The sequence below is a fragment of the Streptomyces sp. NPDC126510 genome, assembly GCF_040302345.1.
GTDB lineage: Bacteria > Actinomycetota > Actinomycetes > Streptomycetales > Streptomycetaceae > Streptomyces.
The window spans coordinates 57,672-282,224 of record NZ_JBEORR010000009.1 but is presented as its reverse complement, the minus strand read 5'-3'; the positions used below and the strand labels follow the sequence as shown (position 1 = coordinate 282,224).

The 224,553-nt window shown below is 70.8% G+C and carries 210 protein-coding genes, 13 tRNA genes, 1 other RNA gene and 5 pseudogenes (2 of these 229 running past the window's edge); 114 read left to right on the top strand and 115 right to left on the bottom strand.

Annotation, left to right across the window (positions count from 1 at the left end; all coding sequences use genetic code 11):
* The 3 genes from ABTX60_RS15490 to ABTX60_RS15480 all read right to left on the bottom strand — a co-directional run.
* Positions 1-456: the 5' portion of a DEAD/DEAH box helicase gene (locus tag ABTX60_RS15490; protein ID WP_352097541.1), read on the bottom strand. The gene continues 1,677 nt to the left of window position 1, outside the view; only the first 456 of its 2,133 coding nucleotides appear in the window; it begins with the start codon at positions 454-456; the stop codon falls past the left edge of the window.
* A 330-nt stretch (positions 457-786) separates the two neighbouring features.
* Positions 787-1,320 carry a hypothetical protein gene (locus tag ABTX60_RS15485; protein WP_352097540.1) on the bottom strand — a complete coding sequence of 178 codons (534 nt, stop codon included), beginning with the start codon at positions 1,318-1,320 and terminating at the stop codon, positions 787-789.
* A gap of 87 nt (positions 1,321-1,407) precedes the next feature.
* Positions 1,408-1,758: a metallopeptidase family protein gene (locus tag ABTX60_RS15480; RefSeq protein WP_031137833.1), complete on the bottom strand. Its 351-nt coding sequence runs from the start codon at positions 1,756-1,758 to the stop codon at positions 1,408-1,410.
* An 83-nt stretch (positions 1,759-1,841) separates the two neighbouring features.
* Between ABTX60_RS15480 and ABTX60_RS15475 the strand changes: the two genes are divergently transcribed.
* The 7 genes from ABTX60_RS15475 (at position 1,842) to ABTX60_RS15445 (ending at position 8,463) form a co-directional block, all read left to right on the top strand.
* A complete protein-coding gene (locus ABTX60_RS15475) occupies positions 1,842-3,416 on the top strand; it encodes a metallophosphoesterase family protein (protein WP_352097539.1) in 1,575 nt (524 codons plus the stop codon).
* A gap of 80 nt (positions 3,417-3,496) precedes the next feature.
* A tRNA-Glu gene (locus tag ABTX60_RS15470) sits at positions 3,497-3,569 on the top strand.
* 35 nt (positions 3,570-3,604) lie between these two features.
* Positions 3,605-3,679, top strand: a tRNA-Asp gene (locus ABTX60_RS15465).
* Positions 3,680-3,703: 24 nt separating this feature from the next.
* Positions 3,704-3,777 (top strand) — tRNA-Phe (locus ABTX60_RS15460).
* Between the two features lie 212 nt (positions 3,778-3,989).
* Positions 3,990-7,934 (top strand): ATP-dependent RNA helicase HrpA, encoded by a 3,945-nt coding sequence (gene hrpA / locus ABTX60_RS15455; protein WP_352097538.1) that lies wholly within the window; start codon positions 3,990-3,992, stop codon positions 7,932-7,934.
* 93 nt (positions 7,935-8,027) lie between these two features.
* A tRNA-Asp gene (locus ABTX60_RS15450) sits at positions 8,028-8,102 on the top strand.
* A gap of 187 nt (positions 8,103-8,289) precedes the next feature.
* Positions 8,290-8,463, top strand: coding sequence for a DUF6274 family protein (locus tag ABTX60_RS15445; RefSeq protein ID WP_352097537.1), 174 nt, complete (start codon positions 8,290-8,292; stop codon positions 8,461-8,463).
* Positions 8,464-8,926: 463 nt separating this feature from the next.
* Here ABTX60_RS15445 and bldC read toward each other — a convergent pair whose 3' ends face one another.
* Positions 8,927-9,133 carry a developmental transcriptional regulator BldC gene (gene bldC, locus ABTX60_RS15440; RefSeq protein ID WP_003949541.1) on the bottom strand — a complete coding sequence of 69 codons (207 nt, stop codon included), beginning with the start codon at positions 9,131-9,133 and terminating at the stop codon, positions 8,927-8,929.
* Positions 9,134-9,732: 599 nt separating this feature from the next.
* Positions 9,733-10,578 carry a DUF8083 family protein gene (locus tag ABTX60_RS15435; protein WP_352097536.1) on the bottom strand — a complete coding sequence of 282 codons (846 nt, stop codon included), beginning with the start codon at positions 10,576-10,578 and terminating at the stop codon, positions 9,733-9,735.
* Positions 10,579-10,800: 222 nt separating this feature from the next.
* Between ABTX60_RS15435 and ABTX60_RS15430 the strand changes: the two genes are divergently transcribed.
* Together ABTX60_RS15430 and ABTX60_RS15425 are read left to right on the top strand one after the other, a co-directional pair.
* The gene (locus ABTX60_RS15430) at positions 10,801-11,901 is read left to right on the top strand and encodes a Leu/Phe/Val dehydrogenase (protein WP_352097535.1); all 1,101 of its coding nucleotides are present in this window, start codon (positions 10,801-10,803) and stop codon (positions 11,899-11,901) included.
* A 311-nt stretch (positions 11,902-12,212) separates the two neighbouring features.
* Positions 12,213-12,464: a DUF3073 domain-containing protein gene (locus tag ABTX60_RS15425; RefSeq protein WP_352097534.1), complete on the top strand. Its 252-nt coding sequence runs from the start codon at positions 12,213-12,215 to the stop codon at positions 12,462-12,464.
* An 83-nt stretch (positions 12,465-12,547) separates the two neighbouring features.
* On the opposite strand, the gene purM is transcribed toward ABTX60_RS15425, so the two are convergent.
* From purM to purS, 7 genes are all read right to left on the bottom strand, one after another.
* Positions 12,548-13,615, bottom strand: coding sequence for a phosphoribosylformylglycinamidine cyclo-ligase (gene purM / locus ABTX60_RS15420; RefSeq protein WP_352097533.1), 1,068 nt, complete (start codon positions 13,613-13,615; stop codon positions 12,548-12,550).
* Positions 13,616-13,660: 45 nt separating this feature from the next.
* Positions 13,661-15,190: an amidophosphoribosyltransferase gene (gene purF, locus ABTX60_RS15415; RefSeq protein WP_352097532.1), complete on the bottom strand. Its 1,530-nt coding sequence runs from the start codon at positions 15,188-15,190 to the stop codon at positions 13,661-13,663.
* A gap of 63 nt (positions 15,191-15,253) precedes the next feature.
* On the bottom strand, positions 15,254-16,027 hold the full coding sequence (locus ABTX60_RS15410) for an META domain-containing protein (RefSeq protein ID WP_352097531.1): 774 nt from the start codon (positions 16,025-16,027) through the stop codon (positions 15,254-15,256).
* Between the two features lie 37 nt (positions 16,028-16,064).
* The gene (locus ABTX60_RS15405; RefSeq protein ID WP_352097530.1) at positions 16,065-16,862 is read right to left on the bottom strand and encodes a maleylpyruvate isomerase family mycothiol-dependent enzyme; all 798 of its coding nucleotides are present in this window, start codon (positions 16,860-16,862) and stop codon (positions 16,065-16,067) included.
* 117 nt (positions 16,863-16,979) lie between these two features.
* On the bottom strand, positions 16,980-19,238 hold the full coding sequence (gene purL, locus ABTX60_RS15400) for a phosphoribosylformylglycinamidine synthase subunit PurL (protein WP_352097529.1): 2,259 nt from the start codon (positions 19,236-19,238) through the stop codon (positions 16,980-16,982).
* Entirely contained in the window at positions 19,235-19,915 is a 681-nt protein-coding gene (gene purQ / locus ABTX60_RS15395) for a phosphoribosylformylglycinamidine synthase subunit PurQ (protein ID WP_352097528.1), read from the bottom strand. The genes purL and purQ overlap by 4 nt, the downstream gene beginning before the upstream one ends.
* Positions 19,912-20,175 (bottom strand): phosphoribosylformylglycinamidine synthase subunit PurS, encoded by a 264-nt coding sequence (gene purS / locus ABTX60_RS15390; RefSeq protein WP_352097588.1) that lies wholly within the window; start codon positions 20,173-20,175, stop codon positions 19,912-19,914. The genes purQ and purS overlap by 4 nt, the downstream gene beginning before the upstream one ends.
* 267 nt (positions 20,176-20,442) lie before the next feature.
* Here purS and ABTX60_RS15385 point away from each other — a divergent pair, with 267 nt between their 5' ends.
* The 8 genes from ABTX60_RS15385 to ABTX60_RS15350 all read left to right on the top strand — a co-directional run bounded on the left by ABTX60_RS15385 (position 20,443) and on the right by ABTX60_RS15350 (position 25,064).
* A complete protein-coding gene (locus ABTX60_RS15385) occupies positions 20,443-20,760 on the top strand; it encodes a histone-like nucleoid-structuring protein Lsr2 (RefSeq protein ID WP_352097587.1) in 318 nt (105 codons plus the stop codon).
* A 134-nt stretch (positions 20,761-20,894) separates the two neighbouring features.
* Positions 20,895-20,966, top strand: a tRNA-Gly gene (locus tag ABTX60_RS15380).
* Between the two features lie 81 nt (positions 20,967-21,047).
* A tRNA-Gly gene (locus tag ABTX60_RS15375) sits at positions 21,048-21,120 on the top strand.
* Between the two features lie 138 nt (positions 21,121-21,258).
* Complete coding sequence (locus ABTX60_RS15370; RefSeq protein WP_352097527.1) at positions 21,259-22,230, top strand: ABC transporter ATP-binding protein; 972 nt, start codon at positions 21,259-21,261, stop codon at positions 22,228-22,230.
* The gene (locus tag ABTX60_RS15365; protein ID WP_352097526.1) at positions 22,227-23,027 is read left to right on the top strand and encodes an ABC transporter permease; all 801 of its coding nucleotides are present in this window, start codon (positions 22,227-22,229) and stop codon (positions 23,025-23,027) included. The genes ABTX60_RS15370 and ABTX60_RS15365 overlap by 4 nt, the downstream gene beginning before the upstream one ends.
* Positions 23,028-23,065: 38 nt before the next feature.
* Positions 23,066-24,349 (top strand): sensor histidine kinase, encoded by a 1,284-nt coding sequence (locus tag ABTX60_RS15360; protein ID WP_352097586.1) that lies wholly within the window; start codon positions 23,066-23,068, stop codon positions 24,347-24,349.
* Complete coding sequence (locus tag ABTX60_RS15355; protein WP_352097525.1) at positions 24,346-24,966, top strand: response regulator; 621 nt, start codon at positions 24,346-24,348, stop codon at positions 24,964-24,966. The genes ABTX60_RS15360 and ABTX60_RS15355 overlap by 4 nt, the downstream gene beginning before the upstream one ends.
* 22 nt (positions 24,967-24,988) lie before the next feature.
* A tRNA-Gly gene (locus ABTX60_RS15350) sits at positions 24,989-25,064 on the top strand.
* Between the two features lie 42 nt (positions 25,065-25,106).
* Here the strand turns inward: ABTX60_RS15350 and ABTX60_RS15345 are convergent.
* The 6 genes from ABTX60_RS15345 to ffs all read right to left on the bottom strand — a co-directional run bounded on the left by ABTX60_RS15345 (position 25,107) and on the right by ffs (position 34,334).
* Complete coding sequence (locus ABTX60_RS15345; RefSeq protein ID WP_352097524.1) at positions 25,107-26,006, bottom strand: phosphoribosylaminoimidazolesuccinocarboxamide synthase; 900 nt, start codon at positions 26,004-26,006, stop codon at positions 25,107-25,109.
* 69 nt (positions 26,007-26,075) lie between these two features.
* Positions 26,076-27,551, bottom strand: coding sequence for a N,N-dimethylformamidase beta subunit family domain-containing protein (locus ABTX60_RS15340; protein ID WP_352097523.1), 1,476 nt, complete (start codon positions 27,549-27,551; stop codon positions 26,076-26,078).
* A gap of 261 nt (positions 27,552-27,812) precedes the next feature.
* Positions 27,813-29,732: a hypothetical protein gene (locus ABTX60_RS15335; protein ID WP_352097585.1), complete on the bottom strand. Its 1,920-nt coding sequence runs from the start codon at positions 29,730-29,732 to the stop codon at positions 27,813-27,815.
* A gap of 396 nt (positions 29,733-30,128) precedes the next feature.
* The gene (gene purD / locus ABTX60_RS15330) at positions 30,129-31,379 is read right to left on the bottom strand and encodes a phosphoribosylamine--glycine ligase (RefSeq protein WP_352097522.1); all 1,251 of its coding nucleotides are present in this window, start codon (positions 31,377-31,379) and stop codon (positions 30,129-30,131) included.
* A gap of 195 nt (positions 31,380-31,574) precedes the next feature.
* Positions 31,575-34,112 (bottom strand): DNA polymerase III subunit gamma and tau, encoded by a 2,538-nt coding sequence (locus tag ABTX60_RS15325; protein ID WP_352097521.1) that lies wholly within the window; start codon positions 34,110-34,112, stop codon positions 31,575-31,577.
* A gap of 127 nt (positions 34,113-34,239) precedes the next feature.
* Positions 34,240-34,334: signal recognition particle sRNA small type (gene ffs, locus ABTX60_RS15320), an RNA gene on the bottom strand.
* Between the two features lie 73 nt (positions 34,335-34,407).
* On the opposite strand from ffs, the gene ABTX60_RS15315 reads away from it, so the two are divergent.
* Positions 34,408-34,495, top strand: a tRNA-Ser gene (locus tag ABTX60_RS15315).
* A 79-nt stretch (positions 34,496-34,574) separates the two neighbouring features.
* Here ABTX60_RS15315 and ABTX60_RS15310 read toward each other — a convergent pair.
* The 10 genes from ABTX60_RS15310 to ABTX60_RS15265 all read right to left on the bottom strand — a co-directional run bounded on the left by ABTX60_RS15310 (position 34,575) and on the right by ABTX60_RS15265 (position 41,578).
* Entirely contained in the window at positions 34,575-35,813 is a 1,239-nt protein-coding gene (locus ABTX60_RS15310) for a tyrosine-type recombinase/integrase (RefSeq protein WP_352097520.1), read from the bottom strand.
* Positions 35,814-35,822: 9 nt separating this feature from the next.
* Positions 35,823-36,056: an excisionase family DNA-binding protein gene (locus ABTX60_RS15305; RefSeq protein WP_345661634.1), complete on the bottom strand. Its 234-nt coding sequence runs from the start codon at positions 36,054-36,056 to the stop codon at positions 35,823-35,825.
* Positions 36,049-37,332 (bottom strand): replication initiator, encoded by a 1,284-nt coding sequence (locus ABTX60_RS15300; protein ID WP_352097584.1) that lies wholly within the window; start codon positions 37,330-37,332, stop codon positions 36,049-36,051. Before ABTX60_RS15300 ends, ABTX60_RS15305 begins: the two co-directional genes overlap by 8 nt.
* Before the next feature lie 159 nt (positions 37,333-37,491).
* Positions 37,492-37,740 carry a SpdD protein gene (locus tag ABTX60_RS15295; RefSeq protein WP_352097519.1) on the bottom strand — a complete coding sequence of 83 codons (249 nt, stop codon included), beginning with the start codon at positions 37,738-37,740 and terminating at the stop codon, positions 37,492-37,494.
* A gap of 24 nt (positions 37,741-37,764) precedes the next feature.
* Entirely contained in the window at positions 37,765-37,959 is a 195-nt protein-coding gene (locus ABTX60_RS15290; protein WP_352097518.1) for a hypothetical protein, read from the bottom strand.
* 14 nt (positions 37,960-37,973) lie between these two features.
* Positions 37,974-38,165, bottom strand: coding sequence for a mobile element transfer protein (locus tag ABTX60_RS15285; RefSeq protein ID WP_328340654.1), 192 nt, complete (start codon positions 38,163-38,165; stop codon positions 37,974-37,976).
* A gap of 14 nt (positions 38,166-38,179) precedes the next feature.
* Positions 38,180-38,806: a DUF2637 domain-containing protein gene (locus ABTX60_RS15280; protein ID WP_352097517.1), complete on the bottom strand. Its 627-nt coding sequence runs from the start codon at positions 38,804-38,806 to the stop codon at positions 38,180-38,182.
* A gap of 82 nt (positions 38,807-38,888) precedes the next feature.
* Positions 38,889-40,265, bottom strand: coding sequence for an FtsK/SpoIIIE domain-containing protein (locus ABTX60_RS15275; RefSeq protein WP_352097516.1), 1,377 nt, complete (start codon positions 40,263-40,265; stop codon positions 38,889-38,891).
* On the bottom strand, positions 40,265-40,621 hold the full coding sequence (locus ABTX60_RS15270) for an SCO3933 family regulatory protein (RefSeq protein WP_352097515.1): 357 nt from the start codon (positions 40,619-40,621) through the stop codon (positions 40,265-40,267). Before ABTX60_RS15270 ends, ABTX60_RS15275 begins: the two co-directional genes overlap by 1 nt.
* Before the next feature lie 165 nt (positions 40,622-40,786).
* Positions 40,787-41,578 carry a GntR family transcriptional regulator gene (locus ABTX60_RS15265; protein WP_352097514.1) on the bottom strand — a complete coding sequence of 264 codons (792 nt, stop codon included), beginning with the start codon at positions 41,576-41,578 and terminating at the stop codon, positions 40,787-40,789.
* A 109-nt stretch (positions 41,579-41,687) separates the two neighbouring features.
* On the opposite strand from ABTX60_RS15265, the gene ABTX60_RS15260 reads away from it, so the two are divergent.
* From ABTX60_RS15260 to ABTX60_RS15250, 3 genes are read left to right on the top strand one after another with little or no spacing between them, the layout of a single operon-like run.
* Positions 41,688-42,095: an NUDIX hydrolase gene (locus ABTX60_RS15260; RefSeq protein ID WP_352097582.1), complete on the top strand. Its 408-nt coding sequence runs from the start codon at positions 41,688-41,690 to the stop codon at positions 42,093-42,095.
* Between the two features lie 46 nt (positions 42,096-42,141).
* Positions 42,142-42,567 (top strand): ATP-binding protein, encoded by a 426-nt coding sequence (locus ABTX60_RS15255; RefSeq protein ID WP_352097513.1) that lies wholly within the window; start codon positions 42,142-42,144, stop codon positions 42,565-42,567.
* Entirely contained in the window at positions 42,567-42,947 is a 381-nt protein-coding gene (locus tag ABTX60_RS15250) for a hypothetical protein (protein ID WP_352097581.1), read from the top strand. Before ABTX60_RS15255 ends, ABTX60_RS15250 begins: the two co-directional genes overlap by 1 nt.
* A 367-nt stretch (positions 42,948-43,314) precedes the next feature.
* Here ABTX60_RS15250 and ABTX60_RS15245 read toward each other — a convergent pair whose 3' ends face one another.
* From ABTX60_RS15245 to ABTX60_RS15235, 3 genes are all read right to left on the bottom strand, one after another.
* Positions 43,315-44,151, bottom strand: coding sequence for a hypothetical protein (locus ABTX60_RS15245; protein WP_352097512.1), 837 nt, complete (start codon positions 44,149-44,151; stop codon positions 43,315-43,317).
* Between the two features lie 754 nt (positions 44,152-44,905).
* Positions 44,906-45,406 (bottom strand): YfbM family protein, encoded by a 501-nt coding sequence (locus ABTX60_RS15240; protein ID WP_352097511.1) that lies wholly within the window; start codon positions 45,404-45,406, stop codon positions 44,906-44,908.
* Between the two features lie 352 nt (positions 45,407-45,758).
* Positions 45,759-45,977: a hypothetical protein gene (locus ABTX60_RS15235; protein ID WP_352097510.1), complete on the bottom strand. Its 219-nt coding sequence runs from the start codon at positions 45,975-45,977 to the stop codon at positions 45,759-45,761.
* A 526-nt stretch (positions 45,978-46,503) separates the two neighbouring features.
* On the opposite strand from ABTX60_RS15235, the gene ABTX60_RS15230 reads away from it, so the two are divergent.
* The 3 genes from ABTX60_RS15230 to ABTX60_RS15220 are packed head-to-tail and all read left to right on the top strand — an operon-like array spanning position 46,504 to position 49,678.
* Complete coding sequence (locus tag ABTX60_RS15230; protein ID WP_352097509.1) at positions 46,504-47,526, top strand: sensor histidine kinase; 1,023 nt, start codon at positions 46,504-46,506, stop codon at positions 47,524-47,526.
* The gene (locus ABTX60_RS15225; protein ID WP_352097508.1) at positions 47,523-48,155 is read left to right on the top strand and encodes a response regulator; all 633 of its coding nucleotides are present in this window, start codon (positions 47,523-47,525) and stop codon (positions 48,153-48,155) included. Before ABTX60_RS15230 ends, ABTX60_RS15225 begins: the two co-directional genes overlap by 4 nt.
* A 17-nt stretch (positions 48,156-48,172) precedes the next feature.
* The gene (locus ABTX60_RS15220; RefSeq protein ID WP_352097507.1) at positions 48,173-49,678 is read left to right on the top strand and encodes a long-chain-fatty-acid--CoA ligase; all 1,506 of its coding nucleotides are present in this window, start codon (positions 48,173-48,175) and stop codon (positions 49,676-49,678) included.
* Here the strand turns inward: ABTX60_RS15220 and hemA are convergent.
* From hemA to ABTX60_RS15205, 3 genes are all read right to left on the bottom strand, one after another.
* On the bottom strand, positions 49,651-50,865 hold the full coding sequence (gene hemA, locus ABTX60_RS15215) for a 5-aminolevulinate synthase (RefSeq protein ID WP_352097506.1): 1,215 nt from the start codon (positions 50,863-50,865) through the stop codon (positions 49,651-49,653). The two genes, ABTX60_RS15220 and hemA, sit on opposite strands and share 28 nt — an antisense overlap.
* Before the next feature lie 16 nt (positions 50,866-50,881).
* Positions 50,882-52,432, bottom strand: a complete 1,551-nt coding sequence (locus ABTX60_RS15210; RefSeq protein WP_352097505.1) for a class I adenylate-forming enzyme family protein — start codon at positions 52,430-52,432, stop codon at positions 50,882-50,884.
* A gap of 123 nt (positions 52,433-52,555) precedes the next feature.
* Complete coding sequence (locus ABTX60_RS15205) at positions 52,556-52,726, bottom strand: thiazolylpeptide-type bacteriocin (RefSeq protein ID WP_352097504.1); 171 nt, start codon at positions 52,724-52,726, stop codon at positions 52,556-52,558.
* A gap of 230 nt (positions 52,727-52,956) precedes the next feature.
* Between ABTX60_RS15205 and ABTX60_RS15200 the strand changes: the two genes are divergently transcribed.
* From ABTX60_RS15200 to ABTX60_RS15155, 10 genes are all read left to right on the top strand, one after another.
* On the top strand, positions 52,957-53,541 hold the full coding sequence (locus tag ABTX60_RS15200) for a hypothetical protein (protein WP_352097503.1): 585 nt from the start codon (positions 52,957-52,959) through the stop codon (positions 53,539-53,541).
* 118 nt (positions 53,542-53,659) lie between these two features.
* Entirely contained in the window at positions 53,660-54,778 is a 1,119-nt protein-coding gene (locus ABTX60_RS15195) for a hypothetical protein (RefSeq protein ID WP_352097502.1), read from the top strand.
* Between the two features lie 28 nt (positions 54,779-54,806).
* Positions 54,807-55,676 (top strand): ABC transporter ATP-binding protein, encoded by an 870-nt coding sequence (locus ABTX60_RS15190; RefSeq protein WP_352097501.1) that lies wholly within the window; start codon positions 54,807-54,809, stop codon positions 55,674-55,676.
* Complete coding sequence (locus ABTX60_RS15185) at positions 55,673-56,500, top strand: ABC transporter permease (RefSeq protein ID WP_352097500.1); 828 nt, start codon at positions 55,673-55,675, stop codon at positions 56,498-56,500. The genes ABTX60_RS15190 and ABTX60_RS15185 overlap by 4 nt, the downstream gene beginning before the upstream one ends.
* On the top strand, positions 56,497-58,962 hold the full coding sequence (locus tag ABTX60_RS15180; protein WP_352097499.1) for a hypothetical protein: 2,466 nt from the start codon (positions 56,497-56,499) through the stop codon (positions 58,960-58,962). The genes ABTX60_RS15185 and ABTX60_RS15180 overlap by 4 nt, the downstream gene beginning before the upstream one ends.
* A complete protein-coding gene (locus ABTX60_RS15175) occupies positions 58,953-60,614 on the top strand; it encodes a hypothetical protein (RefSeq protein WP_352097498.1) in 1,662 nt (553 codons plus the stop codon). The genes ABTX60_RS15180 and ABTX60_RS15175 overlap by 10 nt, the downstream gene beginning before the upstream one ends.
* Positions 60,607-62,505 (top strand): TOMM precursor leader peptide-binding protein, encoded by a 1,899-nt coding sequence (locus ABTX60_RS15170; protein ID WP_352097497.1) that lies wholly within the window; start codon positions 60,607-60,609, stop codon positions 62,503-62,505. Before ABTX60_RS15175 ends, ABTX60_RS15170 begins: the two co-directional genes overlap by 8 nt.
* Positions 62,502-64,022, top strand: coding sequence for a hypothetical protein (locus ABTX60_RS15165; RefSeq protein ID WP_352097496.1), 1,521 nt, complete (start codon positions 62,502-62,504; stop codon positions 64,020-64,022). Before ABTX60_RS15170 ends, ABTX60_RS15165 begins: the two co-directional genes overlap by 4 nt.
* Before the next feature lie 7 nt (positions 64,023-64,029).
* Entirely contained in the window at positions 64,030-64,980 is a 951-nt protein-coding gene (locus ABTX60_RS15160) for a thiopeptide-type bacteriocin biosynthesis protein (RefSeq protein WP_352097495.1), read from the top strand.
* Positions 64,977-66,194: a JmjC domain-containing protein gene (locus ABTX60_RS15155; protein WP_352097494.1), complete on the top strand. Its 1,218-nt coding sequence runs from the start codon at positions 64,977-64,979 to the stop codon at positions 66,192-66,194. The genes ABTX60_RS15160 and ABTX60_RS15155 overlap by 4 nt, the downstream gene beginning before the upstream one ends.
* A 101-nt stretch (positions 66,195-66,295) precedes the next feature.
* Here ABTX60_RS15155 and ABTX60_RS15150 read toward each other — a convergent pair whose 3' ends face one another.
* From ABTX60_RS15150 to ABTX60_RS15140, 3 genes are all read right to left on the bottom strand, one after another.
* A complete protein-coding gene (locus tag ABTX60_RS15150) occupies positions 66,296-66,706 on the bottom strand; it encodes an amphi-Trp domain-containing protein (RefSeq protein WP_352097493.1) in 411 nt (136 codons plus the stop codon).
* Between the two features lie 66 nt (positions 66,707-66,772).
* Entirely contained in the window at positions 66,773-66,997 is a 225-nt protein-coding gene (locus ABTX60_RS15145) for a hypothetical protein (RefSeq protein ID WP_352097492.1), read from the bottom strand.
* A 44-nt stretch (positions 66,998-67,041) separates the two neighbouring features.
* Positions 67,042-67,275: a DUF8825 domain-containing protein gene (locus ABTX60_RS15140; RefSeq protein ID WP_352097491.1), complete on the bottom strand. Its 234-nt coding sequence runs from the start codon at positions 67,273-67,275 to the stop codon at positions 67,042-67,044.
* A gap of 122 nt (positions 67,276-67,397) precedes the next feature.
* Between ABTX60_RS15140 and ABTX60_RS15135 the strand changes: the two genes are divergently transcribed.
* Positions 67,398-67,619: a hypothetical protein gene (locus tag ABTX60_RS15135; RefSeq protein ID WP_352097490.1), complete on the top strand. Its 222-nt coding sequence runs from the start codon at positions 67,398-67,400 to the stop codon at positions 67,617-67,619.
* A gap of 267 nt (positions 67,620-67,886) precedes the next feature.
* Here the strand turns inward: ABTX60_RS15135 and ABTX60_RS15130 are convergent, their stop codons facing one another.
* Genes ABTX60_RS15130 through ABTX60_RS15120 form a run of 3 tightly spaced genes read right to left on the bottom strand, consistent with a single transcriptional unit; the run spans position 67,887 to position 71,345 of the window.
* The gene (locus tag ABTX60_RS15130; RefSeq protein WP_352097489.1) at positions 67,887-68,372 is read right to left on the bottom strand and encodes an MSMEG_6728 family protein; all 486 of its coding nucleotides are present in this window, start codon (positions 68,370-68,372) and stop codon (positions 67,887-67,889) included.
* A 17-nt stretch (positions 68,373-68,389) separates the two neighbouring features.
* Positions 68,390-68,842 (bottom strand): DUF4383 domain-containing protein, encoded by a 453-nt coding sequence (locus tag ABTX60_RS15125; RefSeq protein ID WP_352097488.1) that lies wholly within the window; start codon positions 68,840-68,842, stop codon positions 68,390-68,392.
* Positions 68,843-68,855: 13 nt separating this feature from the next.
* Complete coding sequence (locus tag ABTX60_RS15120) at positions 68,856-71,345, bottom strand: SpoIIE family protein phosphatase (protein ID WP_352097487.1); 2,490 nt, start codon at positions 71,343-71,345, stop codon at positions 68,856-68,858.
* 149 nt (positions 71,346-71,494) lie between these two features.
* Between ABTX60_RS15120 and ABTX60_RS15115 the strand changes: the two genes are divergently transcribed.
* Positions 71,495-72,460: a DUF72 domain-containing protein gene (locus ABTX60_RS15115; RefSeq protein ID WP_352097486.1), complete on the top strand. Its 966-nt coding sequence runs from the start codon at positions 71,495-71,497 to the stop codon at positions 72,458-72,460.
* Here ABTX60_RS15115 and ABTX60_RS15110 read toward each other — a convergent pair.
* The 4 genes from ABTX60_RS15110 to ABTX60_RS15095 form a co-directional block, all read right to left on the bottom strand.
* Positions 72,360-74,165: a copper resistance CopC/CopD family protein gene (locus ABTX60_RS15110; protein ID WP_352097580.1), complete on the bottom strand. Its 1,806-nt coding sequence runs from the start codon at positions 74,163-74,165 to the stop codon at positions 72,360-72,362. The two genes, ABTX60_RS15115 and ABTX60_RS15110, sit on opposite strands and share 101 nt — an antisense overlap.
* A 227-nt stretch (positions 74,166-74,392) precedes the next feature.
* Positions 74,393-74,869, bottom strand: a complete 477-nt coding sequence (locus tag ABTX60_RS15105) for a cupin domain-containing protein (protein ID WP_352097485.1) — start codon at positions 74,867-74,869, stop codon at positions 74,393-74,395.
* Positions 74,866-75,474 carry a GNAT family N-acetyltransferase gene (locus tag ABTX60_RS15100; RefSeq protein ID WP_352097484.1) on the bottom strand — a complete coding sequence of 203 codons (609 nt, stop codon included), beginning with the start codon at positions 75,472-75,474 and terminating at the stop codon, positions 74,866-74,868. Before ABTX60_RS15100 ends, ABTX60_RS15105 begins: the two co-directional genes overlap by 4 nt.
* On the bottom strand, positions 75,467-77,563 hold the full coding sequence (locus tag ABTX60_RS15095; RefSeq protein WP_352097483.1) for a penicillin acylase family protein: 2,097 nt from the start codon (positions 77,561-77,563) through the stop codon (positions 75,467-75,469). Before ABTX60_RS15095 ends, ABTX60_RS15100 begins: the two co-directional genes overlap by 8 nt.
* 80 nt (positions 77,564-77,643) lie before the next feature.
* On the opposite strand from ABTX60_RS15095, the gene ABTX60_RS15090 reads away from it, so the two are divergent.
* The 3 genes from ABTX60_RS15090 to ABTX60_RS15080 all read left to right on the top strand — a co-directional run bounded on the left by ABTX60_RS15090 (position 77,644) and on the right by ABTX60_RS15080 (position 79,690).
* Entirely contained in the window at positions 77,644-78,366 is a 723-nt protein-coding gene (locus ABTX60_RS15090) for a siderophore-interacting protein (RefSeq protein WP_352097482.1), read from the top strand.
* Between the two features lie 36 nt (positions 78,367-78,402).
* Entirely contained in the window at positions 78,403-78,996 is a 594-nt protein-coding gene (locus tag ABTX60_RS15085) for an HhH-GPD-type base excision DNA repair protein (protein ID WP_352097481.1), read from the top strand.
* A gap of 355 nt (positions 78,997-79,351) precedes the next feature.
* Positions 79,352-79,690, top strand: coding sequence for a hypothetical protein (locus ABTX60_RS15080; protein ID WP_352097480.1), 339 nt, complete (start codon positions 79,352-79,354; stop codon positions 79,688-79,690).
* Between the two features lie 300 nt (positions 79,691-79,990).
* Here ABTX60_RS15080 and ABTX60_RS15075 read toward each other — a convergent pair whose 3' ends face one another.
* On the bottom strand, positions 79,991-81,592 hold the full coding sequence (locus ABTX60_RS15075; RefSeq protein WP_352097479.1) for a helicase HerA-like domain-containing protein: 1,602 nt from the start codon (positions 81,590-81,592) through the stop codon (positions 79,991-79,993).
* A 106-nt stretch (positions 81,593-81,698) separates the two neighbouring features.
* On the opposite strand from ABTX60_RS15075, the gene ABTX60_RS15070 reads away from it, so the two are divergent.
* Positions 81,699-81,995 (top strand): type II toxin-antitoxin system VapB family antitoxin, encoded by a 297-nt coding sequence (locus ABTX60_RS15070; protein ID WP_003999914.1) that lies wholly within the window; start codon positions 81,699-81,701, stop codon positions 81,993-81,995.
* Positions 81,996-82,128: 133 nt separating this feature from the next.
* Positions 82,129-82,746 (top strand): LytR C-terminal domain-containing protein, encoded by a 618-nt coding sequence (locus ABTX60_RS15065; protein WP_352097579.1) that lies wholly within the window; start codon positions 82,129-82,131, stop codon positions 82,744-82,746.
* Positions 82,747-82,760: 14 nt separating this feature from the next.
* Here ABTX60_RS15065 and upp read toward each other — a convergent pair whose 3' ends face one another.
* On the bottom strand, positions 82,761-83,396 hold the full coding sequence (gene upp, locus ABTX60_RS15060) for a uracil phosphoribosyltransferase (protein WP_352097478.1): 636 nt from the start codon (positions 83,394-83,396) through the stop codon (positions 82,761-82,763).
* Positions 83,397-83,527: 131 nt separating this feature from the next.
* Between upp and ABTX60_RS15055 the strand changes: the two genes are divergently transcribed.
* The 4 genes from ABTX60_RS15055 (at position 83,528) to ABTX60_RS15040 (ending at position 85,198) form a co-directional block, all read left to right on the top strand.
* Positions 83,528-83,761: a hypothetical protein gene (locus tag ABTX60_RS15055; protein WP_352097477.1), complete on the top strand. Its 234-nt coding sequence runs from the start codon at positions 83,528-83,530 to the stop codon at positions 83,759-83,761.
* 276 nt (positions 83,762-84,037) lie between these two features.
* Complete coding sequence (locus tag ABTX60_RS15050) at positions 84,038-84,580, top strand: tRNA adenosine deaminase-associated protein (protein ID WP_352097578.1); 543 nt, start codon at positions 84,038-84,040, stop codon at positions 84,578-84,580.
* Between the two features lie 56 nt (positions 84,581-84,636).
* Positions 84,637-85,068, top strand: a complete 432-nt coding sequence (gene tadA, locus ABTX60_RS15045; protein ID WP_352097476.1) for a tRNA adenosine(34) deaminase TadA — start codon at positions 84,637-84,639, stop codon at positions 85,066-85,068.
* A 45-nt stretch (positions 85,069-85,113) separates the two neighbouring features.
* A tRNA-Ser gene (locus ABTX60_RS15040) sits at positions 85,114-85,198 on the top strand.
* Between the two features lie 65 nt (positions 85,199-85,263).
* On the opposite strand, the gene ABTX60_RS15035 is transcribed toward ABTX60_RS15040, so the two are convergent.
* The 12 genes from ABTX60_RS15035 to ABTX60_RS14980 all read right to left on the bottom strand — a co-directional run bounded on the left by ABTX60_RS15035 (position 85,264) and on the right by ABTX60_RS14980 (position 94,381).
* Positions 85,264-85,548: a hypothetical protein gene (locus tag ABTX60_RS15035; protein WP_352097475.1), complete on the bottom strand. Its 285-nt coding sequence runs from the start codon at positions 85,546-85,548 to the stop codon at positions 85,264-85,266.
* A 225-nt stretch (positions 85,549-85,773) separates the two neighbouring features.
* Complete coding sequence (locus ABTX60_RS15030; protein ID WP_352097474.1) at positions 85,774-87,027, bottom strand: tyrosine-type recombinase/integrase; 1,254 nt, start codon at positions 87,025-87,027, stop codon at positions 85,774-85,776.
* Positions 87,028-87,107: 80 nt separating this feature from the next.
* Positions 87,108-87,341, bottom strand: coding sequence for an excisionase family DNA-binding protein (locus tag ABTX60_RS15025; protein WP_352097473.1), 234 nt, complete (start codon positions 87,339-87,341; stop codon positions 87,108-87,110).
* Positions 87,342-87,522: 181 nt separating this feature from the next.
* Positions 87,523-88,668 carry a DUF3631 domain-containing protein gene (locus ABTX60_RS15020; RefSeq protein WP_352097472.1) on the bottom strand — a complete coding sequence of 382 codons (1,146 nt, stop codon included), beginning with the start codon at positions 88,666-88,668 and terminating at the stop codon, positions 87,523-87,525.
* Positions 88,665-88,931: a hypothetical protein gene (locus tag ABTX60_RS15015; protein ID WP_352097471.1), complete on the bottom strand. Its 267-nt coding sequence runs from the start codon at positions 88,929-88,931 to the stop codon at positions 88,665-88,667. The genes ABTX60_RS15020 and ABTX60_RS15015 overlap by 4 nt, the downstream gene beginning before the upstream one ends.
* A gap of 86 nt (positions 88,932-89,017) precedes the next feature.
* Positions 89,018-89,971 (bottom strand): bifunctional DNA primase/polymerase, encoded by a 954-nt coding sequence (locus tag ABTX60_RS15010; RefSeq protein WP_352097470.1) that lies wholly within the window; start codon positions 89,969-89,971, stop codon positions 89,018-89,020.
* 90 nt (positions 89,972-90,061) lie between these two features.
* The gene (locus tag ABTX60_RS15005; RefSeq protein ID WP_352097469.1) at positions 90,062-91,846 is read right to left on the bottom strand and encodes a MarR family transcriptional regulator; all 1,785 of its coding nucleotides are present in this window, start codon (positions 91,844-91,846) and stop codon (positions 90,062-90,064) included.
* A gap of 265 nt (positions 91,847-92,111) precedes the next feature.
* Positions 92,112-92,465, bottom strand: a complete 354-nt coding sequence (locus ABTX60_RS15000) for a DUF6251 family protein (protein ID WP_352097468.1) — start codon at positions 92,463-92,465, stop codon at positions 92,112-92,114.
* Positions 92,435-92,824 (bottom strand): RRQRL motif-containing zinc-binding protein, encoded by a 390-nt coding sequence (locus tag ABTX60_RS14995; protein ID WP_352097467.1) that lies wholly within the window; start codon positions 92,822-92,824, stop codon positions 92,435-92,437. The genes ABTX60_RS15000 and ABTX60_RS14995 overlap by 31 nt, the downstream gene beginning before the upstream one ends.
* The gene (locus ABTX60_RS14990; RefSeq protein WP_352097466.1) at positions 92,824-93,834 is read right to left on the bottom strand and encodes a DUF2637 domain-containing protein; all 1,011 of its coding nucleotides are present in this window, start codon (positions 93,832-93,834) and stop codon (positions 92,824-92,826) included. The genes ABTX60_RS14995 and ABTX60_RS14990 overlap by 1 nt, the downstream gene beginning before the upstream one ends.
* Positions 93,831-94,127 carry a DUF6303 family protein gene (locus tag ABTX60_RS14985; RefSeq protein WP_352097465.1) on the bottom strand — a complete coding sequence of 99 codons (297 nt, stop codon included), beginning with the start codon at positions 94,125-94,127 and terminating at the stop codon, positions 93,831-93,833. Before ABTX60_RS14985 ends, ABTX60_RS14990 begins: the two co-directional genes overlap by 4 nt.
* Positions 94,124-94,381 (bottom strand): DUF6284 family protein, encoded by a 258-nt coding sequence (locus tag ABTX60_RS14980; RefSeq protein ID WP_352097464.1) that lies wholly within the window; start codon positions 94,379-94,381, stop codon positions 94,124-94,126. Before ABTX60_RS14980 ends, ABTX60_RS14985 begins: the two co-directional genes overlap by 4 nt.
* A 456-nt stretch (positions 94,382-94,837) precedes the next feature.
* Here ABTX60_RS14980 and ABTX60_RS14975 point away from each other — a divergent pair, with 456 nt between their 5' ends.
* The 6 genes from ABTX60_RS14975 to ABTX60_RS14950 all read left to right on the top strand — a co-directional run bounded on the left by ABTX60_RS14975 (position 94,838) and on the right by ABTX60_RS14950 (position 99,309).
* Entirely contained in the window at positions 94,838-95,596 is a 759-nt protein-coding gene (locus ABTX60_RS14975; protein ID WP_352097463.1) for a GntR family transcriptional regulator, read from the top strand.
* Positions 95,593-96,276: a P-loop nucleotide/nucleoside kinase family protein gene (locus tag ABTX60_RS14970; protein WP_352097462.1), complete on the top strand. Its 684-nt coding sequence runs from the start codon at positions 95,593-95,595 to the stop codon at positions 96,274-96,276. Before ABTX60_RS14975 ends, ABTX60_RS14970 begins: the two co-directional genes overlap by 4 nt.
* 287 nt (positions 96,277-96,563) lie before the next feature.
* Entirely contained in the window at positions 96,564-96,740 is a 177-nt protein-coding gene (locus ABTX60_RS14965; RefSeq protein WP_104778998.1) for a hypothetical protein, read from the top strand.
* A complete protein-coding gene (locus tag ABTX60_RS14960; protein ID WP_053670015.1) occupies positions 96,740-97,033 on the top strand; it encodes a Dabb family protein in 294 nt (97 codons plus the stop codon). Before ABTX60_RS14965 ends, ABTX60_RS14960 begins: the two co-directional genes overlap by 1 nt.
* Positions 97,034-97,235: 202 nt before the next feature.
* Complete coding sequence (locus ABTX60_RS14955; RefSeq protein ID WP_502992325.1) at positions 97,236-98,138, top strand: RNA polymerase sigma factor SigF; 903 nt, start codon at positions 97,236-97,238, stop codon at positions 98,136-98,138.
* A 268-nt stretch (positions 98,139-98,406) separates the two neighbouring features.
* A complete protein-coding gene (locus ABTX60_RS14950; protein ID WP_352097460.1) occupies positions 98,407-99,309 on the top strand; it encodes an RNA polymerase sigma factor SigF in 903 nt (300 codons plus the stop codon).
* A 290-nt stretch (positions 99,310-99,599) separates the two neighbouring features.
* On the opposite strand, the gene ABTX60_RS14945 is transcribed toward ABTX60_RS14950, so the two are convergent.
* Positions 99,600-99,797, bottom strand: a complete 198-nt coding sequence (locus tag ABTX60_RS14945; protein WP_062927793.1) for a hypothetical protein — start codon at positions 99,795-99,797, stop codon at positions 99,600-99,602.
* 215 nt (positions 99,798-100,012) lie between these two features.
* Here ABTX60_RS14945 and ABTX60_RS14940 point away from each other — a divergent pair, with 215 nt between their 5' ends.
* From ABTX60_RS14940 to ABTX60_RS14930, 3 genes are all read left to right on the top strand, one after another.
* Positions 100,013-100,501 carry a MarR family winged helix-turn-helix transcriptional regulator gene (locus ABTX60_RS14940; RefSeq protein ID WP_352097459.1) on the top strand — a complete coding sequence of 163 codons (489 nt, stop codon included), beginning with the start codon at positions 100,013-100,015 and terminating at the stop codon, positions 100,499-100,501.
* 97 nt (positions 100,502-100,598) lie between these two features.
* On the top strand, positions 100,599-103,052 hold the full coding sequence (locus tag ABTX60_RS14935) for an MFS transporter (protein WP_502992324.1): 2,454 nt from the start codon (positions 100,599-100,601) through the stop codon (positions 103,050-103,052).
* A 90-nt stretch (positions 103,053-103,142) separates the two neighbouring features.
* A complete protein-coding gene (locus ABTX60_RS14930) occupies positions 103,143-103,964 on the top strand; it encodes a YceI family protein (RefSeq protein WP_352097457.1) in 822 nt (273 codons plus the stop codon).
* Here ABTX60_RS14930 and ABTX60_RS14925 read toward each other — a convergent pair.
* The gene (locus tag ABTX60_RS14925; RefSeq protein ID WP_352097456.1) at positions 103,947-104,648 is read right to left on the bottom strand and encodes a GAF and ANTAR domain-containing protein; all 702 of its coding nucleotides are present in this window, start codon (positions 104,646-104,648) and stop codon (positions 103,947-103,949) included. The two genes, ABTX60_RS14930 and ABTX60_RS14925, sit on opposite strands and share 18 nt — an antisense overlap.
* 57 nt (positions 104,649-104,705) lie before the next feature.
* Positions 104,706-105,425 (bottom strand): GAF and ANTAR domain-containing protein, encoded by a 720-nt coding sequence (locus tag ABTX60_RS14920; protein ID WP_352097455.1) that lies wholly within the window; start codon positions 105,423-105,425, stop codon positions 104,706-104,708.
* A 274-nt stretch (positions 105,426-105,699) separates the two neighbouring features.
* On the opposite strand from ABTX60_RS14920, the gene ABTX60_RS14915 reads away from it, so the two are divergent.
* Together ABTX60_RS14915 and ABTX60_RS14910 are read left to right on the top strand one after the other, a co-directional pair.
* Complete coding sequence (locus ABTX60_RS14915) at positions 105,700-105,993, top strand: STAS domain-containing protein (RefSeq protein ID WP_352097577.1); 294 nt, start codon at positions 105,700-105,702, stop codon at positions 105,991-105,993.
* Between the two features lie 10 nt (positions 105,994-106,003).
* Positions 106,004-106,474 carry a PPOX class F420-dependent oxidoreductase gene (locus ABTX60_RS14910; protein ID WP_352097454.1) on the top strand — a complete coding sequence of 157 codons (471 nt, stop codon included), beginning with the start codon at positions 106,004-106,006 and terminating at the stop codon, positions 106,472-106,474.
* 1 nt (position 106,475) lies between these two features.
* On the opposite strand, the gene ABTX60_RS14905 is transcribed toward ABTX60_RS14910, so the two are convergent.
* The 8 genes from ABTX60_RS14905 to ABTX60_RS14870 form a co-directional block, all read right to left on the bottom strand.
* Entirely contained in the window at positions 106,476-107,273 is a 798-nt protein-coding gene (locus ABTX60_RS14905) for a TetR/AcrR family transcriptional regulator (RefSeq protein ID WP_352097453.1), read from the bottom strand.
* Between the two features lie 150 nt (positions 107,274-107,423).
* Positions 107,424-108,920, bottom strand: coding sequence for an MFS transporter (locus tag ABTX60_RS14900; protein ID WP_352097452.1), 1,497 nt, complete (start codon positions 108,918-108,920; stop codon positions 107,424-107,426).
* A 107-nt stretch (positions 108,921-109,027) separates the two neighbouring features.
* A complete protein-coding gene (locus ABTX60_RS14895; RefSeq protein WP_352097451.1) occupies positions 109,028-111,199 on the bottom strand; it encodes a glycosyltransferase family 39 protein in 2,172 nt (723 codons plus the stop codon).
* Positions 111,196-112,578, bottom strand: a complete 1,383-nt coding sequence (locus ABTX60_RS14890) for a bifunctional glycosyltransferase family 2/GtrA family protein (protein ID WP_352097450.1) — start codon at positions 112,576-112,578, stop codon at positions 111,196-111,198. Before ABTX60_RS14890 ends, ABTX60_RS14895 begins: the two co-directional genes overlap by 4 nt.
* Before the next feature lie 14 nt (positions 112,579-112,592).
* A complete protein-coding gene (locus ABTX60_RS14885) occupies positions 112,593-114,203 on the bottom strand; it encodes a sensor histidine kinase (RefSeq protein WP_352097449.1) in 1,611 nt (536 codons plus the stop codon).
* Positions 114,200-114,940 carry a response regulator transcription factor gene (locus tag ABTX60_RS14880; RefSeq protein WP_352097448.1) on the bottom strand — a complete coding sequence of 247 codons (741 nt, stop codon included), beginning with the start codon at positions 114,938-114,940 and terminating at the stop codon, positions 114,200-114,202. The genes ABTX60_RS14885 and ABTX60_RS14880 overlap by 4 nt, the downstream gene beginning before the upstream one ends.
* A 126-nt stretch (positions 114,941-115,066) precedes the next feature.
* Positions 115,067-115,939 (bottom strand): DUF2797 domain-containing protein, encoded by an 873-nt coding sequence (locus ABTX60_RS14875; RefSeq protein ID WP_352097447.1) that lies wholly within the window; start codon positions 115,937-115,939, stop codon positions 115,067-115,069.
* A 114-nt stretch (positions 115,940-116,053) separates the two neighbouring features.
* On the bottom strand, positions 116,054-116,446 hold the full coding sequence (locus tag ABTX60_RS14870) for an HGxxPAAW family protein (RefSeq protein ID WP_352097446.1): 393 nt from the start codon (positions 116,444-116,446) through the stop codon (positions 116,054-116,056).
* A 95-nt stretch (positions 116,447-116,541) separates the two neighbouring features.
* Between ABTX60_RS14870 and ABTX60_RS14865 the strand changes: the two genes are divergently transcribed.
* The gene (locus tag ABTX60_RS14865; RefSeq protein ID WP_352097445.1) at positions 116,542-117,018 is read left to right on the top strand and encodes a MarR family winged helix-turn-helix transcriptional regulator; all 477 of its coding nucleotides are present in this window, start codon (positions 116,542-116,544) and stop codon (positions 117,016-117,018) included.
* A 44-nt stretch (positions 117,019-117,062) separates the two neighbouring features.
* Here the strand turns inward: ABTX60_RS14865 and ABTX60_RS14860 are convergent, their stop codons facing one another.
* A complete protein-coding gene (locus ABTX60_RS14860; protein WP_352097444.1) occupies positions 117,063-117,329 on the bottom strand; it encodes a hypothetical protein in 267 nt (88 codons plus the stop codon).
* Positions 117,330-117,465: 136 nt separating this feature from the next.
* A complete protein-coding gene (locus ABTX60_RS14855) occupies positions 117,466-118,710 on the bottom strand; it encodes a hypothetical protein (protein ID WP_352097443.1) in 1,245 nt (414 codons plus the stop codon).
* Positions 118,711-119,233: 523 nt separating this feature from the next.
* On the opposite strand from ABTX60_RS14855, the gene ABTX60_RS14850 reads away from it, so the two are divergent.
* The 3 genes and pseudogenes from ABTX60_RS14850 to ABTX60_RS14840 all read left to right on the top strand — a co-directional run bounded on the left by ABTX60_RS14850 (position 119,234) and on the right by ABTX60_RS14840 (position 120,987).
* A complete protein-coding gene (locus ABTX60_RS14850) occupies positions 119,234-119,770 on the top strand; it encodes a GNAT family N-acetyltransferase (RefSeq protein WP_352097442.1) in 537 nt (178 codons plus the stop codon).
* 111 nt (positions 119,771-119,881) lie between these two features.
* Positions 119,882-120,181, top strand: a pseudogene (locus tag ABTX60_RS14845) (tyrosine-type recombinase/integrase); the annotation flags it as partial.
* Between the two features lie 560 nt (positions 120,182-120,741).
* Positions 120,742-120,987 (top strand): hypothetical protein, encoded by a 246-nt coding sequence (locus ABTX60_RS14840; RefSeq protein WP_352097441.1) that lies wholly within the window; start codon positions 120,742-120,744, stop codon positions 120,985-120,987.
* 62 nt (positions 120,988-121,049) lie between these two features.
* On the opposite strand, the gene ABTX60_RS14835 is transcribed toward ABTX60_RS14840, so the two are convergent.
* A protein-coding gene (locus tag ABTX60_RS14835) for an IS5 family transposase (RefSeq protein WP_352097440.1) occupies positions 121,050-121,930 on the bottom strand; the annotation gives its coding sequence in 2 pieces (ribosomal slippage) (positions 121,050-121,570 and positions 121,570-121,930; 882 coding nt in all).
* A gap of 57 nt (positions 121,931-121,987) precedes the next feature.
* On the opposite strand from ABTX60_RS14835, the gene ABTX60_RS14830 reads away from it, so the two are divergent.
* Complete coding sequence (locus ABTX60_RS14830) at positions 121,988-122,152, top strand: hypothetical protein (RefSeq protein ID WP_352097439.1); 165 nt, start codon at positions 121,988-121,990, stop codon at positions 122,150-122,152.
* Positions 122,153-122,980: 828 nt separating this feature from the next.
* On the opposite strand, the pseudogene ABTX60_RS14825 reads toward ABTX60_RS14830, so the two are convergent.
* Positions 122,981-123,216 (bottom strand): annotated as a pseudogene (locus ABTX60_RS14825) (transposase); the annotation flags it as partial.
* A 208-nt stretch (positions 123,217-123,424) separates the two neighbouring features.
* On the opposite strand from ABTX60_RS14825, the gene ABTX60_RS14820 reads away from it, so the two are divergent.
* Entirely contained in the window at positions 123,425-124,045 is a 621-nt protein-coding gene (locus tag ABTX60_RS14820) for a hypothetical protein (RefSeq protein ID WP_352097438.1), read from the top strand.
* 336 nt (positions 124,046-124,381) lie between these two features.
* Entirely contained in the window at positions 124,382-125,296 is a 915-nt protein-coding gene (locus ABTX60_RS14815) for a S41 family peptidase (protein WP_352097437.1), read from the top strand.
* Between the two features lie 12 nt (positions 125,297-125,308).
* On the opposite strand, the gene ABTX60_RS14810 is transcribed toward ABTX60_RS14815, so the two are convergent.
* Positions 125,309-126,171, bottom strand: a protein-coding gene (locus ABTX60_RS14810; RefSeq protein ID WP_502992320.1) for an IS5 family transposase whose coding sequence is annotated in 2 segments (ribosomal slippage) — positions 125,309-125,790 and positions 125,790-126,171 — 864 coding nt in all. Because the reading frame shifts where the segments join, the coding sequence is not laid out codon by codon here.
* 12 nt (positions 126,172-126,183) lie between these two features.
* Positions 126,184-126,348, bottom strand: a complete 165-nt coding sequence (locus tag ABTX60_RS14805; protein WP_352097435.1) for a hypothetical protein — start codon at positions 126,346-126,348, stop codon at positions 126,184-126,186.
* A gap of 256 nt (positions 126,349-126,604) precedes the next feature.
* Here ABTX60_RS14805 and ABTX60_RS14800 point away from each other — a divergent pair, with 256 nt between their 5' ends.
* Positions 126,605-127,138 carry an NUDIX hydrolase gene (locus tag ABTX60_RS14800; RefSeq protein WP_352097434.1) on the top strand — a complete coding sequence of 178 codons (534 nt, stop codon included), beginning with the start codon at positions 126,605-126,607 and terminating at the stop codon, positions 127,136-127,138.
* On the opposite strand, the gene ABTX60_RS14795 is transcribed toward ABTX60_RS14800, so the two are convergent.
* Positions 127,116-128,456 (bottom strand): NsdA family TPR-like regulatory protein, encoded by a 1,341-nt coding sequence (locus ABTX60_RS14795; RefSeq protein WP_352097433.1) that lies wholly within the window; start codon positions 128,454-128,456, stop codon positions 127,116-127,118. The two genes, ABTX60_RS14800 and ABTX60_RS14795, sit on opposite strands and share 23 nt — an antisense overlap.
* A 113-nt stretch (positions 128,457-128,569) precedes the next feature.
* On the opposite strand from ABTX60_RS14795, the gene ABTX60_RS14790 reads away from it, so the two are divergent.
* The 3 genes from ABTX60_RS14790 to ABTX60_RS14780 all read left to right on the top strand — a co-directional run bounded on the left by ABTX60_RS14790 (position 128,570) and on the right by ABTX60_RS14780 (position 130,373).
* A complete protein-coding gene (locus ABTX60_RS14790) occupies positions 128,570-128,812 on the top strand; it encodes a hypothetical protein (protein WP_352097432.1) in 243 nt (80 codons plus the stop codon).
* A gap of 204 nt (positions 128,813-129,016) precedes the next feature.
* A complete protein-coding gene (locus ABTX60_RS14785; protein ID WP_352097431.1) occupies positions 129,017-129,460 on the top strand; it encodes a glycine-rich domain-containing protein in 444 nt (147 codons plus the stop codon).
* Positions 129,461-129,578: 118 nt separating this feature from the next.
* Positions 129,579-130,373, top strand: coding sequence for a protein kinase domain-containing protein (locus tag ABTX60_RS14780; RefSeq protein WP_502992323.1), 795 nt, complete (start codon positions 129,579-129,581; stop codon positions 130,371-130,373).
* 893 nt (positions 130,374-131,266) lie between these two features.
* Here the strand turns inward: ABTX60_RS14780 and ABTX60_RS14775 are convergent.
* On the bottom strand, positions 131,267-131,752 hold the full coding sequence (locus tag ABTX60_RS14775) for a GntR family transcriptional regulator (RefSeq protein WP_352097429.1): 486 nt from the start codon (positions 131,750-131,752) through the stop codon (positions 131,267-131,269).
* Positions 131,753-131,868: 116 nt separating this feature from the next.
* Between ABTX60_RS14775 and ABTX60_RS14770 the strand changes: the two genes are divergently transcribed.
* From ABTX60_RS14770 to ABTX60_RS14740, 7 genes are all read left to right on the top strand, one after another.
* Positions 131,869-132,273 carry an SCO3933 family regulatory protein gene (locus tag ABTX60_RS14770; RefSeq protein WP_352097428.1) on the top strand — a complete coding sequence of 135 codons (405 nt, stop codon included), beginning with the start codon at positions 131,869-131,871 and terminating at the stop codon, positions 132,271-132,273.
* An 83-nt stretch (positions 132,274-132,356) separates the two neighbouring features.
* Complete coding sequence (locus ABTX60_RS14765; protein WP_352097427.1) at positions 132,357-132,482, top strand: hypothetical protein; 126 nt, start codon at positions 132,357-132,359, stop codon at positions 132,480-132,482.
* On the top strand, positions 132,479-133,900 hold the full coding sequence (locus tag ABTX60_RS14760; protein WP_352097426.1) for a cell division protein FtsK: 1,422 nt from the start codon (positions 132,479-132,481) through the stop codon (positions 133,898-133,900). Before ABTX60_RS14765 ends, ABTX60_RS14760 begins: the two co-directional genes overlap by 4 nt.
* A gap of 47 nt (positions 133,901-133,947) precedes the next feature.
* Entirely contained in the window at positions 133,948-134,676 is a 729-nt protein-coding gene (locus ABTX60_RS14755; protein ID WP_352097425.1) for a DUF2637 domain-containing protein, read from the top strand.
* A 147-nt stretch (positions 134,677-134,823) separates the two neighbouring features.
* Positions 134,824-136,281 carry a replication initiator gene (locus tag ABTX60_RS14750; RefSeq protein WP_352097424.1) on the top strand — a complete coding sequence of 486 codons (1,458 nt, stop codon included), beginning with the start codon at positions 134,824-134,826 and terminating at the stop codon, positions 136,279-136,281.
* Complete coding sequence (locus ABTX60_RS14745; RefSeq protein WP_093781320.1) at positions 136,278-136,460, top strand: helix-turn-helix domain-containing protein; 183 nt, start codon at positions 136,278-136,280, stop codon at positions 136,458-136,460. The genes ABTX60_RS14750 and ABTX60_RS14745 overlap by 4 nt, the downstream gene beginning before the upstream one ends.
* Positions 136,460-137,743 carry a site-specific integrase gene (locus ABTX60_RS14740; RefSeq protein ID WP_352097423.1) on the top strand — a complete coding sequence of 428 codons (1,284 nt, stop codon included), beginning with the start codon at positions 136,460-136,462 and terminating at the stop codon, positions 137,741-137,743. Before ABTX60_RS14745 ends, ABTX60_RS14740 begins: the two co-directional genes overlap by 1 nt.
* 91 nt (positions 137,744-137,834) lie before the next feature.
* Here the strand turns inward: ABTX60_RS14740 and ABTX60_RS14735 are convergent.
* Together ABTX60_RS14735 and ABTX60_RS14730 are read right to left on the bottom strand one after the other, a co-directional pair.
* Positions 137,835-137,907, bottom strand: a tRNA-Arg gene (locus ABTX60_RS14735).
* A 195-nt stretch (positions 137,908-138,102) separates the two neighbouring features.
* Positions 138,103-138,193: transfer RNA gene (locus tag ABTX60_RS14730), tRNA-Ser, on the bottom strand.
* A 184-nt stretch (positions 138,194-138,377) separates the two neighbouring features.
* Here ABTX60_RS14730 and ABTX60_RS14725 point away from each other — a divergent pair.
* On the top strand, positions 138,378-138,896 hold the full coding sequence (locus ABTX60_RS14725) for an SSI family serine proteinase inhibitor (RefSeq protein WP_352097422.1): 519 nt from the start codon (positions 138,378-138,380) through the stop codon (positions 138,894-138,896).
* A gap of 475 nt (positions 138,897-139,371) precedes the next feature.
* The gene (locus ABTX60_RS14720; protein WP_352097421.1) at positions 139,372-144,282 is read left to right on the top strand and encodes a PAS domain-containing protein; all 4,911 of its coding nucleotides are present in this window, start codon (positions 139,372-139,374) and stop codon (positions 144,280-144,282) included.
* Positions 144,283-144,352: 70 nt separating this feature from the next.
* Here the strand turns inward: ABTX60_RS14720 and ABTX60_RS14715 are convergent, their stop codons facing one another.
* Positions 144,353-144,931: a TetR/AcrR family transcriptional regulator gene (locus ABTX60_RS14715; protein ID WP_352097420.1), complete on the bottom strand. Its 579-nt coding sequence runs from the start codon at positions 144,929-144,931 to the stop codon at positions 144,353-144,355.
* A 126-nt stretch (positions 144,932-145,057) separates the two neighbouring features.
* Here ABTX60_RS14715 and ABTX60_RS14710 point away from each other — a divergent pair, with 126 nt between their 5' ends.
* A complete protein-coding gene (locus ABTX60_RS14710; protein ID WP_352097419.1) occupies positions 145,058-146,257 on the top strand; it encodes an MFS transporter in 1,200 nt (399 codons plus the stop codon).
* Positions 146,258-146,287: 30 nt separating this feature from the next.
* Here ABTX60_RS14710 and ABTX60_RS14705 read toward each other — a convergent pair whose 3' ends face one another.
* From ABTX60_RS14705 to ABTX60_RS14680, 6 genes are all read right to left on the bottom strand, one after another.
* Complete coding sequence (locus ABTX60_RS14705) at positions 146,288-147,931, bottom strand: long-chain fatty acid--CoA ligase (RefSeq protein ID WP_352097576.1); 1,644 nt, start codon at positions 147,929-147,931, stop codon at positions 146,288-146,290.
* 160 nt (positions 147,932-148,091) lie between these two features.
* The gene (locus ABTX60_RS14700; protein ID WP_033309804.1) at positions 148,092-148,652 is read right to left on the bottom strand and encodes a SigE family RNA polymerase sigma factor; all 561 of its coding nucleotides are present in this window, start codon (positions 148,650-148,652) and stop codon (positions 148,092-148,094) included.
* Positions 148,653-148,784: 132 nt separating this feature from the next.
* Complete coding sequence (locus ABTX60_RS14695; RefSeq protein WP_352097418.1) at positions 148,785-149,957, bottom strand: lipid-transfer protein; 1,173 nt, start codon at positions 149,955-149,957, stop codon at positions 148,785-148,787.
* A gap of 100 nt (positions 149,958-150,057) precedes the next feature.
* Complete coding sequence (locus ABTX60_RS14690) at positions 150,058-150,486, bottom strand: MaoC family dehydratase (RefSeq protein WP_352097417.1); 429 nt, start codon at positions 150,484-150,486, stop codon at positions 150,058-150,060.
* Positions 150,483-151,397, bottom strand: a complete 915-nt coding sequence (locus ABTX60_RS14685; protein ID WP_352097416.1) for a bifunctional MaoC family dehydratase N-terminal/OB-fold nucleic acid binding domain-containing protein — start codon at positions 151,395-151,397, stop codon at positions 150,483-150,485. Before ABTX60_RS14685 ends, ABTX60_RS14690 begins: the two co-directional genes overlap by 4 nt.
* Positions 151,398-151,579: 182 nt before the next feature.
* Positions 151,580-151,906 (bottom strand): hypothetical protein, encoded by a 327-nt coding sequence (locus tag ABTX60_RS14680; RefSeq protein WP_352097415.1) that lies wholly within the window; start codon positions 151,904-151,906, stop codon positions 151,580-151,582.
* Positions 151,907-152,275: 369 nt separating this feature from the next.
* Between ABTX60_RS14680 and ABTX60_RS14675 the strand changes: the two genes are divergently transcribed.
* The 4 genes from ABTX60_RS14675 to ABTX60_RS14660 all read left to right on the top strand — a co-directional run bounded on the left by ABTX60_RS14675 (position 152,276) and on the right by ABTX60_RS14660 (position 154,823).
* Entirely contained in the window at positions 152,276-153,142 is an 867-nt protein-coding gene (locus ABTX60_RS14675) for a bifunctional DNA primase/polymerase (protein ID WP_352097414.1), read from the top strand.
* A gap of 37 nt (positions 153,143-153,179) precedes the next feature.
* Positions 153,180-153,644, top strand: a complete 465-nt coding sequence (locus tag ABTX60_RS14670) for a hypothetical protein (RefSeq protein ID WP_352097413.1) — start codon at positions 153,180-153,182, stop codon at positions 153,642-153,644.
* A 9-nt stretch (positions 153,645-153,653) separates the two neighbouring features.
* Entirely contained in the window at positions 153,654-154,178 is a 525-nt protein-coding gene (locus tag ABTX60_RS14665) for a DinB family protein (protein WP_352097412.1), read from the top strand.
* Positions 154,179-154,250: 72 nt separating this feature from the next.
* The gene (locus tag ABTX60_RS14660) at positions 154,251-154,823 is read left to right on the top strand and encodes a GNAT family N-acetyltransferase (protein WP_352097411.1); all 573 of its coding nucleotides are present in this window, start codon (positions 154,251-154,253) and stop codon (positions 154,821-154,823) included.
* Positions 154,824-154,989: 166 nt separating this feature from the next.
* On the opposite strand, the gene ABTX60_RS14655 is transcribed toward ABTX60_RS14660, so the two are convergent.
* Positions 154,990-159,264 carry an nSTAND1 domain-containing NTPase gene (locus ABTX60_RS14655; protein ID WP_352097410.1) on the bottom strand — a complete coding sequence of 1,425 codons (4,275 nt, stop codon included), beginning with the start codon at positions 159,262-159,264 and terminating at the stop codon, positions 154,990-154,992.
* A gap of 492 nt (positions 159,265-159,756) precedes the next feature.
* On the opposite strand from ABTX60_RS14655, the gene ABTX60_RS14650 reads away from it, so the two are divergent.
* The 3 genes and pseudogenes from ABTX60_RS14650 (at position 159,757) to ABTX60_RS14640 (ending at position 161,296) form a co-directional block, all read left to right on the top strand.
* Complete coding sequence (locus ABTX60_RS14650) at positions 159,757-160,224, top strand: hypothetical protein (protein WP_352097409.1); 468 nt, start codon at positions 159,757-159,759, stop codon at positions 160,222-160,224.
* Between the two features lie 86 nt (positions 160,225-160,310).
* The gene (locus ABTX60_RS14645) at positions 160,311-160,526 is read left to right on the top strand and encodes a ferredoxin (RefSeq protein ID WP_352097408.1); all 216 of its coding nucleotides are present in this window, start codon (positions 160,311-160,313) and stop codon (positions 160,524-160,526) included.
* A 9-nt stretch (positions 160,527-160,535) separates the two neighbouring features.
* Positions 160,536-161,296, top strand: a pseudogene (locus ABTX60_RS14640) (PIG-L deacetylase family protein).
* Here the strand turns inward: ABTX60_RS14640 and ABTX60_RS14635 are convergent.
* The 5 genes from ABTX60_RS14635 to ABTX60_RS14615 all read right to left on the bottom strand — a co-directional run bounded on the left by ABTX60_RS14635 (position 161,291) and on the right by ABTX60_RS14615 (position 165,301).
* Entirely contained in the window at positions 161,291-162,049 is a 759-nt protein-coding gene (locus ABTX60_RS14635; protein WP_352097575.1) for a glycosyltransferase family 2 protein, read from the bottom strand. The pseudogene ABTX60_RS14640 and the gene ABTX60_RS14635 sit on opposite strands and share 6 nt — an antisense overlap.
* Before the next feature lie 741 nt (positions 162,050-162,790).
* On the bottom strand, positions 162,791-163,102 hold the full coding sequence (locus tag ABTX60_RS14630; RefSeq protein ID WP_352097407.1) for an ArsR/SmtB family transcription factor: 312 nt from the start codon (positions 163,100-163,102) through the stop codon (positions 162,791-162,793).
* 365 nt (positions 163,103-163,467) lie between these two features.
* Positions 163,468-163,638 carry a hypothetical protein gene (locus ABTX60_RS14625; RefSeq protein WP_352097406.1) on the bottom strand — a complete coding sequence of 57 codons (171 nt, stop codon included), beginning with the start codon at positions 163,636-163,638 and terminating at the stop codon, positions 163,468-163,470.
* A gap of 97 nt (positions 163,639-163,735) precedes the next feature.
* Positions 163,736-163,822, bottom strand: a tRNA-Ser gene (locus ABTX60_RS14620).
* A 63-nt stretch (positions 163,823-163,885) separates the two neighbouring features.
* Positions 163,886-165,301, bottom strand: coding sequence for a S1C family serine protease (locus tag ABTX60_RS14615; RefSeq protein WP_352097405.1), 1,416 nt, complete (start codon positions 165,299-165,301; stop codon positions 163,886-163,888).
* 287 nt (positions 165,302-165,588) lie between these two features.
* Here ABTX60_RS14615 and ABTX60_RS14610 point away from each other — a divergent pair, with 287 nt between their 5' ends.
* The 3 genes from ABTX60_RS14610 to ABTX60_RS14600 all read left to right on the top strand — a co-directional run bounded on the left by ABTX60_RS14610 (position 165,589) and on the right by ABTX60_RS14600 (position 168,497).
* Positions 165,589-166,416 (top strand): glycerophosphodiester phosphodiesterase, encoded by an 828-nt coding sequence (locus ABTX60_RS14610; protein ID WP_352097404.1) that lies wholly within the window; start codon positions 165,589-165,591, stop codon positions 166,414-166,416.
* Positions 166,417-166,583: 167 nt separating this feature from the next.
* The gene (locus ABTX60_RS14605; protein WP_104779055.1) at positions 166,584-167,222 is read left to right on the top strand and encodes an ATP-binding protein; all 639 of its coding nucleotides are present in this window, start codon (positions 166,584-166,586) and stop codon (positions 167,220-167,222) included.
* A gap of 285 nt (positions 167,223-167,507) precedes the next feature.
* Positions 167,508-168,497 carry a DUF5926 family protein gene (locus tag ABTX60_RS14600; RefSeq protein ID WP_352097403.1) on the top strand — a complete coding sequence of 330 codons (990 nt, stop codon included), beginning with the start codon at positions 167,508-167,510 and terminating at the stop codon, positions 168,495-168,497.
* A 242-nt stretch (positions 168,498-168,739) separates the two neighbouring features.
* Here the strand turns inward: ABTX60_RS14600 and ABTX60_RS14595 are convergent, their stop codons facing one another.
* Both ABTX60_RS14595 and ABTX60_RS14590 read right to left on the bottom strand, forming a co-directional pair.
* Positions 168,740-169,423, bottom strand: a complete 684-nt coding sequence (locus ABTX60_RS14595) for a hypothetical protein (RefSeq protein ID WP_352097402.1) — start codon at positions 169,421-169,423, stop codon at positions 168,740-168,742.
* A gap of 55 nt (positions 169,424-169,478) precedes the next feature.
* Positions 169,479-170,144 (bottom strand): bifunctional DNA primase/polymerase, encoded by a 666-nt coding sequence (locus tag ABTX60_RS14590; protein ID WP_352097401.1) that lies wholly within the window; start codon positions 170,142-170,144, stop codon positions 169,479-169,481.
* A 621-nt stretch (positions 170,145-170,765) separates the two neighbouring features.
* On the opposite strand from ABTX60_RS14590, the gene ABTX60_RS14585 reads away from it, so the two are divergent.
* On the top strand, positions 170,766-172,163 hold the full coding sequence (locus ABTX60_RS14585) for a PP2C family protein-serine/threonine phosphatase (RefSeq protein WP_352097400.1): 1,398 nt from the start codon (positions 170,766-170,768) through the stop codon (positions 172,161-172,163).
* An 83-nt stretch (positions 172,164-172,246) separates the two neighbouring features.
* A complete protein-coding gene (locus ABTX60_RS14580) occupies positions 172,247-173,704 on the top strand; it encodes an aminopeptidase P family protein (protein WP_352097399.1) in 1,458 nt (485 codons plus the stop codon).
* On the opposite strand, the gene ABTX60_RS14575 is transcribed toward ABTX60_RS14580, so the two are convergent.
* Positions 173,694-174,518 carry a triphosphoribosyl-dephospho-CoA synthase gene (locus ABTX60_RS14575; protein ID WP_352097398.1) on the bottom strand — a complete coding sequence of 275 codons (825 nt, stop codon included), beginning with the start codon at positions 174,516-174,518 and terminating at the stop codon, positions 173,694-173,696. The genes ABTX60_RS14580 and ABTX60_RS14575 overlap by 11 nt on opposite strands.
* A gap of 284 nt (positions 174,519-174,802) precedes the next feature.
* On the opposite strand from ABTX60_RS14575, the gene ABTX60_RS14570 reads away from it, so the two are divergent.
* Entirely contained in the window at positions 174,803-177,796 is a 2,994-nt protein-coding gene (locus ABTX60_RS14570) for a glycine--tRNA ligase (protein WP_352097397.1), read from the top strand.
* A 73-nt stretch (positions 177,797-177,869) separates the two neighbouring features.
* Here ABTX60_RS14570 and ABTX60_RS14565 read toward each other — a convergent pair whose 3' ends face one another.
* Positions 177,870-178,334, bottom strand: a complete 465-nt coding sequence (locus ABTX60_RS14565; protein WP_352097396.1) for an ATP-binding protein — start codon at positions 178,332-178,334, stop codon at positions 177,870-177,872.
* A gap of 245 nt (positions 178,335-178,579) precedes the next feature.
* Between ABTX60_RS14565 and ABTX60_RS14560 the strand changes: the two genes are divergently transcribed.
* The 9 genes from ABTX60_RS14560 (at position 178,580) to ABTX60_RS14520 (ending at position 188,450) form a co-directional block, all read left to right on the top strand.
* The gene (locus ABTX60_RS14560; protein WP_352097395.1) at positions 178,580-179,401 is read left to right on the top strand and encodes a hypothetical protein; all 822 of its coding nucleotides are present in this window, start codon (positions 178,580-178,582) and stop codon (positions 179,399-179,401) included.
* A 119-nt stretch (positions 179,402-179,520) separates the two neighbouring features.
* On the top strand, positions 179,521-180,258 hold the full coding sequence (locus tag ABTX60_RS14555) for a YcnI family copper-binding membrane protein (RefSeq protein WP_352097394.1): 738 nt from the start codon (positions 179,521-179,523) through the stop codon (positions 180,256-180,258).
* Positions 180,259-180,352: 94 nt separating this feature from the next.
* Positions 180,353-181,006, top strand: a complete 654-nt coding sequence (locus tag ABTX60_RS14550) for an SCO family protein (RefSeq protein WP_352097393.1) — start codon at positions 180,353-180,355, stop codon at positions 181,004-181,006.
* On the top strand, positions 181,003-181,476 hold the full coding sequence (locus tag ABTX60_RS14545) for a copper chaperone PCu(A)C (RefSeq protein WP_352097392.1): 474 nt from the start codon (positions 181,003-181,005) through the stop codon (positions 181,474-181,476). Before ABTX60_RS14550 ends, ABTX60_RS14545 begins: the two co-directional genes overlap by 4 nt.
* A 13-nt stretch (positions 181,477-181,489) precedes the next feature.
* Positions 181,490-183,520: a copper resistance CopC/CopD family protein gene (locus ABTX60_RS14540; protein ID WP_352097391.1), complete on the top strand. Its 2,031-nt coding sequence runs from the start codon at positions 181,490-181,492 to the stop codon at positions 183,518-183,520.
* 6 nt (positions 183,521-183,526) lie between these two features.
* Positions 183,527-184,825: an iron uptake transporter deferrochelatase/peroxidase subunit gene (gene efeB, locus ABTX60_RS14535; RefSeq protein WP_352097390.1), complete on the top strand. Its 1,299-nt coding sequence runs from the start codon at positions 183,527-183,529 to the stop codon at positions 184,823-184,825.
* Positions 184,826-184,887: 62 nt separating this feature from the next.
* Complete coding sequence (gene pheA / locus ABTX60_RS14530) at positions 184,888-185,820, top strand: prephenate dehydratase (RefSeq protein ID WP_352097389.1); 933 nt, start codon at positions 184,888-184,890, stop codon at positions 185,818-185,820.
* 537 nt (positions 185,821-186,357) lie between these two features.
* Positions 186,358-187,635, top strand: a complete 1,278-nt coding sequence (gene serS / locus ABTX60_RS14525; protein WP_352097388.1) for a serine--tRNA ligase — start codon at positions 186,358-186,360, stop codon at positions 187,633-187,635.
* A complete protein-coding gene (locus ABTX60_RS14520; protein ID WP_352097387.1) occupies positions 187,632-188,450 on the top strand; it encodes an HAD family hydrolase in 819 nt (272 codons plus the stop codon). The genes serS and ABTX60_RS14520 overlap by 4 nt, the downstream gene beginning before the upstream one ends.
* Positions 188,451-188,528: 78 nt before the next feature.
* Here the strand turns inward: ABTX60_RS14520 and ABTX60_RS14515 are convergent.
* The 6 genes from ABTX60_RS14515 to ABTX60_RS14490 form a co-directional block, all read right to left on the bottom strand.
* Positions 188,529-188,615, bottom strand: a tRNA-Ser gene (locus tag ABTX60_RS14515).
* A 284-nt stretch (positions 188,616-188,899) separates the two neighbouring features.
* Complete coding sequence (locus ABTX60_RS14510; RefSeq protein ID WP_352097386.1) at positions 188,900-189,163, bottom strand: SGM_3592 family protein; 264 nt, start codon at positions 189,161-189,163, stop codon at positions 188,900-188,902.
* A gap of 101 nt (positions 189,164-189,264) precedes the next feature.
* Positions 189,265-189,984 carry an ABC transporter permease gene (locus tag ABTX60_RS14505; protein WP_053670093.1) on the bottom strand — a complete coding sequence of 240 codons (720 nt, stop codon included), beginning with the start codon at positions 189,982-189,984 and terminating at the stop codon, positions 189,265-189,267.
* A 9-nt stretch (positions 189,985-189,993) separates the two neighbouring features.
* A complete protein-coding gene (locus tag ABTX60_RS14500; RefSeq protein WP_097217810.1) occupies positions 189,994-190,905 on the bottom strand; it encodes an ABC transporter ATP-binding protein in 912 nt (303 codons plus the stop codon).
* Positions 190,902-191,819 (bottom strand): ABC transporter permease, encoded by a 918-nt coding sequence (locus tag ABTX60_RS14495; protein ID WP_352097385.1) that lies wholly within the window; start codon positions 191,817-191,819, stop codon positions 190,902-190,904. Before ABTX60_RS14495 ends, ABTX60_RS14500 begins: the two co-directional genes overlap by 4 nt.
* Positions 191,809-192,777 carry an ABC transporter ATP-binding protein gene (locus ABTX60_RS14490; RefSeq protein ID WP_352097574.1) on the bottom strand — a complete coding sequence of 323 codons (969 nt, stop codon included), beginning with the start codon at positions 192,775-192,777 and terminating at the stop codon, positions 191,809-191,811. Before ABTX60_RS14490 ends, ABTX60_RS14495 begins: the two co-directional genes overlap by 11 nt.
* Positions 192,778-192,945: 168 nt before the next feature.
* Here ABTX60_RS14490 and ABTX60_RS14485 point away from each other — a divergent pair.
* The 4 genes and pseudogenes from ABTX60_RS14485 (at position 192,946) to ABTX60_RS14470 (ending at position 197,403) form a co-directional block, all read left to right on the top strand.
* Positions 192,946-194,701, top strand: a pseudogene (locus ABTX60_RS14485) (SDR family oxidoreductase).
* A 145-nt stretch (positions 194,702-194,846) separates the two neighbouring features.
* The gene (locus ABTX60_RS14480) at positions 194,847-195,395 is read left to right on the top strand and encodes an RNA 2'-phosphotransferase (protein WP_352097384.1); all 549 of its coding nucleotides are present in this window, start codon (positions 194,847-194,849) and stop codon (positions 195,393-195,395) included.
* Positions 195,396-195,479: 84 nt separating this feature from the next.
* Positions 195,480-196,382, top strand: coding sequence for an LLM class flavin-dependent oxidoreductase (locus tag ABTX60_RS14475; RefSeq protein ID WP_352097383.1), 903 nt, complete (start codon positions 195,480-195,482; stop codon positions 196,380-196,382).
* Positions 196,383-196,533: 151 nt separating this feature from the next.
* The gene (locus ABTX60_RS14470; protein ID WP_352097382.1) at positions 196,534-197,403 is read left to right on the top strand and encodes a Cof-type HAD-IIB family hydrolase; all 870 of its coding nucleotides are present in this window, start codon (positions 196,534-196,536) and stop codon (positions 197,401-197,403) included.
* A 19-nt stretch (positions 197,404-197,422) separates the two neighbouring features.
* Here the strand turns inward: ABTX60_RS14470 and ABTX60_RS14465 are convergent, their stop codons facing one another.
* The 4 genes from ABTX60_RS14465 to ABTX60_RS14450 form a co-directional block, all read right to left on the bottom strand.
* Positions 197,423-198,490 carry a M23 family metallopeptidase gene (locus tag ABTX60_RS14465; protein WP_352097381.1) on the bottom strand — a complete coding sequence of 356 codons (1,068 nt, stop codon included), beginning with the start codon at positions 198,488-198,490 and terminating at the stop codon, positions 197,423-197,425.
* Between the two features lie 101 nt (positions 198,491-198,591).
* Positions 198,592-202,107 carry a thiol reductant ABC exporter subunit CydD gene (gene cydD / locus ABTX60_RS14460; RefSeq protein WP_352097380.1) on the bottom strand — a complete coding sequence of 1,172 codons (3,516 nt, stop codon included), beginning with the start codon at positions 202,105-202,107 and terminating at the stop codon, positions 198,592-198,594.
* Positions 202,108-202,119: 12 nt separating this feature from the next.
* The gene (cydB, locus tag ABTX60_RS14455; protein WP_352097379.1) at positions 202,120-203,124 is read right to left on the bottom strand and encodes a cytochrome d ubiquinol oxidase subunit II; all 1,005 of its coding nucleotides are present in this window, start codon (positions 203,122-203,124) and stop codon (positions 202,120-202,122) included.
* A gap of 20 nt (positions 203,125-203,144) precedes the next feature.
* Positions 203,145-204,653 (bottom strand): cytochrome ubiquinol oxidase subunit I, encoded by a 1,509-nt coding sequence (locus tag ABTX60_RS14450; RefSeq protein ID WP_352097378.1) that lies wholly within the window; start codon positions 204,651-204,653, stop codon positions 203,145-203,147.
* A 148-nt stretch (positions 204,654-204,801) separates the two neighbouring features.
* Here ABTX60_RS14450 and ABTX60_RS14445 point away from each other — a divergent pair.
* Positions 204,802-205,053, top strand: a pseudogene (locus ABTX60_RS14445) (cyclophilin-like fold protein); the annotation flags it as partial.
* Between the two features lie 60 nt (positions 205,054-205,113).
* Here ABTX60_RS14445 and hisC read toward each other — a convergent pair.
* Complete coding sequence (hisC, locus tag ABTX60_RS14440) at positions 205,114-206,193, bottom strand: histidinol-phosphate transaminase (protein ID WP_352097377.1); 1,080 nt, start codon at positions 206,191-206,193, stop codon at positions 205,114-205,116.
* 431 nt (positions 206,194-206,624) lie between these two features.
* Between hisC and ABTX60_RS14435 the strand changes: the two genes are divergently transcribed.
* The 3 genes from ABTX60_RS14435 (at position 206,625) to ABTX60_RS14425 (ending at position 210,152) form a co-directional block, all read left to right on the top strand.
* Complete coding sequence (locus ABTX60_RS14435) at positions 206,625-207,737, top strand: LacI family DNA-binding transcriptional regulator (protein ID WP_352097376.1); 1,113 nt, start codon at positions 206,625-206,627, stop codon at positions 207,735-207,737.
* Positions 207,738-208,013: 276 nt separating this feature from the next.
* A complete protein-coding gene (locus ABTX60_RS14430) occupies positions 208,014-209,102 on the top strand; it encodes a metallophosphoesterase (protein ID WP_352097375.1) in 1,089 nt (362 codons plus the stop codon).
* A gap of 183 nt (positions 209,103-209,285) precedes the next feature.
* The gene (locus tag ABTX60_RS14425; RefSeq protein ID WP_352097374.1) at positions 209,286-210,152 is read left to right on the top strand and encodes a hypothetical protein; all 867 of its coding nucleotides are present in this window, start codon (positions 209,286-209,288) and stop codon (positions 210,150-210,152) included.
* Positions 210,153-210,352: 200 nt separating this feature from the next.
* On the opposite strand, the gene thiC is transcribed toward ABTX60_RS14425, so the two are convergent.
* The gene (gene thiC / locus ABTX60_RS14420) at positions 210,353-212,137 is read right to left on the bottom strand and encodes a phosphomethylpyrimidine synthase ThiC (RefSeq protein WP_352097373.1); all 1,785 of its coding nucleotides are present in this window, start codon (positions 212,135-212,137) and stop codon (positions 210,353-210,355) included.
* Positions 212,138-212,391: 254 nt separating this feature from the next.
* Between thiC and ABTX60_RS14415 the strand changes: the two genes are divergently transcribed.
* Positions 212,392-214,119 (top strand): YibE/F family protein, encoded by a 1,728-nt coding sequence (locus tag ABTX60_RS14415; protein ID WP_352097372.1) that lies wholly within the window; start codon positions 212,392-212,394, stop codon positions 214,117-214,119.
* 124 nt (positions 214,120-214,243) lie between these two features.
* Here ABTX60_RS14415 and ABTX60_RS14410 read toward each other — a convergent pair whose 3' ends face one another.
* The 4 genes from ABTX60_RS14410 to ABTX60_RS14395 form a co-directional block, all read right to left on the bottom strand.
* Entirely contained in the window at positions 214,244-214,678 is a 435-nt protein-coding gene (locus tag ABTX60_RS14410; protein ID WP_033309865.1) for an SsgA family sporulation/cell division regulator, read from the bottom strand.
* 98 nt (positions 214,679-214,776) lie between these two features.
* Complete coding sequence (locus tag ABTX60_RS14405; protein ID WP_352097573.1) at positions 214,777-215,514, bottom strand: IclR family transcriptional regulator; 738 nt, start codon at positions 215,512-215,514, stop codon at positions 214,777-214,779.
* 318 nt (positions 215,515-215,832) lie between these two features.
* Positions 215,833-216,045 carry a DUF5326 family protein gene (locus tag ABTX60_RS14400; RefSeq protein ID WP_020271174.1) on the bottom strand — a complete coding sequence of 71 codons (213 nt, stop codon included), beginning with the start codon at positions 216,043-216,045 and terminating at the stop codon, positions 215,833-215,835.
* A gap of 163 nt (positions 216,046-216,208) precedes the next feature.
* Positions 216,209-216,526, bottom strand: coding sequence for a cupin domain-containing protein (locus tag ABTX60_RS14395; RefSeq protein WP_053670113.1), 318 nt, complete (start codon positions 216,524-216,526; stop codon positions 216,209-216,211).
* A 60-nt stretch (positions 216,527-216,586) separates the two neighbouring features.
* On the opposite strand from ABTX60_RS14395, the gene ABTX60_RS14390 reads away from it, so the two are divergent.
* The 5 genes from ABTX60_RS14390 (at position 216,587) to ABTX60_RS14370 (ending at position 220,382) form a co-directional block, all read left to right on the top strand.
* On the top strand, positions 216,587-216,964 hold the full coding sequence (locus tag ABTX60_RS14390) for a phage holin family protein (RefSeq protein WP_352097371.1): 378 nt from the start codon (positions 216,587-216,589) through the stop codon (positions 216,962-216,964).
* A gap of 6 nt (positions 216,965-216,970) precedes the next feature.
* Positions 216,971-217,462, top strand: coding sequence for a low molecular weight protein-tyrosine-phosphatase (locus tag ABTX60_RS14385; RefSeq protein WP_352097370.1), 492 nt, complete (start codon positions 216,971-216,973; stop codon positions 217,460-217,462).
* Complete coding sequence (locus tag ABTX60_RS14380) at positions 217,459-218,670, top strand: cystathionine gamma-lyase (protein WP_352097369.1); 1,212 nt, start codon at positions 217,459-217,461, stop codon at positions 218,668-218,670. Before ABTX60_RS14385 ends, ABTX60_RS14380 begins: the two co-directional genes overlap by 4 nt.
* 195 nt (positions 218,671-218,865) lie before the next feature.
* Complete coding sequence (locus ABTX60_RS14375; protein WP_352097368.1) at positions 218,866-219,768, top strand: LysR family transcriptional regulator; 903 nt, start codon at positions 218,866-218,868, stop codon at positions 219,766-219,768.
* A gap of 131 nt (positions 219,769-219,899) precedes the next feature.
* Positions 219,900-220,382: an NUDIX domain-containing protein gene (locus tag ABTX60_RS14370; protein ID WP_104779096.1), complete on the top strand. Its 483-nt coding sequence runs from the start codon at positions 219,900-219,902 to the stop codon at positions 220,380-220,382.
* A 9-nt stretch (positions 220,383-220,391) separates the two neighbouring features.
* On the opposite strand, the gene ABTX60_RS14365 is transcribed toward ABTX60_RS14370, so the two are convergent.
* Positions 220,392-222,095 carry a globin domain-containing protein gene (locus ABTX60_RS14365; protein WP_352097367.1) on the bottom strand — a complete coding sequence of 568 codons (1,704 nt, stop codon included), beginning with the start codon at positions 222,093-222,095 and terminating at the stop codon, positions 220,392-220,394.
* 570 nt (positions 222,096-222,665) lie between these two features.
* On the opposite strand from ABTX60_RS14365, the gene ABTX60_RS14360 reads away from it, so the two are divergent.
* Positions 222,666-223,529, top strand: coding sequence for a GNAT family N-acetyltransferase (locus ABTX60_RS14360; RefSeq protein ID WP_352097366.1), 864 nt, complete (start codon positions 222,666-222,668; stop codon positions 223,527-223,529).
* A gap of 70 nt (positions 223,530-223,599) precedes the next feature.
* Here the strand turns inward: ABTX60_RS14360 and ABTX60_RS14355 are convergent, their stop codons facing one another.
* Together ABTX60_RS14355 and ABTX60_RS14350 are read right to left on the bottom strand one after the other, a co-directional pair.
* Entirely contained in the window at positions 223,600-224,022 is a 423-nt protein-coding gene (locus ABTX60_RS14355) for a GlcG/HbpS family heme-binding protein (RefSeq protein WP_352097365.1), read from the bottom strand.
* Positions 224,023-224,088: 66 nt separating this feature from the next.
* Positions 224,089-224,553, bottom strand: the 3' end of a protein-coding gene (locus tag ABTX60_RS14350; RefSeq protein WP_352097364.1) for an MFS transporter. 744 nt of this gene lie beyond the right edge of the window; only the last 465 of its 1,209 coding nucleotides appear in the window; its start codon lies beyond the right edge, outside the window; its stop codon occupies positions 224,089-224,091.

Sequence of the window (224,553 nt, the reverse complement as noted above, 5' to 3'; positions counted from 1 at the left end):
CGGGGTGGCGACGAGGATGTCGACGCCGCGCTCCAGGGCGTAGATCTGGTTGCCCATCGACGTACCGCCGCAGACGACCTTCATCTTCAGGCCGACGACATCGCCGTACGGCTGGAGGGCGTCCGCGACCTGCATCGCGAGCTCGCGGGTCGGGGTGAGGATGACCGCGCGCGGCTTGTGCTTCTCGGTGCGGCCGCCGGCGAGACGCGCCAGGGTCGGCAGACCGAACGACAGGGTCTTGCCGGAGCCGGTGCGGCCACGGCCCAGGATGTCCTTGCCGGCCAGGGCGTCCGGGATGGTCGCGGCCTGGATCGGGAAGGGGGTGGTCACACCGTTCTGCGCGAGCTTGCGCACAACGCCCTCAGGCAGACCGAGGTCCGCGAAAGTGACCTCGGGGGCGTCTTCGACTGCCTCGTTCTCGGGCACGACGACGTGATCAGTACTGGCGATGGACATGCGAATGCGAAACCTTCCGGAGTCTCAGTCGGCACGCGCCCGTCAACTCCGTGATTCGCGAATCGCAATACGACCGCCTCAATGCGGTCCACCACGGCAAGGGAGAGTACGCGCCACACGGCGCGCTCTGCAGTGGCGCCGGGCAAGATGGGATCAAACGATCTGCCACCATACGCACTCCGGGCCCCATAAGGCAAACCGGACCGCGCAGGAGACAGTGGACCACTGCCCGACGGCCGGACAGCATCCAAGCCTGCACAACCACCCTCCGGCCGGGATTGTTCCCGCCCCGGAGGAAAAACTTCCCACCCCACCCGCACACCCCCGCCCCTACGCCGGCGAGCCCGCCTCCGGCGCCGGCTCCCGCTGCTCGAGCTGCGGCCCCGGCGGCTCGTGCGCCGACGACGACGGCTCCGGCGTCGGCTCGGGAGACGCCGTCGGCTCCTGCGGCGTCGGCGTGGGCTCCGGCTCGGCCGTCCGGGTGGGCGTCGGCGGCGCCGGCGGCTTCGGAGTCGGCCGGGCCGGCTTCCCCGGCTGCTCACCCCCCGGCTCGCGCGGGCTCACCTCGGCGCTCGGCGACACCTCGGGCGCAGCCGACTTCCCCGCCCCGCCGCCCTTGCCCTTCTCGTCCTTCCGGCCCTTGCCGCGCCCCCGCTCACCATCAGGGCCGACCGCACCCGGACCGCCGCCGCCCCCCGACACCGCCCGACCGCCGTCGGACGCCTCGCCGGCCCGCTGCCCCGCGGAGTGCGACGGCTTGACACTCCCGCCCGCGTCGTCGTCGCCGACACTCATACAGCCGGCGGCAGCGGCAACCGCCACGACCGTGACGGCCAGTCGGACGGGTACGTACAAGGGGCGCACGGGGCCACCTCCGGAACGGGTGATGAAGTCAACACCTCCAACTCCCGCCGCCCACAAGAGGACACGCGGCCCGCATTCACAACCCGGTCAGCCGTACCCCAGGGCGTGAAGACGCTCGTCGTCGATGCCGAAGTGGTGCGCGATCTCGTGCACCACGGTGATCTCCGTCTCCGCGACGACGTCCTCCCGCGACTCACACATCCGCAGCGTCGGATTGCGGTACACCGTGATCCGGTCCGGCAGCACACCCGCGTACCACTCACCCCGATCGGTCAGCGGAGTCCCCTCGTACAGCCCGAGCAGCTCGGGATCGTCCGCCGGCGGCTCGTCCTCGACGAACACCGCGACGTTGTCCATCAGTCGCGTCAACTCCGGCGGGATCCGGTCGAGCGCCTCGGCGACCAGCTCCTCGAACTCCTCGCGCGTCATCTCCAGCACAGGCCCATTGTCGGCCACGACCCCGCCCTACGAGAGCCTCCCGGCGCCGCATATCCGGCCGCGGACTTGGGCATACGGGATCAATGGCCCGCGTCCCCGCCGCAGTCCTGAGTGTCCTGAACCCGATCCGCAAGATCCCGCAAGCCCTCACCCGCCGCTACCGCTCCCGCCAGGCGCCCACCACCATCGAACTCGTCGCACAGCCGCACCCGTGGACCCGCGCCGCGGGCCTCGTGGCCGTCGTCCTCTGCGGCGCATGGCTGGGACTGCTGGTCGTGGGCAACGTCCGGGTCCCGGTCGGCCCCATGGACACCACGATGACGCTGCGGCCGTCGTTCACCGGCGGCACAAAGATCAACGTCTCGCCCCTCGGCGCCCTGCAGCTGGACAGCCACATCGCGCCCGTCCGCCTGGACGTGAACGTCGACCAGCTCGACCCCGACCGCTCCCAGGCCCTCGTCGACCACCCCGAACGCCTCTCCGGCCTCCAGGACGAAGTCGCCGCGGACGTCGGCCGCGGCACCCTCGACCTGGCCGTACGCTCCGGCGTCGCCGTCGTCGCAGGAGCCACCACCCTCGGCCTCGCCGTCTACCGCCGACCCCGCCGCGCCCTGGCCGCCGGAGGCCTCGCCCTCACCCTCCTCGCCGCCTCGGGCGGCACGGCCTACGCCACCTGGCGCCCCGACTCCGTCCTGGAACCCAAGTTCTCCGGCCTGCTCACCTCGGCCCCCTCCCTGGTCGGCAACGCGCGCAGCATCGTCACGGAATTCGACGTCTACCAGAAGGAATTGGCCCGCCTCGTCACCAACGTCACCAAGCTCTACGACGCCACCTCGACCTTGCCGGCCTACGCCCCCGATCCCTCCACGATCCGGGTCCTGCACGTCTCCGACATCCACCTCAACCCGGCGAGCTGGAAGATCATCGCCTCGCTCGTGAAGCAGTACAAGGTCGACGTGATCGTCGACTCCGGCGACACGATGGACCACGGCACCGCCGCCGAGAACGGCTTCCTCGACCCCATCGAGGACCTCGGAGCCCCCTACGTCTGGGTCCGCGGCAACCACGACTCGATGATCACCCAGCGCTACATGCGAAACCTGAAGAACGTCCACGTCCTGGACGACGGCAAGGCACAGACGATCAAGGGCCTGCGCTTCGCCGGCATCGGCGACCCGCAGTTCACCCCCGACCGCTCGCAGCAGACCGGCGCCCGGCAGTCCCAGGAACTGGCCGGCGCCCGCCTCGCCACGGCCCTGCGCGACCAGAGCACCGCCGGCACCCCCGTGGACGTCGCCATCGCCCACGAACCCTCCGCCGCCCGCGAGGTCGACGGCGAGGTGCCCCTGGCCCTGGCGGGCCACCTGCACCACGACGAGATGGAGCTGCTGCCCTACGGCACCCGGCTGCGCATCGAGGGCTCCACGGGCGGCAGCGGGCTGCGCGCCATCGAAGGCAAACACCCCGACCCCATCGAGGCGTCGATCCTGTACTTCGACCGGGACACCCGCCATCTCCAGGCCTGGGACGAGATCGAACTGGGCGGCCTCGGCCTCACGACGGCGGAGGTCAGCCGCCACCTCCCGAAGGAGAACCAGCCCGGCGCGACACCCTCCCCCGGCACCCCCTCGGAGACCGCCACGTCGGCCTCCCCCTAAACCGTTTTGGCGATAGCTCCCGCCATCCCATATGCTTCTCACGTCCCCGACGCGCTGAGAAGCGCGCAGGCGGGCCGATAGCCCTCATCGTCTAGCGGCCTAGGACGCCGCCCTTTCAAGGCGGTAGCACGGGTTCGAATCCCGTTGGGGGCACGCACCACCCTGTGCGACACTGTCGTACGAAGCTTGGTCCTGTGGAGCAGTTTGGAGTGCTCGCCACCCTGTCAAGGTGGAGGCCGCGGGTTCAAATCCCGTCAGGACCGCTGAGGTTTCACGTGAAACCTCGTGGCTGGGTAGCTCAGTTGGTACGAGCGATCGCCTGAAAAGCGATAGGTCGCCGGTTCGACCCCGGCCCCAGCCACAGCCAAGGCCCCGATCTTCGGATCGGGGCCTTGTTTTATGCACGAGCTTCCCGTTCAGGGAATCTAGGGTGCGGCCGAGGGGCCGGTCAGGTGATCGATCTCCGGCCACTCGATCGAATGGCTGCTCGATCAGGCGCTCGAAGGCTGTCCGCACGCTCTGCTCGAAATCCGTTCGCCTCTGTTTTGCGGGGGATGAGATCCTGGATCCCGTATGTCTACGCACCCTGCCCCCGCCCTCGGCGCCCTCGCCCCCCGCCTGACCGAGCTGTCGCTGCGCGACGCGCACCGGCTCGGGCGCAGGCTCGAAGGTGCGCGCAAGATCCGTAAGCCCGAGGCGCGGGCCGCTGTGCTCGCCGAGATCGAGGCGGAGGTCGGCAGGGCCGAGGAGCGGATGGCCGGCCGGCGTGCCCTCGTGCCCGAGGTCACGTATCCCGAGCAGTTGCCGGTCAGCCAGCGGAAGGACGCGATCGCCGACGCCATTCGCGATCACCAGGTCGTGATCGTCGCCGGTGAGACCGGTTCCGGCAAGACGACGCAGATCCCCAAGATCTGTCTCGAGCTGGGGCGCGGTGTGCGGGGCATGATCGGGCACACGCAGCCCCGCAGGATCGCGGCCCGGACGGTCGCCGAGCGTGTCGCCGAGGAGCTGGACACCCCGCTCGGCGAGGCCGTGGGATGGAAGGTCCGTTTCACCGATCAGGTCGATCCGGACGCCACCTTCGTCAAGCTCATGACGGACGGCATCCTGCTGGCCGAGATCCAGACCGACCGCGAATTGCGTGCCTACGACACGATCATCATCGACGAGGCACACGAGCGGTCTCTCAACATCGACTTCCTGCTGGGGTACCTCGCCCAGTTGCTGCCGAAGCGCCCCGATCTCAAGGTCGTCATCACTTCGGCCACGATCGACCCCGAGCGCTTCTCCCGGCATTTCGGTGACGCCCCGATCATCGAGGTCAGCGGCCGTACGTACCCGGTGGAGGTCCGTTACCGGCCGCTGCTGGAGGAGGAGGGCGACGACGCCGACCGCGATCAGATCACCGCGATCACGGATGCCGTGGAGGAGCTCCAGAGGGAGGGGAAGGGCGACATTCTCGTCTTCCTCTCCGGTGAGCGGGAGATCCGGGACACGGCGGACGCCCTCACCAGGAAGAACTACCGGTTCACGGAGATCCTGCCGCTGTACGCCCGGCTCTCCCATGCGGAGCAGCACCGCGTCTTCCAGCAGCACACCGGCCGCAGGATCGTTCTGGCCACGAATGTGGCCGAGACGTCGCTGACCGTCCCGGGCATCAAATACGTGATCGACCCCGGCTTCGCGCGGATCTCGCGGTACAGCCATCGCACCAAGGTCCAGCGGCTGCCCATCGAGCCGGTCTCGCAGGCGAGTGCCAACCAGCGCAAGGGCCGCTGCGGGCGTACGTCGGACGGCATCTGCATCCGGCTGTACAGCGAGGACGACTTCAATGCCCGGCCGGAGTTCACGGACGCGGAGATCCTCCGGACGAACCTCGCTTCCGTGATCCTGCAGATGACCGCGGCCGGCCTCGGCGACATCGAGAAGTTCCCCTTCATCGACCCGCCGGATCACCGCAACATCCGCGACGGTGTCCAGTTGCTGCAGGAGCTGAACGCGCTCGATCCGGCGCAGAAGGACCCACGCAAGCGGCTCACGGACACCGGCCGGAAGCTGGCGCAGCTGCCTGTCGACCCGCGGCTGGCCCGGATGGTCCTGGAGGCGGACCGGAACGGCTGTGTGCGCGAGGTCATGGTGATAGCCGCCGCGCTGTCCATCCAGGATCCGCGTGAGCGTCCCGCCGAGAAGCAGGCCCAGGCCGATCAGCAGCACGCCCGCTTCAAGGACGAGACCAGCGACTTCCTGGCCTACCTGAACCTCTGGCGCTATCTCCGCGAGCAGCAGAAGGAGCGCGGGTCGTCGTCCTTCCGCCGGATGTGCAAGCAGGAGTACCTGAACTTCCTTCGCATCCGCGAATGGCAGGACATCTACACGCAGTTGCGCACGGTCGCGAAGCAGATGGGCATCCAACTCAACGAGGATGACGCCCCGGCCGACCGTATCCACCTCTCCCTGCTGGCCGGTCTTCTGTCGCACGTCGGCATGAAGGACGTGAAGGACGGCGCGAAGAACGAGTATCTGGGCGCCCGGAACGCCAAGTTCGCGGTCTTCCCCGGCTCGGCCCTCTTCAAGAAGCCTCCGCGGTTCGTGATGTCCGCCGAGCTCGTCGAGACCTCCCGCCTCTGGGCGCGTGTCAACGCGAAGATCGAGCCCGAGTGGGTGGAGCCCCTCGCCGCGCACCTCGTGAAGCGGACGTACAGCGAGCCGCACTGGGAGAAGGACCAGGCCGCGGTGATGGCGTACGAGAAGGTCACGCTGTACGGCGTGCCGATCGTGGCGCAGCGGAAGGTCAACTACGGGCGGATCGACCCGGAGATCAGCCGTGAGCTGTTCATCCGGAACGCGCTGGTGGAGGGGGACTGGCGCACGCACCACAAGTTCTTCTCGGACAACCGCCGTCTCCTGACGGAGGTCGAGGAGCTGGAGCACCGGGCCCGGCGCCGGGACATTCTGGTCGACGACGAGACCCTGTTCGACTTCTACGACCAGCGGATCCCCGAACACGTGGTCTCCGGGGCCCACTTCGACTCGTGGTGGAAGCGCAAGCGGCACGAGCAGCCCGATTTCCTCGACTTCGAGCGCGAGATGCTCATCAACGAGAAGGCGGGCGAGGTCACCAAGGCCGATTACCCCGACTCGTGGCGTCAGGGGAATCTGAAGTTCCGGGTGACGTACCAGTTCGAGCCGGGCGCGGACGCCGACGGCGTGACCGTGCACATCCCGCTCCAGGTCCTCAACCAGGTCACGGACGAGGGCTTCGACTGGCAGATCCCGGGGTTGCGCGAGGAGCTGGTGACGGAGCTGATCCGGTCCCTGCCCAAGCCGATCCGGCGGAACTACGTCCCCGCGCCGAACTTCGCGAAGGCGTTCCTGGACCGGGCCGTCCCTCTCCAGGAGCCCCTCACCGCGACGATGACCCGTGAGCTGCGGCTCATGGTCGGCGTGCCCTTCGAGGCGGACGACTTCGACCTGTCCAAGGTCCCCGACCATCTGAAGATCACGTTCCGGATCGTCGACGAGCGGCGCCGCAAACTGGCCGAGGACAAGGACCTGGAGGCGCTGAAGCTCCAGCTGCGCCCGAAGGCCCGCAAGGCGCTCTCCCAGGCGGCCGCGGCGACCGCGGAACGCTCCGGTGGTGAGTCCCTGGAGCGCTCGGGTCTGACGGACTGGACGATCGGCACGCTCACCCGGGTCTTCGAGACCCGTCGGGCCGGTCAGCCGGTGAAGGCGTATCCGGCGCTGGTCGACGACGGCGACACGGTCTCCGTGCGCCTCTTCGACACGGAGGCGGAGCAGGCGCAGGCGATGTGGAAGGGCACGCGTCGGCTGATCCTGCGCAACATTCCGGTGAACCCGGCGAAGTTCACGAGCGATCGCTTGACGAACGCGCAGAAGCTGGCCCTGTCCGCCAATCCGCACGGCTCGATCCAGGCTCTGTTCGACGACTGCGCGATGGCCGCTGCCGACAAGCTGATCGGGGACTTCGGCGGGCCGGCGTGGGACGAGGAGTCGTACCGGAAGCTGTACGACAAGGTGCGTGCCGAGATCGTCGACACGACCGTCCGTACGGTGGATCGGGTGCAGCAGGTCCTGGCGGCATGGCAGGCCTGTGAGCGGCGTCTGAAGGCCGTACGCAGCCCGGCGCTGCTGGCGAACCTCCAGGACGTACGGGGGCAGCTGGACGCCCTCGTGAGGCCGGGCTTCGTGACGGAGGCGGGGCTGCGGCGCATGCCGGACCTGATGCGCTATCTGGTGGCGGCAGACCGGCGTCTGCAGCAGATGCCGACGAACGTCCAGCGGGACACCACGCGGATGCAGAAGGTCCACGAGATGCGGGACGAGTACGCCTGGCTGCTGGAGCAGCTGCCGCAGGGCCGGCCGGTCCCGTCGTCGGTGCTGGACATCCGCTGGATGATCGAGGAGCTCCGGGTCAGCTATTTCGCCCACGCGCTGGGCACGGCGTACCCCGTCTCCGACAAGCGGATCGTGAAGGCGATCGACGCGGCGGCGCCGTGACGGGCTCGGCACGCAGGGTGAGTTCGACCCGGGACTCACCCTCCTGTACAGTCTCTTCTCGCAGCGCAACGCACGAATAGCGCCGCGAAACCTGGTCCTGTGGAGCAGTTTGGAGTGCTCGCCACCCTGTCAAGGTGGAGGCCGCGGGTTCAAATCCCGTCAGGACCGCAGTGAAAGAGCCCGGATCTTCGGATCCGGGCTCTTTGTGTTGCGCTCTGGCCCTTGAGATGGGTCTTTCGTGTGCCCTGACCTCCGCGTCTCCCCTCGGGCCCCCACACGCCGTCTTGACGCCCCCTCAATCCGCCGGTACCCCAGAACCAGGGCCGTTCCCCGTACGGCCTCCTGGAGGTGGGGTATGGCGGCAGCGGTCAGGCACGAGACGCGGGCGCTGCTCCGCGCGCACCTGTCGGCCGCGTCGTCGTACCGGCACCTCACACGGCGCTGCCCGATCTGCCACCGGCTGCTGCGGCTCGCGATGGAGTCAGCGCCGCGCACCGGCCGGGAGGACGAGAGCCCGGCTCCGGCTTGATCCACGAACGGCGCCAACACCCGTACGGACGCGGGCCGCTGGAGAGGGAGGCTCCTCTACCGCACGCGAGGCGGAGCTAACAAGCCGCTTGGTATGTGACGGGTGTCACCGCATGAGTTTTGGAAAGTGGGTTACTTACACCCCTCCTACAAAGGGTCAATTTAATATGTGCAATTGCACCCTGTCCGGGGTGCCGCGCGCACAGGGGATCCGACACCCCTCCCCAGGCTTCTACACGGCCGCGCACAGCCGGATCGACAGAACCGTCGTGGGCGCACAAAAAAGATCGCGCTGGACCCGGCGGAGTCCAGCGCGATCGACGACGCACCCTGTTGTATGCCTGAGAAGCTCTGACTGGCGTGGGCGTGGGGCCTGTTGGGGCAGGACCCGCGTCGCTTGGAGCTGCGGTCCGGGCGCCGCGACCAGTGGGGGACCAGCCGGTTTTGCCCGGTTATTCAGTTGTTCAGGCCTCGCTGCGCTGCTGCGGGATGCCCGCGAGCAGCGCGCGGACCTCGGCCTCGCGGTAGCGCCGATGCCCGCCGAGCGTGCGGATCGACGTGAGCTTGCCGGCCTTCGCCCACCGCGTGACCGTCTTCGGGTCCACACGGAACATGGTGGCGACCTCAGCCGGGGTCAGCAGCGGCTCGGCATCAGGGGTGCGAGCGGTCATGAGCGGCCTCCTCGGGAGAACCGAACCTTCTCGGTTCTTTCCTCTAAATTCTGCACCTTGACCCGCGTTGCCCGAAATGGCGGACGCGAGTCGAGTCGGTTATAGGACGAACGGCTTGTCCTCGGCACTACAACTACACCATCTGTCCAGCCGCGTCGGCCAAACCGATGGAATTGCCCCTCCAGGTGTTCATCAGCGACGGAAGCCGATGGACCATGCCATAGCGGACAGTCACACCGCTGTGACGATCAGTCACAGGGCGATCAGGAAGTCACCAGACCCCCCAAAGCGTGCAATGCTGAGATTCCGCCCATAGTGCAGCACCATGGGACGGAAGGAGTCCTCCCCGGACTCCTTGTCCTATTTTGGCATGAGGAGGGGCAAGGGACGCAAGAGCCTCGAACGTGTAGTCCGTCACGCTTGGCCTACATGAGAGGTCTGCCCGGATCGGGCCCTACGTCCCTTGTTGACGAAGCCTCAGGAGACGCACGGCCCGCTTCAGGAACTCGGTGCGAGGACGAAACCCCAAATCGGGCGGTTCGTCAAACGTCAGTTCGTGACCGAATGCGAGCGGTGTGTACGGAGATCAAGGTCAGGGGTCAGTTGGCCGACCGGAGATCCCGCACGGAACGCCAGCGCTCCACGAGCCGGGCGTACGCCTTTCCCGCGGCCTCCCCGTCGCCCCTGCGCAGGGCGGCGATGCCCTCGGCCACGTCCGCGGCCGAGTGATCGTCCTCCAGCGTCCCCGCCGGCAGCGCGTGCACCAGACCGCCGTAGTCCAGCTCCACGAGGGAGCGCGGGTGGAACTCCTCGAGCCAGCGCCCGACGTCCGTCAGCCCGTCGATCAGCGGCCCCTCGTCCATGGCCTCCCTCAGGGCGCGCAGGCCCCGGGCCACACGCCGGCGGGCCTGGACCATGGGGGTGCGGTAGCGCAGCACCGGCGGTCCTCCGGCCGAGGCGCCGCTGTCGTACTCGCGCTCCTCGTCGGAGACCAGGACGAACCAGTTGATCGGGACCTGCCAGGTGGCCGTACGGATCCACGGCCGGGCGTCCGGGTTGATGGCGAGCCAGCGCTCGTAGTCCTGGGCCGCCTGACGCCGCAGGACGGGCGGCAGGACCGCGTCCATGACCGGCCGGGGGAGCTCCTCGGACAGCTCGTCCAGAGCCAGCCAGCCGCGCAGCCGGGTGCGCCAGGGGCAGACGCAGACGACGCCGTCGACGTCGAGCACGAAGGCGTCCTCGCTCTCGTGTACCGGCACCGGGACCGGCGGGACGGGTGCCAAGTCGGCCAGGGCACGGCGGAGTTCGTCCTGGTACGTGGGGCGGTCGGCCCGGCGGGCGTAGCGGGCCCACTGGCTGCGCTCCGGCTCGGGGAAGGCGGCCAGCGGTTCGTACACGCGCAGGTAGGTCGCGTAGGGGACGATCACCGGGGTCACCTTGGGCACGCCTGCTCCCTCCCCCGCGCACCGCCGCGAAAACCTGCGGAACCCACTCACGATCGCGCGGGAAATCTATGCAAATCGTCGCACGGGTGTACTCCGGTCGGAGGTGATCCTGTGCTCTGTGCGGTCGGCGGGCCCGCCAGGCTCTAATCTCATGCTCAACAGTCCCCGCCACCCGCACGAGGGCTGGTCTCCACCCGCCGCACCTACTCAGGAGTCACCACAGTGACCGACGTAACCGGCGCACCTGCTGATGTACTGCACACCCTGTTCCACTCGGACCAGGGCGGACATGAGCAAGTCGTGCTCTGCCAGGACCGGGCGAGCGGCCTCAAGGCCGTCATCGCCCTCCACTCCACCGCCCTGGGCCCCGCGCTCGGCGGTACGCGCTTCTACCCGTACGCGAACGAGGCCGAGGCCGTCGCCGACGCGCTGAACCTCGCCCGCGGGATGTCGTACAAGAACGCCATGGCCGGTCTCGACCACGGCGGCGGCAAGGCCGTGATCATCGGCGACCCGGAGAAGATCAAGAGCGAGGAGCTGCTCCTCGCCTACGGCCGGTTCGTGGCCTCGCTCGGCGGCCGGTACGTCACCGCCTGCGACGTCGGTACGTACGTCGCCGACATGGACGTCGTGGCCCGCGAGTGCCGCTGGACGACCGGCCGCTCCCCCGAGAACGGCGGCGCCGGAGACTCCTCCGTCCTCACCGCCTACGGCGTCTACCAGGGCATGCGCGCCTCCGCTCAGCACCTGTGGGGCGACCCCTCGCTGCGGGCCAAGCGGGTCGGCATCGCCGGCGTCGGCAAGGTCGGCCACCACCTGGTGGAGCACCTGGTGAAGGAGGGCGCCGAAGTCTTCGTCACGGACGTGCGCGAGGACGCCGTGCGGCGGATCACCGAGCGGCACCGCGACGTGATCGCGGTCAGGGACACCGACGAGCTGATCCGCGTGGACGGTCTCGGCATCTACGCCCCCTGCGCGCTGGGGGGTGCCCTGAACGACGACACCGTGCCCGTGCTGACCGCCGAGGTGGTCTGCGGCGCCGCGAACAACCAGCTCGCCCACCCGGGCGTGGAGAAGGACCTCGCCGACCGCGGGATCCTCTACGCGCCGGACTACGTGGTGAACGCCGGCGGTGTCATCCAGGTCGCCGACGAGCTGCACGGCTTCGACTTCGAGCGGTGCAAGGCGAAGGCGTCGAAGATCTTCGACACCACGCTGGCCATATTCGCACGTGCGAAGGAGGACGGCATTCCGCCGGCCGCGGCGGCCGACCGGATCGCCGAGCAGCGGATGCACGACGCGGCCCGGGCCCGCCGGGCCTGATGACCGCGGGCTGATCCCGGGCGCCTCGTACGTTTGGCCGGTACCCGTCGGTGGGCAGTTAGAGAGAACTCTCACTTCTACCGGCGGGTCGACCGCCGATAAGTGGTTAAAATCGCGGTTGACCAGCGAGGACGGGGCGCCTCGAAGGTCCTGGGCGCGGGCACGTCATGCGGGCGACGTACCGTATGGGCCCGGGCTCAGGTACCGTGGAAGCCCTACGGACCGGTCTCTCCGCGGAGAGTCCGTGCCGGACCATGAACGCGTGTCAAGACTCTGGGGCCGTCGAGCCCCGTCGTTGAGGGGGTCGAGCCATGGGGCGCGGCCGGGCCAAGGCCAAGCAGACGAAGGTCGCCCGCCAGCTGAAGTACAACAGCGGTGGGACTGACCTCTCACGCCTGGCCGAGGAGCTGGGTGCATCGCCTTCGAATCCGCAGCCGCCTAACGGCGCGCCGCCGATCGAGGACGATGATCAGGACGACGACCTGTACGCACGGTACGCCGACCTCTATGAGGACGACGACGACGAGGACGGCCAGTCCTCGCAGCATCGTCGCGGCGCTTGACCCTGCACTAGAGCATTAACCCGGTCGGTGATTCCGGTCACCGACCGGGTTCTGTGCTGCCCGCAGGGCCATGACCCCGTGTCTCAGCTCGCGTAGTCACCGATCAGGGCGGCACCAGTCGTGTGCTCGCCCCGGTTCGTGATCTCTCCGGCCACCCAGGCGTCCACGCCGCGGTCGGCGAGGGTCGTCAGGGCCACGTCCACGGACTCCTGCGGCACGATCGCGATCATGCCGACGCCCATGTTCAGGGTCTTCTCGAGCTCCAGACGCTCGACGCTGCCCGTGCGGCCGACGAGGTCGAAGATCGGGTCGGGGGTCCAGGTGGAGCGGTCCACGATCGCGTGCAGGTCGTCGGGGATGACCCGGGCGAGGTTGGCCGCGAGGCCGCCGCCGGTGATGTGGCTGAAAGCGTGCACCTCGGTGGTGCGCATCAGGGCCAGGCAGTCCAGCGAGTAGATCTTCGTGGGCTCCAGCAGCTCCTCACCGAGGGTGCGGCCGAGCTCCTCGATGTGCGCGTCCAGCGCCAGGCCCGCCTGGTTCAGCAGGACGTGGCGGACGAGGGAGTACCCGTTCGAGTGAAGACCGGAGGACGCCATGGCGATCACCGCGTCACCCGTCCGGATGCGGTCGGCGCCGAGCAGCCGATCGGCCTCCACGACGCCCGTACCGGCGCCGGCGACGTCGAAGTCGTCCTCGCCCAGCAGGCCCGGGTGCTCGGCCGTCTCGCCGCCGACCAGGGCGCATCCGGCCAGTACACAGCCCTCGGCGATGCCCTTGACGATGGCGGCGACCCGCTCGGGGTGGACCTTGCCGACGCAGATGTAGTCGGTCATGAACAGCGGCTCGGCACCGCAGACCACGATGTCGTCCATGACCATGGCCACCAGGTCGTGGCCGATGCTGTCGTAGACGCCCAGCCGGCGGGCAATGTCGACCTTGGTGCCGACGCCGTCCGTGGCGGAGGCGAGCAGCGGCCGCTCGTAGTTCTTCAGGGCGGAGGCGTCGAAGAGGCCGGCGAAGCCGCCCAGGCCGCCGAGGACCTCGGGGCGCTGGGCCTTCTTCACCCACTCCTTCATCAGTTCGACGGCGCGGTCGCCCGCTTCGATGTCGACGCCCGCGGCTGCGTAGCTGGCACCAGTTGTGTCAGGCATGACGATGAGAACCTTCGTGTTGTACGGCAGGTGGTACGGGCCGTCTTACGGGCGGCGGATCGCGTCGGCGGCGGCCGTGGCGGCCGGGCCGGCGGCCAGCTCCGTCTCCAGCAGCTGCTTGCCGAGCAGCTCGGGGTCCGGGAGCTCCATCGGGTACTCGCCGTCGAAGCAGGCGCGGCAGAGGTTCGGCTTGGCGATGGTGGTCGCCTCGATCATGCCGTCGATGGAGATGTAGGCCAGGGAGTCGGCGCCCAGGGAGGTGCCGATCTCGTCGATCGTCATACCGTTGGCGATGAGCTCGGCGCGGGTGGCGAAGTCGATGCCGAAGAAGCAGGGCCACTTCACCGGCGGCGAGGAGATCCGGATGTGGACCTCGGCGGCGCCCGCCTCGCGGAGCATGCGGACCAGGGCCCGCTGGGTGTTGCCGCGCACGATCGAGTCGTCGACGACGACCAGGCGCTTGCCCTTGATGACTTCCTTCAGCGGGTTCAGCTTCAGGCGGATTCCCAGCTGGCGGATGGTCTGCGAGGGCTGGATGAACGTCCGGCCGACGTAGGCGTTCTTCACCAGGCCGTTGCCGAAGGGGATGCCGGAGGCCTCCGCGTAGCCGATGGCGGCGGGGGTGCCGGACTCCGGCGTCGCTATCACCAGGTCGGCCTCGGCCGGGGCCTCCTTCGCCAGCTTGCGGCCCATCTCCACGCGGGAGAGGTACACGTTCCGGCCGGCGATGTCGGTGTCCGGGCGGGCCAGATAGACGTACTCGAAGACACAGCCCTTGGGCTTCGCGTCCGCGAATCGGGAGGTCCGCAGGCCGTTCTCGTCGATGGCGACGAACTCGCCCGGCTCGATCTCGCGGACGTAGCTCGCGCCGCAGATGTCGAGGGCGGCGGACTCGGAGGCGACGACCCAGCCGCGCTCCAGCCGGCCGAGGACCAGCGGGCGGATGCCCTGCGGGTCGCGGGCCGCGTACAGGGTGTGCTCGTCCATGAAGACGAGCGAGAACGCGCCCTTGACCTTCGGGAGGACCGTGTGTGCGGCCTCCTCGATGGTCAGCGGCTTGCCGTCCTCGTCGACCTGGGCCGCGAGGAGCGCGGTGAGCAGGTCGGTGTCGTTGGTCGCCGCGACGCGCGGGGTGCGCCCGCCTTCCTGCTTGGGCAGGTCGGCGACCATCTCGGCGAGCTGGGCGGTGTTGACGAGATTGCCGTTGTGGCCGAGCGCGATGGATCCGTGTCCGGTCGCGCGGAAGGTCGGCTGGGCGTTCTCCCAGACGGAGGCACCGGTGGTCGAGTAGCGGGCGTGACCGACCGCGATGTGACCCTGGAGCGAACCGAGGGAGGTCTCGTCGAAGACTTGCGAGACCAGGCCCATGTCCTTGAAGACGAGGATCTGTGAGCCGTTGCTGACCGCGATTCCCGCGGATTCCTGGCCTCGATGCTGGAGGGCGTAGAGCCCGAAGTACGTGAGCTTGGCGACCTCTTCGCCCGGAGCCCAGACACCGAAGACGCCACAAGCGTCCTGGGGGCCCTTCTCACCGGGGAGCAGGTCGTGGTTGAGTCGTCCGTCACCACGTGGCACGCCACCGAGTGTAGGCGAGGTCGACCACTGGTCCGAATTGGGGATACCGGACTTTCCGGTGGATCACCGCTCGGCGACCGCTCGCACACTCGTGCCGTTTTCGCTGGTCAGCGTCAGAGTTTGGTGATCGATTCGGTACTCCAGCTTTCCGTCGAAAAGTCGCAGCAGCTTCTTCTCGGCGTCCATGAGTGAGTCTTCGCACATCATTCGGGTCGTGGCGGGAGGGCCGAGGGTGATATGGCCGTCGCGGACCGTGGCCTCGGCGTTCACCTTGTTGCAGCCGAGGTTGCCGGAGACGGTGCCCTTCTCGTCGTCGAAGGTGAGGTGGGCCCGGCCGTCGGCGCTCGGGGTCGTGAGGGTCCACTCGGTGCCGGCCAGCGGGGCGTCCTTCGCCTTGGTCAGACGGACGGTGTCGCCCTGGCCGGTGGTGAGGGTGAGACGGTCGTCGTCCGTCTTCGCCGTCAGTTCCTGGTCCGAGAAGGCCTTCGCGAGGGTCGTCTCGAACGCGACGGGCGTGCCCTCGCAGGCCATCTCGGTGGCCCTGGCCCTGCCGAGCCGGACGCGGTCGCCGTCGACGGTCGCCTCGGCGCTGAAGTTGTTGCAGCCGAGGCTGCCTTCGGCCCGGCCCTCGTCGATGGTCACGTGGGCGCCCGCCGGGGCCTTCTGCGTCCTGCCGTCCGCGGTGACGCTGTCCACGTTCCACCGCACACCGGTGATCGGCTCGCCGGCACCGGCCGAGCCGCTGCCGCTGCCCGCCTTCTCGCTGCCACAGGCCGCCAGGAGCGGGACGAGCATGGCGGCGGCCGTCAGGGTCATGCGCTGCTTCTGCCTGTCCATGCCACTTCGACGGGCGACCCGGGGGGATCGGTTCCCCTCATGTCATCAGGGGCAGGTGGGCCGACAGGTCCGCCCGTTCTCCGCTCGCGCTGACCTTGGCGTCCTGGACGGCCTGCGCCCACCCGACCCGCCCGGTCGCCAGCCGGATCCAGGTCAGCGGGTCCGTCTCGACGACGTTGGGCGGGGTGCCCCGGGTGTGCCTCGGCCCCGCCACGCACTGCACCACCGCGTACGGCGGCACCCGCAGTTCCGTCGAACCGCCGGGCGCCTTCACGGCGAGCGTGTCGGCCAGGAGCCGGGTGCAGGCGGCCAGGGCCTGGCGGTCGTAGGGGATGTCCAGGCCGGGGACGGCGGCGTTGAGGTCGTCGGTGTGGACGACGAGTTCGACGGTACGGGTGACGAGGTAGTCGGCCAGCGGCAGGGCGCCGGCGCTGGTGGCGAGCAGCCGGGTGCCGGGGTGGGCGGCGAGGTCGGCGGTGAACCGCTCCTCGACGGCCGCGAGGTGGGCGGCCGGATCCGGATGGCTCCCGGCCAGCTCGCGGGCGTGAGCGGCGATATCGGGCGCGTCGGCCGCGATCGCGGAGGGCCAGTCGAGCAGCGTGCCGTCCTGCTTGGCCGGCTCCGGCAGACCGGTCAGCCGGGAGACCGCCCCGAGGCTCATCCCGACGTGTGCCACCAGATCCCCTACGGTCCAGTCGCCGAGCCGGGTGGGCAGGGCGAGCTGTTCTGGAGTGAGGCCGGAGGCAGCGTCCCGCACGTGCCCGAACTGTGCGAGCACCGCCGTGCGGATCTTGACGGGGTCGTAGCTGCGGGGTCGTTTCCTGGCCGGTGGCATGGGGATCAGCCTAAGTGCGGCCTGTGACAAGGAGGAGCCGCCTCGAGCGCGCGCACCGGGCCGGGCACGGTGAAGCCCCCGCCCGGGCGGACCGGGCGGGGGTTCCGGAGCGGTTGCCTACTTCAGCAGCGCCGGGATCGTGTTCTCGTGCGCCTCGCGCAGCTCGGCCAGGGGGAGCGCGAACTCGCCCTGGACGTCCACCGTGTCACCGTCCACGACACCGATGCGGGTGACCGGCAGGCCCCGTGCACCGCACATGTCGTTGAAGCGGACCTCCTCCGAGCGCGGCACGGCCACGACCGCGCGGCCCGCCGACTCGGAGAAGAGGAAGGTGAAGGCGTCCAGACCGTCCGGGACGATCAGGCGGGCGCCCTTCTCCCCGAGCAGCGCCGACTCGACGACCGCCTGGATCAGACCGCCGTCGGACAGGTCGTGCGCCGAGTCGATCATGCCGTCGCGGGAGGCGGAGATCAGGATCTCGGCCAGGAGCCGCTCGCGCTCCAGGTCGACCTTCGGGGGCAGGCCGCCGAGGTGGTCGTGCACGACCTGCGACCAGGCCGAGCCGCCGAACTCCTCACGCGTGTCGCCGAGGAGGTAGAGCAGCTGGCCCTCCTCCTGGAAGGCGACCGGCGTGCGGCGGGCCACGTCGTCGATGACGCCCAGGACCGCGACGACCGGGGTCGGGTGGATGGCCGCCTCGCCCGTCTGGTTGTAGAGGGAGACGTTGCCGCCGGTCACCGGGGTGCCGAGCTGCAGGCAGCCGTCGGCGAGACCGCGCACGGCCTCCGCGAACTGCCACATCACCGCGGGGTCCTCGGGCGAGCCGAAGTTCAGGCAGTCGGAGACGGCGAGCGGCTTGGCGCCGGTGGTGGCGACGTTGCGGTACGCCTCCGCCAGCGCCAGCTGTGCGCCGTGGTACGGGTCGAGCTTGGCGTACCGGCCGTTGCCGTCGGTGGCGATGGCCACGCCGAGGCCGGTCTCCTCGTCGATCCGGATCATGCCGGAGTCCTCGGGCTGGGCGAGGACGGTGTTGCCCTGCACGAAGTGGTCGTACTGGCTGGTGATCCAGGACTTGGAGGCCTGGTTCGGGGAGCCGACCAGCTTCAGGACCTGGTCCTTCAGCTCCTCGGCGGTCACCGGCCGCGCCAGCTTGTTCGCGTCGTCGGCCTGGAGCTCGTCCTGCCAGGAGGGACGGGCGTAGGGGCGCTCGTAGACCGGGCCCTCGTGCGCGACCGTGCGCGGGTCGACGTCGACGATCTTGCCGCCGTGCCAGTAGATCTCCAGGCGGTCGCCGTCGGTCACCTCGCCGATGACGGTGGCGATGACGTCCCACTTGTCGCAGATCTCCAGGAAGCGGTCGACCTTCTCCGGCTCGACGACCGCGCACATGCGCTCCTGCGACTCGCTCATGAGGATCTCCTCGGGCGAGAGCGTGGAGTCGCGCAGCGGGACGTCGTCCAGGGTGACGCGCATGCCGCCGGAGCCGTTGGACGCCAGCTCGCTCGTCGCGCAGGACAGGCCCGCCGCGCCGAGGTCCTGGATGCCGACGACCAGCTTCTCGGAGAAGGCCTCCAGGGTGCACTCGATGAGGAGCTTCTCCTGGAAGGGGTCGCCGACCTGGACGGCCGGGCGCTTCGAGGGCTTGGCGTCGTCGAAGGTCTCGGAGGCCAGGATCGAGGCGCCGCCGATGCCGTCGCCGCCGGTCCGGGCCCCGTACAGGATGACCTTGTTGCCCGCGCCGGACGCCTTGGCGAGGTGGATGTCCTCGTGCCGCATGACACCGATGGCACCGGCGTTGACCAGCGGGTTGCCCTGGTAGCAGGCGTCGAAGACGACCTCGCCGCCGATGTTGGGCAGGCCCAGGCAGTTGCCGTAGCCGCCGATGCCGGCGACGACGCCCGGCAGGACGCGCTTGGTGTCGGGGTGGTCGGCCGCGCCGAAGCGCAGGGGGTCGACCACGGCGACCGGGCGGGCGCCCATCGCGATGATGTCGCGGACGATGCCGCCGACGCCGGTGGCCGCGCCCTGGTAGGGCTCGACGTAGGAGGGGTGGTTGTGCGACTCGACCTTGAAGGTGACCGCGTAGCCCTGGCCGACGTCGACGACACCGGCGTTCTCACCGATGCCGACGAGCATCGCGTCGGACTGCGGGGCCTTCTCGCCGAACTGGCGCAGGTGGACCTTGCTGCTCTTGTACGAGCAGTGCTCCGACCACATCACCGAGTACATGGCGAGCTCGGCCCCCGTGGGCCGGCGGCCGAGGATCTCCACGACCCGCTCGTACTCGTCCTTCTTCAGGCCCAGTTCGGCCCAGGGCAGCTCGACGTCGGGGGTCGCGGCCGCGTGCTCGACCGTGTCCAGAGGCGTCCGGCTCATGCGTTGACCAGCTTCTTGAGGATCGAGGTGAAGAACGGGAGGCCGTCGGTGCGGCCGGTGCCGATCAGCGGCTCGACGGCGTGCTCGGGGTGCGGCATGAGGCCGACCACGTTGCCGGCCTCGTTGCTGACGCCGGCGATGTCCCGCTGCGAGCCGTTCGGGTTGAAGTCCAGGTACCGGAAGGCGACGCGGCCCTCGGCCTCCAGCTGGTCGAGCGTGTACGCGTCGGCGACGTACTGCCCGTCGTTGTTCTTCAGCGGGATGTGGATCTCCTGGCCGGCCGTGTAGTCGGTGGTCCAGGCGGTCGAGGCGTTCTCCACCCGCAGCTTCTGGTCACGGCAGATGAAGTGCAGGTGGTCGTTGCGCAGCATCGTGCCGGGCAGCAGATGGGCCTCGGTGAGGATCTGGAAGCCGTTGCAGATGCCGAGCACCGGCAGACCGGCCTTCGCCTGCTCAAGGAGGGGCTCCATCACCGGCGAGAAACGGGCGATGGCCCCGGCGCGCAGGTAGTCGCCGTAGGAGAAACCACCGCACAGCACCACGGCGTCGACCTGCTTGAGGTCCTTGTCCTTGTGCCAGAGGGCGACCGGCTCGGCGCCGGCGACGCGGATCGCGCGCTGGGTGTCGCGGTCGTCCAGGCTGCCGGGAAAAGTGACGACGCCGATACGAGCGGTCACTTCGCGGCCTCCGCGACTTCCTCGACCCGGATCGCAAAGTCCTCGATCACGGTGTTCGCGAGGAAGGACTCCGCAAGATCATGAATGCGGGCGAGGGCGGCCTCGTCGACCGGCCCGTCAACTTCCAGTTCGAAACGCTTTCCCTGGCGGACGTCCGAGATCCCGTCGAAACCCAGCCGCGGCAGTGCGCGCTGCACCGCCTGGCCCTGGGGGTCGAGGATCTCCGGCTTGAGCATGACGTCGACTACGACGCGTGCCACTGGCACTCCCGGTGTGTGGTGCTGAGCAGGTCCCTTCAGACTACCCGCACAAAATTTCTACGCGCGTTGACTTGTAGGAAACTACGTGACCGTCATCACGATCCGGCATCGACGGACCCACACGCGAAATTTTCGGGAAAGATTCCGGATCGACACCCGAAACCTATTGCCTTCAGACACGCGGAAGGATTTAGTCGGGCTTCACAATGTATTGCCAGGCGCTGTACAAATAAATTGGCACAGTGCCGCATGAAGGGACCGATATTCGTGGCGCAAAAGGTCGTGGTCACTCTCTCTGACGACATCGACGGCTCGGAAGCGGCGGAAACGATCGCCTTCGGACTGGACGGCAAGTCGTACGAGATCGACCTGAGCGAAGGCAACGCCGGAGAACTGCGGAAGGCGCTCGCGCCCTACGTGGAGGCCGGCCGCAAGCGGTCCCGCTCGGGCAAGGCGTACCGGCAGACGGAGGTCGCCCCCGACCCGTCGGCCGTGCGCGCCTGGGCGCAGGCCAACAAGATGGAGGTCCCCGCGCGCGGGCGCATCCCCAAGAAGGTCTACGAGGCGTTCACCGCCGCGCAGTGACGGCCCGTCGGGCCCGGACCGGTGCCCGGTCACCCGCCCCTCGCGGCAGCCGACTTGCGCAGCACCCCGGCTGATCAGCTAGAGTCTGGAGCACGCCGAGGGGCGAGGCCGAAAGGCCCAGCTCACGGAAACATGCGGGTGTAGTTCAGTAGTAGAACATCCCCCTTCCAGGGGGAAGGCGCAGTGTGCGATTCCTGTCACCCGCTCTGCATCGCCTTACCGTCCACGCTTGTGGATCAGGTAGGCTGGTGCCCGCACCGGTCAGTGAAAGCTGATCGGGAGCAAATGCGGACGTAGCTCAGTTGGTAGAGCGCAACCTTGCCAAGGTTGAGGTCGCGAGTTCGAGCCTCGTCGTCCGCTCGGAAATGAAGGCCCCGGTCCTGACGGACCGGGGCCTTCATCGTGTTCCGGCCGCTGCTCCGGCTTTCTGACATTTGTCATGCCGAGTGATGACAGCGCGCACTGCTTCCGTGCCCACACGGCCGGGACGCTTGAATCATGGAAACCAACGGACGCGAACACGTGATTGAGGTCACTGACCTGCGACGTGTGTACGGGGGCGGGTTCGAGGCGGTGCGCGGAATCAGCTTTTCCGTCCGACGCGGTGAGATCTTCGCGCTGCTCGGCACCAACGGCGCGGGCAAGACGTCGACCGTCGAAGTCCTGGAGGGACTCGCGCGGCCGGCCGCCGGGCGGGTACGGGTCCTCGGGCACGACCCCTGCACCGACCGGGCCGCCGTGCGGCCCCGCACCGGCGTGATGCTGCAGGAAGGCGGCTTTCCCTCCGAGCTCACCGTCGCGGAGACCGCTCGGATGTGGGCGGGGTGCGTGAGCGGGGCACGGCCGCCGGCGGAGGTCCTGGCGCTGGTCGGCCTGGAGTCCAAGGCCGGCACCCGGGTCAAGCAGCTGTCCGGCGGCCAGCGGCGCCGCCTCGACCTGGCGCTCGCCCTGCTCGGCGATCCCGAGGTCCTCTTCCTCGACGAGCCCTCCACCGGGCTGGACGCCGAAGGCCGCCGGGCCACCTGGGAGTTGGTGGGCGCGCTGCGCGACGGCGGCACGACGGTGCTGCTGACCACGCACTACCTGGAGGAGGCCGAGAACCTCGCCGACCGGCTCGCGATCATGCACGAGGGCCGTATCGCCACCACCGGCACCCCGGCCGAGGTGACCGCCGCGGAGCCGTCGCGGATCTCCTTCGAACTGCCCGACGGCTACTACGTCGGCGACCTGCCGCCGCTCGGCGAACTCGGCGTGACCGGGCACGAGACCGACGGCCGGACCGTCCGGCTCCGCACCCGTGAACTGCAGCGCACGGCCACGGCACTGCTGGTGTGGGCCGAGCGCGCCCGGGTCGAACTGCACCGGCTGGACGTGCGCTCGGCCTCCCTGGAGGAGGCGTTCCTCCACATCGCCGGGAACGTCTCCGCCGAGCAGGCCACCGGAACGACGACGAGGGAGTACGCGGCATGAGCGCCACCCACACGACGCCCCGCCCGGCTGCGGCGACGACCCCGCTGAGCCGGATGACCGCGCTCGCCCGCGCCGAACTGACCCTGCTCGGGCGCACCCGGGGCGCGCTCGTCGCCGCGCTCTTCGTGCCGCTGGTGATGCCGGTGAGCGTGCGGTCGGCGGCGGCGGAGATGGATCTCGCCGGGGCCGGGCTGAACACGGGCACCCTGGTCCTGCCCGCCGCGATCGGCTTCTCCCTGCTGTTCGCCGTCTACTCGGTGCTCGTCGGCGTGTTCGTCGTCCGCCGTGAGGAACTCGTCCTCAAGCGGCTGCGCACCGGTGAGCTGCGGGACGTCGAGATCCTGGCGGGCTCCGCACTGCCGGCCGCCCTCACCGGGCTGGCGCAGTGCCTGCTGCTCACGGTGGGCTGCGTCGCGCTGCTGGACCTGTCCGCGCCGTCGGCGCCCCATTTGGCCGTCCTCGGCCTGCTGTTGGGGCTCGTGATGTGCGCCGCCCTCGCCGCGGCCACCGCGAGTTTCACCCGGACCGGCGAGAGCGCCCAGGCCACGCCCATGCCGCTGATGCTGGTCTCGATGATCGGCTCCGGCATGTTCTGGCCGCTGGAGCTGATGCCGGACCGGGTGGCCTCCGTGTGCGAGCTGCTGCCGCTGACGCCCGTCGTCACACTGGTGCGCGGCGGCTGGACCGGGGACCTCTCGGCGTACGAGGCACTGGGCGCATCCGCGACCGCCGTGGCCTGGATCCTCGTCGCGGTGTTTGCTGTACGGCGGTGGTTCCGCTGGGAACCGCGGCGCTGACCGAAGCCGCGGTGCTGAACGAGGGGGAGGGACGGGCGATGCGCATGCCGGGCAGGTGGTGGCGGCACAAGAGCACACCGGAGAAGGTCGAGACGTACACGCGGTGGTCGTTCCACTTCTTCGCGGTGATGGAGTTCTTCTCCGTCGGGGTCACGTCCGTGGCGCCGCTCGGGATGCGGCTGGGCAGTGCCGCCCTGCTGGTGGTGGCCCTGCACGCCACCGTCTGCTTCGTGACCGTGTCCCGGGCGATCGACTGGACGCGCGGCCGCAGGCCCCAGCCCACCGGACTGATGTGGACGCTGGGCGCCGTCACCGCCGTGATCGCCACCGCCGCGCTCGCACTCGCCGAGCACGGGCCCCACCGCGAGGGCGTCGACTCCGCCGCCGGTGGCGTCTTCGGAGTGATCCTGATCTTCGGCCCCGGCATCATCGCGCTCGGCGTCCGCTCCCGGCGGCGCGCGTTCGGCATCACGGGCGTTTTCGCGGCGGGCGCCGGGGTCGTGGCCCTGGCGTTCGGCGCGCCCGCTCTCACGGCGCTCTTCACGGCGCTGGTCGTGCTCCTCGGCGGCATGTTCATCGCCTTCACGGCCGTCTTCTCGGTGTGGCTGCTGAACGCCGTCTACGAACTCGACGAGGCCCGCGAGACGCGGACCCGGCTCGCCGTCGCCGAGGAGCGACTGAGGTTCGGGCGGGATCTGCACGACGTCATGGGACGCAACCTCGCCGTGATCGCCCTCAAGAGCGAACTGGCCGTGCAACTCGCCCAGCGGGGGCGGGCCGAGGCCGTGCCGCAGATGGTCGAGGTGCAGCGGCTGGCGCAGGAGTCGCAGCGGGAGGTGCGGGAGGTCGTGCGCGGCTACCGGGAAGCGGACCTCGGCTCGGAACTGGTCGGTGCGCAAGGAGTGCTGGCGGCGGCCGGTATCGACTGCCGGCTCGGCGGGCTGCCGGTGGCCGGCCTGCCGGCCGCGGTGCGGTCCGCCCTGGGGTGGGTGGTGCGGGAGGCCGCGACCAATGTGCTGCGGCACGGGGACGCGCAACGGTGTGACGTGCGACTACGGGTGCTGGAGGGACGGGTGGTGTTGTCCGTGGAGAACGACGGGGTGAGCGAAGAGGGGGTGGAGTCCGGGGCCGGTCCGTCCGGCTCGGGGCTCGCAGGGCTGCGGGAGCGGCTGGCGAAGATCGACGGGACGCTGGAGGCCGGACCTGTGGGACGGGGACTGTTCCGGCTGACGGCGCAGATTCCGCTGCCGTCGCCGTCCACCGCTTCCGGCGCTGCCCCGGCCACCGTCGCGGTGCGTTCTGTGAGCGAGGTCACCTCATGACGACCGTGGAGCCCGTCCGGCTGCTGCTCGCCGACGACGAGCACCTCATCCGAGGGGCGCTCGCCGCCCTGCTGTCGCTCGAGGACGACCTCGTCGTGGTCGCCGAGGCGGCCACCGGGCCCGAGGCGATGGCGATGGCCCGGGCGCACAAACCCGATGTCGCCGTGCTGGATCTCCAGATGCCCGGGGCCGACGGTGTGAAGGTCGCCACATCCCTGCGGTCCGAACTGCCCGGCTGCAAGGTGCTCATCGTCACCAGCCACGGGCGGCCCGGGCATCTGAAGCGGGCGCTGCAGGCCGGGGTGCGCGGCTTCGTGCCGAAGACAGTGAGCGCGCAGCGGCTCGCGGAGCTCATCCGGACCGTGCACGCCGGGAACCGTTACGTCGACCCGGAGTTGGCCGCCGACGCGATCGCCGCCGGTGACTCGCCGCTGACCGCGCGGGAGGCGGAGGTCCTGGAACTCGCCGCCGACGGGGCACCCGTCGCGGAGATCGCCGAGCGGGCCGCGCTGTCGCAGGGCACCGTGCGGAACTATCTGTCGTCGGCGGCCTCGAAGCTCGGTGCGGAGAACCGGCATGCGGCGGTACGGCTCGCGCGGGAGCGAGGTTGGGTATAGTGGTTCTCGCGCCACGGCGCATGCGAACGTAGCTCAGTTGGTAGAGCGCAACCTTGCCAAGGTTGAGGTCGCGAGTTCGAACCTCGTCGTTCGCTCCATCGAGAAGCCCCCCGGTTCCGGCCGGGGGGCTTCTTCGTGTCCTACGACCAGCTCGTGCCGGTCAGGCGCTCGTACGCCTCGACGTACTTGGCGCGGGTCGCGTCGACGACCTGGTGGGGCAGGGCGGGCGGCGGCTGCTCGCTCTTGCGGTCCCAGCCGGACTCCGCCGAGGTCAGCCAGTCCCGGACGAACTGCTTGTCGTACGACGGCTGCGCGCGGCCCGGCTGCCACTGGTCGGCCGGCCAGAAGCGGGAGGAGTCCGCGGTGAGGACCTCGTCCGCGAGGACCAGGTCCTCGCCCTCGAAGCCGAACTCGAACTTCGTGTCCGCGAGGATGATGCCCCGCTCCCGGGCGATGTCCCGGCCCCGCGAGTAGACCGCGAGGGTCGCCTGGCGCAGCCGGGCCGCGGTGTCCGCGCCGACCTGGCGGGCGACCTCCTCGTAGGAGACGTTCTCGTCGTGCTCGCCGACCTCGGCCTTGGTGGCCGGGGTGAAGATCGGGGCGGGCAGTTCACTGCCGTCGGTCAGGCCCTCCGGCAGGGCGAGGCCGCAGACCGTGCGGGTCTCGTTGTACTCGACGAGGCCCGAGCCGGTGAGGTAGCCGCGGGCCACGCACTCCACGGGGACCATCCGCAGCGACTTGCAGATCAGCGTGCGGCCCTCCCAGTCGGCGGGGGCGCCGTCGGGCAGTTCCGTACTCAGGACGTGGTTCGGCACCAGGTCGGAGAGCCGGTCGAACCACCACAGGGACAGCAGCGTGAGGATCCGGCCCTTGTCGGGGATCTCGGTCGGCAGCACCCAGTCGTAGGCGGAGATGCGGTCGCTGGCGACCATCACGAGGTCGCCCGCCTCGTTGCGGTACAGATCGCGCACCTTGCCGGTGTGCAGATGCACCAGGCCCGGAACCTGACTCGGCTCGGGCTTTTCGACGAATCCGGACACGGTTCCTCCCCGTGGTTCTGTACAAGTGGCTCGATTCTCCCGTATCCGAGCTTGATCACGGACAGTGGGTCAGTCGCGTTTGCAGATGCGGTCCAGAAGGTTGGCGGTGGCGCGCTGGATACGACCGTCGACGTGGCCGGGCCGGTCCAGGGCAGGAGACCAGGCAAACGTTCCTGCTGCGAAGACCCAGGCGCCCGAGGGGGCGCGGTACAGGGACGTCTCCTGGTGGCGCGGGGCGCCCTGCTTGTCGGTGTACGGGGAGTGGGCGAGCAGCGTGCGCTCCTCGTGCTCGGGCAGCGGGGTACGTGGGAAGTACCGGTCGGCCTCGCCGGCCACCAGGTTCTCGATCTCGTCGCCCTCGTGCGCCCCGGTGGCCTCCCACAGCCAGTGCCCGGCGTTGCGCACGATCAGCGGGTGCGGCTCGGGGACGGGCCCGGCGTACTGGATGCCCAGGAGCTGCTGTTCCGCCCGGTCGATCTCCCGCCACAGCACCGGCTTGCCCGGGCCCCGGCGCTTGCGGCAGGTCAGCAGCCGGTCGGGCACGCCGGACGGGGAGGGGCCCAGTTCCACCTGCCAGTACATGGAGTTGGCGGAGAGGAAGACCAGCGAGGTGCCGGCGTCGCGGGCCAGCTCCACGGTGGTGCGCATCGCGGCCGACCAGTACTCGTCGTGGCCCGGGAAGACCAGGCCGCGGTAGCGGGTGGGGTCGACGCGGCCCGCGTGCAGGTCGCTTGCGTCGGCGTAGGCGACGTCGTAGCCGTAGCGCTCGGCCCAGCGGATGAAGTCGTAGGCGTGGCCGACGTGGAGGGGGAGGCCCGCGCCCGCGTACGGGCGGTCGAAGGAGACCGTCGTGGCGGCCCCGGACTCGCCGAGCAGCCGGCCCTTCTCGTCCCAGGCGTGGTAGAGGCTGGCTCCCGTGCGTCCGTCCTCCGGGTAGAGGTTGTACGCCTGCCAGGTGACGTCGGGCAGCACGAGCAGCAGGTCGGCGCTCTGGTCGTGGCGGACGGTGAAGGGGACGTGGGAGCGGTAGCCGTCGGCGGTGGTGAGGACGGCGACGTACGCGCCGATGGTCCAGTACGAGGGGACCTGCAGCCGCCAGGACAGCCACCAGTGGTGGCAGGAGACCGTTCGGTCCGCGGTGAGCGGAGCGGGCTGCACGATGCCGGACAGCCGCGGGCTGGTGGTGATCTTCGCGGCGCCGTCACCGCCGTAGTGGCCGATGCGGTAGATGTCGACGGCGAACTGCTGCGGCGGGTCGACGGTGATGTGGAAGTCGATGGCCTCGCCGGGCGCCACCGCGCCGGTGGAGGTGAAGCCCTTGATCTGACGGTTGACGTCGTCGGCCGCGCGGGGGCCGCCCGAGCGGCCTCCCTTCTTCGACGGGTGGGGGGCGTCCTGGTCCACGTACCAGGGGACGACCTGGCCCGAGTCGTCGAAGTACGTCACGTTGCCGCGCAGCCACGGAACGGGGCCCTGCCCGAAGGGGTCCGTCACGGCATGCGCCAGCGCTCCCGACTCCCATCGGCGGATCTGCTCCGAACCCATGATTGCTTCCCCTCCCCTTGGCCCCCGTGATGACGCGTGCCGGTGTGGTGCGGCCGGTGCGGTGTGTGCCAGTGCGGTGCTCTGCGATGTCGGCGGTGCTCGTGACTGCTGCGGTTCCTGCGACGCCTTCGCGCTTATGTGCCTGTCGTATGTCGCAAGCTCTTGCCATACACGCGGACGGTCCAAGCACATCACATAAAGCGCGCACTTCGTCACTGTTCGTTTCGAATTGGCCAGAACCGGAAGCCGCCGCTCCGGCGGTCAGCCGAGACGGACCGGCTTCTCCGGGCGTATACCGAGCTGGGAGAGCCAGAGCCGCAGGGGGGTGGCGTCGCCGTCCTCGATGAGCGTGAGGACCTTGGGCGCCAGATCGGCCGCGCGCTCGCCGTCGACGAGGAGGGTCGGGCCGTCCAGCCAGTCCAGGCCCGGGGTCGCACCGGCGGTGTCCATCGCTGCGCAGCAGACCATCGCGGTGAGGTGGTCGGCCAGCAGCTCCCGGGCGGTGCGCGGGGGCTGGAGGGGGAAGAGGGGGAGGGCCCGGTCGTCCCAGAGGGCGGCGAGGTCGGTGGTGGGCGACGGCGAGGCGGGCGTCGGGGCCGCCGGGGAGGGAGCGGCTTCTTCCCTGGCCAGTTCGGCGCTGAGCCGGGCGGCGAGGGTGGCACTGGGGGCCGTCGTACCGGAGAGGTCCTCGTCGTCGTCGAGGGGGTCCGGTGTGGCGTCGGTGCCCGGGGTGCTCTGGGTGCCGGTGGTGATTCCGGTGCCGGGCTCGGGTGCGCCGGGGGCTTCGGGCGGCGCGGTGTCCGGTCTGGGCCCGGTCGGGTCTGCTCCAGGGTCCCCCGTCGGGCCCGCTGCCGGGGCTGCCGCGGGGCTGCCGGCTCCGGTGGTCTCGGCCGTACCCGCAGGGCCCGTGTCCGTGAGGTGGTCGAGGACGCGGGACAGGGTCGGGGCGTCGGTGGCGGAGGCCGTGGGGCCGGTGGCGGGGCGGACGCCCATCGCGTCCAGGACGCGGTGGAGCCGGGCCGCGTCCAGGCGCCACTTGCGGTCCACGACTTCGTCCGGATATTCGCTCCAGTCCACCGGCGACCAGTCGGGCCCGGGCCCCGCGGGGCCGCCGTGGAAGAGGCGGGCGGCGAGGAGGGAGGCGGCTTCGTCGACCGTGCCCGGCTCCTCCAGCAGATCGCAGGCCGGCCGCTCGCCCAGCCGGGACGCGAAGCCCTCGGCCAGGCGGTCGCGCCGGGACAGCTCCGTGAGCGCAGCGACCACGCCGGCGTCGAGCCGGGACGGCCAGCGGCCCATCCGCCAGGCGGGCAGCGCGACCCGGGTCAGCAACCGGTCCCAGCCCGCGTAGGCCAGGCCCACCTGCTCCTGGGCGACGATCCGCAGACCGTAATCCACAGCCTGTGCACGCTCCGCGGCCGCGGCCGCCACCCCCCGCTCCATCTCGGCGGCGTGGATCCGGCAGCCGCGCAGCAGAAGCCGGGCTACCCAGCCGACCCCGGCGAGCACCGCCCGCGACAACGGGTCGCGGCGGGGCGCCGACGCCACGGCCACCGCGGCGTCCAGGCCCCGGACGAAGCGCCGGGCGGCGGCTATGTCCGGGTGGGCCGAGGGGCCCGTACCGGCGATGACCGGGGCGAGGACCGCGCGCAGCTCACCGACCCGCATCCACCACAGGAACGGGGAGCCGATCACGAGGACCGGCGCGACGGGCTGCCGGCGGTGCGCCTGCCTACCCGCCCCCGCTATGTCCTGGTGCTCCTCGACCGGCGGCGGGGAGTGGGACGGATGGGTGCGGTCCTCCAGCCAGCTGTCGCAGTCCGGGGTGAGCGCTATCGCGGAGGGCGCGGGGACGTCGAGGCGGTCGGCGAGGTCGCGCACCATCCGGTACAGGTCGGGGGCCCCTTCCTCGGCTACCGGGACGGTCGGGCTCGTGGCGGGCCGGGCGCGGGCGACGACCAGGGCGATCCCGGCCGCGGCGAGCAGCACGAGGGCCGCGACGGGTGTCAGAACCGCCCGGGCCGCGTCCCAGCCGGGACCCTCCAGGCGGTCACCGGCGGCGCCGGCGAGCAGGATCACGGCGACGGCGGCCGGCAGCAGGGCGACGGCCAGGGCCCGACTGCGGATGCGCAGCACCGCCAGTGCGCGTACCCGCGCGACCTGCGCGCCTGCTTCCACACCCATTCCGGTCACGACCGACCTCACCCCCTCCCCGTTGACCCGATGCTTGCCTTGCTCACTCCCCCACTGTGGCACCCGTCACTGACATCGCAATGCCGGTGGGCCAAGTGCCGGAACGCTTGCGCCGCACCCTAGTTGGGGCTCCGTCCCCCGTCAGCCGGATACGGCATCGGTCACTCGATGGAATGGCTTTGGGGAAAGGTGGATGACGCAGAGCGAGCATCAGGGCCCGTCTTTCGCACAGTTCAGGCCACTGCTTCCCTCAGCACGTCCGGCCACCGCCCCCCCCATTCGTCCGGCCACCGCCTCCCCATACGACAGGCCCCGGATCCTGAGACGGATCCGGGGCCTGTGGGGTTCATCGGCGGCGGTGGTTCGCCTGCCGGGCGCGGGCGCTGGTTACGCGCCTGCCGCCTTCGCGGCGATGTCGGTGCGGTGCTGGGAGCCGTCGAGGCGGATGCGGCCGACGGCCGTGTAGGCACGGTCGCGGGCCTCGGTGAGGTCCTTGCCGATGGCCGTCACGGACAGGACGCGGCCGCCCGCGCTGACGACGGCATCGCCCTCCTGCCTGGTGCCGGCGTGCAGCACGTACGCGTGCGGGGCGTCCTGGGCGGCGACCTCGTCGAGACCGGTGATCGGGTCGCCGGTGCGCGGGGTGCCGGGGTAGTTGTGCGAGGCGACGACCACGGTCACGGCCGCGTCGTCGCTCCACCGCAACGGCTCCAGGTGGGCCAGGTTGCCGGTGGCGGCCGCCATCAGCAGACCGGCGAGCGGCGTCTTCAGCCGGGCCAGCACGACCTGGGTCTCGGGGTCGCCGAACCGGGCGTTGAACTCGATCACGCGGACGCCCCGGGAGGTGATCGCGAGACCGGCGTAGAGCAGGCCGGAGAACGGCGTGCCGCGCCGCTGCATCTCGTCCACGGTCGGCTGCAGCACGGTCTGCAGCACCTCGTCGACCAGCTTCGGGTCGGCCCACGGCAGCGGGGAGTACGCGCCCATGCCGCCGGTGTTGGGGCCCTCGTCGCCGTCCAGGGCGCGCTTGAAGTCCTGGGCGGGCTGGAGCGGTACGACCGTCTCGCCGTCGGTCACGGCGAACAGGGAGACCTCCGGGCCGTCGAGGTACTCCTCGATGACCACGCGCTCGCAGGCCGCCGCATGGGCCCGGGCCGCTTCGAGGTCGTCGGTGACGACGACACCCTTGCCGGCGGCGAGTCCGTCGTCCTTCACGACGTACGGAGCGCCGAAGGCGTCGAGGGCCGTGTCGACCTCTTCCGCCGTCGTGCAGACGTACGACCGGGCCGTGGGCACCTCGGCCGCCGCCATGACGTCCTTCGCGAAGGCCTTGGAGCCTTCGAGCTGCGCGGCCCGGCCGGACGGGCCGAAGACCGGGATGCCAGCGTCGCGCACGGCGTCGGCGACACCGGCGACCAGCGGGGCCTCCGGGCCGACGACCACGAGCTCGGCGCCGAGGCGGGTGGCCAGCGCGGTGACGGCGGCGCCGTCCAGGGCGTCGACCTGGTGCAGCTCGGCGACCTCGGCGATGCCGGCGTTGCCGGGCGCGCAGTGCAGCGCGGTGACGTCGGGGTCGTGGGACAGGGAGTGGCACAGGGCGTGTTCGCGGGCGCCGCTGCCGATGACGAGGACCTTCACGAGGGTCAGCCTAACGGGAGACGCCGGCTTCTCCTTGTGCGGGCTTCCGAAGGGGAGGGGGATCTTGAGCTGGAGGTTCCTCCAAGGGAGGGCCGGCACGTCGTGGCGGGAGGCTCGGCGTGCGGGGCCGGGCTGTCCGTCGCAGACCCGGGCTATTCGTTCGCAGACCCCGGGCTGTCCGTCGCAGACCCCGGGCTATTCGTTCGTGAACTCCTCGACGACCGTCGCCCCCAGCTCCCGGACGATCAGCTCCTGGCCGGAGAGGGCCGACTCGTCGAGGTCGGGGTCGTCGTCCTCGGGGATGTCCTCCTCGACGGAGACGTGACGCGGCTGCGGGGCGGACGGCTGGGGGACGGAGGCGGACGGCGTGGAGGCCGGGGCGGAGGTCGCGGCGGAAGTGAAGCCGCTCGACTGCTGGGCGGGAGCGGCCGGGGGAGCCGACGGGGACGGGGCGGGGCGCTGGGCCGTGGCCGTACCACCGCCCGCGTTGTATCCGCCGCCGGAGGTGTAGCCACCACCGCCGGAGGTGTGGCCGCCGCCGGGACCGCCGGAGGTGTTGTAGCCGCCACCGCCGCCGAATCCGGAGGGACCGCCCGGCGCCGGGGGCGCGGAGCCGCCCGACGGGTCGACGATCGCCTCGATCTTCCACTGGACGTTGAACTGCTCGCCCAGCGCCTGCCGCAGTACGTCCTCGCTGCCGCTGCTCAGGAAGTTGTCCCGCGCGCCCGCGTTGACGAAGCCGAGCTGCAGGGTCGTGCCGTCGAAGCCTGCCACCTGGGCGTTCTGGCTGAGCAGGATCCAGGTGAAGCGCCGGCGGTTCTTGACCGCCTCCAGGATGTTCGGCCAGAGCATGCGGGGGTCGAGACCGCCGCCGCCCATGGGAGCGCCACCGGAGGCGGGGGCCGGGGTCGTCGGGGCCGGAGCCGCGGGCTGGAACGCCGGTGGGCTGCTGGGCGCGGGGGCGCTCGTCGGCGGGGTGCTTGCCGGTGGGGTGCTTGCCGGTGGGGTGTTGGAGGCGGGTGCGCCCGGGGCTGCCGTGGGCCAGCCGCCGGGGCGACGGCCGCCGCTTCCGGCGGGGGCGGCGGTCGGCCAGGCGCCGGGGGCGGCCTGGGCCGGGGCCGACCGGGCGGGCTCCGGGGGAGCGGAGGCGGCCGGGGCTTCGGCGGCGGTCCGGGCGGTTTCCCGCCCGTCGGGGGCCGAGGGCCCGCCCTGGGTGGCGGGAGCGGGAGCATGGGCCGGGGGCGTGCCCGGTGCCGACGGCGGGTTCTCCTGGCCCGTCGCCGATGGGCCGGAGCCGGCCGCGGGGGCAGGCCCTGCCGCAGGCGCGGACCCTGGCGCAGGCGTCGTATGACCGCCTGTACCGACACCACCGCCGCCGTTGCCCGGTGCTCCGGACGCGCGGACCGCCGCACGGGCCGCGGCCGGGCCGCCGCCCTGGGGCACCGGAGCGCCACCACCCATCTGGGCCGGAGCGGCGCCGCCCGGGTGAGCCGCGGCGGCCGCCGCTCCCCCGTGGCCCTCCGGCCCGGGTGCGTATCCCATGGCGGGCATGTCGGCGGGACCGGCGGAGTAGTTCACTCCGCGCTCGATCCGGTCGAGGCGGGCCATGACGGAGCGCTCGTCTCCGTAGGCGGCGGGAAGCAGGACGCGGGCGCAGATCAGTTCGAGCTGGAGACGGGGCGAGTTGGCGCCGCGCATCTCGGTCAGGCCCTCGTTGACGAGGTCGGCCGCACGGCTCAGCTCGGCGGGGCCGAAGGTGCCGGCCTGGGCCTGCATGCGCTCGATCACATCGGCGGGGGCGTCGATGAGCCCCTTCTCCGCCGCATCCGGGACGGCGGCGAGGATCACCAGGTCGCGCAGCCGCTCCAGGAGGTCGGCGACGAAGCGGCGGGGGTCGTTCCCGCCCTCGATCACGCGGTCGACGACCTCGAAGGCCGCGGCTCCGTCTCCGGTGGCGAACGCCTCGACGACGGAGTCGAGGAGGGAGCCGTCGGTGTATCCGAGCAGGGCGGTGGCCATGGCGTACGTCACACCGTCCGCCGCGGCGCCGGCGAGGAGCTGGTCCATGACCGACATGGAGTCACGCACGGACCCGCCGCCCGCCCGCACGACGAGCGGCAGAACGCCGTCCGCGACGGGGATGGTCTCCTTCTGGCAGACCTGGCCGAGGTACTCCCGCAGGGTGCCCGGGGGGACGAGCCGGAAGGGGTAGTGGTGGGTCCGGGACCGGATGGTCCCGATGACCTTCTCGGGCTCGGTGGTCGCGAAGATGAACTTGAGATGCTCCGGCGGCTCCTCGACGACCTTCAGCAGCGCGTTGAAGCCGGCCGACGTGACCATGTGGGCCTCGTCGATGATGTAGATCTTGTACCGGCTGCGGGCCGGACCGAAGAAGGCCTTCTCGCGCAGGTCACGGGCGTCGTCCACGCCACCGTGGGAAGCGGCGTCGATCTCGATGACGTCGATGGAGCCGGGGCCGTTGCGGGCGAGGTCCTGACAGGAATGGCACTCACCGCACGGCGTGGGCGTGGGCCCCTGCTCGCAGTTCAGACACCGGGCCAGGATGCGCGCGCTGGTCGTCTTGCCACAGCCGCGCGGCCCGCTGAACAGGTACGCGTGGTTGACCCGGTTGTTCCGCAGCGCCTGCTGCAGCGGGTCGGTGACATGCTCCTGCCCGATGACCTCGGCGAAGGTCTCGGGGCGGTAGCGGCGGTACAGAGCGAGAGACGACACGCATACGAGGTTATAGGCGCCCACCGACATCGGGTCCGGTCCGGACCCGGCGGGCAGATCCAGCCGGGGAAGTCCGGTCCGGGAGGCCCTGCCCGGCGTCCCGTGCGGGAGCGCAGAGTCCGGGAACGCAGACGCCCCCCACGCACCCGCCAGAGCCGACCTACCCTTGCTGCCTTCCGGCCCTGGGGGAGTTCAGTCAGATAGCGCCGCGTGAGGGGCTGCGCCAAGGTTACCTGATGTCGGCGGCGGGGAACGAGTTCGCGAGCACTCCTCTCGGTCATGTAATGTTCCCAGCGGAGGATTCGCCTAGAGGCCTAGGGCGCACGCTTGGAAAGCGTGTTGGGGGCAACCCCTCACGAGTTCGAATCTCGTATCCTCCGCCAGTGCCTCACCGGGCACGATGTCGAAGGGCCCCACCGTTCGCGGTGGGGCCCTTCGACGTTGTCCGTCTCAGTTTCCGTCTCAGTTGGTTTTCGGGAGCTCCCACAGCGCGTCGCCGACTTGCTGCGCGACCTTGCGGAGCATGGTCCCCGTCACGTGCATGTACCGGGCGCGCATCCGGGCCGCTCCCCCGGGCTCCCAACCCATGATCGAGTCGATCACGACGTCCGGGACGCCGAGGATCAGCAGCACGGTCGCTGCGGTGTGGCGAGCGTCATGGAGACGGCCGTCTCGTACGCCAGCGTCCCGCAGAAGCCGCTTCCAGACGTGGAAGTCGGTATTGGGGCTCAGCGGCCCGCCGGTCGGCGAGGCAAACACGTAGCCCTTGCCCTCCCAGTCGGCACCGGCCGCGATTCGTTCCCGTTCCTGCGTCTCCTGGTGCTGCCGGAGAATCTTGATCAGCGGATCGGGCAGGCCGATGGTGCGCCGCCCGGCGCGGGACTTGGTGGACTTGTGCTCCCGGCGGGTCTGCTGCTTCTGAGGGCAGTAGCCAGCCTTCCGCCCGCAGGGATCGTCCCCGCAGCCGTGGGCGTACTTGGGGCGTAGACGGTTCTTGCGGATGCGCACGTATCCCGCGTCCAGGTCGACGTCTTCCCAGTGGAGCCCGAGCGCCTCCCCTTGCCGGAGGCCGAGCGCCAGGGCGACGACCCAACGCGCGCTGTTGCGGAGTTTGGCGGCCTCGACCAGGACGCTCTGAACCTCTTCGATCGTGAACGGCTCGATGTCCTCTTCTTCGAGTCGCGGGGCCTTGGCGATCTCAGCGGCGTTGGTGGCGACATGCCCACGTCGCTTGGCCTCACCGAGGGCGACCCGGATCGTCCGGTGAGCGTGGTGAGCGGTGCCGGCGGAACTTCCGGCTTCCTGCATCCGCTGGTAGAAGCGCTCCAGGTGTTCCGGCTCCAGGCGGTCGAGCTTGTGAGCACCGAGGCCGGGCACCAGGTGCACGCGTACGTCGACCTCGTAGCCGTCGTACGTGTTCTCGGAGACGTACGGCTTGGCGATGTTCTCGACCCAGTGCTCAAGCCAGGCCTGGACGGTCCAGCCCTGGCCCGGCTTCCTGAGCTTCTTCTCGTCCCGGGCCCGCTCCATCTCGCGGACGGCCTTGGTCACGGCGGCCTTGGTCTTGCGCTCGATGTGACGACGGTCCGGTTTGCCGTCATCACGGAGGCCGACCGTCACTCGTCCGTGCCATTTCCCGTCCTTGCCGAAGTAGATCGACGAGGCGCCGTTGGGCTGTCGTGTGCGCTTCTTCTCTGCCATGGCTCCCCCTCAGGCCGCTTGGGCGGGTCGGTGGCGCAGCTTGGCCACGTAGGCGGGTACGGCGTCAGCAGGGATGCGGCGAAGTCGCCCGACCGTCACCGACTCGATCTCTCCGGCCAGGACCAGCCGGAAGCACGTTGTACGGCCGATGCGGAGCCGCCGGGCCGCCTCCTCGACGGTGAGCAGGACCAAGGCAGGATCGTGGCGCTCAAGGGCGGTGGCAGGGGTGCGGGGCTCATCCATGGGTCGGTTCTCCTTCCGTGCCGGGGGCGGGTTCGAGGGATGCGGCCAGCCAGGCTTCGGTCTCCGAGAGGCCGGTACCGGCGAAGACCCAGTGCGCGAGGACGTATGTCGTGTCGGGCTCGGGGCCGTTCGCTGCTGCGGCTTGGGCGCGGCGCCATTCGGCGCGTGCGTCGCGGAGGGCGCCGAGGGTGGTGGAGTAGCGGCGGGATTTGGTGGAGAAGTGGCCGCGGAATCCGAGCATGTGGGCCCAGGCGCGCAGGCGGAGGTGTTCGAGGTCCTTGCGGGCGCCCAGGAACCAGGCAGTGCGGATCAGGCGGCGGGCGTGGTCGCTGATGTCGAGCTGGGCGAGTTCGGCGGCGAACTTGAGCGGACGGTCGAGAGCTCCCGTGGCGGTCTCGGCGCCCTTGGTGGCGTACTTGGCGATGTACGCCGCCACGGCGCGCTCGGTCAGCTCCTGGCCGCCGTTGAAGTCCGCTGAGCGGATGGTGCGTATGTCGAGTTGGCGGCCGAAGGTGAAGGCGTGAGCGCGGCCGTCGATGACCGGGCCGTCCACGTGAACCTTGGCTGTCGCAGTGCGGATGGCATCGGTGAGCAGCTCGGCCGTGGCCCAGGGCGGGGGTGGAGTGTCGCCGCCGCTGGGGCCGTCGATGCGGATGACGGCGTGGAAGTGGACTGCGCCGCGCTTCTGGTACTCGGCGACCTTGGCGAAGGACACGCGGGCGTGCTCGCGGAAGCGCCGCTGGGAGAGGCCGGCGCGCTTGGCGACCTCTCGGCGCAGGTAGGTGGAGAAGCGCCGCCAGAGTGGACCGGCGTGGGCGTTCCAAAGGACGGCGGCTTTGTAGTCGTAGGTGTCCGGGTCGAGCGCGGTGCCGAGTGCCTCGTCGTCCTGGTCGTGGTGGGTGCCGCAGCGGCAGGGGCGCCCGCTGGAGGGGCGGTTGTGGACCGGGCCGAAGCTCGGCGCCGTGAAGGTGGCGAAGACGCGAGGGTGGGCGGAGACGTGTTCCGGGATGCCCTTGCCGCCGCGCAGACCGGAGGTGATCAGGTGGAAGGTGTCGCGGCGGTAGACCTCGGCGCAGGCGGCGCAGCGGGTCGTGCGGCGGTTGTTGCAGCGGACGAGGAGCTGTCCGGCCGGGAGGTTGGTCGATTCGAGGCGGTGGAGGACGTTGCCGATCTCGCCGGTCGTGGTGTCGACGTCGTACTCGGTGCGGTGGCCGTCGAGGCGGATCGGGTGGGTGCAGCCGCCGAGTCCTGAGAGTTGGCGGAGGATACCGGGCAGTGTGCCTTGCGCGGCCAGGTTCGCGAGTTCCGGAAGTGGGGGCGGAGTGGTGCGGGTGAAGATGGCGATTCCCCTTCTGATCGGCTCGGTCGGGAGGAGCAGGGCGCCGGGGCGGCGAGATGCTTGGTCGTGTGCCGCCGCCCCGGAGGCCGGCGCGGTTCAGCGGCGGTGGTGGTCGCGGAGCATGGAGCGCAGGACGACAGCGGCGACGGCTACGGAGATGGCCGTCACGGCCACGGCGGCCAAGAGCGCGGTGAGGACGACCCCGCCGACGACCAGGGCGACGACGGTCTTCTGATCGATGGAGACCGACGGGAGCGAGCGCCGAGGGGGCGCCGCCGTGTCGGTCGGGATGTGAGTGTGTGCGGGCGGCGGGGTCGGGCTGTCGGGGTACTTGGGCAGGAACACGACCGGGACTCCTTATCTACTCGTCTAGGTGTGTGAGCCGTTTATGACGGTCACGCCGGAACTCGTGCCGGACTCGATGGCGGGGGCGAGGAAGGTCTGCGAGAGCCAGAAGCCGAAGAGCGCGATCAGAACGACGACCCAGGTACGGACGCCGAGGAACTTGATCGCTCCCCAGGCGAAGAAGCCGAGGACGACGACGAGCGGCAGGCTGACGGTCACGAGCACGGGTCCTTTCAGCGGACGGGGCAGCGGTGAGTACGGGCGGCGAGCTCAGCGGCGGCGCGGCTGTCGTAGTCAGCGGAGAAGCCGCAGCGCGGGGCGGTGCAGGCGGCGGTGTGCTTCTCCTGGCCCCGGCCGTCGAAGGAGGTGCCGACCTGGACGGGGCCGATGCGGTTGATGTCGCGGAAGCGGCGGTTGGCTGTCATGGGCTGGTCTCCCATCAGAGGTGTGCGGCGATGGCTTCCGCCATGGGCTCGGGTACGCCGAGGCGGGCGCGGAGCGTCGGTGCGTCGATCGGGGCACCGGTACGGGTGTGGTGTTCGGCAGCGACCTTGCGGGCGTGCTCGACGAGGGCGGCAGGGACAGGGACGGCAGGGCGTTCGGGCGATGGCTCGATGGCTGGTTGCGTGGGCGGTTCGGGTTCGAGGGCGTCCTCCTGGTCCTTGAACTCCCCCGGCTCCTCCACGTCGTTGACGGTCGTTGTGGGCGCGGAGTGGGCAAGAAGGGTGCCTCCGAGGAAGGCAACCGCAGGCCAGCCCGCGACGAGGATGCGCAGCCAGGCCGGAACCTGGCCCAGGTCGAGCAGGCCGGCGGTGGCCACGTTCGCGCCCAGGGAGGCTGCGAGCGCGATGACGAACCAGCACCACCCAGCCGCTTTCGCCTCCCCCGAGCGCAGCCGACGCCAGGCAGCGACAAGCAGCAGGTCGACCGAGATCGGGTAGGCCCACGCTTTCCATCCGTCCTGCCCGGCGGCCGAGGCGACGTCGTGCAGGTGGGCGAAGGACAGCGCGGCAGCGATGACGGCCTGGATGAGCACCGCGTCAACACGGGCCAGTTGGGCACGCACGAAGCGGCTCCTTCCGGATTCAGGCATGGCGGGGTAGGGACTTGGCGCGAGACGGTCACGCCGACCGGGGTTGGTGGAGAGGTCAGCCAGTGGCGGGGCGCGGCTCGCCGATCAGCGCCGGACCTTCGACCGGACGGGCGGCCACGTCGGGCCGGAAGGGCTTTAGCCCGGGCAGGTCGGGGACCAGGTGCGCGGACTCGCGGCAGGTCTCGGCGGCACTGCCGAGGGACAGGTACGGCGTACGGATGCGCGACCAGCCGCCGGAGGTATCGCCCGCGACGGCCAGGCCGGGCCGTTCGGGAGCGATGGCGCAGGCAGCCGAGACCGCCTCGGGGGCGATATCGCCGAGCGCCATCTTGGCGGAGGCTTCATCGTTGACGCGGTGGCAGACCCGGCCGGTCAACTGAGCGCGCAGCATGGTCGCGCCCTTACCCAGCTCGGCACCGAAGCGCTGCCCGCAGACCTCCAGGTAGATCCCGGCAGCCCGGCCGAGTTGGGCGAGCCGGATGAGTTGGGTGACCATCTCATCCCGCCTTTCCTCGTCCTTTCTGGTGGCGACGAGGAAGAGTTCGGCCACCTCGTCGACGAACAGCACGACCGGCATCGGGCGTTCGTGTTCGGGCAGCCCCCAGATGTCTGAGGTGATCTCCTCGTCCGGGGTGTCGGGGGCGATGCCTTGCCGGGCCTTGATCAGGTCGTATCGGTCCTCCATTTCCTTCACGAGTACGGGAAGCAGCTCGGCGGCCTGCTCCGGATCGGTCGCCAGCGCGGAGAGGCGGGGCGCGAAGGGCGCCAGCTCCACACCGCGCTTGCAGTCGATGCCGACCAGGGCGACCCGCTGAGACGCGAGTCCGGCGATCAGGTGCCGGAGGTACATGGACTTGCCCGACAGGGTCGCGCCGAGGGTGAGTTGGTGAGGGACGGTTCGGTAGTCGCGTACGAACGGCATGGCGTCCTCCCGCAGTGCCACCGGCACCTGAAGGAACCCGACGTCCACCTTGCGAGGCATCCGCACCCGCCGCAGCACGTCGAAGCCGACCAGCCGCAGTTCGACCACACCGGGCTTGACCGTCGAGACGTACACGGCGTGAACGCCCCAGGCATGCCGCAGCCGTTCCGCCGAGGCGGCGACGTCGGCCGGTTCCTGCCCCGGAGCGAGCCGCAGCCGAAGCCGAAGCCCGGTCGAGGTGGGCCGGATGATGCCCCGACGCGGCGGTACGGGCCGGACCTCACGGCGAGTCGTGGCCTTGACCGCCAGCATGCGCAGCCGAGAGGGAGCCACCGTGAGGCCGCAGGCCTCCATGACCGAGCCGTACGAACTGAGCAGCCGGGCCGTGGATATCGGGAGGCCGACCGTGGACCAGTACACCCCGGGATACTTGGCCCGGGCGTAGGCGGCCCCGCCGCCGAGCGCGGCGACAGGACCACCCACCTCCAGGAACGTCGTCAGATCGGACATCAGGCAGCGGCCCCGGAGGCGGCCGGGAACGCGGCCGGAGTCACAGCGGCGGCGCGGAACGCGATGCCGTGCCGCTGCTGCCCGTTGAACACGCTTTCCCACGGACGGGCCACCAGCCCCGGCAGCGAGACCGGAGCACCTAGCGTCAGCCCCTCGGCCACTCCACTCTCAGGAACGGTGACCTTGATCAGCGACGACTCGCCGTCCTCCAGGTAGACAACGCCCATCGTCATCAGGGCTTCACCGCTCACGGCGTCCTTGGCGATCTCGCCCGTCTGCCGGTCACGGACCTTGGGCTCGGGCGCCTCGGTCAGCAGGATCGTTGCGGCCGAGGTCTCCACACGGATGGTGCGCAAGATTCTTTCCCGTCTACTCGTCTATACAAGATGCAGCCTTCGAACCCGACCTCCGGGAACGACGACCACCTTGCCACACCACTTGCCCACTCGTCTATACGAGTATGCCTGTGGAGGTGTACGAGTTCGGAGAAGCGCCCCCGCGCACCACCTCTTACCATGCGATCAGGTCGCCGGGAGCTGATACGACAGCACGTACGCATCGGCCGCCATGACCGTGTCGCAGACCTCCACGGGCCGCCCCTCGGCGTCGAAAGCAGTCCGGATCAGGTGAATGACCGGCACGCCGGAAGCCAGCCGGAGCGTCTTGACCTCGTCAGGCGAGGGCATCCGGGCGCGGATCTCCTCTTCGAAGTGGTCGAGGCGGTGACCCAGTTCCTCGAGGCGGGCGTAGATGCCGCCGGGGCCGGGGTTGGGTTCGGCGATCTGCGTACCGCGTGCGATGTCGAGCGGGAGGTAGGAGGTCGCGAACTCGACCGGCCGACCGTCGAGCAGGTACCGCCGCCGACGAGCCAGCACCCGGCGCACGGACCCGAGCCGAGTGGAGATGTCAGGGCTGGCCTTCTCTTCCTTGACCTCCAGGCTGTCGACCTGAGGGTGCCCGCCGGCCGCGTCGGCCTCGACGATGAAGGCAGACTTGCCCTGCTCGCGATGGCGACGGGCGAAGCGGTCGGAGGCGAGCCGCCGCACAGGCGGCCGTGGTCGCACGAACACTCCCTTGCCGTGCTCGGCGTGAACCAGGCCCTCACCCTGAAGGATGGAGAAGGAGTTTCGAACCGTCATACGGGAAACCCCGTAGTGCTCGACAAGCTCCGCCTCCGAGGGCAGCTTTTCGCCCTCACGGAATCGCCCACGGTCGATCGCCTCACGCAGCTGGTCGGCGATCTGCCGGAAGACCGCACGATCGCTCGTGGGGTCGACATCACCGAGGATGCCCGAAGGAAGAGAAGGGCTCACGCGTGTACTCCTTTAGGTATCTAGACGAGTGGGCGAGCGTTGTTGCTACGGTGGAGAGCCTAGCTATCCGAGAGGGCCGAGGTACGTGAGCACAGAACGCCCGCACTCCGTGAGCGTCGCCGGGGTCGTCGTCGACGACCAAGGCCGTGCCCTCTTGATCCAGCGCCGTGACAACGGCCACTGGGAACCCCCGGGCGGCATCCTCGAACGAGAGGAAACCGTCCCCGAGGCCCTGCAACGCGAAGTCCTCGAAGAGACCGGAATCAAGATCGCGCTTCCCGCGATCCTGACCGGCGTCTACAAGAACATGACGGGCCTGATCGTCTCCCTGGTCTTCCGATGCCAGGCAGCCGACGGCACGCCTACCACCGGGGACGAGACCCGTGCTCTGCGCTGGGCCACCCGTGAAGAGGTCTCCGAGCTTGCCGACGAGGCGTACGCGATCCGCGTCCTGGACGCACTCGACGCGACGTCCCCGCCGGCCATCCGCGCCCACGACGGCGTGAAACTCGTCTAACCCGAACCCGCTGCACATGGCGGCCTACCTGCATAAAGGAACTTGTATGCACGAGTATACGAGTACAGCCCGGGTCTGGGGGCTCAGTTGCCCAGGTTTTCCGGAAGAGGTGAGCCGGGCCCGCCGCTGGACGCGGGACATCCTGCACGGATCCCCTCTAGCCGACGACGCCGAACTGATCGTGAGCGAGCTGAGTGCGAACGCGATCCTTCACACGGCGAGCGGTGGGGCAGGCAGCTTCCATCTGGCCCTGGCGGTCTCCCCCAAGGTGGTCGCCCTGTCGGTCACCGATGAGGGAGGGACGGGCACGGCCCCGAAGGTCGAACAGCCGAGCATGGATGCGGTACACGGCCGCGGCTTGGGCATGGTCAGCGTCATCGCTCACCGGGTCGTCGTCCACGGCAGCCACAGCGGCTACACCGTCACCGCCGAACTCTTCACGGACACCCAGCCGGGAGGACACCCGTGCTGATGGACAAGCCCCAGCGGGGCTTCTGGTGCGAGTGCTGGACGCAAGACGTCAACGACGATGCAGGGTGGCCGGCACTCCGGGGATCCTTCGACGCCTACTCGGCACCACAGGCCGACAGATGGGTAGCGGTCGCTCTGCGCACCATCTCACCGGCACTCGACCCGGACGCCTCTGACGAGGCTTGGGCCTGGCTCTACGACGGCCGCATCGACACGCGACGAGCCCTCTTGCGCATGGAACCCTGCACGGTCTCTCTGACCCGCGCCAGCACCCGCATCACCTGGACCATCCGGCCAGTAGTCTTCCTACCGCTGTTCCACCGCCAAGGGGCCGATCTCCCTGCCTGCGCATACGACTTCACGCCCCACGCCACAGACTGAGTTACAACTTTCTCTACCGGTTCAAGGCGGCTCGCTCCGCTCACCGCGCGCGGCCCGGCCCCCGGCCGGGCCTGCGCTCCTGTCTCCGCCCCGCTCCAGCCCGGCCGACGCCCGTGCCGCGCGCACGACAATCAGCCGCTTGCCGTAGGAGAGGTACGTCGTGGCTGGGGCGGTCGGCTCCACGGCTTTACGGAGCCACTTTGGCGCGAGCCTCGCAGATCATGGCCCCAACGTCGTGCTTTACCGGGCAGGTCCACAGACTGCCCGACGCGCCGGAAGCTTACGGGGCCATGATCACTCGCGCCAAAGCAGCGCCACCCCAAAGCCGCTCCACCGACCTCTTCACGTGGACATCCCGTTGAGGCCGCTATTCAAGCTCATTGGGAATTCGAGGGAGCTGGGGGGGGCGTTCACCCGGAGCTATCTCCGGTCGCGAATATCCACCACTTTTCGGTGAAACGTCTTGCATCAGATAGAGGAGATTCCTGATGGCGTCTGGGAAATCATGGAGATCATTATATTCTAGTGCAGTTTCAACCTCGGTTAACAGTCTGCTGAGATCTTCATCAGTGGATCTCTCTGCCGTTTCGATGAGCCTCTGTACACGGCCCACGGTATCCAATTCGAGTAGAAACCCCTTCAATTCATCATTACTTTCCGATACCAGAAAATCAAGGACTCGCGGCAGATATTCCCTCCATCCCTCCTCCACTTCCCATCGAGGCAGTTCTTCTCCGCGCCACTGATGCAACGACTTCATCAGAAAGAGCAACCAGTTCAGGGCTTTTCTGCGAGCAGCAATCATCTTCTGAGTGACCCGCAAGCTCCCCGCCATGGCGTAGTCGAGGGTGGCTGAAGCCCCTACCCCCACAGCAGCAAAGCTCAGAGTCTCATACCAGTCATTGTGAAACCCGATACCGCTGAGAGCGGCACCAGCAGCGCCAGCAGCAACACTTCTTAAGGCAGCATTCCTGGTATGAAGTCTCCCCTGAATCTGCTCCTCGGTGAGGCCAATTTCGATATGATGGTACATCTCATCGCGCACATGATTTTGAGCCTCTGTCCGAGGGCCCAGGGGGTCCCTCAAGATGTGGGCGGTGGCGAGCTGTAAGTATCTCGCGAACACCTTAGGGCGATTTTCCCCATCCGGAAATCGGGCATAATTAAGCGCCTCTTCCCCCCTCTCGCTTTTCGCGGCAGCCATTGCCCATAGACGCAAGCGCTCCTGGAAGGTATCCCTCCGAGGGCCGCGAAACTCGGGATACCTGACACCCTGCCCAATCCACCTACGGAAGAATTGCCCGATCCGCGAGAAGAACCCTTGTGGTTCCATAGGGATCGGGGTTTCATTCAAGACCGCGCACATTCTCGTGGCGGCTTCCCTTACCTGCTGAGGTTCTACGTCACGGCATCCCATTAGGAATGCCATAAGAACAGACCGCCCGAATAGGTAGTTGAACCATTGCCGCTGCGTAAGTAACCTTTTGCCGAACTTGGCGCCCTTGTAAGCGCTTGACAGGGCGCGAGTGCCCCCGCTGAGATCTGCCACAGACGTATCCTAATGAGGGGAGAGGGCCGAGAGGAGTCGTTTCACGGTTCCCCCCTCGATCGTGATCTCCCGACCGGTCCACGGTGAGCCGTAGGTTCCCTTCGAGCATCGGAACCTCGTGGGCGCAACCGTCAGGCCAAGCACCGCATCCACCCGCACCAGACCGAGCAGGGAACCATGGCGGCTCCTCGGTCGCATTCAGGGCGGAGGGGGAGTCGATGTCGCGGGGACGACGGCGCCCCTCTTCGTGCCAGACTCGTGCCAGATAGAGCGGCAAACCACGGGGAACACCGGGGCATATGGCCCAACGCCATTGAGCATGGACGCTGTCGAGCCGCAGGTCAGCAGGGGCCCAGCGTCCAGATGACCCAAGCTTCCCAAGCTGAGGTCTCACCGCTGTCGTGGCCCGTCAGTCCAGCCAGACGAGCATCGCGTCGTCCGCCCTGGCAGCAGCTTCGAAGAACTGTGTGAGGCCGTCGTACCAGGGACGCCCCCACTCCAGCGCGCCAGGCTCACTCCACCCGAGGGGATACACCTCGGCGCTGCTCAGCTCAGCAGGATCCACGCCACTGATCAGCTCGGCATAGCTGATAGCCCGCAGAGCTTCCGCCGCGAGCTGGACCCGCTCAGGTCGCAGGTACCTCGGGGGCCCGTAACCCCAGTCCTCATCCTCGGCGAACGGTTCCTCACCGTTGATCACGTTCACGGGGAACTCGGCGCGCGCCAGCAAGAAGCTGAGCATGTCCCAGGTCTTGTACGTGCTGAAGTGACGCGCCTTGGCCGGCGCAGGCTCCGTCTCTTCCTCGGCGTCCCGAACCTCTTCGACGAAGTCCAGAGCCCAGTCGGGGTCTCGGATCGCCGAGTCAAGCTCGGCAACCGTGACACGCAGGTACTCACCGATCATGCTCATGGCCGGAGACTAGGCGAGGCCACTGACAGCGGCCACTGGACGGGCCGTCTCAGTTTCCGTCTCATTCAGCACGGTTCACCGCCGTTCAACCGAGACCTGGAGCGGATCCCAGCCCGGTGGCCAGCCGCCCATGAACGCAGGTGAACACCCCTGCACACACCCCACCGGCCCACCAACACAGTTGGAAAGCGTGTTGGGGGCAACCCCTCACGAGTTCGAATCTCGTATCCTCCGCCAGTGCCTCACCGGGCACGATGTCGAAGGGCCCCACCGTTCGCGGTGGGGCCCTTCGACGTTGTCCGTCTCGGTTTCCGTCCCGTGATCGAGTCGGCAGGCCCCCGTCAGTGCGTGCTCAGGCGCGGACGGAGGCGGGGAGATCTCCCATCACCTCGGCCGGGGACAGCAGGGACGCCCCGTTGTTCCACAGGGCGAGATGATCTCGGTGCACGGCGAGGATGCGGTGGCGCAGGGCGGACATCTGTGCGGGCGGCTGGAGCGTCAGCCGGTGGAACGGCGACGCTGTGCCTACGAACACGCCGGGACGCAGGGCGAAGTACTCGTACTCGCTCATTTCCTCGTCGAAGCAGCGGACAGTACGAAGGGGTGAGCTCGGAACGAAAGTGCCGTCCTGGCAGCGGATGGTCACGGCGGACTTGTCATCGGTGTCGGCGGCCGGGGGGGGGGCGGGGGCGGAACGCCAAGCCGGCGTCGCATTCGACGTCATCGGGATCCCCCCTCTCCGGGAAGACCGACTGACCGGGCAGACGGGCCGGTTCGGCGTCATCAGGGCCGCACCCGGCAGTGAGGCTCCTCGGCTGCCGCACGGCCGCATCGAGCGCCCCGAGGCTTGACTGCGGCCTGAAACTACCTCAGTCAAACTAAAAATCTTCACAATTACTCGGTAAGGACTACCCAAGCGCTCCGGATCGATCACAAATGGCCATTAACCTGATCGCGGCATGCGCACCTGCGTCACGGATGCGCACAGAACTCGGGGGGAGCTCGCCATGCACAGAAGAACGTGGCATTGGCGTCGGGACCGTTCATCAACTCCCTCGCCCCTGGGCTCGCTGACCTTACTTCTCATCTTCTCCAACGTGGTCTGGCTGCCACTGCCCCTGATAGGCGCCGAGGCGTCGCCCGAGACCTGGGCGCTCGGGCTGGCGCTGGCCGTCGTGTTCGTGGGCGTACTCCTGGCCGACAACCGAGGCCTCTCCCAAGGACCGCGAGAGGCCCGGGCACATGCCTCCGCAGCGTTCCTGACACTGCTGGCCCTGGCGGTGCAGGCGGCATCGGGCAGCCACATCCTGGACTGCGTACTGATCTACCCCGCCACCGCTGCCGTCTGGATCTTCAACCGGAGGCCGGCGAGGACGGGCTGGGTGCTGTTGTGCAGCGCGTTGCCATCGGTCAGCGTCCTGTGGACCGGCGCCCGTACGGACGTGTTGCTGCCGCTCATGACGGCGCTGATCCTCTCCACGGTGCTCATCAACGTCGCTCTGCGCACCATGCGGGCCCGCCACCGGGCACTGATGAGCGCCATCCACGACACCGTGGGCCAGGAACTGACCCTGCTCGCGCTGGAGGGCGATCGGGCTCTCGCGCGTGGGTCGCACGGTCCCGAGGCCGCCGCCCTGCACGTGATGACCAGCCGCATCCGCCTGCTGCTGCGCTCCACGGAACGAAGTCTGAGCAGCCCGGACGGCGTCGACGTGCCCGACCTCGACGAAGAGGTGGAGAAGGCCGTGTGTGCCCTCACCGGCACGAGCGTCTTCTTCCGCATCGATATCGCCGTCCCCGTGCACTTCCCGGAGCTGGAGGGCGTGCTGGCCGGTCTGCTCCGCGAGGCCGTGACCAACCTGCTCCGGCACGCCGGGGCGGCCACGGAGTTCCACTTCACGGCGACGCTGTCCGGCGACCGGGTCCAGCTGAGCTTCGGCAACGACGGTGCTCCGCCGCCACCGTTGCGCATGGGCCTGGGCGTGACCGGGATGCGGGACCGCGTGGCCGCCCTGGGAGGCGTGCTGACCGCGCGGTTGCACGACGATCGCTTCCTCGCCCGGGGGGTCCTGCCCGCGCCGCACCCCGTGTTGCGCCTGGCCGGGAGGGAGGCCGCGTGACCGGCCGCAGACCCGCCGCGCCGCCTGTCCGCCTGCTGCTGGCGGACGACCACGAGATGGTGCTGACCTGTCTGGCTTCCGCGCTGCAGGCGGTTGAGGACTTCCATGTCGTCGCGGCCGTCACGCACAGCGAGGACGTACTGCCCGCCGCCGTGCGCACCAGACCCACCGTGGCGCTGCTGGACCACATGATGCCCGGGCGGAACGGACTGCAGCTGGCGGCCGACATCGCAGAGGTGCTGCCCTCCTGCCGGACGGCCCTGATGACCGCGACGCCGCAGCGTGACGTGGTGCGCGCCGCGATCACGCAGGGCGTGTTGAGCGTCGTGCCGAAAGCCACACCGTTGTCCCAGCTCATCGACACGCTGCGCAGCGTCGCCGCCGGGCGGGTGACGATCGAGAGCGAGTTGCTGACCGGATCCCCCACCGGACGGCCCAGTGGTCTGAGTCAGCGTGAGACGGAGGTGCTGCGGGCGATCTCCACAGGTGCCCCGCTGGGCGAGATCGCCGAGCAGCTCAGCCTGTCCCTCGGCACCGTCCGCAACCTCTCCTCCAAGCTGATCAAGAAGCTGGATGCCCGGAACCGCTTCGACGCGGCACGCATGGCCCGCGAAGCGGGTTGGATCTGACGGGGACCGAACGCAGGATGACCTCTCTCGTACACGTGCTGCGGGACGCCGCCCAGGAGCGTCCTGACCATCCCGCCGTCATCCACCAAGGGCATCGCACCAGCTACCGCGTACTGTGGCACTCGGTCCGTTGCGCCGCCGCCGCGCTGCGTCGACGGGGCCTCGGGCCGGGTGACCGAGTGGCTGTGCTCCTCCCCAACACGACGGCCTTCCCGGTGGCGTACTTCGCGGTTCTGGCGATCGGCGGCACCGTGGTCCCCGTGCATCTGCTGCTCAGCAAGGACGAGATCGCGTACCTGGTGCGGGACAGCGGGGCGACCGCGGTGATCTGCGCGCCGGAGCTGCGCGACCGTCTCGGGTCCGACGCCCCCGAGGTGATCACGCCCGAGCACCTCGACGGTCCGGGCGACGCCTCCGCCCCCGAGGAGCGCGCCGGCGACGACCTCGCCGTCATCCTCTACACCTCGGGCACCACGGGACGTCCGAAGGGCGTCATGCTCACCCACGCCAACCTGCGCGGCAACATCGAGACCACGGTCCGTACGCCCTTCGCGGTCACGCCGGACGACGTGCTCTACGGCTGCCTGCCGCTCTCCCACATCTTCGGCCAGGTCTGCGGCATGGCCGTGTGCATCCGCGCCACCGCCACGCTGGTGCTCGCGGAACGCTTCGCCGCCACGACGGCACTGCGCGAGATGACGGAGCTCGGCTGCACGTACCTCATGGGTGTGCCGACGATGTACCGGGAACTCCTGGACGCCGTCGAGGCGGGCGCACCCGTTCCGCCGAGCCTGAACCGGGTCTACTCGGGTGGCTCCGCGCTGCCCGTCGCGATGCTGAACGAGTTCACAGCGCGCTTCGGCTGCCAGGTCTACGAAGGCTACGGGCTGACCGAGGCGTCGCCGGTGGTGGCCTACAACCTGCCCGGGCGGCCGCCCGTGCCCGGAACCGTGGGGCACCCGATCCCCGGTGTGGAGGTCGTGATCGCGGACTCCTCGGTGGAGGAGCACATCGCACCCGTGGCGAAAGGCGAGGTCGGTGAGGTCGTGGTGCGGGGCCCGAACGTCACGGCCGGCTATCTCGGCCTGCCGGACGAAACCGGGAAGGCCATCGTGGACGGCTGGCTGCGCAGCGGCGACCTGGGCCGGATCGACGCGACGGGGCGACTGGTCCTGGTGGACCGCAAGAAGGAGATGGTGATCCGGGGCGGCTACAACATCTACCCCCGTGAGGTCGAGGAAGTACTGGCCCGGCACCCCGCGGTGGCGCAGGTCGCGGTGGTGGGCGTGCCGGACGCGCGCCTGGGGGAGGAGGTGTGCGCGGTCATAGTGCCGCGCCCCGGGGCGGTCCGGGACGCGGAGGCGATCCGTGGCTGGGCGAAGGGGCGGTTGGCCGCCTACAAGTATCCGCGCCGGGTCGAGTTCGTGGAGCGGTTGCCGCTCGGGACCAGTGGGAAGGTCCTCAAGCGGCAGCTCGTCCTCGACCTGTCGGCCCGTCAGCCGACGCGCGGCAGCTCGAGCTGAGCCCACACCCCGTCCAGCGCTGCGGCGAAGTCCCGCACGTCCTGCTCGGTGTGCTTGGCGGAGGGCGCCACGCGCAGGATCTCCTCGCCACGCCGCACACTCGGGGCGTTGATGGCCTGGACGTACATTCCGTGTCCGTGCAGCAGCATCGCCGAGGCCCGGCGACAGGCTGCCTCCTCTCCGACCAGCACGGAGATGATGTGGGACCGGTCCGAAAGGAACGGGATGCGCGCCTCGCGCAGGGCGCGGTGCAGTTGCCGGGCGTTCTCGCCCAGCGCCTTGCGTTCCGTCCCGCAGCCGCGCAGGTGCCGGACGGCGGCCAGGGCGGCGGCGGCCAGCGCGGGCGGAGTGGAGGTGGTGAAGATGAAGGAGCGGGCCAGAGCGCGGACCGCCTCGACCAGCGGTGCCGGACCGGCCAGATAGCCACCGGCGGTGCCGAACCCCTTGCCCAGCGTGCCCATGATGAGGGTGAACCGGTCCGCGAGTCCCTCACGGGCCGCGATCCCGGCGCCTTCGGGACCGTACATCCCGACGGCGTGCACCTCGTCCAGGTAGGTCGTGGCGCCGTGGCGATCGGCGAGGTCCGCGATGTCGGCGAGCGGGGCGACGTCGCCGTTCATCGAGTAGACGGACTCCACGACGATGAGCTTGGGTGCCGTGGGGTCGGCGGCGGCCAGGAGCTCCGCGAGGTGGGCGGTGTCGTTGTGGCGGAAGATGTGCTTGGTGGCGCCGCTGTGCCGTAGGCCGTCGATGATCGAGGCGTGGTTCAACTCGTCCGAGAAGACTTGGCAGTTCACCGGGTGCCCGGCGAGGACGGAGAGGGAGCCCTCGTTGGCGGTGTAGCCGGAGGAGAAGATGACCGCGTCGTCCTTGCCGTGCAGGTCGGCCAGTTCGCGCTCCAGGCGGTTGTGGTAGGGGTTGGTCCCGCCGATGTTGCGTGAGCCGCCGGCGCCGGCACCGTGCTCGTCGATCGCCCGGTGCATCGCCGCCATGACGGCGGGGTGCTCGCCCATGCCGAGGTAGTCGTTGCTGCACCAGACGGAGACGGGGGACGGCCCACCGTCCGGCGCCGCGCCCAGGTCGGCGGTGGGGAATCGGCCGGCACACCGGCCCAGCTCGAGGAAGTCCCGCTTGCTGTCGCCGATCCCGGCCATGACGCCGGCGAAGTGTTCCAGGTGTGAGGACATGGCGGTTCTCGCTCTCTCAAGGCTGGCGGGTCAGGACGGCGCAGACGTCGGGGTGCCCGTCCGGAACCGTGAGGCGCCGGCGATCCGGCTTGCCGACGGCGGTGAGCGGCAACCGGCGCCACAGGACGACGGTGGTCGGGGCGTGTTCGGGGCCGAGGTGCGCCGCGATCCGGGCAAGGGCGCGGTCCACCTGCGCCTTGGCACCTTCCTGGGGTGTGCCACGCCCTGGGACGACGGCGGCGTGTACCAGCTCGGCTCCGTCGGGCCCTTCGGCGGAGTAGACCGCGGCCTCGGTGAAGACGCCGTCGGCGAGCAGTTCCCTTTCCACCGCGGCGGGGTGGACCCGGGCTCCGCGCGTTTTGATCATGTGGTGGCGACGGCCGGTCAGGCGCAGCAGGCCGTACTCGTCGAAGTATCCGAGGTCGCCGGTGCGGGTCCAGCCGTCGGGCCGGACCGTCGCGGCGGTCAGTTCGGGGTCGCCGGGGTATTCGGTGAGGCACTGGGGCGAACGGACCAGGATTTCGCCGTCGGGCTCGGACAGCCGGACCTCGACGCCCGGAAACGGCCGTCCGACGGCCCCGCGCAACTCGTCCTCGTAGTGGTCGAGTTGATCGAGCAGGGTGACGCGGCCGGTCTCGGTGGAGCCGTAGCACTGCACGAGGACGGGCCCGAGGACGGCGAAGGCGCGGGCGACGCGGGCGGGGGCCGCGTGGGAGCCGCTGTAGATGAGCCGGCGCAGGGCGCTGAGGTCGGTGCCGGGCAGATCGGGGTGGTCGAGCAGCCGGTACAGCTGCGGAACCGCCAGATAGGCCCGGGTGATGCGGTGGGCGGCGAGGGCGTGGAGCATCGCCGCCGGTTCGAAGTCCTCGTGCAGGACCAGGAAGCCGCCGGAGACGAGGACCGCGTCGGCCATGGCGGCGACGGCGTGACTGACCGGGGTGGTGACGAGCAGGCGCGGCGGACCACCGGGTTCCGCGGCCAGCTCCGCGGCGTCGCTCAGGACGAGGTCGTTGTGTCCGGAGAAGGAATGGCGCACGCCCTTGGGCCGTCCGGTGGTGCCACCGGTGAAGGTGAGGATGCCCCTGGTGGGCGCGCGATGCGGCACGTCGGTCTCGGCGGCGGGCACGTCGGTGCCCAGGGTGCGAAGTCCCGTCGCGGCGGCCAGTTCCGCGGCGCGGTCCGTCAGAAGCGGGTCGTGCACGATGAGCCGTACTCCGACCACTCCGGCCATCTCGGCCTGGTCGACGGCCGTGAGCGTGGCCGCGTTGCTCCCGGGGTTCGCGGTGCGCAGGTGCACGACGCTCGCGCCGAGCAGATGGGCGGCGTAGCGCAGAGCCAGACTGTCGGGGTGGTTGGGCAGAGTGAGCAGGCCGAGGACCGTGCCCTCGGCTGTCCCTGCCGCGCGAAGGGCTGCGGACAGCGTGCGGATCCTCGATGAGAACGCGGTAGCCGTCCATACGGTCTGCCGCCACGTCAGGACGGGGCGGTTCTCCGGCCCGTCGTCCAGCATCGTCAGCAGCTCCGCCACGTAGTGCCGTCGCGGCGCGGGATCCTGCTCGGTCACCATGTGTCTCCGCTTCGTGTGCCGGCGGACGGATGGGGATCACCGGGGTGAGGCGACGGGACCCGCTGAGCGGGTCCCGTCGCCGTCAGTACCGAGCCCGGGTCGGCCCCGTCCGCTCGCGCTGCGTCAGCAGCAGGAGGACGAGGACGAGGAGGACGACGAGCAGCAGGCCCAGTTGCCGTCGCTCGCGCCCATCTCCGGCAGCGCGACACCCTCGTTGACGTCCAGGACACCCAGGTCCTCGATGTCGAAGGAGGCGAACAGCTCGTCGAACTCGGTGGTGGTGGCGTTGGACACAGTGGTCCCCTTTTCTTGTGGAAGACGCGGCGGTGGGGGATCGACCCGGGGGCCGCGGCGGCCGTTTGCAGCCGGCCAGCACAGGATGCGGGCAGCGGGAAGCGCCTGGGGCGGTCCGGGGCCGAGATGCTGACATAGTTAACGTCCGGCATGACAAGCATCATTTGTTGAGGCGCTCGTGGTGCCGTCGTGCTTAGGGTCGGGCGTACCCCGGCACTGAAGGAGGACCCATGGCCACGGCCGCTTCCCGCCCCGCACGCCCCGGCAAGGCGGCGTCCCCGGCACCCCTGATCGGAGCCGTCTTCGGGCTCGTGTGGGCTGCCGTCGGAATGGCCGGGGTTTCCGGGGCGGCCGCCGGCACGGTGCGATGGGCGACCGCAGTGGTGGCCGCCGTGGTGCTGGCGCTGGCCCTGCTCTCCCGGCGTGGCAAAGGCGCCGGCGGTGCGGCGGCGGTGCGCCCCTCGCCCCGCCCCGAGCCGCGCATCAGCTTCACCAGGCTCGTCCTGCTGCAGGCGGTGCTCATCGGTGTCGGCTGCGGACTGCTCAACACCCGCCTGCACCAGCCTCATCTCACCTACGCCTGGCCGGCGTTGGTGGTCGGTGCGCACTTCCTGCCCCTGGCCCGGAACTGGGCCGCTCCCTCCTTGCGGCTGCTGAGTGCGGGAATGATGCTGGTCGGGCTGGCCACGGCCGTCGTCGTCCTCACAGGCCTGCGGGGTGCCCCCGCAGGCCTGTGGATGTGGCTGCCCGGGCTGGGCTGCGCCGCTCTGCTGTGGGCCGCGGCCCTCGTCTCCGCCCTGCGCCGTCCCGCCTGAGCCGCCAACCAGGGTGGGGCGCGGACCGGCATGACAATTGTCATCCGCTCCGTGACATCGGTGAGGGATCGGCCGCCAACCGCTGCTCAGCCCGTCACGGTGCGGACAGCATGTCCGCATGTCCGTACCGACCGCTCCGGGTCCGTCCGGTGACAGGCCGTACGTAGGCCTGCGCCTGCACACCCTGACACCCATCACGCCGCGCTGGCTCGCCCATCGCGTGCTGCCGCTCGTGGACGAGCTCACTCAGCGGCACGGAGCCGTGCACGTCCGTCTCCAGCAGGGCTGGCTGCACGGCCCGCACGTGGAACTGACGGCCTATCGGGGACGGCGTGGTCCGCTGCCGTGGCAGCGGATCGCCGACGGCTGGGACGCGGGGCCGGCGGATGCCGAACGCGCCCTCACCAAGCGTGCCTACCTCGACCAGGCGCGGGCGCTGGGCCGCATGGAGCGCGTCGCGCCGCCTTACCTCCCGCTGCGCGAACACGGCACGGCCTGGCCGTTGACCGACGGCGAACGGACGGCGCCCTGGCCCGGTGTCCTCGGCGAGCTTCGGGAGTACGCGCTGGCCCGGCTGCTGGGTCCGGTGTGCCGCACCGTCGCCTCGCTGGCCGACGCGCCGCAGGAGGCGCTGGAGCGTGCCGCCGAGGCGTTCATGGCCGTGGCGGAGGCGCATCCCTACGGAGCCGCCTACGGCGCCTTCTCGTTCCGCTCCCATGCCGAGGCGTTCTTCAACTCCACCGCGCAGTCGGCGCCTTCGCGATCGGCCCGTCCGCAGTCGCCCCGTGCCGCTTTCGCGCACCGGCTCGAGGGCGATCGTTCGCGGCTCGAGGCAGTCGTGCGCCTCGCGCTGGAGGGCGGAGAAAACGCGACGGCTTCCGCTTGGCGCGGTGCCGTCGCCCACTGCGCGGGGTTGTTCGAGTCGGCGGCGGTCCGCGGCGACGTGGGCGCGGCCGACCTCGCCGAACTCGCCGGGCCGCACGACGACGGTGGTCGGGCCCCCAGCCCCTTCCATCAGGCCGTCGCCGCGTCCGGCGCGGTCGACGGGGGCGCCGCCTGGTTCACCGGGTACCGCACGGTGATCAACCTCTTCTACCGCCAGCTTCCGCTGCTCGGCGTCTCCCCCCTGCAGCGCTTCTACCTCTGCCATGCGATCGCCGAATGCGTCGACGGGGTGCTCGGTGAGACCTGGCAGCAGCGCCTGGAGCGCCGCGCCTCACCCGCGTCCACCGTCTGACCCGCCCGAGCCGAAGGAGCACACCCCCATGCACAGCGCTACCGGAGCCGAGGCCGTCATCGAGGTCAGCGACCTCGTGGTGTCCTACGGCGGACGAACGGTGGTGGACGGCATCGGCTTCACCGTGCGGGCGGGCGAGGTGTTCGCCCTCCTCGGCCCGAACGGGGCGGGGAAGACCACCACCGTGGAGGTCCTGGAGGGCCACCGCACCCGGGACGGCGGGACCGTCCGCGTCCTCGGGCACGACCCCTTCGGCGCCCCTCGTGGCTGGCGGAACCGTATCGGCATCGTTCCCCAGGCCACGGGTGACCACGACTTCTGGCGGGTCGGTGAGGTGGTCGAGCAGTTCGCGCGCTACTACCACGATCCGATGCCGCCGCACGAGGCACTCGCGGCCACCGAACTGACCGAGCACGCCCACCGGCGAGTCGCGGTGCTCTCCGGGGGCCAGCGGCGCCGGCTGGACATCGCGCTGGCGATTCTCGGACAGCCCGAGCTGCTCTTCCTGGACGAGCCGACCACCGGATTGGATCCGGACGTGCGGCGTGCGTGCTGGGAGCTGGTGCGAGGCCTGACCTCGCGCGGCACGTCCGTGCTGCTCACCTCCCACTACCTCGACGAGGTCGAGTACCTGGCCGACCGTGTGGCGGTCCTGCGGGACGGCCGGATCATCGCCGACGGGTCTCCCGAGGAACTCGGCGCCGACGCGCCCACCGAAGTCCGCTGGCGGGAGGGCGGCGAACGCCGCTGCGAGGCCGTCGCGCACAGCGCCCGTTTCCTCGCGGAGCTCCAGGCACGGCTCGGCCCCGACATTCCGGGGCTGGAGATACGCCGACCGTCCCTGGAGGACCGCTACTTGCGGATCATCGAGCGGAAGACCGAGGCAGGAGCCCGATGAGTACCACACACCCCGCGCCGCCCCTTCCCGGCACGTTGCGTCTGGGGCTCACCCGAGGCGGAGCCGAGATCCGCGTCTTCTTCCGCAACCGGAACTCGATCGTCTTCAACATGGCGATGCCGGTGTTTCTCATGCTGCTGTTCGGCACCCTGTTCAAGGGCCACGTCCCGCACAGCACGGTGCCGTTGAACCACGTGGTGGTGGCCGGTGTGCTCGCCACCGGTGTACTCACCTCCGCCTTCAACAACCTCGCCTTCGCGCTCACCCAGGAAACCGGCGACGGCACCCTCAAGCGCCTGCGCGGGACGCCGTTCCCCATGGCTTCCTACATCCTCGCCAAGGGCTGCCTCGTCCTCGTGCTCGCCCTGGTGCAGTCCGCCGTCATCCTCGCCATCGCCGTCGCCGTCTTCGGGTTCCCCCTGCCCACCCGGCCCACGGCCTGGCTCACCGCGGTGTGGGTCCTGCTGCTCGGCGTCGCGGCCTGCTCCGTCATCGGTGTCGCGCTCGGCAGCCTGGTCCGCGACCGGCGCCTGATCATTCCGGCGGTCCAGTTCCCCGTGGTCGTACTGCAGTTCGTCTCCGGGGTCTTCTACCCGCTCGGCTCCCTGCCGTCGCCGCTCAGAGACATCGGCGCGCTGTTCCCGCTCACGTGGATGGCGCAGGGCATGCGTGCCGCCCTGCTGCCCGACTCCCTGGCCCATGCGGAGCCGGCACACGCCTGGCAGCTTCCCCAGGTCGCCGCCGTTCTCGCCGCCTGGACGCTCGGCGGGCTGCTCCTCACCGCAGTGGCCCGGCGCCGCTTGGCTCGGAAGGCGGGACGATGACCGGTATCGGGGAGCCCGTCTGGGTCCTTCGCGTCAATCCACTGCCCCGGCAGCGCCTGGCAGAGCCGCAGTCCAGCCGGATACTCGGTGAGCTGACGGAAGCGCTGCGAGGTGCGCTGGCGTTGGCGCCGGCCGCGGAAGACGCCCTCTACGAGTCGATCCGGCCGGCCGGCGGCGCACAGCGGCGGCACCTGCTCGCGCTGCGGCGCGACGTCCACAACGGCCGCACTCCGAGCGTGACCTCCGACCTGAGTGCCCTGCCGGCGGCCGTGCGCGACTGGCTGGCGGCACAGGAGCGGGTCGCCGCGCTCCGCGCCCGCCTGTCGGAGCACCACCCGACAGCCCTGCGCGCCGAACGCGCGGTGCTGAGGTCCCTGCTGGACGAACCCGACCTGCGCCAGGCCATGGCCCTGCTCGCACCCGAGGTGGACAGCGCCGCCCGCCGGTACCGCGCTGCGGCGGAACCGGGCAAGCGGGAACGCAAGTCCGAGCGCGGGCTGCTGCAGTACGTCACCCGTGCTCTCATCCGGACCAGCCCGCTCTCCCGCTTCACCGCAGTCGGCCTCGCCGTTCCGGAACCCGGCGCTCCCGACCCCGCCACCCTCGGCTTCCTCGGCGCCCACGCCCACCTCGCCCTCGACCGGGTGATGTTCACGCACATCGCCGACGCCCTGCAGGTGCCCGGTGCCCCCGCCCCGGACAGCTGGATCCACCAGCCCCCCACGGCCGGCCTCGACACGGAGGGAACCCGCTACACCTTCCTCCGGGCCGAAGAGGGGGGTGTGCGGCGCCTGTCCGCACCGGTCACCGGAACCCTCGCTGTGCTTCTCCGCCTCACCGAGCTGGGGCCCCGCCGGCTGTCCCAGGTGGCGGCGGAACTCGCGAGCGTCCTGGACCACAACGTCTCCGACGCGGTCCGGTTCGTCGTCAACGCCATCGGCACGGGCATCCTGTGCGTCACCGCCGTCCCCGAGGACGGACGGGACCCGCAGCCCGCCCAGCTCGACCACCCCGAGCTGAGCGGTCTGGCTGCGGACCTGGCGGAGCTGGCCACCGCTGCGCCGGATCGCCGTCCCGCGGTGCTCGCCTCGCTGCGCGCCGACACCACCGCACTGGGCAAACGGACCGGCCGTCCCGCCGCCGTCCTCGTCGAGGAGGACTACGTGATGCCGCCGCAGCGGATCGGTACCGAGACCTGGCGGGACCAACTGGCCGACACCGCCGCCGCGGTCGAGTTCCTCAGCATGTTCGACCGGCTCCACGAGATCCGCGCGCTCGCCTCCGCCGCCTTCACCGACCTCCACCGTCCCGGCGCCGACGTCCCGCTCCGCGAGGCCGCCGGACCGCTGGTCGCGGAGGTGTACCGGCGTGAGACCGCGTTCCGGGCGGGCGAGCACACCACCACCGCGCTTGCCCGGCTGAGGGCCGTCCGCCGGTCCGCCCTGGACGCGATGTACGACCTGTTCGACGACGGCCGGTCCGACGACGAACTCGCTGTCCACCCGGAGCTGTTGCGCGCCCTCGCCGCCGACCTGCCGGCCGCCCAGCGTCGGGTGCCCCTCGCATACGGAGTGCTCCTCCAGCCCTGGGGACGCCGCCTCGTCTTCAACGACGCCTACTCCGGCCACGGAATGCTCTACGGCCGCTTCCTCGGCCCCGACGCCGACATGGGCGGTCAAGCCGCCGCGCGGCTCGCGGCCCGCCTCCATGCCCACTACGGCCGGCCGGGTGTCGAGCTGGCCGAGGAACTCGGTCTGCACCGCCTGAACGTCAACGCCCGCCGGCCCGCCCTCGACAAGCACCTGACCGCCGAGGACTGGTCCCTGCTGCGCCTCGTGCACGACAAGGACAGCGACCGGCTCCGCATCGAACGCCCCGACGGCCGTGAACTCCTGCCGCTGACGCTCGGCGCGGGCTTCCCCGAGCTGTACCCCGCTCCGGTCCGCCTCGCCGCCTGGCTCACCAGCGGTGGCCGCCTCGTCACCGACCTGGCCGGCGGATACCGTGCCGCTCGCCGGCCCCAGGCCGTCCGACTGCCCCGCCTCAGCGTGGGCTCGCTCGTCCTGCAGCGCCGGCGCTGGTACCTCGACGGGCAGCTGCGAGACACGGCCGCCGGCCACGCCGAGGGGCCCGAACTGCTCGCTGCCCTCGCCGGGCTGCGCGCACGCCACGGACTTCCGGCCGAACTCCTCATCAAGACCGACTCCATGGCGACCCGGCGCATCGACTTCGCCGAGCGCCGACGGCAGAAACCCCAGTACCTGGACCTGGACAGCGCGCTGCTCACCCGGGTACTGCCCCGCATGCTGGAGCGCCGGCAACCCGGACACCTGGAAGAGGCGCTGCCCCGGATCACCGACTCGCCGCACGCGGTCGAGTGGATCGTCGAGATCGGTCGTCTCTCCGGCGGCCCTTTCACCTACCTGGCCGACTTCGAAGGATTGGAGCAGCCGTGCGGCTGAAGCTGCGCCCCGCCGTCCACTACGCCCCGCTGGCCAACGGCGTCTACCTGGCAGGCGCCGGCGCACCCTTCGTGTTCCAGGGCTCTCCCGCGCTGTTCCGGATCGCGGACGTGTGTCTGCCGCTCCTCGAGGACGGCGCTGACGAGGACATCCTGGTAGAGGCGCTCGGCCCACGCGCCCGGCCGGTCGTGCGCAAGCTCCTCGACGCCCTGGACGCACATGGACTGCTGCTGCGGCCGGACCGGCTGAGCGTGCCCGAACCGGACGAGGCCACCCGGCACGAGTTCGCCGAGATCCTGGCTCATCTGGAGGTTCACAGCACGGATCCGTACGCGGACTTCGCCCGGCTGCGGACGACCCGCACGGTGCTGGCCGGACCCTGCGACGCCGTCCTGCCCGCTGCGCGGGGGCTGTGGCGGGCGGGGGTACGCGAACTCGTTCTCGCGGTGGACGATCCCGCCGTGGCGGAGCGTACCGGCCGGCGCCTGGGCGTACCGGTCCACGAGGTGCGCGTCGCCGAGGAGGCGGCGCGCCACGCCGACGCCGTGGTGTCCTTCACGGTGGCCGGTGCCGAGGACCCGGTCGCCGCGGACGCCCTGCCCGCCACGGTGACCTACGTACCGGTGCGCCTGGGTGGCCCGCTGGGTCAGGTGGGGCCGGTGCTGCGGGTGTCCGACGCCGAGACGATGCCGGACGCCCTGTGGCAGCGCGCCGTCAACTGGGCGCTCCAGCGGCGCGGCGAGCCTCCGCTCCGTCCCGCCTCTGACGCGCTCGCCGGGGCCCTGGCCGCCGAACTCCTGCTCTCCGCCCTGACCACCGGTCCGGCGGCCGGCCAGGCCCATGCTCCCCAGGCCCATGCCCTCCAGGGCCCCGGGCTCACGGCCACCCCCCTCTCGCTGCCGGCCGCGCCGATCGCCGACACCTCCGATCCGGTGGAGCTGGTGGCCGCCGTGACCGGGACCTTCCTCGGTCCTCTCGCCGGGGAGACCCCCTACGACCTGCCGCAGCTTCCGCTCGCGCTGGCCCGGACGACCGCCGTCGACCTGCCCGGCCGCCCGGCCTTCACCCGATGGGGAGACAACCAGGCCGAAGCCGCGCTGGAGGCCGCGCTGGAGGCGCTGCGCGCCGTCGTCGCGGCCACGGAGCCGAGGGGCGTCGCCGCGGCGGGCATCGACGAGACGCGCGCCCTGCTCGACGGGGCGTTGCGACTGCTGGCCGAACGAGCCACCACGACGGAGGAGATCCTGGATCCCGGCAGGCTGCCCGAGCGGCCCGCCTCGCTCTGGCGCACGCTTGCCGCCTACGAACTGACGCCGTTCGAGGCGGAGTCGGCCGCTCTTGCCGGAGTGGACTGGCGGCTCGTCCGCCTTCGCCACCCCGACGGCAGGCCGCTGTCGGCCGCGTGGGGGCCCGACACCGACACCGCCCTCACGCACGCGCTCGCCGAGGCCCTCACCCATGTCCAGGCCGGGGTGCCCGCCACCCTCGGCACCGCGGCGCTGAGCACCGCGGACCGGTCCACCCTCGACACGCTGCGCCGGCAGCTCGCCCGGTACGGCCCGACCGCCCGGCGTGCCGCCCCGGACCCGCTCCTGGGCGCCCTCCCGCTCTGGCACGGCAGCGTCGTCCTGGTGGAGGCCGGCCATGGCTGAGCTCGACGCGTCGCTGCCCGGCACCGGCTTCGTCGTCGACGGCATCGCCGACACACCGGAGCCTCCCACCGTCACCGTCACCCGAGGATGGGACTTCGGGCGTGAGCGTGCCGCCTGGCGTGCGGCTTCGCTGGCGGGCCGCCCACACCTGTCCGTCCGGCTCCACGACCGGCACGTCGTGCTGGGGCCCCTGTGGGTGCCGGGCACGACGTCCGGCTGCGCCGGCTGCGCCGAGGCCCGCACGCGCATCATCGCCGACCACCCCTTGCTCGAGGCGCCCGAACAGCCACAGCACGGGGTCGGAGCGGAAAGCCCGTTGCTGTCCACCTTCGTGGAGGCCGCCACCGTGCTGCTGCGCGCGGCCCCGCTCGCCCCTGGCGAGCTCTACCGATGCGGCGGCGCCGTCGCCTCCGCCCGTCACCGCGTGTTGCGCAGCAGCAACTGTCCCGTGTGCCGGCCGGCTGTCGACCCCGTCGACCCGGCGTGTCCCCCGGCCGACTGGCGGCCCGCGAGCCGCCCGGCCGCCCCTCGGAACGCCACCCGCACCGCGGCCTCGGCGCATCTGACCGTGGGCACCCACCTGCGCGACCGCGTCGTCGACCCCGCCTACGGCCCCGTCCTCGGCACGCTGAGGGACATCAACGCCCCGTTCGCCATGAGCAGTGCGATCAACCCCGATGCCAAGGCCTGGGGGTACGGGCGGGCCAGGACCTTCGCCGAGGCCGAGCCGATCGCGCTGCTGGAGGTCTACGAGCGCCTCTCCGGCTTCCCGCACGAGGCCGCCATCCTCACCGAGGTCAGCACCGACGAACTGAGGACAAGGGCCCCCGGACTCGTCCTGGACCCCGCCACCCTCGGCGGCTACACCCCGGAGCAACTCGCCCATCCGATGTCGCGGGTGCTGCCCGGCGGGCCGGACACCCCCCGCGACTGGGTCTGGGCACACGCGCTGCACGACGGCTCGCCGCTCCTGGTTCCCGCCGAGGTCGGCTTCTACCAGTACGGATATCAATACCGCCGACGCCGACACAGCCTCCGGCACGATGCGCACGCGGACCGCCGCCAGCAGTTCCAGCCCGAGTCCTCGAGCGGTTGCGCCCTGGGCGCCAACCTCGAAGAGGCCGCGCTGCACTCCCTGTTCGAACTCGCCGAACGGGACGCGTTCCTGCGGGCGTTCTTCCGCGCACGGCCCCTGCCCGCCCTGGACCCGGCCTCTCTCCGCGATCCGGTCACCGTCCACCTTCTGGACAGCATTCACGCACGGGGTTTCGACACCCACCTGCTCTCCCTCACGGGTGACGGCCCGTACGACATCGCCCTGCCCGCCGTGTGGGCCGTGGCGATCAACCGCACGGGCGGCTTTCCCGCCAGCTGGTCCGCGGCGGGTTCCGGTATCGGTCCGCACGCGGCCGTGCGCGCCGCCCTGTGGGAACTGGCCCAGATCGTCAGGGAACCGCCGAGGTTCGACCGAGCCCACGCCGAGACCCTCCTCGACGACCCCTACCGGGTCGACGAACTGGAGGACCACATGGCCCTCTACGCCCTGCCCGAGCGGCTCCCCCGCATCACGAGCGTGCTGGGCGGGCCCACCCGGCCCGTGGACGAACTGTTCCCCGACGCCCCGGCCCGCTTCGCCGCCCGCGCCGGTGGTGACGTACGGGGCGCCCTCCGGCACGTCGCCGAGCTGTTCGCGCACGCCGGGATGCCTCTCGTCGCCCTCGTCGACCAGACGACGCGGGAACACCGCGACATCGGTCTCGCCGCGGCCAAGGCCGTGGTGCCCGGCATCGTCCCTCTCACATTCGGCCACGCCCAGCAGCGGTTCACCGGCATCGCCCGGCTCGCCGACGTACCCGGTGAGGCTCCCTACGACCCCCACCCCTTCCCATGACCCCATCACACACGGGCAGCCGACCCGATCCGGCACACCGCCTCGTCCTGCGCTTCGCGCACCGCCAGGGAGCGGGCAAGGGAGTCGTGGACGCCCCCATCCGGCTGGACCCCGACGCCCCCGACACCAGCGGACAGCTCCCTCCGGGGGCCCACCCCCAACGGGAAAAGCCGCTGCCGCGCGGTGCCCACGACCTGCTGGCCGAACTCCCCTACCCAGCCGGGCGCATCGCGCGGTCCGGCTCCGCGCGGCCGCACGGCGATCCGCTCGGCCTGGCCCTGCAGACCGCCTTCGGCCTGCTCCGGCGCGAGACGTGCAACCCCTACAACGACCACCGCGCCCACCCCTCCGTGCGCAGCAAGTTCCCCGTGCACACCTTCCTCACCGAGCCCGACGGACGGAGCTTCTGCCACGACCCCTACCGGGTCGCGCTGCTCCCCCTGACCGACGGCTCCGGGCCACCGCGTGAAGCGACATCCCGTGAAGCGCCGCCCAGTGAAGCGACACTCATCCACCTCGTCGGCCGCTACACCCACCTGCCGGCCTACTACCGGCCCCTGCGCGGCTCGCTCACCGAAGCGGAACTCGGCATCAACCTTCGTTCCCTCGTCCTGGCTCTGGACCTCTTCGGGCTGCGTGAGAGCGCCGCGCTGCGGCTGCCCGGGTCCAGGGACACGGCCGTGCTGGAGGCCCTCGGCCTGCGTCCCACCCATGAGTGGACGCTCCCGCTCACCGTGTCACTGGGCGGCATCCCGGCACCGGCCGCCGAGCGGGCCCCCGCCGACGAGGCCGTACCAGATGACGCCGAACTGGCCGAGATCACCGCCGTGAACCGCACCCAGAACGGTGACGGCCGGTACGAGCCCCTGCCCCCCTCCCTCCCCGACCTGCCCGACGCGCCGCCGACCGACTGGGCGGACGTTCTGTGGCGCCGCACCTCGGGGCGGATGCCACGCGGTCTCTCCGGGATGAACGGCCGTCGCCACCCGGCACCGGCCACCGCCCTCACGGACGGTGCCGCCTTCGGCACCGTGGAACCGCCCGGTGCCGCGCTGGCAGCGGTCGCGAGCCGCCTCCGGCTCACGGCCGTCATCCAGGACGTCGACGGATACTCCGTCGGTACCTACCGGGTCAGCCGTGACGGGATCACGCGTGTGCCCGGGGCGGCCGCCTCGCCGGCCGACCTGGAACCGCATTACGGCTACCCCCTCACCACCGGCAACGGCTGCGACGTCCGGCACGCCACCGCCCTGTGGTTCGTCACCGCTGACGTGGCATCCCTGGTCGCCGAGTACGGCCCCGGCGCCTGGACGCTCGCGCAGTACGCCGCCGGCTGGACCGTTCAGGGCCTGGGCCTGTCCGCCGCCGCGCACCGTCACTACGCCCGCCCCACCCGCGCCTTCAAAGACGCCCCGACCGTGCCGCTGCTCGGGCTCGCTCCCAGCGAGACGATCCTGCTCGCTGTCGTCACAGGCACGGGGCGTTACCTCGAACCACTTCTGGACCTGAGGCTGTGATCACCACATGACGGACTCCCCCGCCCGCTCCTGGACGGCCTGGCACCTTCACCTCGCCACCAGCGCGACCGGGGCCCACGACCGTGTGCTGCGCGAGGTCGTGGGCCCCGTGATCCGCGCCCGCCCCGGCCGGCCCTGGTTCTTCCTCCGTTACTGGCAGCACGGACCCCACATCCGCTTCCGCATGCGCGACCTGACACCCCAGCAGGTGAGCGACATCTCGGACCGACTCGCCGCCCACCACGCCGAGGCCGCCGAGCCCCGCGCGGACGAGAGACGCCTCGACGCCCAGGACCACGCACGCCAGTCCGAGCGGCTGGCCGCTGCCGGGGAACTCGGTGCGGCCCTGCCCGCGACGGACGTGGCGACACTGCTCCCGCCCGGCGTGCATCCCGCCTTCTACGAGCCGGAGTTCGACCGCTACGGAGGCCGTGACCTCATGGGGCTCTCGGAAGACCTCTTCACCCTCTCCAGCCGCCTCGTCCTGGCCTTCCTCGCGCAGCCACGCGACACGGGAGCCCGCGCCGTGCTCGCCCTGCACGCCACCGCCGCAGCACTGCACACCCTCCCCGACGTCCCCGCCCGCGTCGCGTTCTGCGAGGCCGGGCTCATGTCCTGGCGTGACTGGCTCCGTCGCCTCGGCCACTCCACGGAGCAGGTCGACGCCACCGTCGAGGCGCTCCGCGATCCGGGCCGGTTGCCGCCCACGCTGAGCACGGCCGTCTCGCGCCACCTCGAGCAGCCCGTCACGGAGGGGCCGCTGACGTCCTGGTACGCGGCCCACCTCGAGGCCACCGGTGTGTGGGCCCAGACCGCGGCCGGCCCCGGACGCATCCTCCTCTCCCACACCCACATGCTGCACAACCGTCTCGGCCTGGGCGTCCTCGACGAACTGGCCACCTACGGACACCTGTTGGCGCAGCTGACCGCGACCCGAGCAAGGACCGTCACCCCATGACCGATTACGCGCGCCTCGCCGCTCCCCGCCTCGCCGCGCTGGGCCGACTCGTACCGGACGCGTCGTCCTTCCGCTCCGACCTCCCCGACACCCCCCGGCTGCATTCCACCGAGGCGGACTTCCGGGACGTCCTCGACCTCGACGTCATCGACGAACTGATCACGAGTCGGTCGCTGCGCCGTCCCGCCTTCCGCGTCATACGCGACGGAAAGCAGGTGGACGACGCCGAGTTGCTGCGTGAGCGCGTGCTGTACCCCGACACCGCCGACCCACGGAAGATCGCCGGTCTGCTGGGCGCCGGCGCCACCCTCGTCTTCCAGGGACTTCAGGAACTCCACGGCCCGTGCGACGACTTCGCCCGGCGCTTGGGCCACGACCTCGGCCGACCGATCCACGTCAACGCCTACCTCACCCCCGCCGCCTCCCAGGGGTTCGGCGACCATTACGACGTTCAGGACTCCTTCATCGTCCAGGTTCGCGGCACGAAAGAGTGGACACTGCACGAGCCCGTACTGCGCCGGCCGCTCTCCCAGGAGGTCTTCAGCCGAGTGGGCTCCCGGCTCGGCGGCACGGTCGTACCCGAAGGACGCACCCCCTGGGCCACGATCACCCTGAGCCCCGGCGACGTCCTCTGGCTGCCGCGCGGCTGGGTCCACTCGGCGCGCAGCAGTGAGAACGCCTCGCTGCACCTCACGATCAGCCTCTTCGAGTGGACGGCGTGGTGGGCGCTCGGGCGCGCTCTGGAGCACGCCACGGGCCTGCCCGGGCGCTTCCCCGTCTCCGCCGACTTCGTACGCGACCCCGAGGCCGCGGTCACCGACCTGGCCAGGGCACGCGACGAGCTGGTCACCTGGCTCCAGGGCGCGGACATCGCCGAGCTCGCCACGCTCGTACGGAACGACGCGTTGAGGGAGTTCCTCCCTCCGATCCGCCGGCCCGCAAGCACGCTGTGCGCGGCGCGGGGGGCGAAGACCGCCTATCGCGTCAACGCGCACGCCGTCCTCGCCGCGACGCGCACGGGCGAGCGCCTGCTGCTCCACCTCGCGGACCGCGTGGTGTCCGTTCCCGCCGCCCTGGCCGACCTCTTGTCCGACCTCCTGGCACGGGATCGCTTCACGGTGGAGGAGCTGCCCGACCACCCCGCCGGAGCAAAGCTGCTGGAACGGCTCGCGGCGGAAGGCGTCATCGAAGCAGACCCCACGCTCCCGGAGTGACGACGCTCCTGCGCGTCTGCCCCGCACACGCGCACCTCGTACGGCATGCTCGCGCGGGCCGTGAACACCTGCGCGGGGATGCCGGCGTCGAGCGGCTTCGCTCAGGCGGACTTCGCGGCGGACCGCTTCGTGCTCCTGGTCTTGCCGGTGCCCGTGCCGCTTCGGCCCGTGCCGGTGCGGCCCGTGCCGCTTCGGCCGGTGCCCGCGGACGCCGCCTTCCGCTTGGGCTTCTCCGCGGATACGTCCGTGCGGGACGCGTCCGCGCCCGAGCGCGTGGCCCGCGCCGGTGCCGTCGCCCACTTCAGCTCGATCTCCAGCTCGATCTCCCCCTCACCGATCTCCACCTCCATCTCGCTGTGGAGGTCGTCGGGGATCCGCAGGCCCAGCGTGCCGGGGCCGAGTTCCAGTTCGGCGTCCCCGCCTTCCCGCAGTGCGTCCGCGAGCGCCGTGAGCTGGTCGGCGGCCTCCTGGCGTGACAGGGAGCGCTTCTGCTCGAACTTGAGGTCCTTCATGGGGCCCTCCGATATGGCAGAAAAGGGTAGATGCAACCATCTTGGCGTGTTGTGTGGGCTCGTGCGTCAGCCGCCCGCCTCCGGGCCCCAGTGCTCCGGCCCCACCCCGCGCCAGTCGATCCACGGCACCTCCGCCACGTCCGCCGGGTCGATCTCCAGGCCGGCGCGGCGCAGGAACTCGGCGACATCGGTCACGTTGTGGGCGAGGCCGAGGATCTCGCCGTCCACGCGCACGCGGCGACCGCCCGAGGGCGACGGCGGGTGCACGATCACGCGAATCGGTCCGGACATGCCTTCAGGATCGTCCGGGACGTACGGTCCCGCAGGCTGGCGCGTCACCGGGGGAGCCGCTCACGCACGTCCCCCGCCGTCCTTCCCAGCTCCCGCAGCTCCCACCACGCCGCCGGGCTCGGCCGTCGCCGCTGCCAGTAGGGGTGGAAGTACGTCCGTGCCGACAGCCGGTACAGGCGGCGGCGCAGCTCGGTGCGGCCGGGCCGATCGGCGAGCTGCCGGTAGGTGGCACTCCACTCCCGTTGCGCCCGGACGAGGTCGTCGGGAAACGTTCGCATGGCCGAATTCAAGCATGTGTTCGATTTTTCAAGCCAGTGAGGGCCTCGTTTACGTCTCGGTTCGGGCACCGGACGTGGACAGCCGCAGCGCGAGCGGCACGACTAGGCGCATACTGAGGCTGATGACAAAGCCTGCTGCTTCCAAGCGTCATTTGCCTACCAGCCCCTTCAAGGCTCCGGTCGCCCCCGCTCCCAAGTACTTCGCCGTGGGTGACCAGGTCACGCACGACATGTACGGGCTCGGCCGGGTCATCGGCATCGAGGACGGGATCGCCGCGCTCGTGGACTTCGGTTCGGCGCAGATGCGGATCCCGAGCCCGTACGCCAAGATGACCAAGCTGTAGGACCTCCGTGCCCGGTCAGGGCACGCCTGGCCCCGACCTGGGCCAGTACCGGAAAAGAGACCTCTCATCGAACCGACTTCGCTGTTCTCCGCCGTGGAGGGGCAGCCCAGCCTTTCCGGCGCGGCGTCGCCGCCTCCGGCGACCAACCCCTTCCAGGCCCCGGACTTCGGGGAGGACGAGGCCTTCCCGTTCGAGGACGCGCCGACTCAGCCCGCCGCGACCGGGCGTCCGGCCCACCACAGGGCCGCCTAGTACCACCGGCGCCCGTCAGCTCCGCAGCGCCTGCTCGCCCGCGCGGTCCGACGTCGGCCAGACGTACGGCAGGTCGTCGGGGACGCCCGGGAAGAGGGCCGTGTAGGTCGTGGGGTCCTTGCGGACCAGGGCCGAGCGGTGGCTCTCGTGGAAGGGGTCGTCGCCGAGCCAGGGCGGGAGTTCGCCCTCGGCGGCCAGCCGGTGCTGGTCGCGGATCGGGGCGTGGGGCCGGGTCGCGGCCAGGTCGGCCACCAGCGTCGCCGCGCAGGTGTCCTGGTGGCCCTGCTCGCGCCAGACGCGGCAGACCTCCAGGCCGTAGCGCACCAGCGCCTCCTCGTAGCCGAGCCACATCTTCACGGCCGGGTGGCGGCGCCACCCGTAGCCGGGGACGACCAGGCCGCGCAGGACCTGCAACGCCTCGACCCGCTGTTTGCCGAGCCGGCGGCGGTCGAGGGCCAGGGCCGTGGCGCGGAAGTCGGGGTAGGGCAGGAAGGTCTGCATGACGTCCTCGGTGGTCCTTACCGTGCGTCGGTGCGCGTGCCGCGCCTGCCGAGGGCCAGGGCCAGGCCGATCATGGCGATGCCCAGGACGAAGTGGAGCCAGTCGTCCGCGGAGTTCAGCGGCACGAAGTTGGCGTCGCTGTCATGGCCGACGGACAGGCCGTACACCCACAGCACCAGGTAGAGGGCGCCTCCCACCAGCAGGTACGAGTACGCCCCGGCGGCCGTCCCGGCGAGCATCAGGCCGGCGAGACCGTAGGCCAGGTGCACGAGGTTGTGCAGGATCGAGACCTGGAACAGGCCGAACAGTTCGGCGCCCGACTCGTGCGAGGCGAACTCCAGCGAGCCGTAGTCGGTGGTGATGCCGGGGATGAAGCCCAGCACACCGACCACGAGGAAGACCAGGCCGGCCAGCAGGGCGGCCTGCTGCACGGGTGCGCGGGCGGCCGGGCGGGACGCTGGTGGGGTCATGGCCGGTGGCTCCTCACGCGGGGGTCAGGGTCTGTTCCGCCCAGATGGTCTTGCCGGTGGCGCTCTGGCGGGTGCCCCAGCGCTCGGTCAGCTGGGCGACGAGGAGCAGGCCGCGGCCGCCCTCGTCATAGGTGCGGGCGCGTCGCAGGTGGGGAGCGGTGTTGCCGCCGTCGGAGACCTCGCAGATCAGGGTCGTGTCGTGGATCAGGCGCAGCTGGACCGGAGGCTCGGCGTGCCGGATGGCGTTGGTGACGAGTTCGCTGACGACCAGCTCGGTGACGAACACGGCGTCGGACAGCCCCCACCGTTCCATCTGCGCCACCACGTCCTTGCGGGTCTGCGCGACCGCGGACGGGTCGGACGGCACCGCCCAGGTGGCGACCTGCCTCGCGTCGAGCGCGCGGGTACGGGCGATGAGCAGGGCCACGTCGTCGGCCGGCCGCTGCGGCAGCAGGTCGGCGAGGACCCTGTCGCAGAGGGCGTCCAGCGAGGCGGCCGGGCGGCCAAGGGCCTCCCGCAGCCGGCCGACGCCGGTGTCGAGGTCGCGCTCGGGGGTCTCGACGAGGCCGTTGGTGTAGAGGGCGAGCAGGCTGCCCTCGGGGACGACGACCTCGGTGGACTCGTACGGCAGGCCGCCCACGCCGAGCGGGGGCGCGGTCGGGAGCCCGACGAGTTCGACGGTGCCCTCGGGGCTCACCACGGCGGGCACGGGATGCCCGGCCCCGGCGAAGCAGCAGTGCCGGGTCACGGGGTCGTAGACGGCGTACAGGCAGGTGGCCCCCAGGTCGCCGGTGGTCCGGGCCGAGCCCGGCGCGCGCCCGTCGGCGTCACCCTCCTCGGTCTCCTCCTCCGTGTTCAGGCGGGCGACCAGGTCGTCGAGGTGGGTCAGCAGCTCGTCGCAGGGCAGGTCGATGTCGGCCAGCGTGCGGACCGCCGTACGCAGCCGCCCCATGGTCGCCGACGCGACCAGCCCGTGGCCGACCACGTCTCCGACGACCAGCGCGACCCGCGCCCCCGAGAGCGGGATGACGTCGAACCAGTCCCCGCCGACCCCCGCTTGCCCGCCCGCCGGGAGGTAGCGGGAGGCGACCTCGACGGCGGCCTGCCGGGGCAGCCGCCGCGGCAGCAGGCTGCGCTGGAGCGTGACGGCCGTGGCCCGCTCACGGGTGTAGCGGCGGGCGTTGTCGATGCTGACCGCGGCCCGGGCCACCAGTTCCCCGGCCAGGACCAGGTCGTCGTGCCGGAAGGGTTCCTGGTTGCGGTGCCGGACGAAGAAGGCGACGCCCAGGGTGGTGCCCCGGGCGGCCAGCGGCACGGTCATCGCGGAGTGGATGCCGAACGCGCGGACCCGGGCCGCACGCGCCGGATCGCGGGCGAGCCAGGCGGTGAACGCCGGATCGCTCGTCTTGTGCAGGGCGGGCCGTCCGCTGCGCAGGCTCTCGAAGGGCATCGAGCCCGCCGGGTAGGCGTCCACGGTGCCCGCGGGCACGGCCGACTCCGGGGCGCCCGGGGTCACCGACCGCAGGGCGGCCCGGCGCAGCAGCAGCGGCCCGTCCACCGGAACGGCCCGCGCGGGCGGCTCGGACACGTCGTCCAGCGTGGCCAGCAGATCGACGCTGACGAAGTCGGCCAGGGCGGGGACGGTCACGTCCGCCAGCTCCTGGGCCGTGCGTGTCACGTCGAGCGTGCTGCCGATGCGGCGGCCGGCCTCGGCGATCAGCTGGAGGCGCTTGCGGGCCCAGAACTGCTCCGTCATGTCGTGCGCCGCCAGGCAGACGCCCCGGACGGTGCCCTCGTGGTCGCGCAGCGCGGACAGGAAGACCGACCAGGCGTGCTCATGGCTTTCGCCGGGGGCGCGCAGGTAGTTCTCCTCGTACTCCGACTCACCGGTCCGCAGCACCCGGGCCATGTCGTGTTCCGCCCGCCGGCCGGCATCGCCGCCGGAGATCTCGGACACGCGCAGGCCCCGCATCTCCTCCTCGGTGAGCGCGGTGGCCCGTTCCATGTCGGCGTTGGCCCGGCGCAGCCGGAGCCGGGTGTCGTAGATCGCCAGGGCGCAGCACGGGGACTGGGCGAAGCTCCAGCTCACGAGGGACTCGTCGAGACCGGCCGGTGGCTGCCGGTCGGTCAGTGCGGAGACGACGAGCCAGGCGGGCCCGTCGGCGCCGGGCGGCCTGTGGTGGGCGAGGATCCTGACGGTCAGCTTCCGGCCGTCCCGGTGCCGGAGTGCGATGTCGCCGTTCCAGCGGGGCAGATCGGCGAGCGTGGGCAGGCCGCCGCGCACCGGGATCGGCTCGGCCAGCAGATCCGCGGCCCGGCGGCCGGTCACCTGCCCGGCAGGGTAGCCGAGGAGCCGCTCGGCGCCCGCGTTCCAGCCGGTCACGATGCCGTGTTCGTCGAGGGTGACTCGGGCCGTGAGGGAGGCGTCGACGAGGGCTTCGAGGGCTTCCGGTTCTGCTCCGTACGACCGGGTGGCCCGGCCGCCGGTGACGGGCTGCTCCATGATCGGTCATCTCACTCTCGGGGGAATCAGCCGTAACCCCGGATTTGCACAGATATCACCTGGTCTACCCCGATAGGGACGGGTTGCACCGTGTCGTCCCCGCCGAGAAGCCGAGCCTGCCGCCGCCCGGCCCGGGTATCCGCTCCCCCATGGGTCAGATCCGCGTGGGCACGTGTTCCTGGACCGACCGGGCGCTGGTCGCCAGCGGCTGGTATCCCCCGGGGCGGCGGGACGCCGAGGGCCGGTTACGGCACTACGCCGAGCGGTTTCCGGTCGTCGAGGTCGACGCCTCGTACTACGCGCTGCCGAGCGAGCGGAACAGCCGGTTGTGGGCCGAGCGGACACCGGACGGTTTCGTCTTCGACGTGAAGGCATTCTCGCTGCTGACCGGGCACCCCACGCGGCAGGCGGTGATGCCCGGGGGACTGCCGGCCGAGCACCGGGACCCGGCGGTGCTCGACGCGGTGTGGGACAGGTTCTCGGCCGGGATCGAGCCGCTGCGGGAGGCCGGGCGGCTCGGGAGCGTGCTGTTCCAGTTCCCGCCCTGGTTCCGGCCCGGGCAGCGGGCGGAGGCGTTCCTCGGGGAGTGCGCCGAGCGGACGGCGGGCTGGCCCGTCGCCGTCGAGTTCCGGCATCCCTCCTGGTGGGAGCCGGGGCGGGCGGAGGCGACGGTCGCGCTGCTCGCCGGGCACGGCATGGCCGCGGTCGCCGTCGACATGACGCAGACGCTCGCGTCCTCCGTCCCGCCCGTCACGCCCGTGACCTCGCCCCGGCTCTCCGTCGTCCGCTTCCACGGCCGCAGCACCGCCTGGGGGACCGGCAGCAAGGAGGACCGGTTCCGGTACGCGTACGACGAGGACGAACTCGCCGAGTGGCTGCCCCGCGTGCGGCGGCTGGCCGGGCGGACCGAGCAGGTCCACGTCCTGTTCAACAACTGCTGCGGCGACGCCGCCGTCCGCGACGCCGAGACCATGACACGGCTCCTCGAACGGGACGGTCCGGCGGCGCGGCTGCCTAGGGCGCGATCCGCACCCGGCGCTCCACCGACACCTGGTCCACGTCCGACACCCGAACGGTCGTCTTCATCGTCCAGTTCCCGGCGAGCGGCAGGTTGACGGAGTTGGTGCTCCAGTAGCCGCCCTGGTCGGTGAGTTCGGCGTCGATCGGGCCGACCTTCCGGGAGGGCAGGGTGAAGGTGATGCGGATCTCGGGGACGACGACCAGGCCCTTGTCGGAGCCGGCGGCCACGGCCTGGATACCGTTCTCGCCGACGCGGGCCGGGTCCAGGGTGACCTGCACCGTGCCGCGGCCGCTCACGGATCCCGTGCCCGTGTCGTAGGGCACCGTGATCAGCGTGGTGGGCGGCAGCGCGCCCGCCGGGGCCTGCCGGGCCGCCTCGGCCTGGGCACGGGCCGGCAGGGTGCCCGTGAGCACGGTCGTGATCATCAGCACCACCGCGGCGACGGCGACCTCCACGAGGACGGAGCGGCGCAGACGGCGCCGGGTGTCCGGATCGCCCCCGGACGCGGCAGGCTCCTCCGCCGTCCTGTCCGGCGTCCCGGGTTCCCCCGGGCCGTCGTGTTCGGCCGGTGCCCCGACCGGCTGCGGGACCCGCTCCTGGACAGCGGCCCGGGTGACGGCCGCCGGGGCCGCGATCCACGCCGTCCAGCGCCGCGAGTACCGGGCCGCCAGCAACAGCACGGCCACTGCGGCCAGTTTGGCGAGCAGCAGACGGCCGTACGACGTGCCGGTCAGCGCGGAGAGGGAGCCGAGGCCGCGCCAGGACTGGTAGACGCCCGTGACGGCCAGGACGGTCACCGAGGCGAAGGCGATCCGCGAGAAGCGGGGCACGACCTCCGCCATGTCGTTCACCGCGTCGTCGCCGGTCGAGCGGCGCAGGGTCAGCAGCAGTGCCACGAGGCCGCCGAGCCAGACGCCCATCGCCAGCAGGTGCAGCACGGACGACGTCATCGCCAGGGGCACCTGGATCCCGGCCGAGGCGTGCTCGGCCGCCGCCCAGGTCAGGGCCAGTCCGGCGGCCAGGGCGGTGCCGATCGCCAGGGCGACGGGCCGCTCCTTCGGGTCACGGCGCCTGGACAGCCACAGCAGGAAGGCCGCGACCAGCAGGAGCAGGACCAGCCGGGCGACGAGGGCCAGGCCCGGGCGGCCGGTCAGGGTGCGGCCGAGGGCGGAGGCGTCGAAGGCCGCGGCCGGGCCCGTGCCCGCCTCGTACGGGGCGCGCAGCAGGAGCAGCACGAGCGTCGAGCCCAGCAGCGTCCACCAGGCCGCCGCCAGCGGCCGGCGCAGGGCGGAGGTGTCCGCCGGCCGGCAGAGCAGGGCGAACGCCGCGAGGCCGACGAGCAGCGCGGCCGCGAGGTAGGCGAGGTAGCGGGCGGCGTCGTTGAGGCCGCCGGTGAGCGGGTCCTCGGTCGAGCCCGTGTCGATCTGGACCGTCGTCGCCGAACGCTTCCCCACGGAGAAGGAGAAGGCGCCGGAGACGGGGTGGCTGTCGGCGGAGACGACCCGCCAGGCCACCGTGTACGTGCCCTGGGCGAGCTTGCCGGGAAGGCCGACCCGGGCCGTGTCGGAGCGGCCGTCCGCGTGCGTGGCCTGGCCGGTGTGGACCCGGTGCTGGTCGGGGCCGAAGACCCGGAAGGAGTCGTCGAGCAGGCCCACGGACTCGGTGAAGGTCAGGGTGACGTGACGGGGCGCCTGGCGGACGAGGGATCCGTCGTCGGGGTCGGTGCCGCGGAGGGCGGCGTGGGCGGAGGCGGGGGCTGCTCCGGCGAGGAGCAGTACCAGCACGGCGCCGAGCAGCACCAGGGCTTGGAATCGCCGGGGATGTCCGACATTGCGATCCTCGTTCCGCCGTTGGTCCACGTGGGTCTCCGGGGTCGGGCTGTACGGCTACGAGGGGAGTACGGACGGGATCGGTGTAGTGCTCACCGGGTGGAGGGGTCCGTCGTTCGGCTGGGCGATTGTCATCTTGTGCACGGGGTCGATCGCGCGCAGGCGGCGGAGCCGCACACCGGTACGGCCCCGCGCCCCTAGGCCGACCTGGACAGTCCCGCGATCTCGTCGGCCACGGCCGGATAGCGGGCCGTCAGCTCCGCTGCGTCCCCGTGCTCGTAGCCGTCGAAGGTGAAGCCGGGCGCCATCGTGCAGCCGAACAGGGTCCACTGCCCGGCGCCGCGCACCCTCCCGCCCATCCACGTGCCCGCCGGGACCGTGAACTGGACGTGCTGGCCGTGCAGGACGTCCGGTCCGAGCACCACCGTCCTCGTGGTGCCGTCCGGGGCGAGCAGCAGGAGCTCCAGGGGATCGCCCCGGTAGAAGTGCCAGATCTCGTCCGTGGGCAGACGGTGGAGGGCGGAGAAGTCGTCCGCCGTCAGGAGCGCGACGATCGCCGTCCCCTCCGGCCTGCCGTCGGGTCGTTCGGGGCCGGCCCACGTCTGGCGGAAGAGACCGCCCTCGCGCGGGATCGGCTCCAGGCCGTAGTGGGCGATGAGGTCCTCGGGAGTCACCCGGGGAACAGTATCTCCCGGTCCAGGAAGGCGAGCTGGGCCTTCTTCTCGGGCAGGTACACGTCCGGGAGGTCGATCTCCGGCAGGACCACCACCGGGCCGGGAGCGAAGCCGAGCGCGCGGAAACGGGTGATCGCCTTCTCGTTGCGCACGTCCGGGTCGACCACGATCCGCCGGCGGTCCAGGCCGGGCAGGACGTATGCGGCGATCGCGGTCACCAACCGGGCGGTCCAGCCGCGTTGTCCGCCCCCCGGACCCGCCGGAGCGAGGAGCAGATGGACGCCGATGTCGCCGGGGCGGACCTCGTAACACTCGCTCACCCGGTCGGCCTCCGGCTCGTAGGTCTGGAGGAGGGCGACCGGCTCGCCGTCCCGGACGACGAGGTAGGCGTGGTGGGTGTCGAGCGTCGCCATGTGGGCGTAGATCCCGGCGACCTGCTGTTCGGTCAGCTCGGTCATGCCCCAGAAGGCGGCCCGGTCCTCGCCGACCCACCGGTGGATCACGGGGGCGTCGGCCCCGGGGTCCAGCGGCACGACGCGGACGGTGCCGAAGCCGTCGGTCACCTCCTCGTGGACGCAGGTGCGGGAGGCGTACGGGTCAGACATCGGTTTCCTTCTTCAGCAGGGACCAGTCGGTGACGACCGGGACGAGGTCTCCCGCGAGCCACAGGGGCAGCTGGTCGCGGTGGTGGGACGAGCCGGGGACGCCCGAGGCGCCGAGCGGGACCACCCAGCGGCTGTCCTCGCGCCGGGCCAGGTCCCAGACGTACCGGGCGGCCGGGCCCCGGGCGGCCCGGTCGGTGAGGCCCGGCACGCCCGAGGTGCACAGCACGCAGTCGTGGTCGCCGGACAGCCCCGGTTCGTCGTACGGCCGCTCCGGCTCCAGGGCCCGCCAGGGGGCGAGGCGGTGGGTGTCGCCCCAGACGCCGGCCGACGGGCGCAGCGCCACGTCCTCGATCGCCGCGCGGACGGCCGCCGGGCGGTCGATCCCGTACAGCTCCCCGGCCCGCAGCAGGTGTTCGAGGGCGAAGCCGACCCTGGGCACGAGGGCGAGCCAGGGCCGGAACACCTCCGGGTACGCCGGTGGCGTGGTGAGCCCGGCGAACGCCGGGTGCGCCGCGAGCCGCCGTACGACCGCTCCGCGTACGGCCGCGTAGAGGGCCGCGTCGGCGCTGCCGGCGTCCATGCGGCGGTCCCAGGTAAGGAGGCGGTCCCGCAGGGCGGCGGCCCCGGGGGTGAGGGCGTCGAGGGCGGCGAGGTGGTCCAGGAGGGGGGCCGCGGAGCCCAGGTGGGTGTCGGTGTGGAGGGCGGGCATGTCGGCGGCGGACCAGCGCTCCTTGCCCGCGAGGAGCGCGGCGATGCGGTCGGCGCGGTGCGGCGGGGCGAACTCGACGCCGAGGGGTTCGGCCGGGCCGCGCTGGTTGGCCATGACGGCGACGCCGTCGGTGAGACCGGCTCGTGGTGACACGTGCCAGCCCCGCCACTCGTGGCCGGGCTCCCAGGCGGGCACGATCCGCAGGGAGTTGACCCCGGCGCGCACCGGCACCCGCCCGGCCACGCGGTGCAGGACACCGCCCTCGGTGTCGGCGGCCTGGACGACGTTGACCGGCTCGGTCCAGCGGTCGAAGGCCTGGTCCACGTCGGCGACCCGGCGGGAGCGCAGCAGCGGCAGCAGGGCACCGAAGCCGAGGTCGCCGGTGACGCGGGGCGGGTAGCGCAGGCTGATCGCCACGGGCAGCCCCGAGGGATCGGCCGTGTCTGCCGGGTCGCCGTCGAGACCCTCGGGACCGCCGATGATCACCGGGCCCCGGTCCGTCTCGATCACCTCGACCTCGACCGGCTCCGCTCCCGTCACCTCGACCGTCTCGGTGTGCCGGACCGCCCGCCGCCAGACACCGTCCGGGTCGAGGGCCTCCACCCCGGTGCCGGTGCGCCGCAGCCGCTCCCGGTAGAGGTCCTGGTAGTCGGCCATGGCGTTGGTGATGGCCCAGGCGACGGTGCCGGTGTGCCCGAAGTGGGCGATGCCGGGGACGCCGGGGACGGCCAGGCCCACGACGTCGAAGTCCGGGCAGGACAGGTGGATCTGCTGGTAGACGCCCGGGTCCTCGATCCAGCGGTGGGGGTCGCCGGCGATGACGGCCTGCCCGGTGACCGTCCGCTCGCCGCCGACCAGCCAGCCGTTGCTGCCGGAGGTGCCGGGACCGTCGGCGGCGAAGAGGCCGATGGCGTCCGCGTCCAGGTGGGCGGCGACCTGCTCGCGCCAGAGCTTGGCCGGGAACCCGGCGAAGAGGATGTGGACGGCGAGCCAGACCCCCAGGGGGGTCCAGGGCTCCCAGCGGCCGGGGGCGAGGCCGGTACGGGCGAACTCGGGTGCGGTGGCGTCGGCCAGTCCCTCGTTGACCCCGTCGACGTAAGCCCGCACCCAGCGCGCCGTCCCGGGGTCCCGCGTCTCCAGGTCCGCGAAACAGCGTCTGGCGGTGTCGTCGAGTCTGACCCGTCTCGCGAACAGGTCCCAGGCCAGGGCTTCCTCGCCGAGGAACGACGCCGAGGTGCCCTGCGCCCGGTGGCGGTCGACCTCCAGCTGCCAGGCCCGGTCGCGGGCGGTGACGAGCCCCTGCGCCCGGGCGAGTTCGACCACGCCGCCCGCGCGCAGGTGCGGAATGCCCCAGGCGTCACGGTAGATCTCGGTGGCCACGCTGTACCCCCACTTACCTTTAGGTTAGCCTTGCCTAAGTCAAGCTGTGGCCGGAATCGTACGCGAGGGGCTGGAACGCGATGGGGCAGGGGCGGGGTTGGGAGGGCACGGTCCTCAGACTGCTGCGCGCGAAGGACTTCGAGTTCACGGTGACGGACGTCGAGGACGTCACCCCGGACTACCGGCGGCTGCGCTTCACCGACGGCGGTCTGCTGGCCGCGACCGGAGTGCACCCCACCATGTGGGTACGGCTGTGGTTCGACAACGCGGGCAAGCCGCACCAGCGGGCCTACACCCTGGTCGACCCGGACGCCGAGGCCGGCACCTTCGGCCTGGAGTTCGCCCTGCACGAGGGGTGCGCCAGCGACTGGGCCCGGGCGGCGAAACCGGGCGACACCATCGAGGCGACCGTCCAGGGCACCGGCTTCGAGCACCCGAGCCCGGCGCCCTCGCACGTCTTCGCCGTCGGCGACCCGGCCTCGCTCCCGGCCATCAACTCCCTCCTGGGCGCCCTGGGTTCCGCCCCGGCCACCGTCTGGTTCGAGGGCGGCGACGACGCCCTGCCGTTCCGCGCCGACCCGGACCGGCACGAGCTGCGCAAGGTGCCCCGCCGGGACTCCGGCGCCCATCTGGTCGACCGGGTGAAGTCGGACCTGCCCGGCCTGCTCCAGGACACGGCCGACCCCTACGTCTGGATCGCCTGCGACACGGCGACGACCCGCACCCTCGCGGCGTACGTCCGCAAGGAACTGAGGCTGCCCAAGCAGCGGGTGCACGCGCTGGGCTACTGGCGGGCGACCTGAGCAGCGGGCGGGCCCGGCCCGGGGGATGATCGGGGCATGGACGTCACTCTTCACCTCGCCCAGGATCCCGAGGCCGACGCGCTGCTCGGCCGCAGCCCGCTCGCCGCGCTGGTCGGCATGCTGCTGGACCAGCAGGTCCCCATGGAGTGGGCGTTCAAGGGCCCGGCGACGATCGCCCGGCGGCTCGGCACGGACGACCTGGACGCGCACGAGATCGCCGCGCACGAGCCGGAGGCCTTCACCGCGCTGCTCTCCGAGAAACCGGCGGTACACCGCTACCCCGGCTCCATGGCCAAGCGGATCCAGCAGCTGTGCCAGTACCTCGTCGAGCACTACGACGGTGACGCCGAGGCCGTCTGGAAGGACGTCGGCACCGGCAAGGAGCTGCTGAAGCGCCTCGCCGAGCTGCCCGGCTTCGGCAAGCAGAAGGCCCAGATCTTCCTCGCCCTGCTGGGCAAGCAGCTCGGGGTGCGCCCCACGGGCTGGCGCGAGGCCGCGGGCTCCTACGGCGAGCAGGACTCCTTCCGCTCGGTCGCCGACATCACGGGCCCCGAGTCGCTGGTCAAGGTACGGGCCCACAAGCAGGAGATGAAGGCGGCGGCGAAGGCCGCGAAGGCCTCCGGCAAGTAGGCCCCGCCCCGGGCCAGGACGTCGGCCCGCCGCCCCGGGCGTCGACCCGGGCCGGGCCCTACGGCCACGTGATCCGCCCCGGGCGCCGGCCAGGGTGGGGACACCCACCCTGTCACCCACCCGGTCCGCCCCCGGCGACAGCCCACAGCAGGCACGTCACCCACCCGGTCGGCCCCGGTGACAGCCGTCGGCGGGCACGTCAGCCGCCTGGTCCGTTCCGGGTGGCGGCCGGTTCCGGGCCGGTCGCAGCATGGACCATGACCGAGCCACCGAGCGGCTCCCCCGCGTGGGCCGAGCGAGCGGATCTCGCCGTCGGCGGGATGAACCGCGTGGCCGCCGCGGGGAATGACCTCCCGTGACCCCCGCACCGCAGCCGGTCCCCCGCGGCCCGCACCGGCACGCCTGGCTGCGGGTGCTCGTCCTGCTGCTCGCCCTCCTCGCACCCGGCGCCCACGCCGAGGCCCACACGGGATGGACGGCCCCCGTCTCCGGGGAGAACCCAACCGTCGAGTGCGACCTCTTCGACACGGCCCCGCGCCCACCGGCCCGGGGCGCCCGCCGCGTCGCCGTCCCACCGGCCACGGCCCCGATCCCGGGCCCCGGACCCGCGAACGCCGCACAGCGGCCCGTGCCCGTACCGCCGAGCCCGCCGCACGACCCTCGCCCCCTGCGTTCCGAGGTCCTGCGCTGCTGACAGGACCGGCCACTTTCCGGCCCGTCCGTCCCGCACGGAACCACGAAGAACGACCAGGAACGACGAGGAACCAGCCATGCTCCAAGACCCGTACGCGGTCCTGCGCGCCCTCCTGCGCGCGGAGGCCGCCCGCAGCACCCCCAGGCCCCCCTCCCAGCCGGACACGCGGAAGCCGCCGCAGCCCCCGAAGGGGAGAAGACAAGACCGCGGCTGACCCACCGGGACGGCGGAGGCGCCCCGACCCCTCCGCCGTCCCGGCGTCTGCCCCTGCCCCCTCCGCCGTCCCGGCGTCTGCCCCTCCTAACGCCTCCGCCGTCTCGAGCGACGCGCCGTGCCGAACAGCGACCGGGTGATCTCCCGGCCGATCTGCGTCCCCACCGACCTGGCCAGCGACTTGAAGACGCCGCTGTCGACCACCTGCTCCGCCATGGACGGCTGCTCCCGCGCCCGCCCACGTCGTTCGGGTGCCGCGTCCCGCATCTCGTCGGGCCCCTTCGCACCCCGGCCGCGCTCCAACCGCTCGTACGCCGACTCCCGGTCCACGGCCTGCGCGTACCGCTCGTACAGCGGCGACTGAGCGACGGCCCGTTCCAGAACCTCCTGCCCGAGCGGCCCCATCAGCGACTCGGGTGCCCGCAGCCGGGTCGCGGCGACCGGGGTCGGGGCGCCCCTCTCGCTCAGGACCGTCACGACCGCCTCCCCCGTCCCCAGGTTCGTCAGCACCTCTTCGAGGTCGTAGGGCGACTTCGGGAAGGTCCGCACCGTGGCGCTCAGGGCCTTCTGGTCGTCGGGGGTGAAAGCCCGCAGCGCGTGCTGGACACGGTTGCCGAGCTGGGCGAGGACGTCCGCGGGTACGTCCTTCGGGGACTGCGTCACGAAGAAGACCCCGACCCCTTTCGAGCGAATCAGGCGCACGGTCTGCGTGATCGACTCCAGGAACGCCTCGGAGGCGTCGTCGAAGAGCAGGTGCGCCTCGTCGAGGAAGAACACCAGCCGCGGCTTGTCGCTGTCGCCGAGCTCGGGCAGATCGTGGAAGAGATCGGCGAGCAGCCACATCAGGAACGTCGAGAACAGCCGGGGCCGGTCCTGTACGGCGCTCAGCTCCAGGACCGAGACGACGCCGCGTCCGTCCTCACCCGTACGCAGCAGCTCGGCCGTGTCGAACTCCGGCTCCCCGAAGAAACCGGACGCGCCCTGCGCCTCGAAGGCGGTGAGGGACCGAAGGATCACCCCGGCCGTGGCTGCCGAGAGCCCGCCGATCGTCCTCAGCTCCGGCCGGCCCTCGTCCGAGGTCAGGAAGGTCACGACCGCCCGGAGGTCCTTCAGGTCGATCAGCTCCAGGCCCTTGCTGTCGGCGTAGTGGAAGATCAGCGCGAGCGACTGCTCCTGGGTCCGGTTCAGCCGCAGCACCTTGGCCAGCAGCACCGGCCCGAATCCCGTGACCGTGGCCCGGACCGGGACGCCGCGCCCGATACCGCCGAGGGCGAGGTACTCGGCCGGGAAGCCGGTCGCCGCCCAGTGCTGGTGGACGTCCGCGGCCCGGCCCTCGACCCGGGCCTCCGGCCGGCCGGGCGCGGCGATCCCGGACAGGTCGCCCTTGATGTCGGCGAGGAAGACCGGCACGCCCTGGGCGGACAGCTGCTCGGCGATCAGCTGGAGCGTCTTGGTCTTGCCGGTGCCGGTGGCGCCGGCGACCAGCCCGTGCCGGTTGAGCACGGCCAGCGGCACCCGCACCTGCGCGTCCGGCAGGCACTGTCCGTCCCACAGCAAGGCGCCCAGCTGCAGGGCCGGTCCCGCGAAGGCGTAGCCGGAAGCGATCCGCAGGGCGTCCTGGGGAAGGGCGGCGGCGCGCTCGGACACCTCCGGGGCGGGGGCCGACGGCATGGTCTCGCGGTCCGGCATATTCACGCCCCTGTTCCCGGTTCGTACCGCCTTGCGGGGTTTTTTTCAGCGTCGCACCTCGGCGCCATGGCTGCGCCCGGAAGGTCTTGACCGGTAGGCTTTCCGTGTGATCTTCAAGCGCATCGGAAACGGCCGGCCGTACCCCGACCACGGCCGGGAAAGCACCCGGCAGTGGGCGGACGTCGCGCCGCGCCCGGTCCGCCTCGATCAGCTCGTGACGACCAAGGGTCAGCTCGATCTGGAAACGCTGCTCGCCGAGGACTCGACGTTCTACGGCGACCTCTTCGCGCACGTCGTGAAGTGGCAGGGCGACCTGTACCTGGAGGACGGACTGCACCGCGCGGTGCGGGCCGCGCTCCAGCAGCGCCAGGTGCTGCACGCGCGCGTGCTCGAGCTCGACTGATCGCTCGGCTGATCCCCGGCGGTCGCGGGTTGGCCCTTTCGGGTTCCACCGGGCGACGTCGAATGATCATCTAGTAGGCATCGCCGCCCGGGCGCACTACGCTGCGCTCATGAGCATGCTGACTCCCCCCGGCATGGGCGGCAAGTACCGCATCACGGGCAACAAGTACCCCAAGATGCGCCGGCCCCGGCGGCGCGGCAGGCTCGTCGTCCTGACCGTCGCGTCCGTCGTCGTCCTCGGTGTGGGCGGGTGGGGCACCCTGCAGCTCATCGACGTCTTCACCGGCGGCGGCAGAGAGGCTTCCGCGGCCGGTGACGGGACGGACTGCGGCATCAAGACCAAGGCGAGCCCCTCGCCCAGCGCCAAGGCCCTGCCCGAGCCGCGCACGATCACCGTCAACGTGCTCAACGCCACCACCCGTGGCGGTCTGGCGAAGAAGACCGCCGACGAGCTCAAGAAGCGCGGCTTCAAGATCGGCGACGTGGGCAACGCGACCAAGCAGTACGACAAGAAGGTCAAGGGCACCGGCCTGTTGCTCGGCCCCGCCGCCGCGCTCGACACCTCGCTGCCCGTGCTCGGCACCCAGCTCCCGGGCGCCGAACGGCGTACCGAGGCGGCCCGCGAGGGCGCTGCCGTCGACCTCGTCATCGGGGACGGCTTCAAGGAGCTGGCGAAAAAGCCGGACGCCGACCGGGCGCTGACCAAGCTGGCCACGCCCGAGCCGGCGCCCACGACGAAGAAGGGTTGCTGAGAGGCCCGTCCGGCCTACTCGGCGGCCCCGTACATCCGGTCCCCCGCGTCCCCGAGGCCCGGCACGATGTAGCCGTGCTCGTTCAGCCGCTCGTCGACCGATGCGGTCACGACCGTCACCGGCGTGCCCGCCAGCTCGCGCTCCATGATCTCGACGCCCTCCGGCGCGGCCAGCAGCACCACGGCGGTCACGTCGTCCGCGCCACGCCGGATCAGCTCCCGGATCGCCGCGACCAGCGTGCCGCCGGTGGCGAGCATCGGGTCGAGCACATAGACCTGACGTCCCGACAGGTCCTCCGGCATCCGCGTCGCGTACGTGGATGCCTCCAGCGTCTCCTCGTTGCGGATCATGCCGAGGAAGCCCACCTCGGCGGTCGGCAGCAGCCGGACCATGCCGTCCAGCATGCCGAGCCCGGCCCGCAGGATCGGCACCACCAGCGGCCGCGGGTGCGACAGCTTGACGCCCGTGGTCCGCGCGACCGGCGTCTGGAGGTCGACCTGTTCGGTGCGCACGTCACGCGTGGCCTCGTAGGCGAGCAGGGTGACCAGCTCGTCGGCGAGACGGCGGAAGGTCGCGGAGTCGGTGCGCTGGTCGCGCAGCGTGGTGAGCTTGTGAGCGACCAGAGGGTGGTCGACGACGTGGAGACGCATGTCCACAACATTAACCGGGCGGGGTGCCCCGGACCGCACGGCAAGCCCGCCCCGAGGCCGTGACCCGATCACCGGCGTCAACCGTCCGTCCGGGGGAAAGCGGAAAGGACGGACTAGGGGTGGTGAACCTGATGCCGGACCGGAAATTCCGAGACGATCCGCTGCCGCGCATATGGCCGGGGACGGGCCCGATGCCCGACCGGACGGACGGGGCCGACGAGTCCGACGCCGAGCGGCGCAGGCGTCGTGCCCGGTTCCTGCGCGATCTGGCCGAGGCCCGGGCGCTGCGCGACCGCGTCCAGCCGCGCCGCGCCAAGACGGCCCGGCTGCGGCACGCCATGCGCATGCGCACCTTCCGCTGGTAGGAAACGGGTGAGGAAACCCCCGGCAAAGATCACGAACCGCGCGGAGATTGTCGCGGGTGACCGTGCGTGGAGCGGGGCAAAGCCGCGTACGATCCGCAGGTGGCGGCAACGGGCGTGCGAGCGGAACTGCCGGACACAGGGAGCCGAAGACGTCCCCTGAACGCCTTGTTTCTGCCACGATTCCGAGTGGGTGGGGCTCGGACGAGCACTCCCCACCCGTAACCTCCGCCGGGGGGACCCCCAACCGGCACGCCTATGACCAGTGGGAGAGTCACGGTGTACTTCGCCGCACTGCTCGCGCGCACCGAAGACGGGTGGGAAGCGAGCGACACAGAGCTCGACGATGTGGAAACCCTGTCGGATCTCGCCGACCTGGCCCGTGAAGCCTCTCCCGACGAGGACACGGTGCTCGTGCTCATCGAGCAGGAGGACGCCTGGTTCGGCGTCGTCCGCGTGGACGGGGAGGAAGACCCTCGCATCTACGTCTCGGACGCCGCCGCCGCTGCCCGCAGCAGCTACGGCGAGATCCTGCTGACCGACGAGCTGCTCGGCCGGGATCCGGACGACGGTGCCGACCTCGACGCCCTCGATCTCGACGGCACCGAGGACGGTGAGTCCGACGGGGACGACGAGGATGCCGAGAGCGGCCCCGGGGCGGTCGCCTCCGCCGAGTCCGTGCCGCACGGCCCGGTCGGCGACGCGCTGATCCTGGACGACATCGGCGTGAGCGAGAAGCAACTGCGCCTGATGTCGACGGACGCGGTCACCGAGATCGCCGAGTCCCTGGGCGCCTCGGAGACACTGGAGGCCGTCCGCTGACCGGTCGTGGCAGCGCCAGAGCGCCGGATCCGGTCCGCGACCCCTGGCGGACCGCGATGCGACTCGCCCTGGACGAGGCCGCCGAGGCCGTCCGGGGCGGGGACGTCCCCGTCGGCGCCGTCGTCCTGGCCCCGGACGGCACGACCGTGCTCGCGGCCGGGCACAACGAACGCGAGGCCGGTGGCGACCCCACGGCCCACGCGGAGCTGCTCGCCCTGCGGCGGGCCGCGGCCGCCCTCGGCACGTGGCGGCTCGCCGGCTGCACCCTCGTGGTCACGCTGGAGCCCTGCACGATGTGCGCGGGCGCGATCCAGCAGTCCCGCGTCGACCGGCTCGTCTACGGCGTCCGCGACGAGAAGGCCGGCGCGGCCGGCTCCCTCTGGGATCTCGTCCGGGACCGGCGGCTCAACCACCGGCCCGAGGTGATCGAGGGCGTGCTCGCAGAGGAGTGCGCCGGGCCGCTCACCGACTTCTTCCGCGGTCGCTGAATACCGATTTCAAAGCACGCTGCTCCTTGCTGTAAGGTCTCCCTCGGTAGCGTGTCCGAGCGGCCGAAGGAGCTCGCCTCGAAAGCGAGTGTGGCGCAAGTCACCGAGGGTTCAAATCCCTCCGCTACCGCAGGTAGACGAAGGGCCCGGTTCGATGAACCGGGCCCTTCGTGCTGCTCCGTCTCAGTTTCCGTCTCAGTTGGCCGTACAACAGCGACGGGAGCGGTAGAACCCACCCGCCCAGCCTCTGGTACGACCCGGGATCCCGACACCCCGCTGAACGGTAATGACCATGACCGGGCCGCCACCGAGGACGGCGGCGAGCGCGGCCACGGCGGCCCACTGACCAAGCGCCGCAGCCACAGACATCAGCACGATGATCACGACCACTCCGATGCCCGGGAGCCCTTTCAGGCCTCTTGCCGGAAGAGTGCTTTCACCGTCGTACCCGCTTCGGGTACGGTCGGGAATGAACGTCATCGCTTATCCCTTCTCACTGGCGAGTGATGGGTAGTAGTGACTCTCGCGACGGAGGGCTTCAGTCGATTGCTGGCAGGCGTGACTGAAGTACCCTCCGTCCGACCTGAGTTGGTCGTGAGGTTCCCCAGAGCATAGCGCGATCACGGGACCCCGAGACGGGTTGGACCACAACATCTAGTGTTTCAGCGGGATCCAACCACTAGATATAGGGATCCTCACCGAGTTCTACATCTCGGGCGTGTCCCTGATCCGGCCCTCTCCCCCGGTCGTCCAGATCAGCCCGTCGACCTGCCGGGCGACATCGCTGCGGACGGAATCGACCATGTGTTGGTACCGCGCGGCCATGGCGGTAGTAGACCAGCCCATGAGCCCCATCACAGCCCGCTCGGAGACTCCGAGAATCAGCAGGACGGTAGCGGCCGTATGCCGTGCGTCGTGCAGCCGGCCGTCTCGGACCTTGGCGTCGTCAAGCAGTTCCTTCCAGTCGTCGTAGTCCGTCCGGGGCGACGTGCCCCGCCCAGTTGGCGTAGCGAAGAGCCATCCTTCGTCCGTCCAGTCGCCACCGGCCGCCGCGCGTTCGACCTCCTGCTTCACCTGGTGTGTCCGCAGCAGGTCTACGAGCTGTGCGGGCAGCCCGACCGCGCGCCGTCCCGCACGAGATTTCGTGTCGGCGGTCTCCGGGTTGGTCCGCTGACGCTGCGGGCAGTACCCGGCCTTCCTGCCGCAGGTCTCACCACACCCGTGGGCGTAGCGCGGCCGACGGCGGCTTCGACGGACCATGAGCACTCCTCGTTCAAGGTCCACGTCCGTCCACTTGAGGCCGAGCGCCTCACCCTGTCGGAGTCCGAGGGCCAGCGCGACGGCCCAGCGCGCGGAGTTACGACGGTTGTCCGCCGCGCGCAACAGGCGCTGCACGTCGTCGACCGTGTACGGCTCAATCTCTTCCTCGCTGACGCGGGGCGCCTTGGCGAGCTGGACGGGATTGCGGGCGAGGTGGCCACGTCGTACCGCCTCGTTCAGCGCGGTGCGGAACGTGCGGTGAATCTGGTGGATCGTCCCGGCCTTACGGCCGTCGGCCACCATGCGCCCGTAGAAGTTCTCGATGTACTCCGGCTTGAGCTTGTCCAGCCGGTGAGCACCGAGGGCGGGAATCAGGTGCTTCCGCACGGCGACGCCGTACCCGACCATTGTGTTCTCGTTGACGGCGAGGGGGGCGATGTTCTCGACCCAGTGGGTCAGCCACGTCTTGACCGTCCAGGGGCGGCCCGCCTTCCGGATGCTCTTGGCGTCGCGCTGCTGCTCCAGCTCACGGACGGCGGCGGTCACCTCGGCGCGTGTCTTGCGTTCGACGTGGCGTCGGTCAGGCTTGCCATCATCACGAATGCCGACGGTCACACGGCCGTGCCACTTGCCATCGTTGCCCAGGTAGATAGAGCTGCGGCCGTTGGGCTGCCGAGTGCGCTTCTTCTCTTCCGCCACGGGCGGACTCCTTCAGATCGGGGTGTGGAAACGGCCCGGGACGCCACCTCGTGGCGAGGTGGCGTCCCGGTGTGAGGTGATCAGGCGGCGCGCTGCTCAGCGCGTCGGCGGGCGAGGTAGGCGGCCGGAGCATCAGCGGGGACGCGCCGGAGTCCGCCGATCATCAGGGACTCCAGCTCTCCGGTGCGGATGAGGGCGAAGCAGGTAGTGCGGCCGATGCGGAGGCAGCGGGCGGCCTCTTCGACGGTCAGAACAACCGGGGCGGGGTCGCCAGCCTCAGCTAGGGGTGCGATCTCCACAGTGGCGATGCTCATGGATAGGTCTCCTCTAGGACTGTCCGTCGGGGGGTCCCTCTGAGGGCCGCTACTTCCGCTACCGCCGCTACCGAGCAGGTCAGGGGCCTGTTCGCGGTAGCGGGAAGGGGTAGCGGTAGCGGATGGGTAGCGGCGCGGTAGCGGCAACCACGGCCCGTTGCCACTACCGCGTTAGTGCTGGTCAGGCTGCGTTTTCGGCGCCCGGTAGCGGAGGTAGCGGACTTTCCGGGGGAGGGGGGCAGTAGCGAGCCCACGCGTCCCGGAGATCGGCGGCGTAGTAGCCCTTGAGCACGCTCCCGGCGGCCTTGATGTTGCGGGACGTGATGGGCTCGTTGTCCGCCGTCATGTACTCCGCGAGCATCCGCGACAGCCGCCGGTTGTCGAGCGGCTTGCCGTTCAGATCGGCCCAGGGCGCGTCGTCCAGGGCGTTGAGCCGGTCGAGGATGGCGACGGTGGGCAGGCGGTCGATGCCGACCATGACGTGATCGCGCAGGTCGGTCAACAGCCGAACGCCCAGACTGCCCTTGTCGTTGGCTTTGGACGCGGTCACCAGGCTCACGCAGGCTGCCCGCGCCCGCTCGGGCCAGTCCCCACCGGCCGCGTCGGCGACGGCGAGCAGGGGTTCCCACACATCCGCCGGCCGGTCGCTCACTCCGTCCGGCATGTCCGGCCACGCCCCCATGACGAACCCGCGTGCCTGCTCTGCCCACTCGGCGAGCCGGTCACGGAGCTTGTGACCCTCCGCCTCGTGGATGCGGGCCCGGAAGGGCTCCACCTTCTCGTTCCTGGCCCGGCGGCGCATGCGGATGATGACGGAGCGGCTCAGGATCGTGTCCGGCAGCGAGCCGAGACCGGCGACCGCGACCGCGCAGTACGAGGGGAAGGCCTGCACGGTCTGCTGTCCGCCGTCGCCGATGCACCGGTAGGTGACCCCCGTGCGGCGGTGTCCGGCGTTGAGGAACCCACGCAGCTCCTCGTTGTCCCCGGCCTTAGGACCAAAGACCGTGTCGATCTCGTCGAAGAGGATCGTGGGCTTGCCGTTACCTGCAGAGACGGACCGGAACAGGGCGGCGGCGGATGCGTTGACGGCCGTCATGGGCTGCGGCACGAGCGTTTCAACGATCTCCAGTGCCCGGGTCTTGCCCGACCCCGGTTCGGGGGACAAAAAGGCGACGCGGGGGGTGGAGTCGAAACAGTCGAGCAGGTGGGCGTGCGCGTCCCACAGGGTGACCGCTACGAACGCGGCTTCGGTAGGGAAGACGTTGAAGCGTCGGTGGAAGGCTTCCACCTCGTCGAGCAGCGCGGCGCCGTCGATGGGGCTGGTCATGCGGCGGCCCTTCCTTCCTGGGAGTTGCGCAGGGGGCACACGATGCGGTGTGCGGCGTGGTCGTCGATCAGGGCGAGCACCCGGGGCTTCCCGATCGCTGAGCGGTCGCGTCCGCAGGCGCACCGCGAGGTGGCGGTGGGGACGGCGCCGCGCGGTGCCACGATGTGCAGCCACGCGACGGGACGGCGGCCGTCGTCGCCGTGCGGGTCAGGACTACAAGCAGTTCGGACGCCCTGACGGGCGGCGCCTTTCGGTTCGCCCACAGCCGTCGCGTCCACAGGCTGTGGAGCGATATACGGGCCGGTGAGAGTGTTGGTGGGGCAATCCAGGGCGGGGGGAGTCGGCGCCGTCATGCCGCCTCCCGTGGGGTGGCGTGGGCGATGACCCAGTCCAGGGCGCTGCGGATGGTGGTGCGGCACTCGGTCGGCGGCAGGCCCGTAGCCTCCCCCGCCCCCTGGATTGCCTGCTCCACCACGTGCCGGGGGATGTCGCCCCACGCCACGAACCGCCCCACCTTGCACGCGCTGCGGTGAAGCGTGTTGTTCCGCCCGTTCGGCCCGCCCTCGGTGGCGGAAGCGATGACGGCGCACTCACGCTCCAGGGCGACCCGTGCCGCGAGGGTGCCGTCATGGACGCGCACGGGCACGGGGGCGGGCTTGTCCTGCTCCGTGAGCAGCGCGGTGAGCCACGCGGGGAGTTCGGCTACGGGTGCCTCGTGGTCGACCTCGTAGACGCCGTCAGGGGTGGTGCTGCCGGGGGCGACGACGTAGCCACCCCACGCGCGGGTGTCGATGTGCGGCCCGAGCCGGTCAACGCTGCACTTCAACCGCACCCCTGCGGGGGCGGTGAAGTAGAGGTGTTCACCGCGCGCGGTCCGCACCCGGTAGGTGTCGGGGAGGACCTGTCCGGCGCGCTCGCAGAGCGCTTGCAACGAAGTGGCGCCGTCAGGCGCTCCTTCTGGCTCTTCCGCCTTGACCGGGTCGAGATCGATGACGAGCAGCCCGGCCGGGCCGGTCGCGATCCCAACGTTGTAGGGCCGGTGGGCCCACGCGGCGTGGATCAGGGCGGGGTCGGTGGTGGCCCGCTCCTCCGGAGTGCGGTGCTGGTCGGCGCACCGCCCGGTGCCGGGGCAGGCGCGTTCGGCGTGTCCGGCCGGTCGCTTGCTGCCGGGGTGGAGCGGGATGACGGGCCAACCGCGTTCGGCCGCCGTGAGGGCGGACGCGAGCAGCGGCAGACACTCCAGGGAAGCGCTCGGCAGTAACGACCGGTGCCTGTCTCGCCGGATGCTTGTGGGTTGGGTCATGCTGGATGTCTCCAGTTCGTTGTGAGCGTGCTGGATTGGCGGCGGCCCCGGTTCTTGGTCGGATGGGGGTCGCCGTCGTCGTGTGGTGGATCAGGCGGCGGCGGACTCGTCGCCGCGCGTGGTGGTCAGTCGGCCGTCCTGGGAGCGGACGACCGTGCCGCCAGTGGTGAGGGCCTTGACCGCCTTGGACACAGCTCCCTTGGACAGGCCCGTGAGCGTGACCAGGTCCTTCTGTGCGACCGGTTCGGTGGCGGTCTCGATGGCCTTGAGCACGCGGGCGGTGGCGTTGTCTGTGGCGGGCTCATCCGACGCCGTGGCTTTGACGAGCGTGAGCGTCGGGGCGCCCGCGGCTTCCACCATGGGCGTGGCCGTGCGGGCCCAGGGCTCACGGTCGGGCAGGGCGATGACGACGGCCTTGTCCATGTAGCGGACCTTGACCGGGTCGGGCTTGCGCTTGCCGTCCCGGATCAGCGCCACACCCGGCACGGGCAGTTCGTCGGCGTTCCAGCCCTTGGCTTGTGCGTCCTCACCGAGGACCACGCGGGCTTCGGCCGGCGTGCGCACGGCCAGGCAGATGGAGACGCCGATCTGCGGGGCGATCTGCTTGGGGATGCCGTCGCCGATGGTGGGCTTTTGGGTCATCCACCACAGGTCGATGCAGGCTGCGCGGCCCATGCGTGCGATGGATTCCAGGGCCGGGAGTGCGGAGCGGGTGGCGGTGCGGGTCTTGCCGTCGCCGGTCTCGGTGTCGTAGGGGACCTTGTCGGCGGCAGTCATGACCTCGGCGCCCTCGTCGACGACGACCGTGATGCGCGGCCGGTCGGGGGTGGGGGTCCAGGTGTCCTGGCCCTTGGGCAGGATGCTGAGCCGTTCCAGCATCTCCGTCTCCAGCTCGTCGGTCACGTCGATGACCTCGTGCGGGGTGGACGCGACGCGGGCCCGGTGGTCCCACAGGCGACCTTCCACGCGCTTGAGGTCGATGATGACGAGCGCGTTCGTCTCTCCCTCGGACGCGTCGAACAGCAGCGGCCGGGAGGCCACCGACTTACCGGCGCCGGAGCGTCCGGCGATGAGCAGCCGTTCCCCCAGCGGCACGGTGACCTGCTCGCCGGTGACGGTGTCGATGCCGAGCGAGCGCCGCTCCGGGGTCCAGGTCAGATCGTCGCCGTCGGCCGCGCTGCGGGTGCGCAAGGTGAGTTCGGCCCAGCCGCCTTGCTTGCCCGCCTTGATCTGCATGCGCAGGCTCGTGCGCGCCCCCAGCAGGGCCCGAACGTGATCCTCGGCGCCGCGCAGCTTGGTCGCTGTCCATGTGCCGTCGAGGCGGACGGCGCACACGATCCCGGCTTCGGTGAGCTTCGGTCGGCCGGTCAGCGTCCCGGCCAGGCCGCGCTGTTCGGCGTGCTCCTTCCAGTGCTGCGGCTGAAGACGCTTCAGCAGCGCCGACTCCTCAGCGGTGGGCTTCAGGCCGGTGGTGTCGCGCTCGCGCACCGCGATCCACACCGACAGGGCGGTGACGGCGGCGACGACGGCGACGGCCGACCAGATCCACGCGCGGGCGGAGACCTGCGGCAGCCACACGTACCCGGCGACTCCGAGCGCGGTGGCGGTCTTGGTGGCGAACAGCCACATCGGGTCCGGCACACGCCGCTTGGCCGTGCGCAACTCCCGCTCGGCGCGGTGGCGGATGGGGGTGACGCCCTCGGGGTCGATAGCGCGCGCCGTGGCGAGCGCACGGCGAGCGTCGCGCACGAGGGGCTTGCGTTCGGCGCGCAGGGCGCGGCGGCGCTCGGATTCCTTGCGCCAGTGATCGGCCGTCCAGCGGGCGGCGGTGGCTGCGTACTGGCGATGCGTCCGCCAGACTTGTCCGTGACTCACAAGCGATCCTCTTCTCAGGGATGGTGGGTTGGTGGTGACGGGCCCTGCGACGGCCCGTCACCACACGTGCGGGTTACGCGGAGTGAGCAGGTTTCCGGTTTCCTGGTTTCCGAGGCGGCCCCTACGCGCGTGCGCGCGAGGGCGGAAACTTCCGTCACCCTGCGTCGCTACGGAGGTTGTGGCGGCCGAACAGCCTTCCGGGGGTCAAACCCCACACGGAAGGCCCCTCAGGCGCCCTGCGGGCCGCCTACGGCCTTGGGGTGATTCAGCGGCCCTTCCGGCCGCGCTTGCCGCTGTCGCCGACGGCGCGGACGACGGTGACGACGGCCCAGCCGAGCACGAGCGCGATGAACGCGAGCATCGCGAGGTTCGCGGCGATGGCGGTCAGGGCACCGACGAGCAGCGGGCCGAAGTAGACCCCGGCCGCGACCGCCCCAGCACCGACACCGGAGCCGAGCGCGACACGCTGCACCGTGCGGTCCGGCGGCGCCTGGTGGATGTGCACCACCTGCGGCCCGGCAGGCTGCTGCGCGGGCAGGGAGGCGGGGTCGGCGTAGACGTGGCTGCCGTCCGGGAGCTGAACGACCGTCAAGGGCCGCTTGTCGGGAAGCTGTTCCATGACGCACCCTCCGGGGCGTTGTCGGGGAAAGCGCAGGTCGAACACATGCCGAGCGACGACGGGATGACGTACCCCGCATCCCGGCGGCACTCGGGGCAGATCCGCCGGGCGAGGTTGGCCCGCGCGAGCGCGGCCCACCGGCCCGGCGTCATCGGCCGGACGGGCTTGGCTGCGTCGATGCGGTAGAGGTAAGCGACCAGCGGGCCCCGCCGTCGGCGCGGACGCTGGAGTTCGGCGGCCACGTCCTGGCCACCCGGACGCAGCCCCATCGCGCGGAGCTGCCGCCGGGTGGCCAAACCGTCAGGGGCGAGCCGCCACCGGTACACAGGCAGCGAACCCCCGGCCGGTGCGGTGGTCATCAGCGGCCCGTGCCGGCGAAGTCAACCGGCACGCCATTGACCGGCCCGCGCAGTTCGGCGTAGCGGGTCGAGACCCAGCCCACCGACCAGCCGCACAGCTCCGCTGCCTGACGCACGGACAGTCCCTCGGCATGCGCGGCGGCCACGATGGCGCGCGCGTCGTCCTCGGGCAGCTTGTCCGTGGCAGGTCCGGCGGACAGCAGCGCGGCGCGTTCACGCGCGGCCCGCTCCTCCCGCTCCGCCTGCTCACGGCGCTCACGCTCAGCACGCTCTTGCCGCTCGCGTTCGACGCGTTCGGCGGCCTCCCGTTCACGGCGTTCACGCTCCCGCTCGCGCTGTTCACGCTCGCGTTCCTGGCGTTCACGCTGCTCGCGCTCGGCCCGCTCCCGGGCCTGCTCGCGCTCGCGTTCCTCGCGCAGGGCGGCGGCCTCGCGCTCGGCCTGTTCACGGGCCATGCGGGCTTCGTGCTCACGCTGTTCACGGGCCAGAGCCGCCGTGTGCTCGCGTTCCTCGCGGGCCCGCCGCGCGGCCTCCTCACGCCGCGCGGCGGCGGCCCGTTCGCGGGCTTCCCGCTCGGCTTGCTGCTTGGCCTCCAGCGCCACCACGGCGGCGGCGATCGCGCGCCGGTAGGCGAGCCCGGTCTCGGCCGTGACGATCAGCAGCAGCGGCGCGACCGCGTGCACAGCCACGCCTACCAGGTCGTTCTTCAACGCGGAGTCAGCCACGTTCAGGGCGAGCGTCATGCCGCCGGTCATCCACCGCAGCGCGATGGGCCACCGTCCGCCGTGTCCCCCGAGCCGGGCAAGCACCGCGTCCAGGCGGACCACGATGACCACGGCGGCATCGACGACCAGGGGGAGGATGGGTGCGGTCCAGTCCCACTTGTCGGGTGTGTGCGCGGCAGCGAGCGGGGTGACGGTGAGGATCGAATAGAGCATCGCGCCCGCCACGATCAGCCACGTGCCGACCGACAGCGCGCGCTCGGCCGAACGGATATGAACGGCGTTCACGCGCTCACCCCCGACCATGAACGGACCCGGATCGCGGCGATCAGCACGACCGGTGAAGCAGGGTCGTCGGGGTGCTCGCTGTCCTCGGTCCACGTCCAGTCGGCACCCGGTACCGGCTCGAACCCGAGCACGCTGAGCGCGTCCGTACGGTCCGTGAACGTCGGCACCGTGCGCCCAAACTGGTGCTCGGGCCACCGCTCGGTGGTGTTCATCAGAGCCACGTACAGACGCCAGCGGCCCTCACGAACAGACATCTGCGCGGTGAACTCCCGCGCACTCTCCTGGCCCCTCACGCCGCGCCACCCCGGTGCGCGGTCTCGGCCTGGTTCGCCAGCGCGGACAGCAGCCGCCGGCGGGCCCGGCGGATACGCCGCACGTCCAGCTCCGTGGGCGTGCGCTCCATGGCGATGATCTGCGCGTCCAGCAGCTCAACGTCCGCGAGGATCGCGGGCATCTCCAGCTCGATCGCGTCCAGCTCCGCGTTCGTCGGCTCCATGAAGTCGGCGAACGCCGTAACAGCGTCCTGAACAGTAGCGATGTGGTCCATTGGGTCTGGTTCCTCTCAGACAGGAACGGCCCGAACAGCGGCCCCGGTGTTCGAGCACCGGGGCCGCGCGCCGTTGAAGTCGGTCATTCCGGCTCCCCTCAGCGCTGCTCGTACGAGACGAGCAGCGGAGGCAACCGGCCGCTACGCGGAAGCGCTGCGGTAGTCGTGTTCGTGCGGGTGTCTCCTTCGGGAACACGGGCTCCCGTGACAGGCGTATGGAGACATGACCTTTCGGTCTAAGCCCTCCCGAATGACCAGGGTCGGGTGCGCCCTCGGCCCGATCTGTCCCGGGCCCCTTGACCTCGAAACAGCCCTGAAGCAGGGCGCATTGAGGTCCTGCACCCCCCGATCGGCGAACCGACCGGCGGGCACATACCTAAGGTTCCCTAGGGTTCCCTGCGGTGTCAAGCGGTAAGCTAGGGAACCTCAGGGAAGTCGCGACAAGGAGCGGACAACATGGCAGGCCAGGCCGACAATCGGGCGCCGTACGCGAGGATTGCCGCCCACTACACGGAGCTGATTACGTCTGGTCAGCTACAGCCAGGAACCCTCTTGCCGAGCATCAAGAACCTGTCGGAAGAGTGGAAGGTGAGCACGGCGACAGCGGAGAAGGCGCTGCGCAAGCTGCGCAACGAGGGGCTGGTGCGTGGCATCCACGGCATCGGGACTGAAGTGCTGGACCGGCCGGCCTCCATGTCGTCGGGGTCGCAACGGCAGGACCGGGGGCGCCGTACCGGGTCTAGCTGGGGGGCAGGCGAACGCTCCGACTCCCACCAGGCAGCCGTTGTCCCCGCGCCCGAGGACGTGGCGCAAGCACTGGACATCCAGCCCGGCTCCGACGTGGTGCGCCGTAGCCGCGTATACCGGGACCGGCACGGCATCGTTGCGCACAGCACTTCGTGGATTCCCGCCCAGTACGGGGAGCTGATCCCTCAGCTCGCAGCGAGTGAACGACTGAAGGGAGGAACCTCGCTTCAGCTCATCGCCCAGGCGACCGGCCGCCCGATCAGTCACCGCATCGACTCTGCCTCAGCCCGCCTGCTGACGCCGGAGTACGCGCGACTCCTGGAGCTGGACCCTGACAATCTGCCAACGGACCCAGTGGTCGTGATGACTGCCCAGTTCGTGGACAGCGAGGGCAACATTGTGGAGTACGGCGTAGACCTCGGCGGCCCGGGTCGGACATGGCGCACAGAATCGGAGGTGGCCCCGTGACGGTTGTGGACGACACGCTCATGAGCGTGCTCGAAGACCGCCTGGACGCACTACTTGCGGCCCGCAACGCTGGCACAATCACGCCCGAAGCAAAGGCAGAGGTGGCCGCCATCTCCCGAACCGTGACGAGACCTATGCCCCCACGTCCGCCGTTCTGTGTCCTTATGGCGGGGCTTCCCGGCTCCGGCAAGACGACCCTTTCACGCACCCTCACCGCCCGCGGGTTCGTACGGCTGTGCCCAGACGAAGAGATGTTCCGCCGGCACGGTGTCTACGGCGTGGACTTCCCCCGGGGGGTCTTTCCCACCCTGGAGCGCCCCGTTCTGGAAGACGTGGCGATCGAACTACGGGAGCACCTCAAGGACGGGCACGATGTCGTCGTTGACCACGGCTTTTGGACTCCAGAGGACCGGGCGAAATGGCGAGCGATCGCTACCGACGCCGGCGCGACCCCCATGCTCGTCTACCTCGGTGCCAGCCATGAAGAGCTGTGGGCGAGGATCAGCAAGCGCAACGAGTTCCACGCCAACGACCCCAACTCGATCTATTTTGCTGAGAGCGACCTACAGCGCTACCGCGCGCGGTTCGTTCCCCCTCAGGAAGATGAACCGCACGTGCTGTACGACGGTGACCCTGCGGCCGTGATCGCAGCCCTGGAAGCCTCTCCCCCTGACTGTTAGGAAGCAGGTCAGCCGGGGCGTGCTCCGTCTCAGTTTCCGTCTCATTCAGCCTCGTGCGGAGTCGTTCACAGCGGTTCACGCGGTAGGCGGGGAAGCGGGAATGAACGAGGTTGAACGACCTCGAACGCCCCTCTGACCAGCACGAACAGACCTCGAAAGCGAGTGTGGCGCAAGTCACCGAGGGTTCAAATCCCTCCGCTACCGCTCCTGAAGGGCCCCGTCGTCAGACGGGGCCCTTCGTGCGATCATGTGCGCTGCATGGGACATCAGTGACAGGGGAGGCCGCGGTGGCGGTGAACGCGAAGAAGGTCGCCGTCTACGTCGTCGTGGTCTTCGTGATGTACGTGATCGTCACGGATCCGAAGAAGGCCGCCGACTACGTGCAGATAGGCTTCCAGGGCATTTCGGACGCCGCCGGGGCCCTCGGCGACTTCGCCACATGGGTTGCGAACGGAGCAAAGTGATGATCCGCCACCTGGTGCTCTTCAAGCTCAACGAGGGCGTCGAGCGCGACGACCCCCGGGTCGTGAAGGGCGTCGAGGCCTTCCGGGCGCTCGGCGACACGATCCCGGAGCTGCGCTTCTGGGAGCTCGGCTGGAACGTCAGCGACCGTCCCATCGCGTACGACTTCGCCATCAACTCCGCCTGCGACGACGCGGACGCGCTGCGGCGGTACGTGGAGCACCCGGACCACCAGGCCGGGGTCGCGCTGTGGCGGGAGTTCGCCACGTGGGTGATCGCGGACTACGAGTTCTGAGACCGGCTCCGAGAGCGGCCGCTTCCGCCCCTTGTCGCTTCGACAGGGGGCTCTTGTGTTGAGTGGGTCGATTCGTGCGGCTTTCATCCCTCAACACGTAGTTATGGGGTGCTTGCACACAGAGTACATGTCTTGTGATGCTATGACCGCTTTTGATGGAGGCGTTGACGGATGAGTTGACGATGACGAGGTGGAGTTGACCGTGCTGGCCAGTACCGCACCTCAGGCACCGCCCCCTCAGACACCGTCCCCTCAGGCACCGTCTCCTCAAGCTCCGCCGTCGACCCCCCAGGCGTCGTCCCCTCTGGCAGGACCTCCTCTAGCCGCGCCCCAGCGGAGCAGCCGCGGCGCCGACACCCGTGCCCTCACCCAGGTCCTCTTCGCGCAGCTCAAGGAGCTCCAGCCGGGCACCCCGGAGCACGACCGCGTGCGCGGGGCGCTCATCGAGGCGAACCTCCCGCTCGTGCGCTACGCGGCCGCCCGGTTCCGCTCCCGCAACGAGCCGATGGAGGACGTCGTCCAGGTCGGCACGATCGGGCTCATCAACGCCATCGACCGCTTCGACCCGGACCGGGGCGTGCAGTTCCCGACGTTCGCGATGCCGACCGTCGTCGGCGAGATCAAGCGGTACTTCCGCGACAACGTCCGCACCGTCCATGTGCCGCGCCGGCTGCACGAGCTGTGGGTGCAGGTCAACAGCGCGACCGAGGACCTGACGACCTCCTTCGGACGCACCCCGACGACCGCGGAGATCGCCGAGCGGCTGCGCATCACCGAGGACGAGGTGCTGTCCTGCATCGAGGCCGGGCGGTCGTACCACGCGACCTCCCTGGAGGCCGCGCAGGAGGGCGACGGGATGCCGGGGCTGCTGGACCGGCTCGGCTACGAGGATCCCGCGCTGGACGGGGTGGAGCACCGGGATCTCGTCCGGCATCTGCTCGTCCAGCTGCCCGAGCGGGAGCAGCGGATCCTGCTGCTGCGGTACTACAGCAATCTCACGCAGTCTCAGATCTCCGCGGAGCTGGGCGTCTCACAGATGCACGTGTCGCGGCTACTCGCGCGTAGCTTCCAGCGGTTGCGGTCTGCGAACCGAATCGACGCGTAACCGCAAACGTTAGCGAGAGGTCACCTCGGGGAGGGAATCGCTCATCAGGGCGGTTGCCGACAGTTGAAAGCCGAAAAGCCGTCAGACCCCTTGTTTGCAGGGCGTATTCGCGTCTCAGATGTCGACATGTCACTACAGCGTGTTGCCGACATGTGACATTCTGCGGGAAGCGCGTTTGCCGGAGCTCCGGCGCCGGTATTCAGGTGAAGGCTGCGTTCCTCAAGCGGGGGCGTTCGCCGCGACCGTCCCGCGACCCAAAGGGGGTGGCATGTCCGCAGAACAGGGCAGCTCGAAGGTGCTCACGCTCGCGGAGAGCGAGACAGCTCCCCATGCTCTCGACTCACTCGGCTCCATCGATGCCGTACCGGCCCTCGCGGCCGAGCCCGTCCCGGTCCTTCCGGCTGCGGGCGCCATCGACACCCGCACCCTGTCCCGCTCCCTGTTCCTGCGGCTGGCCGCGCTCGACAAGGACAGCCCCGAGCGTGCGTACGTCCGTGACACGCTCATCGAGCTCAACCTCCCTCTCGTGCGGTACGCCGCCGCGCGGTTCCGGTCCCGGAACGAGCCGATGGAGGACATCGTCCAGGTCGGCACGATCGGCCTGATCAAGGCGATCGACCGGTTCGACTGCGAACGGGGCGTGGAGTTCCCGACGTTCGCGATGCCGACGGTGGTCGGGGAGATCAAGCGGTTCTTCCGGGACACGTCGTGGTCGGTGCGGGTGCCGCGGCGGCTGCAGGAGCTGCGGCTGGCGCTGACCAAGGCCAGCGACGAGCTCTCGCAGAAGCTGGACCGGTCGCCGACGGTGGCCGAACTGGCCGCTGTGCTCGGAGTGTCCGAGGAGGACGTCGTCGACGGGCTCGCGGTGGGGAACGCCTACACGGCGTCCTCGCTGGACTCGCCGGCGCCGGAGGACGACGGTGGCGAGGGGTCGCTGGCGGACCGGCTGGGGTACGAGGACACCGCGCTGGAGGGTGTGGAGTACCGGGAGTCCCTGAAGCCGCTGCTGGCGAAGTTGCCGCCCCGTGAGCGGCGGATCATCATGCTGCGGTTCTTCGCGAACATGACGCAGTCGCAGATCGGCGAGGAGGTCGGCATCTCGCAGATGCACGTCTCCCGACTGCTGACCCGGACGCTGTCGCAGCTCCGGGAAGGCCTGATCTCGGACTGAGCTGGTCCTGACGGAGGACTGGGGCGCGGTCTTCGAGGCCGCGCCCTATGCCTGTGCCGGTGCGGTGGGGGTGTACGTCTTCGCATGACGCCGGGTGGTGGGTCGGGGCCGCGCCGGGGGGGTGTCCGCTCTCGGGACGGCGCGACGGGCCCCCATACCGACTGACTGTCCGTTGACGCGCCAACCGCTGCGGGCGGACACCCCCCGACACGGCCCCTCAGGTGCGACGGCGGGTGCGCGATCGTCGTGGCCCACCTGACTGCGGGCATCTGTGCCGCCCGCAGTACCCGTTACGCCAGCGCCAGCCAGGCCACCGCCGCGATGACCGCCACGGCGACCACGACGCCGAGGATGAGGCCGATGCGCGGGCCGCTGCTGGACGGTGCCGCCGCCTGACGGCCCTGCGGGGCCTCGTCGACGAACGCGCGGAACATCTGGGTGCTGCCGGCGGGGTCGTGATTGCCCTGCGGGGCCTGGTTGTTAGCCATGGCCCGAGACCCTAGCGAAAACGTCGGTGCTCCCCAAGTGGGGGTTGGGGTTCCGTTTGGGGCCGGGTGACCCCTACCGCCAGGCTCGTCACCAGCACGTTTACTTCAGCAATACTTGCCTTTGCCAAGTTTTTGTACCGCACCGACCCGTTTTATTTGCCTGCAGCAACCAACAGCTTCTATGGTTGCCCAAAGCAACGAAAGCGGGAGGTGTCATGGCCGAAAAGGCGCAGTACGAAGAGCTGGTCCGTCAGTTCAGCGCCTTCGGCGCCGTGAAGCGGGAGCTCGGACGGATCATGCCGGCCGAGTGCCCCGGCGGGTCGGCGGCCGTTCTGACGCTGCTGGGCCGCCACGGCGACATGCGCATGAGCAAGCTCGCCGAGCTGCTGGCGGTGGACATGTCGGTCACCAGCCGCCACGTCGCCCACGTCGTGGACCGGGGCTGGATCGAGCGCTCCCCCGACCCGGCGGACAAACGCTCACGCATCCTGCGCCTCACACCCGCGGGCCACACACAGCTCGACGAGCTGTCCCGGCGGACCACCGAGGTCCTCGCCGAGCGCCTGAGCGACTGGACCGACGAGGAGGTCGGCCAGCTCACGGACCTCATGGCGCGGCTGAGGGAGAGCTTCGACTGCCGTCCAGGGACCCGGGCCGCACCGCCCGCCTTCGACCAGACCACCCGTACACCCGCAAGCACGTAAGAAAAGGAAGCCCATGGCAACGACCACACCAGCCGGTGTGCGGGCTCATGCCAAGCACGGGGGAGGCTCCCACGGCTCCTCCGGCGACGGCGCTCCCATGACGCACCGGCAGATCATGGAGGCCCTCACCGGCCTTCTGCTCGGCATGTTCGTCGCGATCCTGTCGTCGACGATCGTCTCCAACGCCCTGCCCCGCATCATCGGAGACCTCGGTGGTGGCCAGAGCGCCTACACCTGGGTCGTGACCGCGTCCCTGCTGACGATGACGGCCTCCACCCCGCTGTGGGGCAAGCTCGCCGACCTGTTCTCCAAGAAGCTGCTGATCCAGCTCGCGCTGGTCGTCTTCGTGCTGGGTTCGGCGGCGGCCGGCATGTCCCAGAACCCGGGCATGCTCATCACCTTCCGCGCGGTCCAGGGCATCGGCATGGGCGGTCTGTCCGCCCTGGCCCAGATCATCATGGCGGCGATGATCTCGCCGCGTGAGCGCGGCCGTTACAACGGCTACCTCGGCGCCACCTTCGCCACCGCCATGGTCGGCGGCCCGCTGGTCGGTGGTGTCATCACCGACACCGACTGGCTCGGCTGGCGCTGGTGCTTCTACGTCGGCGTGCCCTTCGCGGTGATCGCGCTGATCGTGCTGCAGAAGACCCTGCACCTGCCCGTGGTCAAGCGGAAGGTCAAGGTCGACTGGGCCGGAGCCTTCTTCATCACCGCGGCCGTCTGCCTGCTGCTGATCTGGGTGACCTTCGCCGGTGACAAGTACGACTGGCTCTCCTGGCAGACGTACGCGATGGTCGGCGGTTCCGTGGCGCTGCTGGCGCTGTTCGTCCTCGTCGAGGCGAAGGCGAGCGAGCCGATCATCCCGCTGCGGCTGTTCCGCAACCGCACCATCACGCTGGCCTCCATCGCGTCCCTGTTCGTCGGTGTCGCGATGTTCTCCGGCACCGTCTTCTTCAGCCAGTACTTCCAGCTGGCGCGGGACAAGTCGCCGACGATGTCCGGTGTGATGACGATCCCGATGATCGCGGGTCTCTTCGTCTCCTCCACCGTGTCCGGGCAGATCATCACCCGGACCGGGCGCTGGAAGGGCTGGCTGCTGGCCGGCGGCGTGCTGGTGACGGCCGGCCTCGGTCTGCTGGGCACGATCCGGTACGACACCGAGTACTGGCACATAGCGATCTTCATGGCGCTGATGGGTCTCGGCATCGGCATGATGATGCAGAACCTGGTGCTCTGCACGCAGAACCAGGTGGAGCCGAGCGACCTGGGTGCCGCAAGCTCCACGGTGACCTTCTTCCGGTCGCTGGGCGGTGCCGTGGGCGTCTCGGCGCTCGGTGCGGTCCTGGGCAACAAGATCACCGACTACGTCAAGGACGGCCTCGCCGACCTCGGCGCGAAGGGCGCGGCCCTCGGCCACGCCGGCACCGGCGGTGGCGGCATCCCCGACCTCGACGCGATGCCCGCGCCGATCCGCACCATCGTGGAGAGCGCCTACGGCCACGGTGTCGCGGACGTGTTCCTCTACTCGGCCCCGATGGCGCTGCTCGCCCTGCTGGTGTCGCTGTTCATCAAGGAGGTCCCGTTGAGGACGAAGGGTGGGCTGGCGCAGGCCGCCGAGTCCGAGACGCCTGCCGTGGCCCCCGCCGAGGCGGTCGCCGTCGAGGCTCCCGCCGCGGAGAAGACGGCGCCGAGCTGGGCCGTGGCCGAGACCGGGGCCGGGCCCGAGGGCACCCAGCGGCTCGCCGCCGTCGCCACGGCGGAGCGTCCGGGGGAGACCTCCGGTGGCGCCCCCGGCGTGCCCGTCCGCGGGTTCGTCCGCGGGAACGAGTCCGCGCCCGTGCCGCAGGCCGCCGTCACGCTGATCTCGCTGGGCGGGCGTCAGCTGGGCCGGTCCGTGGCGCAGGCCGACGGCTCGTACGCCGTCGACGCCCCGGGCGCCGGCTCGTACGTCCTGATCGCCTCCGCCGACGGTTTCCAGCCGCAGGCCTCCACGGTCGTGGTGAACGGCGAGCCGGTCGCCTACGACATCCTGCTCAGCGGCACCAGCGGGCTGACCGGCCTGGTGCGGGCCGCCGAGAGCGGGCAGCCGGTCAAGGACGCCATGGTCATCGTGACCGATGTGCGCGGCGACCTGCTGGCCAACGGGACCACGGGTGAGCAGGGCGAGTTCTCCTTCGCCGAGCTGGTGCCCGGGGCGGTGACCGTCGCGGTGAACGCCGCCGGGTACCGACCGCGTGCCCTGCCCGTCGAGGTGGGCGGCACCGGGGTCACCCGGGTCGAGATCGACCTGGACTCCGGTGCCCGCGTCCAGGGTGTCGTCCGCGCCCCGCACGGCCCGCTGGCCGACGCCCGGGTGACGCTGGTCGACCAGGCGGGCAACGTCGTCGGCTCGGCCACGACCGGGACGGACGGGGCGTACGCCTTCACCGACCTGGACGGCGGCGAGTACACCGTCATCGCCACGGGCTATCCGCCGGTGGCCACCGCCCTGACGGTCGCGGGCGCCGGCACCGACGGCCACGACATCGAACTCGCCCACCCCGGCGAGTAGTCCGACCCCGGCCCGTGGCAGTGGGGCGCGCTCTGAGCGGAGGTGCGCCCCCTGTCGCGGGCCGGTTTGTTTTCAGAGGAGTTGGGTGAGATGGGACTGACCGCGAGGATCCGTACCCGCGATGGATGGGCCGTGTCGCACGCGGTCGTCACGGTGGCGGACATGACCGGCGCGCAGGTGCTGCGGGCCGAGGCCGACGCGGAGGGCGCCGTGCGGGACGCGACGCCGATGGAGGCGGGGGCGTACACCGTCATCGTCACGGCCGTGGGCTATGCGCCCGCGGCCTCCAGCGTGATCGTCACGGCGAGCGGGCGGGCCGAGGTCGGGACGGTGACGCTGGCCCGGCAGGGCGGCACCGAGCTGCCGCCGCCCGGGCCGTGGACCGTCGACCCGGTGCACTCCAGCGTGGCCGCCGTGGCCCGGCATCTGGGCATCTCCAGCGTGCACGGCCGGTTCACGGAGTTCTCCGGCGCGATCGAGATCGCCCCCGACGACGTCACCAAGTCGCGGGTGGAGGCGGTGATCCGGGCCGCGTCGGTCGACACCGGCAACGGCATGCGCGACGGGCACCTGAAGTCTCCGGACTTCCTGGACGTCGAGCGGTTCCCGGAGATCACCTTCCGGTCGACGGGGCTGACGGCGGCCGGGTCCGACCGGTGGACCGTCCACGGCGAGCTGGGGATGCACGGGGTCGTACGGCCCGTGGACCTGGATCTGGCCTACCTCGGGACGGGTCCGGACCCGTGGGGCGGTACCCGGGCCGCGTTCCGCGCGACGACCGAACTGCACCGCGAGGACTTCGCCATGAACTACAACCAGGTCCTGCAGGCCGGCATCGCCGCCATCGGCACGACGCTGAAGGTGGAGCTGGACATCCAGGCCGTGCAGGGCGAGTCACTTCCGGCGGTGTGAGTCCGGGGCGGACACCCGCGCCACCAACTGGCCGCACAGGTCACGGAGTTTGACGTTCCGGTCCTGCGAGGCCCGGCGCAGCCGCTCCAGCGCGCTCCGCGCGTCGAGGCGCTCCCGGGCCATCAGGATGCCGATCGCCTGGTCGATGACGCTGCGGGAGAGCAGCGCGGTGCGCACGTCGGCCGCCGACTCGTGGCGGCGCTCGATGCGCAGCGCCACGTCGATCGCGTCCCCGGCCCGGGCCGCGAAGGCGCGGGCCGCGTCCCGGCCCGGATCCAGGGCATGAGCCCGCGGTCCGTAGAAGTTGAGCGCGGCGCCCCTCTCGCTCTCGACGGCGACCGGCACCGCCAGCACACAGCCGACGCCCTGGGACAGCGCGTACTCCGTGTAGGCGGGCCAGCGGGACTCCTCGGCGAGATCCGGGGCGTACTGCTCCTCGCCGGTCTCGGCCGCGTCGACGCAGGGCCCCGAGCCGTTCTCGTACTGGCGCAGGTCCAGGCCGCTGACCATGCCGTCGCTGCCGGCCAGGGTGAGCAGCCGGCCGGCGCGGCGCACGGTGATGCTGCACGCGCCGGCGCCGGGCACGTCCTGCACCGCGCGGTCGGTCATATCGCGCAGCAGGGTGTCGAGACCGCTGCTGCGCACCATCGCCTGGTCCAGCGTGTCGGACGTCTCAGGGCTCATGACCGTACGGGTATCCCGTCACCACCCGAACACGCCCCCGACGTAATCCACCTCACGTCAGGGGGCGTTGCCCCCCACGATCCGGCGGGCGAGGTCGCGCAGTTTCACGTTCTCCCGCTGGGAGGCCCGCACCAGGCTCTCGAAGGCCGCGGTCGCGTCGATGCCCTGGCGTTCCATGAGGATGCCGGTGGCCTGGCCGATCAGGTCCCGGGTGTGCATGGCCTCGGTGAGCTGCTCGCGCACGGTGGCGGAGTCCAGGGCGATGCTGACGTGCGCGCCGAACAGCCGGCCGATGCGCGTCGCCTCCTCGTCGAAGGCGCCCGGTTTGCGCGCGTAGGCCGTGAGCACGGTCAGCCGGCGGCGGTCGGCGCGCAGCCGCAGCGACAGGGCCGAGCGCAGCCCGAGGGCCGCCAGCACGTCCCAGCCGTCGTCGGCCTCGCTGTCCGTTATCCGCGCGACCGGGTTGTTCCACAACTGGTCCCACAGCCCGTGCTGTTCGCGGCCGGTGTGCCGGGCCTCGGCGGAGCGCACGGCCTCGTCGGTCCAGGCCAGCGTGCGGAGCTTGTCGCCGCGCTCGATGACGGAGATGCCGGCGTGCTCGGCCCCCGGCATGAGATGCACGGCCAGCCGGACCGCCGTGCGCAGGGTGCTGTGGGGTGTGAGGGTCTCGTGCAGTTGCTGAGAAGCCACCGTGAGGGCCTCGGCCAGCTCGACGCCAGCCGGAAAACGGGGCAAATCAGGAAACTCGGACGCAGCCACCACGAACCTCTTCGGCATGCACGGCCATGGCCGTGCGCAGGAGAGCTCCGCAGCACATTCCCGACTGCGAGCACAGGACGGACAGCACTCTAACTGTTCGGTTGCCTCCAGGTGACGCCCGGCCGACGCCGCCACGGGGGAGCTTTCGCCGCCCGCCCACCGCATGGTGGAATGGCCTTCGGGTCAGGAAGCGGCCTTACCGGAATTCGGACGAACGTCTGCCAGGTGAGCCGTGACCCCCTTCACGAATCCCACAGAACCGCGCGACCTCCCCGGCCGCGTCCACCTCGCCATGCCCGCCGAGATCGACTTCTGCAACGCGGCGGAGCTGCTGCCGCTCGTCCTGTCCGCGGCCCGGGCCCGCGGCGACCGGCTGGAAGTCCTCGTCCTCGACCTGACCACGACGTCTTTCATGGACTCCCAGGGCATTCGCCTCATCAACGACGTACGGCGGCGGCTGCGCCCCGGGGCCACCGTGCGTCTGGTGGCCCGGCCCGAGGGGATCACGAGCCGGGTCCTCGAACTGACCGGGATGCGCCGGGACGTGCCCGTGTACGACAACCTCGCCGAAGCCCTGGCGTCGTAGGCTGCCGCACATGGCACCGAACATCGCGACGAACACCCGCGTCTCCCTGGACGAGTTGCTCGACTTCGTACGCCCCCGGCATCACGCGATCCTGCTGACCCGGCGGGCCGACGGCAGCCCTCAGGGGTCCCCGCTGACCTGCGGTGTCGACGACTCCGGCCGGATCGTGGTCTCCACCTACCCCGAGCGCGCCAAGACCCGCAACGCCAAGCGGGACCCCCGCGCGAGCCTGCTCGTGCTCAGCGACGACTGGGACGGCCCCTGGGTCCAGATCGACGGCACGGCCGAGGTCGTCGACTCCCCCGACTCCGTCGAACCACTCGTGGAGTACTACCGGAACATCGCCGGTGAGCACCCCGACTGGGACGAGTACCGCGCGGCCATGCTCAAGCAGGGCAAGTCGATCATCCGGATCACGCCGGAGCGGTGGGGGCCGGTGGCGACCGGAGGGTTCCCGGCGCGGCTGGTGGAGGGGGAGTAGGTCAGCTCTTCCCGGGCGCTTCTTCCGTCCCGGAGGCTTCCGCCTCGCGGGCGACCATCGCCTCGATGCCCGCGATCAGCAGTTCCAAAGCGAACTCGAAGTCGCGCTCCAGCATCTCGGCGACCGTGTCGCCACCGCGCGCCGCCATGATCTCCCGGGACTCCCGCAGGACGTCGGCGGCCTGCGGGGCGGCGGTCACCGTGGTCAGGGCCTGCTGGAAGTACTCGTCCACGCTCATGCCGCCGGCGGCGGCCCGGGAGGCGAGATGGCCCTCCAGGGTGCCGTAGCCGTAGACGAACTGGAAGACGGCCGAGATCGTGCTCGTCAGGCGTTTCGCGGGCAGCCCGGTCCGGCGGACGACACGCTGCACGGTCCCGGAGAACGCCAGGTTGTGCGGGCCGATGTTGAGGTACACCCCGACCAGCGCGGACACCCACGGGTGCCGCACCAGCAGCGTCCGGTACTCCCGGGCCAGCGACCGCACCTGGTCGCGCCAGTCCTCACCGGCGTCCGGATCGGGCAGCCGCATCTCGCCCATGACCTCGTCCAGGGCGAGTTCGAGCAGGTCGTCCTTGGTGTCGACGTACCAGTAGACGGACATCGCGGTGACGTTCAGCTCGCCGGCCAGCCGCCGCATGGAGAACTTGGCCAGTCCATCGGCGTCCAGCAGCCGGATCGTCGTCCTGGTGATCCGCTCCCGGTCGAGCCCCGAGGGCTGCCCACCACCGCGCCGCCGGTGCGCCTTGCCCTCCAGCCAGACACTGGACCGCGGCTGCTCCTGCCGGGCGGCTTTCGCCATGGCGCACCTTCCTCGATCTTTCAACGCCGCTCATGCTAGACGCGCCGTCTTTTCAGGGGCGCGGGCCTGTATCGATGTGCGGCTCCGCCGCGCGGGCGCGATCAATCACAGCGGACCCGCACCCGTACGACGACCGCACACCCCGGGCTCCTAGGCGGACTCTGCCCGCTCAGCCCGCCGAAGCAACCCGGCCGCGACCAAACCGCCCGCCAGCACGGCAACCGCCCCGACCAGCTGGCTCGTCTCCAGCCCGGAGGCGAACGCATCGGAGATCCTCGCCTTCTCCTCGGCCGAGTCGGCCGCCGCCAGCGCCGCCGGCAAAGACGCCGCGGACACGGCGACCAGCGACGCGAACCGGGAGTTGAGAACGGCCCCCAGGACCGCGACACCCAGCCCGTTGCCGAACTCGGCGAGCGTTCCGTTGATCCCCGCTCCCACACCCGCCTTCTCCGGCGGTATCGCGCCCATGATCGCGTTGGCCATCGCCGGCATGGACAGCGCCACACCCGCACCCATGATCACCAGGCCGAGCAGCATCCCGCCGTACCCGTGCCCGCCGAGCAGGGCGATCGCCGCCAGCCCCGCGGACACCAGAGTCATGCCGAGCGCGATGGCCGCCGGCGTCCCCGCCTTCAGCACCAGCTTCGCCCCGACCCCCGTGAAGTTGAGCGCGACGACGGTCAACGCCAGCGGTGCCGTCCGCAGCCCGGCGTCCAGCGGCTCGTACCCGAGCACGAACTGGAGGTGCTGCGTGAGCAGGAACAGCGACCCCGTCATGCCGAACGCCACGAGGATCGCGCCCGCGACCGCGCCCACGAACCTCTGGTTGCGGAAGAAGTGCATGTCGAGCATCGGGTGCTCGGTCCGCAGCTCCCACAGCACGAACAGGCCGAGGACGACCACGCCGATCAGCGCCGAGACCAGCACCTGCGCGGAGGTCCAGCCGTGCTCGGGCCCGGTGATGATCGCGTACACCACGGCCGTCATGCCGATGGTCGACAGCACCGCGCCGACCAGGTCGGGCCGGTCCCCGGACTTGTGCTTGGACTCCGGCACCAGCGCGGCGACCGCGACCAGGCCGAGCAGGGCGACCGGAATGTTGATCAGGAAGATCGCGCCCCACCAGAAGTGGTTCAGCATCACGCCGCCGATCAGGGGTCCGGCCGCAAAACCGAGCGAACTGACCGTCGACCAGAGCGCGATGGCCTTCACGCGCTCCTGGTCGTCGAAGATCTGTACGACCACGGCGAGGATGGTGGTCATCAGCAGCGCCCCGCCGACGCCCATGCCCGCACGGGCCGCGATCAGCTGGCCCGGGCTCTGGGACAGTCCGGCCGCGAGCGAGCCCAGGCCGAAGATCGCGAGGCCGGACATCAGCAGCAGCTTGCGGCCGTAGCGGTCGGCGGCGTTCCCGGCGGTGAGCAGCAGGCCGGACTGCACCAGCGCGTACGCGTTCATCATCCACTGGACGTCGGCGGTCGAGGCGTCCATCTCGCGGGTGAGCGAGGGGATGGCCACGTTGAGGATCGTGTTGTCGAGCAGCACGGTGAGCTGCGCGAGGCAGATGACACCGAGGATCAGCCAGCGCTGGGGGTGGCCGCCCGGTGCGGTGTGCGGCAGGGCCGTTTCCTGGGGGGACGTCGTCATGCTGTACACCGTAGAACAGTTCCTATACGGCGTACAACAGAGTTTTGGGCGGGGACGCCGAAGGGCGGTGGTTCTCGGCCACCGCCCTTCGTCCGGTCGGGGACGTGTCAGCTGCTCGCCTTCTGCGTGAGGTCGTAGAACGTGGTCGAACCGGCCGTGACCTTCTTGAAGGTGGCCTCCACCCAGGAGGTGATCTGGGAGGAGGTCCCCTCGCCGCTGCCTCCCATGCCGCCGCCCATGCCGCCCGAGGCGATGAAGTAGTGGATCTTCCCGTCCGCCACGTACTGCTTGAACCGGGCCAGGGTCGGGGACGGGTCGGTGCCGTTGAAGCCGCCGATGGCCATCACCGGATCGCCGGTGGAGAGCTGGTAACTCGCCGCGTTCTGGGCGCCGATGGCCGCCGCGGCCCAGGTGTACCGGTCTGCGTCGGTCTCCAGCAGCTTCTTGGCCTCGGAGCTGACGCCGGCGCCGTTGAGCAGGCCGCCGGCACCGCCGCCGCCGCCCATGCGACCACCGTCGCCGTTCCGCTGGTTCTGGCCCTGGCCCTGCTGGTTCTGGCCGCCGCCGGGGAAGCCGCCTCCGCCGGGGAAGCCGTTGCCCTGCCGGCCCTGGGCGTTGCCGTTGCCGTTCTGCTGGTTCTGGCCCTGCTGGTTCTGGCCGCCGCCCGGGACCCCGCCGCCGGGGAAGCCGCCGCCCGGGCCGCCGCCACCACCCGGGCCGCCGCGACCGCCCGCGACCGCCGGACCCGCCGTGACGATCGAGCCGGTGTGCCCCTCGTTCACGGTGGTGAGGGTGTACGCCGCCGGCCCGGCCAGCGCGGCGACGAGGCCCAGCCCGGCCGCCCCGAGGGCCACTCGGCGGCCGAGCCGGCCGGCGAAGATCAGGCCGAGGGCCGCCGTCAGACCGCCGACCAGGACGAGCCACTTGAGCCAGGGCAGGTAGTCGGAGGAGCGGTTGAGCAGGACGTACGCCCAGGCCGCGGTCGCCGTCATCGCGGCGGCCAGGGTCAGCGACGCCCACGCCTTGCCGCGCTTCTCCCAGAGCAGCGCCGCGCCCATGCCGACCAGCGGGGCGATGTAGGGGGCGAGGGCCACCGTGTAGTACTCGTGGAAGATGCCCTGCATGTAGCTGAAGACCAGCATGGTGGTGAGCAGCGCGCCGCCCCAGACGAGGAACGAACCGCGGGTCACCGACGTGCGCTTCGCCCTGCGGGTGGCCACCAGCCCGGCGACGAGCAGGATCAGCGCGGCCGGGATCAGCCAGGAGATCTGGCTGCCGACGGAGGAGCTGAACAGCCGGTCCCAGCCGGTCTCGCCCCAGTTGCCGCCGCCGTTCCCGCCGCCACCGCCGCCACCGACGCTGCCGGTCTCGTCGCCGTTGATGCGGCCCAGGCCGTTGTAGCCGAAAGTCAGTTCCAGAAAGCTGTTGTTCTGCGAACCGCCGACGTACGGGCGGGAGGAAGCGGGCCACAGTTCGACGATCGCGACCCACCAGCCGCCGGAGACGACGATCGCGGCGAGCCCCGCGGCGAGTTGGCCGATTCGCTTCCTCACCGTCACCGGCGCGCAGACCCCGTACACGAGGGCGAGCGGCGGCAGGATCAGGAAGGCCTGAAGCGTCTTGGCGAGGAAGGCGAAGCCGATCGCGGCACCGGCCCACAGCAGCCACTTCGTCCGGCCGTCCTCCAGGGCGCGGATGACGAGATAGCAGGCCGCCGCCATCAGCAGCGCCAGCATCGCGTCGGGGTTGTTGAAGCGGAACATCAGCGCCGCGACGGGGGTGAGCGCGAGCACGGCGCCCGCGATCAGACCGGCCGCGGGGCTGAACCGGCGGCGCACCGCCGCGTACACGACGGCCACCGTGCCGACGCCCATGAGGACTTCGGGCGCGAGGATCGCCCAGGAGCCGAGGCCGAAGAGCCGGACGGACAAGGCCATGGGCCACAGGGCGGCCGGGGGCTTGTCGACGGTGATGGCGTTCGCCGCGTCGAGCGAGCCGAAGAAGAACGCCTTCCAGGACTGGCTGCCGGCCTGCGCGGCCGCCGAGTAGAAGGAGTTGGCGTAGCCGGAGGCGCTCAGGTTGTACAGGTAGAGCACGGCCGTCGCCAGCAGCAGGGCGAGGAAGGCCGGGCGGACCCAGCGGGGGTCCTCGGGGCGGCCGCGCCACAGCCGCTGCGGGAAGGGCCGGGCCGGCGCACCGGCGTGCGGCGCGGGTGCTGGTGTCAGGGTGCCGGGGCTCGTGGATCCGCCGGTGATCTGCTGGTCGAAGTGGACGGTCATCGCGAGTCCCTCGCATCGGTGTCGTGCGGGCGCGCCGGCAGCAACTGCACGGTGGCGTCCCGCCAGGAGTCCGCGACATCACCGGCGCGGAAGGGGGTGGTGTCGTACGAGGACGGGGCGGCAGGCGCCGGGTCGTCCTCGCGCCGGTCGGGGAACACCCACGCCCGGAAGAGCAGGAAGCGCAGCACGGTCGCCGCGAGGTTGGCCGCGATGAGGACGGCCAGTTCGGTGCTGTGCGCGGGCTCGGAGGTCGCCGCGTTCAGCGCCGCGAGCGAGCCACTGGTCAGGGCGAGTCCGATGCCGAAGACGACCAGGCCCTGCGCCTGGTGCCGTACGGCCCCGCCGCGCCCGCGCACCCCGAAGGTGAGCCGCCGGTTGGCCGCGGTGTTGGCGACCGCCGAGACCAGCAGGGCGAGGGCGTTGGCGGTCTGGGAGCCGGTGACGGCCCGGAAGCCGCTGTACAGCAGAAGGTAGAAGAGGGTGGACAGGGCGCCGACCACGCAGAACCCGACGAGCTGGCGGGCCAGTCCCTTCGGCACGTCCACGAGGTCACGGTCGCGCGGGTCGTCGCCGAACGGCCGAGCGAGCCGGTCCAGCGCGAGTGAGCCGGTGGCCAGGGCCCTGCCGACCCGCCACACGCCCTTGAGGTCGTCGGTCGCGGTCTTCACGAGGTGCACGGTCGAGTCGGGGTCGTCGACCCAGTCGACCGGCACCTCGTGGATCCTGAGGCCCGCCCGCTCGGCGAGCACCAGCATCTCGGTGTCGAAGAACCAGCCGGTGTCCTCGACGAGGGGCAGCAGCACCTGTGCCACGTCCCGGCGGATCGCCTTGAAGCCGCACTGGGCGTCCGAGAACCGTGCCTGGAGCGAGCCGCGCAGGATGAGGTTGTAGGCCCGGCTGATGAACTCCCGCTTGGGCCCGCGCACCACCCGTGAACTGTGGGCCAGCCGGGAGCCGATCGCGAGGTCCGAATGGCCGGAGATCAGCGGCGCCACCAGCGGCAGCAGGGCGTTGAGGTCGGTGGACAGGTCCACGTCCATGTAGGCGAGGACCGGCGCCTCCGAGGCCGACCAGACGGCCCGCAGGGCCCGGCCGCGTCCCTTCTGCTCCAGGCGGAAGGTGCTGACCTCGGGAAGCTCCACGGCCAGCCGCCCCGCCACCTGCGGGGTGGTGTCCGTGGAGGCGTTGTCCGCGATCGTGATGCGGAACGCGTACGGAAACGTCCGGTCGAGGTGCTCGTGCAGTCTGCGGACGCACGGCTGGAGGTCCTTCTCCTCGTTGTAGACGGGGATCACTACGTCCAGGACAGGCGTACCGGCTGGTGCGGCCGGGAGGTGTTCCCGCGCCGGCAGGGTGCCGGGAGAAGAGTCGGTTCGCATGGAACCGACCTTCGTCAGGCGCCCTGTTGTGCCGATGTGGTGACGCTGTGGCGTGCCTGTGAGTGCTGGTGCCAACTCATGTCCGGCTCCGGCTGCGCCGGCAGCGCGGGCAGGTGCACCGTGAAAACGGTCCGTCCGGGCACGCTGTCGACGGTCACGGCGCCGCCGTGCGCAGTCGCCACGGCCTGCACGATGGCCAGGCCGAGGCCGGTCGAGCCGTTGGCGCGGGAACGCGCGGAGTCGCCGCGCGCGAACCGTTCGAAGACGCGCGGCAGCAACTCGGCCGGGATGCCCTGCCCGTCGTCCTCGACGTCCACGCACAGCCAGGTGCCGCGCCGCTGGACACGGGCGGTGACGGTCGTACCGGGCGGCGTGTGGCTGCGCGCGTTGCCGAGCAGGTTGACGAGGACCTGTTGCAGCCGGGCCGCGTCCGCCGACACGAGCGCGGGCTCATCGGGCAGGTCCAGGCGCCAGTTGTGGTCCTGGCCGGCGGCACGGGCGTCGCTGACGGTGTCCACGACGAGCGGGGCGAGGTCGGTCTGCTCGAACTGCAGGGGCCGCCCGGCGTCGAGCCGGGCGAGCAGCAGCAGATCCTCGACGAGCAGCGTCATGCGCCCGGCTTCGGACTCGATGCGCCCGAGGGCGTGCCGGGTGTCCGGCCCGACGTCCTCGCGCCCGCGTCTGGTCAGTTCGGCGTACCCGCGGATGGAGGCGAGGGGGGTGCGCAGCTCGTGACTGGCGTCGGCGACGAACTGCCGGACCCTCGTCTCGCTCTGCTGCCGTGCGTGCAGGGCGCCGTGGACGTGGTCGAGCATCCGGTTGAGTGCGGCGCCGACCCGGCCGACCTCGGTGTGCGGGTCGGTCTCGGAGTCCGGCACGCGCTCGCTGAGGTTCACCTCGCCGGTGTGCAGGGGGAGTTCGGAGACCCGGGTGGCGGTGGCGGCGACCCGGCGGAGGGGGCGGGTGGCCACGCCGATGAGGACGGAGCCGGCCAGCCCCGCGGCGGCCAGACCGGCTGCCGTGACACTGATCTCCACCAGGATGAGGGTGTTGACGGTGTTGGTGACGTCCTTGGTGGGGATGGCGACGTAGTAGCTGCCCTTGTCGCCGCTCTTGTAGGTGACCCGGTACTCGCCGAGGCCCGGTAGGTCGACGGTCTGCTCCGTCCCCTCGGCCTGCGGCACGGAGGTGAGGGCCGCGGCCTGGGCGGAGTTCAGCGAGCGTGCGCTCATCAGCTGGTTGTTCCCGGACACGCCGTATGCGGACTCCGTGATCCGGCCGCGCTCGATCTTGGCGGCGACCGTGCCGCCCGGCTGCGGTCCCCGGGTGACGAACTCGGTCAGGCTCTCCTTCTTCTGCACGGGCGCACGGGAGCCGCCGTCCATGCCCTGGCCGGGACTTCCGGGCGGGCTCTGGGCGGCCCTGACCGCGGCCACGCCGAGTTGCCCGTCCAACTGCTCGTACAGATGCGACCGCAGCGCCAGTGTCGTCACCGTGCCGATCACCGCGCACACCACGGCGATCAGCAGCACGGACGCGACGACGAGCCGCGTCCGCAGCGTGCGCGGCCGGCGCAGTCGCCCTTGTCTGTCCCCCTGGAGTCGCAGCCGTCGTCGTCCGCTCACGACACCGCGGGCTTGATCAGGTAACCGGCACCGCGGCGCGTGTGGATCATCGGCTCGCGACCGGCGTCGATCTTCCGCCGCAGGTAGGAGATGTAGAGCTCGACGACGTTGGCCTGGCCGCCGAAGTCGTACGACCACACGCGGTCGAGGATCTGCGCCTTGCTGAGCACCCGGCGCGGATTGCGCATCAGGAAGCGCAGCAGCTCGAACTCGGTGGCGGTCAGATGGATGTTGTCCCCGGCCCGGGTCACCTCGTGGCTGTCCTCGTCGAGGGTGAGGTCGCCGACGACCAGCGTGGAGTCCGAGCGGCGGTCGGCGGCACCGGAGCGGCGTATCAGCCCGCGCAGCCGCGCGACGACCTCCTCCAGGCTGAACGGCTTGGTGACGTAGTCGTCCCCGCCGGCCGTCAGCCCCGCGATCCGGTCCTCGACGGCGTCCTTGGCGGTCAGGAACAGCACGGGTACGTCCGGCAGTTCCCGGCGCAGCCGCCCGAGGACGGCCAGCCCGTCCATGTCGGGCAGCATCATGTCGAGGACGACGGCGTCGGGCCGGAAGTCGCGGGCGGTCTGGATCGCGCCCGTACCGTCACCGGCACTCCGGATCTGCCACCCCTCGTAGCGCAGGGCCATGGACAGCAGCTCCGTGATCGACAGCTCGTCGTCCACCACAAGCACGCGGACGGGGCTCCCGTCCGGCCTGAGCAGTTCGGTGCGCCCCTGGGGCGAGGTCGTGGTCATGTGAACACGATGTCGAGGGCCTCTGAGAACACGCTTTCGCCAACCTGTGATTTCTCTGAGAAACACACAGGCGTTTCTCAGGGGACGCCTGGGAAGTCATGGGAGCGCCGGGGAGGCCCTGCCGGTTCAGAACAAGCCGTCCTGCACGCCCGTGACCTCCTTGAACTGCCTGATCGGCACGGTCACTTCACTCCCGGTGGCGGGCACCAGCCCCCACCCGGTCATCAACCGCGTGTCGAGCACCACGGCCCCGGCACCGGTGGCCAGATGCAGATCGGGTCCGGCGGCCGCGACCAGCTCCCCGCCGACCGCGCCCCCGGCGACGAGTTCGCGCACGTCCCCGACGGCGACGGGCACCCCGGCGAGCCCGAACACCTCCAGGTGGTCGACGACCCGCAGCGGCTCCCGTACGAGCGACTCCGGCCACGCGGGGAGCGCGACCGCCCGCTCGTACAGCTCGGCGACCTCACGGGCCCGGTCGGCGGCGGCCTCCGGCAGCGCGGCCCGCACGGCCCGCTTCTCGGCGTACGGAATCCGGTCGGGGACCCGCAGGGCGGCCCTGAGCAGCTCCTCCGTACGCCGGGCGGCCATGAGCGGACCGACGCCGAGCCAGCTGAAACAGACGGCTCCCTGTTCGAGCAGCCGCGCGCTTCCCCGCTCCCGGGCCGTGATCCCGACCTTGACCATGCCGGGCCCGAACCACGCCAGGTAAACGCGGTAGGGCCGTGGATCGTCGGCGATGGTGTCCGCCGCCACCGAGTGCGCCCGGTCCAGCCGCGCACACTCCTCGCACCGCGCCCCCGTGCTCCGCCCCGGCACGACCGCACCCAGCGGGCACGTGTGCCCCCGAGCCCCCAGGCAGCTGCGCACGCCCCCTTCCGCGACCTCGAAGGCCACGCGTTTCCCCCAGGTCAGCGCACTGCGCCGCCCGCCGCCCCACACCAGCACGGGACCATCCGCCGACCACCGCAGCCCCGAGCACTTCCATGCCTGTGCCATCCCTGCCGAGGGTAGGGGGCACCACTGACATCGGGGCGGCTGATGGGAAGCGGCTGGATGAGGGGAGACGGCCGGTGGGGTCCGACCGGTCGGGAAGGGCCGGTCGGGAGGGCTCTACCTCACCGAGTCGGTCCCCACCGCGGCGACGGTCTCCGGCTCGGCCGTGCGTTGCACCGGCATGACCGGCTGTACCGCACCCGCCGCGCGCCGCCCGCGCCCCGCGAGCCGGCACCCCAGGCACTCCTCGTGCCCGCCCGGCGCCGCCGAGTCCCGCACGCGCCAGCCCCACTCCGCCCGGGGCCGTACGCCCGGCCCCTTGCCCCACCCGGAGAGATGCAGGGCCCAGGTGACGAGCAGAGCCACGAGCCCGATCGCCAGGCCGCCGGCGATCAGCACACCGGAGACGGTGCAGACCCCCAGCCCCGCCACACCGGCCCCGACCGAGGCGATGGCGCATCCGACCCACCCCGCGAGCGTGTGCCCGTGGTCATACTGATGTGCACTCACGTGCCACTCCCTCGCACCGAGGGTCCGATCCGACGAACCCCTCACTTGCTAAGACTTTTACGACCCAAACATCTCACGAACTAAGGGATCTGGGAATGCACGCGAAGCCTCGTCCGGCCGCGACACCGGAGCAGGCACTGTCGGCGATGGACCAGCTCATCGCCACTCACCTGGTCGGACAGCACGAGATCGCCCAGCAAGTGGGCCTGAGTGTGACCGACCTCACCTGCTTCGCCTATGTCATCGAGGCCGGCGAGAACCTCCCCACGGCAGGCGACCTGGCGGCTCGCGTCCATGTCACGACCGGCGCTGTCACCGGCATCCTCAACCGCCTGGAGCGCGCCGGCTACATCACCCGCCGCCCCGACCCCACGGACCGCCGCCGCATCCGCGTCGCGGCCCGGCCCGACGCGGTCGCCCGGGTCCGGGAGGTCTACGAGCCGTACTACGCCCGCCTCACGCACCTCTTCGCGCAGTACTCACCGGACGAGATCGCGGTCCTGCACGACTGGTTCACCCGCGCGAGCACGCTGGCGGCGACCTACCTGGAAGAACACTGCCGCCCGGACTGAACCGAGCCTCCGGCCGGTACCCGGGGCCCCGTAGGCGCCGGCTTCTACCTGGGCTGCCGGGAGTGCCGGCTCGACCGTCGGCGCACGGTGAAGACGCAGGCGAGCACGCCGAGGCCCCAGGCGATCAGGAGGGCTCCCCACAGCGGCATGGTCACGATCGGCACGAGCAGGCGGATCTCGACGTCCGAGCGGTTCTCGAAGATGAAGATCAGAGCGACCGCGCTGATCAGAACGAACGGCAGGAAGCGGCGGACGCCGGGGCGGGACAGGAACGGTTTGCGCGCCTTGTGGTCCCTGCTGGGCTGAGCCATGGAGCACCTCTCCATCACGTTGCCCCCAAGTCCAGCGTCCCCTTCCCCGACGCGCCCCGCCACGGCAAACGTCGCCGCCGCTGTCACGGCGTACCGTTCGGCATCCAAGGCCGGCGGATGTCACAAGCGTCGGCCTTCACCGCCACTCCAGGACGTCTCCCGAGCTCAGCGCCCTGTCCGCGCCCCGTGCAGCGATCTTCTTCGGAGTTGCGCCGGAAGCGATGGCCGAAGTGAAGAACTCGGTCCGGGTGCCCTGGAGCGAAGCGAAGATCATCTGCTTTCCGTCCGGCGAAATGGCCCGCACCGTGTTCTTCCGATCCGTCGCGGGGATGATCGGATCACCCAGGGCACCCTTCGGGGAATCCGCCTTGCCGTCGAGCCGAGAAGTGTCCAGCGTCCAGAAGGAGTTCTTCCGCTTCGGGTCTTCGGCCTTGCCGAGTCGGGCGCCGCACAGCACGGTCTGGTCGTCGACCCAGCCGTAGGGGTAGCAGTCGGCGTCGTAGGGAATGCCGGTTGCCTTCACACCGCCGGCTTTCAACAGCGCACCGCGCTGTGGCACGTCGGCCACGTTGAAGCCCCGCCAGGTGATGAAGGCCGTCGCCTTGCGCCCGTCGGGACTGATCCGGACTTCCTTGCCGAAGAGCCCGCGCACCGGGTCGCCCGCGAGCGCAAGGCCGGCCCCGTCCATGTAACTGCCATCACCGCCCCCCTGCTCGGTCGCTGCGTGATCACCCGCCACGGAACGGCTGGCGATCCGCACATGATCCGAGGAGTCGGTCTCGGTGAACCAGACGGCACTGCCGTTCTGGGCGAAGACGGCGTTCTCCTCTTTGGGCGTGTCCCCGAAGTCCTCGCTCGGTGCACCCGACAGCTTGGTCAGCTTGCCGCTGGTGTCGACGTAGCCCACCCCTGTCGCCTCCGTCTCCCGATCGATGAGAACGACGGCCATCCGGGAGAAGTCCTTGTCGAAGAGTTGCCGCAGCCGGGTGGACGCGACGGCGCGCGGCCCGTCCTCGGACGTGCTGACACCAGGGAAGTTGTCAGCACACAGCTCCACGAGCGGGGAGGCGACATCGTCGGCCTCCGCGACCACGGCCTCGGCCGGGACGGTGAAGGTCCGGGAGACGGCCCGTTCCCACGTTGCCGGATCCCAGCCCGTGACCGTCACACTGGCCGGCTTGCTCGCGGGCACGGAACACCAGGCGGTGACGATCACCCCCCTGTCCGGGAAAGCCCCGCTCCCCTGGTCCGCGCTCTTGCTCCCGCCCTGCTGTCCGGCAGTCGCCTTGGTGTCCTTGGCGCCGGGGTCGGAGGCGTCATGGCCCCCGCCACACCCCGCGACGAGCGGAAGCAGCACCGTGGCGACAGCCAACGCAGCCATGCCCCCGTCCCGACGGCGGCCTCCGCGGCCCTCTGTTCTGCTCACGACCGTGTCCCCCTCGCGATGTCCTGCTCAGCAGCGGCCACGTGATCGTAATCCGACTGGCGCGACTGGCCGCGGAGTTACTGGTCGGGGAGCCGTTGGACGTGGAGTGCCCGGTCGTCGCGACGGCGCGACGCAACGGTGTCGGGCGTCTCCGTGATCGTTCGAGCTTCGTGTGGCAGGACACTCCGCTTGATCGTCAGGCGTCGCAGGTATGCGTTGATGTCAGCGGTTGACAGTGCTCAACCGGCCAGGTCCGGTTGCTGCGGTTGCTGTACTTCGCTGCTGTACAGCACCAGCTTGGAAGATCGCGTATGCGGGATGCTGGCTGAGCTGCCGAGACTGACCTGCGGCTTCGGGGCGAGCTGGCCGCTGCTCCCCGTCGTTCGCTCCTCGACCGGGCACGCAGGGGGCACACCGCCCTCCCGCCATAGAGATGGAGTCGGGGGCGGGGAACTCCACCTCAAGGTAAGTGCGTCAGATGATCGTGACGACTTCCCATACCTTGCTGCGAACTGCGAGCCTTGACGACCTGGACCCGATCGTTGACCTGCATACTCAAGCGCGAACAGCGTATTACCAGGCAGGAGGATTATCAGAGGCGGAGCTCACCTCTCCTGAGGCGCGCTCTGTTCGACGAGAAATGTGGATGCGTGCTGTGCAGGACGACACCCGGACAGTTCTGTGCGCCGTGAGCGATAGTGAGATCGTGGGCATCTTGGCGATGGGCCCTCCGCTGGAGGCTGACTTGGATGCCTCGGTTGTCGGCCAGCTGCACCAGATCCACGTCCGCCCCGGGCGTTGGGGCGAGGGGATCGGTAGCCAGTTGCATGCCGCCTTTGTGCAGCTCCTTCGCGATGCTTCTCTGACGGCTGGGGTGCTGGAAGCATGGGAGCGCAACAGTCGAGCCCAGGCCTTCTACGCCCGGCATGGATGGAAACCCGATGGGCAGCGTCGGCCCGGTCCCGGTCACGCGAATTATCTCCGTATGCAGCTGGTCTTGGGGCCTGCGACCTGAGCGCCTGTGCGCCGCCACGCGGTCGGCGGAGCGGCTTTGGGCTGGAGCTGCCATGGGGCGAGTGATCATGGCCCCGTAAGCTTCCGGCGAGTCGGGCAGTCTGTGGACCTGCAGGGCAGCCATGATCTGATCTTCACCACGAAGTACGGCACGCCCATCGAGCCGGGCAACATGACCCGCATGTTCGCCCTCCGGGCTCGTCGCGCCGGGCTCCGGATCATCCCGCTCCGGAACACCCGGCACACGTGCAGCTCGCTCCTGGTCGCGCTGAAGGTGCACCCGAAGGTGGCCCAGCGCATCCTCCGGCACTCGCAGATCGCCATGACGATGGAGGTCTACGCCGAAGCGAGCGAGGAGGAAGTGCGCGCCGCGATCGGCCAGCTGTCGGACGCGATGGGCGGTACCGGCTGACACGGTTGCTGTACTTCGCTGCTGTACGCCTCTGAAACGCAAGAGGCCCCGGATCTCTCCGGGGCCTCTCACCTGTGTGCACTCGGCAGGATTCGAACCTGCAACCTTCTGATCCGTAGGCTCGGGCAGGGCATCGTGCCCGCTGCCGCCAGCCTCAGATCCCGATCGCCCAGGTTGGCGATCGTATGCGAGCGTGTGCCGTCGTTGCCGTCAGAGCTGCCGTCAAATTGAAGCGTCGTGCCATCGCCGAGTGTCCGCCCCCGTCTCGGTCCCAGCAAAGCCACTCGACCATCCGCCGTCGGCGCTCGATCCCTGGGGCCGTCGAACTCGCGCGGCGTGCCCTTAGCGACGCCCGCCGGGTCGAGGACGTACCGCAGCCGTGCGGCGGCCAACTGGTCGTCGAAGGCGGAGACGGGGCACCACCGATCGTGCGCTGCACGAGTCAGGGCTACGCGCACGGGACAGAAGCTGCGCCCGAAGTCCCCTGAGGTCGTGGCACTCCACGAGCACATCAAGGGCTAGGCAGTGTCCGGCGGATCATGAGGTCGTAGGGTCTGACCGTGATTAACCTCCAGGTCCGAGGCGAGAACGGCACGATCGAGGCCCGCGCGAAGCACGGTGTGGTCTGGGGTCCTGAGCTGGCTGGTCTTGATCAGTCAGTGTTTCCGATGCTGGGACACCTGCTGCCGTACGCGGACACCGTTTTCAACCACCGGCAGGTGTCGACCCTGTTGGAGGAGGTACCGCGGCTGCCTGCAGGCGTGCTGACTGATGAGTTCGCACGCGAGTTGGTCGAGCTGGGTTAGGTAGTTCTTGACGGACAGGGCCTGTACTTGTGGTTCCTCGGGGACTGAGGCTGCAGGCCGGGTCAGCCCCGGAGCCATAGCCGGACAGCCGCGGTGGTGACGGTGCCGTGGAAGACGTAGGCCCTCTTGTCGTAGCGGGTGGCGACGGCCCGGGAGTTCTTGAGTCGGTTGATCGTCCGTTCGACTTCGTTGCGGCGTTTGTAGATTTCGCTGTCGAAGCCGGTGGGCCGGCCGCCTCCACTGCCGCGGCGTTTGCGGTTGGCCCGTTGGTCCTTCGGTTCGGGAATGGTGTGCTTGATCTGGCGTCTTCGCAGGTAGCGCCGGTTCCGACGTGAGCTGTATGCCTTGTCGCCGCCCAAGTGGTCCGGCCGGGTGCGGGGGTGACCGCCCTGGGGGCGGGGCACGCGGATCCGTTCGAGGACCTCGATCATCTGCGGTGCGTCGCCCCACTGGCCGGGCGTGACCAGGAAGGCCATTGGCCGGCAGCCACCTTCACCCGCGAGGTGAATCTTGCAGGTCAGGCCGCCCCCGGACCGTCCGAGTCCTTCGTCGGGGCGGTGGTGCCGAGGCGTCGTCCTTTTTTCGGGATACGTGGCTTCTTCTTGCGAGCGCCGGCCGCGTGCTGATGGGCACGGCAGGACGTCGAGTCGACGCTGACCATGCTCCAGTCGATCCGGCCCGCGAGGTCGGCGTCGGCCTGGACGGCACACAGGATCCGGTCCCACGTGCCGTCCGCCGACCAACGTCGGTGCCGTTCGTAAACGGTCTTCCAGCTGCCGAAACGCTCGGGAAGGTCCCGCCACGGTATGCCTGTCCGGACCCGGAACAAGATCCCGTTGATCACTCTGCGGTGGTCGTTCCACCGTCCCCCACGCAGCCCCGACGCCGGCAAGTGCGGCTCCAGCCGGACCCACTCGGCATTCGTCAGATCACCCCGCCCCATGCCAGACACAACGAGTCAGCAATCTGACAGTCACATGATCCGCCGGACGGAACCTAGATGTTCATCAAGGTCTACCGTGTTCTGAACTACGTCGACGAGTTCATCAACTGCAAGGTGAACGAGATGCCGGAGATGGGATACGCCGTCGACGACGAGGTCGACGAAGTGCTGCCCGAGATCGTCCCGTTCACCGAGCAGGGCATGTGCGTCGAGACCTCGTGAAGTTCGACTCCTTCCACAACGACCTGCAGCTCGCCTCAGCTCTACGTTTCACGTGAACTTGCGTGCGAGCGCGGGGGCGTTGATCAACATGGCCGGGGTTCGCACAGTCTCGTACACGGCGCAGCGGCTCGACTTGCTGCACCGTGCTGCCACTCAGAGTCAGCGCACGGTCAAGCTACCCGGGCTGGAACTCAACTGCGGTGCGACAGCCGACCGTTTGCCTTGACCTCGAGAAGCACCTGGTGTCAGTGCCGTGCGTCAGAATAGGGCGCGCGGTCACAGCCGTCGCCGGAAACGGCGGCGGCCCCCTGGGTGAGAGCAGGAGGCCGCCAACAGAGTGAGGAAGATCAACCCACAAGGAGGTCGAAATTCCCAGCAACCGGAAGTGTAGGCGCTGCCAGTGTCAGCGGCCTACACCCAAGATCGCCCGCGCAGCGCGTGCACGCCGTCGGATAGCCACCAGCCGTGCGGCAGCCGGCACGGCCCGTATGCACCGCCGGGTGAACAGGGCCCTCGCGGAATGCGGGGCGCGACACCACTCCCGGCGCCTCCTCAGCACCGCTGAGGACGAGCTGGTCCGCATCGGCGTGAAGGCGAGCCTCAGTGGGGTCGGAGCGCTCGCGCTCTACTGGTGGCATCACCACAGCTGAGCCCCACTTCGGTGTCGCGCTCTCAGCGGGCGCGGCACCAATCAGCCCATCACCCGATGCAAAGCACGTCAATGCCGTCCAAGTAGGCCGCGAACGTAATCCACGAGCGCGATCCGAGCAGCATGGCTGCGTCCGAGCTGCCGGTAGCCGGCCACTCCTACCGACGGACTAAGAGGTCCTAACAAAGGTGTCGGACTTGTCTGTAGGTGATGAGGCAGGTGGCGAGGCCGAGGAAGGCTTCATGGATGTCGTCCCGTCGCTCCCATCGGATGCGCAGGCGACGGAAGCCGTGCAGCCAGGCGATCGTCCTTTCAACGACGAGCGGAAGATACCCAGGCCGGCGCTGTGTTCCTGTCCTCGTTCGGCGATGAGCGTCTCACCCGGCGCGAGACGCACCTTCCTGCGATGCCTCTCGAGCTGGACGACCTCGTCGCCCGGGAGTGCCTCGGTTTTGCCGAACGCGGCGAGGTCGACGGGGTTGTCCTGCTTACAGCGGTGCCCTGCTAGCTCTGGGAACGCTCAAGCTCCTTGCCGTCTCCCGCCCGCCGCCCTCACTATGGATTCTGCAGTGATCATGGTGCGGACGCCGGGCGCCCGGCGCACGGGGGACGGGAGCCGGCGTATGCGCGGCACAGCACGGAGGATCAGCGGAGCTGCTCTGGCCACGGTGGTTCTGTCAGCAGGGCTGGCGGCCTGTACGGACGGCGAGGGCGAGAGCGCCCGCTCGTGCACGGGCGGGACGTACGCTTGGTCGGATGTGCGGCGGTCGGAGGAGCTGACCGAACTCGCGGACCCCATCAGGCTGGAGAAGAGAACGGCGTCCTATTCGGCCCGCCTCAAACCGGTCGGCGACACCGGCGTAAGGCCCACGGTGAATGGAACGCCGCAAGGGCTGCGGGCTGCCGACGTGATCAAAGCTTTTGGGAAGTACCTGCGGGTGGGGGAACCGCTCGCTGGCCCGAGCGAGCGCGACGTGCCCGAGGAGGGTCTGGGACACGTCTTCGAGGCGGCGACTGGGGATCTCAAGGGTGCGTACTACGCGTGGGCCTATCGCAAGTCCGTCGAGGCCGACTTCGCTTACACGTGCGGCTCGAACGCGTCGGTGAAGGGTCATGTCCGGACCTGGGAGGAGACTGGCACAGGCTTCTTGCCCTGTTCCTCCGGCCCATCCGAGTTCATGACCGGTCGCCAAGCCGCCCGTGAGAGCTGTCCCGAGGGATCGGAAGCGGCCAAGGCCTCCTGACCGGCGCCCCACACCCCACCTGAGTCACCTCCGCCGCAGCGTCCGTGCTTCGCCACATCAGTCGTTAAAGAGACTGCAACCGGCAACGCTCGGGTGCTGGGGGTGCATGCTGTCAAGACCTCTGGTCAGTCCAGCTTGTGCCTCGGCAGTCGCTGTTCTCAGTAGCAGGGAAAGCGATGCACAGAGTTAGGGTCACGAGACGATCACTGGTTTGGCTGACTGGGCGGGCACATGGTTCGGGGGCGTTTGCCGCGTTTGATGGCTGCTGGGTTGGTGTGTGTTCTCGCTGTTGGGGCCGGGTGCTCGGGAGGGGAGGCGTCGCCACCTGGCCCGGCAATGTCTGACAAGGCCCGGTCCTACCTGTCCACCGCGTTGGACCTCATGGAGGACAAGGCACTTCGCCGCGACGATGTCGACTGGGATGAGGTACGGAGAACAGCCTTCACCGAAGCCGGCAACGCGCAGCGTCCTAGCGATACCTATCGAGCCATAGAGGCGGCTCTGGGCAGTTTGGGAGACGGGCACAGTGGCTTCTTCGACCCGAAGAGGGCAGAGGAGTCGCACGGGGACGAGCAGGTCCGCAGCCCTGTGGAAGGGCGGGCGTTAGCCGGCCGCGTGGGGTATCTGTCGCTCCCCGGCGTCCTGGGATCTGAAAAGGTCTATCAGCAGTACGTGCGGGAGGGGCGAAATGCCGTGGCGAAGGCTAATCGTCCGACCGCCTGCGGCTGGGTGATCGACCTCCGCCGCAACCGCGGTGGCAACATGTGGCCGATGCTTGCCGTCGTGGGACCGATCCTCGGTGACGGTGATGTCGGATCATTCGTCGATGCGGACGGCAAGAAGACGGTGTGGTCCATTGAGAAGGGCAGCCCTCGTCTGGACGGTGATTCCACCGGTTGGGGAACAAGTCCTCCCGTAGGCGGCGGATCGGCCCCTGTTGCGGTGCTCACCAGCCGTTCCACTGCCAGTTCCGGGGAGGCGGTGACCGTGGCCTTCCGCGGGCGCCCGGACACGCGCTCCTTCGGCGAGGACACCACAGGCGTCCCCACCGGCAACGCACAGCATCGACTGTCCGACGGGGCGGTCCTCAACCTGACAGAGGTGAAGGACGCCGACCGCACGGGGCGCGCATACGACAGCCCCATACCGCCTGACCAGCCAGTCGTCGACAACCTCGGGCGCGGAGGAAGCAAAGATCCCGTCCTGGACGCGGCAACGCAATGGTTGTCCGAGCAGCCCGGCTGCGCGTAGGCGGTCTCGTGATCAGCTGGCCCGGCGACGACTTGAGGTTTTAACAAGGCGTCGGACTTGTCTGTGGGTGATGAGGCAGGTGGCGAGGCCGAGGAAGGCTTCATGGATGTCGTCCCGTCGCTCCCATCGGATGCGCAGGCGACGGAAGCCGTGCAGCCAGGCGATCGTCCTTTCAACGACATAGCGGAAGATACCCAGGCGGGAGCCGTGTTCCTGTCCTCGTTCGGCGATGACCGGGCGGATGCCGCGCTGCCGCAGTAGGCGCCGGTACTTGTCGTGGTCATAGCCGCGGTCGGCCAGGAGCGCGTCGGGCCTGCGCCGTGGCCGGCCGACGAGTCCGGCCACGGCCGGAACCTTGTCCAACAGGGGCAGCAACTGCGTGACGTCGTTGCGGTTTCCGCCGGTCAGCGACACCGCGAGCGGGATGCCCTGGCCGTCGGTGAGGACGTGGTGCTTGCTGCCCGGCCGTGCACGGTCGACCGGGCTGGGCCCGCTTTTGGGCCACGCCGAGCTGCCCGCACGTGGGAGGAGTCGATCACCGCCCGCGACCAGTCGAGCTTCTTCGCGGCCCGCAGCTTCTTCAGCAGCACCAGGTGCAGTTTGTCCCAGACGCCGGCCTCGTTCCATGCGGCCAGGCGCCGCCAACACGTCATCCCCGAACCGACGCCCAGTTCCTGCGGTAGGTACTCCCACTGGATGCCGGTATGCAGCACGAACAGGATCCCGCACAGCGCCTGCCGGTCCGGGACTCGTGGTCGCCCTTCCACCAGCTTCGGACTCGGCTCGGGCAGGAACGGCGCGATGAGCGACCACAGTTCATGCGACACGATCCACGGCCGCGACTGACGCTTCCCCACGAACAGACCAACGACCATCCAAGCCGGAAGTCACATGCTCTGCTCAACGGCTTCTGTAAAATATTCAGGAAGGGCGGAATCTTGCGTCAGAAGATTGACGAGGCCGCGAAAGCCTTCGGCGACGCACGGACGAAGGGCCTCCAGGATGACGCGAAAAAGCTGAGCCGGCACACCCTCCGGGCGCTCTCCTGACACCGCACACAGGCTGAACGGCACGGCGTGGTGCACACCGCCGCCGACAGGCCATCGGTGCCTGCACCTTCCCAAGCTGAGGTCTCGGTAAATCCCCCGCCGCCGCTCGTAGATCGTCCGCCTGCCGATCAGTTCTGACCGGGACCGGGACCGGGTCCTGGGCGGCACATCTCGTCAAGGTGACGCGAAAAGAGGAGAACATGCATCTGGCTCCGGATCGGTCTGAGATCCTGGAGACCGATCGAGAGGGGCCGCAGGTATGGAGTGGAAGACCCACGGTGAGCGACAGGTCTATACCAACCCTTGGGTGAATCTATGTCTGGTCGACGTCCAACAGCCGGACGGCCGTAGGTGGGAGTACCACGTCGTCCGCCTCCGGCACCTTGCCGTTGCCGCAGTAGTCAATGACCGCAAAGAGGTCCTGATGATGTGGCGGCACCGATTCATCACAGATTCGTGGGCTTGGGAACTGCCCATGGGCCTGGTCGAGGACAGCGAGACCCCGGAAGAAGCTGCTGCCCGCGAAGTCCTGGAAGAGACCGGCTGGCGCCCCGGCCCCATCAAACCCCTGATCTACGCCGAGCCGGCGAACGGGATCACCGACTCGCAGCACCACGTCTTCCGCATCGACGGCGCCACCTACGCTGGTCCGCCCACGGAGAAGAACGAGTCCGACCGCATCGAGTGGATCCCTCTCTCGGAGGTGCGCGGGATGATAGACCGCCGTGAGGTCGTGAGCAGCGGATCGCTCGTCGGCCTGCTCTATCTGCTCATGGACGAAGCGATCCGCTGACCGGCGGGAGGAGTTCCCGTAGCCGCGCCTCGAAGGCAAGGGCTACGGGCTCCTGCCTGTGTGGGGCCAACTGGTCGTAGAACTCCCTGAGATGCCCTGACACTCGCTCAGAGGCCACCGCCAAGGCAGGTTCCAGAGCCTGCGTGGCGGTGTGGCACGCCTGGTCAAGCTTGCCCTGCTCCAGCTGCGTTCGGGCCAGCCAGAACGAGTGGAACGCGTGGCCTCGCTGGTTGGTGTGGTGCTCCCGCCGCAGGGCATCGGCGATCAAGGGTTCAGCGGTTGCCGCTTCGCCCAGACGGCCATGGGCGATGCCCGTGTCCACGAGGAGCTTCGGCTCGTCGAAGTAGGTCACCCATGAGGGGTCCGGATCGCTCGCCCCGATCTGCTCGAATTGGCTGTGTGCTTCCCCGATCGCCCGGTGCGTGTCATCACGATTACCGAGGGTGGCGTGGGCGAATGCTTCCCGCATGGCCAGCATCGACATAACGCGCGGCGTGCTGCCGAGTGCTGACCGGGCCTGATCCTGGGCAGCGGTCACAAGTGCCAACGAGTCCGCGGGCTTGTCCTGGTAGGTCGCCTGCAAGCTCATGCAGGCGAGGACGTTGGCCATGAACTGCCGGTCGTCGATCTCCTTCGCCAATTGCAGGGCCTCCGTGAAGTAGGCGCGGGCCTGGTTGTACTGGCGGGCGTCGAAGTAGGTCCAGCCCGTGAGGCGTGCCAGCTCGGCGGCGATGCCGTACAGACCTTTCTGGATGGACGGTGGTCGGCTCTCCTTCAAGAGCCCAACGACATGACGGAGCTGGCCGACAATGGCGGGCCGCAGTGCCTCGCCGCCGTGCTGGTCGTCTCGTCGCCAGTAGTCCTCGATAGAAGAGCGGAAGGCCTCAAGCGTGGCCTTGTTCAGACTGGTTCGCGTGGCCAAGGCCAAGATGCCGTCCACATCGGGACCTGGCAGAGACGCGGGGGCAGGCTGCTCCGGCTCCGGTACCTGGGGTGTCTCGCGCTCGTCGACCACTAGGGCCTGAGGCGTCTCCCACCCTCGGCGGGCAAGCCCGAGCATGTCCCCTGGGATGCGCAAACCGTCTGAGATGCGCTCGATGACATCCATGTGCAGCAAGTGCCTGCGACCTGCGATGACTTCGCCCACGCGGCTCGGCGTCAGGTCACAACGCCGGGCGATCATCGACGGGTAGATCCCCGCCCTGACCTTCACCAGCCGGAAGACTCTGGCGAAGTCCCGGACCCGACACGCATCGATCATCTCGGGATCGGTGAGCAGTCTGGCCGGCAGTTCCTGCGGCCGGTCCGGGTCGGGCATCGGCAAGCTCCCAAACTGCGAGGGCTACGCAACGTCGCTGGTTCTCTACTTCCGGCGATGTTACCCAAGTTGGGTAATCAGCCTGACCTTTTAGCGGCGGCCCTCCGATCGCGATGCTCCCTTGCATGGCGAGCAACCAGCAGACCAGACCAGGCATCGGTGAACTGGCGAAGGACACCGCCAGGGGACGTATCGGCATCGTCATGGGTGAGCTCGGCGGCCGAGTGCAGATACGGCCCATCGGCGGCGGCCGAGAGTGGGATGCCATGCCGGACAAGGTGGTGCAGCCGAGCGCTCGGGAGGAACTGAGCGCCCGCCTGTCCATCAAGAACGGCAACAGCAGGGACGGCTTGTGATGCGCGTCATCGGCCGATACGCGGGAGTCCTCTTCATCGTCATGATCAGCGGGTCATGCGGCCTGGTGATCGGCATGGCTCTCGCTGTCGGCCAGTAGACCGGCCGCCCCGGACGGGGGCTCATTCCCGGTTCCCCCACCCCCGGGCGGGGCGGCCTCCCCAACCCGTAAGTGCCACGCTCCACAATCCAGAAGGAGTACTCGCATGACGGCAACGGCGAACGACCAGAGGACCGGCCGCGCGGTGTCTGGCGAGGAACTGTTCCAGAGCCTCGCCCACTTCGTGGTCGTCCACAACGGGCAGTCACCCGAGCGTGCCGAGCGGATCGCGGACCAGGCGGTCGCCTTCGTGGTCACCGCAGCCACCGCGCTCGTCCCCATGGTTCCGTCGGATGACGTGGACCTGGGACTGCACGCGCTCATCCTGCACACGAAGGAGTACGCCGAGCTGTGTGAGCGGTACGCGGGCCGCTTCCTGCACCACAACCCGAAGCCCGGTGGCGGGGCCCGCGACCCGAAGCAGGTCGCCGCTTCGGCACGCGCCATGAAGACGGCGGGCTTCATGGTCTTCGATGACCTGTGGACCGTGGACGGCACGAACCTTGCCCAGTGCGACTCCGACTGCGGCCGCCCGTACGGCCAGGCGTAGCACAAGACACCAGCGGCGCGGCCGGCCTCGACTCGTGGTCGGCCGCGTTCGCCCGGAAGGAGAAGAGACGTTGCCCGGCTCACCCTCTGAACTGCCGATCGTGGTGCTCGACGCCTTGATGCCCACGTCTCAGCGCCTGGTCCTGAACCGCCGGGGCTCCATGGTCTGGGAGGTGCAGAGTCATCGAGGTCACTACGCCGTCAAGGTCGGCTATCCGATCGAGGCTACGGCCGACTGGCCCGCCCAGCCCTGGACCGCCCTCGCGCCCGCCCGAGAGGGAGCCGTGCTGCATCGGCTCGGATGCGACGACTTCGCGTACGGAGAATGGGAGCGCGGGACGTGGAACTTCCAGCCGTGGCATGAAGGGCCGGACCTGCACCAGCTGTGGGAACCCTGCCGTAGGCAAGACCCATCCATCGCACCGGATGCCCGTGTGGCGCTGGGTTGTGTCGAGGTCCTGGCCGAACTGCACGCCAAGGGCTGGGCTCACGGCGACGTACAGCCCGCCCACTTCATCGTCGGGTCGGAGCGGACGCATCTCATCGATCTGGCTCTAGCCCGAGGTGGGCAAGTCCCCGAGGGGTACGACTTCCCGTTCCGCGGCTGCCTCGTCCACTACGAGGCACCGGAGATCGCGCGCAGCGTGCTCGCCACGGGGGAAGCCGAGCCCACGCCGGAAGCCGACGTCTACGCCCTCGGCGCCTCGCTGCTCATCTCGGCCACTGGTTGGCGGGCTATCGAGTACCCGGACGACGCTCCACGCCCCGTCCAGAGAAAGGCCGTGGCCGAGGGCAGACGTCGCCCCGTCAAGGCTTCCGGCGAGCTGGGGGAGTTGATCGAGGCGATGCTCAGCCATGCTCCCGAAGACCGGCCGACCATCTACGAGGTGGGTAAGGCCCTGAGCCGCCTCTAGAGCCGGTGCGCCCGGCGGCGCTCGCACAACGAAGACCAACAACGAAAGACCGGACCACCCCTCAGCCTGGACAGCATTCCGGGTGGTCCGGTCGCGGAAGCCCTGATCAGGACCCCGGTGCCGATGGTAGCCGGGGCAGTTGGCGTGCTCGGATGCGGGTGCGGGCCCTCGGCTTCATGTTGTCCAACGAGGAAGGGGCTTGACCTGAGCCACCGAAAGTCAGCCATGACGGCGGGCGAGACGAACGAGCACCCGCCACGTGTGCTTCCAGCAACCACTTACCGGCCTCAGCCACGCTTCTTCCAAACGTCATGGCCGAGTCCTCGAACTTGTATGAGCGTTGCCGGCGTGCCCTGCGACTCCACCGGCCGTGCGGATCGGAACTGTGGGCGGTCTGGTGGCGCGGTCACGCCTGGCTCGTCCTGGCCTGGTCCTGGTGCTCGGTGGTGGACGTGTTGCTCGCTGGTCTGGTTGTCCGCCCTGGCGGTTGTGCGCGCTGAGCGGCGGGGGGCCGCCGGAGCGGTGGCGGAGACAAGGAGCGGCGGCGGCCACGGGCCGCCAGCGCGCGCGGCCCGCCGTAGGCGGGCCGCCTTGATCCAGTAAAGAAACTCTGAACAGCTCCGCAGGGCAGGGCGATGGCGGATCAGCGAAGGAGCCGCTCACCGTCGTGGAGGCGCTCAGCGGCTGGGAGGAAGCGCGGCAGCGCGAAACGCATCGACGGCACGGGCGGCAAGCGGGAGACATGGCCGAGCACATAGCGGACTACGAGATGGGGTTGACCAGCATTCACGTCGAAGACGCGGATCAAGTGGCCGCGCTGATCCAAGAGATGCGGGCCATGGTCGGTCGCCTCAGCAAGGAGACCAGAGCACTGCGTGAGGAAGTAGCTCAGCTCAGGACTGCGACTTCGATTGCTGAGACTTCAGCTCCTCGACCTCACGCCGCAGTTCCTGATGATCAGCGCTGAGGGAACGGAGCTCGTCACGTAGAGCAGTGAGCATCTCAGTGAGGGTGGCCCCGGTGACTTCGGAACCGTCGGGGCTTCCCTCCATCTGCTCAGTCTGAGGGGACGTCTTGTCCCTGTTGGCGAGGTACCAGGCTGGCGGGGTGTAGCCCGCCGAGAACTCGCCGGCGGCGTCATGGTCAGCTACGAAGCTGCCTCGCCCGTGGATCGTGTAGATCAAGCCTTCGTCGCGCAGCACGTTGAGCGCGCCCCTCGCGGTCATGTTGGCCACGCCGAAGCGTTCCTGTAGCTCGCGAATGGATGGCATCTGCTCGCCCGGCTTGATCCGTCCCTGCAAGATGTCGCGCCGAAGCTCGTCGGCAGCGTGCTGATACGGCGGCCGACGGTCTTGCTTGCTCTCTGGCGCGGGGCTCATGGCCCAAGAGTAGCGATCCTTAGCACCCCTAGCACACCCCACTGACATAGGTGGCCTACGTCAGTTGACGCCTAGCTCACCACACACACTTGACAGTGCTAGGTCAGCTATATTCAATGGTGATCACGCCCCGCCGCCTGGCGGAGCGCAACCGAAAGGAAGCAACTCCCATGGCACGCATCCGTGTTGGCCTGCTCCCCACCTCGTCATTCATGGTCGGAACCCTGCCGGTGCCGAAGTACGCGGACCAGGAGAAGACACAGTTCGCCACCGACCGCGAGACCGGCGCCAAGCTCTATACGATCACCCTCTTTTTCATGGAGGAGGGCCGCGCCGAGGCTCTGAAGATCACCGTTCCGGAGACCGGTCTCCCTGACGGTCTCAAGCCCGGTGTCCCGGTCATGCCGGTGGAACTGTTCGCCACCCCGTGGGCGCGAATTTTCAACGGCTCGCTCTCGGACGGCATCGCCTACCGCGCGGACCGGCTGGACCTGATGGCCCCGGCTGCTGAAGCGGCGTGAACGGCACGGCTCCCCGGTCCGGCGCTGAGCGCAACTACCCGTTGCCTCACGCCGGGCCGGATGCCCGGTTCACCGAATCCCTCGTGACCTCGGTGGCGGGCGTGCTCGTCGGCTACGGCTATCCCTGCCTCGACGCCTCGACCGACCGGGCGGCCCTCGAATCGGCCCTCGCGGCCTTCCTCTACAACCCTCTGGAGCGCAGCAAATGAACGGTCCGAACGGCCCGGCAGAAGGGGCCTTCCCTTACGGCTCCCTGGTGGTCGACATGGCGCTGGTGCTCCTCGTCGGTTGGGCGGTGTGGTGGATAGTCCGCTACCTGCGCGCCGACGCCATGACGCGGCAGTCCATCCGGCAAGCCGTTCGGGTGCGGTGGGGCTGGAAGCGGCTCGCTCCGATGCTCAAGCTGGCGGCCACGGACAAGACTCCGACCGCGCTCGCGTCGCTGGCGAACACCGACGGCAAGCCGATCAAGCCTCGCGTCCTCATCCCGGCTCTCAAGGTCACTCACGACGCATACGGCGTGATCGCGCGGGCGAGTTGCCTGCCCGGCGTGGGCCTGACGCAGTTCCAGAAGGCGGCCCCGCATCTGGCCGACGCCTGGAGGTGCACACGGGTCGCGATCACGCAGGACAAGCCCGGACAGGTCGTCATCCGGGGCGTGCGGCTCGATCCGCTCAAGCTCCCCACTGAGCACCGGCCCACGGGGGACGTGCCGGACGAGACGGCCCAGTGGGACTTGGGCTTGGACGAGTACGCACAGCCGGTCTCGGTAGACCTCACACAGGTGCCCGGAGTGACCGTGGCCGGCCTCCCAGGCTTCGGCAAGACGAGCTTGATCAACCGGCTTCTCTCGGACTGGGCACCTTCCCCTTGCGTGCAGTTCGCCTGCGCTGACGGCAAGGTGTCCGCCGCGCACGAAGGTGACTATGCCGATTGGGTGCAGCGCATGTTCGCCTTCGTCGGGGACGACCTGGAAGAGGCCAACAAGCTGTTCCGGGACCTGGTGGAACTGCGGCGCCTGCGGTCGGCCTCGGTACGCAAGGCGCTCGGCGTGAAGTCCATGTGGGATGAGGGCCCGTCGGAGCACTGGCCACTGGTCGTGCTGGTTATCGACGAAGCACACACGTACTTCCGCGACCACAAGGGCAGCGACCCGAAGACCAAGAAGCTCGCCGCTCTCGCGGCGGAGAACGCCCGGCTCGTCGAGGACCTGGTGAAGAAGGGCCGTTCGGTGGGGATGCTCGTCATCCTCGCCACTCAGAAGTCCACCGGCGATGCGATCCCGACCTTCATCCGTGACGTGTGCCCCGTGGGCTTGAGCTTCGCCCAGAAGACCGCTGAGGCCGCTGTCGCCGCTCTGGGCGAGGAGATCCGCGAGTGGCCCGATGCCAACCCGGTCAACCTCCAGGACCCGACCTATGTCGGCGTCGCCTCGATGAACCACCAGTCGCAGCCCGGCTTCACCCGTATCCGCACCCCGTACGTCTCCGACGCCGACGCAGCCCGCATCGCCGACAGCACCGCTCACCTGACCGCAGACCCCTCCGCGCTCCTGGAAGCCTTCTTGGGCCCGCGTATGTGGGACAAGAACGTCGACCTGGAGAAACCCGCCATCGACGCCGCTTGAACCCTGATCTCCGCCCCGTGACACAGCACCGAAGGGAGGTGAATTCCTTGACAGAGGACCGGATCACTCAGCGCACCATCACCGCCGTGATGATCGTCATCGCCGTGCTGGCGTTCGTCTTCTCCTTCGGCAACGTCTGGTCTCTCGCCCTCCGCCTGGGCGTCCCCTCACCGATCGCACCGCTCATCGCCCCGATGGTGGATCTCTCCGTGGTCGGCCTGCTGGTCGCCCTGCGCTACCTCTCCTTGCGCGGACTGCCCGCCGAACAGATGACGGCCGCCACCCGGCTGATGCACTTCTCCGGGCTGCTGACGCTGGCCCTCAACGTCGCCGAACCCATCGCCGCCGGGCACTACGGCCGGGCAGCCGTGGACGCCGTGGCTCCCCTGCTCCTGCTCGGCTGGGGCGCGGTCGGCCCGCAACTCCTGCGCGCCTTCCACACCGTCACCCGCCCCGCCGACCTGGCCCCCGAGGCAGAAGAGACCGAACCGGCGCCCGAAACGGCCCTGCCCTATGCCCCCGCTGCCGCACCGCTCACCGCTCCGGCCCCGCCTGTCGCGCCGGACCCAGTCCCGACCCCGGCCCCGGTAGCTCCGCGCGTCACCCCGGCTCCCACCCCGCCCGCGCTCAAGGTGCCTGAGCCGCTGCTGACCGAAGCACGCTCCATCGCCGCGTCCCATCACGCCGAACACGGAACAGCGATTACTCCGGCCCAGCTGAAGACGCGACTCGGCATCGGCCTGCCCATGGCCACCGCCCTCCACGCCGCCCTGTAGGGCCGCACCCTCCGCCGGCCTTTCCGGCACCTCCCACCCTCGCCCGCCCCTGGGCCCGACCCGTCATGCCTGCGGGCAGCCGCCCGAGCGCTGATCGCTGCTGCCCGCAGGTCCCACCTTCCCGCCAGAAAGGATCCCCGCCCCCTTATGCACCGCCCCCTCGACCTGCGGCACGTCGTCAGCCCCGGCCTGCGGGACCTGATCGAGCTGGCCAACACCCACAACCTCGACCGCGTCACCGAACAGGTTCGCGACCTGCGCGGCTGCACCAGCCCCGTCAACCTCCACGGCTGGACGGTCACCACCGACTCGACGACCAAGGAAGTAGTCCGCTCCTACCGCTCCGAAGACGAGCCTTCCGGGCGCCTCCTGACCACCTGCGGCAACCGCCGCGCTTCCCGCTGCCCCGCCTGCTCCCGCGTCTACGCCGCCGACACCTACCACCTGATCAAGGCCGGACTGTCCGGCGGCAAGAACGTCGCCGAAACCGTCCGCGACCACCCCCGCGCCTTCGTCACCCTCACCGCCCCGTCCTTCGGCCCCGTCCACAACCGCAAGACCGACAGCGCGGGCAACACCCGCCCCTGCGGCTGCGGTGCCCACCATGCCGAGGACGACCCGGCATTGGGCACCCCGCTCGACCCAGCCACCTACGACTACTCCGGCGCCGTGCTCTGGAACGCCCACGCCGGGCAGCTGTGGGCACGCTTCACCACCTACCTGCGCCGTGCCCTGGCCGAACACCTCGGCATGACGCAGAAGGCGCTGAACGCCGCTCTCCGCGTCTCCTTCGCCAAGGTCGCCGAGTATCAGAAGCGGGGCCTGGTCCACTTCCACGCCGTGATCCGCTTCGACGGACCCGACGGCCACACCACACCGCCCCCGTCCTGGGCCACCTTCGACGCCCTCCAGGTCGCGGTGGGTCTGGCGGTCGAGCGGGCCCGGCTCACCGTCGAGTCCGACGCCATCGGCGAGCGCGTGATCAAGTGGGGCGACCGGTTCAAGGTCGACCAGATCTCCGCCCTGGGCGACGGCGAACTCACCGACGCCAAAGTCGCCGGATACGTTGCCAAGTACGCCACCAAGAACGCCGAAGGTGCGGGCACCGTAGACCGCACCCTCATGTGCCGTCCCTGCCAGGGACGCGGCTACGTACGAGGTCCCGACTACTTCCGCGACCTGTGCGACGACTGCGGAGGCACCGGGCAGGCCGAACCCATCAAGGCCCTGCCGGTGCAACGGCACGTACGGCAGATGATCCGCACCGCCTGGGGCCTCGGGAACCTGCCGGAGTTCGCCGAACTCAAGCTCTGGAAGTGGGCCCACATGCTCGGCTTCCGCGGCCACTTCTCCAGCAAGTCCCGCGCCTACTCCACCACCCTCGGCGCGCTCCGCGACGTACGCCGCGCCTGGCGCCTCGCCCAAGCCGAAGCCGCACGGGCTCGCGCCGGCCTTCCCACCGACGAGACCAGCCTCGTCACCGCCTCCTCGTGGACCTACCTCAGCAGTGGCTACCGCCCTGGCGAGGAACTACTCGCCGCCCAAGTCCGCCACGACGTAGCCCACACCCAACGCCTGAAGCAGGAAGGACTGCTGCCCGTATGACGACGGCCGTACTCACCGTGGACCAGGTCGCCGAGCGTCTCGGCATCAGCCGCTGGAAGGTCCACGACCTGATCCGCTCCCGCGAACTCGCCTCTTTCAAGATCGGTCGCTGCCGCCGCATCAGCGAAGCCGCCGTGGACGCCTACGTCTCCCTCCGCACCGAACAGGAAGCCGCCTGATGGCCAAGCCGAAGAAGAACGCCAACAACGAGGGCACTATCTACCAGCGGAAAGACGGCCGGTGGGAGGGCAGTGCGTACGTGCTCACGACGGACGGCACGTACAAGCGGCGCAGTGTGTACGGCAAGACCTGGGACGACGCCCACGAGAAGCTCACCAAGCTCAAGGCGGACTCCCTCAACGGCCTCCCGGTCGCCACCAACAAGATGACCATCGCCGAGTACCTGACGTACTGGCTGACGAACGTCGCCCAGGGCAAGGTCCGCCGGACGACCTACGTCAACTACGAGTCCCTCGTCCGCAACTACGTGACCCCGGACTTCGGCCGGAAGAAGCTGGTCCGACTCACTGCCCGCGACATCCGCGCCTTCCTCGCGAAGACGGCGGTCACCTGCCAGTGCTGCGCCCAGGGGAAGGACAGGAAGCGGCCTGAGCACAAGCGGCGCTGCTGCGCCCTCGGCAAGTGCTGCAAGAAGCTCCCCTCTGACCGGACGGTGCGCTTCCTCCTGGTGATCATGCGTGCTGCTCTCCAGCACGCCGTTCGTGAGGACGAGCTGCCCCGCAACGTGGCCCGGAATGTAGAGCTGAGCATGGGAACGAAGCGAGAGATCGAACCGCTCACGGCGAAGGAGGGGCGTCAGCTCCTGGCGGCTGCCCGTGACAACCGCCTCTGGGCCGCATATGAGCTGGCGGTCCGCATCGGCCTGCGGCGAGGCGAGCTGCTGGGGCTGCGTTGGTCGGACGTGGATCTCCACGAGGGTGTCCTCACCGTCAGGCAGGCCTTACAGCGGGTCGGTGGCGAACTGCTGATCGTCGCGCCGAAGACGCAGCGATCCGCCCGACGTGTGGCCTTGCCGTCCGAGTGCGTGACAGCGCTCCGCGCTCAGCGCGCCCAGCAGATCGCCGACCGGAAGGCGGCTGGTGCCAACTGGAAGGGGACGGCCCACGGCCTCGTCTTCACCACGAAGAACGGGACCCCCATAGAGCCGCGCAACCTGAACCGCTCCTTCGAGGTGCTGTGCGTCCGAGCCGGCGTCCGTCGGGTCCGCTTCCACGACCTGCGCCACACTTGCGCCTCACTTCTCCATGAACAGGGCGCCGACGCCCGCATGATCATGGAAGTCCTCGGCCACAGCTCCATCCGCGTGACCATGGACATCTACACCTTCGTACGGCTCGACTCCCAGCGGTCCGCCTTCGACCGCGTCGGGGACGCACTGAGGGGTGACGGCAACGAGTCGGATGATGACGACGGCGCGGCCGGTGTCCCGGTAGCCATCTGATCGACTCGCAGAAACGGTTGCCGTCAAACACTGCCGTCAAGGCAAAAGCCAGAGGCCCTGTGGATTGATCCACAGGGCCTCTGACGTGCTGTGCACTCGGCAGGATTCGAACCTGCAACCTTCTGATCCGTAGTCAGATGCTCTATCCGTTAAGCTACGAGTGCTTGTTCTGTTTTTTCGCCGCTCTCGGGCCTTCCGGCTCGCTCGCGGCGACAGGAAGAACATTACATGACTGCCGCCGCCATGTGAAATCCGTTAGCCGCACCCCTTGTGAGCTGCGAAAACGGCACTTCAGGCCCACTTCCGAGGGCAACGACAGCGAAGCCCCGGTCGGGTGACCGGGGCTTCGTGATCGAGTGCGGAGGCGGAGGGATTTGAACCCTCGATGGGCTTTAAGACCCAAACCGCATTAGCAGTGCGGCGCCATAGACCGGACTAGGCGACGCCTCCAGCATCACTCCCGCGCGAGCGCGAGCGGTGCGTGCCGATGATGACACAGTCGAGCGTGCTGTCACCAATCGACCCCCACGGTACTAGGCGAGGCGGGCGCGGGGCAAAGACCTTGTCAGGCCCGTGCGGGCCCCGCTCGGGCGTCCGCGCGCAACATCCGGGGCCGCGTCGCGTTAGGCAGGGCATGTTGCGTGCCACTCCCCGGGCCACCGCCCGCCCCGCCCTGCGGCGCCTCCTCGTCGGCGCCGCCGCCTCCGTCGCCGTCGCCGGATCGCTGACCGCGGCACCGCCGGCCGCGTATGCCCAGGCCGACGGGACCGGACTGCTGTCCCCGGTCAGGCCCGGCGAGGGCCGGGACCGCGATCACCTCACCGTCACCGTGCGGAACGCCGGCGGCGGGGCCGACGGAACGTTCGAGCTGTACTGCGGCCCCGACGGCGGCAGTCACCCCGACCCGGGCGGCGCCTGTGCCGCCCTGCAGCGGGACACACGGTGGGGGAAGGACGCCTTCGCGTCCGCACCGGAGGGCGGCTTCTGCACCATGCAGTACGGCGGCCCGGCCACCGCGCGCGTCACCGGCACCTGGGCCGGCCGGCCCGTCGACGCCACCTACGACCGCCGCGACGGCTGTCAGATCTCCCGGTGGGACCGGCTCGTGCCGCTGCTGCCGGACATGGGAGGCGCCCGGGGCGCCAAGGCCTGAGCCACCCGTGCGCCCGTCGGTCCGTTCGCATGTAAGTCCATCCCGTCCGTCCGCTCGGCACACCACTGCACCCACGGCGGTCCGTGCGCGGCGGCCGGGGGTGGAGCCTCCGGGGGGGCAGGCACTGGGGCGACGGGTCGGCGAGGGGGCGAACCCCGGAGCGGCGGCCGGCGCCCCGCGCCGCGCACCCCATTTGCGCCACTCTCCGCCCCCATCACGCCAGCCCGGCCAAAAGGTACAGAAAAGCCGTCGTCGTAAAGGTCCCGCGAAGGTCCCGCGACGTCGTCGCAGGAGGGCGGGCGTTTGACGGTTACCCGGTCGTCGGTTCGGGGTCACTTCCTCGTGCGACCTCCCTCTCATCCGGCGTCGCGAGCGCAACCGCAACCCTTAGACTCCCTCGCGTGACACGCCGCGGGACGGTTGGCAAGATGGCCCGAGCGGTCGGCAAGGTGCGGTAACAGGGAGGAAGCGTCTCGTGAGCAGCAGGCCATCCCGAGGCGCTGCTCGCCTCGCAGCCATACTGGACGCCCTCCCTGACGCGTTGGTGCTGGTCAACGCCAACGGCACGGTCGTCAACGCCAACACCATCGCCCTGGAGGCCTTCGAGACCCCGGGCACCGCTCTGGTGGGGCGCGGGCTGCTCGATCTGCTGCCGCAGTTCGACTCCAAGCTCATCCCCGGCTCCATGCGCCGGCCCGAACACCTCGATCCCCATGCCCGGACCAAGCCGACCCGGATGATCGCGCGCAGGACCGACGGGACCGAGTTCCCCGTCGAGGTCACCAGTGCGAATCTCGAGAACGGGCAGCAGGCCTACGACGGGTACGGCTACACCGGCGACGAGCTGCTCATGCTCGTCGTGCGGGACCTGTCCGGGACCGTGGACACCGAGGCCGAGCTCGCCCGGTCCCAGCGGCAGACCGAGATGATCCTGCGGGCCGCGTCCGAGGGCGTCGTCGGCACCGACACCGACGGGCGGATCGTGCTCGTCAACCCGGCCGCCGCCCAGATCCTGGGCTTCCGGGCCAGCGACCTCGGCGGGCGCGAACTGCACGACCTCGTGCTGCACTCGCGAGCCGACGGCTCGCCCTTCCCCTACGAGGACTCGCCGCTCGCCGACACGCTGCGCTCCGGGCGCAAGCACCGGGTGCGCGGGCAGGTGCTGTACGCCAAGGACGGCGGCAAGGTGCCGGTCGACCTGACGACCGCGCCCGTGCGCGACGGCGACCAGCTCGTCGGCGCCGTGATGACCTTCACCGACCGGCGGCCCTACGACGCCGTCGTCGAGGAGAAGGAGGCGGCGGAGAAGCGCCATGCCGAGGAACTGGAGCGGATCGCCGAGGAGCACGCCTCCGAGCTCACCGCGCTGCGCCAGCGGCACGTCACCGAGCTGGAGGAGCTGACCGAGCGGCACGCCGAGGAACTCGCCGCCGGCGAGGACCGCTACGCGGCGCTCGGGGAGCGTGAGAAGGACCGGTTCGAGGCGCTCGCCGCCCGGCACGAGCAGTTGCTGACCCTGCTCGGCCGGTCGCTGCGCGGACCCCTGGAGGAGCTGCGCCGCGAGCTGGCCGCGCTCGCCGCCGACGACGCCGGGCAGCTGTGGCCCGAGGCCAACCAGGTGCTGCACCATCTGTCGGCCGGCTATGCGCGCATCACGACACTGATCGACAACGTCCTCGGGTACCAGCGGCTGGACGCGGGCAGCGAGGACATCGCCCGTACGAAGGTGATGCTGGACGCCGTCGTCGCCGCCGGGGTCGACGGGGCCGTCGAGCTCATCGGGCCCGGGCGGGTGCAGTTCGCCGTGCACGCGCCGCCCATCGAGGCCGAGGTCGACCCCCGGTTGCTCGCGACCGCCCTCGCGCATCTCGTCGCGGACGTGGCGGGGGTCGACGCGACCGGCAACACGCCCGTGTCGGCGGGCGGTTACCTGGACAACACCGTCGTCGTGGCGGCGGCGCAGCGCGGCGAGGTCGTCCGCATCGAGGTGCGCGGGCCGTACGCCGGTGGCGACACCGTGCACGAGCCCATCGTGCGCGGGATCGTCCGGGCCCACGGTGGTGTGCTGCAGACGCATGACGTGCCGGGGATGAGCGGGAGCGCGTACGTCCTCGAGGTGCCGATCGGGGGCGGGGCCGGAGCCGTTGCCGCCCAGCCGGTGGACGAGTCCGCCGCGCTCGCCCTCGTCGATCCCGCTGCCGTCGATGCCGCCGCCGTCGACCCCGCTGTCCTCGATGCCGCTGAGCAGAGTGCCGCCGGGGGGCGGCGCCGGGCGCGGCGGGGGACCACCGATGCCTTCCTGGACGGAGACGTTCCGGGTGGCGACAGCGAGGGGACCGGTGATTCCGGAGCCGACGGGGCCGTGCCCACCGGGCGGCGCAGGCGGCGGGCCGTCGGGGAGCCGGCCGCTCTTCCGGCGCAGGCCTCCGGTGAGGACGCCGCGGCGGGCGACGCGTCCGGCGGAACGGGGCGTCGGCGGCGCGCGGCCGAGGAAGCCGCCGCGGCTGCCGTCGGCAGTGCGGTTCAGGGCATCGCCGAGGGGGCCGTGGTGACGGCCGCCGAGCACGCGGCGGGGACCGCCGCCTCGAACACGGGCCTGGGCGGAACCGTGCCGCCGCAAGGTGTGCCCGCGCCGTCCGGGCGGCGGGCCCGGCGGGAGCCCGGTGAGCAGCCGGCGCTGCCGCCCGCGCTGCCCGCGGCGTCGTCCGGCGGTGAAGCCGCCGGTTCCGCCGAGGCGGCTCAGGGCGAGGGCCGGCAGCCGACGGGGCGCCGACGGCGTGCGCTGGCCGCGGCCAACGAGCGGGCGGCCGCGGCGCAGGAGGCGGCCGGGCCGCGTCCGGTGTTCGCGCTGCCGCCGGCCGGGTCCGATCAGACGCCGCCCCCCGCCGAGCAGGAGGCCCCGGCCCAGAGCGACCAGGGGCAGCAGGTCACCGTCGGCCCCGTCGGAACGCCGGGTGCCGCAGCGAATACGGTTCCGGGTGCGGCCCCGGGTGTGGTGCCCGCCCAGGGACAGGTGCAGGTACCGGCGCAGGGGCAGCCGCAGCAGGCCGTGGCGGGTAGCGGGGCGGCCGGTGCCGGTGACGGAGTGGCCGATGAGGGGCGCCACGATGCCGTTCCGCACGACCAGTCCGCCGATCACACGCCGCCGCAGCCGCATCCGACCAGTGCGCCGACCGGCCGCCGGCGCCGGGCCGTCGCCGCGCCGCAGCCGGTCGAAGAGGCCGGAGCGCCGGTGCCGGGGGCTGCCGGCCAGGTGGGACCGGTACCGGCGGGTTCCGCGCCTACGGGCCCCGTGCCTGCGGGTGCCGCGCCTTCGGGTCCCGTGCCTGCGGGTGCCGCGGCGGCGGGACCCGTGTCTCCGGGTTCCATGCCTGCCGCTTCCGTACCGACGGGGCCCGTGCCTGCCGGAGCCGCGCAGGGCGTTCCCGCGCAGCAGGACGTCACCGGCCAGATCCCGGTGGGGCAGGCCGCGCCCGGGCAGGCCGGTGTCGCCGGCGTCCCCGTCGCGCCGGGTGCGGCCGTGCCGCCGCAGGGCGTGCCGGTTCCCGCGCAGGGCAACACCGTTCATCCGCAGGGGAACGTCGTATCGCCGCAGGGCGTGTCCGTACCCGCTCAGGGTGGGCTCGGGCAGAGTGTGCAGGCGGCCCTCCCGGGGCAGGTCCTGCAGCCTCAGGCCCCGGCCCAGCCCCTGCCGCAGCAGGGCATCGCCGCTCCGGGTCAGCAGCCCGCCGCCGGCCGGCCGCTCCCCGCGGAGGCCGCTCCCGGGCAGGGCGTCCCGCCCCAGGGCGCGCCCGCTCAGGCAACTCCGCCTCCAAGGGCTCCGGCACAGGGAGTTCCGCCGCAGGGGGCTCCGGCGCAGGGTGTTCCGGCTCCGGGCACGAACGTCCACGGCACGAACGCCCACGGCGCGGACGCCCACGGCACCCCTCAGCACGACGGCACCCCGGCCGCCCAGCCCTGGCCCGCCGCCGACGACCCGTCGGGGGCAGGGGTCGCGCACCCGGCGCCCGCGAGCGGCACGCCGCCCCGGGCCGCGCAGCAGCACACCCCCGCGCCGGGCACGCCGCTGCCGCCGGAGGGCGCGCCGCGGGCGGCTCAGCCGTTGCCCGCGGAGTCGGCGGCACCCGTCGATCCGAACTCCACGCAGGGACGTGCGATCAGCGTGCGGACGCTCGGCCAGGGCGTGCCGTTCACCCGGCAGGCGGCCCAGGTCCAGCAGCCGTCGGCCGTATCCGTCCCGCAGTCGGCGACGCCTCCCCCGCACCAGCCGGGCGGATCGGGCCGGCGCCGCAAGCTCGGCACGCCGCCCGACCCGGCGGCGCGCGCGGACCAGGCGGTCCGCCCGGAGCAGGGGCAGCCGCGTCCGGTGGGCCAGGGGCCCCGTCCGGAGCAGGCGGCGCGGCCGCATCCGGCGCCCGAGCACACGCCGCCGCCGGTCGCCGCTCAGGTCCCCGCCCCGGCCACCGCACCCGTCCCGGCTCAGCCGTCCCTCGCCGGTCAGTCGCGCCTCGCGCAGATGACCGAGGGCGGCGGACGGTCGTACGCCATAGGCGCACCGGACGAGAACGCCGCCGAGGGGCCCGAGCCGCTGGACGGGCCCGGCGGGGCGGTCGAGGTGGCCGATCCGCCGCGGCCGCAGCCGATGGACGACGAGTTGCCGCCCGAGCCGCTGGACAACCCGCGGCGGCTGCTGGTGTGGCCCGCGCCGGACGTCAGCACCCAGCAGGCGCTGAGCGACCGCGGCTACCGGCCGGTGATCGTGAACTCGCGCGAGGAGGTCGACGCGCAGATCGCGGCGTTCCCGGCCGCGCTGTTCGTCGACCCGTTGACCGGGCCGATCACGCGTACGGCACTGCAGTCGCTGCGGCAGGCCGCCGTGGCCGCCGAGGTGCCGGTACTGGTCACGGCCGGGCTCGGGCAGGCCTCGCGGGACGCGGCGTACGGCGCCGATCCGGCCGTGCTGCTGAAGGCGCTCGCGCCGCGCGACACCGAGCAGCACCCGCCGCGGGTCCTGCTGATCGAGGAGCACGCGGAGATCGCGCTGGCGCTGACGGCGACCCTGGAGCGGCGCGGGATGCAGGTCGCGCGGGCCGCGAGTGACGCGGACGCGGTGACGCTGGCGGGACAGTTCCGGCCGAACCTGGTCGTGATGGACCTCCTGCAGGTGCAGCGACGGCAGGAGGGCTCCGCCGGGATCGTCGACTGGCTGCGGGCGAACGGGCAGCTCAACCGCACCCCGCTCGTCGTCTACACGGCCGCCGTCGACCAGGCCGACCTGCCGCGGCTGGCGTCCGGGGAGACGGTGCTGTTCCTCGCGGAGCGGTCCACCAGCAACGAGGTGCAGTCCCGGATCGTCGATCTGCTCAGCCGGATCGGGACCAACTAGCAAGTCTGGGCCGTGTCCGCACGGTCCCGCCTGTCCCACCGGGCGAGCGCCGGGACCGTGCGCACACTGCCTAGCGCGCCGTCAGCCGGCGTGCCGCCTCCTTCACCGACGCGCGCAGGCGGTCCCGGTCCGGCTCGCCCTCGCCGACCAGGATGCGCCGCATCTGCGGGACGACGGCGGTCCAGTTGGCGAGGGCGGTCAGCAGGAACAGCAGGTCGGCCGCCGGGATGGCGTCCGTGACGACGCCCCGCTCCTGGCCGTCCCGGAGGGCGGCGACCTTGCGGGTGTAGTGCTCCTGGCGGTCGGACTCGTGCGGCAGCTCGGTGCTGCCGTACTCCAGGCCCTCCCAGAAGAGCAGGCGCAGCAGCTCCGGGTGGGCGGCGTGGTAGTCCATCAGGCGGTCGATCCAGCTCTCGATGTCGTCCGGGTCGACCGGGACGGCCTCGGCGAGGTGGAGCATCTTCTTCTCGAGGACGATCGCGAACAGCTCCGCCTTGTTGCCGAAGTAGGCGTAGATGAGCTGTTTGTTGGCCTTCGCCTCGGCGGCGATGCGGTCGATGCGGGCGCCGGCGATGCCGTGCCGGGCGAACTCGGCGACCGCCGCCTCGAAGATCCGGGCCTTGGTGGCCTCGGGGTCCCTTGCTGCCATGGGGGAGAGGGTAGCGCGCCGGGTAACCAACTGTTTGGTTGACAGGGAATGGCGGGCGACGCAGACTGTTCCCTCACTGCCAACCAACCAGTTAGTTGCTAGAGCCGACTCCAAGGAGTCCCCTCCATGCCGTCAGCGACCACCACCGCCCCGCAGGCCACGGGCCCCGTGCGACAGGCCCGTACGCCCGCCCCCGGCCTCTTCCTCACCCTGCTCGCCGTGTGCAGCGCGGTGACCGCCGCCAACATCTACCTCGCCGCGCCGCTGCTCCCGCTCATGGCCCGCGACTTCGGCTCGACGCCCTCGGCCATCGCCTGGATCGCCTCGGTCGCCCAGCTCGGCTACGCGGTCGGCCTGCTGTTCTTCGCCCCGCTCGGCGACAGCGCGAACCGGCGCAGGCTGGTCGCCGGGCTCACGCTCGTCACCGCGCTCGCGCTGGGAGCCGGCGCGGCCGCGCCGGGCGCCGGGTCCTTCGCGGTCGCGATGTTCGTCGCCTCGGCGGCCACCGTCATCCCCCAGCTGCTCGTGCCGCTGGTCGCCGAGCGGGCCCCCGCCGAGCGGCGTGCCCTGCATGTCGCGACGGTCATCGCGGGTCTGTTCGTCGGCATCGTCGGGGCCCGGGTCCTGGGCGGGCTGGCCGGGCAGGCCTTCGGCTGGCGGTGGGTGTTCGCCGGCGCGGCCGTGCTCACCCTCGCCCTGGGGCTCGCGACGGCGGTGGTCCTGCCGTCGCGGCAGCGCCGGGAGGGCCCGCTGTTCGCCGGGCTGGTCGCGCTGCCGTCCGTGCTGCGGAGTTCGCCGGAGCTGTGGCGGGCGTGTGTGCGGCAGGCCGGGATGTTCGGCGCGTGGAGCGCGCTGTGGACCTCGCTGGCCCTGCTGCTGACCGGGCCGGCGTACGGACTGTCCACGGCGACCGCCGGGTTGTTCGGGCTGTTCGGCCTGACCGCGAGTGCGGTGGCGCCACTGGCCGGCGGGCTCGTGGACCGGTTCGGGGCGGCGCGGGTCGTGCGGTCGGCGTATCTGGTCGCCGCCGTGTCCGTACCGCTGTTCTGGTGGGGCGGGCAGGTGCTGGGGGCGCTGTTCGCCGCCGCGGTCGCCGTCCACGCGGCACTGGTCGCCTCCCACGTCGCCAACCAGACCCTCGCCCTGACCGCGACCGCCACCCCCGCCACGGCCAACACCGCCTACGTGGTCGCCGGTTTCGCGGGCGGCGCCGCCGCATCGGCCCTCGCGGGGGCCGCGTTCAGCCACTTCGGGTGGGGCGGGGTGTGCGTCGTGGCGGGGGTGTGGCTGGTGCTGGGGTGGGGCGTGACCGCCGTACGACGGTGAGGTGCTGCCGTACGGCGGTCCGCGGGCGGGTCAGAGGCTGGTGACGTCCAGCTCCCCCTGCGCGTACTGCCTGCGCAGGACCTTCTTGTCGAACTTGCCCACGCTCGTCTTCGGGACCGCCTCGATGACCGTCCAGCGTTCCGGGAGCTGCCACTTGGCGATGTGGCCCTCGTCGGCGAGGAAGGCACGCAGGGTCTCGAAGGTGGCGGTGGAGCCCTCCTTGAGGACGACCGTGGCCAGGGGGCGCTCGCCCCACTTCTCGTCCGGGACGGCGACGACCGCCGCCTCGGCGACCTCGGGGTGGGACATCAGCGCGTTCTCCAGCTCCACCGACGAGATCCACTCGCCGCCGGACTTGATGACGTCCTTGGCCCGGTCGGTGAGGGTGAGGAAGCCGTCGGGGGAGATGGTGCCGACGTCGCCGGTCTTGAGCCAGCCGTCCTCGCTGAACTTGTCGGCGGGGCGCAGCGGTTCGCCGTCCGGGCCGTTGTAGTAGGCGCCCGCGATCCAGGGGCCGCGCACCTCCAGCTCACCGGCGGACTCGCCGTCCCAGGGGAGGCGTTCGCCGCCGGGGCCGGACAGGCGGCCCTCGACACCGGCCGGGAAGCGGCCCTGGGTGAGGCGGTAGGCGAACTCCTCCTCCGTGCCGATCACACTGGCCGGGGGACGGGCGATCGTGCCGAGCGGGGACGTCTCCGTCATGCCCCAGGCGTGGCAGACCCGCATGCCCAGCTTGTCGAAGGCCTCCATGAGCGAGGGCGGACAGGCCGCGCCGCCGATGGTGACCTGGCCGAGGGAGGAGACGTCGCGGGGGTTCGCCGTCAGCTCGGCGAGCAGGCCCTGCCAGATGGTGGGGACGGCGGCCGCGTGCGTGGGCTTCTCGCTCTCGATCATCGCGGCGAGGGGGGCCGGCTGGAGGAAGCGGTCCGGCATCAGCATGTTCACGCCGGTCATGAACGTGGCGTGCGGCAGGCCCCAGGCGTTCACGTGGAACTGGGGGACCACGACCAGCGAGGTGTCCTGGTCGGTCAGGCCCATCGACTGGGCCATGTTGACCTGCATGGAGTGCAGGTAGATGGAGCGGTGGCTGTAGACCACGCCCTTGGGGTCGCCGGTGGTGCCGGAGGTGTAGCACATGGCGGCGGCCTGGCGTTCGTCCAGCTCGGGCCAGTCGTACGAGGTCGGCTTGCCGGCGATCAGGTCCTCGTACTCGTGCACGCGGACGGCCGCGCCGTCGAGGAGGGAGCGGTCTCCGGGGCCCGTGACGACCACGTGCTCGACCGGCTTCAGGTGCGGCAGCAGCGGGGCGAGCAGGGGGAGCAGCGAACCGTTGGCGATGATCACGCGGTCGGCGGCGTGGTTGACGATCCAGGCCAGCTGCTCGGGCGGGAGGCGGAGGTTCAGGGTGTGCAGGACCACGCCCATGGACGGGATCGCGAAGTACGCCTCGACATGTTCCGCGTTGTTCCAGGCGAGGGTCGCGACGCGCTCGTCGCCGGTGACGCCCAAGTCGTCCTTCAGCGCGTGCGCCAGCTGGGCCGCGCGGGCGCCGATCTCCGCGAAGGAGCGGCGGTGCGGCTCGTCCTCACCGGTCCAGGTGGTCACCTGTGATGTCCCGTGGATCGTCGACCCGTGGGTCAGGATCCTTGAGATCAGCAGCGGTACGTCCTGCATGGTGCTCAGCACGGCGTCCTCCCGGGGGCGACTTTGCCTACGCGGTGGTAAAGGTTGCGCTGATTCTGCGCACATACCGCGTGGTATGTCACTAGGACCGGGTGATCGATCAGATCACGCCATGCCGGAGGGGCAGCTCACAAACGGGCGGGGCATCGACTCACTGGCGGACAAGTCCCAGCTCAGCGTCCTCGCGGAGCTTGCCGATCGCCCGGGAGACGGCCGATTTCACCGTACCCACCGAGACGCCGAGCACCTCGGCCGTCTGGACCTCGCTGAGGTCCTCGTAATACCTGAGGACCACCATCGCCCGCTGCCGGTCGGGCAGCCGCATGATCGCCCGCCACATCGCGTCGCGCAGCGCCTGCTGCTCGGCCGGGTCGTCACCGCCGGGCACCGGGTCCGGCTCGGGCAGCTCGTCACAGGCGAACTCGTCGACCTTGCGCTTGCGCCACTGCGAGGTCCTGGTGTTCAGCAGCGCCCGGCGCACATAGCCGTCGAGGGCCCGGTGGTCCTCGATGCGCTCCCAGGCGACGTACGTCTTGGTGAGCGCCGTCTGCAGCAGGTCCTCCGCGTCGCTCGGGTTGCCGGTGAGCGAGCGGGCGGTACGCAGCAGCACCGGCTGGCGGGCCCTGACGTACGACGAGAACGACGGGTAGGGAAGGGTCTGCGCCGCTGGTCCGGCCGCCTTCGAAGCGCTCGTGCAGACGAGTGTGGTCATGGCTCAACGCTATGAGCGGGCCACGGCGAGCGGATCGGCCGCAGGTCCCGAAGCGGGGTCCCCCTCAGGTTGTAGGGGTAGGGCCCGCCGCACCTCCTGTAGGTGGAGCGAAGGGCCTGCGGTACTGCGGGTTCACCCCTGGGGGTCCGCGGTCAGGACGAGTCCCGACGTCGGCACACCCGTCCCGGCCGTCACCAGGACCCGCTCCGCTCCGGGTACCGGGTTCGCGGCCGTACCCCTGATCTGCCGGACGGCCTCCGCGATGCCGTTCATGCCGTGCAGGTACGCCTCCCCGAGCTGTCCGCCGTGGGTGTTGAGGGGCAGGCGTTCCTCGGCCACGAAGTCCGCCGCCTCGCCGGGGCCGCAGAAACCGAACTCCTCCAGCTGCGTCAGCACGAACGGCGTGAAGTGGTCGTAGAGGATCCCGACGTCGATGTCGGCCGGGGCGAGCCCCGAGGTGCGCCACAGCTGCCGGGCGACGACCGCCGCCTCGGGCAGGCCGGTCAGGTCGTCGCGGTAGTAGCTGGTCATCTGCTCCTGGGCGCGTCCGGCGCCCTGGGCCGCCGCGGCGATCACGGCGGGCGGGTGGGGCAGGTCGCGGGCGCGTTCGGCGGAGGTGACGACGAGCGCCTGCCCGCCGTCCGTCTCCTGGCAGCAGTCCAGCAGCCGCAGCGGTTCGACGATCCAGCGGGAGGCGGCATGGTCGGCCAGGGTGATGGGCCGGCCGTGGAAGTGGGCCGCCGGGTTGGTCGCCGCGTACTTCCGGCCGGCCACCGCCACGTGTCCGAAGGCCTCCGGGGTCAGCCCGTAGGTGTGGAGGTAGCGCTGGGCCGCCATCGCCACCCACGAGGCCGGGGTGAGCAGGCCGAACGGCAGGGACCAGCCGAGGGCCGCGCCCTCCGCCGAGGGTTCCCGGTGCCGTACGCCGGAGCCGAAGCGGCGGCCCGAGCGCTCGTTGAACGCCCGGTAGCAGACGACCACGTCGGCGACGCCCGCGGCGATCGCCAGAGCGGCCTGCTGGACGGTGGCGCAGGCCGCGCCGCCGCCGTAGTGGACCCGGGAGAAGAAGGAGAGCTCCCCGATGCCCGCCGCCTGGGCGACGGTGATCTCGGGGCTGGTGTCCATGGTGAAGGTGACCATCCCGTCGACGTCGGCCGGGCTCAGCCCGGCGTCCGCGAGGGCCGCCCGCACCGCCTCGGCTGCGAGGCGCAGTTCGCTGCGGCCCGAGTCCTTGGAGAACTCGGTGGCCCCCACACCGACGACGGCCGCGCACCCACCGAGGCCGTCCCGCCCTCGCCCGCTCATGCCCGGCCCGCCCGCCCTCTCCGGCTCACACCTGGCCCGCCCGGCCCTCGCCCGCTCATGCCGAGCCACCTCCCGCTCCAGGGGAGACGCCCCCTCCCACTCATACCGAGCCGCCTCCCGCCCCAGGAGAGACGCCCTCTCCCGCTCCTGCCGGGACCCTGACCGTCACCGTGCCCGTGACGTGCTTGCCGAGGCCGTTCGCGCCGACGATCCGGACCGTCGCGGTGTCGCCGTCGACCTCCTCGACCGTGCCGGTCAGCACCATCGTGTCGCCGGGGCGATTGGGCGCGCCGAGCCGGATGGCGACCCGGCGCAGCTGCGCACGCGGGCCGAAGTGGTCCGTGACGTAGCGGCCGACCAGGCCGTTGGTCGTCAGGATGTTCATGAAGATGTCGGGGGAGCCCTTCTGCCGGGCGACCTCCGGGTCGTGGTGGACGTCCTGGTAATCGCGGGAGGCGATCGCCCCGGCGACGATCAGGGTGCGGGTGACCGGGATCTCCAGCGGCGGGAGCCGGTCCCCGGCCTTCACGACGTCACCCCCTGGAAGACGGGCAGCACCAGCTCGTCGTCGTAGCGCCGGAACTCCAGCCGCACCGGCATGCCGATCCGCACCTTGTCGTACGGCACCCCGACCACGTTGCTGACGATCCGCACGCCCTCGGCGAGTTCGATCAGGCCGACCGCGTAGGGAGGCTCGAAGGCCGGGAAGGGCGGGTGGTGCATCACGACGTACGAGTAGACCGTGCCCTCGCCGCTCGCCGCGACGGTGTCCCAGTCCGGGGCGCCGCACGTGTTGCAGCCCGGCAGCCAGGGGAAACGCAGGGTGTCGCAGGCCGTGCAGCGCTGGATGAGGAGCTCGTGGCGGGCCACGCCGTCCCAGAAGCCGGCGTTGTCGCGGTTGACGACGGGGCGGGGGCGGCGTTCCGCCGGTGCCGGAGGCCGGTGTGCCGGGGCGTACTTGAGGATGCGGAAGCGGTGGATTCCGGCCGGCTCGCCGCCCGCGCGGACGTCGGTGCGGGTCGTGACGAAGTAGCCCGCCCCGATCTTCGTCGTCTTGCGGCCGGACACCGATTCGATCACCGAGTCGAAGGTGATCTCGTCGCCCGGGCGCAACGGGCGGAGGTACTCCTGTTCGCAGTCGGTGGCGACGACCGCGTCGTGGCCCGACGCGTCGAGCAGGGCGAGGAGTTCGTCGTAGGCCGCGGTGCGTTCCGGGCGGCGGGTGAGGCCGGCCATGGTCCAGGCCTGGAGCATGGCCGGCGGGGCGATGGCGTCCGGGCCCGTGTACGCGGGGCTGGTGTCGCCCATGGCCTCGCACCAGTGCCTGATCATCGGCTCGTTGACGGGGTCGCGGCCGACCCCGGTGGCGGCGGCCGGCAGGCCCTCGTAGGCCTTCAGGCGCGCCTCGAACTCCTCGTGGACCTCCGGCTCACCACTCACAATTCTGACTGTCCGTCAGATCCTGCACTCCGTCAAGGCCTCGCAGGGGTCCCCACCGGGCTCCGCGGACGCGAAAACGCCTGCGCGGCGGCACCGGAGTACCGCCGCTCAGACGTTTGCGACCCCCACGAAGCACACCCCCACAGCACCCGGGCCGGTGCCGGCGCACCGGCCCGCTCAGCTCACCACCACAGCGGGGTGAAGTTGACGGTGGTGTCCGCGTTCTCCTGGTTGACGGCCGTGAACTCCGAGCCGTTGACCTGGGCCGAGTTGCTCCGGTTCGAGGCACCGTCGCCGAGGGCCTGCTGCTGGGTGGTGCCCGCGTTGCCGAAGTTGTCACCGCCGACGCCGCTGCCGAGGATGCCCTGCTCGGTCTCCGTGGCGGACGCGATGGATCCGTTGTCCGCGAAGGCGCCGCTGTCCGCCGTCGCGACACCGGTGAAGAGGGCGGCTGCGAGCGGAAGGGCGGAGACGGCCGCGATGACGCGGGCGGTACGGATACGTGCCATGTTCTTGTCCCTCCAGGACTGATCGAACCGAGGACGCACCGGCTCGTGACCGTTCGGTGCGTGAACCACTGGTGTCACCAGGGAAGTTGGCCGACCGCCCCGGTGCGGTGCTCGACGTCGCGAGTCCAGGGTTGCCCACCGAATCCCCGGCGAAGCGCCCCGGAAGCCGCCTTTCGCACGCAAGCGTGAGAACCCGCCGATAAACCCCTGTCTGTCACTTCCGTACCGGACGGGAGTGAACGGGGGCGTTCGAACCCTGGCGCCGCAAGGGGCGAAGGGTTCCAGCACTTTCTGCCGCCACCGGACGGCCCCGGCGCGTCGCACCCGCTCCCTCTTTCCTTTTTCGAACGTACGTACGAAACTAGAGGCATGGCCACCACCGACCGGCAGGCCACGACGCTGGCCCTCGCACACGCCCTGTCAGCCGCCGAACGCGGACTGGCCGTCATCCCCCTGTCCCGCTCCAAGCTCCCGGCACTGCGCTCCCCGCACCGCGACGACCCCGCCGCCTCCCCTTGCCACGGCGGATGCGGCCGGCCCGGGCACGGGGTCCACGACGCCTCCAGCGACCCGGCCCGCATCCGCGAGCTGTTCGCCGCCGCCCCCTGGGCTACCGGCTACGGCATCGCCTGCGGGCTGCCCCCGCACCATCTGATCGGCCTCGACCTGGACGTGAAGACCGGCACGGACTCCACGGCCGCCCTGCACGAGCTGGCGCTGCGGCACCTGTTCACGATCCCGCCGACCGTGGTCGTCGTGACCCCGTCCGGCGGGCGGCATCTGTGGCTGAGCGGCCCGCCCGAGGTGGTCGTCCCCAACTCGGCGGGCCGGCTCGCCCCCGGCATCGACATCCGGGGCGCGGGCGGCTACCTGGTCGGCCCCGGCTCGCGCACCGGCCAGGGTGTGTACGCCGCCGCCCCGGGCACCGCGCACCTGGCCCCCGCCCCCTGCCCGCGCTCCCTGCTGCGGCTGCTGATCCCGCCGCCCCGCCCCCATCACCCCGTCCCCGCGGCGACCGGCGGGCACGGCCAGGGCCTGGTCCAGTTCGTCCTGGCCGCGCACCGGGGCCAGCGCAACACCCGCCTGTTCTGGGCGGCCTGCCGGGCCTACGAGGACGGCATCGGCCCGGCGCTGGTGGACCCCCTGGTCGGCGCGGCCCTGAACACCGGCCTGTCCGAGCGGGAGGCCAGGGCGACGATCGCCTCGGCGGCCCGGATGACGGGGCACCGGCCGTGAGCACGGCCCCGCCCATGACCACCAGCGAAAGACCTCGATGCAACACCACGCAAAGACGCCGGCCCTGGCGCTCGCCCGCCTGGTCCTGGCCTCCGGCCGCTCGGTGGACCTCGCCGAACTGCGGTTCTCCTCGACGTACGGCGATCTGCAGGACGGCTACCCCTGCAAGCCGCTGAACGACCTGCGGATCCGGAGCCTCCTGCGGAGCGCCGAACGCTCCCGCCCGGGCACGCCGGTGCACCTCGTCCCGCCGCGGCGCGAGTACCCCGACCAGTACGCGGGCGGTCTCGGGCCGGTCGAGGTGCTGCCCGCCGTGGCCTGCTTCGGCACGTTCCACTCCGCGGCCCTGGATCCGGCCCGCGACCCGGTCGCCTACCGCTCGCGCCTGACCGTCGTCTGGTTCCAGTCCACGCCCCGCCTGCCCTCGGAGTGCGACGCCGAACCGGCGCTGCGGGACCTCGACTGGGCGGTCCTGGCCCGGGACGCTCCCGCTCCCCCGTAGGGTCGTCCGATGAAGGCTTCCCGCACCCGACTGCCGCGCTGGCAGTTCGAGTTCACCTGGTCGTTGTTCGAGTACCACCTGGAGCGGCTGGAGCCCGGGGACTTCCTCTGGGAGCCCGCGGAGCTCTGCTGGACGATGCGCCGGGGCCCTGACGGCACGTGGGTCCCGGACTGGGCGGACACCGAACCCGACCCGGTCCCCGTCCCCACCCTCGCCTGGGTGAGCTGGCACCTCGGCTGGTGGTGGAGCGTCGCCCTCGACCACCTGCAGGGCCGCCCGCCCCGCGACCGCGAGGACATCGCCTGGCCCGGCGAGGGTGCCCCGACGGTCGAGTGGCTGCGGGACCTGCGCGCCCAGTGGCTGAAGGTCCTGGACGGCCTCACCGACCAGGACCTGGCCGCCACGGCCCCCTTCCCCTGGCCGAACGACCCCGAGCACACCGTCGAGCACATGGTGGCCTGGGTGAACGCGGAGCTGATGAAGAACGTCAGCGAGATCGGCCAACTGCGGCTGCTGCGGGCGGCGTCCGCCTAGCACACGGGGACCACCGGGGCGCGTTCCCGGCCCGCGGGGCGTGTCCGCCCGGTGCGTGGCATCGTGGGGTGCATGAGCATCGACGTGCGCCCGGCCACGGACTTCGAGGACGTCCGTGCCGTGCTCGGGCCGAAGTCGCCCGGGGCGAACGTCTGCTGGTGCCTGAGCTACCGCATCCCCTCCAAGCTCAACAACGAACTGCGCGGCCCGGCCCGCGGCGACTACGTCGCCGAGCTGTGCCGCGCGGAGCCGCCCCCTGGTGTGCTCGCCTACGACGGTGACGAACCGGTCGGCTGGGCCGCCGTCGCCCCGCGCACGGACACCTCCTTCGCCCGCAACCGCAAGATCCCGCACCTCGACGACCTGCCCGTGTGGTCGCTCTGGTGCGTCCGGGTCCGCCCGGGGCATCGCGGGCAGGGCATCTCCCACGCCCTCATCGCCGGCGCTGTGGCGTTCGCCCGGGACCGGGGCGCACCGGTGATCGAGGCGTACCCGCTGGACAACGGCGAGGCCAGGGTCGACCTGACGATGGCGTACGCGGGTCTGCGCGAGAACTTCGAACGGGCCGGCTTCACCCACGCGGCGGACACGACCTCGGTCCTGGCCGGTCATCCCCGGGTTCTGATGCGCCTCGACCTGCGCTGAAAAAAGGCCCGACCGCTGGCGACGGGGGATGCACCAGCGGTCGAGCTATGGCCAAGGGTAACAAGCGCTTGCCCACCGCGAGCCGACCGGCCACCGGGAAAGCCCGGTTGTGACTCGTCTCACTCAACTGCCGGGAGGGCCCGGCCTGTTGTCCGCAACCGTCGTGTCAGTCGTCGCACGGCGGGTCATAGGAGAGCCGGGGCAGGTACTCCCGCCAGGTGTCCTGCGTCAGCACGCCCCGGGTCATCGCGCAGATGCGGCGGACGGCCGTGTCGACGTCGAGATTCCAGAGCCGGATGGTGTCCGCGCCGCTCGACACTCCCAGCGTGTGGCTGGTCGGGCTGAACGCGAGGAAGGTGCCGGTCTTGGAGTTGGGGCTCATCGACTGGCCGATCGCGGTGGCGTGCGAGGGGTCGGTCACGTTCCACAGCCGGACGGTGCTGTCGTTGCCGCCGCTGGCCAGGGTGCGGCCGTCGCGGCTGAACGTCAGCGACACGACCGCCTCCGTGTGACCCGTGAGCAGCGCCTCCTGGGAGGCGTCGGCCGGGTCCGTCATGTCCCAGAGCCGAACGGAGTTGTCGTCGCCGGCGCTGGCCAGCGTGTGGCCGTCGCGGCTGAAGGCGAGCGTGTTGACCGCTCCGAGGTGGCCCCGCAGAGGTGCCCCGATCAAGGTCGCCCGACCGGGGTGGCTCACGTTCCACAGCCGGATCGTGCCGTCCGCGCCGGCGCTGGCGAGCGTCCGGCCGTCGGGGCTGAACACGAGGTGGTTGACGTAGCCCTTGTGACCGGTGAGCGGGCTGCCGAGCGAACGCGGCCGGGCCGGGTCGCGGATGCTCCACAGCCGGATGGTGCGGTCGTCGTAGGCCGTGGCCAGGACCTTCCCGTCCCGGCTGAACGCCAGGGGGTCCGCGTACCGGATGTGCAGGGGGGCGGGAGAGCCGTAGCGGACGGGGTGTTCGGGGTCGCCGAGGTTCCACAGCTCCACCACCCTCTCCTCCGTCAGGACCGCGAGGGTGCGGCCGTCCGGGGAGAACTCCAGGGAGCGCACGCCGCCCCTGCCCGGGTGAAACGGCTGGCCCATCCGCACCGGCCTGCCGGGCGTCCGCACGTCCCACAATCGGATCCGCCCGTCCCGCGCCGCCGTCGCGAGCAGCCGCCCGTCCGGCCGGAACACGCCGGTCCGCCCGGTCATGTCCGACGTCGGCAGCGACCACAGGCGGACCTTGTTGTCGCCCGCCCCGGTCGCGAGGGTGCGCCCGTCGGGGCTGAAGCCGAGCGCGTACATCTCCCCGCTGCTGCCCGCGAGGGGCGCGCCGACCTGTGAGGGGTACTGCGGATCGCTGACCTTCCACAGGCTCGCGGTGCTGTCCGCGCTGGCCGCGGCGAGCATGTTCCCGTCGGGGCTGAAGGCCACGGACCAGACCGGCCCGGTGTGGCCGGTGAGCGGCGCGCCGATCGGGGCCGGGCGGCCCGGACCGGCCATGTTCCACAGGCGTACGGTGCCGTCCGCGCTGCCGCTGGCGAGCGTGCGGCCGTCGGGGCTGAAGGCCACGGAGTGCACGGTGGTGGTGTGCCCGGTCAGCGGCGTCCCGGCCGGTTCCGGGCGGGCGGGATCGGACACGTCCCACAGCCGGATCGTGCCGTCGTCGCCCCCCGCGGCCAGGGTGCGGCCGTCCGGGCCGAACGCCACCGAGCGCACGGCGGCCCTGTGCCCGGTCAGCGGCCTGCCCAGGGCCCGCGGCCGCCGCCGGTCGGCCATGTTCCACAGCCGGACGGTGTGGTCGTCGCCCGCGGAGGCCAGCGTGCGCCCGTCCGGGCTGAAGGCGATCAGGTAGATCGTGCCGTCATGGCCGGTCAGGGGCCGGCCGAGCGGCTTCGGGTGCGCGGGGTCGGTCACGTCCCACAGCCGGATCGTGCCGTCGTCGGAGGCGCTGGCGAGCGTCCGGCCGTCCGGGCTGAACACCGCGCTGCTCACCCAGCTCGTGTGCCCGGTGAGGGGCTTGCCCAGGGGCTTGGGGCGCTTGGGGTCGGCGACGTCCCACAACCGTACGGTCCGGTCGTAACTGGCGGTGGCCAGGACCTGTCCGTCCGGGCTGAAGGTCGTGAGGTAGACGGCACCCGTATGGCCGGTGAGGGGCGTGGCGAGCGGGGCGTTCACGATGGAGATCAGGCGGCTGATCGCGCCTTTGTCGTCCGGCCGCAGCCCGTGCGCCACCAGGTCGAGCTGCGCGGACAGCGACGGATCGGTGTCCTGGACGCGGTCGGACTGGGCGAGCACCTGCTCGAAGACGGCCTCGTCCCGCTGCTTCCAGGCGACCACGGCCGACCCGACGGCCAGCATCGCCAGGACGACCAGCGTCGCCACCGCGCCCCGGCTGATCCAGGTGATCCGCCTGCGCAGCCGGACCGAGGCGGCCAGGAACTCCACCGCGCTGCGGGTCAGGAACGTGTCCCCGGCGGACCTCGCCCAGCCGTGGGCCTGTTCCAGCCGGGAGCCCCGGTAGAGCAGGGACGTGTCGCGGTTCGACTCCTCCCAGGCCCGGCCGTCCTCCTCCAGGCGCTGGCGCAGCAGATTGCCCTGCCGGTCCTCGTCGATCCAGTCACGCAGCCGGGGCCAGGCGTGCAGCAGTGCCTCGTGGGTGATCTCCACGGTCTCCGCGTCGAGCGTCACCAGCCGGGCGCGGACCAGCGTCTCGAGGGACTCCTCGGTCTTGCCGGGGTCGGCCGACTCCGCCGCCAGCTGACGCCGGGTTCCGCGGCGGCGGGTGGCCTGGGTGTCCTCGCCCAGCCGCACCAGGCGGAGCAGCAGCAGCCGGGCGGCGGTGCGCGCGGCCGGGTCGAGGCCGGTCCAGGCCCGTTCGGCGGTCGCCGCGACCGCTCCCTGGATGCCGCCGGCCGCGCGGTAGCCGGCCAGGGTGAGCCGGCCCGCCTTCCGGCGCTGCCAGGTGGCGAGCAGGGCGTGCGACAGGAGCGGCAGCACACCGGCGTCGTGCGCCCCGCCCGGGCCGTCGGCACTGACCTCCCGGACGATCAGCTCCGCCAGCCCCGGTTCCAGCTCCAGGCCGACGGCCTTGGCCGGTCCGTTCACCGCCTCGCGCAGCTCCGCGGTGGTCAGCGGCCCGAGCACCATGTGCCGGTGCTGGAGCGCGTCGGCGAGTTCCGGGTACCTCAGGCAGCGGTCGTAGAAGTCGGCGCGTATGCCCAGCACCACGACCGCGGGGGCCGGCCGGCCGGGGCCCGCGGGCGAGCAGGCGGCGTGCAGGACCTCGATGAAGGTGCGCCGGTCCGCCTCGTCGGGGCAGAGGGTGAACGTCTCCTCGAACTGGTCCACGATGAGGACCGGACGGGCCCCGGAAGCCGCTTCGCGCCGGGCCCAGGCGCCGACGGCGGCACGAACGGCATCGGGGAAGGGCGCCGTGTCGGGGTCCGGGCGTCCTGCTGGAGAGGCCGTGCCAGGTCCGGCCGCGGGGGCCACGCCGGCCTCCGTCGCGCGGTCCCCGCCGGCCTCCGTCGCGGGGGCAGCGCCGGCCTCCGTCGCGGGGGCAGCGCCGGCCTCCGTCGCGCGGGCAGCGCCTGGGCCCTCCGCGGAGGCCGCGTCGGATCCCGTTGCGGGGACCGCATCCGGCCCCTCCCCGGCGGCCGCGTCCGGTCCTTCTGCCCGAAGTCCGGGGGATGTTACTGCTGGTGGTGTCGAGACCGGGACGACGGCGGCCAGCTCGGGGATGCACCGGATCAGCTCCGCCAGCGGATCACCTCCCGGTACGAGCTGTACGACCTCTCGCGGCCGGCCGCGCCCGTCACCGCCGTCACTGCCGTCACCCTCGTCAGCGCCCAGCGCGCCGTCCCGCAGGGCGGGCACCAGGCCGGCGTTCAGCAGGGAGGACTTCCCCGCCCCGGACGCGCCCACGAGCATGACCAGGCCGCCCGTGCCCGCGACGGCCCCGAGCTGGGTGACGAGCGCGTCCGTGCTCCGCTCCCGGCCGAAGAACCACCGGGCGTCCTCCCGGCGGTAGGAGGCCAGCCCCCGGTACGGGCACACCCCGCCCGGGGTGGAGGCGGACTCGTCCGCGGGCCGCTCCTCGGCCGAGGTGGGCGCCGGGCGCTCACCGACCGGGTCGGCCACCGCGCGTTCCCACAGCCGCTGCCACTGGCCGAGGTCGTACAGACCGGGGGAGACCGGTGTGGGCCGCGAGCGCCGCGCGTCGGGGATCAGCACATGCAGCACCGCCGCGAGGGCGGGGAACTGGGCCGGGACGTTCCGGGCCCGGCGCCAGTCGCTGATGCGCTGCGCGGACACCCGCACGGGCCGCCCGCGTTCGTCGACCCGCTGGAGCCGGACGACCGCCTCGGACACCCGCTTGAGAGGGGGGTTGCCTGCTTCCTTGTACAGCAGTGCGAGGCGTTCCGCGAAGGCGATGCGTACCCCCGAGTCGGAACTCAAGGTCTCAGCTCCTTACTTCCCACGCCTGGACGTCCGGACCGGAAAACTCACTCTATACGGCTGACCTGCGGCAATGCCGTCCGCTGAGGTCCGGAACCTCCTCCTCCATGGCCGGAAATGGCAGGATCCGGACACAGCAGCGCACCCATGTGGCCGGCTCCCGTCCGAACCGGACGACGAGGCTCCACCGTTCGGTACCGGTCCCCACGAGGGGAGGGACCGGTACCGAACGATGTGGTGATCCTCCCCGGCGCGCCCCGCCCCGCAACCCCCGCGTATCCCGCCCGCACCCCCGGCGCTCGGCAGACCGTGCCTCCGGGCGACCCTGGAAATCTGACGGCCCGTCAGCTATGGTCGCCCTGCCGTACCGCTCCCGGAGCGATGGACGAGCACGGACGAGCACGGACGAGCACCGACGAGCACGGACAAGCACCGACGCGAGGCGCGAGCAGAGGCCGGGCGACGCATCAGCGACGTACAGAGGTGAGCGCAGTGGAGTCACGTCCCGAGAGCCCACGACCGCAGGGTGCTCCGCGCTGGGTCGCGATGTTCTACCGGCCGGCCGAGGGATCCTGGCGGACGGCCGCCCAGTCGCCCCACCGAGCGCCCGTGCTGTACGCCCTCGGCGAGATGACCCAGACCCTGCGCGCCCGGGGCGACGAGGTGGCCGTCGCCCTGTGGGGGCCGAAGGACGGCGCGTGGCACCGGTTCGACACCCCGCTGAAGCCGACCGCTGTCGCGCAGCCGGACCCCGAGCCCTCCCCCGCCGAACCGGCCAAACTGGCGGAGCGGATGACCGGCCGCCGCCACCAGGTCCTCATGGCGGGCCTGACCAAGGCGGGCCTCTACGACCTCTCCCCCGAGGACGACACGACCGTCCGGGCGTTGGTGGAACACCTCGACGAGGCCGCCGTACGCCGGGTCGCCCACTGGCTGGAGGCCGCCGGGAGCGCGCGCTAGCCGGGCCGGTTCAGCCGATCCCCCGCTGGGCAGTCAACTCCGGACGGCCGCGGAGCCCCGATGCCGTCAGGAGGGGGACAAAAGGCATGAAGGTCTTCGTGGACCGCGATCTCTGCTACGGCTCCGCCGAGTGCGCCCACCGGGTCCCGGCGGTCTTCGAGTTCGTCGACGGCTTCGGGGTGGTCCGGCCGGGCCGTGCGGAGACGGGCGAGGATCCCGAGGTCCTGGAGGCGGCGGAGAAGTGCCCGAGCCAGGCGATCGGCTTCACCGGGACGCCGCGGTCGGCGCCGGACCGGCCGTAGCGAGAGCGGATGACGGCACCGAGCCTGCTCGCGGTCTTCGCCCACCCCGATGACGAGTCCCTGACGGCCGGCGGTGTCCTCGCCCGCCACGCGTCCGCGGGCAGCGCACCGCGGTCGTCACGGCGACCTGGGCGGCGGACACCGAGCGCGCCGCGGAACTCGCCGAGGCGCTCCGCATCCTGGGCGCGGGCCCGCCACGCATGCTGGGCCACGCCGACGCCCGCGTCCCGCACTCGGCCCCGGGCAGGCCGCGCTTCTGCGACGTCCCGCTGGACGCGGCGGTGGGAGAACTGGTCGCGCATCTCCGCGACTTCCGCCCGGAGATCGTCGTCACCCACGACGCCTACGGCAACCTGACCGGCCACGAGGACCATGTGCACACCCACCGCGTGACCGCCCTCGCGGTCCACGCCGCCGGCCTGGAACGCCTCTACCCGGACGCCGGAGCGCCCTGGCAGCCCAGTGCCCTGTACCTGGTCACGCACCCGCACTCGGCCGCCCGGGCATGGGGCGGGCACCTGGCCCCCGTGGGCAAGGCGGTCCTGACGGTCCCCGACGAACGCGTCACCGCCACCGTCGACGTCACCCCCTGGCTGGACCGGAAGATCCAGGCGATCCTGGCCCACCGCACCGAGGTGGCACGGGGAGCGGCGCCGGGCCTGATCGCCGCCCTTTCCGCGGCCGAGCGGCAACGGCTGCTCGGCACGGAGTGGTACACCCGCCACGACCTGGCGCCGACGGCCCGCGCGCAGACCGAACTGCTCTCATAGCGCGGCCGGCGCACCCCACCGGAGCCGGGACAACGCCCTGGCCCTGGCCTCGACGACGGCCATCCGCACCTCTCGCTCGGCCCGGTCGGTGTGGGCCGCCTGCCCGGTCACCTGCCCGTCCCACTTCCGGTACAGCAGGCCCACCTCCCGCGAGAACCATCCCCGGCTCACCGCGTTCAACGCCAGCAACAGCCCCGTGTCCTCCGAGGCGGGCAGTGCCATCCATCCGCCCAGGGCGAGCAGCAACTCCCGCCGCACGCACAGCGAGGCGGGATGCACCTGTGCGAGGAAGCCGTTGGCCTTCCAGTGCGCGAGCACGGCCCCGCGCTCGATCGGCCCCTGGTCGGGATCGCCGGGGAAGCCGACGGTCGACCCGTCGGGCATGAGGTCGAGCACCCGCGAGGTGACCCAGCCGAGGTCCGGGTCCCCCTCCAGCACGGTGAGATCCCGCGCGAGCGCGCCCGGCGTCAACCGGTCGTCGGCGTCGAGGACCTTCACGTACGCGCCGTCCCCGTGTGCCAGCGCCATGGTCCTGGCGACGCCGGGCCCCCCGGCCCGCCCCTGCCGGAACGTCACCCGGGCGTCCACGGGCACATGGGGTCTGACGCTCTCGCTCTCCCCGTCCTCCTGCACGACCCAGTGCCATTCCCAGCCATCGGGAAGCCGCTGCGCGCACAGCGACGCGTAGGCCTCCGGCAGGAACCGGGCGTGAGGGCCGTGCACGGCGGTGACGACGACGATGCGCCGACTCACAGGGCGCTCACCCACCCTTCTCCGAACGGCACACCCCGGTGATCGTAATGCTCGCCGCATATCCGGCCGCTGGCCGCCCAGTTCGAGAACGAGGTGATAGCCACCGGCCAGATCGACACCGGTCCGCTCGCGGAGCAGTTTGACCGCGGCGATCTGCTGACCGTCGTCGAGCAGCGCGCTCAACTCCTCGACCAGCGCGGCATCGAGCCGGCGCAGGGCGTCCAGCGCCTGGGTGTTGCTCGTGGGCAACGCGTTCCCGCCGGCCAGCACCTCCACGGCCTCCCGGGCCGGGCCCCGCTTGAGCCACGAGCCCCTGCGCAACCTCCGGACGGCCTTGCCCGTACGACCGTCCGCGGCCAGCGCCCTCGCCTCGTCCTGGGCCTCCTGCCCGACGGGGGTGATCAGCGCTGCGGTACGGGCCTTGGTGTTCGTCATGACACTCCTGCGTCGTGGAATCCCGACACGGAAGACGGGGGAGAGGGGGTTGCCGTTGCCCCGCGCACAGGGGGGCGCCCCTCGCGGAGAGTCGTCCTTCGCGGAGAGTCGTCCTTCGCGGAGAGTCGTCCTTCGCGGAGAGTCGTCCTTCGCGGAGAGTCGTCCCTCGCGGAGAGTCGTCCCTCGCAGCGAGACATCCCTTGGGTCGGCAGCCGACGGGCTGGTGGCTGGCACGCTGGTCGCGGACGAACCGCCGACCGCTTCCCCGCCGCCGCGAGTGCCGGCGCACCGAAGGCTCGACGAACCCTAGCCAGCCGCTACAACCGCTTGGATCAGACCCGGGAATCTGCGCTCCAAGTCCTCCTTGCGGAGGCGCATGTACAGCCCGTTTCCGGCGTTGCGCTGATAGACCAGGCCTGCCTCGCGCAGCACTCGCCAGTGCCGTGTGCGACTGGATTTGCTCAGCGGCAGGTCGAAGGAGGCGCAGAGTCGCTCTTCGTCCGGCCGCGCAGACAGTTCAGCCACGACCCGACGCCGGTTCTCGTCAGCGAGCGCCAGGAGGATGGGGCCCACCTCCAGCTCCTCGGCCCGAGGGTGCGCCAACTCGCCTGCGTCCATCACTCCGCCTCTCGACAAGGTACGCACGCACGCGTACCTTCCTGGAGGTACGCGTGCGTGCGTACCTTACTCCTGGAGGACCCATGTCCGCGCCCGGATCACCACGTCGCCGCGTCCTGTCACGCATCCACGCCTCACTGCGCAAGCTCCTTCTCCTCGAGCATTCACCCTTCATGACCCTGTGACCCGGAGCTAAAGTCGGCGCGGCATGAGCCGATCGCTGTGCCCCTGGCACCGGGCGGTCCGCAACCTGCCTGCCGAGGGTGCGCGGGGAGCGCCCGTCCGTCGTCCACCAAGGGGGTAACGGACGGCGTAAGAGTGCGGCACGGAGGATGGGCACAACAGCCAGCGGCTGAAGGCCCGAGCTACGCGTCGAACTCGCCGCCGGTCCGCGACCAGCGCTTGATGATCCTGGCGGGAGCTTGCGCGGCCGGCCACGTCGTCCACGCGTCGCTCAGATCGCCGTCCGTATTCGCATCGGTCACGTGGATCCGGAAGTAGTCGGCGAAGAGGGTGAGCTCTGTCGTGGTCGTCATGGCGGCACAGTGCCAAGCGGCACCCACCCGAGCCCGGGGCGCACACAGCGACGGCCCCGACCCGAATTCAGGTCAGGGGCCGTCACAGGTATCAGCGCGGAGGCGGTGGGATTTGAACCCACGGTGACATCGCTGCCACGACGGTTTTCAAGACCGTTCCCTTCGGCCGCTCGGGCACGCCTCCCCGCGCCGGCCGTGATCGGCGGCGCGGGGACAAGGGTAACGGGTCGGTGCGGGCGGGTGGGGGTCAGTTGTCGCCGACGCGGGAACCGAGCGTCACGTCGACCGTGTGCTGCTTGCCGCCGCGCTCGTAGGTGATCGTGACCTTGTCGCCGGGCTGGTGGGTCCAGATCTCGCCGATCAGGGTCGGGCCCGAGTCGATCACCCGGTCGTCGAGCTTGGTGATGACGTCGCCCGGCTTGAGGCCCGCCTTGGCCGCCGGGCCGCCCGGCTCGACCGGTGCCGCGCCGCCCGCACCCTGGTCGGTGATCTGCGCACCGTCGGAGCCGTCGTCCAGGGACACGGACGCGCCGATCTTCGCGTACACCGGCTTGCCGTTCTTGATCAGCTCCTGGGCGACATACCTGGCCTGGTTGATCGGGATGGCGAAGCCCAGGCCGATCGAGCCCGACTGCCCCGTGCCGAAGCCGCCGTTGCCGGTGGACTGGATCGCGGAGTTGATGCCGATGACATTGCCCTGCGCGTCCAGGAGCGGACCGCCGGAGTTGCCCGGGTTGATCGAGGCGTCGGTCTGCAGGGCGCTCATGTAGGACGCCTGGCTGCCGCTGCCGTCGCTGGAGGCCACCGGGCGGTTCTTGGCGCTGATGATGCCCGTCGTCACCGTGTCGGACAGGCCGAACGGGGCACCGATCGCGATGGTCGCGTCCCCGACGGCGATCTTGTCCGAGTCGCCGAGGGTGAGCGGCTTCAGGTCGGAGGGGGCGTTCTTGAGCTTGATGACCGCCACGTCGTAGCCCTGCGCGTGCCCGACCACCTCGGCGTCGTACTTCTTGCCGCTCGGGAAGGTCGCCGTGAGCTTGCCGCCGTCCACCGCGTCCGCCACCACGTGGTTGTTGGTGACGATGTGGCCCTGCTTGTCGAAGACGAAGCCCGTGCCGGTGCCGCCCTCGCCGCTGGTGCTCTCGGCCTCGATCGTGACGGTGCTCGGCAGCGCCTTGGCGGCGACACCCGCCGTCGTGCCCGGGTCGCGCTTGACGTCGCCGCCGTTCGAGGAGGCCGAAACCGTCGTCGAACCCGTGCTCTCGTCGTTGTCCTTCGCCAGCACGTACCCGAGCCCGCCGCCCGCGCCGCCCGCGACCAGCGCGGCCACCAGGATCGCGGCGACCAGACCGCCGCGCCTGCGGCCGGACGCCGGCGCCGGCTGCTGGTACGACGCTCCCCAGCCACCCGAGCCGGAGCCGGAACCGCCGTCGCCGTACGGGGCGGTCGGCGGCGGGGGCGGGGGCCAGGACGGGTCGGGGGCGGAAGAGGAGGTGCCGGAGTGGCCGGCGCCCTGCCCCTGGGGGGCCTGCCCCTGGGCGTCCTGTCCGTACGGCCCCTGGTGGGCCTGTCCCTGGGACGCCGGAGCAGCGGGAGCGTCCACCGGCACGGGGGGTGCGGACGGGGCGGGGGGTACCGCGGTGCCCTCGTTCTCGGTGCTCACAGCTTCTCTCCTAGATCCACGGCCGTTTCCGGGTCGCATGCGTTCACGCTTTTTCACGCCGGTCGACGGGTCCGGCGCGATACAGCTGAGCTTGTCCCTTTGTATGCCGTCAGCTTTTCCCACAGGCCGTCAGGGCACCATAAGCGGTGGCTGTGCGTCCGAGGCCATTCTTTATATAGGTCATTACCGGCGAAAAGGATGCAATCCCAGTGCCTCCGTCCGGACCTGCGTCTCCGTCGAGTCCGTCCGACCGGACGCGTACCCGCACTCGGTGGCACCATGACGCGGTGACCCACGCACGACAGCACGTGATTCAAGTCGTCGCCCACCGCGGAGCCTCCGAGGACGCCCCGGAACACACCCTGGCCGCGTACACCAAGGCGATCGAGGACGGCGCGGACGCCCTCGAATGTGATGTGCGCCTGACCGCCGACGGCCACCTGGTGTGTGTGCACGACCGCCGGATCAACCGTACGTCCAACGGCCGGGGCGCGGTCTCCGCGCTGGAGCTGGCCGACCTCGCCGCCCTGGACTTCGGCTCCTGGAAGACGGGCGAGGCCTGGAAGGGACGCGACGAGGAACCCGACTGGGAGCACCGCCCGGAGGACCGCGAGGCGACATCCGTCCTGACCCTGGAGCGGCTGCTGGAACTCGTCGCCGACGCCGGGCGCCGCGTGGAACTGGCCATCGAGACCAAGCACCCCACACGCTGGGCCGGGCAGGTCGAGGACCGGCTGCTGGACCTGCTGAAGCGGTTCGGCCTCGACGCCCCGGCCTCCCCCGATGAGTCGCAGGTGCGGGTCATGAGCTTCTCGGCCCGTTCGCTGCACCGCGTGCGTGCCGCCTCGCCGACGCTTCCGACGGTCTACCTGACGCAGTTCCTCACACCCCGGCTGCGCGACGGACGGCTGCCCCCGGGCGTACGGATCGCGGGCCCCTCCCTTCGCATCGTGCGCAACCACCCCGCGCACATCGAGCGGCTGAAGCAGGCCGGCCACCAAGTGCACGTGTGGACCGTGAACGAGCCAGGGGACGTCGACCACTGCGTCGAGCTGGGCGTCGACGCCATCATCACCAACCGCCCGCGCGCGGTACTGGACCAGCTCGGCCGCTGACGTCCGGCCCGGCGCGACCAACCTCTCAAGTCCCATCAGACCCACGCACACCTCTTGACCCCGCGCCGCGCCAGGCGGGATCCTCCCTTCTCGGCCACACCGATGATTTCCAGCCAGCGGTTACCGGGAGTGCTCCGGCGCGTTCGATCCGTATTCGGTCGTGGTGAGTGCGTCACCGGACGTGGATTGGCCGGTTTCCGGTACAGGCCAATGGGGCATCCACACCGTGGCGTGGGGCGAAGGAGGTCTCGGGGGTGGCGTTGGTGGTGGCACAGGAGGTGCCCACGTCGTCGAGCATGGCCGTTCCCCACGGCCCTGCGGGCGTGGGGAAAGCGAGACACCGGATGCGCACGCAGTTGCGCGGAGGTGGAGTCGCGGAATCGGTCATCGACGACGCCGTACTGATCCTTTCCGAGCTCTTGAGCAACGCGTGCAAGCACGGCAGACCCCTGGGCGACGCACTGTCCGGTGACGGTGACGTCCGTGCCGCGTGGCGTGTGGAGCCGGCCGGCCGGCTCGTCGTGGAGGTCACGGACGGCGGCGGCCCGACCCGCCCCGCCCCCGCGACCCCGTCGGTCACGGCGCACGGCGGCCGCGGGCTGAACATCATCACCGCCCTCGCCGACGACTGGGGCGTACGGGACGACATCCGCGGCGAGGTCACCGTGTGGGTCATCGTCCACGACGACGTGCACGATCCGGACGCCGGCCACCGCCGTGACGACTTCGCGACGCGCGTCGCCGCCCCGGCGGTCTCCCAGATACCCGGGCTGGACTTCGCGGACGCCTTCGAGGACATGGACTGAGACCGGCAGGGACCGGGACCGGCAGGGACTGAGACCCGACGGGGGCCGAGACCGGCAGGGACCGAGACCGATGGGGACGGGAACCGGCAGGGACCGAGACCGATGGGGACGGGAACCGGCAGGGACCGAGACCGACGGAGACGGGAACCGGCAGGGACCGAGACCGACGGAGACCGAGCGCGTACGCCGCGCGGGTCGGGTGTTGTCCACAGGACCCCGTGACCCGGGGCACGAACGGCTAGGCTCGCGACCGTACGAGACGAGCCGTAACCGGGAGACCCATCGATGGCCAAGAAGCGACCCCAGACGAAGGCCAAGCGCCCGCAGACCTCGGGCGGGGCCCGCACCGCAGGTGCTGAGGGAGACGTTCCGGTCGTCGGCGCTCGTGAGCCCTGCCCCTGCGGCAGCGGCCGCCGCTACAAGGCCTGCCACGGCCGGGCCGCCTCGCACGCCGCGACCGAGCTGGTGCACCGCCCCTTCGAGGGCCTGCCCGGCGAGTGCGACTGGGTGGCCCTGCGCGAGCTGGTCCCGGCGGCCACGGTCGAGCTGACCCTCAAGGACGGCCTGCCCGAGGGCGTCCCGGCGGTCACCCTGGCCACGGTCCTTCCCATGGCCTGGCCGGCGCTGCGCCGCGACGACGGCTCGGTCCTGATCGGACTGCAGAACGACACCTCGTCCGGCGACATCAGCCGCGACCTCGCCGACACCCTCCAGCGCGCCCTCGAGGCCCAGCCCGGCACGCCCGTCCAGGGCCGCCGTGCCCCGGCCGACAGCCCGCGGTTGCAGGATCTGCTCGACCCCGAGGGCGCCTTCGAGCCAGAAGTGCACAGCGGCTTCGAGTTCTGGGTGCCGGACCCGGAGAACGCCACGCCCGACGTGACCGCCTCCCTGGAGCGGGCCAACGCCGCGGCCATCCCGACGGTCAAGCTCCAGAGCGTGGACGCCGCGTACTGGTGCGAGACGCCGGAGAAGAACCATCTGCGGTGGGTCATGCCGCACGCCGAGGAACTGCTGCTGGACGCCCTCGCCCGGCTGCACGCCGCTGGCCGTTCCAGCCTCGGGGAGGGCACCCGCCTGGTGGGGTCCTTCCGCGCTCACGGGCTCACGGTGCCGGTGTGGGACCTGCCCAGCGGGGTCACCGCCGAGGACGTGGAGAAGCCGGCGGCGGAGTTCGCCGAGCGCCTCGCCGCCGCCCTGGCGACGGACGCGCCGCTCACCGCGGACGAGCGCCGCGCCCGCGGCGGCCTCACCAACCGGCAGGTCACTCTCAGCTGACGACCGCCCCGGTGGTCCGGCCGGCCGGACCACCGGCCGGCCCGCCTCCGGGTCACAACTCCCGTCAGGGACAAGCCAGTCGGTGACTGGAAAGGCGAGTTCGAATTTGCGAACCGCCGATCTCTTGTTACCGTTCCTGTAGCCCGGTTGCTGGTGCATCCCCCGTCGCCAGCAACCGGGTCTTTGCGTCTCTGCATCCGTTCACGGAACGCAGCAGCTCCTCAACTACCTGTTCACGCGGGCTAGTTGCTCCCCGAGCGCAGCAGCAGCGGTCCCTGCCCGCCCCGCTCGGCGAACTCCGCGACGGCCGTGTACGCCGCCGGCTTTCCGCGTACGGGCTCCCGAGGTGTCTCGCACGTCCCCGGCTCGTCCCCCGCCTCCAGGGCACACATCATCCGCACCGAGCGGTCGCCAGGACCCATCAGGCTCAGGACGGCGTCCAGCGCCTCGCCCGTCGTATTGCGGTAGTAGGTCCGCGCCCAGGTCTCGGCCCCCTGCGTCACCACACAGGTCTGCGCCTCGACGCCGTCGGGTGAGATGAGGTCGGGACCGCAGCGCACGGCGGTCGACAGGCCGTGGCCGAGCGCCGGAAGGCCGGGGGCACCGGAGGGCGCCCCGGGCGCCTTGCCGTCGGCACGCCGGGGAGGCCCTACGGCAGCGGAACCCGGCGAGCGGGGGCCGGCACCGGAATCGGAACCGGACGCGCGGGAGCCCGCGTCGGACGCGCGGGAGCCGGCACCTGAATCGGACGTGCGGGTGCCCTCGCCCACCGAACCCGCTGCCCGCTCGGCCCCCGGCGACTCCACCGGCCCCGCGGACGCCACCGCCAGCGGCAGTGCGATCGCGCACGCCGCCACGACGCCCGCGAGGGCGAACAGTCTGGTCTTTCGAGGTTCCCGGGAGCGGCCCCGGGCGTGACGCCGCATGGTTCCGGAACTTAACGCCCCGGGGCTGGCGCCGGGCTCGGCGCGCCCGGCAGCTCTAGAACTCGGGCGCGCTCACACCCGTACGAGTGAGTGCCTCGACCACGGCGTCCACCACGGCCTCGACATCGGGCACCCACGGCGAGGCCGAGCCGGGCAGCGGCGCGCGCTCCCAGCGGATCTCGCCCTGGCCCGTCTCGGAGGGCGGCAGCGCAAGGTAGCCGCCCTCGCCGTGGAAGCGGAGTGAGCCGGGCACGAAGTCCTTGGCGTAGAGCAGTTCCCCGAGCTGCTCCATGGAGTACGGCTTGACGAGGATCGCCCAGCGGGCAGGGGAGGCGACGACCGGGCCGAGCCGCATGCCCATCTGGTCGAGCGCCTTGAGGGCGCGGGCGGCCGGCAGGGCCGGCAGCGAGACCGCGCAAGGCGCGAGACCGCCGGTGGCCAGCACGATCGGCGCGGTCGGCCGGTTGGCCCACCACCAGCGCACCATGCGTCCGTCGGTGGTCGCCGCGAGGAGGCCGGGGTCGAAGGGGTGCGCGCCGGGCACCGTGCAGTCGGGGTCGGGGCAGCTGCAGCGGGAGTGCCCCTGCGGGTCCGCCGCCACGCCCGGGAGTACGGGCCACTGCCACTGCGTCGCGTAGGTCAGGGCCGCGTCGATCAGCTCAGGCTTCCCGTCGCCGCGCTGAGACAAGAGCCTGCGTCGCCTTCCGAGGATCTCGCGCATGAGCGCTCGTTCCTTTCCGTTGCACGCCTGGCAACACCGTGGTCACATCACATCATGTGTCGATCACTTCACTGTGCGTACCTGTTGGCGCATCACACCCCTGCTTGAAGCAAGGGGAACCCCTGTGGGTCGAGCTTTGGGCTGCCTCCGCGGCCGTCCCGCCCATACTGCGTCTGTCGAAAGCACGGGCCTGGCGTAGGGGGTGGCGAAGTATGGCGTTTGCCGTCGCGCGTATTTCTCTCCGCCTCCGCCACGGGAGGATGGGGCACGGTCGTCGGTGGATAGGACGCCCGGTTCCGTCACCAGGTTCCGGGTGGTTCTCAACCACCCCTGGCCTTCACCGAGTACGTACCCATCACGACCGTTGTGACGCTCCGTCGAGCAAGCCCAGTCGACCGCAATAAGCCGTCCCCTGAGGCAGTTTTAAGCCAACTTTGCATTTCCGCAAGAGGAAGGAGAGTTGTTCCCTCGCACCTCACGGACACCAGGAATCCCGGCAGGACAATGCTGGACATCTCCTCACGAGTGCGTGTACATGTGGAGACACTGCTGGCGACGCAGAATGACATGGGGGTTTGCGATGCTTTTGAGCAGTACGTGCCGGTTGAAAGGCCGGACGCCATGAACGCTCCGCACCCTCCGAAAGTGGCCGGAATCGATTCAACGGTTCCGGCACCCGCACACACTGTCGCGCCCGTGGCGGCGGGCTCGTCCGCGGCCGTACCCGCGAACCCGCCGGCCCCTGCCGGTGCCGTGCTCCAGGACCGTCTCGCCGGCTGGGTCTCCGACCTCACCACGCTGCACGAGCTCACCGAACGCCTGGCCCGCACCACCACGCTCGACGAGGCGCTCCAGGAAGTACTGCGGGCCGGCGCCGCCCTGGTGGGCGCCCGGCGCGGCCTCGTCGTCCTGGAACCCGGCGACGGACTCGGCCCGGACACCACCATCGGCCTGGGCCTCGCCCGCGCCGATCTCGGCCACATCGAGACCGTGCCGCGCAGCGCCATGTCCTACGGCCGGATCCTCGACGGACCTCCGGGCGACGAGGACGGCATCGCCGACCCCGACCTCTTCGCCCAGGAGGGGCTCGACCCCCGCCACCGCGCGGTCGCGGCCCGCCTCGGTTACGCCGCCAGCTATGCCCTCCCCCTGACCGCCGACACCGCCGTCCGCCTCGGCGCCGCCGTCTGGCTCTACGACGAGCCCGCCGAACCGGGCGAGCGGCAGCGCCATCTCGCCGGCCTCTACACGCGGTACGCCGCCGAGCACCTGGCCCGCCTCCTCGAACTGGAACGCACCCGCACGTCCATGGCCACGATGTCGGACGAACTGCTGCCCGCGCGGCTGCCCCGGGTGAGCGGCGTCCAGCTCGCGGCCCGGCACCGCACCGGCCCGCGCGGTGGCGGCGACTGGTACGACGCGCTGCCGCTGCCCGACTCCGCCCTCGGTCTCGCCGTCGGATCCGTCACCGGCTCGGGTCCCAGTGCGGTCGCCGCGATGGGGCGGCTGCGGGCGTCGCTGCGCGCGTACGCCGTGATGGAGGGGGAGGACCCGGTCGCCGTCCTGTCCGACCTGGAGCTGCTGCTGCGGCTGACCGAACCGGCCCGGTCGGCCACCGCGCTGTTCGGCTACTGCGAACCGGCCGCGCGCAAGATCACGCTGGCCGGTGCCGGGCACAGCCCGCCGCTGCTGATCGGACAGCGCCGCACCGAGTTCGTCGAGACGTCCGTCTCCGCCCCGCTGGGCATGCTCGCCTGCTGGGAGGCGCCCAGCGTGGAGATCCTCGCCGAACCCGGAGAGACGGTTCTGCTCTACACCGACGGGCTGCTGCACCGCACCGGCGAGGCCACCGACCGTGCCTTCGCCCGGCTGCACGCGGCGGCGGCGTCGGTGCCCCGGGCTCTGCGCGGCGACCCCGGCGCCATCGCCGACCACGTTCTGCGGAGCGTGCTGCCGGACGGGCTGGACGCGGCCGACGGTGCGGAGGACGTCGTCCTGCTTGCGGTCCGGTTCGAGTAACGCTCCTCGTCATCGCCCTGGGCCCCCTTCTCCGCCGCCGTACAGTGGACGGTGGTCCAGTGCCGTTATCGAGGAGGATGACCGTGGCCGAGGAGCTCACACCGGCGAACCCGGACGAGAGCGAAGAGCCGATCAAGCAGCGGAAGAACGGACTGTACCCGGGCGTGTCCGACGAGCTGGCCGAGAACATGAAGAGCGGCTGGGCCGACACCGAGCTGCGCGACCTCGAGCCCATCCCCCAGGCCGCCGAGACCGCCGCCCGCCGGGCCGCGCTGTCCGCGCGCTTCCCGGGTGAGCGTCTGGTCATCCCCGCGGGCAACCTGAAGACCCGCTCGAACGACACCGAGTACGCCTTCCGCGCCTCCGTCGAGTACGCCTACCTCACCGGCAACCAGACCGAGGACGGCGTCCTGGTCCTGGAGCCCGCAGCCGAGGGCCACGAGGCGACGATCTACCTCCTGCCGCGCTCCGACCGCGAGAACGGCGAGTTCTGGCTGGACGGCCAGGGCGAGCTGTGGGTCGGCCGCCGGCACTCCCTCACCGAGGCCGGGACCCTGTACGGCATCCCCGCCTCCGACGTCCGCGAGCTGGCCGGCGCCCTGCGCGAGGCCACCGGCCCGGTGCGGGTCGTGCGCGGGTACGACGCCGGCATCGAGGCGGCCCTGACCGACAAGGTCACCGCGGAGCGCGACGAGGAGCTGCGGGTCTTCCTCTCCGAGGCGCGCCTGGTCAAGGACGAGTTCGAGATCGGCGAGCTGCAGAAGGCAGTCGACTCGACCGTGCGTGGCTTCGAGGACGTGGTGAAGGTCCTCGACAAGGCCGAGGCGACCTCCGAGCGGTACATCGAGGGCACCTTCTTCCTCCGCGCCCGCGTGGAGGGCAACGACGTCGGCTACGGCACGATCGCCGCGGCCGGGCCGCACGCCTGCACGCTGCACTGGGTGCGCAACGACGGAGCCGTGCGCTCGGGCGAGCTGCTGCTGCTCGACGCGGGTGTGGAGACGCACACGTACTACACGGCCGACGTCACACGGACGTTGCCGATCAACGGCCGCTTCAGCGACCTCCAGCGCAAGATCTACGACGCCGTGTACGAGGCTCAGGAAGCCGGGATCGCGGCGGTGAAGCCGGGTGCGAAGTACCGCGACTTCCACGACGCCGCCCAGCGGGTGCTGGCCGAGCGGCTCGTCGAGTGGGGGCTCGTCGAGGGGCCCGTGGAGCGGGTGCTGGAGCTGGGTCTGCAGCGGCGCTGGACGCTGCACGGCACGGGTCACATGCTGGGCATGGACGTGCACGACTGCGCTGCCGCGCGGGTCGAGTCGTACGTGGACGGTGTCCTCGAGCCGGGGATGTGCCTGACCGTGGAGCCTGGGCTGTACTTCCAGGCCGATGACCTGACGGTGCCGGAGGAGTACCGGGGCATCGGGGTGCGGATCGAGGACGACATCCTCGTGACGGAGGGCGGCAACCGGAATCTCAGTGCGGCACTGCCTCGGCGGTCCGACGAGGTCGAGGCGTGGATGGCCTCTCTCAAGGGCTGACCCCCAAGGCGTCCAGGAACAGTGCGCCTGCCAGGAGAGGGGCGCTGCCGCTCGGGCTCCAGGCACGGCTGGTCAGCTCGGTGTCCAGGGCACTGAGAGCTTCGGTGCCCGGCCGCGTTGCCGTGCCGCCCTCTTCCAGGACACCGCGCGCTCCCGCCTGCACATGACGTAGCCCCCTCGGCCCCGCCGTGTACAGCAGTTCCGTGTCCTGGAGGGTGGACATCACCGTGAGCAGGGCGTCCAACCGGGCCTGGGCCTCTGTGGCACCCCGGGCGCGTGACGTGGTGAGGGCGGTCAGGGCGCGGCGGACGTGCGGGAAGCCGGCCCTGGCCTCTCCCCTCGCCCCGGCCGCGCCGTAGCGGGCCGACACCGTGGAGCCGCGCGAGGGGCGGCGCGGGGCGCGGCGGTCCGGGTGGGCGGCCAGCTCTTTGGCCAGGGCCATGGTGTCGTCCGCCCCGGCTCCCGGCCGCAGGGCCGCCGCCGCCACCAGCAGGCCCAGCGTCCACAGGGCGCCTCGATGGCCGCCACCCGCCAGCGCCACCGAGTGTTCGGTGGAGCGGCCGATCGCTCCCAGATCCGCGCGGAGACTGGCGCTGGGCTCGCCCGTGCGGCGGGCCGTGGCGGCCATCGCGGTGAGGCCGGGGAGCAGCGCCCTGGCCGACCACCGCAGGGCGCTGTGGTCCCGGGCCGTGCGCTCCCGCGGATCGGGCAGACCCGGCTTCGGCGCCAGGGCCAGCTGACCGAACAGGGCGTCGACGGCGGTCCGTGCGAGTGCCTCGTCCTCGCGGTCGTCGCTGTGCTGCGTTCCCGTCATAGGACCGGGAATGTAGGGGTGCCACCCGTCAGACGGATGGGTCCCGGCTGTGGGCCGGCTGTGCATCGCCGCTGAGGGCCACGTCCCCAAAGGGGCGCGGGGAACTGCGCGATCAGCCACACAGGACCCGCGCCCGCCCACGGCGATCAAGTGGAACCCACCCCAACGGCCTCCCCCCAGCACGCGTCCGACCGGTCGGTCAAGAAACAGCAGGTCAGCGCTAGTTGACGTATGAGATCATGGCCGACCTTGCCGGTCCGACTCGGGGAACAGGCGCGATCATCATGAAGAACGTTCAGACGGCGCTGACCATGCAGGACGCCATCCTCACCCTGCAGAAGTACTGGAGCGACAACGGCTGCATGATCACGCAGCCGCTGAACACCGAGGTCGGAGCCGGTACGGCCAACCCGGCCACGGCACTGCGGGTGCTCGGTCCCGAGCCGTGGAGCGTCGCCTACGTGGAGCCGAGCGTGCGGCCGGACGACTCGCGTTACGGCGAGAACCCCAACCGACTCCAGACCCACACCCAGTTCCAGGTCATCCTCAAGCCCGACCCCGGCAATCCGCAGGAGCTGTACCTGGGCAGCCTGCGCGCCCTGGGTGTCGATCTCAACGCCCACGACGTGCGGTTCGTCGAGGACAACTGGGCCTCTCCCGCGCTCGGCGCCTGGGGGCTGGGCTGGGAGGTCTGGCTGGATGGCATGGAGATCACCCAGTTCACCTACTTCCAGCAGGTCGGCGGCGTCGCCCTGGACCCGGTGTCGGTGGAGATCACGTACGGGCTCGAACGCATCCTGATGAACCTTCAGGGCGTGTCCCACTTCAAGGACATCGCCTACGCGCCGGGCATCACCTACGGCGAGGTGTTCGGCCAGAACGAGTACGAGATGAGCCGCTACTACCTCGACGACGCCGACATCGACACCAACCACCGGCTGTTCGAGTCGTACGCGGCCGAGGCCCGGCGCCTGCTGGACCTGGAGCTGCCCGTCCCGGCGTACACGTACGTGCTGAAGTGCAGCCACACCTTCAACGTCCTCGACGCACGCGGGGCGATCAGCACCACCGAGCGGGCCAAGGCGTTCTCCCTGATGCGCGGGCTGACGCACGAGACGGCCAAGCTGTGGGAGCGGCGGCGGGCCGCGCTGGAGCATCCGCTCGGGCTCGCGGCGGCGCCGGCTCCGGCCGAGCGGGCCATGCTGCCCAAGGTGCCCGGCGTCGAGACGCTGCTGTTCGAGATCGGCGTGGAGGAGCTGCCGTACGCCGACGTCCCGGCCACCACCGAGGCGGTGCGCGAGTCGGTCACCGCCAGGCTCGCCGCGACCCGGCTGGGGCACGGCGCGATCAACGTGATGGCCACACCGCGCCGGATCGTGATCACCGTCGACGGTGTGCAGCCCCGGGAGCGCGACACCATGCGGACCGTGCGCGGGCCCAAGGTCGCCGCCGCCTACAAGGAGGGCGCCCCCACCCCCGCGCTGCTGGGCTTCGCCCGCAGCCAGGGTGCCGAACCGGCCGATGTGCGGGTCGTCGAGGCCAACGGGGTCGAGTACGTGGCGGTCACCCGCCACGAAGAGGGACGTCCGGCCGTCGAGGTGCTCAGCGAACTGCTGGCCGAGGTCGTCTCCGGGCTGCGGGCCGGGCGCAACATGCGCTGGAGCGACCCGGGGCTGTCGTTCTCGCGTCCGGTGCGCTGGCTGCTCGCGCTGCTGGGGCGCACTCCGCTGCCCGTGGTCGTCTCCTCCCTGTCCTCCGGCGACACCACGCGGGTGCAGCGGCAGGCGCCCTACCCGGAGGTCCGGGTGACCTCCGCCGAGGGCTACCCGCACTTCCTGCACATGCACGGCATCCTGCTCGACCGGGAGGCCCGGCGTGGCGCGGTCGTGCGGGGCGCCCTGGAGGCTGCGGCCGAGGTGGGCGGGCGCATCGACGTGGAAGACCAGGCCGGGCTGATCGACGAGATCACCGACATCCTGGAGTTCCCGTACGCGGTGCGGGGCTCGTTCGACGAGCGCTACCTCGAACTGCCCGCGAGTGTCCTGACCACCGTGATGCGCAAGCACCAGCGCTACCTGCCGGTGCTGGACGGCGACCGGCTCATGCCGCACTTCGTGACCTTCGCCAACGCCCTGTGCGACGACGACGTGGTCCGGGCGGGCAACGAGGCGGTGCTGCGGGCCCGTTACGAGGACGCCGCGTTCTTCTGGCGGGCGGACCTGAAGGTGGCGCCGGAGGAATTCCGGCGCCGGCTGGACAAGCTGACCTTCGAGGACCGGCTCGGGACGGTCGCCGACCGCGCCGTCCGGCTCGCCTCCCTCGCCCAGGACCTGGCCGGACGGGCCGGGCTCCCGGAGGAGTCGGTGGAGGTCGTGCGGAGGGCCGGCGCGCTGGCCAAGTTCGACCTGGCCTCGCAGATGGTGATCGAGTTCTCCGGACTGGCCGGGGTCATGGCCGAGGAGTACGCCCGCCGGGCCGGGGAGTCCGCGGAGGTCGCCCGGGCGCTGGCCGAGATGGAGCAGCCCCGCTCCGCCGGTGGCGCCCTTCCGGCCGGGGACGCGGGGGCCGTGCTGTCCCTCGCCGATCGGTTCGACCTGGTGACGGGCATGTTCCTGATCGGCGCCGCGCCGACCGGGAGCTCCGACCCCTATGGGGTGCGCCGGGCCGCGATCGGGCTGCTCAACGTGTTGCGGAGCGTGCCCGCCGTGGCCGGAGTGCGGGTCAGCGAAGGCCTGCGCGCGGCGGCCGTGCGGTATGCCGCTCAGGGCGTCGAGGTGCCCGCCGAGCGGGTCGCCGAAGCCGCCGAGCTCATCACCCGGCGCTACGAGCAGCAGCTCACGGACGCCGGGCACGAACACCGACTCGTCCAGGCCGTACTGGTGTGGGCCGACCGGCCCGCCCACGGCGATCACACACTCGCCACGCTGGAGCGGCATATCGGCAGCGAGGCGTTCGAGGCGCTCGCCGCCGCCTTCCAGCGGGTGGTGCGCATCCTGCCCGAGGGGGGTGTCGAGGCGGCCGACGGGTCCCTGCTGACCGCTCCCGCCGAACTGGCTCTCGTCGAGAGCGCGCAGGCGGTGCGTCAGGCGCTGCAGGGGCGGGAGGACGATCTCGGCGCGCTGGTCGAGGTCTCCGCCCCTCTGGTCGAGGCGATCGGGACCTTCTTCGACGAGGTGCTGGTCATGGACCCCGACCCGGCGGTCCGGGCGGCGCGGCTGGCGCTGCTGACGGACGTGGCGGCGCTGGCGCGTACGACGCTGGACTGGGGAGCGCTGTAGGGCTGCCCATCATGGGCGGTGTTTCACGTGGAACACGGCTGTTTCACGTGAAACACCGCCCCGCCGCGGCAGGTCAGACCGCCATCAGCGGGGCGTCGGAGCGCCACTTCAGGACCTTGTCGAAGCTCACCACGGCTCCGCCCCGGCCCGGCTTGTTGCCGATGTGGACGTGGTCGGCGAGCTCCTCGATGAGACACAGCCCCCTGCCGTTCTCCGCGTCGGAGTGCGCGGGGCGGATCGGCGGGCGGGACAGGCCGGCCGAGGCCGCGGGGAAGCCCGGGCCCGCGTCGGCGACCTCGATCCGGCACTTCTCGCCGTCGAGGTACGCGGTGACCCGGTACGCCTCCGAGCCGGGGCCGCGCTCTGTGTCCCCGCCGTGCTCCACGGCGTTCGCGCACGCCTCGCTGAGGGCGACGGAAAGGTCGTAGGAGATGTCCGGGTCGACGCCCGCGGTTTCCATCGTGCCGATCAGGAGGCGGCGGGCGAGCGGCACGCTCGCAGCTTCGCGCCGCAGATGGAGTGACCACCAAATGCTCATGCTCCAGCCTCCTGGCTGCGGCTCGACATACCGTTACGTATTGCCCTCAGTCCCCCCGCGTAAGCGTGAAGTTGAGGTGATGCCGCCCATACGGCGGATGCGCGCTGGTCCTGATCGGTGTATATGGGGGGAAGGTATCGGCGCATCCAGGGGCGCGCGGGGCCAGAACATGATGTTCCGGTCGTACGGCATCTTGTGGACCTGCCGCACGAGGCCTCGGGGGCCAGTGCGATGATGAGCCCGCCATGACTGCCCCCCACGCGCGCGCGGCGCGCTCCGGACACACGCTCCGGATCCTGCGGGCCGCGGTGTTCGCCGCGGTCTGTGTCGTGCTGGCCGGGGCAGGTCACGCGCTCGCCTCCTGCGACGGCATCCCACTGTGGACGCTGGGCGCCGGATTCCTCGGGGTGGCCGCCGTGGCGGCTCCGCTCGCCGGGCGGGTGCGCTCGCTGGCGGGGATCGCGGCACTGCTCGCGGTCGGTCAGACGGTGCTGCACACGTTGTTCGGCCTCGGCCAGCACGGTACGGCCGCCGTCACGACTTCGGCTCCGGCGGGCGGGGGTGACGCCGCGCTGGTCCAGCAGGCCGCGCGGTTCGTGTGCGGCACGACGGCGGCGGCGATCAGCCCGGCGCAGGCCCACAGGATCCTCACCGACGCCCGGATCCAGCCGTCCACGGGTGCGCACACGCATTCGGCCGCGGACGCCGTGTCCGGATCGTCGGCGTCGCTGTGGCCGTCCCTGCCGATGCTGCTCGGCCACCTCCTCGCGGCGCTCGCCGCCGGCTGGCTGCTGCGTCACGGCGACCTGGCTCTGCTGCGACTCACCGAGCTGTCGTCACAGGGAGTCGCCGAGGGGGCGCTCATGCGCTCCCTGCGGGCCGCTCTTGCCCTGGTTCGCGCCCTGCGCACCGGGCTTCCGGGAGCCCCGGACGTCGACCCGCGCCCGGCGCACACCACTCGGCCCGCACCCCCGATGCCCCGCACGGCGGCGCTCCAGCACACGGTGATCCGGCGCGGCCCGCCGACCGCCACGGCTGCCGCCGCCGCACTCGCCCTCGCCGCCTGACGCGACGCGACCACCACCACTCCGCTTCCGCGGAGGAGGGGCCGCCGTCGTGCGGCACGCGCGTGTGCGCGCATCCCTCCTTCCACATGTAGACCAACTCACAGCGGAGTGCCCCTTCCATGAAGGCTTCCCGTATCGTCGCGGCCGGTGCCGCCGCCGGTATCACCGTTCTCGCCCTGTCCGCCCCCGCCTTCGCGCACGTCACCGTGCAGCCCGAGGGCACGGCCGCCAAGGGCGGCTACGCGGTCATCGACTTCAAGGTCCCCAACGAGCGCGACGATGCCTCGACCACCAAGCTCGAGGTCAACTTCCCGACCGACCACCCGCTGGCCTCCGTCATGCCGGAGCCCATGCCGGGCTGGAAGATCGACGTCACCAAGTCCAAGCTGGACAAGCCGCTGGAGATGCACGGCGAGAAGATCACCGAGGCCGTCACCAAGGTCACCTGGACCGCCGAGGGCAAGGGGATCGAGGCCGGCTACTTCGAGAAGTTCCCGCTCTCCGTCGGCCAGCTGCCCGAGGACACCGACCAGCTGGCCTTCAAGGCCCTCCAGACGTACTCCAACAAGGAGGTCGTCCGCTGGATCGAGGTGCCGCAGAAGGGCAAGGAGGAGCCGGACAACCCGGCCCCGGTGCTGGAGCTGTCCGCGGCCTCCGAGGACGGCCACCACGGCGCGGCCGCCGACGAGGACTCCGACGCCGAGTCGGCCGAGAAGACCTCCGCCGACACCGCCGCCTCCGACTCCGCCGCCGGCACCGACACCACCGCTCGCGTTCTGGGCATCGTCGGCATCGTGGTCGGCGCGGCGGGCGTCGCCTACGGCGTGCTCGCCGGGCGCCGGCGGTCCGACGCCTGAGGCTGCTTCCGTTGACGGCGCGCGCCGGATCCCCGCCCCCGGGCGGGGGCACCCCCGGTGCGCGCCGATTCACCGACATCTGGGACATTTTTCTATGCGCACCAAGACCTTCGCCGCGGCCGCACTGCTCGCCGCCGCCTCCCTGACCCTGACCGCCTGCGGCAGCGGCGACGACAGCGGCAAGCCCGTCTCCGTGGTGTCCGAGGAGGCCGGCTCCGAGAAGGCCGCCACCGTCCTCGACAAGCCGTTCGAGAAGCCGGACCTGGTCCTCACCGACACGCAGGGCAAGAAGTACGACCTCCGCAAGGAGACCGCGGGCAAGCCCACGCTGATCTACTTCGGCTACACCCACTGCCCCGACGTCTGCCCCCTGACGATGAACAACATCGCCGTCGCCAAGAAGCAGCTGCCCAAGGCCGAGCAGGACGAACTGCGCGTCGTCTTCGTCACGACGGATCCCAAGCGCGACACCTCCGCCGAGCTCGGCAAGTGGCTCAAGGGCATCGACAGCCAGTTCGTCGGCCTGACCGGCGACTTCTCGACCATCCAGGCCGGCGCGCGCACCCTCGGCATCTCCATCGAGCCGACGCGCAAGGACAAGAACGGCAAGCTCGTCTCCGAGCACGGCACCCAGGTCATCGCGTTCTCCCCGAAGACCGACGGCGGCTATGTGCTCTACGGCGAGGACGCCACCGTCGACGACTACACCAAGGACCTCCCCAAGATCGTCAAGGGGGAGAACCCGTGAGGCGGCGACTCGTCCCGACGGCCCTCGTCATAGCCGGATCCCTGGCTCTGGCCGGCTGCGGCGGCTCGGCCTCCGGCGACGGAAGCGACTCGGAGAAGCCGGAACTCTCCGCCCGCTCCGCGTACATGCCACAGCCGGTGTCCGACGACATGGCGGCCGGCTTCCTCACCGTCACCAACAAGGGCGGCGCCGCCGACGAGCTGACCTCGGTCACCAGTGACGTCGCCGGGCAGGTCACCGTGCACGAGACGGTCGACGGGGTGATGCAGGAGGTCAAGAGCCTCAAGATCCCCGCGGGCGGCCGGCTGGAGCTGAGGAGCGGCGGCGATCACCTGATGTTCGAGCAGCTGAAGAGCAAGCCGAGGGAAGGCCAGACGGTCTCCGTCGAACTGCACTTCGCGCACTCCGCCCCGGTGAAGGTCGAGATGCCGGTGAAGGCACCGACCTACACCCCGAAGACCGGACACTGAGGGAGGGACCCCTGTGACGCAGACCATCGCCCCCCGCGTCCGGACACTGGTGCTGCTGCTCCTGGCCGCGGCCTGCGCACTCCTCGCCGGAGCCGGCCCGGCCTCCGCGCACGCCGCGGTGACCGGCAGCGACCCCGGGCAGGGGGCGGTGGTCGACAAGGCCCCGGCCCGGATCTCGCTGACCTTCTCCGAACAGGTCGCGCTGTCCGACGACTCGCTGCGCGTCCTCGACCCGGAGGGCAAGCGCGTCGACACGGCCAAGCCGGCCAACGTCAGCGGCACGACGTACGCCGTGCCGCTGCACTCTGGCCTGCCCGACGGCACGTACACGGTGGCCTACCAGGTCGTCTCGGCGGACAGCCATCCCGTCGCCGGCGCCTATACCTTCTCCATCGGGGCCCCCTCCAAGACCTCCGTGTCGGTCTCCGGGCAGTCGACGGACGACGGGCTCGTGGGCTGGCTGTACGGCTTCGGGCGGTACGTGTCCTACGCCGGGTTCATCGTGATGGCCGGTGGCGCCGCCTTCGTACTCGCCTGCTGGCGGCGCGGTTCCGGGGTGCGGCCGGTGCAGCGGTACGTCGTCTCCGGATGGGTCGCGCTCACCGCGGCGACTCTCGCGCTGCTGCTGCTGCGCGGCTCCTTCACGGGCTCCGGGAAGGTCTCCGCCATCTTCGACCTGTCCCTGCTCGGGCAGGTGCTGCAGACCAAGACCGGCGCGGCCCTGGTGTCCCGGCTGCTGCTGCTCGCCGCGGCGGCCCTGTTCATCGCCGTACTGTTCGGCGCCTACGACAAGCGGGAAGACGCCCAGGAGAAGCGGGACCTGACCTTCGGGCTCGCGATCGGCGGTGTCGTCGTGGCGGCCGGGCTCGCGGCGAGCTGGGCGATGTCCGAGCACGCCTCCGTCGGTCTGCAGGCGGGCATCGCCATGCCGGTCGACGTGCTCCATCTGCTGGCCGTCGCCACCTGGCTCGGCGGACTCGGCGCGCTGCTGGTCGCCCTGTACCGCGCGCCCGCCGAGGCGCCCGTCGACGCACCGGCCGTACGCCGCTTCTCCCAGGTCGCCTTCGGCGGCGTCCTCGCCCTGATCGCGACGGGGACATATCAGTCCTGGCGCCAGCTCGGCTCGTGGTCCGCCTTCACCGACACCCGCTACGGCCAGCTCCTCCTCGCCAAGATCGCCCTCGTGGTCGTCCTGGTCGGCGTCGCGTGGATCTCACGCCGGTGGACGGGACGGCTGGCGGAGACGACGCCGGTGGCCGTATCGGAGGAACGGGAGAAGGAGCGGGTCGGCGCGCGGGCGGACGGCGCGGAGAGCACCCGGGGGGTGAAGGCCGCTGCCGCCGCCGGGGACGCCCCTGGCAAGGGCAGCGGGCAGGCCCCCGGCGAGAGCGCGGGCGACGACGAGGCCGACGCCGGCCTCGACGCCGACGAGCAGTCCGCCCCCGAGCCCGCCGGCACCGAACGCGCCGCGCAGCTCGCCCGGCAGCAAGCCGCCCGGGACGCCGCACGCCGGAAGCGGGTGCGGGACGCGGACCCCAACCGCTTCGGGCTGCGCCGCTCCGTGCTGGCCGAGGCGGGCATCGCGGTCGTGCTGCTCGCCGTCACCACCGTGCTGACGCAGACCGAGCCCGGACGCACCGAGCAGGAGGCCAAGGCGGCCACCTCGTCCTCCGCCTCCGCCTCCGCCGACCCGGGCGCGTCCGGGGCGCTGACCCTGAACATGCCGTTCGACACCGGCGGCGAGGACGGCAAGGGCATCGTCACGATCGACCTCGACCCCGCACGCGTGGGCGACAACGAGATGCACGTCTATGTGGAGCGTCCCAACGGCCGGGCCTTCGACATCCCCGAGGTCAAGGTCGAGTTCACCCTGAAAGCCAAGGACATCGGGCCCCTGCCCGTCGTCCCCGACCACCTCGCGACCGGACACTGGTCGGCGAGCGGAGTGCAGATCCCCATGGCCGGCGACTGGCAGGTCGACGTGACCGTGCGGACCTCCGACATCGACGAGGTCACCGTCTCCAAGAACGCGCAGATCGGCTGAACCACCATGCCTGACCAGTCCCTTCCGAAGGCCCGCACCCCCGAGGCCGGTCCAGGGGAGAGCGAAGCAGCCCCCGCCCACGAGGGCATCTCACGGCGGCGGCTGCTCGGTACCGCCGGTGCCACCGGACTCGTCCTCGGCACGGCGGGCGCCGCCGTGGGTCATGCCGCCGCCCCCTCCGAAGCGGCCGCTCCGCTCACCTCCCTCGGCACGGACCGGGCGATGTTTCACGGGAAACATCAGCCCGGCATCACCGACGGCCTCCAGGCACGCGGCCACCTCGTCGCCTTCGACCTGGCGGCGGGTGCCGGACGCAAGGAGGCCGCCGCCCTGCTCCGCCGATGGTCGGAGACGGCCCGGCGGCTGATGGCGGGTGAGCCGAGCACTCACGAGGACACGGACGTCGCCCGGGATGCCGGACCCTCATCGCTGACGATCACCTTCGGCTTCGGCCACAGCTTCTTCGCCAGGACCGGCCTGGAGAAGCAGCGTCCGGCCGCCCTGGACCCGCTGCCCGAGTTCTCGTCCGACCATCTCGACAAGAACCGCAGCAACGGTGACCTGTGGGTGCAGATCGGCGCCAACGACGCCCTGGTCGCCTTCCACGCCCTGCGCGCGATCCAGAAGGACGCGGGCCGGGCGGCGAAGGTGCGCTGGCAGATGAACGGCTTCAACCGCTCGCCGGGCGCCACCTCCCACCCCATGACGGCCCGCAATCTGATGGGCCAGATCGACGGCACCCGCAACCCCAAGCCGTCCGAGTCCGACTTCGACCAGCGCATCTTCGTGCCGGAGAAGCCGGAGAACGGCCAACCGTCCTGGATGGCGAACGGCTCCTACGCCGTCGTACGCCGGATCCGCATGCTCCTCGACGACTGGGAGCAGCTCTCCGTCAAGGCGCAGGAGGACGTGATCGGGCGCCGCAAGTCCGACGGGGCGGCCCTGTCCGGCGGCACCGAGACGACCGCGATGGACCTGGAGAAGACGGACGCCAAGGGCAACCTGGTCGTCCCGATCAACGCCCACGCCCGCATCACCCGGCCCGATCAGAACGGCGGCGCGGCGATGCTCCGCCGTCCCTTCTCCTTCCACGACGGCATCGACGCCGACGGGGTGCCCGACGCGGGTCTGCTCTTCATCTGCTGGCAGGCCGATCCCCTGCGCGGCTTCGTTCCGGTGCAGCGCAAGCTCGACCGAGGCGACGCCCTGTCGCAGTTCATCCGGCACGAGTCGAGCGGACTGTTCGCGGTGCCGGGCGGGGCCGCCGAGGGGGAGTACGTGGGGCAGAAGTTGCTGGAGGGGTGAGAGTTCACCCCTGGGTGTGCGTGTGGGGGATGGCGCTTCCGCGAGCCCATTAGGGTGAGGTCATGCCAGCGAGCTATGCGTATCTCGGCCCTGAGGGCACCTTCACCGAAGTCGCCCTGCGCACGCTTCCCGAGGCCGCCACCCGGGAGCTCATCCCCTACGTGTCCGTCCAGTCCGCGCTCGACGCGGTACGCGCCGGTGAGGCCGAGGCCGCGTTCGTGCCGATCGAGAACTCCGTCGAGGGCGGTATCACCACCACCCTCGACGAACTGGTCGCCGGCGCGCCGCTGATGATCTACCGCGAGGTGCTGCTGTCGATCACCTTCGCGCTGCTGGTCCGCCCGGGCACGAAGCTGTCGGACATCAAGACCGTCTCCGCCCACCCGGCCGCGCAGCCTCAGGTGCGCAATTGGCTGAAGAAGCACCTCCCCGACGCACACTGGGAGTCGGCCGCCTCGAACGCGGACGCCGCCCGACTGGTCCAGGAGGGGCAGTACGACGCCGCCTTCGCGGGGGAGTTCGCGGCGGCCCGCTACGGTCTGGAGGCCCTGGAGACCCAGATCCACGACGCGGAGAACGCCCAGACGCGGTTCGTGCTGGTGGGCCGGCCCGCCCGGCCGGCGGCGCCGACCGGAGCGGACAAGACCTCGATCGTGCTGTGGCAGCGCGACGACCACCCCGGCGGCCTGCGTGACCTGCTGGGTGAGTTCGCCACCCGCGGGATCAACCTCATGCTGCTCCAGTCCCGGCCCACCGGCGCCGGCATCGGCAACTACTGCTTCTGCATCGACGCCGAGGGTCATATCTCCGACCGCCGGGTGGCCGACGCCCTGATGGGTCTGAAGCGGATCTGCCTCCAGGTGCGCTACCTGGGCTCCTACCCGCGCGCGGACATGCGGCCGGCGGATGTGCAGCCGCCGCGGCTGGGGACGTCCGACGAGGAGTTCGCGGGGGCGGCGGACTGGGTCGCGCGGTGCCAGGACGGGCGTTTCTAGTCCGCTCCCGCCCGTTCCGAGCTGGTCACACCTGCTGATTGTCGTTATCCACAGAAGTTATCCACAGGTCCGCTTCTCGACCTGGGGACAAGTCGACAACCAAGCGTGAGTCAGTCGACAAATCGCCCTACTGGCCCTTGATGCGTCCATCACCGGGCAGGTCACCCTTCGTCCACTGTTTTCCCTTGCGTAACCCTTCGAGGTGACCCACTTCCACTCGAAAGTGAGAGTAGAGGGGGTTTGTCACGGGAATTCTTGGGACGGTCCGACCATTCGGAGTGATCGATTCCGTAGTCCACAGATCTTCCACACAGCCTGTGGATAACTCTTGCCGGATGGGGATCGCTGTGGACAACTGAACCCCAAGTCCCATGCCGCCCAAGGGATTACAGTCAAGATGACGCCCGCCGGATGCCACGTTCCGGGGAGAGACGTCTTCTTCATTGACACTGCGCGCAATTCACTCATAACGGTACGTAAGGCACGAGCGGAATAGTGAGTCGTGGGCGGTCATCCCGCACCGGTAGCCTTGGGCGCGTGATTGACCTTCGCCTGCTCCGTGAGGACCCCGACCGTGTGCGCGCGTCGCAGCGCGCCCGTGGAGAGGACGTCGCGCTCGTCGACGCCCTCCTGTCTGCCGACGAGCGGCGCAGGTCGTCCGGCGTCCGCTTCGACGAGCTCCGCGCCGAGCAGAAGGCGCTCGGCAAGCTCATCCCCAAGGCGGCCGGCGACGAGAAGGCCGAGCTGCTGAAGAAGGCGGGCCAGCTCGCCGCCGATGTCAAGGCCGCCGACGCGGACCGCGACGCGGCCGCGACCGAGACCCAGGAACTGCTCCAGCGGCTCGGCAACCTCGTGCACCCGGACGTGCCCGTGGGCGGCGAGGAGGACTTCGTCACCCTCGAGACGCACGGCACGATCCGCGACTTCGACGCCGAGGGCTTCGAGCCCAAGGACCACCTGGCGCTCGGCCAGCTCCTCGGCGCGATCGACGTCGAGCGCGGCGCCAAGGTCTCCGGCTCGCGCTTCTACTTCCTGACCGGCGTCGGCGCGCTCCTGGAACTCGCCCTCGTGAACGCGGCGATGGCGCAGGCCACCGCGGCCGGTTTCACCCCGATGCTGACCCCGGCGCTGGTCCGCCCCCAGTCCATGGCGGGCACGGGCTTCCTCGGCCAGGCCGCGCAGGACGTCTACCACCTCGCCGACGACGACCTCTACCTGGTCGGCACGTCCGAGGTGGCGCTCGCGGCGTACCACATGGACGAGATCCTCGACGCCGACCGTCTCCCGCTGCGCTACGCAGGCTTCTCGCCCTGCTTCCGCCGCGAGGCCGGCTCGCACGGCAAGGACACCCGGGGCATCTTCCGCGTGCACCAGTTCGACAAGGTCGAGATGTTCTCCTACGTCGCTCCCGAGGACTCGCAGGCCGAGCACCAGCGCCTGCTGGAGTGGGAGAAGCAGTGGCTGACCTCGCTGGAGCTGCCGTACCGCGTGATCGACGTGGCGAGCGCAGACCTGGGCTCCTCGGCCTCCCGCAAGTTCGACTGCGAGGCGTGGATCCCGACCCAGGGCAAGTACCGCGAGCTGACCTCGACCTCGGACTGCACCGAGTTCCAGTCCCGCCGCCTGTCGATCCGCGTCCGTGAGGGCAAGCAGGTCCGCCCGCTGGCCACGCTGAACGGCACGCTGTGCGCCGTCCCGCGCACGATCGTGGCGATCCTGGAGAACCACCAGCTGGCCGACGGTTCGGTGCGCGTGCCCGAGGTGCTGCGTCCGTACCTGGGCGGCCGGGAGGTCCTGGAGCCGGTGGCCAAGTGAGCGGCACGGCTTCCCCGGGCGCCTTCCCGTACCGGCTCGTCGCCACCGATCTCGACGGGACGCTGCTGCGCTCCGACGACACGGTGTCGCAGCGCACCCGTGACGCGCTCGCCGCGGCCACCGCGGCGGGCGCCGCGCACATCGTCGTCACCGGCCGCGCGGTCCCGTGGACCCGGCACATCCTCGATGACCTCGGCTACCAGGGCCTTGCCGTCTGCGGCCAGGGCGCACAGGTCTACGACGCCGGCGCGCACCGCCTGCTGACGTCGGTGACGCTGGACCGGCAGCTGGCCGGAGTGGCGCTGGCCAAGATCGAGGCGGAGGTGGGCCCGCTCCACCTGGCGGCGAGCCGCGACGGCCTCGACGGCGAGGTGCTGGTGGGCCCGGGCTACGCGGTGCAGGGCACCCTGCCCGCCACGCCTTTCACGGACGCGTCGGACCTGTGGACCGCTCCCCTGAACAAGCTGTACATCCAGCACCCGACGCTGTCCGACGACGAGCTCTGTGAGGCGGCCACGCGCACCGCGGGCGGTTTCGTCAACGTCACCATGGCGGGCGCGGGCATCGTCGAGCTGCTCCCCCTCGGCCTGTCCAAGGCGACGGGGCTGTCCCTGGCGGCCCGTCGGCTCGGTCTGAAGGCGGCCGACACGATCGCCTTCGGTGACATGCCCAATGACATACCGATGTTCGCCTGGGCCTCCTACGGCGTCGCCATGGCGGACGCCCACGAGGAACTGAAGGCGGTGGCCGACGAGGTGACGTCCTCCCACGACGAGGACGGCATCGCGGTGGTGCTGGAGCGACTGCTGGGCTGAACCCCGGGCCCGGCGGTCGGAGCCCGCAGCTCGAGGCCAGTGCTCAGGGCCCGATACCCAGGGCTCGATGGTGTTCGGCGGAGGATGCACGGATCGAACGTGCGCGGGCCTTTCGACCCGACCATGGCTTAGCAAGCCAGTGCCTTACCACTCGGCCAATCCTCCGGGTGGGCGGCCCACGCGATGTGCGATTCGCGTGCTCGAAGCGGCCGCCCCGGGCAGCTCCCCGTATGGGCGGGTTCCACGGAGGGGTAGTGGCTACTCCGGATCCCGCCGCCGGCTGCCCTGAAGGGAGCTGGACGTACTGCCGTGCATGGACATCGTCCCGCTCCTCTCCCGGCTCGTGACTCCGGACCGATCGGGCCCGGCGCTGACGACAACCACTTTGCCTGCCGGGCGAATTGGACGCCACCGAATAAAACGGCGACGGGCTCCGACGACGCGGGCGGCTAGCGCCTGCGCCATCTGCGACGGCGGGCCTTGCTGAAGAACCAGCCCGCGGGCGGCTCGTCGGACCGCCAGGGCTGCGGCTCCGGTTCCTCGCGGCTCCACTTCGCGGCGAGCATCCGGGCCCGGGCGGACGGCTCGGAGGTTCCGGCGGAGCGTATGAAGTCCTCGTCCAGGACGACACCGTCGAGCTCGTCCCGGGTGCCGTCATCGGACCCGGAACCGTACGTGCCGCGGTCGTCGTACTGAGCGCTCTCGCCCGCCATGTCCGTCCTCCCAGCCGTCCAACTCCTTTTGTGCTTCCCCTACATCCCGTTCGCCCAGTGTGCCCCGGCGGAGATGAAGCCCCCGTCAAGGCCGGGGCACGTCACTCCTCGCCCGCGAGCGTCAGGGAACGCAGCTTCTGTCCGGCGTACCAGGTGGCCAGCACCGTGACGGCGACGAGCAGCACCGTCGCCGTGGTCAGGCCCACGTCGGAGGAGACCAGGTCCCCGCCGGACACCTTCTGGGCCACTGCCAGCGACCACTGCTGGACGCTCAGCGTGCGCGCGCCCGGCACCAGGGAGCCGAACAGGGCCTCCCAGACCAGCGCGTAGACGAGGCCGAACACCACCGCGTGCCGGGAGACCGTGCCCAGCAGCAGGAACAGGGCCGCGTACGCGATGGACGCGACCAGCGCGGCGACCGTGTAGGCGACGGCGACCTGCTGGCCGTTGCCGTTCAGGATGAAGCCGGCGATGAGCGTGGGCACCGCGGAGAACACCATCGTCACGGCGATCGCGACGATCAGCTTGGTGAAGATGATCGTCGGTCGTTTGATCGGCTTCGACAGCAGGTACACCACCGATCCGTCGTCGATCTCCGGGCCGATCGCGCCCGTCCCGGCGATGACGCCGATGATCGGCACCATCGTGGCGAGGGCGAGTCCGCCCAGCAGGTCGGACGCCGTCTGGTCGTCCGCTCCGGCCAGAGCGCGCACCGCCACGGCGATCACGATCAGCAGCATCGGCAGGGCGCCGAGGATGAGGGCCCGGCGCCGGCCGAGCAGGGCCCGGTAGGTGAGCCGGGCGACTGTGGGGTCGTACATCAGGGCCTCCTACGCCGCGACGAGGTACGAGAAGACGGACTCGAGGGACTCGTCCGACGGCGAGACCGTGAGCAGCCGGATGCCGTGGTCCCTGGCCACCCGCGGCAGCAGGGCCGTGAAGCGTCCGAAGTCGACGGCCTGGATGCGCAGCGCGCCCTCGGCGAGGTCGACCTCGATGCCGGCCGTCGACGGGTCGGCGATCAGCGCGGCCGCGAGGGCGCGGTCGTCGCTGGAACGCACCAGGTAGCGGTGCGGCCGGTCGGTCATCAGGCGGCGGATCTTGCGGAAGTCGCCGCTGGCGGCGTGCCGGCCGGCGACGACGACCTCGATGTGCCAGGCGAGTTGCTCGACCTCTTCGAGGATGTGGGACGAGAACAGGACCGTGCGGCCCTCGTCGCCCATGCGGCGCAGCAGGTCCATCAGCTGCATGCGCTGGCGCGGGTCCATGCCGTTGAACGGCTCGTCCAGCAGGAGCAGCGAGGGGTCGTGGACCAGCGCGGAGGCCATCTTCACGCGCTGGCGCATGCCCTTGGAGTACGTCTGGATCTTGCGGTCCTGGGCGTACTCCATCTCGACCGTGGCGAGCGCCTTCTGGGCCGCCTTGGCACCCAGGCCGTGCAGCTCGGCGTTGGCCAGGACGAACTCCTTGCCGGTGAGGAAGTCGTACATCGCCTCCCGCTCGGGCACGACACCGATGTGCTTGTAGATCTGCTCGTTGCGCCACACGGCCTGACCGTCGAGGGTGACCGTGCCGGTGGAGGGGGCCAGGAAGCCGCCCATCATGTTGATGAGGGTGGACTTTCCGGCGCCGTTGGGGCCGAGCAGGCCCGTGACCCCGGGGCCGATGGTCATGGTGATGTCGTTGACGGCGACCACGTTGCCGAACCAGCGGGAGACGTGGTCGATGTTGAGCGTGGTCACATTCCCACCTTCTTGTAGCGGCGCATCAGGAGGCCGTAGCTCGCCGCGATCAGGCCCAGGGCGACGGCGACGTAGACGAGGCCCTCGGCGGTGCTCGGGCCCACCCCGCTCGGGGAGGCGGACGTCGCGCCCAGGAAGGCGGACTGCACACCGTCGACGAGCGTGATCGGCGAGAACAGCCCGATCCACGGCACGGCGTCGCCGCTGCCCTGGGCGTCGGCGATGGCCTGGAGGGTGGAGACCGCGCCGTAGGTGATGGTCAGCACGGCGATCACGGCCGCGATGCCGAAGCCGCGGCGCGGAGTGAAGGACGCGATGACCAGGCCGATGCCTGCGAACAGCAGTGAGAGCAGTGCCACGGAGACGAGTCCCTGAGCGAATCCCTTGGTCTGGTCGGCGAAGTCGAGCTTGGCCAGCAGCGCGCCCACGTAGAGCACGAGCAGGGGCGCGGCGGTGAGGATGAACAGCGCCGAGGCCAGTGCCGCGAACTTGGCGCGGACGTAGTCGGCGGTCTCGATGGGCCGCGAGAAGTACAGCGGAACGGTCTTGAAGCGCAGGTCCCGCGAGACGGACTGGGGTGCCTGCGAGGCGACGTACAGGCTGATGACCGCCTGCATGACGATCGCGTTGCGCGTGTAGTCCAGCGGGAGGGCGTTGGCCTTGGTGGCGACCGCCACGGCGACGATGATGGCCGCGGGCACGCACATCACCACGAACAGCAGCATCGGCAGCACCTTGGACTTGACCGAGCGGCCGAGGCCGTAGGAGCCGCGCAGGGACTGCGAGTACAGGGAGCGGCGGGCGTAGGCGCGGCCGAGGCGCGGGCCGTCGTAGTTGCGGTAGCCGATGTTGTGGATGCGGGTCTGGTCACCCGGTGCCGGGGCGGGTGCCCCCGTGGAGTGCTCAAGCGCCATGGCCGACCGCCTCCTTCCGCTGCTCGCGCTCGTCGCTGCTGGTGAAGACCTCGGAGATGTGGTGCCGGCGCTGCTCCATGCGCACCAGGCCGAGACCGAGGTCCGCGATCACGTCCCGGACCAGGTCGTACGTCTCGTCGCCCTGCGCCGTGAGCAGCAGGACGTGGCCGGCGCCCGGCAGGCCGCTGCCGTCCTCGACGGTCACCCCGCGCGCGTGCAGCGCCTCGCGGGCCGCGCGGGTGCCGTCCGGGTGCTCGTCGGTGTCGGTGACCTCGATGGCGAGGGTCGTGGTGGTCTGCGTGAAGTCCGTGGTGGAGCTGGAGCGCAGGAGCTTGCCGCCGTCCACGACGACGACGTGGTCGCAGGTGCGCTCCAGCTCGCCGAGCAGGTGGGAGGTGACCAGGACCGAGATGCCGAAGTCGGTGTGGATCCGGCGGATCAGGCCGAGCATCTCGTCGCGGCCGACGGGGTCGAGGCCGTTGGTCGGCTCGTCCAGGAAGACCAGCTGCGGGTCGTGGACCAGGGCCTGGGCGAGCTTGACGCGCTGCTTCATGCCGGTGGAGTAGCCGCCGATGGGGCGGTAGCGCTCCTCGTACAGGCCGACGTGGCGCAGGGTGTCGGCCGTGCGCTCGCGCGCGGCGGTGGGCGGCAGACCGGACATGCGCGCCATGTGGACGACGAACTCGGTGGCCGAGACGTCCGGCGGCAGGCAGTCGTGCTCGGGCATGTAGCCGACCCGTTCGCGGATGGCGGCGCCCTTGGTGGCGACATCGAGACCGAGCACTTCGGCGCGGCCCTCGGTGGCGGGGGACAGACCCAGCAGGATCTTGATCAGTGTGGACTTGCCGGCTCCGTTGGCTCCGACGAGTCCGGTCACACCGGGCCCGACGTCCACGGAGAGCCGGTCAAGCGCGGTCACCCGGGGGAACCGCTTGCTCAGGCTTTCGGTCGCGATCACAGTCACCCTCCGAAGGTAGGGGCCGTGTGCGTGGCGGGCATCACTCCGCAGAGCTGTCTTGGGGTCAGCCCTGAGTATTACGGGCCCCTAGGGGAGCTGGTTCTTCAGAGTTACCACGGCCGGGAACCTTCTATTGACGAACTCTCTAACAACTGCCAGATTCGCCGGATGACGTTGCTGACGGGTGCGCGGGAGCGCTGGGTGCGGACCGGCGAAGTCGAGCTGTGCGTGGCCGAGATGGGTGATCCGGGGCGGCCGACGGTCGTTCTGGTGCACGGCTACCCGGACAGCAAGGAGGTGTGGTCCGAGGTCGCCGGGCGGCTCGCCGGACGCTTCCACGTGGTGGCGTACGACGTCCGCGGCCACGGCCGGTCGACGGCGCCGCGGCCGCTGCGGGGCGGCTTCACGCTGGAGAAGCTGACGGACGACTTCCTGGCCGTGGCGGACGCGGTGAGCCCGGACCGGCCGGTGCATCTGGTCGGGCACGACTGGGGATCGGTGCAGGCCTGGGAGTTCACCACCGTCGAGCGCACGAAGGGCCGCATCGCCTCCTTCACCTCGATGTCCGGGCCCTCCCTCGACCACTTCGGCCACTGGATCGACCGGCGGGTGAAGCGTCCCACCCCGCGCCGGGTCGGCCAGTTGCTGGGGCAGGGCGCCCGGTCCTGGTACGTGTACCTGCTGCACACGCCCGCGCTGCCCGAGCTGGCCTGGCGCGGCCCGCTCGGCAAGCGCTGGCCGCGGGTGCTGGAGCGCGTCGAGAAGGTGCCCCGGGGCGACTACCCCACCGCGTCCCTGCCCTCGGACGCGGCCCACGGGGCCTGGCTGTACCGGGACAACGTCCGGCCCCGGCTGCGCGCACCACGTCCGGACGCCCACGCCCACGCGCCCGTGCAGATCATCACGCCCCTGCAGGACCGGTTCCTCTCGGAGCGGCTCCACGACGAGCTGGAGCAGTGGGTTCCGCGGTTGACTCGCAGGACGATCCAGGCGGGGCACTGGATCCCGCGGACCCGCCCCGACCGACTGGCCTCGTGGATCGAGGAGTTCGTGACGTCCGTCGAGAACGGACGGTCCCCGGTGGCGGCGGCCGGCGAGCACGCCCAGCGGTTCGGCGGGCAGCTGGTGCTGGTCACCGGGGCGGGCAGCGGTATCGGGCGGGCGACCGCGCTCGCGTTCGCCGAGGCCGGCGCGCGCGTGGTGGCCGTCGACCGGAACGAGGAGGCGGCGGTCCGCACCGCCGGGTCCTGCCGCCTGCTGGGCGCCCCCGGGGCCTGGGCGGAGACGGTCGACGTCTCCGACGAGCAGGCCATGGAGAAGCTCGCCGACAAGCACCGCCGAGCACGGGGTGGTGGACGTCCTCGTGAACAACGCCGGGATCGGACTGTCCGGTTCCTTCTTCGACACCACCCCGGAGGACTGGAAGAAGGTCCTCGACGTCAACCTGTGGGGTGTCATCCACGGATGCCGGCTCTTCGGCCGGCGGATGGCCGAGCGCGGGCAGGGCGGCCACATCGTCAACGTGGCATCGGCCGCGGCGTACCAGCCGTCCCGGGCGCTGCCCGCGTACAGCACCTCCAAGGCGGCCGTGCTGATGCTCAGCGAGTGCCTGCGGGCGGAGCTCACCGAGCGGGGGATCGGCGTGACGGCGGTCTGCCCCGGCATCGTGAACACCGCCATCACGTCGACGGCGCACTTCGCCGGCGTCGACGCCCTGGAGGAGAAGCGGCTGCAGAAGCGCGCCGCCCGCCTGTACGGGCTGCGGAACTATCCACCGGAGAAGGTCGCCCGTGCGATCCTGCGTGCGGTCACGCGCGATGAGGCGGTGGTGCCGGTGACCCCGGAGGCGCGGGGTGCGCGGTGGCTGTCACGGTGGGCACCGGGAGCACTGCGGAGCCTGGCGCGGATGAAGCCACCGGTGTGAGGCCGAGGCCCCAAAGGCCGTGCGGCGAAGGCCAGTTGTCCACAGAACTGCCAATTCCCCTGTGGATAACCATACTTGGCTGTGGATCAAACCTCGGAGATGAAACTCGATCGCGTGATTCGCGTCTCTCCCGCACCCTGATGGGATGGACGAAAGACGCACCGTGAAGGTGTCGAAGTATCTGTCGAAGCATCTGCGCCACCAGCCGGAACGCATCGGGCTCACGCTCGACGAGGCCGGCTGGGTCGAGATCGACACCTTGATCGCCGCGGCCGCCGCGCACGGTTTCCGGTTCACCCGCGACGAACTGGACCAAGTCGTCGCCACCAACGACAAGCGGCGTTTCGCCGTCGCAGGCACCCGGATCCGCGCCAGCCAGGGCCACAGCGTGGAGGTCGACCTCGGGCTCGCGCCGGCCACCCCGCCCGCACACCTCTACCACGGCACTGTCGCCGCCTCCTTGGACGCGATCCGCGCCGAGGGACTCCGGCCCATGCGCCGGCACGCCGTGCACCTCTCACCCGACCGGGAGACGGCGACCCGGGTCGGATCCCGCCGGGGGCAGCCGGTCGTGCTCGGCGTGGACGCGTCGGCCATGCACGCCGACGGTCACGTTTTTCACGTCAGCGCCAACGGGGTGTGGCTCACCGAGGCGGTACCGCCGCGCTACCTGCGCTTTCCCGGACCGCACTGACACGACTTGTGTGATCAGAAACTCAGGGTGACGGGTTTCACGTGAAACACGGGCGACCCACCGGGCTCCCTTAGGCTCGATCTCATGAGTCTGCGTCTGAGCACCGTGATCCTCCCGTACCGCCGCTGGCACGAAGGCGGCCGCGCGGCCTGGACGCGCGCCGAGCAGCTCGGTTTCCACACCGCGTACACCTACGACCACCTGTCCTGGCGCACCTTCCGGGACGGCCCGTGGTTCGGCGCCGTGCCGACCCTCACGGCCGCCGCGAGCGTCACCGACCGGCTGCGGCTGGGCACCCTGGTGACCTCTCCGAATTTCCGGCACCCCGTGACGCTCGCCAAGGAGCTGATCTCCCTCGACGACATCTCCGGCGGGCGGGTCACGCTGGGCATAGGAGCAGGCGGCTCCGGCTTCGACGCCACCGCGCTCGGCCAGGAGCCGTGGACCCCGCGCGAGCGCGCCGACCGCTTCGCCGAGTTCGTCCCGCTGCTCGACCGGCTGCTCTGTGAGGACGCCGTCTCGTACGAGGGCGACTTCTACTCCGCCCACGAGGCGCGGAACATCCCCGGCTGTGTGCAGCGCCCCAGGCTGCCGTTCGCCGTGGCGGCGACCGGGCCACGAGGGATGCGGTTGGCCGCCCGGTTCGGGCAGGCCTGGGTGACCACCGGCGACCCGAAGCTGTACGAGAACGGCACGCCTGAGCAGTCGGTTCAGGCCATGCGTGGGCAGACGGAGAGGCTCGACGACATCTGCGCCGAGGTCGGCCGGGACATGACCGATCTCGATCGGGTGCTGCTCACCGGTTTCACACCGGACCGTGTCGGCCCTCTCCAGTCCCTGGACGCGTTCGTGGACTTCGCCGGACGGCACAGGGAGCTGGGCTTCACGGAGCTCGTGATCCACTGGCCGATCCCCGACTCCCCCTTCGCCGCGGACGAGAAGGTCTTCGAGCAGATCGCGATGGAGGCGCCGGCGCAGCTGCGCTGAGGCGGGGGATGCGCCGAGACCGCTGCCGAGGGCCTCTGCTCAGGGGCCAGGGGGAAGCGACTGCTCATGAGGGGCTCCTGGTGGGAGCGTTATCCACTCACCTGTGCGGAGCCCCGCACGCCCGTGCAGACATGTGCGGGACAATGGCCGGGTGACCTCAGCGACCCGACAGCCCGAGACCGCGGCCGAGACCCTCCCGCCGCGACTGATCGCCACCGACCTCGACGGCACTCTGCTGCGCGACGACAAGTCGGTGTCCCCTCGTACGGTCGCCGCGCTGGCCGCCGCCGAGGAGGCGGGCATCGAGGTCTTCTTCGTCACGGGTCGCCCGGCCCGCTGGATGGACGTCGTCAGCGACCACGTGCACGGTCACGGCCTGGCGATCTGCGGCAACGGCGCCGCCGTGGTCGACCTGCACGGCGGCCCCGGTGCCCACCGGTTCGTGAAGGTGCGGGAGCTGGCCCGGGAGAACGCCCTGGACGCCGTTCGGCTGCTGCGCGACGCGGCACCGGGCACCGTGTACGCGGTGGAGCAGACCTACGGCTTCTACCAGGAGCCGGCGTACCCGAAGCTGCACATGGAGACGCCGGACAGCCTCGCCCCGGCCGAGGAACTGCTGGGCCCGGACCACCAAGCCGCCGCGGAGCCGGTGCTGAAGATCCTCGCCTACCACCCCGAGATCGACCCGGACGCCTTCCTGACCCTGGCCCGCCTCGCCATCGGCGACCGTGCCAACGTCACCCGCTCCAGCCCCAGCGCCCTCCTCGAGATCAGCGGTCCAGGAGTGTCGAAGGCCAGCACCCTCGCGCTGTGCTGCGCCGAGCGCGGCATCTCGCACGAGCAGGTCGTCGCCTTCGGTGACATGCCGAACGACGTGGAGATGCTGACCTGGGCGGGCCGGTCGTACGCGATGGGCAACGCGCACCCCGACGTCATCGCCGCCGCCTCGGGCCGGACGGTGGCGAACAACGAGGACGGGGTGGCGGTCGTCATCGAGCAGTTGCTGACCGAACTGCCGTAGCCACCGGAGCCGGGGTGTCTCAGAGGGACACCCCGCGCGCCGCCAGCCACGAGACCGGATTCACCGACGAGCCCGACTCCGCTGTGATCCGGGCCTCGAAGTGCAGGTGCGGCCCGGTGGAGTTGCCCGTGGTGCCCGACTGGCCGATCCACTGCCCGGGGCTGACGTGCTCCCCCTGGTCGACCGCGAGCGAAGCGAGATGCGCGTACTGCGTGTAATAGCCGTTCGCGTGCTCGAGCACGATCTCCATGCCGAAGGCGCCGCCGCAGGACACCCTCACCACCCGGCCCGCGCCAACGGCCCGCACCGGCGTGCCGATCGGCACCGCGAAGTCCTGCCCGGTGTGCCGGTTCGACCACCGCTCACCGCCGCTGCCATAGGACGCCGACAGCTGGTACGTCTCGACCGGCGCGACCCAGTCGCCCTCGGTGAACCCCGTCTCCGGCTGGTCGAGCCGGACGGCTCCGCGGCACGCCCCGGCGGCGACCGCGGCGTCCGCCTGTCCCTGAAGCTGTGAGCGCGCCGACTCCAGTTTCTGCTCGATGTCCGACTTCAGACCCGCGAGTTGCGTCTTGCGCCGCTCCAGAGCCTGCCACCGGTCCGCGGCCCTGGCCTCGTCCACCGCCAGTCGTGCCTCGGCCCGCCGGTTCTTGGAGATCGCGTTGTTCACGGCGAGATCCGCCTGCGAGAAGGCGTGCTGACCTCGCATCAGGCTGTCGGGGCTGTCCGCGAGGATCATGTGCGCGGCCACCGGAAGGCCACCACTGCTGCGGTACTGGGCCCGGGCGATCCGGCCGAGGTCCTCGTGCAGAGCGGCGATGTGCCGCCGCTGCGCGTCGAGGAGTTCCTCCGCCCGCTGGGCCTCGGCCCGCTGCTCCTCGGCCTCCCGGCGACCGGCCTCGTACTGCTGCGTCGCCACCGCGGCCTCCTCGTACAGCCGCGCCACCTCGGCGCTGAGGCTTGTGTCCCCTCCCGTGCCCGTTCCGCTGCCGGGTTCCTCGGGCGCAGCCGTCGGCCGGGCCGCGAGCACGGCCAGCGCACACAGCAGGACCGGAACCAGCAGCCGATGGCGGCGATATGAGCGCATGTCAGCGATCGTCGCCCAGCACCGCGGGCCCGGTCCTGTTCAAGTCCTACGGCTGGGGGACCTGCTGCGCCGAACGGCCCAAAGCACACCGTCCCCGGCCGCTACCTCGCTCCCACCAGCGACTGCGCAGCCGCTTCCCGCTCCGCCATCTCCTGCAGCGGCCCCTGCACCGCCAGCAGGTCCGCGTACCGGCCGCGCTGCACGGCCCGTCCCCGGTCCAGCACGATCACCTCGTCGACCTCTTCGAGGCCCGCCAGCCGGTGCGTGATGAGCAGCGTGGTCCGCCCCTCGGTGACGGCCAGCAGATCGGCGGTGAGCGCGTCGGCCGTCGCCAGGTCGAGGTGCTCGGCGGGCTCGTCCAGGACCAGGACGGGGAAGTCCGCGAGAAGTGCCCGGGCCAGCGCCAGCCGCTGCCGCTGGCCTCCCGACAGCCGCGCCCCGTGCTCGCCGACGAGCGTGTCCAGACCGCCGGGCAGGCCGTCCGCCCACTCCAGCAGCCGGGCGCGGCCCAGCGCGGCGCGCAGCTGCTCCTCGGTGGCGTCCTTCCTGGCGAGCAGCAGGTTCTCGCGCAGCGAGCTGTCGAAGAGATGCGCGTCCTGCGCACACAGCCCGACGAGCCCTCGTACGTCGTCGCCGTGCAGCGCGGACGCGTCCACACCCGCGAGCGTGTAGGAGCCCGCCTCCGCGTCGAGGAACCGCAGCAGCACCTGAGCCAGTGTGGTCTTGCCGGAGCCGGAGGGTCCGACCACGGCGATGCGGCGCCCTTCGTCGAGGGTCAGGTCGAGCCCGTCGAGCGCCTTCCGGTCCTGCCCCGCGTGCCGGGCGGTCAGTCCCTTGACGGCGACCGGGAACGGCGACGCGGGCGCCTGCCGAGGCCGTTGCGGCTCCCTCACCGGCTCAGGGGCGTCCAGCACCTCGTACACCCGCCCAGCGCTGCGGCGCACGCGCTGCCGGTACTGCACGGCGAGCGGCAGCCCGAGCACGGCCTCGAAGGCGGCGAGCGGAGTGAGGACGACGACGGCCATGGCCACGCCGTCGAGCCGTCCGGCGGCGACCGCCTGCGCGCCGGCCAGCGCCGCGCCCGTTACGGTCAGCCCGGAGATCAGCGCGGTGAGACCGTCGCCCAGGGCGGTGGCCGTGGCGGCCCGCGCGGCGATCCGGGTCAGCGCCCCGTCGGCCTCACGCGCCCGGGCGGTACGCGCGGGCAGCGCACCGGCGACGGTCAGTTCCGCGGTGCCGGTGAGCAGATCGGCCACCCTCGTCGCGAGCACCCCGCGGGCGGGTGCCAGCTTGTGTTCGGCCCGCCGGGACACCGCGCCGGTGACCAGCGGTACACCGGCCCCCGCCGCCAGGAGCCCGGCCGCGAGCACCGCCCCGGCCTCGGGCAACAACCACGCGGTGAAGCCGACCGTCGCGGCCGACACGAGCAGGGCGGCCCCGGCCGGCAGCAGCCACCGCAGCCAGTAGTCCTGCAGCGCGTCCACGTCCGCGACCAGCCGGGAGAGCAGATCGCCCCGGCGGACCCGGCGCAGTCCGGCCGGTGCCAACCGCTCCAGCCTGCGAAACACCGCGACCCGGGTGTCCGCCAGCATCCGCAGCACGGCGTCGTGCGACACCAGTCGCTCGGCGTACCGGAACACGGCCCGCCCGATCCCGAACGCCCGCGTCGCGGTGACGGCCATCATCAGATACAGCACGGGCGGCTGCTGCGAGGCCCGCGAGATCAGCCACCCCGAGGTGGCCATGAGTCCCACGGCACTCCCCAGGGCGAGACTCCCGAGCAGCAGCGCGAGTCCCAGCCGCCCGCGCCGGGCACCGGACATCGCGCGGACGCGCGTGAGGACACCGCCCCGAGCCGGCCCTCCGACGGACTCGGCCGGAGCGGGTTGCTCGAGCTCGACGAACGGGGTGCCGGTTGCCGGGGTAGCGGCGGGCGCCACAGGCGGGGCAGCGGTGGTCCCGGGCTCCGCCGGCCGCGCCGCCCGGTCCGCCGCCTCCAGCCGCACCACCCGGTCCGCGACGTCCAGCAGCGCCGGCCGGTGCACCACCAGCAGCACCGTCCGGCCGGCCGCGAGCCGCCGCACCGCCGCGACGACCTCGGCCTCGGTGGCCCCGTCGAGGGCCGCCGTCGGCTCGTCGAGCAGCAGCACGGGCCGGTCGGCGAGGAACGCTCGGGCCAGTGCCAGGCGCTGCCGCTGCCCGGCGGACAACCCGGCACCGTCCTCGCCGAGCACGGTCTCCGCGCCCTCGGGCAGCGCGTCGACGAACTCCAGCGCCCCGGCGTCCCGCAGCGCCCGCCGTACGGAGTCGTCGTCGGCGCCGGGCCGCGCCAGCCGTACGTTCTCTGCGATCGTCCCGGCGTAGAGATGCGGCCGCTGCGGCACCCACGCGATCCGGGAGCGCCACTGCTTCAGGTCGGCTTCGACGAGGTCGACGCCACCGACCCGCACCCGCCCCTCGGCCGGTCGCACGAACCCCAGCAGCGCACTCAGCAGCGTCGACTTGCCGGCGCCGCTCGGCCCGACCAGCGCGACCGTCTCCCCCGGCTCGACGCCGAAGGTCACGTTCGTGACGGCGTCCGCCGACCGCCCCGGGTAGCGGACGGTCACGCCCTCGAAGGACAGCGCACCCTCCGGCACGACCTCGGAGCCGGACGCCGGCCGGGGCGTCTCCAGGACCCCGAAGATCTCCTCGGCGGCGGCGAGCCCCTCCGCCGCCGCGTGGTACTGCGCCCCGACCTGCCGCAAGGGCAGGTACGCCTCGGGGGCGAGGATCAGGATGACCAGACCGATGTACAGGTCCATCTCGCCGTGCACCAGCCGCATGCCGATCGTCACGGCGACCAGTGCCACCGAGATCGTCGCGAGCAGTTCCAGGGCGAACGAGGAGATGAAGGCGATCCGCAGCGTCCGCATGGTCGCCCGGCGGTACTCGCCGGTGATGCGGCGGATCGACTCGGCCTGCGCCTTGGCCCGTCCGAAGACCTTCAGCGTCGGAAGGCCCGCCACGACGTCCAGGAAGTGCCCGGACAGCCGTGACAGCAACCGCCACTGACGGTCCATCCGGGACTGGGTGGCCCAGCCGATCAGCACCATGAAGACCGGGATGAGCGGCAGGGTGCACACGATGATGGCTGCGGAGACCCAGTCCTCGGTGACGATCCGCGCCAGCACCGCCACCGGCACGACCACCGCGAGGCCCAACTGCGGCAGATACCGCGAGAAGTAGTCGTCGAGGGCGTCGACGCCCCGGGTGGCCAGGGCGACCAGCGAACCGGTCCGCTGCCCGGCCAGCCAACCCGGCCCCAGCTCAGCGGCGCGCTCCAGCAGCCGCCCCCGCAGCTCGGACTTCACGGCCGCACTCGCCCGGTGCGCGGCGAGTTCCGTGAGCCAGCCGACCAGCGCCCGGCCGACCGCGACGACGGCCAACAGCACCAGGGGAGTGCCGAGTTCGGACACGGCCAAGCGGTGCTGGAACGCACCGACCACCACCTCGGCGATGAGCATCGCCTGCGCGATGACCAACCCCGCGCCCACCGCCCCCAGGGCGACGACCGCCACCAGGAAGGCACGGGTGGCACGGGCGTACCGGAGCAGACGCGGGTCGATCGGTTTCACGTGAAACACACCTCAGTGCGCGGTCTCGGCGATGTGCTGTGTACCGATCCGCTTGCGGAACACCCAGTACGTCCAGCCCTGGTAGAGCAGGACGACCGGAGTGGCGATCCCGGCACACCAGGTCATGATCTTCAGTGTGTACGGGCTGGACGAGGCATTGGTGACCGTGAGGCTCCAGTCCGGGTTCAGCGTCGACGGCATGACGTTCGGGAAGAGCGTCAGGAACAGCATCGCCACCGTGGCCACGATGGTGAGCCCCGACAGCGCGAACGCCCAGCCCTCACGCCCGGCCCGGGCCGCGACGAGAGCCACGAGGAGCGACGCCACGGCCATGACCATCGCCACGAGCGACGGGCCGTCTCCCCGGTCGGACTGCGTCCACAGCAGGAAGGCGAGCGCCAGCAGGGCGGTCACCGCGCCGACGCGCAGGGCCAGCTTCCGCGCCCGCTCCCGGATCTCTCCGACCGTCTTGAGCCCGACGAACACCGTTCCGTGGAAGGTGAACAGCGACAGCGTGACCAGGCCGCCGAGCAGCGCGTACGGGTTGAGCAGGTCCAGGACGCCACCGGCGTAGTTGAAGTCCTGGTCGATCTTGACGCCCCGCACGATGTTGCCGAAGGCCACACCCCACAGGAACGCGGGCAGCAGCGAGGACCAGAAGATCGCCGTCTCCCAGTTGCGCTGCCAGTTCTCCTCGGGACGCTTCACGCGGTACTCGAAGGCCACACCCCGGACGATCAGGCAGACCAGGATGAGCAGCAGGGGCAGGTAGAAGCCGGAGAAGAGCGTGGCGTACCACTCGGGGAAGGCGGCGAAGGTCGCGCCGCCCGCCGAGAGCAGCCATACCTCGTTGCCGTCCCAGACGGGGCCGATGGTGTTGATCAGCACCCGCTTCTCGGGCCGGTTCCGGGCGAGCAGCTTCGTGAGCACGCCGACCCCGAAGTCGAAGCCCTCCAGGAAGAAGTAGCCGGTCCACAGGACGGCGATCAGGACGAACCAGACGTCGTGCAGTTCCATGACTGTGCAGCTCCCTCGGCCTAGTACGAGAAGGCCATCGGCTTGTCGGCGTCACGGGAGTCGCCGCCGATCTTCGTGGGCGGGTTGAGGTCGGCCTCGGTGAGCTCCGGCGGTCCCGCCTTGACGTACTTGGCCAGCAGCTTGACCTCGACGACGGCGAGGATCGCGTACAGCGTGGTGAAGACGACCATCGACGTGATGACCTCGGCCTGCGAGACGCCGGGGGAGACCGCGTCACGCGTCTGGAACAGGCCGTAGACGACCCACGGCTGGCGGCCCATCTCGGTGAAGATCCAGCCCCACGAACTGGCGATCAGCGGGAAGCCCAGGGTGAGGATCGCGATGCGCCAGTACCACTTGGTGAGTGTCGGGCCGAGCGCCTTCTTCGGCAGCAGGACGAGATGCGGCACCTCGTCGTCGCCCACCCTCAGGTGCTGCGGAAGCATGAACTTCTTACGGGTCAGCCACAGCCCGGCCAGACCGATGGCGAACGACGTCATGCCGAAGCCGATCATCCACCGGAAGCCCCAGTAGGCGACGGGGATGTTGGGCCGGTAGTCGCCGGGGCCGTACTTCTCCTGCTCGGCCTTGTTGACGTCGTTGATGCCGGGCACGTACGAGCTGAAGTCGTCCTTCGCGAGGAAGGACAGCAGGCCGGGTATCTCGATGGCGACCTTGTTGTGGCCCTTGTCGACGTCGCCGACGGCGAAGACCGAGAAGGGGGCCGGCTTCTCGCCGTCCCACAGCGCCTCGGCCGCGGCCATCTTCATCGGCTGCTGCTGGTACATGATCTTGCCGAGCACGTCACCGCTGATCGCGGTGAGGAGGCCGCCGATGACCACGGTGACCAGGCCCAGCCGAAGCGAGGTCTTCATCACCGGTACGTGCTTCTTGCGGACCAGGTGGAAGGCGGCGATGCCGACCATGAAGGCGCCCCCGGTCAGGAACGCCGCGGTGAGCGTGTGGAAGACCTGGGCGAGCGCGGTGTTCTGGGTCAGCACGAGCCAGAAGTCGGTGAGCTCGGCCCGGCCCTTCGCCTCGTTGATCCGGTAGCCGACCGGGTGCTGCATCCAGGAGTTGGCCGCGAGGATGAAGTAGGCCGACAGGATCGTGCCGATGGAGACCATCCATATACAGGCCAGATGGATCTTCTTCGGCAGCTTGTCCCAGCCGAAGATCCACAGTCCGATGAAGGTGGACTCGAAGAAGAACGCGATCAGTGCCTCGAAGGCGAGCGGCGCACCGAAGACGTCACCGACGAAGCGCGAGTAGTCGGACCAGTTCATGCCGAACTGGAACTCCTGCACGATGCCGGTGACCACACCCATCGCGATGTTGATCAGGAAAAGCTTGCCCCAGAACTTGGTCGCCTGGAGGTACTTCTCCTTCTCGGTCCGCACCCACGCCGTCTGCAGACCAGCCGTCAGCGCGGCCAGGGAGATAGTCAGGGGGACGAACAGAAAGTGGTAGACGGTGGTGATTCCGAACTGCCATCGCGCCAGGGTCTCCGGCGCCAAAGCCAGGTCCACGTCGCCGCTCCTTACCTACGCTTGTGAAAGCGTTCACATTCACAAGCCATTATGCAGCACGCACTTTCGAACGACTTGAGGGGGTCCCTGTCTCTCCCGTCACAGTCGAGCTCTTGGCCGGGCTTCAACATATTGTTGAATCGATGGCATGCAGACACCGCCATCGCTACAGATACGGATCTCCTGGCCCGCGGGCCATCTCACCGCCTCACTCGACGACACCCCGACCAGCCAGGCTCTCGTCAAGGCACTGCCGCTGGTCTCCACGGCCCGTACCTGGGGCGCGGAGGTGTACTTCGACACGGGGGTGTCGGTTTCACGTGAAACGGGCGCCCAACAGGTCGTCGAGCCGGGCACCGTCGCCTTCTGGACCGACGGCGATGCCCTCGCTCTCCCGTATGACTCCTGACCAGGCTCCAGGAGAGACACCGCTCCTCGAAGCCTGCCGGCGTACGAAGCCTTACTGCTCCTTGCGGAACCCTTCCGACACCTTCAGGAAGATGTCGTTCGCCTCGGCCTCCCCGACCGTCACCCGCACACCCTCGCCCGGGAACGGCCGGATCACCACACCCGCCTGCTCGCAGGCCTGCGCGAACGACACCGTACGCTCCCCCAACCGCAGCCACACGAAGTTGGCCTGGGTCTCGGGCACCGTCCAGCCCTGCGAGCGCAGTCCGTCGACCACGCGCGTGCGCTCGCACACCAGCGAGCCGACCCGGCCGAACAGTTCGTCCTCGGCCCGCAGTGAGGCGATCGCCGCCTCCTGGGCGAGCTGGCTCACGCCGAACGGCACCGCCGTCTTGCGCAGCGCCGCGGCCACCGGCTCATGAGCGATGGCGAAACCGACGCGCAGGCCGGCGAGGCCGTACGCCTTGGAGAAGGTGCGCAGGACACAGACGTTGGGCCGGTTCCGGTAGATCTCCACGCCGTCCGGCACCTCGGGGTCGCGGATGAACTCGCGGTACGCCTCGTCAAGGACCACCAGCACATCGCGCGGCACCCGGTCGAGGAAACGCTCCAGCTCCGCTCGCCGCACCACCGTGCCGGTCGGGTTGTTGGGGTTGCAGACGAAGATCAGCCGGGTTCGCTCGGTGATCGCGTCGGCCATCGCGTCGAGGTCGTGCACATCCCCGGGCGTCAGCGGCACCTGTACCGACGTAGCGCCGCTGATCTGCGTGATGATCGGGTACGCCTCGAAGGACCGCCAGGCGTAGATCACCTCGTCACCGGGGCCCGATGTGGCCTGGATCAACTGCTGGGCGACACCGACCGAGCCGGTGCCGGTGGCCAGGTGGGAGAGCGGGACCCCGAACCGCTCGGACAGTTCGTTCATCAGCGCCGTACAGGCCATGTCCGGGTAGCGGTTGAAGTTGCAGGCCGCCGCCGTCACGGACTCCATCACGCCCGGCAGCGGCGGATAGGGGTTCTCGTTGGAGGACAGCTTGTAGGCCACCGGACCACCTGCCGCGGCGGGCTTGCCCGGCTTGTAGGTGGGGATCCCCTCCAGCTCGGCGCGCAGCTTGGGGCTCGTCTCGCTCACCGCAGTCCTCCTCGTGAAGACCGGCGGCCCATGACCGCCGCCGACATCCAATACTCCTTACCTTATGAGGATTCGGCGCCGCTGCGTATAGCCACGACCGACCGGCCGGCCCCGTCCTCCCCTGTCTCACCGGCATCTGGGGCATCACCGCCCCAAGGCGTACGAATATGGGGGCGCGCTGCACATATATCTATGCGCCGGTGGTGCACGCCGTGGCGCGCATCCCCCGTGCAGGTGAGTTGAGACCTCTTCGCAACCTGGGCCAGTTGGCAGGCCCGTGCGTGCCGACACAACACGTACTGCCAAGAAAGCGCTCAACACCCATGGCTTCCAAGGCCGTTGGGGTTAAATGATCATGCAGAAACGTGCCTGTCAACGCGTGCATATGCGTCCGCACTACCCCACGGCATGAGCCCTACTATCGGCTCGCCATGACAGCAGCAGGGAAGCACCAGGTGAGCCGCGCGGAAACCTCACGGCGAGGCAGTCGACCGGGTCGGGCAGGCATCAGAGACGTGGCCGCCGCAGCCGGAGTCTCCATCACGACCGTCTCCGACGCCCTCAACGGCAAGGGGCGGCTCCCGGACGCCACCCGGCGCCATGTCCGGGAGGTCGCCGACCGCCTGGGCTACCGGCCCTCGGCCGCCGCCCGGACCCTCCGCACCGGCAAGTCGGGCCTCATCGGCCTGACCGTGACCACGTACGGGGATGAACCTTTCACCTTCACGGAGTTCGCGTACTTCGCCGAGATGGCGCGGGCCGCCACCTCCGCCGCACTCGCCCGCGGCTACGCGCTCGTCATCCTGCCCGCGACCTCCCGCCACGACGTGTGGTCGAACGTCGCCCTGGACGGCACGGTCGTCATCGACCCCTCCGATCAGGACCCGGTCGTCAGCGAGCTGGTCCGGCAGGGGCTGCCGGTGGTCTCCGACGGCCGCCCGGCCGGTGCGCTGCCGGTGACGGCCTGGGTCGACAACGACCACGAAGCCGCCGTCCTCGGCATCCTCGACCACCTGGCCGCCGCCGGCGCCCGCCGCATCGGCCTGCTGACCGGCACGTCGACGGACACCTACACCCACCTGTCGACCACCGCCTACCTGCGCTGGTGCGAGCGCGTCGGCCAGGATCCGGTGTACGAGGCCTACCCGGCGCACGATCCGTGCGCGGGCGCCGTCGCCGCCGACCGGCTCCTCGCCCGGCCCGACCGGCCCGACGCGGTCTACGGACTGTTCGATCCGAACGGCACCGACCTGCTCGCCGCCGCCCGCCGCTACGGCCTGCGCGTCCCCGACGACCTGCTGCTGGTCTGCTGCAGCGAGTCCACGGTGTACGCCAACACCGAGCCGCCCATCACCACGCTCTCCCTGAAACCGCGCCGCATCGGCACCGCGGTGGTGCAGCTCCTCATCGACGCCATCGAAGGAGTGGAAGCCGACCACCCGGTGGAGCAGGTGATGCCGACGGAGCTGATCGTGCGCACCTCGTCCCAGCGACGCCCGCCGCGCACGACGGTCAGCCCGCCGCGCTCACCCGAGGACACGTAGCTCCGGCACGGGTAAGGGGAAGGATGCCCTCCTGGGGAGAAACAGGGCCGGTCCCCCGGAGAGAAGGGATCGTTCTCGCGAAGAGAAGAAGAGCACGGGCGGTCACACCGTGGTCAAAGCCTGGCGCAATCGGGGCGAAAGCCGCAGTGAACTGGACTCTTGCTCTGATTCACCACCCCTGGGTCATCACATGGCGCGATCCGCATTCCTATGATGGGCCCACGACACCCGCGGGCCGCTACGACCAGGCAGTCCGATGCGGTGCAATGCGGCGCGATGGTGGAGGGGTCGATGACTCAGGGGGCCGGTCAGGGACCCGAGGTGGAGCGGACGGCGACGTTGCGCGACTTCCGGGTGCCCGCGTACGTCCACGAGGCCGGTCCGTACGTCCACAACGTCCACCCCGGTGAGGTCGCTCCGCCGCCCGAGGAGACCTACCCCGAGGGATACACGCCGACCCAGCGCGACCTTCCCGTCATCAACCGGGGTGACACTGTTCAGGTGACCGTGGATCCCGAGACCGCCGCCCCGCAGTCCACCACCGGGCAGGGCCCGCTGTACGTCGTGGGTGACGTGCACGGCTACCTCGACCAGCTGGTGTCGGCCCTCCAGGAGAAGGGCCTGCTCGACGCCGCCGGCAACTGGTGCGCGGGCACCGCCCGGCTGTGGTTCCTCGGCGACTTCACCGACCGCGGCCCGGACGGCATCGGCGTCATCGACCTGGTGATGCGGCTGTCCGCCGAGGCCGCCGCGGCCGGCGGCTACTGCAAGGCGCTCATGGGCAACCACGAACTGCTGCTGCTGGGTGCGAAGCGGTTCGGCGACACCCCCGTCAACTCCGGCGCGGGCACCGCCACCTTCCAGGCGGCCTGGCTGCTCAACGGCGGCCAGAAGACCGACATGGACCGCCTCCAGGACCACCACCTGCAGTGGATGTCCCGCCTGGACGCCGTCGAGGAGGTCGACGGCCACCTGCTCGTGCACTCCGACACCACCGCCTATCTCGACTACGGCCGCTCCATCGAAGAGGTCAACGACACCGTCCGCGAAACGATCACCCGCAACGACGCGGACGAGGTCTGGGACCTGTTCCGCAAGTTCACCAAGCGGTTCTCCTTCCGCGACGAGGGCGGCGCGGACGCCGTGCGCTCCCTGCTCGATACGTACGGAGGCACCCGCATCGTTCACGGGCACAGCCCGATCCCCTATCTGCTGGGCGAGGTCGGCTCCGAGGACGACGAGGACAACCGCGACCCCGTGATCGAGGGACCGCACGTCTACGCCGACGGACTCGCCATCGCGATGGACGGCGGCGTGACCATGGCCGGAAAGCTGCTGGTCCAGCAACTGCCGCTGGACACGTGAACGTTCACCGGGCAGGCGTCCCCGGTCGGAGAACCGGGCCGGTGAGGGGTCAATTTCGGTAAACCCCCTGTCACCGCATACCGTCACCGCTCTACCATCGGCTTATCCGTAGCAGGCTCCCCTCCGTTTCTGCCCGACGGCTCGTCAGCATGCCGAGTCCCAAGCCCTACGGAGCATCGGGGGATGCACATGAACAGCGTTCCGCAGCACCTGCTGAGCGAGGACCGCCAGGAATACGAGCGGATCCTCGATGAGGCGCTGCGCTCCGCACCACACCGTCCGGAACTGGCCGCTGTCGGACAGCGGCTCAACCCCGAACAGCTGCGCACCATGGCGCTGAGCGCCACCGCGCTCATCACGGCGGCCGCCTCGACCGAGTACCAGCACTACGTCAAGGTCCGCGACGAACTGCGTCAGCCGGCGTCGGCCGGCTCATCGGCCGTGCGCGGGTCCAGCTCCTCCGAGCCGGGCACGGGTGCGTCGGGGCTCGCCGCCACCGTGGGAGGGGTCGCCGAGACCACCGGCGCGGGCGCCGTCGCCGTCGTCGCCGTCCTCGCACCCGTCCTGGCCGGTACCGCCGCGGCGATCTTCCTGCTCGTCGGCTACATCCTGCGGATGCTCGACCCCGAGCAGGGGTTCGCCCGGACCATGCTCACCACGGGCTGGGTGTTCGGCGCCGTGACCGCGGTCGCGATCCTCGTCGCCGCGGTGGGGCTGCTGCTCACCGCTCTGCGCAACAAGCCCACGGCCGAGGGCGGGCCGCACGGCGAACTGCAGGGCGAGGTGGCCCAGGCCAAGGAGGCCTGGCACGAGGCCCTGCTGGAACGCGGCATCCTGCCTTTCCTGCGGGAGGCGCTCGCCGACCCCGGCGCGGCCGCCGCGCTGCACCCCACGCCCTCGTCCACTCCGGTCAGCCGCATGCCGCACCTCGGCTACGACCGCCCGGGGTTCACCAGCCCGGACGACGGCGACCGCGGCTCACGCCCCAGTTTCAGCAGCCCGGACTACACCAGCCCGGACTTCGGAGGACCGGAGCACCAACCGGACTAGCCGTCGGAGCTGCCCGGACTCACCGCCCTCCACGGGCGGCGAGGCCCCGGGCGACCCCGCGCACGGCACGTCCCGCAGGCCGAGGCCGGTCGGCCCCGGACCTGAGTGGGCGCGGGGCCGCCGGGCCGGGCCCGCCGTGTGCGGGGGCACCGCGGCGGGAGCCGGTGACCCGCCCCTTGACCCCAGCGAGTGCGCGGCGGTCAGTCCGCGATGGGCAGGTACACGCGGTTCCCGCTCGCCGCGAACTCCTTCGACTTCAGGGCCATGCCCTCCTCGACCTCGGCCCGTGTGCCGCCGTGTTCCCGGCGGATGTCCTGCGAGATCTTCATGCTGCAGAACTTCGGGCCGCACATCGAGCAGAAGTGAGCCGTCTTGGCGGGTTCCGCCGGCAGGGTCTCGTCGTGGAACTCCCGTGCCGTGTCCGGGTCGAGGGCCAGGTTGAACTGGTCCTCCCACCGGAACTCGAAACGAGCGTCCGACAGCGCGTCGTCCCACTCCTGCGCACCCGGGTGCCCCTTGGCGAGGTCGGCTGCGTGGGCGGCGATCTTGTAGGTGATGACGCCGGTCTTGACGTCGTCACGGTTCGGCAGGCCCAGGTGCTCCTTGGGTGTGACGTAGCACAGCATCGCCGTGCCCCACCAGGCGATCATCGCGGCGCCGATGCCGGAGGTGATGTGGTCGTACGCAGGGGCGACGTCCGTGGTCAGCGGGCCGAGCGTATAGAACGGAGCTTCATCGCAGATCTCCTGCTGAAGGTCGATGTTCTCCTTGATCTTGTGCATCGGGACGTGGCCCGGGCCCTCGATCATGGTCTGAACGTTGAAACGCTTCGCGATCCGGTTGAGTTCCCCGAGCGTGCGCAACTCCGCGAACTGCGCCTCGTCGTTGGCGTCCGCGATCGACCCGGGCCTGAGGCCGTCTCCGAGCGAGTACGTGACGTCGTACGCGGCGAGGATCTCGCAGAGCTCCTCGAAGTTCTCGTACAGGAACGACTCCTTGTGGTGCGCGAGGCACCAGGCCGCCATGATCGAGCCGCCGCGGGAGACGATGCCGGTCTTGCGGTTCGCCGTCAGCGGCACGTACGGCAGGCGCACACCCGCGTGGACCGTCATGTAGTCCACGCCCTGCTCGGCCTGCTCGATGACCGTGTCCTTGTAGATCTCCCAGGTCAGCTCCTCGGCCCGGCCGTCCACCTTCTCCAGGGCCTGGTAGAGCGGGACGGTGCCGATGGGCACGGGGGAGTTGCGCAGCACCCACTCGCGCGTGGTGTGGATGTTGCGGCCGGTGGACAGGTCCATGACCGTGTCGGCGCCCCAGCGGGTCGCCCAGGTCATCTTCTCGACCTCCTCCTCGATGGAAGAGGTCACCGCCGAGTTGCCGATGTTGGCGTTGACCTTCACCAGGAATCGCTTGCCGATGATCATTGGCTCGATCTCGGGGTGGTTGACGTTGGCCGGCAGCACGGCTCGGCCTGCGGCGATCTCGTCGCGGACCACCTCGGGTGAGACGTTCTCCCGGATGGCCACGTACTCCATCTCGGGTGTGATCTCGCCGCGGCGGGCGTACGCGAGTTGGGTGACCGCCTCTCCGCCCCTACCGCGACGCGGCTGGCGGGGCCGGCCGGGGAAGACCGCGTCCAGGTTGCGAAGACCGCCGCGGGGCGAGGTGTGCTTGATGCCGTCGTCCTCGGGACGGACGGGGCGGCCCGCGTACTCCTCGGTGTCGCCGCGGGCGATGATCCAGTTCTCGCGCAACGGTGACAAACCCCTGCGGACGTCGGTGTCGACGAGTGGATCGGTGTAGGGGCCCGACGTGTCGTACAGCGTGACCGCCTGGCCGTTGGTGAGGTGCACCTGGCGAACCGGCACGCGCAGGTCGGGGCGGGTGCCCTCGATGTACGCCTTGTGCCAGCCGATGGACTTCCCGGCCTCCGCGGACGTCTCGTCCTGGACGGAGGCAGGCGTGCGTGCGTCCTTGTCGGTCATGAGACCTACTCCCTACGCCGGCATTACCCGGTAACAGGTTCGGCGGTCGACGCAGCGGTTTCCGTCCGGCGATGCTTCGTGTGAAACATCACTCGACTCCGGCGATGTTTCATGTGAAACATCGCTGGGACGGAGGTCAGCGCCCTCTCAGCCCGGTGCTCCGAGCTCCCGCGTGTACAAAAGGTGCCCCCACGCTAGCGGCAATTCTGGCGCGGTGAACAGAGGGCCCCCCTCGTTCTTGCGATGATCGGGCGGTGACCACGACGCAGCGTCCCTCCTTCCCCCCGCCCGAGCCGCCCCGCGGATCCGGCGCCGGAAACGGCAACGGCCGTGGTGACGGCCATGATTTCGCCGCCGGGGCCGGGCAGGGACCGGCCAGGAGGCAAAGGCCTCCCCGGGGGCGGGGCCCTGAGCTCGGGTACGGGCAGGACGCGGGGTTCGGCCCTGAAGAGCGCGGTGAGTTCGGGCCGGGCTCCGGCGGCGGCCGGGGCGCCGGTTCCCCGGGCGGTCATGCCGGCCACAGTGGTCCCCTCGGTGGGCCGGGCCCCGGGCGGGGCACTGGTGGTGGGTACGGATCAGGGCCCGCCGGAGGTGGCGGCCATGGTCATGGCGGAGACGACGGGCACGGCCCCGGCCAGGGCGGGGGCGAGGGGCACGGCCATGGCCACGGGTCCGGCGCGGGCGGCGGGCACGGGCACTCCCACAGTCATGGTCCGGCCACGCCGGTCTCCCGGCATCTGCGCAAGGTCATCGCGGCGATCCTTATCCCGTTCGCCACTGCCGTGCTGATCGGTCTCGCCGTGTTGTGGCCGGGCGGTGCTCCGGCGCACGAGCGCACCGGCGTCGGTTTCGACCGGCAGACGCAGGACGCCACCGTCACCAAGGTGGTCGAGGTGAGCTGCCAGGAGGCCGGTGCTTCGGGCGTACCACCGACCGGCGACACTTCCACCGCCGAGGGCTCCTCCGCGGTGCAGGAGGAGAAGGGGACCTGCAAGCGGGCGACGATCCGGGTCGACACCGGCGACGACAAGGGCCGTACGTTCACCGAGATCGTCCAGCCCGACCAGTCGCGCCAGCTGCACGAGGGCCAGAAGGTCGTGGTCGCCTACGAGCCCTCGGCCCCGAAGGACCTGCAGTACTCGGTCACCGACATCAACCGCCGTCTGCCCATGGCTCTGCTCGCGGGTATCTTCGCCGTCGCCGTGGTGATCGTCGGGCGGATGCGAGGGGTCATGGCGCTGGTCGCCCTGGCCATCAGCTTCATGGTGCTGAACTTCTTCATCCTGCCCGCGATCCTTCAGGGCTCCAACCCGCTGGTCGTGGCGGTGGTCGGCGCGAGCGCCATTATGCTCATCGCCCTGTACCTGTGTCACGGCCTGTCCGCCCGGACATCCGTGGCGGTGCTCGGCACCCTCATCTCACTGCTGCTGATCGGCGTCCTTGGCTCGGTGTTCATCGACTGGGCCGCCCTGACCGGGAACACCGACGACAACACCGGGTTGATCCACGGCCTCTACCCGACGATCGACATGAGCGGCCTGCTGCTGGCCGGCGTCATCATCGGTTCGCTCGGCGTACTCGACGACGTCACGGTCACGCAGACCTCGGCGGTCTGGGAGCTGCACGAGGCCAACCCGTCGATGGGCTGGCGGGGGCTCTACCGCGCCGGCATCCGGATCGGCCGCGACCACATCGCCTCGGTCGTCAACACACTCGTCCTCGCCTACGCGGGTGCCGCGTTGCCTCTGCTGCTGCTGTTCTCCATCGCTCAGAGCAGTGTGGGGACGGTCGCCAACAGCGAGCTGGTCGCCGAGGAGATCGTGCGCACGCTGGTCGGTTCGATCGGCCTGGTCGCCTCGGTGCCGGTCACCACCGCCCTGGCGGCGCTGGTGGTCGCGGCCGACCGCCCCGGAACGGAATCCGCCCCGGAGGCCTCCGCGGTCCCGGCACGCGGAGGGAGGGGCAGGCGCCGCAAGCGCTGACGTCTGAGAGCCCGAGGCGTCTCGCCCGGGAGGAAGATCGTAGGACGATCGCAGGAAGAAGCGTTCCTGCGCAGCTCGGCGGCGTCCGGTGAAGCGTTACTCCACCGTGCCGCCGGACCATGTCTCAGCCGGCGCCCTGCTCGGCGAGGATGCGGTCCAGTGCCTCGTCAAGGTGCGCGTCGAAGTCGGCGAGGGAGCCCTCCTGGCCCAGGGGCACCAGCTTGTCCGTACGGTCGAGAAAAGCGACGAGCGGTGCCGTCGACGAACGGAACAACGCCTGGTCGCTGCCCACCTGAAGCCGGATCAACACCTCGCCCAGCGCGTCGGGTTCGACGGGCGTGACGCGCACATCGCCCTCCCCGCACGGCCGGCCGACCCCGTCGATCAGCAACTCCCGTCCGAAAGCCCACGTCACCGGGGCGTCACCCGGCAAATGGAACGTCAGCCGGACGGCATAGGGATCACTTGACTCATAGCGCAGCTCCACCGGAATGCGGAAGGAGAGCTCCTCGGACACGAGAAAGCTCATCATGACCTCTGCTTGTACGGACTCGCGCATCGATAACCCCGTCAATCGCCGTTACTGGCCGGGAACAAACCTCTGACACTTGGTGGAATCTTGCTGAACGTACACAGCAGATCACAAGGAGTGAGTTTTCACATACTGATAGAGAGCGCGAGTGAACCGAGCAGCCGCCCCATCTCTGCCTGCAACTGCCGGGCCGCGGGCAGCAACCGCTCGGCCTGGTGTGCGGGGAGTGAGATGGCCATCGTCGCTGCCGTGGTCCCGAGGGTGAGGGGGATCGCGGCGCAGACCGCGCCCAGGGCGTACTCCTGGCGCTCGGTCACCGGCTCCATCCGCCGGATCCGCTCCAGACGCCTGAGCAGGCTGTGGTTGTCGCGCACCGTGTAGGGCGTGAGGGCCTGCACCGGGTAGCGGTCGAGGTGGTCACGGCGGGTCTCCTCGTCCAGTTGGGACAGCAGGCACTGGCCGATGGCGTGCGCGTGCCCGGTCTCCCGGAAGTCGGCCCATTCCTCGACCGCCGGGTTGACGGGGGTGTCGGAGACGCACATGACCTCGATCTCGCCCTCGCGGTAGACCGCGTAATAGACGGGCACGCCCAGGGCGTCCCGCCAGTGCGCCAGGGCGTCGACGATCGTGCTGCGACGTTTCTGCCGCGCCCCGCTGCTGCTCAGCCGCTCGGCCGCCTCACCGAGGAAGAACAGGCCCTTGTCCCGGCGTAGATAGCCCTCGTGCACGAGCGTGCGCAGCAGGTGGTAGGTCGTGGGCAGCGCCAGCCCGGTCTCACGGGCCAGTTGCTTGGCCGGGGCACCGTACTCGTGCGCGGCGACGGTCTCCAGCAGGCGCATGGCGCGCTGCACGGATCCGATCAGGGTCGGCGGAGCGGGTACGGCAGCGGGATGGGGTGGTCCAGGGGGCGCCACCGAGCGGGGTTGCGCGGGGACGGCGCCGAGGTGGACGGGTGCGGTGTCAGCCGGGACCAAGGGGCTCTCCCGAAGCGCGAGGGGGCCGACCCGTGCGGAAAAACACGGGTGGGGGTGAATGCCGCTCGCGGGGAAGTCCCCGCGTCGAGTTCCGGACTCTATTCGCCTGCCACCGCGTGCAGACGGCCCCGCCGGGAAACTTCCCCCGCCCGAGGGAACCGGTGATTCCAGGCGTGTCCCGCTACCCCCACCGGTTCCCCACCGGTCTCACCAGTCGCTGCGCGACGAGGAGCTCGACGTGAACTTGCGTACGACGTAGATCAGTCCGCCGACCAGGGCCACGAAGACCAGCACCTTGAAGAGCAGTCCGATGACGAAACCGACCACACTGGCGATCAGCCCGCCGAACACGACCAGGGCGATGACCGGCACCGCGATCCACTTCACCCACCACGGCAGTCCCGTGAAGATCTCTCGCATCGCCCTCGTCCTTACCTCTCCGCCCGCTCGAGTGCCGGGTCCTGTCGGTCTTTCGGATCTCTGATGTCCTGCACTCGATGCTAGGTCCGGGAGGGGTCGAACGGGTGCCTCGCATCCCTTGTCCTCCCCTGACCGATCCCCTAGGGAACCCCGAGACGTCGCGTCAGCTCTCGGGCGGAGAGAAGACCACCAGCACCCTCAGGTCCTCGGTGATGTGGTGGAACTTGTGGGCGACGCCCGCCGGCACGTAGATCACGCTGCCGCGCGCCACTTGGGTCGTCTCCAGGCCGACAGTGATCGCGGCCCGGCCGCTCACAATGAAGTAGACCTCGTCCTGATTGTGCGGCTTCTGTGGATCCTGTTCGCCCGCGTCGAGGGCGTACAAGCCGACCGACATGTTCTGCTCCCGCAGAAACTGCAGGTAGGCGCCCTCGTTGGCGGCGCGCTCCGCCTCCAGTTCGTCCAGCCGGAATGCTTTCATCGCCTTGTCCGCCCCTGCCTCTTGTGCCCGTGTCCGATCAGGTCTGCCACGATCAGACACATGATGAATTTCCTAGTCAAGACGATCGCGAACGCGGGCGCCCTGGCGGTCGCCGTATGGCTGCTCGACAAGATCACCCTGACCGGTGACAACACGGGCAAGGAGTTCGCCACCCTGATCATCGTGGCGCTGCTCTTCGGCCTGGTGAACTTCCTGGTCAAGCCGGTGGTCAAGCTCCTCAGCCTGCCGTTGCTGATACTCACCCTCGGCCTGTTCACGCTGGTCGTCAACGCGCTGATGCTGCTGCTCACCTCGTGGCTGGCCGACAAGCTCGACCTGAGCTTCCACGTGGACGGCTTCTGGACGGCCGTCGTGGGTGGCCTGATCATCTCGGTCGTCTCCTGGGCGCTGCACGTCATCCTTCCCGACGGGGACTGAGCGGACATGACGTACCGGGTCTGCTTCGTCTGCACGGGCAACATCTGCCGCTCGCCGATGGCCGAGATCGTGTTCCGCGCGCGGGTGGCCGAGGCGGGTCTCGACGACCTGGTGGAGGTCGACAGCGCCGGTACGGGCGGCTGGCACGAGGGGAACGGCGCCGATCCGCGCACCGTGGCCGTCCTGGAGGACAACGGATACCCGGGCGGGCACACGGCCCGGCAGTTCCAGTCGTCGTGGTTCTCCCACCTCGACCTCGTGATCGCCCTCGACTCCGGCCATCTCGGGGCCCTGCGCCGCCTCGCACCCACCGAGCAGGACGCGGGGAAGGTACGGCTGCTCCGCTCGTACGATCCCGCCGCCGGCGACGACCTCGACGTACCGGACCCCTACTACGGGGGAATGGACGGTTTCGAGGAGTGCCTTGAGATGGTGGAGGCGGCGGGCGCCGGTCTGCTCGCCGCGGTGCGCGAGAACGTGGAGGGACAGGCGGCATGAATGATTCCGCGACGGGTGCCGGGGGTGGCGGGGCGGATGCCGCGGGTGCCGTGGGCGAGGTGACGGGACTCGCGGGCCCGGCCGCCGGCGCCGGTGACGGCACGCGTGCGGTGCGGGCCGGGCTGCCCGAGCCGGTCAAGCACGAGCCCACCCTGCCCGGCCCGGTGTTCGCGGCCCACTTCCACCTCCCCGGCGACCCGACGGGTCCCTACACCTACGGCCGCGACGAGAACCCGACGTGGACGCTGCTGGAACGCGCCGTCGGCGAACTCGAGGCGCCCGGCAGGGACGGCGCGCAGACGCTCGTCTTCGCCTCGGGCATGGCGGCGATCTCGGCGGTGCTCTTCTCCCAGCTGCGCACGGGCGACGTATGTGTCCTGCCCGACGACGGTTATCAGGCACTGCCGCTGGTCCGCGCTCAGCTGGAGGCGTATGGCATCGAGGTGCGCACGGCGCCCACCGGCGGGGACGCCCAGCTCGACGTCCTCGACGGTGCGAGGCTGCTGTGGATCGAGACCCCTTCCAATCCCGGGCTCGACGTGTGTGACATCAGGCAGCTCGCCGAGGCGGCACACGCGCGTGGTGCCCTGGTGGCCGTCGACAACACCCTCGCGACACCGCTCGGTCAGCGTCCGCTGGAGTTCGGCGCCGATTTCACGGTGGCCAGCGGCACCAAGCAGCTCACCGGTCACGGCGATGTCCTCCTGGGCTATGTCGTCGGCCGGGACGCCGAGGCCATGGCTGCCGTGCGCCGCTGGCGCAAGATCGCCGGTGCGATTCCCGGGCCCATGGAGGCCTGGCTCGCACATCGTTCGATCGCGACGCTCCAGATGCGGGTCGACCGGCAGAGCGCCACGGCCCTGGCCGTCGCGAATGCGCTGCGCGAGCGGCCCGAGGTGGCAGGGCTGCGCTACCCCGGACTGCCCGACGACCCCTCCCACGAGGTCGCCGCGCGGCAGATGCGGCGCTTCGGCTGCGTCGTGTCGTTCACGTTGCCCACCCGCTTGCGTGCCGACCGGTTCCTCGAAGCGCTGCGACTCGTGGACGACGCGACGAGCTTCGGCGGGGTGCGGTCCACGGCCGAACGCCGCGGACGCTGGGGCGGAGACGCGGTGCCGGAGGGCTTCATCCGGCTGTCGGTGGGCGCCGAGGATCCCGAGGACCTGGTGGCGGATCTGCTGCGTGCGCTGGACGAGTCGGCCGCCTGACCTCCCCCACGGGCGGTCCGAGCCTCCCCCCTCGTGGCTCGGACCGCCCTCCGGTTCCGCGCGCAAGAACCGCGTGACCAAGGCTAGTTGACTCTCTGTCAGTGTCCAATCACAGTAGCGACAGAGACCTATCGACTTATTTATAGTTGGGCACCGGCCGGGGCAGGGAGCAAGGGCCGAAGAGGGGAGTGTGCGGTGGATCTGGCCTTGCTGCGGACCTTCGTGACCGTGCACCGGGCCGGTTCATTCACCCGCGCCGCCGCCCTGCTCGGCCTCTCCCAGCCCGCTGTCACCTCGCAGATACGGACGCTGGAGCGGCAGCTGGGCCGCCCCTTGTTCCTGCGGCAGGCCCGTGGCGTGACCCCGACGAGCATCGGCGACGAACTCGCCCACAAGGCCGCACCTCATCTCGACGCCCTGGTGGAGATCACCGAGACCGGCCTCGACGACGACTCGTCCTTACGGACCCTGCACCTCGCGGGTCCTCCGGAGTTCACCGCCGAACGAGCCCTGCCCGCCCTCACGGAACTGACCGGCGAGGACGGCCAGGGCTTCGCCTTGCGCGCCTCCTTCGGGACCGCCGAGGAAACGCTGGAAGGGCTTTCCGCCGGGCATCACGATCTGGCCATCAGCACGGCTCAGCCACGCGGCGCCCTGCTCACGGCGACTGCGCTCTGCGACGAGGAGCACGTTCTGGTCGCCGCCCCGCGCTGGTCCGAGCAGATCGGGACAGGGCGGCCCGACCGCCCGGAACCGGCCCTTGAGAAGGTGCCCGTGGTGGAGGTGCACGAGTCGCTGCCGTTCGTCTCCCGCTACTGGGCCTCCGTCTTCGACGCGCACCCGGCCGCCCCGGGCACCGTGATCGTCCCCGACCTCCGTGCGGTCCTGGCCTGCGCGGTGGCGGGCGCCGGCCTTGCGGTGCTGCCCCGCTATCTGTGCGCGGCGGCGCTGGAGCGGGGCGATGTCGTCGCGCTGCACGAGCCGGCGGTGCCGCCGCTGCGGACGTACTTCCTGGTGGTCCGGACCGGGACGCTCGCGATGCCCCATATAGCGAGGGCCCACGACTGGTTGCTGCGGTCCTCGGCCGACTGGTGCTGAGGCGCTCGGAGACGCGTTCCGGGTTGCACCGAGGTGAAGGGTGGGCGCTCGGGGCCAGGCCTCACTCTGGGAGCTCGACCGGTGACGTTTCGCGATGTTTCACGTGGAACCAGCCGGGCCACATTTCACTCATGACCGTCCGACCCGTGGTCAAGCGCACCGCCCGCGCCGTTCTGCTGGACGGTGCCGACCTGATCCTGATCAAGCGCACCAAGCCGGGTGTGGATCCCTACTGGCTCACCCCCGGCGGCGGGGTCGAGCCCAGTGACTCGACCGTCGTCGATGCCTTGCACCGCGAGGTGTACGAGGAACTCGGCGCGAAGATCTCCGATGTGGTGCCCTGCTTCGTGGACACCATGGAGCACATCGGAGAGGACGGCGGCGCGACCGGGGTGAAGGTGCAGCACTTCTTCGTCTGCCGTCTGGAGTCCATGGACCCCTCCCTGCGCCACGGCCCGGAGGTGGACCAGCCGGTCGGCGAGTACGAGATCGTGCGCGTGCCCTTCACCCGGGTCGGAATCGCTTCCGTTCATCTCGTGCCGCTGTCGCTGCGGCACTACCTGGACGGCAACATCGAGGGCGTCCTAGCCATGCACGCACCCGACCTGGGCTGAGAAGCCTGATCAGCTTCCGGCCGCGACGAGCTCCTCCACGGAGTCGTGCCGTATGCGGTCCGAGGGGATACCGATGTCGCGCAGGGCGTCCACACCGCTGCGGATCATTCCGGGCGGGCCCGAGAGATAGGCGTCGAATTCGTCCCACGGCCCGTAGGTACGTATGGCGTCCGGCAGCTGCAGATGCGCCTGCTGGTCGATGATCGCGCGGACCGAGAGCCAGGGGTGGGTCTGCTGGAGGCGGAGCATGGTGTCGATGTCGTACAGGTCGTGATCCGTGCGGGCGCCGTAGAAGACCTCGACCGACCGGCGGTCCCCGTGCTCGGCGACATCCTCGACCAGGGCCTTGATGGGCGCTATGCCTGTGCCGCCGCCCAGGCAGAGCAGGCCGTTGTCGGTGGTGTGGTCGACGGTCATGGAACCCGCCGGCGGGCCGAGCCGGATGATGTCGCCGGGGCGGGCACGGTGCACCAGGGCGTTGGAGACCCAGCCGGCCGGTACGGCCTTGACGTGGAACGACAGCAGACCGTCGGACCGGGGGGCCGACGCGAAGGAGTAGTGGCGCCAGATCCGCGGCCACCAAGGAGTCTCCACGCTCGTGTACTGCCCGGCGAGGAACGGGTACGGCTGGTCGGGGCGGACGGTGACCACCGCGACGTCCGGCGTCCTCAGGTCGTGCGTGACGATCTCGGCGTACCACCAGGCCGGGGCGCGTAGTTCGTCCGCGGCCGCTGCGTCGATCATGACCTGGGAGATCGTGGTGTAGGCCCGGATCCAGGCCGCCTCCGTCGCCGCGTTCCACACACCGGCGGCGTACTTGCTCAGCGCGCCGATGAGGCACTCGCCGACGGCGGGGTAGTGCTCGGGCCGGGTCCCGTACTTGCGGTGGCCCCGGCCGAGTTTTTGCAGGTAGTCGACGAGGACGTCCTGGTTGTCGATGTGCTCGGCGGCTGTGAGCAGCGCTCTGAGCAGCCGGTCCCGCTGGGTGTCCATCGCGGCGGGGAACAGCGACCGCAGGTCGGGGTGGCGGACGAAGAGCAGGGCGTAGAAGTACGACGTGACCTTGTCGGCCACGGGCGCGACCTCGGCCATGGTGCGGCGGATGAGGAGGGCGTCAGGGGAGCCCTCTTCGGCCGGTGCGCTTTCGGCCTGGCTCGAGGGTGGCACCGGTGCGTGTTCCTGAGCGGGGACCCGCCGTTCGGACGGAGTGCTGGGCGCGGCAACGGTGGAGGCGAAGGGCGTCGGGGTGAGCGCCGTGGGCGCGGGGCCCGGCGACGGGACGGTGGTGGGACCGGAAGCAGCGGCGGGGGACGAAGCATGTCCTGCGGCCGGAGGGGCGAGGGACGGAGCATGTCCTGCGGCCGGAGGGGCGAGGGACGGAGCATGTCCTGCGGCCGGAGGGGCGGGCGCGGATATCGCGTCCGGATGTTCACGCGCTTGGTCGGGCCCACCGGTGCGGGGGCTGCCGGATGTAGAGCCGGGGGGCCGGGGTGTGGCGTCGGCCGGTGCTTCCGAGCCGGCCCCGGGCCTGCCTACCGGCCGTATCGTGGCCGGTCGACGCCCTTCCGCCGTGCTGTCCGGTGTCCCGGCGTCGGTGTCCGGTGCCGGCGTCGAGTTCTTGCGGGGCGTGAACCAATCGCCCCCGCCGCCAGAAGTGCCGTTGTCGGCCGACGTGGTGGTCGGAGCGTCCATGGTGTGCCTCGCCTCGAGCATCTTTCGGTCGGTCTGCGCACTTCCGAAGTCGGAAGGTGCCTGCTTCCCCCGTGGACGGTCTGCGTTCCCATCCCTGTCGCGGCCAATGCGGCCACATTCAACCCGCATTCCGGCTCCGTACGGACAAGTAAGGCGAGAGTGTGACATTGGCCGCAGTGACTCTCGTCGAGCTTCCCACTCGCCTGGCCGCTTCCAGCGCATACCCCGAAACGCGGGTCTTCGATCCCTCCGTCCCGTTAGGCTGCATTGCCCTGCACTGACCCAAACGGCACGGGGCATCCTGTCCCGGATGCGAACCGGACTCGACCCTACCGGCCACTGCCGTGCACACAAGTCCCCCCTCCTCTCGTCACGAATGCGGGCACGACGCGAATCGGCGAGTCCGTCAACCCTGAGGCGGGAAAGCCCCGTTCAGCCTCCGGCATTGACGCCCAGTGTTCTTACCTGTTTCACGTGAAACGTCCGGCACCGGTCCATGGTCTGTGCGGGCGGCGACAACTGGCCAAAAGCTCGTACGTCTCCGCTGAAACAGGTGGACGCCAGGGGCTCTCGTCGGACAGCCTGACCTGCGTGCCGACTCCTTCCCTTGCCTCATTGCCCATCCGTCGTCTGACACTCCACGATCAAGCCGCCTGCGCCGACTTGTCCGAGGACCGGGGGTGGCCACGGGAGGAGCACAAGTGGGGCTTCCTCCTCACGGCCGGGAAGGGCTACGGCATCGACGACCCCGAGGGCGGCCTGGTGAGCGCCTGTGTCGTCACCGAGTACGGACCGCAGGAGCCCGCCCTCGCCGCGGTCGGCATGGTTTTGGTCGCCGGACGGCATGCCCGGCAGGGCGTGGGACGCCGGTTGATGCGTCACGTCATCTCGGCGATGGGCACCACGCCCCTCACCCTGCACGCTACGCCGAACGGCCGCCCCCTCTACGAGGAACTCGGCTTCAAGGTCACAGGACGGGCCGAGATGGTCCGCGGACGCTTCACTCCCGGTGGACCGGAGCCTGAGGTGGCCACTCGCGCCGCGACCGCCGAGGACCTCACCGCGATCCTCCGTCTCGACGAGCAGGTGTTCGGGGGCGACCGCACCCACATCGTCACGCGACTGCCGGCCTTCGCCGACCAGCTGCGCGTGGCCGTGGACGGCGGACGGATCATCGGGTACGCGGCCGCCTGGCCCAACATGGACACCCAGGTCGTCGGGCCGCTCATCGCGCGCGACACATCGGTGGCCCAAGCCCTCATCGCCTCCCTTGCCGCCCACACCGACCGTCCCTTGCGCACCGACATCGACGTGCGGCACGAGGAGCTCCTCGCGTGGGTGAAGGAGCACGGCCTGCAATCCGTCGCCTTCAACGCGGTGATGGCCTACGGGATCGCCGAGTTGCCCGGCGACTGGAGCCGGCGGTTCGCACCGGTCACGGTCGCGGCGGGCTGACGAGCCCAGATACGGCGTCGCCGGTTCCCCGTGCACGGGGAACCGGCGACGCCGCGCTGCGCGGACCGGGTCAGGCGAGAGCCTCCACGGCGGCCGTGGCGAAGCCGTGGTCCTGCTCCGGGGCGCCGCCGCCCACGCCGATCGCTCCGATCAGCCGGCCGTCGCGGTGCACCGGCACGCCTCCGGCGATGAACAGCAGCGGCCGGTCGAGCGCGGTCGGCAGCGTGTGGAAGAGGCCTCCGGGCTGCACCGCGTCCACCAGGCCGGCGGTGGGCGCGTTCAGCTGGAGGGCCGTGTAGGCCTTGCGGGTGCTGGTCTCGCCGGAGATCAGCACGGCTCGGTCGTCACGCCGGAAGGCGAGCAGATGGCCGCCCGCATCCAGGACGGTGACGCTGACGGTGATGTCTGCGACCTCGGCGGCACGGTGGGCCGCGGCCACGAGGACGTCGGCGTCCTGGGTGGTCAGCGGGGCGACTGCGGTGGTGATGCTCATGAAGGTGTTCTCCTGAAGGTTTTACGGTCGTGCCGGGTTGTGGGGCAGGTGGGGTGGTCCCACTGCTCAGTGGTGGACAGCAGCGCGCTGCTCGGCCGGCGCGGCCCCCGTGACGACGGTGCTGGGGCCACCGGCGCGGCGCTCCAGGGCGGCCGAGAGGAAGGCCAGGAGCAGGGCACCGGCGGCCAGGGCGGCACCGACCCAATTGGGGGCGGTGTAACCGAGGCCCGCCGCGATCACCAGGCCGCCGAGCCAGGCGGAGAGCGCGTTGCCGAGGTTGAAGGCGCCGATGTTCACAGCGGAGGCCAGGGTCGGGGCGCCGTGTGCCTGGTCGAGCACGCGCTTCTGCAGCGGCGGCACGGTGGCGAAGCCCAGGGCACCGATCAGCGCGATGGTGACCGCCGAGAGCAGCTTGTCGTGGGCGGTGAGGGTGAACAGGGCCAGGACGACGGCCAGGGCGCCCAGGGAGACGTACAGCATGGGCATCAGGGCGCGGTCGGCGAACCTGCCGCCGACCAGATTGCCGCCGAC

Coding starts and splice junctions, on each gene's coding strand:
- ABTX60_RS15135 (WP_352097490.1), top strand. CDS start 67,398: ATGACAAAGCCTGCTGCTTCCAAGCGTCATTTGCCTACCAGCCCCTTC.
- ABTX60_RS14770 (WP_352097428.1), top strand. CDS start 131,869: ATGGTGATCACGCCCCGCCGCCTGGCGGAGCGCAACCGAAAGGAAGCA.
- ABTX60_RS15305 (WP_345661634.1), bottom strand. CDS start 36,056: ATGGATGAGCCCCGCACCCCTGCCACCGCCCTTGAGCGCCACGATCCT.
- ABTX60_RS14790 (WP_352097432.1), top strand. CDS start 128,570: ATGCTCCCTTGCATGGCGAGCAACCAGCAGACCAGACCAGGCATCGGT.
- ABTX60_RS14710 (WP_352097419.1), top strand. CDS start 145,058: ATGCCGTCAGCGACCACCACCGCCCCGCAGGCCACGGGCCCCGTGCGA.
- ABTX60_RS15165 (WP_352097496.1), top strand. CDS start 62,502: ATGACCCCATCACACACGGGCAGCCGACCCGATCCGGCACACCGCCTC.
- purM (WP_352097533.1), bottom strand. CDS start 13,615: ATGCCTGACACAACTGGTGCCAGCTACGCAGCCGCGGGCGTCGACATC.
- ABTX60_RS14975 (WP_352097463.1), top strand. CDS start 94,838: ATGGCAGGCCAGGCCGACAATCGGGCGCCGTACGCGAGGATTGCCGCC.
- ABTX60_RS15115 (WP_352097486.1), top strand. CDS start 71,495: ATGGGTCAGATCCGCGTGGGCACGTGTTCCTGGACCGACCGGGCGCTG.
- efeB (WP_352097390.1), top strand. CDS start 183,527: ATGCCTGACCAGTCCCTTCCGAAGGCCCGCACCCCCGAGGCCGGTCCA.
- thiC (WP_352097373.1), bottom strand. CDS start 212,137: ATGACCGACAAGGACGCACGCACGCCTGCCTCCGTCCAGGACGAGACG.
- ABTX60_RS15125 (WP_352097488.1), bottom strand. CDS start 68,842: ATGACCCCACCAGCGTCCCGCCCGGCCGCCCGCGCACCCGTGCAGCAG.
- ABTX60_RS15340 (WP_352097523.1), bottom strand. CDS start 27,551: ATGGGTTCGGAGCAGATCCGCCGATGGGAGTCGGGAGCGCTGGCGCAT.
- ABTX60_RS14505 (WP_053670093.1), bottom strand. CDS start 189,984: ATGTACGACCCCACAGTCGCCCGGCTCACCTACCGGGCCCTGCTCGGC.
- ABTX60_RS15355 (WP_352097525.1), top strand. CDS start 24,346: ATGACGACCGTGGAGCCCGTCCGGCTGCTGCTCGCCGACGACGAGCAC.
- ABTX60_RS14700 (WP_033309804.1), bottom strand. CDS start 148,652: ATGACCACACTCGTCTGCACGAGCGCTTCGAAGGCGGCCGGACCAGCG.
- hemA (WP_352097506.1), bottom strand. CDS start 50,865: ATGTCCTCACACCTGGAACACTTCGCCGGCGTCATGGCCGGGATCGGC.
- ABTX60_RS15100 (WP_352097484.1), bottom strand. CDS start 75,474: ATGTCTGACCCGTACGCCTCCCGCACCTGCGTCCACGAGGAGGTGACC.
- ABTX60_RS15090 (WP_352097482.1), top strand. CDS start 77,644: ATGGGGCAGGGGCGGGGTTGGGAGGGCACGGTCCTCAGACTGCTGCGC.
- ABTX60_RS15250 (WP_352097581.1), top strand. CDS start 42,567: ATGGACAAGCCCCAGCGGGGCTTCTGGTGCGAGTGCTGGACGCAAGAC.
- ABTX60_RS14410 (WP_033309865.1), bottom strand. CDS start 214,678: ATGCGCGAGTCCGTACAAGCAGAGGTCATGATGAGCTTTCTCGTGTCC.
- ABTX60_RS14395 (WP_053670113.1), bottom strand. CDS start 216,526: ATGAAAGCATTCCGGCTGGACGAACTGGAGGCGGAGCGCGCCGCCAAC.
- ABTX60_RS14910 (WP_352097454.1), top strand. CDS start 106,004: ATGGCACCGAACATCGCGACGAACACCCGCGTCTCCCTGGACGAGTTG.
- ABTX60_RS14475 (WP_352097383.1), top strand. CDS start 195,480: ATGAGTCTGCGTCTGAGCACCGTGATCCTCCCGTACCGCCGCTGGCAC.
- ABTX60_RS15035 (WP_352097475.1), bottom strand. CDS start 85,548: ATGACGTTCATTCCCGACCGTACCCGAAGCGGGTACGACGGTGAAAGC.
- ABTX60_RS14385 (WP_352097370.1), top strand. CDS start 216,971: ATGACGTACCGGGTCTGCTTCGTCTGCACGGGCAACATCTGCCGCTCG.
- ABTX60_RS14800 (WP_352097434.1), top strand. CDS start 126,605: ATGGAGTGGAAGACCCACGGTGAGCGACAGGTCTATACCAACCCTTGG.
- ABTX60_RS14875 (WP_352097447.1), bottom strand. CDS start 115,939: ATGGCACAGGCATGGAAGTGCTCGGGGCTGCGGTGGTCGGCGGATGGT.
- ABTX60_RS15185 (WP_352097500.1), top strand. CDS start 55,673: ATGAGTACCACACACCCCGCGCCGCCCCTTCCCGGCACGTTGCGTCTG.
- ABTX60_RS15275 (WP_352097516.1), bottom strand. CDS start 40,265: ATGTCCGATCTGACGACGTTCCTGGAGGTGGGTGGTCCTGTCGCCGCG.
- cydB (WP_352097379.1), bottom strand. CDS start 203,124: ATGGAACTGCACGACGTCTGGTTCGTCCTGATCGCCGTCCTGTGGACC.
- ABTX60_RS14880 (WP_352097448.1), bottom strand. CDS start 114,940: ATGACCACGACCTCGCCCCAGGGGCGCACCGAACTGCTCAGGCCGGAC.
- ABTX60_RS14940 (WP_352097459.1), top strand. CDS start 100,013: ATGGCCGAAAAGGCGCAGTACGAAGAGCTGGTCCGTCAGTTCAGCGCC.
- ABTX60_RS14780 (WP_502992323.1), top strand. CDS start 129,579: ATGCCCACGTCTCAGCGCCTGGTCCTGAACCGCCGGGGCTCCATGGTC.
- ABTX60_RS15200 (WP_352097503.1), top strand. CDS start 52,957: ATGGCCACGGCCGCTTCCCGCCCCGCACGCCCCGGCAAGGCGGCGTCC.
- ABTX60_RS14595 (WP_352097402.1), bottom strand. CDS start 169,423: ATGCGGCGTCACGCCCGGGGCCGCTCCCGGGAACCTCGAAAGACCAGA.
- ABTX60_RS15155 (WP_352097494.1), top strand. CDS start 64,977: ATGACCGATTACGCGCGCCTCGCCGCTCCCCGCCTCGCCGCGCTGGGC.
- ABTX60_RS14670 (WP_352097413.1), top strand. CDS start 153,180: ATGCAACACCACGCAAAGACGCCGGCCCTGGCGCTCGCCCGCCTGGTC.
- ABTX60_RS14680 (WP_352097415.1), bottom strand. CDS start 151,906: ATGGCACGTATCCGTACCGCCCGCGTCATCGCGGCCGTCTCCGCCCTT.
- ABTX60_RS14915 (WP_352097577.1), top strand. CDS start 105,700: ATGCCCGCCGAGATCGACTTCTGCAACGCGGCGGAGCTGCTGCCGCTC.
- ABTX60_RS14370 (WP_104779096.1), top strand. CDS start 219,900: ATGACCGTCCGACCCGTGGTCAAGCGCACCGCCCGCGCCGTTCTGCTG.
- ABTX60_RS14480 (WP_352097384.1), top strand. CDS start 194,847: ATGGACGAAAGACGCACCGTGAAGGTGTCGAAGTATCTGTCGAAGCAT.
- ABTX60_RS14560 (WP_352097395.1), top strand. CDS start 178,580: ATGACTGCCCCCCACGCGCGCGCGGCGCGCTCCGGACACACGCTCCGG.
- ABTX60_RS14715 (WP_352097420.1), bottom strand. CDS start 144,931: ATGGCAGCAAGGGACCCCGAGGCCACCAAGGCCCGGATCTTCGAGGCG.
- ABTX60_RS14600 (WP_352097403.1), top strand. CDS start 167,508: ATGGCCAAGAAGCGACCCCAGACGAAGGCCAAGCGCCCGCAGACCTCG.
- ABTX60_RS15210 (WP_352097505.1), bottom strand. CDS start 52,432: ATGGTGACCGAGCAGGATCCCGCGCCGCGACGGCACTACGTGGCGGAG.
- ABTX60_RS15285 (WP_328340654.1), bottom strand. CDS start 38,165: ATGACAGCCAACCGCCGCTTCCGCGACATCAACCGCATCGGCCCCGTC.
- ABTX60_RS14760 (WP_352097426.1), top strand. CDS start 132,479: ATGAACGGTCCGAACGGCCCGGCAGAAGGGGCCTTCCCTTACGGCTCC.
- ABTX60_RS14995 (WP_352097467.1), bottom strand. CDS start 92,824: ATGACCACCGCACCGGCCGGGGGTTCGCTGCCTGTGTACCGGTGGCGG.
- ABTX60_RS15190 (WP_352097501.1), top strand. CDS start 54,807: ATGCACAGCGCTACCGGAGCCGAGGCCGTCATCGAGGTCAGCGACCTC.
- ABTX60_RS14745 (WP_093781320.1), top strand. CDS start 136,278: ATGACGACGGCCGTACTCACCGTGGACCAGGTCGCCGAGCGTCTCGGC.
- ABTX60_RS14865 (WP_352097445.1), top strand. CDS start 116,542: ATGCACGCGAAGCCTCGTCCGGCCGCGACACCGGAGCAGGCACTGTCG.
- ABTX60_RS14830 (WP_352097439.1), top strand. CDS start 121,988: ATGTTCATCAAGGTCTACCGTGTTCTGAACTACGTCGACGAGTTCATC.
- ABTX60_RS14380 (WP_352097369.1), top strand. CDS start 217,459: ATGAATGATTCCGCGACGGGTGCCGGGGGTGGCGGGGCGGATGCCGCG.
- ABTX60_RS14890 (WP_352097450.1), bottom strand. CDS start 112,578: ATGCGAACCGACTCTTCTCCCGGCACCCTGCCGGCGCGGGAACACCTC.
- ABTX60_RS15075 (WP_352097479.1), bottom strand. CDS start 81,592: ATGCCGGACCGCGAGACCATGCCGTCGGCCCCCGCCCCGGAGGTGTCC.
- ABTX60_RS14665 (WP_352097412.1), top strand. CDS start 153,654: ATGAAGGCTTCCCGCACCCGACTGCCGCGCTGGCAGTTCGAGTTCACC.
- ABTX60_RS15475 (WP_352097539.1), top strand. CDS start 1,842: ATGGCCCGCGTCCCCGCCGCAGTCCTGAGTGTCCTGAACCCGATCCGC.
- ABTX60_RS15020 (WP_352097472.1), bottom strand. CDS start 88,668: ATGACCAGCCCCATCGACGGCGCCGCGCTGCTCGACGAGGTGGAAGCC.
- ABTX60_RS14860 (WP_352097444.1), bottom strand. CDS start 117,329: ATGGCTCAGCCCAGCAGGGACCACAAGGCGCGCAAACCGTTCCTGTCC.
- ABTX60_RS14675 (WP_352097414.1), top strand. CDS start 152,276: ATGGCCACCACCGACCGGCAGGCCACGACGCTGGCCCTCGCACACGCC.
- ABTX60_RS14660 (WP_352097411.1), top strand. CDS start 154,251: ATGAGCATCGACGTGCGCCCGGCCACGGACTTCGAGGACGTCCGTGCC.
- ABTX60_RS14945 (WP_062927793.1), bottom strand. CDS start 99,797: ATGGCTAACAACCAGGCCCCGCAGGGCAATCACGACCCCGCCGGCAGC.
- ABTX60_RS15170 (WP_352097497.1), top strand. CDS start 60,607: ATGGCTGAGCTCGACGCGTCGCTGCCCGGCACCGGCTTCGTCGTCGAC.
- ABTX60_RS15120 (WP_352097487.1), bottom strand. CDS start 71,345: ATGGAGCAGCCCGTCACCGGCGGCCGGGCCACCCGGTCGTACGGAGCA.
- ABTX60_RS15195 (WP_352097502.1), top strand. CDS start 53,660: ATGTCCGTACCGACCGCTCCGGGTCCGTCCGGTGACAGGCCGTACGTA.
- ABTX60_RS15245 (WP_352097512.1), bottom strand. CDS start 44,151: ATGGCTGCCGCGAAAAGCGAGAGGGGGGAAGAGGCGCTTAATTATGCC.
- ABTX60_RS15425 (WP_352097534.1), top strand. CDS start 12,213: ATGGGGCGCGGCCGGGCCAAGGCCAAGCAGACGAAGGTCGCCCGCCAG.
- ABTX60_RS15025 (WP_352097473.1), bottom strand. CDS start 87,341: ATGAGCATCGCCACTGTGGAGATCGCACCCCTAGCTGAGGCTGGCGAC.
- ABTX60_RS14930 (WP_352097457.1), top strand. CDS start 103,143: ATGGGACTGACCGCGAGGATCCGTACCCGCGATGGATGGGCCGTGTCG.
- hrpA (WP_352097538.1), top strand. CDS start 3,990: ATGTCTACGCACCCTGCCCCCGCCCTCGGCGCCCTCGCCCCCCGCCTG.
- ABTX60_RS14925 (WP_352097456.1), bottom strand. CDS start 104,648: ATGAGCCCTGAGACGTCCGACACGCTGGACCAGGCGATGGTGCGCAGC.
- ABTX60_RS15010 (WP_352097470.1), bottom strand. CDS start 89,971: ATGACCCAACCCACAAGCATCCGGCGAGACAGGCACCGGTCGTTACTG.
- ABTX60_RS15150 (WP_352097493.1), bottom strand. CDS start 66,706: ATGAAGGACCTCAAGTTCGAGCAGAAGCGCTCCCTGTCACGCCAGGAG.
- ABTX60_RS14705 (WP_352097576.1), bottom strand. CDS start 147,931: ATGCAGGACGTACCGCTGCTGATCTCAAGGATCCTGACCCACGGGTCG.
- ABTX60_RS14750 (WP_352097424.1), top strand. CDS start 134,824: ATGCACCGCCCCCTCGACCTGCGGCACGTCGTCAGCCCCGGCCTGCGG.
- ABTX60_RS14820 (WP_352097438.1), top strand. CDS start 123,425: ATGCGCGGCACAGCACGGAGGATCAGCGGAGCTGCTCTGGCCACGGTG.
- ABTX60_RS14435 (WP_352097376.1), top strand. CDS start 206,625: ATGACAGCAGCAGGGAAGCACCAGGTGAGCCGCGCGGAAACCTCACGG.
- ABTX60_RS14430 (WP_352097375.1), top strand. CDS start 208,014: ATGGTGGAGGGGTCGATGACTCAGGGGGCCGGTCAGGGACCCGAGGTG.
- ABTX60_RS14850 (WP_352097442.1), top strand. CDS start 119,234: ATGATCGTGACGACTTCCCATACCTTGCTGCGAACTGCGAGCCTTGAC.
- pheA (WP_352097389.1), top strand. CDS start 184,888: ATGCCAGCGAGCTATGCGTATCTCGGCCCTGAGGGCACCTTCACCGAA.
- ABTX60_RS14465 (WP_352097381.1), bottom strand. CDS start 198,490: ATGCGCTCATATCGCCGCCATCGGCTGCTGGTTCCGGTCCTGCTGTGT.
- ABTX60_RS15000 (WP_352097468.1), bottom strand. CDS start 92,465: ATGGAACAGCTTCCCGACAAGCGGCCCTTGACGGTCGTTCAGCTCCCG.
- ABTX60_RS14555 (WP_352097394.1), top strand. CDS start 179,521: ATGAAGGCTTCCCGTATCGTCGCGGCCGGTGCCGCCGCCGGTATCACC.
- ABTX60_RS14390 (WP_352097371.1), top strand. CDS start 216,587: ATGATGAATTTCCTAGTCAAGACGATCGCGAACGCGGGCGCCCTGGCG.
- ABTX60_RS14725 (WP_352097422.1), top strand. CDS start 138,378: ATGTTGCGTGCCACTCCCCGGGCCACCGCCCGCCCCGCCCTGCGGCGC.
- ABTX60_RS14590 (WP_352097401.1), bottom strand. CDS start 170,144: ATGCGCGAGATCCTCGGAAGGCGACGCAGGCTCTTGTCTCAGCGCGGC.
- ABTX60_RS15085 (WP_352097481.1), top strand. CDS start 78,403: ATGGACGTCACTCTTCACCTCGCCCAGGATCCCGAGGCCGACGCGCTG.
- ABTX60_RS14935 (WP_502992324.1), top strand. CDS start 100,599: ATGACGCACCGGCAGATCATGGAGGCCCTCACCGGCCTTCTGCTCGGC.
- ABTX60_RS14495 (WP_352097385.1), bottom strand. CDS start 191,819: ATGGCGCTTGAGCACTCCACGGGGGCACCCGCCCCGGCACCGGGTGAC.
- ABTX60_RS14740 (WP_352097423.1), top strand. CDS start 136,460: ATGGCCAAGCCGAAGAAGAACGCCAACAACGAGGGCACTATCTACCAG.
- ABTX60_RS14645 (WP_352097408.1), top strand. CDS start 160,311: ATGAAGGTCTTCGTGGACCGCGATCTCTGCTACGGCTCCGCCGAGTGC.
- ABTX60_RS14625 (WP_352097406.1), bottom strand. CDS start 163,638: ATGACGACCACGACAGAGCTCACCCTCTTCGCCGACTACTTCCGGATC.
- bldC (WP_003949541.1), bottom strand. CDS start 9,133: ATGACCGCTCGCACCCCTGATGCCGAGCCGCTGCTGACCCCGGCTGAG.
- ABTX60_RS15370 (WP_352097527.1), top strand. CDS start 21,259: ATGGAAACCAACGGACGCGAACACGTGATTGAGGTCACTGACCTGCGA.
- upp (WP_352097478.1), bottom strand. CDS start 83,396: ATGCGTCTCCACGTCGTCGACCACCCTCTGGTCGCTCACAAGCTCACC.
- ABTX60_RS15410 (WP_352097531.1), bottom strand. CDS start 16,027: ATGGACAGGCAGAAGCAGCGCATGACCCTGACGGCCGCCGCCATGCTC.
- ABTX60_RS15240 (WP_352097511.1), bottom strand. CDS start 45,406: ATGAGCATGATCGGTGAGTACCTGCGTGTCACGGTTGCCGAGCTTGAC.
- ABTX60_RS15145 (WP_352097492.1), bottom strand. CDS start 66,997: ATGTCCGGACCGATTCGCGTGATCGTGCACCCGCCGTCGCCCTCGGGC.
- ABTX60_RS14630 (WP_352097407.1), bottom strand. CDS start 163,102: ATGGACGCAGGCGAGTTGGCGCACCCTCGGGCCGAGGAGCTGGAGGTG.
- ABTX60_RS14570 (WP_352097397.1), top strand. CDS start 174,803: ATGAAGAACGTTCAGACGGCGCTGACCATGCAGGACGCCATCCTCACC.
- ABTX60_RS14550 (WP_352097393.1), top strand. CDS start 180,353: ATGCGCACCAAGACCTTCGCCGCGGCCGCACTGCTCGCCGCCGCCTCC.
- ABTX60_RS15365 (WP_352097526.1), top strand. CDS start 22,227: ATGAGCGCCACCCACACGACGCCCCGCCCGGCTGCGGCGACGACCCCG.
- ABTX60_RS14400 (WP_020271174.1), bottom strand. CDS start 216,045: ATGCGAGAGATCTTCACGGGACTGCCGTGGTGGGTGAAGTGGATCGCG.
- ABTX60_RS14510 (WP_352097386.1), bottom strand. CDS start 189,163: ATGGCGGGCGAGAGCGCTCAGTACGACGACCGCGGCACGTACGGTTCC.
- ABTX60_RS14960 (WP_053670015.1), top strand. CDS start 96,740: ATGATCCGCCACCTGGTGCTCTTCAAGCTCAACGAGGGCGTCGAGCGC.
- tadA (WP_352097476.1), top strand. CDS start 84,637: ATGCGACTCGCCCTGGACGAGGCCGCCGAGGCCGTCCGGGGCGGGGAC.
- ABTX60_RS14365 (WP_352097367.1), bottom strand. CDS start 222,095: ATGCTCGAGGCGAGGCACACCATGGACGCTCCGACCACCACGTCGGCC.
- ABTX60_RS14565 (WP_352097396.1), bottom strand. CDS start 178,334: ATGAGCATTTGGTGGTCACTCCATCTGCGGCGCGAAGCTGCGAGCGTG.
- ABTX60_RS15160 (WP_352097495.1), top strand. CDS start 64,030: ATGACGGACTCCCCCGCCCGCTCCTGGACGGCCTGGCACCTTCACCTC.
- ABTX60_RS15055 (WP_352097477.1), top strand. CDS start 83,528: ATGCCGGACCGGAAATTCCGAGACGATCCGCTGCCGCGCATATGGCCG.
- ABTX60_RS14950 (WP_352097460.1), top strand. CDS start 98,407: ATGTCCGCAGAACAGGGCAGCTCGAAGGTGCTCACGCTCGCGGAGAGC.
- ABTX60_RS14785 (WP_352097431.1), top strand. CDS start 129,017: ATGACGGCAACGGCGAACGACCAGAGGACCGGCCGCGCGGTGTCTGGC.
- ABTX60_RS15220 (WP_352097507.1), top strand. CDS start 48,173: ATGACCTCTCTCGTACACGTGCTGCGGGACGCCGCCCAGGAGCGTCCT.
- ABTX60_RS14900 (WP_352097452.1), bottom strand. CDS start 108,920: ATGACGACGTCCCCCCAGGAAACGGCCCTGCCGCACACCGCACCGGGC.
- ABTX60_RS14905 (WP_352097453.1), bottom strand. CDS start 107,273: ATGGCGAAAGCCGCCCGGCAGGAGCAGCCGCGGTCCAGTGTCTGGCTG.
- ABTX60_RS14585 (WP_352097400.1), top strand. CDS start 170,766: ATGAACGCTCCGCACCCTCCGAAAGTGGCCGGAATCGATTCAACGGTT.
- ABTX60_RS14695 (WP_352097418.1), bottom strand. CDS start 149,957: ATGAGCGGGCGAGGGCGGGACGGCCTCGGTGGGTGCGCGGCCGTCGTC.
- ABTX60_RS15255 (WP_352097513.1), top strand. CDS start 42,142: ATGCACGAGTATACGAGTACAGCCCGGGTCTGGGGGCTCAGTTGCCCA.
- ABTX60_RS15445 (WP_352097537.1), top strand. CDS start 8,290: ATGGCGGCAGCGGTCAGGCACGAGACGCGGGCGCTGCTCCGCGCGCAC.
- ABTX60_RS14355 (WP_352097365.1), bottom strand. CDS start 224,022: ATGAGCATCACCACCGCAGTCGCCCCGCTGACCACCCAGGACGCCGAC.
- ABTX60_RS14895 (WP_352097451.1), bottom strand. CDS start 111,199: ATGACCGTCCACTTCGACCAGCAGATCACCGGCGGATCCACGAGCCCC.
- ABTX60_RS14855 (WP_352097443.1), bottom strand. CDS start 118,710: ATGGCTGCGTTGGCTGTCGCCACGGTGCTGCTTCCGCTCGTCGCGGGG.
- ABTX60_RS14980 (WP_352097464.1), bottom strand. CDS start 94,381: ATGGACCACATCGCTACTGTTCAGGACGCTGTTACGGCGTTCGCCGAC.
- ABTX60_RS15405 (WP_352097530.1), bottom strand. CDS start 16,862: ATGCCACCGGCCAGGAAACGACCCCGCAGCTACGACCCCGTCAAGATC.
- ABTX60_RS15130 (WP_352097489.1), bottom strand. CDS start 68,372: ATGCAGACCTTCCTGCCCTACCCCGACTTCCGCGCCACGGCCCTGGCC.
- ABTX60_RS15335 (WP_352097585.1), bottom strand. CDS start 29,732: ATGGGTGTGGAAGCAGGCGCGCAGGTCGCGCGGGTACGCGCACTGGCG.
- ABTX60_RS14775 (WP_352097429.1), bottom strand. CDS start 131,752: ATGAGCCCCGCGCCAGAGAGCAAGCAAGACCGTCGGCCGCCGTATCAG.
- purL (WP_352097529.1), bottom strand. CDS start 19,238: ATGAGCCGGACGCCTCTGGACACGGTCGAGCACGCGGCCGCGACCCCC.
- ABTX60_RS15065 (WP_352097579.1), top strand. CDS start 82,129: ATGGGCGGCAAGTACCGCATCACGGGCAACAAGTACCCCAAGATGCGC.
- ABTX60_RS14425 (WP_352097374.1), top strand. CDS start 209,286: ATGCACATGAACAGCGTTCCGCAGCACCTGCTGAGCGAGGACCGCCAG.
- ABTX60_RS15310 (WP_352097520.1), bottom strand. CDS start 35,813: ATGGCAGAGAAGAAGCGCACACGACAGCCCAACGGCGCCTCGTCGATC.
- ABTX60_RS14920 (WP_352097455.1), bottom strand. CDS start 105,425: ATGCCGAAGAGGTTCGTGGTGGCTGCGTCCGAGTTTCCTGATTTGCCC.
- ABTX60_RS15360 (WP_352097586.1), top strand. CDS start 23,066: ATGCGCATGCCGGGCAGGTGGTGGCGGCACAAGAGCACACCGGAGAAG.
- ABTX60_RS15140 (WP_352097491.1), bottom strand. CDS start 67,275: ATGCGAACGTTTCCCGACGACCTCGTCCGGGCGCAACGGGAGTGGAGT.
- ABTX60_RS14795 (WP_352097433.1), bottom strand. CDS start 128,456: ATGCCCGACCCGGACCGGCCGCAGGAACTGCCGGCCAGACTGCTCACC.
- ABTX60_RS14815 (WP_352097437.1), top strand. CDS start 124,382: ATGTCTGACAAGGCCCGGTCCTACCTGTCCACCGCGTTGGACCTCATG.
- ABTX60_RS14575 (WP_352097398.1), bottom strand. CDS start 174,518: ATGACGGGAACGCAGCACAGCGACGACCGCGAGGACGAGGCACTCGCA.
- ABTX60_RS15235 (WP_352097510.1), bottom strand. CDS start 45,977: ATGAGCGAGTACGAGTACTTCGCCCTGCGTCCCGGCGTGTTCGTAGGC.
- ABTX60_RS15180 (WP_352097499.1), top strand. CDS start 56,497: ATGACCGGTATCGGGGAGCCCGTCTGGGTCCTTCGCGTCAATCCACTG.